This window comes from Actinomyces timonensis DSM 23838, assembly GCF_000295095.1.
In the GTDB taxonomy this organism is placed as follows: domain Bacteria; phylum Actinomycetota; class Actinomycetes; order Actinomycetales; family Actinomycetaceae; genus Actinomyces; species Actinomyces timonensis.
This window is the reverse complement of sequence record NZ_JH806633.1, coordinates 237025-409234: the sequence shown is the minus strand read 5'-3', so window position 1 is coordinate 409234 and position 172210 is coordinate 237025. Positions and strand designations below refer to the sequence as shown.

At 71.6% G+C, this 172210-nt stretch carries 151 protein-coding genes and 2 tRNA genes; 56 read left to right on the top strand and 97 right to left on the bottom strand.

Features of this window, described 5'->3' with window-relative positions:
• Window positions 1–37 precede the first annotated feature (37 nt).
• Complete coding sequence (locus A1QA_RS0108295) at window positions 38–1267, bottom strand: pyrophosphate--fructose-6-phosphate 1-phosphotransferase (RefSeq protein WP_017178447.1); 1230 nt, start codon at window positions 1265–1267, stop codon at window positions 38–40.
• Window positions 1268–1383: 116 nt separating this feature from the next.
• On the bottom strand, window positions 1384–2241 hold the full coding sequence (locus A1QA_RS0108290; RefSeq protein ID WP_017178446.1) for a lysophospholipid acyltransferase family protein: 858 nt from the start codon (window positions 2239–2241) through the stop codon (window positions 1384–1386).
• Window positions 2242–2464: 223 nt separating this feature from the next.
• Between A1QA_RS0108290 and A1QA_RS0108285 the strand changes: the two genes are divergently transcribed.
• Entirely contained in the window at window positions 2465–4111 is a 1647-nt protein-coding gene (locus A1QA_RS0108285; RefSeq protein ID WP_026048811.1) for a DEDD exonuclease domain-containing protein, read from the top strand.
• A gap of 31 nt (window positions 4112–4142) precedes the next feature.
• Here the strand turns inward: A1QA_RS0108285 and A1QA_RS0108280 are convergent, their stop codons facing one another.
• The gene (locus A1QA_RS0108280; protein WP_017178444.1) at window positions 4143–4604 is read right to left on the bottom strand and encodes a transcriptional regulator; all 462 of its coding nucleotides are present in this window, start codon (window positions 4602–4604) and stop codon (window positions 4143–4145) included.
• 186 nt (window positions 4605–4790) lie between these two features.
• Between A1QA_RS0108280 and A1QA_RS0108275 the strand changes: the two genes are divergently transcribed.
• A complete protein-coding gene (locus A1QA_RS0108275) occupies window positions 4791–5405 on the top strand; it encodes a superoxide dismutase (protein WP_017178443.1) in 615 nt (204 codons plus the stop codon).
• Window positions 5406–5532: 127 nt separating this feature from the next.
• On the opposite strand, the gene A1QA_RS0108270 is transcribed toward A1QA_RS0108275, so the two are convergent.
• From A1QA_RS0108270 to A1QA_RS0108260, 3 genes are all read right to left on the bottom strand, one after another.
• Window positions 5533–6624, bottom strand: a complete 1092-nt coding sequence (locus A1QA_RS0108270; protein WP_244266121.1) for an FKBP-type peptidyl-prolyl cis-trans isomerase — start codon at window positions 6622–6624, stop codon at window positions 5533–5535.
• Between the two features lie 66 nt (window positions 6625–6690).
• A complete protein-coding gene (locus tag A1QA_RS0108265) occupies window positions 6691–7086 on the bottom strand; it encodes a HesB/IscA family protein (RefSeq protein WP_017178441.1) in 396 nt (131 codons plus the stop codon).
• A 112-nt stretch (window positions 7087–7198) separates the two neighbouring features.
• Window positions 7199–8857, bottom strand: a complete 1659-nt coding sequence (locus tag A1QA_RS0108260; protein ID WP_026048808.1) for an ABC-F family ATP-binding cassette domain-containing protein — start codon at window positions 8855–8857, stop codon at window positions 7199–7201.
• Between the two features lie 321 nt (window positions 8858–9178).
• On the opposite strand from A1QA_RS0108260, the gene A1QA_RS0108255 reads away from it, so the two are divergent.
• Entirely contained in the window at window positions 9179–11236 is a 2058-nt protein-coding gene (locus A1QA_RS0108255; protein ID WP_017178439.1) for a glucose PTS transporter subunit IIA, read from the top strand.
• 142 nt (window positions 11237–11378) lie between these two features.
• On the opposite strand, the gene A1QA_RS0108250 is transcribed toward A1QA_RS0108255, so the two are convergent.
• The 5 genes from A1QA_RS0108250 to A1QA_RS14065 all read right to left on the bottom strand — a co-directional run bounded on the left by A1QA_RS0108250 (window position 11379) and on the right by A1QA_RS14065 (window position 15877).
• Window positions 11379–12248 carry a TrmH family RNA methyltransferase gene (locus A1QA_RS0108250; protein WP_017178438.1) on the bottom strand — a complete coding sequence of 290 codons (870 nt, stop codon included), beginning with the start codon at window positions 12246–12248 and terminating at the stop codon, window positions 11379–11381.
• Window positions 12249–12392: 144 nt separating this feature from the next.
• Entirely contained in the window at window positions 12393–13553 is a 1161-nt protein-coding gene (locus tag A1QA_RS0108245) for an SPFH domain-containing protein (RefSeq protein ID WP_017178437.1), read from the bottom strand.
• A gap of 66 nt (window positions 13554–13619) precedes the next feature.
• Complete coding sequence (locus A1QA_RS0108240) at window positions 13620–14060, bottom strand: NfeD family protein (RefSeq protein WP_017178436.1); 441 nt, start codon at window positions 14058–14060, stop codon at window positions 13620–13622.
• Window positions 14061–14180: 120 nt separating this feature from the next.
• On the bottom strand, window positions 14181–14987 hold the full coding sequence (locus A1QA_RS0108235) for an ABC transporter ATP-binding protein (RefSeq protein WP_017178435.1): 807 nt from the start codon (window positions 14985–14987) through the stop codon (window positions 14181–14183).
• 134 nt (window positions 14988–15121) lie between these two features.
• A complete protein-coding gene (locus tag A1QA_RS14065; RefSeq protein ID WP_017178434.1) occupies window positions 15122–15877 on the bottom strand; it encodes a hypothetical protein in 756 nt (251 codons plus the stop codon).
• A 140-nt stretch (window positions 15878–16017) separates the two neighbouring features.
• Here A1QA_RS14065 and A1QA_RS0108225 point away from each other — a divergent pair, with 140 nt between their 5' ends.
• Complete coding sequence (locus tag A1QA_RS0108225) at window positions 16018–16770, top strand: hypothetical protein (protein WP_017178433.1); 753 nt, start codon at window positions 16018–16020, stop codon at window positions 16768–16770.
• A 104-nt stretch (window positions 16771–16874) separates the two neighbouring features.
• Here A1QA_RS0108225 and glgA read toward each other — a convergent pair whose 3' ends face one another.
• Window positions 16875–18104, bottom strand: a complete 1230-nt coding sequence (glgA, locus tag A1QA_RS0108220) for a glycogen synthase (RefSeq protein ID WP_026048807.1) — start codon at window positions 18102–18104, stop codon at window positions 16875–16877.
• A 219-nt stretch (window positions 18105–18323) separates the two neighbouring features.
• Here glgA and glgC point away from each other — a divergent pair, with 219 nt between their 5' ends.
• From glgC to A1QA_RS0108205, 4 genes are all read left to right on the top strand, one after another.
• Complete coding sequence (gene glgC / locus A1QA_RS0108215; protein ID WP_017178431.1) at window positions 18324–19568, top strand: glucose-1-phosphate adenylyltransferase; 1245 nt, start codon at window positions 18324–18326, stop codon at window positions 19566–19568.
• Window positions 19569–19680: 112 nt separating this feature from the next.
• Window positions 19681–20286: a phosphoserine phosphatase SerB gene (gene serB / locus A1QA_RS0108210; protein WP_154652331.1), complete on the top strand. Its 606-nt coding sequence runs from the start codon at window positions 19681–19683 to the stop codon at window positions 20284–20286.
• A gap of 403 nt (window positions 20287–20689) precedes the next feature.
• Window positions 20690–21289, top strand: a complete 600-nt coding sequence (locus A1QA_RS15950) for a DUF6318 family protein (RefSeq protein WP_154652330.1) — start codon at window positions 20690–20692, stop codon at window positions 21287–21289.
• Between the two features lie 287 nt (window positions 21290–21576).
• Window positions 21577–22134, top strand: a complete 558-nt coding sequence (locus A1QA_RS0108205; RefSeq protein WP_017178429.1) for a hypothetical protein — start codon at window positions 21577–21579, stop codon at window positions 22132–22134.
• A 142-nt stretch (window positions 22135–22276) separates the two neighbouring features.
• On the opposite strand, the gene A1QA_RS0108200 is transcribed toward A1QA_RS0108205, so the two are convergent.
• On the bottom strand, window positions 22277–22849 hold the full coding sequence (locus tag A1QA_RS0108200) for a SixA phosphatase family protein (RefSeq protein WP_017178428.1): 573 nt from the start codon (window positions 22847–22849) through the stop codon (window positions 22277–22279).
• 135 nt (window positions 22850–22984) lie between these two features.
• Entirely contained in the window at window positions 22985–23911 is a 927-nt protein-coding gene (locus A1QA_RS0108195) for an SDR family oxidoreductase (protein WP_244266120.1), read from the bottom strand.
• Between the two features lie 62 nt (window positions 23912–23973).
• Between A1QA_RS0108195 and dusB the strand changes: the two genes are divergently transcribed.
• Complete coding sequence (dusB, locus tag A1QA_RS0108190) at window positions 23974–25242, top strand: tRNA dihydrouridine synthase DusB (protein ID WP_017178426.1); 1269 nt, start codon at window positions 23974–23976, stop codon at window positions 25240–25242.
• Here the strand turns inward: dusB and A1QA_RS14060 are convergent.
• Window positions 25194–26483 (bottom strand): YibE/F family protein, encoded by a 1290-nt coding sequence (locus A1QA_RS14060; RefSeq protein WP_017178425.1) that lies wholly within the window; start codon window positions 26481–26483, stop codon window positions 25194–25196. The two genes, dusB and A1QA_RS14060, sit on opposite strands and share 49 nt — an antisense overlap.
• 11 nt (window positions 26484–26494) lie before the next feature.
• Window positions 26495–27886, bottom strand: coding sequence for a glycine--tRNA ligase (locus A1QA_RS0108180; protein ID WP_017178424.1), 1392 nt, complete (start codon window positions 27884–27886; stop codon window positions 26495–26497).
• 303 nt (window positions 27887–28189) lie between these two features.
• Here A1QA_RS0108180 and A1QA_RS0108175 point away from each other — a divergent pair, with 303 nt between their 5' ends.
• From A1QA_RS0108175 to A1QA_RS15940, 6 genes are all read left to right on the top strand, one after another.
• Window positions 28190–28651 carry a Fur family transcriptional regulator gene (locus A1QA_RS0108175; protein WP_043508479.1) on the top strand — a complete coding sequence of 154 codons (462 nt, stop codon included), beginning with the start codon at window positions 28190–28192 and terminating at the stop codon, window positions 28649–28651.
• A 134-nt stretch (window positions 28652–28785) separates the two neighbouring features.
• Window positions 28786–29748, top strand: a complete 963-nt coding sequence (locus A1QA_RS0108170) for a metal ABC transporter substrate-binding protein (protein WP_017178422.1) — start codon at window positions 28786–28788, stop codon at window positions 29746–29748.
• Window positions 29749–29828: 80 nt separating this feature from the next.
• A complete protein-coding gene (locus A1QA_RS0108165; protein ID WP_017178421.1) occupies window positions 29829–30620 on the top strand; it encodes a metal ABC transporter ATP-binding protein in 792 nt (263 codons plus the stop codon).
• A gap of 92 nt (window positions 30621–30712) precedes the next feature.
• Window positions 30713–31606, top strand: a complete 894-nt coding sequence (locus A1QA_RS0108160) for a metal ABC transporter permease (protein WP_043508476.1) — start codon at window positions 30713–30715, stop codon at window positions 31604–31606.
• Window positions 31569–32411 (top strand): glutamine amidotransferase-related protein, encoded by an 843-nt coding sequence (locus A1QA_RS15945; RefSeq protein ID WP_017178419.1) that lies wholly within the window; start codon window positions 31569–31571, stop codon window positions 32409–32411. Before A1QA_RS0108160 ends, A1QA_RS15945 begins: the two co-directional genes overlap by 38 nt.
• 12 nt (window positions 32412–32423) lie before the next feature.
• Window positions 32424–33554, top strand: coding sequence for a carboxylate-amine ligase (locus A1QA_RS15940; protein ID WP_017178418.1), 1131 nt, complete (start codon window positions 32424–32426; stop codon window positions 33552–33554).
• Window positions 33555–33584: 30 nt separating this feature from the next.
• Here the strand turns inward: A1QA_RS15940 and uppS are convergent, their stop codons facing one another.
• The 3 genes from uppS to leuA form a co-directional block, all read right to left on the bottom strand.
• Entirely contained in the window at window positions 33585–34427 is an 843-nt protein-coding gene (uppS, locus tag A1QA_RS0108145; protein ID WP_017178417.1) for a polyprenyl diphosphate synthase, read from the bottom strand.
• 1 nt (window position 34428) lies between these two features.
• A complete protein-coding gene (gene recO, locus A1QA_RS0108140) occupies window positions 34429–35175 on the bottom strand; it encodes a DNA repair protein RecO (RefSeq protein ID WP_017178416.1) in 747 nt (248 codons plus the stop codon).
• A gap of 127 nt (window positions 35176–35302) precedes the next feature.
• Window positions 35303–37093, bottom strand: coding sequence for a 2-isopropylmalate synthase (leuA, locus tag A1QA_RS0108135; protein ID WP_017178415.1), 1791 nt, complete (start codon window positions 37091–37093; stop codon window positions 35303–35305).
• Between the two features lie 444 nt (window positions 37094–37537).
• Between leuA and A1QA_RS0108130 the strand changes: the two genes are divergently transcribed.
• The 3 genes from A1QA_RS0108130 to A1QA_RS0108120 are packed head-to-tail and all read left to right on the top strand — an operon-like array spanning window position 37538 to window position 39458.
• Window positions 37538–38401, top strand: coding sequence for an ABC transporter ATP-binding protein (locus A1QA_RS0108130; protein ID WP_017178414.1), 864 nt, complete (start codon window positions 37538–37540; stop codon window positions 38399–38401).
• Entirely contained in the window at window positions 38398–39234 is an 837-nt protein-coding gene (locus A1QA_RS0108125; protein ID WP_017178413.1) for an ABC transporter permease, read from the top strand. The genes A1QA_RS0108130 and A1QA_RS0108125 overlap by 4 nt, the downstream gene beginning before the upstream one ends.
• Window positions 39234–39458: a helix-turn-helix transcriptional regulator gene (locus A1QA_RS0108120; RefSeq protein WP_017178412.1), complete on the top strand. Its 225-nt coding sequence runs from the start codon at window positions 39234–39236 to the stop codon at window positions 39456–39458. Before A1QA_RS0108125 ends, A1QA_RS0108120 begins: the two co-directional genes overlap by 1 nt.
• A 38-nt stretch (window positions 39459–39496) precedes the next feature.
• Here the strand turns inward: A1QA_RS0108120 and A1QA_RS0108115 are convergent, their stop codons facing one another.
• The 6 genes from A1QA_RS0108115 to A1QA_RS0108090 all read right to left on the bottom strand — a co-directional run bounded on the left by A1QA_RS0108115 (window position 39497) and on the right by A1QA_RS0108090 (window position 48444).
• On the bottom strand, window positions 39497–40582 hold the full coding sequence (locus tag A1QA_RS0108115; RefSeq protein ID WP_017178411.1) for an acyltransferase family protein: 1086 nt from the start codon (window positions 40580–40582) through the stop codon (window positions 39497–39499).
• Window positions 40583–40718: 136 nt separating this feature from the next.
• Window positions 40719–44270, bottom strand: a complete 3552-nt coding sequence (locus tag A1QA_RS0108110) for a proline dehydrogenase family protein (RefSeq protein ID WP_017178410.1) — start codon at window positions 44268–44270, stop codon at window positions 40719–40721.
• A 100-nt stretch (window positions 44271–44370) separates the two neighbouring features.
• On the bottom strand, window positions 44371–45489 hold the full coding sequence (gene era / locus A1QA_RS0108105; protein ID WP_017178409.1) for a GTPase Era: 1119 nt from the start codon (window positions 45487–45489) through the stop codon (window positions 44371–44373).
• The gene (locus A1QA_RS0108100) at window positions 45486–46775 is read right to left on the bottom strand and encodes a hemolysin family protein (protein ID WP_017178408.1); all 1290 of its coding nucleotides are present in this window, start codon (window positions 46773–46775) and stop codon (window positions 45486–45488) included. The genes era and A1QA_RS0108100 overlap by 4 nt, the downstream gene beginning before the upstream one ends.
• Window positions 46772–47230, bottom strand: a complete 459-nt coding sequence (gene ybeY / locus A1QA_RS0108095; RefSeq protein WP_017178407.1) for an rRNA maturation RNase YbeY — start codon at window positions 47228–47230, stop codon at window positions 46772–46774. The genes A1QA_RS0108100 and ybeY overlap by 4 nt, the downstream gene beginning before the upstream one ends.
• Window positions 47227–48444: a PhoH family protein gene (locus A1QA_RS0108090; RefSeq protein ID WP_017178406.1), complete on the bottom strand. Its 1218-nt coding sequence runs from the start codon at window positions 48442–48444 to the stop codon at window positions 47227–47229. The genes ybeY and A1QA_RS0108090 overlap by 4 nt, the downstream gene beginning before the upstream one ends.
• A 442-nt stretch (window positions 48445–48886) precedes the next feature.
• Here A1QA_RS0108090 and A1QA_RS15935 point away from each other — a divergent pair, with 442 nt between their 5' ends.
• Complete coding sequence (locus tag A1QA_RS15935) at window positions 48887–49417, top strand: hypothetical protein (protein ID WP_154652328.1); 531 nt, start codon at window positions 48887–48889, stop codon at window positions 49415–49417.
• A gap of 502 nt (window positions 49418–49919) precedes the next feature.
• On the opposite strand, the gene A1QA_RS0108085 is transcribed toward A1QA_RS15935, so the two are convergent.
• The 8 genes from A1QA_RS0108085 to A1QA_RS0108050 all read right to left on the bottom strand — a co-directional run bounded on the left by A1QA_RS0108085 (window position 49920) and on the right by A1QA_RS0108050 (window position 57373).
• Window positions 49920–50789, bottom strand: a complete 870-nt coding sequence (locus A1QA_RS0108085; protein WP_017178405.1) for an EamA family transporter — start codon at window positions 50787–50789, stop codon at window positions 49920–49922.
• Window positions 50790–50913: 124 nt separating this feature from the next.
• Entirely contained in the window at window positions 50914–52206 is a 1293-nt protein-coding gene (locus A1QA_RS14055; RefSeq protein ID WP_017178404.1) for a hypothetical protein, read from the bottom strand.
• A 220-nt stretch (window positions 52207–52426) separates the two neighbouring features.
• On the bottom strand, window positions 52427–52594 hold the full coding sequence (locus A1QA_RS15930; RefSeq protein ID WP_154652327.1) for a hypothetical protein: 168 nt from the start codon (window positions 52592–52594) through the stop codon (window positions 52427–52429).
• 557 nt (window positions 52595–53151) lie between these two features.
• Entirely contained in the window at window positions 53152–53802 is a 651-nt protein-coding gene (locus A1QA_RS0108070) for a SatD family protein (RefSeq protein WP_017178402.1), read from the bottom strand.
• Window positions 53803–53859: 57 nt separating this feature from the next.
• Window positions 53860–54606, bottom strand: coding sequence for an ABC transporter permease (locus A1QA_RS0108065; protein ID WP_017178401.1), 747 nt, complete (start codon window positions 54604–54606; stop codon window positions 53860–53862).
• On the bottom strand, window positions 54603–55604 hold the full coding sequence (locus tag A1QA_RS14050) for an ABC transporter ATP-binding protein (RefSeq protein ID WP_244266119.1): 1002 nt from the start codon (window positions 55602–55604) through the stop codon (window positions 54603–54605). The genes A1QA_RS0108065 and A1QA_RS14050 overlap by 4 nt, the downstream gene beginning before the upstream one ends.
• A 66-nt stretch (window positions 55605–55670) precedes the next feature.
• Window positions 55671–56300 carry a TetR/AcrR family transcriptional regulator gene (locus A1QA_RS0108055; protein ID WP_017178399.1) on the bottom strand — a complete coding sequence of 210 codons (630 nt, stop codon included), beginning with the start codon at window positions 56298–56300 and terminating at the stop codon, window positions 55671–55673.
• 284 nt (window positions 56301–56584) lie between these two features.
• On the bottom strand, window positions 56585–57373 hold the full coding sequence (locus tag A1QA_RS0108050; protein ID WP_017178398.1) for a 16S rRNA (uracil(1498)-N(3))-methyltransferase: 789 nt from the start codon (window positions 57371–57373) through the stop codon (window positions 56585–56587).
• Window positions 57374–57424: 51 nt separating this feature from the next.
• Here A1QA_RS0108050 and A1QA_RS0108045 point away from each other — a divergent pair, with 51 nt between their 5' ends.
• Window positions 57425–58231, top strand: coding sequence for a YggS family pyridoxal phosphate-dependent enzyme (locus tag A1QA_RS0108045; RefSeq protein ID WP_017178397.1), 807 nt, complete (start codon window positions 57425–57427; stop codon window positions 58229–58231).
• A gap of 58 nt (window positions 58232–58289) precedes the next feature.
• On the opposite strand, the gene dnaJ is transcribed toward A1QA_RS0108045, so the two are convergent.
• Both dnaJ and hrcA read right to left on the bottom strand, forming a co-directional pair.
• Complete coding sequence (dnaJ, locus tag A1QA_RS0108040; RefSeq protein ID WP_017178396.1) at window positions 58290–59405, bottom strand: molecular chaperone DnaJ; 1116 nt, start codon at window positions 59403–59405, stop codon at window positions 58290–58292.
• A gap of 65 nt (window positions 59406–59470) precedes the next feature.
• On the bottom strand, window positions 59471–60535 hold the full coding sequence (gene hrcA, locus A1QA_RS0108035; protein WP_017178395.1) for a heat-inducible transcriptional repressor HrcA: 1065 nt from the start codon (window positions 60533–60535) through the stop codon (window positions 59471–59473).
• A gap of 135 nt (window positions 60536–60670) precedes the next feature.
• On the opposite strand from hrcA, the gene A1QA_RS0108030 reads away from it, so the two are divergent.
• Entirely contained in the window at window positions 60671–61750 is a 1080-nt protein-coding gene (locus A1QA_RS0108030; RefSeq protein ID WP_017178394.1) for a DUF3097 domain-containing protein, read from the top strand.
• Between the two features lie 167 nt (window positions 61751–61917).
• On the top strand, window positions 61918–63315 hold the full coding sequence (locus A1QA_RS0108025; RefSeq protein ID WP_043508382.1) for an MFS transporter: 1398 nt from the start codon (window positions 61918–61920) through the stop codon (window positions 63313–63315).
• 75 nt (window positions 63316–63390) lie between these two features.
• On the opposite strand, the gene A1QA_RS0108020 is transcribed toward A1QA_RS0108025, so the two are convergent.
• The 10 genes from A1QA_RS0108020 to A1QA_RS15405 form a co-directional block, all read right to left on the bottom strand.
• A complete protein-coding gene (locus A1QA_RS0108020; RefSeq protein ID WP_017178392.1) occupies window positions 63391–64794 on the bottom strand; it encodes a sodium:proton antiporter in 1404 nt (467 codons plus the stop codon).
• A 66-nt stretch (window positions 64795–64860) separates the two neighbouring features.
• A complete protein-coding gene (gene hemH / locus A1QA_RS0108015) occupies window positions 64861–65925 on the bottom strand; it encodes a ferrochelatase (RefSeq protein ID WP_017178391.1) in 1065 nt (354 codons plus the stop codon).
• A gap of 88 nt (window positions 65926–66013) precedes the next feature.
• On the bottom strand, window positions 66014–66223 hold the full coding sequence (locus tag A1QA_RS0108010) for a hypothetical protein (protein WP_017178390.1): 210 nt from the start codon (window positions 66221–66223) through the stop codon (window positions 66014–66016).
• 104 nt (window positions 66224–66327) lie between these two features.
• A complete protein-coding gene (gene hemW / locus A1QA_RS0108005) occupies window positions 66328–67641 on the bottom strand; it encodes a radical SAM family heme chaperone HemW (RefSeq protein WP_017178389.1) in 1314 nt (437 codons plus the stop codon).
• Window positions 67638–68951 carry an MFS transporter gene (locus A1QA_RS0108000; RefSeq protein WP_043508381.1) on the bottom strand — a complete coding sequence of 438 codons (1314 nt, stop codon included), beginning with the start codon at window positions 68949–68951 and terminating at the stop codon, window positions 67638–67640. The genes hemW and A1QA_RS0108000 overlap by 4 nt, the downstream gene beginning before the upstream one ends.
• 7 nt (window positions 68952–68958) lie before the next feature.
• Window positions 68959–69915 (bottom strand): tRNA (guanosine(46)-N7)-methyltransferase TrmB, encoded by a 957-nt coding sequence (gene trmB, locus A1QA_RS0107995; protein WP_017178387.1) that lies wholly within the window; start codon window positions 69913–69915, stop codon window positions 68959–68961.
• Between the two features lie 24 nt (window positions 69916–69939).
• Window positions 69940–70761: an MOSC domain-containing protein gene (locus tag A1QA_RS0107990; protein WP_017178386.1), complete on the bottom strand. Its 822-nt coding sequence runs from the start codon at window positions 70759–70761 to the stop codon at window positions 69940–69942.
• A 73-nt stretch (window positions 70762–70834) separates the two neighbouring features.
• Window positions 70835–72715, bottom strand: coding sequence for a translation elongation factor 4 (gene lepA, locus A1QA_RS0107985; RefSeq protein WP_017178385.1), 1881 nt, complete (start codon window positions 72713–72715; stop codon window positions 70835–70837).
• 228 nt (window positions 72716–72943) lie between these two features.
• Window positions 72944–74266 (bottom strand): type II toxin-antitoxin system HipA family toxin, encoded by a 1323-nt coding sequence (locus A1QA_RS14045; protein WP_082181181.1) that lies wholly within the window; start codon window positions 74264–74266, stop codon window positions 72944–72946.
• Window positions 74263–74580 carry a helix-turn-helix domain-containing protein gene (locus A1QA_RS15405; protein WP_208853910.1) on the bottom strand — a complete coding sequence of 106 codons (318 nt, stop codon included), beginning with the start codon at window positions 74578–74580 and terminating at the stop codon, window positions 74263–74265. Before A1QA_RS15405 ends, A1QA_RS14045 begins: the two co-directional genes overlap by 4 nt.
• Before the next feature lie 327 nt (window positions 74581–74907).
• On the opposite strand from A1QA_RS15405, the gene trpB (A1QA_RS0107965) reads away from it, so the two are divergent.
• From trpB (A1QA_RS0107965) to A1QA_RS0107920, 10 genes are all read left to right on the top strand, one after another.
• The gene (trpB, locus tag A1QA_RS0107965; RefSeq protein ID WP_017178382.1) at window positions 74908–76218 is read left to right on the top strand and encodes a tryptophan synthase subunit beta; all 1311 of its coding nucleotides are present in this window, start codon (window positions 74908–74910) and stop codon (window positions 76216–76218) included.
• 58 nt (window positions 76219–76276) lie between these two features.
• On the top strand, window positions 76277–77995 hold the full coding sequence (locus tag A1QA_RS0107960; protein WP_082181180.1) for an anthranilate synthase component 1: 1719 nt from the start codon (window positions 76277–76279) through the stop codon (window positions 77993–77995).
• Window position 77996: 1 nt separating this feature from the next.
• The gene (locus A1QA_RS0107955; protein WP_017178380.1) at window positions 77997–78704 is read left to right on the top strand and encodes an anthranilate synthase component II; all 708 of its coding nucleotides are present in this window, start codon (window positions 77997–77999) and stop codon (window positions 78702–78704) included.
• The gene (gene trpD, locus A1QA_RS0107950) at window positions 78701–79825 is read left to right on the top strand and encodes an anthranilate phosphoribosyltransferase (RefSeq protein WP_017178379.1); all 1125 of its coding nucleotides are present in this window, start codon (window positions 78701–78703) and stop codon (window positions 79823–79825) included. The genes A1QA_RS0107955 and trpD overlap by 4 nt, the downstream gene beginning before the upstream one ends.
• A complete protein-coding gene (gene trpB / locus A1QA_RS0107945) occupies window positions 79822–82125 on the top strand; it encodes a tryptophan synthase subunit beta (RefSeq protein WP_017178378.1) in 2304 nt (767 codons plus the stop codon). Before trpD ends, trpB (A1QA_RS0107945) begins: the two co-directional genes overlap by 4 nt.
• A 1-nt stretch (window position 82126) precedes the next feature.
• Window positions 82127–82981 carry a tryptophan synthase subunit alpha gene (gene trpA / locus A1QA_RS0107940; RefSeq protein WP_026048801.1) on the top strand — a complete coding sequence of 285 codons (855 nt, stop codon included), beginning with the start codon at window positions 82127–82129 and terminating at the stop codon, window positions 82979–82981.
• Window positions 82982–83263: 282 nt separating this feature from the next.
• Window positions 83264–84802 (top strand): hypothetical protein, encoded by a 1539-nt coding sequence (locus A1QA_RS0107935; protein ID WP_017178376.1) that lies wholly within the window; start codon window positions 83264–83266, stop codon window positions 84800–84802.
• 106 nt (window positions 84803–84908) lie between these two features.
• Complete coding sequence (locus tag A1QA_RS0107930) at window positions 84909–85538, top strand: type II toxin-antitoxin system PemK/MazF family toxin (RefSeq protein WP_017178375.1); 630 nt, start codon at window positions 84909–84911, stop codon at window positions 85536–85538.
• A 238-nt stretch (window positions 85539–85776) separates the two neighbouring features.
• Window positions 85777–86037, top strand: a complete 261-nt coding sequence (gene rpsT, locus A1QA_RS0107925) for a 30S ribosomal protein S20 (RefSeq protein ID WP_017178374.1) — start codon at window positions 85777–85779, stop codon at window positions 86035–86037.
• A 1124-nt stretch (window positions 86038–87161) separates the two neighbouring features.
• Window positions 87162–88655 (top strand): DUF1846 domain-containing protein, encoded by a 1494-nt coding sequence (locus tag A1QA_RS0107920; protein WP_017178373.1) that lies wholly within the window; start codon window positions 87162–87164, stop codon window positions 88653–88655.
• Window positions 88656–88706: 51 nt separating this feature from the next.
• Here A1QA_RS0107920 and holA read toward each other — a convergent pair whose 3' ends face one another.
• A complete protein-coding gene (gene holA / locus A1QA_RS0107915; RefSeq protein ID WP_026048799.1) occupies window positions 88707–89738 on the bottom strand; it encodes a DNA polymerase III subunit delta in 1032 nt (343 codons plus the stop codon).
• 449 nt (window positions 89739–90187) lie between these two features.
• On the opposite strand from holA, the gene A1QA_RS15925 reads away from it, so the two are divergent.
• Both A1QA_RS15925 and A1QA_RS0107910 read left to right on the top strand, forming a co-directional pair.
• A complete protein-coding gene (locus tag A1QA_RS15925; RefSeq protein ID WP_154652325.1) occupies window positions 90188–90787 on the top strand; it encodes a DUF6318 family protein in 600 nt (199 codons plus the stop codon).
• A gap of 278 nt (window positions 90788–91065) precedes the next feature.
• Complete coding sequence (locus A1QA_RS0107910; RefSeq protein ID WP_017178371.1) at window positions 91066–91623, top strand: hypothetical protein; 558 nt, start codon at window positions 91066–91068, stop codon at window positions 91621–91623.
• A 67-nt stretch (window positions 91624–91690) separates the two neighbouring features.
• Here the strand turns inward: A1QA_RS0107910 and A1QA_RS0107905 are convergent, their stop codons facing one another.
• The 5 genes from A1QA_RS0107905 to A1QA_RS0107885 all read right to left on the bottom strand — a co-directional run bounded on the left by A1QA_RS0107905 (window position 91691) and on the right by A1QA_RS0107885 (window position 97725).
• Window positions 91691–93103, bottom strand: a complete 1413-nt coding sequence (locus A1QA_RS0107905; protein ID WP_051000576.1) for a replication-associated recombination protein A — start codon at window positions 93101–93103, stop codon at window positions 91691–91693.
• A gap of 58 nt (window positions 93104–93161) precedes the next feature.
• Window positions 93162–94841, bottom strand: coding sequence for a ComEC/Rec2 family competence protein (locus A1QA_RS0107900; protein WP_017178369.1), 1680 nt, complete (start codon window positions 94839–94841; stop codon window positions 93162–93164).
• Window positions 94838–95620 (bottom strand): ComEA family DNA-binding protein, encoded by a 783-nt coding sequence (locus A1QA_RS0107895; protein WP_017178368.1) that lies wholly within the window; start codon window positions 95618–95620, stop codon window positions 94838–94840. The genes A1QA_RS0107900 and A1QA_RS0107895 overlap by 4 nt, the downstream gene beginning before the upstream one ends.
• Window positions 95621–95739: 119 nt before the next feature.
• The gene (locus tag A1QA_RS14035) at window positions 95740–96588 is read right to left on the bottom strand and encodes a DegV family protein (protein WP_017178367.1); all 849 of its coding nucleotides are present in this window, start codon (window positions 96586–96588) and stop codon (window positions 95740–95742) included.
• Window positions 96589–96636: 48 nt separating this feature from the next.
• Window positions 96637–97725, bottom strand: a complete 1089-nt coding sequence (locus tag A1QA_RS0107885) for an ankyrin repeat domain-containing protein (RefSeq protein ID WP_167320648.1) — start codon at window positions 97723–97725, stop codon at window positions 96637–96639.
• Window positions 97726–97911: 186 nt separating this feature from the next.
• Here A1QA_RS0107885 and A1QA_RS0107880 point away from each other — a divergent pair, with 186 nt between their 5' ends.
• Window positions 97912–100020: a helicase HerA-like domain-containing protein gene (locus A1QA_RS0107880; RefSeq protein ID WP_017178365.1), complete on the top strand. Its 2109-nt coding sequence runs from the start codon at window positions 97912–97914 to the stop codon at window positions 100018–100020.
• A gap of 265 nt (window positions 100021–100285) precedes the next feature.
• Here the strand turns inward: A1QA_RS0107880 and A1QA_RS0107875 are convergent, their stop codons facing one another.
• The 9 genes from A1QA_RS0107875 to A1QA_RS0107835 all read right to left on the bottom strand — a co-directional run bounded on the left by A1QA_RS0107875 (window position 100286) and on the right by A1QA_RS0107835 (window position 110963).
• Complete coding sequence (locus A1QA_RS0107875; protein WP_017178364.1) at window positions 100286–100693, bottom strand: helix-turn-helix transcriptional regulator; 408 nt, start codon at window positions 100691–100693, stop codon at window positions 100286–100288.
• A gap of 114 nt (window positions 100694–100807) precedes the next feature.
• Complete coding sequence (locus tag A1QA_RS0107870; RefSeq protein WP_017178363.1) at window positions 100808–103789, bottom strand: leucine--tRNA ligase; 2982 nt, start codon at window positions 103787–103789, stop codon at window positions 100808–100810.
• A 211-nt stretch (window positions 103790–104000) separates the two neighbouring features.
• Complete coding sequence (locus tag A1QA_RS0107865) at window positions 104001–104444, bottom strand: HIT family protein (RefSeq protein ID WP_017178362.1); 444 nt, start codon at window positions 104442–104444, stop codon at window positions 104001–104003.
• Window positions 104445–104559: 115 nt separating this feature from the next.
• The gene (locus tag A1QA_RS0107860; RefSeq protein ID WP_017178361.1) at window positions 104560–105360 is read right to left on the bottom strand and encodes a metal-dependent transcriptional regulator; all 801 of its coding nucleotides are present in this window, start codon (window positions 105358–105360) and stop codon (window positions 104560–104562) included.
• Window positions 105357–106067, bottom strand: coding sequence for a vitamin K epoxide reductase family protein (locus A1QA_RS0107855; RefSeq protein WP_017178360.1), 711 nt, complete (start codon window positions 106065–106067; stop codon window positions 105357–105359). Before A1QA_RS0107855 ends, A1QA_RS0107860 begins: the two co-directional genes overlap by 4 nt.
• A 94-nt stretch (window positions 106068–106161) precedes the next feature.
• Window positions 106162–108267, bottom strand: a complete 2106-nt coding sequence (locus A1QA_RS0107850; protein WP_017178359.1) for a hypothetical protein — start codon at window positions 108265–108267, stop codon at window positions 106162–106164.
• A 12-nt stretch (window positions 108268–108279) separates the two neighbouring features.
• On the bottom strand, window positions 108280–109110 hold the full coding sequence (locus A1QA_RS0107845) for an HAD hydrolase family protein (RefSeq protein ID WP_017178358.1): 831 nt from the start codon (window positions 109108–109110) through the stop codon (window positions 108280–108282).
• 94 nt (window positions 109111–109204) lie between these two features.
• The gene (locus A1QA_RS15400) at window positions 109205–109375 is read right to left on the bottom strand and encodes a methionine/alanine import family NSS transporter small subunit (RefSeq protein ID WP_017178357.1); all 171 of its coding nucleotides are present in this window, start codon (window positions 109373–109375) and stop codon (window positions 109205–109207) included.
• Window position 109376: 1 nt separating this feature from the next.
• The gene (locus tag A1QA_RS0107835) at window positions 109377–110963 is read right to left on the bottom strand and encodes a sodium-dependent transporter (protein WP_017178356.1); all 1587 of its coding nucleotides are present in this window, start codon (window positions 110961–110963) and stop codon (window positions 109377–109379) included.
• Window positions 110964–111153: 190 nt separating this feature from the next.
• Between A1QA_RS0107835 and deoD the strand changes: the two genes are divergently transcribed.
• The 4 genes from deoD to A1QA_RS0107815 all read left to right on the top strand — a co-directional run bounded on the left by deoD (window position 111154) and on the right by A1QA_RS0107815 (window position 114698).
• Window positions 111154–111906: a purine-nucleoside phosphorylase gene (deoD, locus tag A1QA_RS0107830; protein ID WP_017178355.1), complete on the top strand. Its 753-nt coding sequence runs from the start codon at window positions 111154–111156 to the stop codon at window positions 111904–111906.
• Window positions 111907–111973: 67 nt separating this feature from the next.
• Window positions 111974–112828 (top strand): MBL fold metallo-hydrolase, encoded by an 855-nt coding sequence (locus A1QA_RS0107825; RefSeq protein ID WP_017178354.1) that lies wholly within the window; start codon window positions 111974–111976, stop codon window positions 112826–112828.
• Between the two features lie 290 nt (window positions 112829–113118).
• Complete coding sequence (locus tag A1QA_RS0107820; protein ID WP_017178353.1) at window positions 113119–113391, top strand: DUF1540 domain-containing protein; 273 nt, start codon at window positions 113119–113121, stop codon at window positions 113389–113391.
• 164 nt (window positions 113392–113555) lie between these two features.
• A complete protein-coding gene (locus A1QA_RS0107815) occupies window positions 113556–114698 on the top strand; it encodes a glycerate kinase (protein WP_017178352.1) in 1143 nt (380 codons plus the stop codon).
• 38 nt (window positions 114699–114736) lie between these two features.
• On the opposite strand, the gene A1QA_RS0107810 is transcribed toward A1QA_RS0107815, so the two are convergent.
• The 7 genes from A1QA_RS0107810 to nadD all read right to left on the bottom strand — a co-directional run bounded on the left by A1QA_RS0107810 (window position 114737) and on the right by nadD (window position 119969).
• Window positions 114737–115639, bottom strand: coding sequence for a hypothetical protein (locus A1QA_RS0107810; protein ID WP_017178351.1), 903 nt, complete (start codon window positions 115637–115639; stop codon window positions 114737–114739).
• A gap of 286 nt (window positions 115640–115925) precedes the next feature.
• Window positions 115926–115998 (bottom strand) — tRNA-Ala (locus A1QA_RS0107805).
• A 35-nt stretch (window positions 115999–116033) separates the two neighbouring features.
• Window positions 116034–116106 (bottom strand) — tRNA-Ala (locus A1QA_RS0107800).
• A 112-nt stretch (window positions 116107–116218) separates the two neighbouring features.
• A complete protein-coding gene (locus A1QA_RS0107795) occupies window positions 116219–116887 on the bottom strand; it encodes a histidine phosphatase family protein (RefSeq protein WP_017178350.1) in 669 nt (222 codons plus the stop codon).
• Window positions 116888–116899: 12 nt separating this feature from the next.
• Window positions 116900–117313, bottom strand: a complete 414-nt coding sequence (rsfS, locus tag A1QA_RS0107790; protein ID WP_017178349.1) for a ribosome silencing factor — start codon at window positions 117311–117313, stop codon at window positions 116900–116902.
• A 72-nt stretch (window positions 117314–117385) separates the two neighbouring features.
• Window positions 117386–119266 carry a hypothetical protein gene (locus A1QA_RS0107785; RefSeq protein WP_017178348.1) on the bottom strand — a complete coding sequence of 627 codons (1881 nt, stop codon included), beginning with the start codon at window positions 119264–119266 and terminating at the stop codon, window positions 117386–117388.
• On the bottom strand, window positions 119247–119969 hold the full coding sequence (gene nadD / locus A1QA_RS0107780) for a nicotinate-nucleotide adenylyltransferase (RefSeq protein ID WP_017178347.1): 723 nt from the start codon (window positions 119967–119969) through the stop codon (window positions 119247–119249). The genes A1QA_RS0107785 and nadD overlap by 20 nt, the downstream gene beginning before the upstream one ends.
• Window positions 119970–120272: 303 nt before the next feature.
• Here nadD and A1QA_RS0107775 point away from each other — a divergent pair, with 303 nt between their 5' ends.
• The gene (locus A1QA_RS0107775) at window positions 120273–121049 is read left to right on the top strand and encodes a DeoR/GlpR family DNA-binding transcription regulator (RefSeq protein ID WP_017178346.1); all 777 of its coding nucleotides are present in this window, start codon (window positions 120273–120275) and stop codon (window positions 121047–121049) included.
• A 16-nt stretch (window positions 121050–121065) separates the two neighbouring features.
• Here the strand turns inward: A1QA_RS0107775 and A1QA_RS0107770 are convergent, their stop codons facing one another.
• Complete coding sequence (locus A1QA_RS0107770; RefSeq protein ID WP_017178345.1) at window positions 121066–122421, bottom strand: glutamate-5-semialdehyde dehydrogenase; 1356 nt, start codon at window positions 122419–122421, stop codon at window positions 121066–121068.
• Between the two features lie 341 nt (window positions 122422–122762).
• Here A1QA_RS0107770 and A1QA_RS15920 point away from each other — a divergent pair, with 341 nt between their 5' ends.
• The gene (locus A1QA_RS15920; RefSeq protein ID WP_154652324.1) at window positions 122763–123446 is read left to right on the top strand and encodes a hypothetical protein; all 684 of its coding nucleotides are present in this window, start codon (window positions 122763–122765) and stop codon (window positions 123444–123446) included.
• A 1-nt stretch (window position 123447) separates the two neighbouring features.
• Here A1QA_RS15920 and proB read toward each other — a convergent pair whose 3' ends face one another.
• The 10 genes from proB to A1QA_RS14025 form a co-directional block, all read right to left on the bottom strand.
• A complete protein-coding gene (gene proB / locus A1QA_RS0107755) occupies window positions 123448–124578 on the bottom strand; it encodes a glutamate 5-kinase (protein ID WP_017178342.1) in 1131 nt (376 codons plus the stop codon).
• Entirely contained in the window at window positions 124575–126179 is a 1605-nt protein-coding gene (obgE, locus tag A1QA_RS0107750; RefSeq protein ID WP_017178341.1) for a GTPase ObgE, read from the bottom strand. The genes proB and obgE overlap by 4 nt, the downstream gene beginning before the upstream one ends.
• A gap of 130 nt (window positions 126180–126309) precedes the next feature.
• A complete protein-coding gene (gene rpmA / locus A1QA_RS0107745) occupies window positions 126310–126567 on the bottom strand; it encodes a 50S ribosomal protein L27 (RefSeq protein ID WP_017178340.1) in 258 nt (85 codons plus the stop codon).
• A 51-nt stretch (window positions 126568–126618) separates the two neighbouring features.
• Entirely contained in the window at window positions 126619–126939 is a 321-nt protein-coding gene (rplU, locus tag A1QA_RS0107740) for a 50S ribosomal protein L21 (protein WP_043508380.1), read from the bottom strand.
• Between the two features lie 221 nt (window positions 126940–127160).
• Window positions 127161–127865: a TlpA family protein disulfide reductase gene (locus A1QA_RS0107735; RefSeq protein WP_017178338.1), complete on the bottom strand. Its 705-nt coding sequence runs from the start codon at window positions 127863–127865 to the stop codon at window positions 127161–127163.
• Window positions 127858–128796, bottom strand: coding sequence for a c-type cytochrome biogenesis protein CcsB (gene ccsB, locus A1QA_RS0107730; RefSeq protein ID WP_017178337.1), 939 nt, complete (start codon window positions 128794–128796; stop codon window positions 127858–127860). The genes A1QA_RS0107735 and ccsB overlap by 8 nt, the downstream gene beginning before the upstream one ends.
• Window positions 128789–130447, bottom strand: coding sequence for a cytochrome c biogenesis protein ResB (resB, locus tag A1QA_RS14030; protein WP_017178336.1), 1659 nt, complete (start codon window positions 130445–130447; stop codon window positions 128789–128791). The genes ccsB and resB overlap by 8 nt, the downstream gene beginning before the upstream one ends.
• A gap of 10 nt (window positions 130448–130457) precedes the next feature.
• Window positions 130458–131282 carry a cytochrome c biogenesis CcdA family protein gene (locus A1QA_RS0107720; RefSeq protein ID WP_017178335.1) on the bottom strand — a complete coding sequence of 275 codons (825 nt, stop codon included), beginning with the start codon at window positions 131280–131282 and terminating at the stop codon, window positions 130458–130460.
• A complete protein-coding gene (locus A1QA_RS0107715) occupies window positions 131282–132238 on the bottom strand; it encodes a tetratricopeptide repeat protein (protein WP_017178334.1) in 957 nt (318 codons plus the stop codon). Before A1QA_RS0107715 ends, A1QA_RS0107720 begins: the two co-directional genes overlap by 1 nt.
• Window positions 132238–133674: an ammonia-forming cytochrome c nitrite reductase subunit c552 gene (locus A1QA_RS14025; RefSeq protein ID WP_017178333.1), complete on the bottom strand. Its 1437-nt coding sequence runs from the start codon at window positions 133672–133674 to the stop codon at window positions 132238–132240. Before A1QA_RS14025 ends, A1QA_RS0107715 begins: the two co-directional genes overlap by 1 nt.
• A 23-nt stretch (window positions 133675–133697) precedes the next feature.
• Here A1QA_RS14025 and A1QA_RS15915 point away from each other — a divergent pair, with 23 nt between their 5' ends.
• Window positions 133698–133838 (top strand): hypothetical protein, encoded by a 141-nt coding sequence (locus tag A1QA_RS15915; RefSeq protein WP_017178332.1) that lies wholly within the window; start codon window positions 133698–133700, stop codon window positions 133836–133838.
• Window positions 133839–133844: 6 nt separating this feature from the next.
• Here the strand turns inward: A1QA_RS15915 and nrfH are convergent, their stop codons facing one another.
• Window positions 133845–134354, bottom strand: coding sequence for a cytochrome c nitrite reductase small subunit (nrfH, locus tag A1QA_RS0107705; RefSeq protein ID WP_208853909.1), 510 nt, complete (start codon window positions 134352–134354; stop codon window positions 133845–133847).
• Window positions 134355–134517: 163 nt separating this feature from the next.
• Complete coding sequence (locus tag A1QA_RS0107700) at window positions 134518–137148, bottom strand: Rne/Rng family ribonuclease (RefSeq protein ID WP_017178330.1); 2631 nt, start codon at window positions 137146–137148, stop codon at window positions 134518–134520.
• A gap of 564 nt (window positions 137149–137712) precedes the next feature.
• Between A1QA_RS0107700 and A1QA_RS0107695 the strand changes: the two genes are divergently transcribed.
• The 5 genes from A1QA_RS0107695 (at window position 137713) to A1QA_RS0107675 (ending at window position 145986) form a co-directional block, all read left to right on the top strand.
• Window positions 137713–139212 (top strand): cytochrome ubiquinol oxidase subunit I, encoded by a 1500-nt coding sequence (locus A1QA_RS0107695; protein WP_017178329.1) that lies wholly within the window; start codon window positions 137713–137715, stop codon window positions 139210–139212.
• Window positions 139213–139259: 47 nt separating this feature from the next.
• Window positions 139260–140390 (top strand): cytochrome d ubiquinol oxidase subunit II, encoded by a 1131-nt coding sequence (cydB, locus tag A1QA_RS0107690; protein WP_017178328.1) that lies wholly within the window; start codon window positions 139260–139262, stop codon window positions 140388–140390.
• Between the two features lie 85 nt (window positions 140391–140475).
• Complete coding sequence (gene cydD / locus A1QA_RS0107685) at window positions 140476–142275, top strand: thiol reductant ABC exporter subunit CydD (RefSeq protein WP_017178327.1); 1800 nt, start codon at window positions 140476–140478, stop codon at window positions 142273–142275.
• Complete coding sequence (gene cydC, locus A1QA_RS0107680; RefSeq protein ID WP_017178326.1) at window positions 142272–144086, top strand: thiol reductant ABC exporter subunit CydC; 1815 nt, start codon at window positions 142272–142274, stop codon at window positions 144084–144086. Before cydD ends, cydC begins: the two co-directional genes overlap by 4 nt.
• Window positions 144079–145986 (top strand): GAF domain-containing sensor histidine kinase, encoded by a 1908-nt coding sequence (locus A1QA_RS0107675; RefSeq protein WP_017178325.1) that lies wholly within the window; start codon window positions 144079–144081, stop codon window positions 145984–145986. The genes cydC and A1QA_RS0107675 overlap by 8 nt, the downstream gene beginning before the upstream one ends.
• 35 nt (window positions 145987–146021) lie before the next feature.
• Here A1QA_RS0107675 and A1QA_RS0107670 read toward each other — a convergent pair whose 3' ends face one another.
• From A1QA_RS0107670 to coaD, 5 genes are all read right to left on the bottom strand, one after another.
• On the bottom strand, window positions 146022–146678 hold the full coding sequence (locus A1QA_RS0107670) for a response regulator (RefSeq protein ID WP_026048793.1): 657 nt from the start codon (window positions 146676–146678) through the stop codon (window positions 146022–146024).
• 134 nt (window positions 146679–146812) lie between these two features.
• Window positions 146813–147607 carry a ribonuclease III gene (gene rnc, locus A1QA_RS0107665; protein WP_017178323.1) on the bottom strand — a complete coding sequence of 265 codons (795 nt, stop codon included), beginning with the start codon at window positions 147605–147607 and terminating at the stop codon, window positions 146813–146815.
• Window positions 147607–148164 (bottom strand): YceD family protein, encoded by a 558-nt coding sequence (locus A1QA_RS0107660; protein ID WP_017178322.1) that lies wholly within the window; start codon window positions 148162–148164, stop codon window positions 147607–147609. Before A1QA_RS0107660 ends, rnc begins: the two co-directional genes overlap by 1 nt.
• Before the next feature lie 106 nt (window positions 148165–148270).
• Window positions 148271–148816: an ATP synthase subunit B family protein gene (locus A1QA_RS0107655; protein WP_017178321.1), complete on the bottom strand. Its 546-nt coding sequence runs from the start codon at window positions 148814–148816 to the stop codon at window positions 148271–148273.
• 57 nt (window positions 148817–148873) lie between these two features.
• A complete protein-coding gene (gene coaD / locus A1QA_RS0107650; RefSeq protein ID WP_017178320.1) occupies window positions 148874–149431 on the bottom strand; it encodes a pantetheine-phosphate adenylyltransferase in 558 nt (185 codons plus the stop codon).
• A 108-nt stretch (window positions 149432–149539) separates the two neighbouring features.
• Here coaD and rsmD point away from each other — a divergent pair, with 108 nt between their 5' ends.
• Window positions 149540–150115, top strand: coding sequence for a 16S rRNA (guanine(966)-N(2))-methyltransferase RsmD (gene rsmD / locus A1QA_RS0107645; protein ID WP_017178319.1), 576 nt, complete (start codon window positions 149540–149542; stop codon window positions 150113–150115).
• Between the two features lie 21 nt (window positions 150116–150136).
• Here the strand turns inward: rsmD and A1QA_RS0107640 are convergent, their stop codons facing one another.
• Together A1QA_RS0107640 and A1QA_RS0107635 are read right to left on the bottom strand one after the other, a co-directional pair.
• A complete protein-coding gene (locus tag A1QA_RS0107640) occupies window positions 150137–152506 on the bottom strand; it encodes an ATP-dependent DNA helicase RecG (RefSeq protein WP_017178318.1) in 2370 nt (789 codons plus the stop codon).
• 17 nt (window positions 152507–152523) lie between these two features.
• Window positions 152524–154329, bottom strand: coding sequence for a DAK2 domain-containing protein (locus A1QA_RS0107635; protein WP_017178317.1), 1806 nt, complete (start codon window positions 154327–154329; stop codon window positions 152524–152526).
• A gap of 244 nt (window positions 154330–154573) precedes the next feature.
• Here A1QA_RS0107635 and rpmB point away from each other — a divergent pair, with 244 nt between their 5' ends.
• Window positions 154574–154765, top strand: a complete 192-nt coding sequence (gene rpmB, locus A1QA_RS0107630) for a 50S ribosomal protein L28 (RefSeq protein ID WP_017178316.1) — start codon at window positions 154574–154576, stop codon at window positions 154763–154765.
• Between the two features lie 1226 nt (window positions 154766–155991).
• On the opposite strand, the gene A1QA_RS15395 is transcribed toward rpmB, so the two are convergent.
• The 3 genes from A1QA_RS15395 to A1QA_RS0107620 all read right to left on the bottom strand — a co-directional run bounded on the left by A1QA_RS15395 (window position 155992) and on the right by A1QA_RS0107620 (window position 159249).
• Window positions 155992–156693, bottom strand: a complete 702-nt coding sequence (locus A1QA_RS15395) for a 2'-5' RNA ligase family protein (protein ID WP_082181178.1) — start codon at window positions 156691–156693, stop codon at window positions 155992–155994.
• Between the two features lie 215 nt (window positions 156694–156908).
• Window positions 156909–158057: a thiamine-phosphate kinase gene (locus A1QA_RS0107625; RefSeq protein ID WP_026048790.1), complete on the bottom strand. Its 1149-nt coding sequence runs from the start codon at window positions 158055–158057 to the stop codon at window positions 156909–156911.
• The gene (locus tag A1QA_RS0107620) at window positions 158044–159249 is read right to left on the bottom strand and encodes a D-alanine--D-alanine ligase family protein (RefSeq protein ID WP_017178314.1); all 1206 of its coding nucleotides are present in this window, start codon (window positions 159247–159249) and stop codon (window positions 158044–158046) included. Before A1QA_RS0107620 ends, A1QA_RS0107625 begins: the two co-directional genes overlap by 14 nt.
• 159 nt (window positions 159250–159408) lie before the next feature.
• On the opposite strand from A1QA_RS0107620, the gene A1QA_RS0107615 reads away from it, so the two are divergent.
• The 5 genes from A1QA_RS0107615 to A1QA_RS0107595 are packed head-to-tail and all read left to right on the top strand — an operon-like array spanning window position 159409 to window position 163682.
• Window positions 159409–160314: an ABC transporter ATP-binding protein gene (locus tag A1QA_RS0107615; protein WP_017178313.1), complete on the top strand. Its 906-nt coding sequence runs from the start codon at window positions 159409–159411 to the stop codon at window positions 160312–160314.
• Complete coding sequence (locus A1QA_RS0107610; protein WP_017178312.1) at window positions 160311–161135, top strand: ABC transporter permease; 825 nt, start codon at window positions 160311–160313, stop codon at window positions 161133–161135. The genes A1QA_RS0107615 and A1QA_RS0107610 overlap by 4 nt, the downstream gene beginning before the upstream one ends.
• A gap of 47 nt (window positions 161136–161182) precedes the next feature.
• On the top strand, window positions 161183–162241 hold the full coding sequence (locus A1QA_RS14020; RefSeq protein ID WP_167320647.1) for a sensor histidine kinase: 1059 nt from the start codon (window positions 161183–161185) through the stop codon (window positions 162239–162241).
• Window positions 162238–162948, top strand: a complete 711-nt coding sequence (locus A1QA_RS0107600; RefSeq protein ID WP_017178310.1) for a response regulator — start codon at window positions 162238–162240, stop codon at window positions 162946–162948. The genes A1QA_RS14020 and A1QA_RS0107600 overlap by 4 nt, the downstream gene beginning before the upstream one ends.
• A gap of 44 nt (window positions 162949–162992) precedes the next feature.
• Window positions 162993–163682, top strand: a complete 690-nt coding sequence (locus tag A1QA_RS0107595; protein ID WP_017178309.1) for an AMIN-like domain-containing (lipo)protein — start codon at window positions 162993–162995, stop codon at window positions 163680–163682.
• A gap of 65 nt (window positions 163683–163747) precedes the next feature.
• Here A1QA_RS0107595 and A1QA_RS0107590 read toward each other — a convergent pair whose 3' ends face one another.
• The 5 genes from A1QA_RS0107590 to leuC form a co-directional block, all read right to left on the bottom strand.
• Window positions 163748–164791 carry an NAD(P)H-dependent glycerol-3-phosphate dehydrogenase gene (locus A1QA_RS0107590; RefSeq protein WP_017178308.1) on the bottom strand — a complete coding sequence of 348 codons (1044 nt, stop codon included), beginning with the start codon at window positions 164789–164791 and terminating at the stop codon, window positions 163748–163750.
• Window positions 164788–165546: a lysophospholipid acyltransferase family protein gene (locus A1QA_RS0107585; RefSeq protein WP_017178307.1), complete on the bottom strand. Its 759-nt coding sequence runs from the start codon at window positions 165544–165546 to the stop codon at window positions 164788–164790. The genes A1QA_RS0107590 and A1QA_RS0107585 overlap by 4 nt, the downstream gene beginning before the upstream one ends.
• Window positions 165547–165610: 64 nt before the next feature.
• Window positions 165611–166933 (bottom strand): UDP-N-acetylglucosamine 1-carboxyvinyltransferase, encoded by a 1323-nt coding sequence (gene murA / locus A1QA_RS0107580; RefSeq protein WP_017178306.1) that lies wholly within the window; start codon window positions 166931–166933, stop codon window positions 165611–165613.
• 100 nt (window positions 166934–167033) lie between these two features.
• A complete protein-coding gene (gene leuD, locus A1QA_RS0107575) occupies window positions 167034–167687 on the bottom strand; it encodes a 3-isopropylmalate dehydratase small subunit (RefSeq protein WP_017178305.1) in 654 nt (217 codons plus the stop codon).
• Between the two features lie 37 nt (window positions 167688–167724).
• The gene (leuC, locus tag A1QA_RS0107570) at window positions 167725–169167 is read right to left on the bottom strand and encodes a 3-isopropylmalate dehydratase large subunit (RefSeq protein ID WP_017178304.1); all 1443 of its coding nucleotides are present in this window, start codon (window positions 169165–169167) and stop codon (window positions 167725–167727) included.
• Window positions 169168–169275: 108 nt separating this feature from the next.
• On the opposite strand from leuC, the gene A1QA_RS0107565 reads away from it, so the two are divergent.
• Window positions 169276–170016: an IclR family transcriptional regulator gene (locus A1QA_RS0107565; protein WP_026048788.1), complete on the top strand. Its 741-nt coding sequence runs from the start codon at window positions 169276–169278 to the stop codon at window positions 170014–170016.
• Window positions 170017–170041: 25 nt separating this feature from the next.
• Complete coding sequence (locus tag A1QA_RS0107560; protein ID WP_017178302.1) at window positions 170042–171181, top strand: glycosyltransferase family 4 protein; 1140 nt, start codon at window positions 170042–170044, stop codon at window positions 171179–171181.
• Window positions 171182–171191: 10 nt separating this feature from the next.
• Here A1QA_RS0107560 and nrdR read toward each other — a convergent pair whose 3' ends face one another.
• Window positions 171192–171656: a transcriptional regulator NrdR gene (gene nrdR / locus A1QA_RS0107555; RefSeq protein ID WP_026048787.1), complete on the bottom strand. Its 465-nt coding sequence runs from the start codon at window positions 171654–171656 to the stop codon at window positions 171192–171194.
• A 103-nt stretch (window positions 171657–171759) separates the two neighbouring features.
• A partial coding sequence (locus A1QA_RS16515) for a LysM peptidoglycan-binding domain-containing protein (RefSeq protein WP_244266116.1) occupies window positions 171760–172210 on the bottom strand: 451 nt, incomplete at its 5' end.

Genomic DNA, 172210 nt, shown 5'->3' with positions numbered 1-172210 from the left:
TGGCGGTCCCGGCCTCAGGCGGCCGAGGGCGACTAGCTCAGTGCTCCGGGGCGGTCTCGGCCGGGGCGACGGACTGGCCAAGCTCGCTCATGAGCTCGGTGAACCAGGGCTGGGTGATGTCGAAGGGCTTGCCTCCGGCGATGCGGGGGAACGGGATGGCGCCGAGGGCGTCGCCGTTCTCCTCGTCCTGGCCGATGACGCCGGACTCGCCGCGCAGGGCGCAGTCGACGGCGAGGTCGCACATCTTCTTGATGAGGGCGAGGTCCTCTGCGTTGGCGTGCGCGGCGCGCGAGTAGTAGCCGGACTTCTGGACCATGACCTTCTCGGCGCCGATGAGCGAGGCGAACTGCTTGGCGAACCACTGGCCGGGGTTGATGGTGTCGAGCTTGACGTGGCCGAAGGGGTCGCGCTGGACCTCCTCGCCCTTGGCCTCCATCTCGGCGATGATCTCGGGGACGCCGGCGCCCTCGGACAGGAAGATGTTGACGTTGCCCTGCTCATCCATGATGGCCTTGAGGCGCTTGGCCTCGGCGGCGATGTCGAGCTTGGCCTCGGGCAGGAAGACGGCGTGGACGTCCCAGCGCTCACGGGACAGGCCCAGCGAGGGGGCCCACTGCTTGGTTTTGAGCAGCTCGTGGTAGCGGCGGGCGGTCTCGGCGGTGAGGTAGCCGCAGTTGCGGCCCATGCACTCGTGGACGATGAGCATGCGCGGGTTGGAGCGGTGCTCGCCGATGACGTTGAAGGCGAATCCGGCGCCCTCCTCGGCGGCGGTCCAGGCGCCGAGGGACTGGCGGATCGGGACGACGTCGTTGTCGATGGTCTTGGGCAGGCCGACGACGGTGAGCTCGTAGTCGTTCTCGTGGAGGTAGGCGGCCAGATCCGCGGCGGTGGTGTTGGTGTCGTCGCCGCCGATGGTGTGCAGGACGTCGACGCCGTCCTTGCGCAACTGCTCGGCCGCGAACTTGAGGGGGTCGACGCCCTCGGCGACGAGGCCGCGCTCGACGAGGTTCTTGGCGTTGGTGAGCTTGACGCGGGAGTTGCCGATCGGGGAGCCGCCGAACTCGCGCAGGAGGCCGGCGTTCTTGCGGCCCTCGGCGTCGACGACGACGTAGTTGCCGGTGAGCAGGCCGTGGTAGCCGTACTGGTAGGCGATGATCTCAACGTCGGGGGCGACTTCGGTGTAGCGCTCGATGAGGTCGCCGACGGCGGCGGAGAGGCAAGGGGCGAAGCCGCCCGCGGTGAGCAGGGCGACGCGACGGATCGTCATCGTGAGCCTTTCGGTGAAGGTGAGAAGTGACAGCCCTCATCCTAGCCGCGCTGGCCGGGCCCGTGCCCAGCCCTGGGACCCACGTGCCGATGCGGGCGCGTCGCCGCGCCCGGGGCTCAGGACTCGGGAGTCTGATCCTCGGCGGGCTCGCCGTCGTCGCAGGGCTCGTCCTCGGGATCATCGACGGGGGGCTCGGGGACGGTGACTTCGGGAGCGGGGCGGCCGCCGGGGGCCGCCACCGGGGCGGCGGGGCGGGAGCCGGCCTGCTGGGCGAGCAGGCGGTCCGTGGCCTCCACGGCCGTGATCTTCTCCGTGTCCATCAGCTTCTTCACGTCCGCCGCGTAGACATCCACGTACTCCTGCCCGGACAGGGACATGAGCGCGTACATGACCTCATCGGTGATCGAGCGCAGTACGAAGCGGTCGTTCTCCAGCCCCCGGTAGCGCGAGAAGTCCAACGGCTCCCCCACGACGATGCCCACGCGGTGCCGCGTGGAGGGGATGACCTGCCCGATCGGCTGGGCGATATTCGAGCCGATCATCGCCACGGGGATGATCGGCGCGCCCGTCGCCAGGGCGATGCGCGCCACGCCCGTCTTGCCGCGGTACATGCGCCCATCGGGGCTGCGCGTGCCCTCCGGGTAGATGCCGAAGAGCTCGCCCGCCCGCAGGCGGTCGATCCCCGCCTGGAGGGCCGCCTGGGAGGCCTTGCCGCCCGAGCGGTCCACCGGGATCGTGCCCACGGCCGTCATGAAGCGCTTGACCGCCCAGCCCTTGACGCCCTTGCCGGTGAAGTAGTCGGACTTGCCGATGAACGCCACCTCGCGGTCGATGAGCAGCGGCAGGAAGAAGGAGTCGATGACCGCCAGATGGTTCGAGGCGAGGATCGCCGCCCCCTCGGCGGGAATGTGCTCCTCGCCCCTGATCCATGGCTGGTAGAGCATCTCCATGGCGGGGCCAGCGGCGGCCTTCATGCCTCGGTATCCCACGGGGACCTCCTGCGCTCTCAACTCCAGCGGCTACAGCTCGCATCTGCCCCACGCGCCCGGCGGGGCGCCCTTGGAACAGCCGCACCACGAAGTCTAGCCTCGCAGCGTGCCCCCACCCACACGTTCCGACGACGGCGCCCGCGATCCGCGCGCCGTCGGCCTCCCCTGGCCGTGGGACGCCCCCGGCACCCAGGGATCCTTCGAGGACATGGGCACGCCCCTGCGCGAGGCCACCTTCGTCGTCGTCGACCTGGAGACCACCGGCGCGGGCCCCGGCGCCCACGCCATCACCGAGATCGGAGCCGTCCGCGTGCGCGGCGGCATCATCGACGCCGAGTTCTCCACCCTCACCAACCCCGGCGCGCCCATTCCCGCCCAGATCACCCTCCTCACCGGCATCACCAACGCCATGGTCGCCACCGCGCCGCCCCTTGAGGACGCGCTCGCCGCCTTCCTCGCCTGGTCCCGCCAGGCCGCTGCCCACGAACCCGGGCGCAACGGCGCCCCTGCCGCCCCGATCCTCGTGGCGCACAACGCGCGCTTCGACGTCGGCCACCTGCGCGGCGCGGCCAAGGCCCTGGCCCTGCCCTGGGACGAGCCGCGCGTCGTCGACACCCTCGCCCTGACCCGCAAGGCCTGGTCCCGCAGCGACGTCCCCAACCACAAGCTCGGCACGCTCGCCTCCTTCGTCGGCTCCCCCACCCGCCCCACGCACCGCGCCCTCGACGACGCCCGCGCCACCGTCGACGTCCTCCACGCCGCCCTCGAGGCCCTCGCGCCGCTCGGCATCACCCACGTGGAGGACCTGGCCACCGCCGCCGACCCCATCCCCGCCAAGCGCCGCGCCAAGGCCCGCCTGGCCGACCCGCTCCCCCACGCCCCCGGCGTCTACCAGTTCTGCTCCCCCGCCGGACAGGTCCTCTACGTCGGCAGCGCCGCCGACCTCCACCGCCGCGTGCGCTCCTACTTCACCGCCGCGGAGAAGCGCGGCCGCATCGCCCGCATGCTCGACACCACCGTGAGCGTGCGCCACATCGAGACCCCCACCGAGATCGAGGCGCGCGTGCGCGAGCTGCGCCTCATCGCCGAGCTCGACCCGCCCCTCAACCGCCGCTCCCGCGCGCCCCAGCGCCAGCCCTGGCTGCACGTGGCCCAGGGCCGCCGCGGCCTCGGCCCGCGCCTCGCGCTCACCACCGTGCTGCCCACCGACGAGATCGCCGAGGCCGTCGGCCCTTTCCCCTCCCGCTCGACCGCGTCGGAGGCGCAGCGGGCAGCCGAGTCGGTCCTGCGCCTGAGCGCCTGGGACGGCACGGAGCTGCGCCAGGTGACCGGCATGGACTCCCCCGCCGATGCCTCCACCGCGCGCCAGGCCCTGGCCGGGCAGATCGACCTCATCGCCCTGCCGATCCTCCAGCGCGTCGCCGGCCTGGCCGAGCGGGAGCGCTACGAGGAGGCCGGCACCTGGACGTCGCGCCTGCGCTCGCTCCTCCTCGGCGCGCGCCGCGCGGAGAGCGCCCGGCCGCTGCTCGCCTGCCCGCACCTCATCGCCGCCAGGCGCCGTGAGGCCGGCGGCTGGGAGCTCGTGGCCATGCGCTGGGGCCGGCTCGCGGGCTCGCTCGTCACCCCGCCCGGCGCGGACCCGCGCCCCTACGTGTCTACCCTGCGCGCCACGGCGCAGGTCGTCGAGCGCCCCGAGCGCGTGGGCCAGGCGGCCAGTGTCGAGGAGACGCTGCTGCTGGCCTCCTGGGCCCTTGACGACGGCGCCCGCCTCGTCGAGGTCGACGGCGATCCCTCAGTCCTCGCCTGGCCCATTGGCGCCGCCGCCCGCCACCAGCGGGTCATCGACGCTGGCTGAGCGCGCGACGACCCGGGCGAGGGGCGGGGATTCAGCCCGCGGCGACGACGCTGCCGCGGCGGGCGCGCAGTGCCTTGACGATGCCCTCCTGGAGGGACAGGGGCTCCAGGGGCCGGGAGACGACGGCCTCCACCTTCGACCAGGCGGCCAGCCAGTCGTCCTGCGGGCGGGCGGTCAGGAGGAGCACCGGGGGGCGGCGGTCCATCTCTGTGAAGAGCTCGTGGGCGAGGCCTATGCCGCCGTACTTCTTGACCTCGCCGTCGAGCACGAGCGCGTCGAAGGGCTTCTTGCCGGCCTCGGCGCGGTCCTTCATCGCCAGGCGCACGCCCTCGGCGGTGGCGGCCTCGAACCAGGTGACGAGCGGCATCCCCTTGGCGGGGCGGCGGCCGATGCCCTCGATGACCTCGCGGCGCACGGTCGCGTCGTCGGAGAAGACGAGGAGCTCGAGGCGGTCGGTGGCGCCAGCGGAGTCTGTGTCGGTCGTGGCGGTCATGAGGTCCTCCGGAGGACGGTCTGGGCAGCAAGGCGTTCAGCGGTCAGTGTAATCACAGCCACGCAGGGCACGCCCCACTGTCCGCCCCCGGCGAGGCCGCCTACGATGGGCAATGTCCAGGACTTCAGTCCTAGCGGCTCGCCGCGCGGGACTGGAGCCGGCCCACCGACCTGAAAGGCACACCGCATGGCCGTCTACACCCTGCCCGAGCTCCCCTACGACTACGCCGCCCTCGAGCCCCACATCTCCGGGCGCATCATGGAGCTCCACCACGACAAGCACCACGCCGCCTACGTCGCCGGCGCCAACGCCGCCCTGGAGGCCCTGGCCGCCGCCCGCGAGTCCGGCGACCTCGCCGCGGTCAACCTGTGGGAGAAGAACCTCGCCTTCAACCTCGGCGGGCACACCAACCACACGATCTTCTGGAAGAACCTCGCCCCGAGCGCCGGCGGCCAGCCCGAGGGCGAGCTGGCGGAGGCCATCAAGGACTCCTTCGGCTCCTTCGAGCGCTTCCAGGCGCACTTCACCGCCACCGCGCTGGGCATCCAGGGCTCGGGATGGGCTGTGCTCGCCTTCGACTCCATCTCCGGCAAACTCGTCATCTTCCAGCTCTTCGACCAGCAGGCCAACGTGCCCGTGGGCACCGTCCCGCTGTTCATGGTGGACATGTGGGAGCACGCCTTCTACCTCGACTACCTCAACGTCAAGGCCGACTACGTCAAGGCCATCTGGAACATCGCCAACTGGCAGAACGTGGCCGAGCGCCTGGAGGCCGCCAAGAAGGGCACCCTGGTCATCTGAACGACGACAACTCCCCCCCGGCCCCGCGCGGCGGATGGCCGAGAGCCGAGGACCGAGCGACGAGCGAGGAGCCCCGCGACCGAATCCGGTCGCGGGGCTCCTCAGCGCTTTGTCAGCGCCTCGTGCCTCAGAGCGCCGGGCCCACATCCATGACGTAGGCCATCGACGGCGCCGAGCCGTCCTGGGCGGGCGGGGTGAGCACGACGACGCGCGACCCGGCGGGCACGCCCTCCAGGCCCTTGAGCTGGGCCGTCTGCACCGTCTGGAGGACGCCCTCCTTCCAGGTCGAGCCGGTCTGGGAGCCGTCCCACGTGGAGAAGGCGAGGTTGGCGCCCGCAGTGGAGTTCGCGGGAAGGGGCTGCCCCGTACCGCGGGCCAGCACGATGACCTCGGGCTCGGTGGGCTCCTTGGCGCCCGAGGTGACGCTGATCGTCGGCTCGGAGCCGAGCTCGCCGCTGACCGTGATCCCACGGGCGGTCACCTTCTCCTGGCCCTCCATGGTGGCCGAGGAGACAGCGGACTCGACGTCCGCGGACGAGGCCTTCGAGACGATCTCGACAACGAACACGAGCGGCCCCTGGGGCGGCTGCTGCCCGGCGCCCTGCGCCTGCCCGCTGCTCATCCCCTGCCCGTAGGCGAGCTCCGGCGGAATCGCCATGAGCACACGCTCACCGACCTTGTGACCGGCCAGCCCGCAGGTCCAGCCCTTGATCACCTGCTGGAGGCTGAAGGGGATCGGGGCCCCGCGGTCGTAGGAGGCGTCGAAGGTGGTGTCCTTGCCCCACTCCCAGCCGGCGTAGGAGGCCTTGACGACGTCGGAGCCCGAGACCGCGTCCCCCGTCCCCTCATTGAGGGTCTTGACGGTGAGGTTCGACGGCGCGTCCTGGCCGCTCCAGGTGAGGCTCGGCTTGGCGCCCGCCTCCCCGCTGACGGTCGGCAGCGCGGCCGAGTCGGAGTCGATGGTCAGCGTCGAGCAGTCGACACTGGCCAGGGGCGAGACCGTGGCAGCCGGGGTCGCCGCGGAGTCGGCCGACGGCGACGTCGTCGAAGCCGCCGATGCGGCCGAAGCAGCCGGGGTGGTCGCCTGCGAGTCGACCTGCTTGGAGACATCGCCGCAGCCGGTGAGCGCCAGGCCCGCGCTCAGCGCGATCGCGCCGAGGGCGAGGCCACGGCGCCGCATGGCGCGGCCCATGGCGGAAGGAGGAAGGGTGAGGGGCACAGTTCGTCTCTCGTCTTGGCGGGCGGGCCCGGCGCCGTCGACGGCGCCGGGCCCGTCCAATGGGGATCAGTGGAAGGACTCGCCGCAGGCGCAGGTGCCCGCCGCGTTGGGGTTCTCGATGGTGAAGCCCTGCTTCTCGATCGTGTCAGCGAAGTCGATGGTCGCGCCGGACAGGTAGGGCACGCTCATGCGGTCCACGACCACCTCGACGCTCTCCATGGCGCCGCCGCCGGTCGGGAAGGCGCGCACGGCGTCGCCGTCGAGGGTCCGCTCGTCGAAGTAGAGCTGGTAGACGAGGCCGGAGCAGCCACCGGGCTGCACGGCGACGCGCAGGCGCAGGTCGTCCCGGCCCTCCTGCTCCAGGAGGGAGGCGACCTTGGCGGCGGCCGCCTCGGTGAGGAGGACCTCGTGCTCGGGCACGTCGGTGGTCTCGGTGCTCGCGGTGTCAAGAGTCTGGGTCATGACTGTCTCCGTCGATATACGTAGGTATTCGGGCCTACCCTACGTCCGCGCCCCGCCGATCACCGAGTGACGGCACTCACCGGGCCAGGACCAACCCCCGCTCGGGCCCGGATCAGGCCATCGCCACGAGCTCGAGGTAGTCCTCGCCCCACAGGTCCTCGTCGCCGTCGGGCAGCAGGAGGACGCGATCGGGGTTGAGGGCGGTCACCGCGCCCTCGTCGTGGGTGACGAGCACGACGGCGCCGGTGAAGGTGGACAGCGCCCGCAGGATCTCCTCGCGGCTGGCCGGATCGAGGTTGTTCGTGGGCTCGTCGAGCAGGAGGACGTTGGCGCTGGAGACCACGAGGATCGCCAGGGCCAGGCGCGTCTTCTCCCCGCCGGACAGGACCCGGGCGGGCTTGTCCGCGTCCGCGCCGGAGAAGAGGAAGGAGCCGAGCACGCTGCGCACCTGCGTGTCATCCATGTCCGGGGCGGCCGAGCGCAGGTTCTCCACCACCGTGCGGCCGGTGTCGATGGTCTCGTGCTCCTGGGCGTAATAGCCGATCTTGAGGCCGTGCCCGGGCAGGACCTCGCCGGAGTCCGGGGTCTCGACGCCGGCCAGGAGGCGCAGGAGCGTTGTCTTTCCCGCGCCGTTGAGCCCGAGGACGACGACGCGCGAGCCGCGGTCGATCGCGAGGTCCACCCCGGCGAAGACCTCCAGGGAGCCGTAGGCCTTGGACAGCCCGGCCGCGCGCAGCGGCGTCTTGCCGCAGGGGGCGGGGTCGGGGAAGCGCAGGTGCGCGACCTTGTCCGCCTGCTGCTCGGCCTCCAGGCCCGCCATGAGCCTCTCGGCGCGCTTGAGCATCTGCTGGGCGGCGACGGCCTTGGTGGCCTTGGCGCGCATCTTCTCGCCCTGGGCGCGCAGGGTGGCGGCCTTCTTCTCCGCGTTGGCGCGCTCACGGCGGCGGCGGTGCTCGTCGTCGGCCCGCTGGTTGAGGTATGCGTCCCATCCGAGGTGGTAGACGTCGAGGGCGCCCCGGTTGGCGTCCAGGTGCATGACATGGTTGACGGTGTCGCGCAGGAGCTCGACGTCGTGGCTGATGACGATGAAGCCGCCGGAGTAGGTGCGCAGGTGGTCGCGCAGCCAGACGATGGAGTCGTGGTCGAGGTGGTTGGTGGGCTCGTCGAGGAGGAGTGTGTCGGGCTGGGCGAACAGGACGCGGGCGAGCTCGACGCGGCGGCGCTGGCCACCGGAGAGGGTGCCGATCGGCTGGTCGAGGACGCGGTCGGGCAGGGAGAGGGCGGCGGCGATGCGGGCGGCCTCGGAGGCGGCGGCGTACCCGCCGGCCATGGTGAACTCGTGGTCGAGGCGCGTGTAGCGGTCGAGGGCCTTGGCCATGGCGTCGCCCTCGGTGGTGGCGATGCGCTCCTCTGCCTTGCGGATGCGCGCCAGGAGGGAGTCGATGCCGCGGGCGGACAGGATGCGGTCGCGGGCGATCTCGGTGAGATCCCCGATCTTCGTGTCCTGCGGCAGGTAGCCGACGGTCCCGTTGCAGGAGATCGTGCCCTCGTGCTCGACGGCGTCCAGGCCGTGGCGCTCATCGCCGTCGGCCACCGCCTGGCTGGTGCCCTGGGCCACCGAGGCGGCGGCGAGGAGCTTGGTCATCGTGGTCTTGCCGGCGCCGTTGCGGCCGACGAGCCCGATGCGCATGCCCTTGTCGACGCGGAAGGAGGCGCCGGCCACGAGCTGGCGGGCGCCGATGCGCAGGGTGAGGTCCTGGACGTTGATCACGGCGGACATGCTACGGGGCGCGGCGCCGTCCCCCTCCCAGCGCGCCGGGCTCGGGATAGCGCCAGGAGCGCGGTGAAGCGCGAGGATCGCGGCCGCGCCGGGGCGGACACGGGGCGCGGGCGGCGCCATCGACGCGGCGTCGGGTCCTGCCGCCTGCGAGGACGCCGCCAGATTGAGGCCGCCCTCACAGAGTTGTAAGATCTCTGCAATGCGGCATCCTCGCGCCCGCTGGCCCGACCAGCGGCCCCTGCGCGCCTGATGATGCCGTTCCGACGGCACTGTCCGCCGTTGGGCCACACGTCAGAAAGGCATCCCCACGCCATGACCACCACTACGAGCACGCCCGAGGCGATCCTCGACGCGGTCGGTGGGGCGGACAACATCGTCCACCTCACGCACTGCGCCACCCGTCTCCGGTTCGAACTCCGCGACGCCTCGGTCATCGACAAGGCCACCGTCGAGGCCATCCCCGGAGTCCTCGGCGCGGTTCCCCAGTCCGGTGACCGCTACCAGATCGTCATCGGCGGCGCCGTCCAGGGCATGTACACCGAGATCATGAACCTGCCCGCGATGAAGAACGCGGCGGCCGTGTCCGACGCCGACGTCAAGGCGGCTGCCCGTTCCAAGGCCCGCGGCAAGAACGCCATCGTCGACGCGTTCTTCGAGTACCTCTCCGACTCCTTCCGCCCGCTGCTGCCGGTGCTGCTCGGCACCTCGCTCATCATCGCTGGCGAGGCCGTCCTCGAGGCCTTCCACATCATCGACACCCACGCCGAGAACCTCCCGCCGACGCTGGTCTTCGCCAACGCGATGTTCCAGTCGGTGTTCTACTTCATGCCGATCATGGTGGCCTACAACGCCGCCAAGAAGCTCGGCATCGACCCGTGGGTGGGCGCCGCCGTCATGGCCGCCCTGCTCACCCAGGACTTCGCCAAGCTCTCCGACTCCGCCTCGACGGTCTGCTCGCACAACTCGCTGCTCGACAAGGACCTGTGCATGGTCCACATCGCGGGTCTGCCCATGCAGCTCAACTCCTACGGCGGGCAGGTGTTCGTGCCCCTGCTGATGGTCGCCATCCTGGCGCCGCTGTACAAGTACCTGACCAAGATCATCCCGGCCAACGTGCAGATGGTCTTCGTGCCCTTCCTCTGCTTCATCATCATGATGCCGCTGACGGCCTTCCTCATCGGCCCCATCGGCATCTGGCTGGGCACCGGCATCGGCGCTGGCCTGTTCTGGCTCTACTCGCATGTGCCATTCGTCTTCGCGATCGCGATCCCGCTGCTCTACCCCTTCCTCGTGCCGCTGGGCCTGCACTGGCCGCTGAACGCCATCATGATCGCGAACATCAACGGCGACGCCACGAACCACCTCGACTACATCCAGGGCCCCATGGGCGCCTGGAACTTCGCCTGCTTCGGCGCCACCGCCGCCGTGCTCGTCATCTCGGTTCGCGCCAAGGACGCCGAGATGCGGCAGACCTCGTTGGGCGCCCTCGCCGCTGGCCTCTTCGGCGGTATCTCTGAGCCGTCCCTCTACGGTATCCACCTGCGCTTCAAGCGGATCTACCCGTTCATGCTTGTCGGCTGTTTCGTGGGCGGCCTGGTCCAGGCCGTGGGCGGCCTCCTGACCGACGGCGGCGTGCTCACCGGCGCCTTCGCCTTCACCTCGCTGCTGACCATCCCGGTCTTCAAGCCGATGTTCCTCTACGCGGTCTCGGTGCTCGCCGGCTTCGTGACCTCCTTCTTCCTCATCCTCACCTTCGACTACCGCACCAAGGAGGAGCGGGCCGCCCAGGCCGCCGCCTCTGGCGCTGTCGAGGCCTCCGCTGAGGACACCGCCGCGGACCTGGCCCTGGAGGCCGGCGCCGCCGGTGCTGCTGCCGCGACCGTCGCCGAGGCCCTCGAGCCCGGCGCTGTCACGGAGATCGTCTCCCCGCTCACCGGTGATGTCATGGCCCTGTCCGATGTTCCGGACCCGGTCTTCTCCACCGGCGCCGTCGGCGACGGCGCGGGCGTGACCCCCTCGGGCGAGATCGTCGTGACGGCCCCCGCGGCCGGCACCGTCGTCGTCGCCCCCGCCTCCGGGCACGCCTACGGCATCAACCTGGACAACGGCGTCGAGCTGCTCATCCACGTCGGTATCGACACCGTCAACCTGGAGGGCAAGGGCTTCGACGTCAAGGTCAAGCAGGGCGACCGGGTCGAGGCCGGCCAGGAGCTCGTGCGCGTCGACCGCGCCGTCGTCGAGGAGGCCGGCTACTCGCTGACCACCCCGGTGCTCGTCACCAACACCGCGAAGTTCGCCTCCGTCGAGCTCGCGGCGGACGGCGGCGTCGAGCAGGGCGCCACGCTCCTGCGCATCACCGCCAAGGACTGACAGAGCCTGACAAGGGCTGACCAAGCAGTCAGGATCTGAGGGCCGGTGCTCCCCCGTGGGGCACCGGCCCTCAGTCGTGCTGCGGCACTGGGAAGCGCGGGGCGACCGGAAAACCGTCGGGCGGGGCGGGGGCGCGGGCCCGTCAGGAATCCGCCGGGAGGCGCAGCTCCCAGAAGGCGACGGCGGCCGCGGCGGCCACATTGAGGGAGTCCACTCCCCCGGCCATGGGGATGCGGACGACGGCGTCGCAGGCGCTCACAGTGCGCGCTCGCAATCCATCGCCCTCGGTCCCGAGCACGAGCGCCACGCGGGAGCCCTGGGCGGCGCAGGCGGGTGAGGCGGCGAAGTCGTCGAGGCTCACCGAGTCCTCCGACAGGGCCATGGCGGCCACGGTGAAGCCCGCGGCGTGGAGGTCGTCGAGGGCGGGCCACGGGTCGATGCGCGTCCACGGCACCTGGAAGACCGTGCCCATGGAGACCCGCACGCTGCGCCGGTAGAGGGGGTCCGCGCAGCGCGGCGTCACGAGCACCGCGTCCATGCCCAGGGCCGCGGCCGAGCGGAACGCCGCGCCCACGTTCGTGTGGTCGACGAGATCCTCCAGGATCGCCACACGCCGGGCCCCCTCTCCCCCGCGGGCCGCGGCGAGCAGCTCGGAGACCGGGGCGAGGGCGGGACGGTTCATGGCGGCGAGGGCGCCCCGGTGGAGGTGGAAGCCGGTGATGGACTCCAGCACGGACTCCTCGGCCACGTAGACGGGCACGGGCCCGCCCTCGGGATCACTCTGGCAGCCGGTGGCCGCGGCGATGAGCGGCGCCGTCTCGGCCAGGTGGCGGGGCGCCATGAGGAAGGAGCGGGGCGCGTGCCCGGCCTCGATGGCGCGGGCGATCACCTTGGTCGACTCGGCCATGTAGAGGCCGCGCTCGGTCTCCAGCCGACGCCGCAGGGCCACGTCGGTCAGGCGGGTGTAGTCGGCGAGGCGGTCGTCGTCGCCGTGCTCGATGGGGATGATCATCGCCGGGTCACCTGCCGGGGAGAGGAGCAGGGGGCGGGGTCGAGCGCGGAATGCGAGGGGGCGGGCAGCACAACGGGGAGACTAGGACGGCCGGTCGGCCGATTCCATGTCTCCCCGTTGCGCGATCGTGTTTTGGGACGCGCCTCACCCCTGCTGCGGGGGCTCGGGCTCCTGGCGGTGCGCGCCGCCGCGCGACGGCGGGAAGGACGGGGCCGCCGGGCTCGCCCCGCCCGTGGACTGCGGCGCCTCAGCGGCCTCCTGCGAGGCGGAGGCCGCCTCGCCGCGGGCCTGGGCGAGGGCCTCCTCGGGGGTCTGCAGGTTCGTGGCCGCCAGGTCGGAGGCGATGTCGAGGCCGGTCTCCATGCCGGCCAGGTTCACCTGGACGTCACCGGACTCGCCCGCGCCGGCGAAGGCGGCCGACGGGCTGTCCCCGCCCTTGCCGCCCAGGGCCCCGGCGATGCCATTGAGCGCCGCGGTGAACTCCGTGGGGACCACCCACATCTTGGAGGACTGGCCGTTGGCGATCTTGGGCAGGGTCTGCAGGTACTGGTAGGCCAGCAGCTTGGGGTCGGCGTTGCCGCGGTGGATGGCGTCGAAGACCTGGAGGATGGCGCGGGACTCACCCTGGGCCTTGAGGATCGCGGACTGGGCCTGGCCCTCGGCCCGAAGGATCGCGGACTGCTTGTCGCCCTCGGCCGTGAGGATCTGGGACTGCTTGACGCCCTCGGCCGTGAGGATGGCGGCGCGGCGGTCGCGCTCGGCGCGCATCTGCTGCTCCATGGCGCCCTGGATGGAGGCGGGCGGGTCGATGGACTTCAGCTCCACGTTGCCCACGCGGATGCCCCAGCGGCCGGTGGCCTGGTCAAGGACGCCGCGCAGCTGGCCGTTGATCTGGTCGCGGCTGGTCAGCGTCTGCTCCAGGTCCATGGCGCCGATGACGTTGCGCAGCGTGGTGACGGTGAGCTGCTCGATCGCCTGGAGGTAGTTGGAGATCTCGTAGGTGGCGCGCTTGGGGTCGTTGACCTGGTAGTAGATGACCGAGTCGATGGACACCACGAGGTTGTCGGAGGTGATGACCGGCTGCGGCGGGAAGGACACGACCTGCTCGCGCAGGTCCACGGTGGTGCGCACGCGGTCCACGAAGGGCACCAGCAGGTGCATTCCGGCGCCGTACTCGGCCTGGAACTTGCCCAGGCGCTCGACGATGATCGCGTACGACTGGGGGACGATCCTCACGGCTCGCACGATCGCCACGAGGACGAGCAGCACGAAGAGGCCGAGGATGACGAGGACGACGGTCTCCATATCAACTCCTTGATCCGTAGGTGGGGCCGCCGCGCGAGGGCTGGCGGGGCCCCGGGATGGGCATGGTCAGTCAGTGGGGGCGACGACGGCGGTGGCGCCGTCGATCGACAGGACGGTGATGGGGGTGCCGGGCTCGAGGCGCGCGCCGGCGCCCTGGCCCTCGGCGAGGCGGGCGCTCCACTCCGCGCCTCCCAGGCGGACCCGACCGCCCAGGGTGTCCACGGCGGTCAGGGCGCGCCCGGCGGAGCCGATGATGGCGTCGGCATTGGTGCGCATCTCGGGGGCGGAGGAGGACATGCGCCGCTTGAGGGCGGGGCGGACGGAGAGGAGCAGCAGGCTGGCGACCCCGGCGGCCACGATGACCTGCAGGAACAGGGGCGCCCCGAGGAGGGCGGCGATCATGCCGCCGAGCGCTCCCCCGGCGAGCATGAGGAAGGTGAGGTCGGCCGAGAGGGTCTCGACGATCGCCAGGATGAGGGCGGCGCCGAGCCACCAGATCCACTCCATGGTGCTCTCGCTTTCTGCCCGGTGGGGCCGGGGCTTGTGTTGATGGGGAATGACGGCGATGGCGCGGGCAGCGGGACGAGGATCGGGGCCGATTCAAGGCCGGTTCGGGCGCGGCCCGGCTCAGGCCTGGCGCTCGGCTGGCCCGCTGACCCCGCGGGCGGTGAAGCGCCCACGGTCCCGCGTGACCTCCAAGGGGAGACCGAAGGTGGCGGACATAGTCGAGGAGGTGATGACCTCGCCTAGCGGGCCGGCGCCCACGGCCCGGCCGCCGCGCAGGGCGAGGGCGTGGGTGAAGCCCACCGGGATCTCCTCCAGGTGGTGGGTGACCATGATCATCGTCGGGGAGGAGGGCGTGGCCACGATCTGGCTGAGCGCGCCCAGCAGCTGTTCGCGACCGGCGACGTCGAGCCCCGAGGCGGGCTCGTCGAGGATGAGGAGCTCGGGGTCGGGCATGAGGGCGCGGGCGATCTCCACGCGCTTGCGCTCGCCCGACGACAGGCTCGCCCAGGGGCGCTCGATGAGCGCTCCCGAGCCGAGGGCCGTGAGCAGCGCGGTGGCGCGCTCGACGTCCTTGTCCTCGTACTCCTCGCGCCACACGCCGATGCGCCCGTAGGAGGCGGACAGGACGATGCCGAGCACGCGGTCCCCCGCCTGGAAGGAGGATGCCATCGCCGATGAGCTCAGCCCGATGCGGGGGTGGAGCTCGGAGATGTCCACCCTGCCCAGGCGCCGTCCCAGGACCTCCACGGCGCCGGAGGAGGGGAAGAGGCGGGCGCCGGCGATGCGGGCCGCCGTGGTCTTGCCGGCGCCGTTGGGGCCGAGGACAACCCAGTGCTGCCCCTCGTCGACCCTCCAGGAGAGGTGGTCGAGGATCTGCGTGCTCCCGCGGTGCAGGGAGACGTCGTCGAGGAGAAGAACTCGGGTCATGGGACAACCCTATCCCGCCCGCGTGATCTGAGTCCCAGGCACTCGCGCGAACTCCTCCCCATATCTCTCCGCGAGACCGGGCGAACAGCACGGCGAGACCGGGCGAACAGCACCGCGAGATTCAAGAAGCGCGCTCAGTGGAGCGTGTAGTCCTCCCTGCTGATGGTGAAGCCGCGCCCGGAGCCGTCCAGGCACGTCACACCTGCCTCCGCGCTCGTGCAGGTGTAGCCGTGCGCGCTCACGGACTGCCCGTAGCCCAGCGAGCCGAAGGCGTCGAAGTTGGTGATGGCGCCACCCCCGTGCTTCCAGGCGGTGATCCCGTTGATGTCGGTCTTGCACACGCCGTAGGAGGGGCCGGACTCACCGATGCGGATGATCCCCTTGACCAGCGGCCCGGTGGGGCAGCCATCGGCATCCTGGTCCTCGGCATGGAGGTCGGGACTGTCCACCAACTCGCAGGAGGCCTGCGGGGCGACCGCCCGCGCGGAGTCGGAGCCGAGCACGTCGGGGAAGGAGACCGGCCCGATGACGCAGGCGATGTTCTGGCTGGGGGTGAGGAAGGCGACGCCGTCGAGTCCCGGGTAGGAGTAGCCGAAGGGGTCGACGGCGGCCGCGGCGGAGGAGGTCGCCGCCGAGGGCAGGGGGCTCGAGGTCGCGGCGCCGGACGGCAGCGCGGAGGAAACTGGCGACGCCGGCGCGGCGCTCGTGGCGGCAGTGGCGGCCTGCTCGCCCGCCGTCGCGGGGGCCGAGGACGCTTCACCGGGGGCGGCCGATCCAGAGCCGGCCCCGCAGGCGGCCAACGGGATGACCGCGGGCAGGAGCAGCGCAGCGAGGAGCAGGGGCCGTCGAGCGGAGCGGGAGCGACGCGTGGGAACAGGGGCGGCGGGCATCGGTGCCTCCAAAAGACTGTCCGGGTGGGAGGCCGGTGGGGATGCCGGTCCAGCACGGACGGGAGCGCAGACATCTTACGTCCCACCGGCGCGGTGCGCCCTCGCGATCGCAGCGCTCCCAACGGTTTAGGGTGCGCAGCGTGACTGACCTCGACCTTCACCCCTCGATCCTGCTCGCGCTGTGGCTGCCCGTGCCCTCCTCGCGCGGCGCGGCCGTCGTCGAGGGGGCCGACGGCGCCCACACCGTCCTCGATCCGGCTCTCGACGGCGAGACGCCCCTCATGGAGTGGATGACGCTCATGGGGCGGCCCGGGCGGGTGGCCGCAGTCCTCCCCAGCCCCTCCGATCCCCTGCCGGGACTGGGCTCGGCGCTCGACGCCGGTGAGGCGGTGCTTGTCCAGACCGCGGGCGAGAGCAGCGCCCTCAGCGCTTTCAGACGGACCTGCCTGCTCGTCCCCGAGGCCTCCGGCACGAGCGGGGTATGGCGGGTCGTCGATCAGACCACCCAGAGCGGGGAACCCGCCGCGGCCGTGCCGCCCTTCGACGCCGCCCATGCGCGCGCCCAGGTCCACGCCGCGATGGAGGAGGCGATCGAGGCACTCACCGAGCTGGACCTGGCCCGGGAGCGTCCCGAATTGGCCGACGATCTGACGGACCTCATCACCGCCGTCGCCGACCCGCGACTCCTGCCACCGGGGCTGGACCAGCGGCGCCGCGAACTCCTGGAGCGCTCGCTGCGCCTGCTGGGCATCTGCGAGATCGCGCTCGACGACGACGGCGCGGCGGCCACGGCCCTCCAGGCCGAGCGGAGGGCGCGGGTCCTGCGCCCCCTGCGCGACACCGCGCGCCGGGGCGTGGCCGCGGCGACGGATTGGTGGGCCCAGGCGCGCTGAGGCCAGCCCGCCGCGGGAGCGCCATCGTCACCATGGCGCCGTCGCGGCTGCGCGCGGCGCCGTGGCGGCGGTGCTCCCGGCGGGACCCGGCTGGCCCAGTGAGCTCAGCCGCGGTCGAGCACCCAGCGGTAGACCTCCATCGTGCGCTGGGCGATCGCCTCCCAGGAGAAGTGCTCCTCCACACGGGTGCGAGCCGCCTGGCCCATGCGACGGGCCAGGGCCTCGTCCATGACGAGCGAGGCAAGGCGCTCGGCGAGGTCGTGGATGAAGGTCTCGGGCTCCACGGGCGTGCCGGTGCCGTCAGTGACCTGCTCGATGGGGACGAGGAGGCCGGTGGCGCCGTCGACGATGACGTCCGGGATGCCGCCCGTGGCCGAGCCGACGACGGGCAGGCCGCAGGCCATGGCCTCGAGGTTGACGATGCCCAGGGGCTCGTAGACGCTCGGGCACACGAAGACGTCGGAGGCGGACAGCACGGCGATGAGCTCGGGGCGCGGCAGCATCTCCTCGATCCACACCACGCCGGTGCGCTTCTCGCGCAGGCCGGCCACGAGGCCCTCGACCTCCGCCTTGATCTCGGCGGTGTCGGGAGCGCCGGCGCACAGGACCACCTGGACCTCGGCGGGCAGGAGCTCGCAGGCGCGCAGCAGGTAGGGCAGGCCCTTCTGGCGGGTGATGCGCCCGACGAACACGACCGTGGGCCGCGAGGGGTCGATACCCAGCCGCTCCAGGGTGGCGGCGGAGGCGGCGTCGGCCTCGGGGCCGGTGGGGCGCTGCCAGGCGTCGAGGTCGATGCCGTTGTGGACCACCTTGACCCGCTCGGGGTCGATGGCCGGGTAGGAGCGCAGGATGTCCGCGCGCATCCCGTTGGACACGGCGATGACGCCGGCGGCGGCCTCGTAGGCGGTGCGCTCGGCCCAGGAGGACAGGGCGTAGCCGCCGCCGAGCTGCTCGGCCTTCCAGGGGCGCAGGGGCTCCAGGGAGTGGGCTGAGATGACGTGCGGGGCGCCGTGGAGGAGAGAGGCGAGGTGGCCGGCGAGGTTGGCGTACCAGGTGTGGGAGTGGACGATGTCGGCGCCCTCGCAGCCGGCGGCCATCTCCAGGTCGACGCCGAAGGTGCGCAGCGCCGCGTTCGCCCCCTCCAGCTCGGCGATCTCCGGGTAGCCGGTGACGCCGTCGTCGGCCCCCTCGGTGCCGGGCTCGCGGGGCCCCCCGAAGGCGTGGACGCGCACGTCGGCCAGGGGGCGCAGGACGCGCGCGAGCTCGTTGACGTGGACGCCGGCGCCCCCATAGATGAACGGCGGGTACTCCTTGGTGAGCAGATCGACTCTCAGTGACGCCATTGCCTGTGCCTCCTCGGCTGCGCGTTCGGGGTCGCCCTGCGGGCCAGGGCGCCGTCGGCCGTGATGCGGGCCTCAGTGCAACGGTAGCGGGAGCCGACGGCGCGCCGCCGGGGTTTCGGCCCTTCTCCCCCGCCGCCCGACGAGATCAGATGTCAATCCGCATCCCCAAACCGGTCGCATGAGTGGCCTCGATCACCGTAGGGTGGCCTCATGGCTTCCCCTCGTGTCCTCGCAATCATCCTCGCCGGCGGTGAAGGCAAGCGCCTCATGCCCCTGACCGTTGATCGGGCCAAGCCCGCCGTGCCCTTCGGCGGGATCTACCGGCTCATCGACTTCTCCTTGTCCAACATGATCAACAGCGGCTTCCTCAAGGTCGTCGTGCTGACCCAGTACAAGTCGCACTCGCTGGACCGGCACATCGCCAAGACCTGGCGCCTGTCCAACATGCTGGGCAACTACATCGCCCCCGTGCCGGCGCAGCAGCGCGTGGGCAAGCACTGGTTCCTCGGCTCGGCGGACGCGATCTACCAGTCCCTCAACCTGCTCGACGACGAGCGGCCGGACTACGTGGTCATCACCGGCGCGGACAACATCTACCGCATGGACTTCTCCCAGATGCTGGACCACCACATCGCCTCGGGCCTGCCCTGCACCGTCGCGGGCATCCGCCAGCCGCGATCCCTGGCGGACCAGTTCGGCGTCATCGAGTCCGACCCCGCCAACCGCGGCGTCATCAAGGCCTTCGTGGAGAAGCCGAAGGACACCCCCGGCCTGCCGGACTCCCCCGACGAGATCCTCGCCTCGATGGGGAACTACATCATGAACGCGGACGCGCTCCTGGAGGCGGTCACCGCCGACGCCGCCGACGAGTCCTCCAAGCACGACATGGGCGGCAACATCGTGCCGTGGTTCGTCTCGCGGGGCGAGGCCGGGGTCTACGACTTCAAGGACAACGACGTCCCGGGGGCCACCGAGCGCGACCACAGCTACTGGCGCGACGTCGGGACGGTGGACGCGTTCTACGAGGCCCACCAGGACCTCATCAGCGTCAGCCCCGTGTTCAACCTGTACAACGACCGCTGGCCCCTGTACGCGGGCTACGACGCCTCGATGCCGCCGGCCAAGTTCGTCTACGGGCACCACGAGCGCCTGGGGCACGCCGTCGACTCGATCGTCTCCCCCGGGGTCATCGTCTCGGGCGGAGAGGTGATCTCCTCGGTGCTCTCACCGTCGGTGCGCGTGAACTCGTGGTCCTCCGTGCGTTCCTCCGTGGTCATGGACGGGGCGCAGATCGGGCGGAACACGGTGGTCAACCGCGCGATCCTCGACAAGCACGTGGTGATCGAGGAGGGCGCGATGGTCGGCATCGATCGCGAGCACGACCTGGAGCGCGGCTTCACCGTTACCGAGTCCGGTATCACCGTGGTCCCGAAGGGCAGGGTTGTCACCCGCTGAGGCGCTCCCCGGGGCCGGCCCTGGAACGGCCGGCCCCGGGGGCGCGATCGTTGGCGCTGAGGGCGCCTCGGGCGCTGGGGGAAGCGCGGGCGCGGGCCCCGGCCTGCTGGTCATGGACGTGGACTCCACGCTCATCGAGCAGGAGGTCATCGAGCTCATCGCCGAGCGGGCCGGGACTCGTGAGGAGGTGGCCGCCGTCACCGAGCGGGCGATGCGCGGCGAGCTCGATTTCGCGGCCTCCCTTCGCGAACGGGTGGCGACGCTGGCCGGAGTCCCGGAGACCGTGTTCGCGGAGGTCCTGGCCGAGGTGCGCCTGACGCGCGGTGCGGAGGGGCTCATCGCGGGGCTGCACGAGCGGGGCTGCGCCGTGGGCGTGGTCTCGGGGGGTTTCGAGGAGGTCGTGGTGCCCCTGGCGGCGCGCCTGGGGATCGACCATGTGGCCGCGAATCGGCTGGAGGCGGCCGGCGGGCGCCTCACCGGGCGGGTCCTGGGGCGGATCGTGGACAGGCGCGTCAAGGAGGACTGCCTGCGCCAGTGGGCGGCTGAGCGCTCAGTGCCGATGGAGCGCACGGTCGCGGTGGGCGACGGCGCGAATGACCTCGACATGATCCACGCGGCGGGCCTCGGGGTGGCGTTCTGCGCCAAGCCCGTCGTCCGCGAGCAGGCGCCCGCGCGGATCGACGAACGCGACCTCTCCCTCATCCTCCCCCTCCTCTAGCCCCCCCCCCGCCGAGACCGGTTCCGTATCCACAGGCTGGTGCTGGTCGGGGCGTGTTGGCGGGGTTATCCACAGATCCGCGATGGGGTCTGGCGCGCGGGCCGGGCGGGCTCTAAGGTGGGGGCTCGACGGCGAGGCCGCCGTCACTGGGGCCGACCTGGGGCCTCGATTTCTTCCCCTGGTCCATGTCCGCCCGCCCGCTTCCCGCTTGGAAGGCCCCAGACCCATGGCCCCCACGCCTCCCCACACCCCGTTCTACTCCTTCAGCGCGACAGTCTCTCGACGGCGCCGCAGCGCTACCCCTCGCCCAGCAGGCTGTCGCCAACCACGCAAGCGCCTCGCGACGGTGGCGCGCGGGCGCTGGTCCCACCCGATCGCCCTCGTGCTGGCGGCCTGCTGCGCCGTGAGCCTGACACTGCTGACCGCCTGCGCCAAGGACGCTCCCCCGACCGAGGTCACTGGAACCCTGCCCACCCAATTCATGGCGGGCACCCCCACCAGTGCGGACGCGACACCCACCGCAAGCGCCCTGCCGTCCCTCAGCCCCGAACTACAGGCTCAACGCGCCACCGCGCTCGCCGAACCCAAACCGTCCAAGCCAGAGGCGGTCAGCCAAAACACAGAAGAAGGCGCTATCAACGCCGTCAACTACTTCTTCGCCCTCTACCGCTACGCCTTCATCACCGGAGATACCGCCGATCTGGCCGCCATGAGCGAGGATGCCTGCGTCTTCTGCAAATCCACCATCGACAATGCCACCAAGCTCCACCAAGGCGGCGGATGGGCCAACCCCTGGGAGACGAACCTCAACGACCTGTACTACATTCCGCCAGGCGAAGGAAAAGAGTACTCCGGAATCCAAGGAACGATCACTTCAAGCGCATCCACAACCGTCAGAGGCAGCGGTGAGACAACAGAGAAATCCGCAGAGACACTATCCTTTTTTGTCGCCCTGAAATACGCAGACGAGGCATGGACTATAAAAGGAGTATCAGTAGAATGATGAAGACAATCGCTACATTATCTCTCGCGGCAAGCACTATCACCTCTCTCGCATTTCCGATGGACGACTCGGCCAACAAGGACCCATCGGGCGAGATTGGGGAAATGTCTGGTCAAGCGAAAGATTCGAAAGTCGAACTCCAACAGTCGACCACACAGGCCGTTCCAGTCCCCAACAGAAATACTCCAGCCGAAACAGGTGGTACCACTTCAGATTCCAACTCCGGCGTGAGTGTGGCGGCGGCCGACCCCAAGGCCAGCCGAGCTGGCGGACGCTGGAACTGCTGGGTGGAAGAGATCAGTGATCTCGACAAGAAGGGGCACTGCGCCCTGGTGGCCGACGACACTCCCGCCGCTGCGGCGCCCGCCGCCCCGGCCCCCGCACCCATCGTCCTCACGTCGCATGATGTGGCCACCCTCATCGTCGACGGCTCCGGCGTCTTCATCCAGCCGCCCACCGGCACCATCCTGCTCCACATGCCGCTGATCGCCTACACCAACCCCACCACCAGAACACTCACCACCAGCGTCGGCGGCACCAGTGTCGACGTCGAAGTCACCCCCGCCACCTACACCTGGAACTGGGGAGACGGAACCACCTTCTCCACCACCGACCCCGGCAACCCCTACCCCAACCAGACCGTCACACACCTCTACGCCGCCACAGCCGACAACGTCGTCGTCTCACTGACCACCACCTGGACCGCACGCTTCAAACCTTCCGGCGCCACCGACTGGCAGCCCGTCGACGGCTACGTCACCACCACCCAAACAGCCCCGCCCTTCAACATCCGCAGACTCGTCCCCTACCTGTCCGACGACGCCGAAGAACACCAAGGCCACTAACCCCAGAACACGCCACCCCGAACCGGTCTCGATCCTCATATCACCCGGTCTCGATGAGGGCACACACCCCGATCACACCCGCGCCCACAAGAACAGAATCTCGCCGTGCTGTTCGCCCGGTCTCGCATATAGGGGGTGGTGATTATTTTGCGCGGTCGGGAGTGAGGTCGGGGGTGAGGAAGTCGATGACCTGGGCGGCGCCGCCGGTGAGGGCGCCCCAGGGCGAATCGACTCGCAGCACGGCGGCATTGGCGGTCGACATTCCATAGGACACCCGCCGCCCGAGGTCCGTCACTCCCCCGTCGAGATAGGCGGCGAGCTCGGAGGTCGTCGGCTCGTGCCCCACGACGACCACCGTTCGCGCGCCCGCGCCCGTCTCCCGCACAAGGTCGAGCACCGCCCGGCCACCGCCGAAGTACACGTCCTCCTCCACGAGGGTCCGCTCCGGCGCCAGCCTCGCGATGATCGGCTGGGAGGTCTGCCGCGCGCGCTCGGCGGGCGAGACGATGAGCAGGTCGGCGCTCCGCACCCGCATGGAGAGCGCCGTCGCCAGGGCCTGGGCCTGCGCGGCACCAGAGTCGGACAGCGGCCGCTCGATATCCGTCGCCGCAGCGGCGGCCCGCGCGTGGCGGATGAGGATGAGGATGCGGGCCTCCTCAGCGGCACTAGCGGTGGACGAGGCCGCAGCAGCAGCCCTGGGAGCGGTCTCAGTCATGGGTCCTCCTCGCGGGAATCAGTGTTCAGTGGATCGGGTCGGCCAGCGCCCATCGGGTCGCCAGGCGCCCATCGGGTCGGCCAGCGCCCATCGGGCAGCCCAGCGCCCAGCACCCAGTGCTCAGCCCGTCCACGCTCATAGGGTTGCCCCGCCGTCGGCGTGGATGACGGCACCGGTGGTCGCGGGCATCCAGTCAGACAGGAGCGCGACGGCCGTGCGCGCCACTGGCGCGGCGTCATTGGGGTCCCAGCCGAGCGGCGCGGCCTCGCCCCAGCCATCCACAAGCTCGTCGAAGCCGGGGATCGCTGAGGCCGCCGTCGTGCGCAGCGGCCCCGCCGACAGGGCATTGACCCGCACCCCCTGGGGCCCGAGCTCGACGGCGAGCGCGCGCACCGAGGCCTCGAGGGCCGCCTTGAGCGGACCCATCCAGCCATAGCCGGGGTAGATCCGGGAGGTGTCGAAGGTGAGGGCGACCACCGAGCTCCCCCGCCCCAGCAGCGGCTGCGCCGCCTCGACGAGCGCGGGGAGGGACGCGGCTGAGACGATGAAGGCGTCCCGGAGCGCGGCCATGCGCGTCTCCCCCGCCTCCTCCGGGAGCCTCCGCCCCCTCTCTCGCCCCGGCTCCCCGCCGTCGCCCACGGCCTCCGGATCATCGGCGAGCACCGTCCCAAGGAGGTCGCGACTGGCGCGGGCGATCGAGTGGACGACGCCGTCGAGCCGGTCCACGCCCATGCGCGCCAGCTCGTCCGGCAGGGCGGCCAGGGAGACGGGATTGGCGACATCCAGCCCCACCACGGGCTCGACCAGCTCCTGCAAGGCCGCCACCGATTCGGTGAGCACGCGCGTGCGCGGGTGCGTGGTGAGGATGACGCGCGCGCCCTGCCCGGCGACGGCGTGGGCCACGGAGGCGGCGATCGAGGAGGGGCGCATCACCCCGGTGATGAGGATCGTGCGCCCCTCGAGCAAGCCCGGTCGCACCCCCGGCAGCAGGCCCGGCGGCGGGCCCGGGGGCGCGCCCGGGCCCGGATCCATGGCCCCTCCCGGGCCCGTCGCAGCCGTCACAGGCACAGCCTACGGGGTGGCGCCGTCTCCGGGGCGGTGGCCGTGTGTGCCAGCATGAGCGCGTGACCACCCATTCAGACTCCCCCGCCCCGCTGCGCCTGGGCCCCATCGAGGTGCCCACGCCCGTGGTCCTCGCGCCGATGGCGGGCGTCACGAACGCCTCCTTCCGCCGCCTGTGCCGCCAGGCCGCCGAGTCCGCGCTCCCCGAGCCCCTCCGCCCCGCCTCCCCCGGCCCGATCCCCACCGACGACGGCGGCATCCAGGCGCCCGCGGGCCTCTACGTCACGGAGATGGTCACCACCCGCGCGCTCGTGGAGCGCAATGAGAAGACCCTGGCGATGGTCCGCACCGACCCCGCCGAGCGGGTCCGCTCGATCCAGCTCTACGGCGTCGACCCCGTCGTCGCTGGCAAGGCCGTGCGCATCCTCGTCGAGGAGGACCTGGCCGACCACATCGACCTCAACTTCGGCTGCCCCGTGCCCAAGGTGACCCGCAAGGGCGGGGGCGCGGCCCTGCCGTGGAAGCGGGACCTGCTCGCCGCGATCCTTCGCGAGTGCGTGGCCTCCGCCGAGAGCGCCGCCAAGGCCGCCCACCGCAGCCGCGAGGTGCCGGTGACGATGAAGATGCGCGTGGGGATCGACGAGTCCCACGAGACCTTCATCGACGCGACCCGGGCGGCTGAGAACGCCGGTATCGCCGCCGTCGCCCTGCACGCGCGCACCGCCCGGCAGCACTACTCCGGCCAGGCGGACTGGGCCCGTATCGCCGAGCTCAAGGAGTCCACGCGCCTGCCGGTGCTGGGCAATGGGGACATCTGGGTGGGCGATGACGCCGTGAGGATGATGGCCGCCACCGGCTGCGACGGCGTCGTCGTGGGGCGCGGCTGCCAGGGGCGCCCGTGGCTCTTCGCGGACATCGTCGCCGCCGTGCACGGCTCGGCCGCCCGCTCCCACCCGGATCTCGACGCCGTCATCGCCGTCATCCGCGAGCACGCGCGGCTGCTGGCTGATGAGATGGGCGAGGACCGGGGCGTGCGCGACCTGCGCAAGCACGTCGGCTGGTACCTCAAGGGCTATCCGGTGGGCGGCGCGGCCCGCAACGCGCTCATGCGCGTGGGCTCGCTGGCCGAGCTCGACGCCGCTCTGGAGGCCATGCGCTCGCACCTGCCGGCCGAGGTGCCCTACCCCGGCGAGACCGTCGAGGGACCCCGCGGCCGCGCGGGCCATCCGAAGCGCCCCCACCTGCCCGACGGCTGGCTGGACTCCCCCGTTCTCGACGCCGATCAGGCCGAGCTGCTGGGCGAGGCCGAGTCGGACGTCTCTGGGGGCTGAGCAGCGCCAGCCGGGCTAACCGCATCGCCCGCGCCCCCGGTGCGGCACAGGATGGTAGCGATGGCGGTGGTCGCGGGGATCGCCAGGACGAGCCCGATGGAGGAGACGAGCGTGCGCACGATCTCCTCGCCGATCTCACCGCTGAGCAGCGTGTCGATCATGGAGCGGTCGATGAGCGCGGCGGCGAGGATGAGCGGCAGCGCCGTGCCGGCGTAGGCGAAGGCGAGGGTGTAGACGGTGGAGGCGATGTGGTCGCGCCCGATCCTCATGCCCCCGGTGAACAGGCGCCCCCGGGACATGGCCGGGTTGGCGGCGTGCAGCTCCCAGACGGCCGAGGCCTGCGTGATGGTGACGTCGTTGAGGACGCCGAGCCCCGCGACCACCATGCCGCAGGTGAGCAGCGCGCGCAGGTCGAGGTGGACGCCGGCCTCGCTCACGAGTCCGTTGAGGGTGAGGGCCGTGTCGTCGACGGCGCCGGTGAGGTTGGAGGAGGCCGTCCCCCACAGCGCGAGCAGGACGGTGATGACGACTCCCGCGAAGGTGCCGAGCAGCGCGGTGGTCGTGCGCACGGAAACGCCGTGAGCGACGTAGACCGCCATGAGCATCATCGCCAGCGAGCCGGTGAGGGTGACGGCCAGGGCGCTCTCGCCCGCGAGGAGCGCGGGGATCATGAAGCCCATGAGCACGGCGGTGGCCATGAGGAGGCCCAGGACGCTGAGCGCCCCGCGCTTGCCCGCCACCGCGAGCACGAGCACGAGGTAGACGGCGGCGAGCAGCCCGATCGGCAGGCTCCGCTGGTAGTCGACGAACACGTAGGGCGTGCCGCCGGCGAGCGCCTGGGGCGTGTAGAGCACCTTCATGGAGTCGCCGGGATCGGCGGCGCGCGCGGACTCGGCCGGGATGTGGACCGGCACGACGAGGCCCTTGCCGTCACCGCTGGTGATCTCGGCGCACACAGCGTCGGTGAGCAGGGAGCCGTCGGAGACCCCGCCGAGCACCTTGGCGGAGTCCTCGCAGTCGGCGACGGAGGTGGAGGTGACCGAGGCGGTCTCCATGGAGGAGCCCTCGACGGCGAAGGGCCGCGAGCCCATGAGCGAGCTCTTCCCCGGCCAGAGCAGCGCGAGCCCCACGAGGGTGGCCAGGACGATCGGCACGACGATCGCCGCCAGAACGATCCGCACGCGGCGCGCCTCGCCCGCCGGGACGGGCGAGGCGCCGTGGTGGTGGGAGTGCCCCGACATGCCGGGCGCCGTCAGCAGCCGGCGAGCCGCTCGGCCAGGTAGCGCTCGATCCCCTCCAGGGGCACGCGCTCCTGGACCATGGTGTCGCGCTCGCGCACCGTGACGGCCCCGTCCTCCGGGGAGTCGAAGTCGTAGGTGAGGCACAGGGGCGTGCCGATCTCGTCCTGGCGGCGGTAGCGGCGGCCCACCGCGCCGGCGTCGTCGTACTCGACGTTCCACAGGCGGCGCAGGCGCGAGGCGACGGCCTTGGCGGGGCCGGTCAGCTCCTCCTTGCGGCTCAGCGGCAGGATGGCGGCCTTGACGGGGGCCAGGCGCGCGTCGAGCTTGAGGACCACGCGGGTGTCCACCCCGCCCTTGGTGTTGGGCGCCTGGTCCTCGTGGTAGGCCTCCACGAGGAAGGCCATCATGGAGCGGGTCAGGCCGGCGGCGGGCTCGATGACGTAGGGCACCCAGCGCTCGTTGGTGGTCTGGTCGAAGTAGGACAGGTCCTTGCCGGAGTGCTCGGCGTGGGTGGACAGGTCGAAGTCCGTGCGGTTGGCGACGCCCTCGAGCTCGCCCCATTCCGATCCGGCGAAGCCGAAGCGGTACTCCAGGTCCACCGTCCGCTTGGAGTAGTGGGAGAGCTTCTCCTTGGGGTGCTCGTAGAGGCGCAGGTTGTCGGGGTCGATGCCCAGGTCGATGTACCAGTCGCGCCGGTAGTCGATCCAGTACTGGTGCCACTCCTCATCGGTGCCGGGCTTGCAGAAGAACTCCATCTCCATCTGCTCGAACTCGCGGGTGCGGAAGATGAAGTTGCCCGGGGTGATCTCGTTGCGGAAGGACTTGCCGACCTGCCCGATGCCGAAGGGCGGCTTCTTGCGGGCCGCGCTCATGACGTTGGCGAAGTTGATGAAGATGCCCTGGGCGGTCTCAGGGCGCAGGTAGTGCAGGCCGGCCTCGTCGTCGACGGGCCCGAGGTAGGTCTTGAGCAGGCCGGAGAACTCGCGGGGCTCGGTCCAGTCGCCGGGCTGGCCGGTCTCGGGGTCGGGCACCTGGTCGAGGGTGACGGTCTCGGGGTCCAGGCCCTTGCGCTCGGCGTACTCCTCGATGAGCTGGTCGGCGCGGTAGCGCTTGTGGGTGTGCAGGGACTCCACGAGGGGGTCGGTGAAGGCGCCCACGTGCCCGGAGGCGACCCAGGTCTCGCGGGGCAGGATGACCGAGGAGTCCAGGCCCACGACGTCGTCGCGGGAGCGGACCATCGCCAGCCACCACTGCTTCTTGATGTTCTCCTTGAGCTCGACGCCGAGCGGCCCGTAGTCCCAGGCCGAGCGCGTGCCGCCGTAGATCTCGCCGCAGGGGAACACGAATCCGCGGCGCTTGGCCAGGTTGATGACGCGATCGAGTGTGGAGGAGTTCTTAGCCACCGGGTCTCTCCTGAATCATTCCGTCGTTGTCCGCACCTGGATGGTGGGAACGAGTGCCGACAGTCTAAGCGCTGCGCCGCGCGCCCCCGGCGACGCCCCGCCCGGCCCGCCGGGGGCCTCGCCCACCTGTGACGAGCATTGCCGCGCGGACGCGCCCGTCGGTGAGATGATGAGGAGGGGCCGGCGCTGGGCGCGCTCTCGCGCCAGGCCCCTCAGCACACCCTTCAGTGCACCTTGAATGCATCTTCAGTGCACCTTGAGCACAGGCGCGATCGCGCCGCCGATGAGAAGCGAGGCCTCATTGTGAGCAGGACGGCGAGCGGCACCCCCTCCAGGTCCACCGCGGGCTCGACGGCGGCCAGGCCGCGCGCCACGCGCCAGCGCGCCGCCGTCGCCGGGATCCTCGAGCGCACCGCCGAGTTCCGCTCCGCCCAGCAGATCCACGCCGCCCTGGAGGCCGAGGGGACGAAGGTGGGGCTGGCCACGGTGTACCGCAATCTCACGGCCCTGGCGGATGCCGGGCAGGTCGACCAGGTCCGCAGCGCGGATGGCGAGGTCCTCTACCGCTCCTGCGAACGGGTGGGGCACCACCACCACATCGTGTGCCGCGACTGCGGGCACACCGAGGAGGTCGCCGGCGAGGAGCTGGAGGCCTGGATCGAGGCGGTGAGCTCGGCCGCGGGGTTCACCCAGATGGAGCACGTGGCGGAGTTCTTCGGCCTGTGCGCCGACTGCTCGGCGCGGGCCCAGGGCGACGGCGCCTGAGCCCGGCCACCCCAGCCCTCCCGGCGCCCCATCTCACAGCCCTCCCAGCGCCCCGCCCCAGCGGCTGACCGGGGCGGATCGCGTCACACTGGCCCGCGTTGACTCGCGCCAACCAGATAATGACAATGAGTCCCATGAATGCTTCTCGACTCCGCCGCGCCTGCGCCGTCGTCGGCGCGATCGCCCTGACAGCCTCCCTCGCCGCCTGTGGCGAGAGCCCCGCCCCCTCAACGTCCGGGGGCTCGGGCGGGACCCTCAAGGTCTCCACCTCCTTCTACCCCGTCGAGTACCTCGCCAAGACCATCGGCGGGGACCACGTCGCCGTCACCTCCGTGACCCCCACGAACGTCGAGCCGCACGACTACGAGCTCGCCCCCGCCGACGTCACCGCCTTGAACAGCGCCAACGTCATCGCCTATGTCGCAGGCTTCCAGCCCTCCATGGACGACGCCGTCGCCCAGGCCTCCGGGCCCACCATCGTCGAGCTCTCCGGCTCAGTGGACCTCAAGCACCATGAGGGCGTCGAGGAGGAGCACGAGGACGGCGACGCCCACACCGACGCCCACGCCTCCGGCGCCGCCAAGGCCACGGACCCGCACTTCTGGCTCGACCCGACCCGCATGAAGTCCGCCGCCACCGCCATCGAGGCCGCCCTGGCCAAGGCGGACCCGGACCACGCCTCCGACTACGAGGCCAACCTCGCCACGCTCACCGCCTCGCTCGACGGCCTCGACTCCAGCTACAAGACCGGCCTGGGTAAGTGCCAGCGCACGACCTTCGTCACCTCCCACGCGGCTTTCGGCTACCTCGCCGAGGCCTACGGGCTGACCCAGGTCTCCATCTCCGGGGTGGACCCCGACTCCGAGCCGAGCCCCGCGGACCTCGCGAACGTCAAGAAGGTCGTCCAGGAGACCGGCACGACGACGATCTTCACCGAGGAGCTCGTCTCCCCCGCGACCGCCGAGGCCGTGGCCAGCGAGACCGGCGCCACCACCGCCGTGCTCAGCCCCATCGAGTCGGCCCCCGAGAGCGGCGACTACGCTAGCGCGATGACGACGAACCTGGAGTCTCTGCGCACCGCGCTGTCCTGCCAGTGACGTCCCGGCTGGCCGCGAGCCCGCGCCCAGCCGCCCCGCGCCAATCCGCATCCGGCCCGCGCCGGAGATGGAAGGATCGCATGAATCACCCCCGCTCCGCCCAGGAGCCGACGACGACGCCGTCCGGGACCCCCCGGACGGCGTCGTCCGGTACGCCCATCATCGAGGTCGACGATCTGAGCGTCGTCCTCGGCTCCGCGCTCATCCTCGACGGCGTCGACCTCACCGTGGGAGCGGGCGAGTCGGTCGCGCTCCTCGGGGCGAACGGCTCGGGCAAATCCACCCTCGTCAAGGCGATCCTCGGCCTCCACCCCGCCTACTCGGGCAGCGTGCGACTGCTCGGGCGCGACGTCGCCCGGCGCGCCGGCGTCGACTGGCGCCGCGTCGGCTACGTCCCCCAGCGCGTCGGCGCCGCCGCGGGAGTGCCCGCCACCGCCCTGGAGGTGGTGCGCTCGGGCCTGCTCGGGCCGCGCCACCCCTTCGCCGATCGCGGCAGGCGCGCCCGGGCCGCGGCGATGGAGGCTCTCGACGCCGTCGGGCTGGCCGATCGCGCCAGCGACCACGTGCAGGTCTTCTCCGGGGGCCAGGCCCAGCGCGTCCTCATCGCCCGGGCCCTCGTGCGCCACCCCGACCTGCTCATCCTCGACGAGCCCCTGGCGGGGATCGACCGCTCCAGCCGCGAGTCCCTGGCCGCGATCCTGGCCTCCCTGCGCGCCGAGGGGCTCACGCTGCTGACGGTCCTGCACGAGATGGGCGAGTTGGCGGGGATCGTCGAGCGCGCGGTGGCCCTGGAGGAGGGGCGGGTCGTCTTCGACGGCCCCGCCGGTTCCATGGCGCCCACCACGTCCAATGAGGGGAGCCACTGCTCATGACCGCCGTCACGGGAATCGGCGCCGCGAGCGCACTGGCCTCCACGGCCCACGCCTCTGCCGCCCTGGCCTCCCCCACCGGCCTGCTGTCCGAGATGCTCTCGGCCTCCTTCATGCAGCGCGCCTTCATCGTCGCCGTGCTCGTCGGGCTCGTCGCGCCGATCGTCGGGACCTACCTCGTCCAGAGGGGGCTGGCGCTGCTCGGGGACGGCATCGGCCATATCTCGCTCACCGGCGTCGCCCTGGGCTGGCTGGCCGGCTCCGCCGCGGGCACCACCCCGCAGGACGCCTGGGCGGTCCCCGGCGCCATCACCGCCTCGGTGCTGGGCGCCGTCCTCATCGAGGTGATCCGCGCCCGCGGGCGCACGCGCGGCGACGTCGCCCTGGCCATCCTCTTCTACGGCGGTATCGCCGGGGGCGTCATCCTCATCAAGGTGGCCGGAGGGACCTCGACCAACCTCAACGCCTACCTCTTCGGCTCGCTGTCCACGGCCTCGCCCTCCGACGTCGTCTTCACCGTCATCCTGGCCCTCCTCGTCCTGGCGGTGGGCCTGGGCCTGCGCGGCCCCCTGTTCTCCCTGTGCCACGACGAGGAGTTCGCCCGCTCGATCGGCCTGCCCACGGGCCTGCTCAACATCACGATCGCCGTCATGGCGGCGCTGACGGTGAGCGTGTCGATGCGGGTGGTCGGCTCCCTGCTCGTCTCGGCCGTCATGATCGTCCCGGTGGCGATCGCCCAGCTCGTCACCCACTCCTTCAGCCGCACCATGGCGCTCGCCATGGGCATCGGCGTGGCCTCCTGCGTTGCCGGCCTGGTCATCACCTACGTCATCCCAGTCTCGCCAGGAGCGATGATCGTTGTCCTCCTCGTGGGCGGATACGCCCTCACGGCCCTCATCGGTGCGATGATCTCTGCTGTTCGCTCCGCACCCCGCCGTCAGGAGGCAGTTGATGATCGACGAGCGCCTGGGCCGATCCCCCCGCGCTGAGAGACCCGCCCCCGCGCGTCCCCTGCTCGTGGCCGTGTGCCGCGAGCCGGGCCCCATCGCCGACGACGAGATCGCCACCCTCATCGAATGGGGCGGCCTCGACCCCGAGCGCGGCATCGAGACCGTCCACCTCCTTGCCCCCGACGCGCCCGAGCCCGAGGACATTGACCTCGACCGCTACTGGGCGGTGGCGATCACGGGCTCCCCCTTCGGCATCCGCCCCGATCCCGTCCACGACGCCGAGCACCCTCCCGCCGGGGGAATGGCGGCGCTGGAGCGCATGCGCCGTCGCGCGGTGGCCCTGGCCGGGCGGCTCGTGGCCGAGGACCGGCCCGCGCTCGCCCTGTGCTTCGGCCTCCAGGCGATCGCCCTCGCCCTGGGCGGGGAGCTCACGAGCGACCAGGGCGAGGACCTGAGCGCGCCGCACCTGAGGCCCACCGAGGCCGGGCTCGCCGATCCTGTCACGGGCCGGCTCCCGACGGCGCTGCGCGGCTATGTGGGGCACGCCGACTCCCTCGCCGTCGGGCTCGACGGCGCCCTGCCGGGCGGTGGGACGATCCTGCTGACCGGCACCACCTGCCAGGTGCAGATGGCCCGATGGGGACGCCATGTCTACGGCACCCAGTTCCACCCGGAGATCACCACCGAGGGCATGCGCATCCGCATCGCCCAGTACGGGGGCGCCTACTACCCGCCCGAGGAGCGGGCCGCCGTCATCGAGCGCTGCGACAGCGCCGATGTCACCGGCGCCAACGCCCTCATCACCGCCTTCACCAACCATTACGCGCACACACTCACCATGTAGGAGGGACCCTCCATGTCCCTGAGATTCGCCGCCTCGGCCCGCTCCACCATCGGCGTGGAGTGGGAGCTGCAGATCATCGATCCCGTGACGCTGCGCCCCATCCCTTGCGCCCCGGAGATCCTGGCCGAGTTCGCGCACGCCCACCCGGCGCACGGGCGGATCCACTCCGAGATGCTGCGCAACACCCTCGAGCTGGTCAGCAGGCCGCGGCGGACGGTCGCCGAGTGCGCGGCGGACATGGTCACGGCCCTGGACATGCTCGCCCCCTTCGTCGAGGCTCATGACGCGGTCCTCGTGGGCTCGGGCACGCATCCCTTCGTCTCGCCGTCCAGCCAGGGGGTCTCGGAGTCCGAGCGCTATGGCGCGCTGGTGGACCGCACCCAGTACTGGGGCCGCCAGATGCTCATCTTCGGCACCCATGTGCATGTGGGAGTCGAGGACCGGGGCAAGGTCCTACCCATCGGCGAGCACCTGCTCGCCCATCTGCCCCACTTGCAATCGCTCGCGGCGGCCTCGCCGTTCTGGGATGGGGAGGACACCGGTTACGCGGACAACCGCGCCTGGATCTTCCGCCAGCTCCCCCACGCGGGCCTGCCCGAGTGGCCCGAGGACTGGGAGGGGCTGGAGGAGCTCACGGACTCGATGAGGCGGGCGGGCGCCATCAAGAGCTTCAACGAGCTGCGCTGGGACGTGCGCCCCTCCCCCGGCTTCGGGACGATCGAGGCGCGCATCTGCGACGCCTCCTCCAACCTCCTGGAGGTGCGGGCGATCGCCGCGCTCACGCAGTGCCTCGTGGAGGCCGCCTCGCAGCGGCTCGACGACGGACTCCCCCTGGCACGCCTGCCGCGCTGGTTCCTGGCGGAGAACAAGTGGCGCTCGGCCCGCTACGGGCTCGACGCGATGGTGGTGACGGGCCCCGACGGCGAGCAGATGCCGCTGCGGGACTCCCTGTCCGCGCTCGTGGCCGAGCTGGAGCCCGTCGCGCAGCGCCTGGGCTGCGCCGAGGACCTGGCGCTCGTCGAGGGGATCCTCGTAGGCGGCGCGGGGTACGAGCGCCAGCGGCGGGCCCATGAGGACTCCGGCCTGGGCGGCGTCGTCGAGCAGCTCATCGCGGAGATGAGGGCGGGGCACCCGCTGGCCTGAGGAAACTCGCGGGCGGCGCGCGACTCGGCGCTACTCGCCGTCGCCCGCGCCCTCTGGGTCCCCTGTGTCCTTTGTGCTCTCGGCGACGGCGTCGATCGCGGTCCCGAAGCGGCGGTTGCGCGAGGCGTAGGCGGCGCAGGCCTTCCATAGCTCGGCGCGGTTGAACTCGGGCCAGGGCAGGTCGGTGAAGTAGAGCTCCGCGTAGGACGAGGACCACAGGAGGAAGTTCGAGGTGCGCTGCTCGCCGGAGGTGCGGATGAAGAGGTCGACGTCGCGCATGGTCGGGGAGTAGAGGTGGCGCTGAATCGTCTTCTCGGTGATGGCGCCCGGCTTGAGGCGCCCGGCGGCGATCTCCTGGCCGATGGCGCGGGCGGCGTCGGCGATCTCGGCCCGGCCCCCGTAGTTGAGGCACATGTTGAGGATCATGGTGGAGTTGCCCGCGGTGATGCGCTCGGCGCGGCGCACCTCCTTGAGGACGGACTTCCACAGCTTGGGCTCGCGGCCCACCCATCGCACCTGCACGCCCCAGTCGTTGAGGTCGTCGGTCTGGGCGCGCAGGACCGTGCGGGCGAATCCCATGAGGAAGCGGACCTCGGCGGGGCTGCGGCGCCAGTTCTCGGTGGAGAAGGCGTAGACGCTCATCTCCTTGATGCCGAGCTCGACCCCGCCGGCGATGACGTCCATCATGGTGGACTCCCCCACCCGGTGGCCCTCGGTGCGGGTGAGGCCGCGGCTGTTGGCCCAGCGGCCGTTGCCGTCCATGACGAGGGCGACGTGCTCGGGGATCGCCGCGGCGGGGAGGGCCGGAGGGGTGAGGCCCTCGCGGTGGAGGGGGACGGACTCGGGGGCGAGGGTGGGGTCGGCGGCGGTCATATCAGGCTCTTTCGACGAGGGCGAGGGAGCGCAGGCGGCGCTCCAGGTGCCAGGTGGTGTAGGCGGAGACGAGGCCGGAGGCCTGGGCGCGGTCGCGGCTGGTGGAGGCGTCGGCCAGCGGCCAGTCGCCGGACAGGAGGGCTCCCATGAGGGCCATGGCGGAGGGGTCGACGGTGACGCTCCCGGCGGGTCGGCAGCCCTCGCAGACCGCCCCGCCGGCCTGGACCTGGAAGGCGGTGTGGGGCCCGGGGGCGCCGCAGATGGCGCAGTCGAAGCACGACGGCGCCCACCCGGCCAGGGCGAGGGCGCGCAGGAGGTAGGAGTCGAGGACGAGGCCGGGGGCGTGGCGGCGCCGCGCCAGGGAGGCGAGGGCCCCGTAGAGGAGGAGGAACTGCTGGGGGGACTCGCCGGTGCCGAGGTCGCCGTCGTCCTCGGTGAGGCGCTCGGCGGTCTCGGCCATGGTCTGGGCGCAGGTGAACATGGCGTAGTCGGTGGCGATCGACCGGCTGAAGGGGGCGATGGTCTCCACCTGGGTGACGACGTCGAGGCTGCGCCCGGCGTGGAGCTGGACGTCGATCATGGAGAAGGGCTCGAGGCGCGCGCCGAAGCGGGAGGTGGTGCGCCGCACGCCCTTGGCGACGGCCCGGACCTGCCCGTGGTGGCGGGTGAGCATGACGATGATGCGGTCGGCCTCACCCAGCTTGTGGGTGCGCAGGACGAGGGCCTCGTCGCGGTAGAGCCTCTGCACGGGCTGATCCTCTCACGCGAGGAGCGGCCCGGCGGCGAGGCGGGGCGGGCGCCCTCCCCGCGCCGCCGGGATCGCTGGGCCAGCGGGGCCCACCGGGCTCGCTCAGCCCGCCGGGCCCGCCGTCGGCTCAGCGAAGGGCGCGGTTGACGGCGGAGATGATCGCCTTGAAGGAGGCGGTGGTGATGGAGGGGTCGAGTCCGACGCCCCACAGGACCTGGCCGTCGACCTCGCACTCGACGTAGGAGGCGGCGGTCGCGTCGCGGCCCTCGGACAGGGCGTGCTCGGCGTAGTCGAGGATGCGCAGCGACACGCCGGTCTGCTCCAGGGCGGAGGTGAAGGCGTCCACGGGCCCGTTGCCGGAGGCGGTGAGCAGGCGCTTCTCCCCGCCGTCGGCAAGGGTGACGGTGAGGATCGAGTCCTCGTCATGCGTGGAGGTGAGCGTGGCGCCGTTGAACTCGAAGCGGCCCCAGGGGGCGAGATCCTCCAGCCCGTCGCGGTGGACGACGGCGTCGATGGGCAGGTACTCGTCGGCGAAGATGCGCCAGAGCAGGGCGGCGTCGACCTCCCCGCCGTAGGTGTCGGTGTGGCGCTGGATGATGCGGGAGAACTCGATCTGGAGGCGGCGCGGCAGGTCGAGGTTGTGGCTGTTCTTGAGCAGGTAGGCGACCCCGCCCTTGCCGGACTGGGAGTTGACGCGCACGACCGCCTCGTAGGATCGGCCCACGTCGTGGGGGTCGATGGGCAGGTACGGCATGGACCAGGGCACGGCGGTCTCGGCGGCGTCGGCGTCCAGGCCCTCGGCGCGCTTGGCCTCGACGGCCTTGGCGCGCGCGGCGAAGCCCTTCTTGATGGCGTCCTGGTGGGAGCCGGAGAAGGAGGTGTAGACGAGGTCCCCGGAGTAGGGGGTGCGCGGGGGGACGTCCATCTGGGTGGAGCGCTCGACGACGCGGCGCACCTCGTCGATGTCGGACAGGTCGAGCATGGGGTCGATGCCCTGGCTGAAGAGGTTGAGCGCCAGGGTGACGAGGTCGACGTTGCCGGTGCGCTCGCCGTGGCCGAAGAGGCAGCCCTCGACGCGCTGGCCGCCCGCGAGCAGGCCGAGCTCGGCGGCGGCCACGCCCGAGCCGCGGTCGTTGTGGTTGTGCAGGGACAGGCACACGTGCTCGCGGTGGGACAGGTGGCGGCTCACCCACTCGATCTGGTCGGCGTAGACGTTGGGGGTGGCGCGCTCGACGGTGGCGGGCAGGTTGAGGATGATCTCGCGGCCCTCGCCCGGCTCCCAGGCGCCCATGACGGCTTCGCAGACCTCGAGGGTGTAGTCGCGCTCGGTGTCGACGAAGATCTCCGGGGAGTACTCGTACCCGAAGATCGTGTCCTCGGTGAGGATCTTCTCGGCGCGGGCCATGACCATGCGGGTGCCGTCGACGGCGAGCTCGCGGATGTCCTCCTTGCCCATGCGGAAGACGACCTCGCGAAAGAGGGGCGACAGGGCGTTGTAGAGGTGGACGGTGGCGCGCGGGATGCCGACGCAGGCGTCCAGGGTGCGGTCGATGAGGTCCTCGCGGGACTGGGTGAGGACGGAGATGGTGACGTCCTCGGGGATAGCGCCGTCGTCGACGAGGCTGCGCACGAAGTCGAAGTCGGTCTGGGAGGCGGCGGGGAAGCCGACCTCGATCTCCTTGAAGCCGATGCGCACGAGGAGGTCGAAGATGGCGCGCTTGGCCTCGGGGCCCATGGGCTCGATGAGGCTCTGGTTGCCGTCGCGCAGGTCGGTGGACAGCCAGCGGGGCGCTGCGGTGAGGCGCTTGGTGGGCCAGGTGCGGTCCGGGAGGTCGGTGACGACGGTGTCCTGGAAGGCCTGGTACTTGGCGAAGGGCATGCCGGAGGGCTGCTGGGGTGCGGGGAGTGCGGTGCGCATGGTGGATCCTCAGGTCAGTGGTGGCGGTCAGGCGCGGCGTGGCGCCCGGCGGCTGGCAGCGCGGATCGCCGCGGTCGGGGTGCCGGCCTGTCAGGCCCCGCCGCGGCGGCTAAGCAGCAGGCCGCTGCCCGGGCGCGGGGCCCGGTGCCGCACTGGCATCACTGCTGGTATCGCTCGCTTCACTGACATGGTTCCGACCGTACTCCAAATGCGACGCCCCGTCAGGACAAACCACACTCCGGACCCACTCCCCCGCCGAGACCGGGCGATCAGCACCGCGAGACCGGGCGAACAGCACGGCGAGACCGGGCGAACAGCACGGCGAGACCGGTTCGGCAGCGGGCCAGCCCCGCCCACGCGTCCCTCTCTATCAGATCACTTCAACATGATATAGTATGTCTACTACACACCACAGCAGACCTACAGATCGTCCAGGAGGCGTCGATGAGCACGGTCATCTCCGCGGAGGGCCTTGAGTTCTCCTATGGCACGGGGCCCGTCCTGGACGGAATCGACCTGACCATCAGCGCGGGTGAGGTCGTCTGCCTCCTCGGCCCCAACGGCGTCGGCAAGACCACCCTCGTGGAGAACCTTCTCGGCTCACTCACCCCGGATGCCGGAACGGTCCAGGTCCTGGACACCGATCCCCGCAGGGCTGGCGCGCGCTTCTGGTCACGTGTGGGGTTGGTGCAGCAGAACTGGTCGGACCACGCCAAGTGGCGAGTCGCCGACCAACTCGAGTGGATCCGCGCCATGCATGCCTCCGCCTCCACCGCGGCCGACCCCCTGGACCTGCTGACGGTATCGGAGGCCCTCGACGCCGTCGGGCTCGCGGACAAGGCCACGAGCCGGATCTCCCGCCTCTCCGGCGGGCAGCGGCGCTCGATCGACGTCGCAGCCGCCCTCATCGCACGCCCCGAGGTCCTCATCCTCGATGAGCCGACCACCGGGCTGGACCCGGTCTCCAAAGCGCGCCTCCACGACGTCATCCTCGACCGGGTCGACGACGCCGCGACCGTCCTCATGACCACCCACGACCTCGCCGAGGCGGAGCGGATCGCCTCTCGCGTGCTCATCATGAGCGAGGGCAGGATCCTCGCGGACGGAACCGTCACCGAGCTGCGCGAGCGCCTCACCCACGATGCCGAGGTCACCTGGACGCAGGACGGGCACCGCCACGTCCACGCCACGCCCTCCCCCGAGCGATTCGTCGCCAGTCTGGACCTGACGGCGATCAGCGACCTCACCATCACCCGTCCCAGCCTCGAGGAGACCTACCTCGCCCTTGTGAAGAAGGAGCAGTCATGAGCACCGCGCTCGCCATCGCACGCGCCGTGGGGCGCCAGGCCATTGGGGACCTGCGCCCCGTCCTCCTGGGCAGCGGGATCCTCTCCATCCTCGCATCGGCGGGAGTCTTCGTCCTGGTCGGCGCGCTCGGCCACAAGCCCCTTGAGGGCACGGCCCTGCCCTTCGGCGCCGTCATGGCGGCCGGGGCCGTGGGCGCCATCAGCGGCTTCATCCCCCTGCAGATCGGGGGCGAGGCCTACACCGACCGGATCGGCGGCGCCCTGGTGCGGGTGAGGGTCCTCCCCCATGGGCCGCTGGTGTGGGCGCTGGGCAAGCTCGTGACCGCCCTCGTCCAGACCTTCCTCATCCAGGGCGCGATCCTCATCGGCGTGATCCTCGCGGTGCGCTCGCTGCCGATCAGCGCCTCGCAGGTCCTCATCTGCCTGCCGCTGCTCGTGCTCGGGGCCGCTGCCTCGGCGCCCCTGGGCTTCCTCATTGCCGCCGCCTCGCGCGGCGTGTCCTCCATGATGCTCTCCTTCCTCGGCATGTCAGCGCTCGTGCTCACCGGTGGCTTCGTCTTCCCCCTGCCGGAGATGCCCACGTGGTTGCAGGCCATCCAGCAGGCCCTGCCCACCTACTGGGCCGGGCACCTCAGCCGGTGGGCGCTCGTGGGCGATCCCGTCTGGGAGATCGGCGGGGCTTTCCACCCCGTCCTGGCGGTATGCGTGCTCATCGCCTGGGCGGTGATCGGCTTCGCCTGCGCGCCTTTCATCGTGCGCTCCTCGTTCCGCAAGGAGAGCCTGGGTAACCTGGCCCGCATGCAGTCCAAACTCCGCTCCCAGCAGGGCCTGTGATGAGCGAGGAGTCCGTCCACAACCGGATCGCCCTGCTGCGCACCGACCGGAGGGTCTCCCGCAGGGACCTCGCCGAGGCCCTGGGGGTCCACTACCAGACCATCGGCTACCTGGAGCGGGGCGAGTACGCGCCGTCCCTCCACCTTGCGCTGCGCATCGCGCGCTACTTCGACGTGCCCGTGGAGTCGGTGTTCTCCCTGGAGGAGTTCCCCCCGCTGACGTGACCCGCGAGCGCGATCCGGTGATGCTGCCGGTAGCGCGTTCACGCCAGGTGCACGTTGCCCCAGTGGCGCATGCGCCGCTCCAGCGGGTGCTCGATGAATCGGTACAGCGCCCAGGCCAGTGCGAGCGCGATCGCGAGCACCGGCGGGTACCACACGAGATTGCCGACGCTCTGGGGCTGGAGCCCGACGGCGTCGCGAACCGCGTACATGGCGGTGGCGTGAACGAGGTAGAAGGCGAAGGACCAGGTCCCGAGTGTGACCACCAGCCGGTGGCGGAGCCAGGAGCGGCCCTGGGCAAGGTCGCGGTTCGCGATACCGAGGATGAGCAGGGCGAACAGCACGGCGAGGACTTGGAGCTCGAAGCGCTGCGCGGTGCGGGACCAGGTGTCCGACCATCCGTAGTGGCGGGACAGGACGCACCAGCCGACGAAGGCGCCGACCGCGCAGTAGCCCATCCACGGGCGGACCCATCGGCCGACGCCGAGCTGGACGAGCCGGGCCATCACCATTCCCAGGGCGAACTCCCCCAGCCTCGCCACCGGCGTCGGTAGCTGGGAGAGCCAGCCCGCCGGGGCACGGAGCGCGGCGACCCGGTGCGCCATGATCAGCGAGATGACGCCTACGAGCAGCACTAGGGTCCCCCGCTCGCGGACTTTGCCCAGACCGCGGTTGGCCCAGGGGTGCAGGAGGTAGAAGAAGGCCTCGACGCCGAGGGTCCAGGCCGCCGGGTTGCCGGAGAAGAGGATGACGGGCTCATTGGACCAGCTCTGCAGCAGCACCAGTGACAGGAGCAGGGGCGCAGCAGCGAGTTCTTTGACCCAGGGCTGGCCGGGATCGGGCGCCACGGAGTAGAACACCGGGATCGCCAGGAGAAGCGCGACGACGTGGGCGGGGTAGATGCGGGCGAAGCGCCGCCAGTAGAAGTTGCGGGCCGTGGTCCCCGCCTGGCCGGCGGACCAGGTGAGCACGAAGCCCGAGAGCACGAAGAAGAATGCGACGCCGTGGTTGCCGAAACGGGCGACCTCGCCGAGCAGCGGCACTGGGGCCAGATTCCTCATGTGGTACAGGAAGACGGCGAAGGCCGCCCACCAGCGCAGGCCTGTGAGCGAGTCCAGCCGCGTCACGGCTGGCCAACTGGGGTCGGGAGGCATGTTCTTGGGGAGAAGAGCATGGCCAGACCATACATGTGCCCGCAGCGCCCCGCGCTCACGTCAGCCGCCCTTCGGCCCGCCAGGGCGCCCTCGCGGCCCCGATACCGCGTCAGACCAGGCCAGCGGCGAGGTCGAGGGGCGTGCCGAAGCGGTGGTTGGTGATCGCGATGGACTGCTCGCGCAGGAAGGGCAGGAGCTCGGTGTGCGGGCAGGGGGTGACCGCACCCGTGTAGAGGGCGACGTCGGGGCTGCCGATCGTCAGCGACGTCGCCTCCTCCCAGACGGAGGCCTCGGGGACGCCCCGCGGGGCGAGGATCCGCACGCGCGTGCCCAGGGCGTTCGATGTGCCGAGGTCCGCCAGGCGGGCGCTCCACACGCCCTCGGGCTCGATCTCCACGCGCACGCCCGCCGCCTGGGCCGCGGCGGTCAGGCCCGCCTGCAGCGGCGCCTCCACGGAGAGCTCCACATCCCCGCCCGCGAGGACGCCCGCGGCGAGGACGCGCACGAGGTCGACGGTCTCCACGCCGAGCACGGAGCGCACGATGACGGGGGTGGGCCGGTAGCGCAGGATGTTGCGCTCGCAGGCGAGCCCCGTGACGTCGAGCGCCTGCCCGTACCTCTCCTGCCAGGCGGCGGCGTCGGCGGCCAGGGCGCGGCGCAGCCATGCGGCGTCGGAGCGGACGAGCTCGTGGCGCACGGCCTCGAAAAGGCCCGCGACGCGCTCGTCGATGCCGTCGAGCGACCCGCTCTCGACCCCGGTCTCGGCGCCCGAGTCGGGAGAGACCTCCCCCAGGCCGAGCAGGTAGGAGGGCCCGCCGGCCTTCGTGGTGGTGCCGATGGCGGAGCGCTTCCAGCCGCCGAAGGGCTGGCGGCGCACGATGGCGCCGGTGATGCCGCGGTTGACGTAGAGGTTGCCGGCCTCGATGCCGTCGAGCCACTGGGCGAGCTCGTCGGGGTCGAGGGTCTGCAGCCCGGAGGTGAGCCCGTAGTCGACGGCGTTGACGACCTCGATCGCCTCGGCCAGCGTGTCCACCCGCATGACGCCGATGACGGGGGCGAAGTACTCGGTGAGGTGGTACTCGCTGCCGGGCGCGACGCCTGCGCGGATGCCGGGGCGCCACAGGCCACCGCCCAGGTGCTTGGGGGCGAGCACCCAGTGCTCCCCGTCGCCCAGGGCGGTCAGTCCCCGCTGCGCCTTGGCGTCGTCGGGGACGACGACGGGCCCCATCTGGGAGTCGAGGTGCTCGGGGCCCTTGATCCGCAGGGAGGCGGTGGCGTCGACGAGCTGGCGGGCGATGCGCTCCGACCTGCCGGCGGAGCCGACGAGCAAGAGGAGGGAGGCGGCCGAGCACTTCTGGCCGGCGTGCCCGAAGGCGGAGGCGACGGCGTCGCGCACCGCGAGGTCGGGGTCCGCCGAGGGGGTGACGATGATGGCGTTCTTGCCGCTGGTCTCCCCCAGGAGTCGCATGCCGGGCTTCCACGAGCGGAAGAGGCGGGCGGTGTCGTAGGAGCCGGTGAGGATGACGCGGTCGACGCCCTCATGGGTGACGAGGCGCTGGGAGACCTCGCCGTCCTCGATGGGGGCGAGCATGAGGACGTCCTCGGGCACGCCGGCGGCGTGGAGGGCGCGCACGATCTCGGCCCCGCAGCGCCTGGCTGGCGGGGCGGGCTTGAGGACGACGGCGCTGCCCACGGCCAGCGCGGCGACGACTCCCCCGGTGGGGATGGCCAGCGGGAAGTTCCACGGCGAGGCGACGACGCTCACCCTTGCGGGGGTGAAGCGGGCGCCGGCGAGGTAGTCGGGGTCGACGAGCTCGAGGGACATCCGCGCGTAGTGGTGGCAGAAGTCGATGGCCTCGCTGACCTCGGGGTCGGACTGGTCGATGGTCTTGCCGGTCTCGGCGGCGGCCACCTCGATGAGCTCGGCTCTGCGGGCGGCGAGGACGTCCCCGGCGTGGTGGATGATGGCGGCGCGCTCGGCGGCGGGCCGGGCGGCCCAGGCCTTCTGGGCGGATGTGAGCCCGGCGATGGCGGCGTCGACGTCCCCAACGGTGGCGAGGAAGGCCTCGCCCGCGCGGACGTCGTCGAGGCCACGCTGGGAGCCGGGGATGGCGGCGGCGATGCGGCGGGCCCATTCGCGGTTGGCGGGAAGGGCGGGGTCGGAGTCGGGGGTGGAGGCGTACTCGGGCAGGGCGCCTGGCGCGGGAGCCTCGGGGACGGGGGCGGCCTGCTCGGCGAGGCGGTCCTGCGCGCGGCGGGGCGCGGGTACGGGTGCGCTGGGGTCGAGGTCGGCGAGGGCGTCGAGGAAGCGCTGCTGCTCGCGGGCGAAGACGGCGGGGTCGGAGGCGAGGTCGAAGACGCCGGACATGAAGTTCTCGGGGGCGGCGTTCTCCTCGAGGCGGCGCACGAGGTAGGAGATGGCGACGTCGAACTCGTCGGGGTCGACGACGGGGACGTAGAGGAGGAGCTGGCCGACGTCGCGGCGCACGACCTCGGCGATGCCGGTGGCCATGCCGGAGAGCATCTCGAACTCGACGTCGTCCTGGGCGCCGCGGGCCTCGCGCAGCTCGTAGGCGAAGGCGATGTCGAAGAGGTTCTGCCCGGCCACTCCCAGGCGGATATTGGCCAGGCGCTCGGGGGTCATGGCCCATTCGAGCATCCGCTTGTAGTGGGTGTCGGTGGCCTGCTTGCTGGGCCAGGTGACGAGCTCCCAGCCGTGGATCTCGGCGTCGACGCGCTCCATGGACAGGTTGGCGCCCTTGACGATGCGGACCTTGACGCGGCTGCCGCCGGAGGCGACGCGCGCGGCGGCCCAATCCTGGAGGCGCGCCATGGCGGCCAGGGAGTCGGGCAGGTAGGCCTGCAGGACGATGCCGGCCTCGTAATCGCGCAGGTCGGGCTGGTCGAGGATGGCCGTGAAGACCTCGATGGTCAGATCGAGGTCCTTGTAGTCCTCCATGTCGAGGTTGAGGAAGGTGCCGTGGTCGCGGGCGGCGCGGTAGAGGGGCGCGAGGGCCTTGACGCCGTGGGCGACGACCTCCTCGTGGCCCCAGGGGTTGTGGGGGCCGGTGACGGCGGAGACCTTGATGGAGACGTAGTCGACGTCGTCGCGCGTGACGAGGCTGGCGACGGCGGCCAGGCGCCGCTCGGCCTCCTTCTCCCCCAGGACCGCCTCGCCCAGGAGGTTGACGTTGAGGCGGTTGCCGCCCTCGCGCAGGCGGGCGAGCGCGGGCCCGAGGCTGGCGTGGGAGGCGTCGACGACGAGGTCGCCGACGAGCTCGCGGAAGGTGCGGCGCGCGATCTTGGCGGCGGTGCGCGGGGCGAGGCGGGCAACGCGCCCGCCGACCCCGGTGGCGGCGCCGAGCAGCATGGGCAGGAAGCTCGTGCGCTTGGCGGCCAGGCGCGCCAGGGCGGCGCCTGCGACGTCGAGGTCGGCAGGGCGCACGACGTCGTCGGTGAAGCGGGTGGTGAACTCCAGGCCGTCGGGGTCGGCGAGGATGCCCGCCAGGAGCGAGGCGGAGCGCGGGACGGGCTCGTGGGAGGACTCGTCGGCCCAGCGGCGGGCGCGGGTGGTGGCGCGCTGGCCGATGGCCCACAGGTCGTCGGGGCAGGCGCGGGTGGGGGCGGGACTCGTCGGGGCGGGGCTGTCCTGGGTGGTCATGTGCGGTTCGCTCTCACTCGATGATCAGGGGCTGATCCAAGTGTGCGCCACGGCACCGCGACGTGCAGGACTTTCGGCCCTGATTGTTCCTGGGAAGGTGCTAGAAGCCGAGCTTGGCGAGGGCCTTGGGGTCGGACTGCCAGTCCTTGGCGGTGCGCACGTGGAGGTCGAGGTAGACCTTGCGTCGCAGGTAGTCCTCGATGCCGCGGCGCGCGCGCACGCCGATCTCCTTGAGGCGGGCCCCGCCCTTGCCGATGACGATGGCCTTCTGGGAGTCGCGCTCGACGACGAGACTGACGCGCACCTGCATGCGGTTCCCGGCGCCCTTGACGGGGCCGAGGCTGCCGGGGGTGGAACCGCGCGGGTCCATGACCTCGTCGACGATGACGGCCAGGGAGTGCGGGAGCTCGTCGCGCACGCCCTCCAGGGCGGCCTCGCGGACGAGCTCGGCGATCATGAGGTCGCGGGGCTCGTCGGTGATCTCGCCGGTGGGGTAGAGCGGCGGCGAGGGCGGCAGGTGGCTGGCGAGGACCTCGGTGAGGACGTCGATCTGCTCGCCGCGCGTGGCGGAGACGGGCACGATGTCCGCCCAGTCGCCGAGCTCGTTGACGGCGAGGAGCTGGGCGGCCAGCGCCTCCTTGCCGACGGTGTCCGCCTTGGTGACGACGGCGACGACGGGGGCGCGCAGCTCGGCGATGTCGCGGGCGATGAAGCGGTCCCCGGGGCCGATCTTCTCGTTGGCGGGGATGCAGAAGGCGATGACGTCGACGTCGGTGAGGGTCTCGCGGACGAGGTCGTTGAGGCGCTTGCCCAGGAGCGTCTTGGGGCGGTGCATGCCGGGGGTGTCGACGAGGACGATCTGGGAGTCCTCGCGGTGGACGACGCCGCGCACGTTGTGGCGGGTGGTCTGGGGGCGGTCGGACATGATGGCGACCTTGGTGCCGACGAGCGCGTTGGTGAGCGTGGACTTGCCTGCGTTGGGGCGCCCGATGAGGCAGGCGAAGCCGGCGCGGAAGCCCTCGGGGAACTCGGGCAGGGAGAGTCCCACGGCGGCGTCGCCGATGGCGCCGGGAGCGGGGACCCCGCCGTCGTCGTCGGCAAGGTCGGTGAGGCCGGCGCTGGCCAGGGCGTTCTCGCCGGCCATGAGCTCGGCGTCGGAGGGGAAGCGGATGGGGGCGGGCTCGGTGCGCTCTGTGTTCTCTGCGTTCTCGGTGCTCATGCTCGGTGGTTGCTCTCGTCGTCGGTGTCGGGGCTGCGGGTGGCCAGGAGGGTGGCGACCTGGCGGCGCCTGCCGGAGGCCTCTCCGGCGGTGAGGCGGACGCCCTGCCAGTCGCCGACGGCGCCGGGCAGGGGGACTCGGCCGATGGCCTTGGTGAGCAGGCCGATGGCGGTGTCGACGTCGTCGTCGTCGATCTCGAGGTCGAACAGCTCGCCGAGCTCGTCGAGGCCGAGGCGGGCGGGCACCCGGTAGGCGCCGCCGCCGAGGTCCTCGACCTCCGGCTCGGCGTGGTCGTGCTCGTCGGTGAGCTCGCCGACGACCTCCTCCAGCAGGTCCTCCATGGTGACCAGGCCGGCGATGCCGCCGTACTCGTCGACGGCGAGGGCCATGTGGAAGCGCCCGGACTGCATATCGCGCAGGAGGTCGTCGGCGGCCTTGGTCTCGGGGACGTAGACGGCCTCGCGGGTGAAGTCGACGACGGGCCGGGCCTCGTGCTCGGGGTGCTCGGCGAGGCGGCGCAGGACGTCCTTGAGGTAGAGGATGCCGCGCACGTCGTCGGCGTCCTCCCCGATGATGGGGACGCGGGAGTAGCCGGAGCGGATGAACAGGCGCATGGCGGCGGCCATGGGCTTGCTCTCCTCCATGGTGACCATGTCGGGGCGGGGCACCATGACCTCGCGCACGAGGGTCTGGCCGAGCTCGACGACGCTGCGCATCATCTCGCGGTCCTCGTCCTCGATGGATTCGGATTCGCCGATCTCGTCGATCATCTCGCGCAGGTCCTGGGTGACGGCCTCGCGGGCCTCGGCCTCGGTGAGGGTGGAGGCGCGGCCGAATCGGGCCTCGCACCAGCGCCAGGGTGCGCCGACGGCGTCGACGCGGCGCAGGAGGCCGGCCAGGGCGAGGAGGGTGCCCTCGGGGTTGCGGCGCCCGAGGCGGCGCGGGGAGATGCCGACGACGAGCCCGAGGAGGACGGCGTTGACGCAGGAGGCGGCCAGGAGGACCTGCCACCAGGAGCTGAGGAGGCCTGCGACGGCGAGGGTGACGAGGACGGCGGCGAGCATGTCGACGCCGATACGCACGGCGCCGATGGTGCCGAGCACCTCGCCGCGGCGCTCGGCCAGGGCGAGGACGCGGACGGCGCCCCGGCGGCCGTCCTCGACGAGGTCCTCGGCGGCGGCGCGGGTCATGCGGGCAAGGGCGGCCTCCCCGGCGGAGAGGGTGGCGCCCACGGCGAGGATGAGGACCGAGGCGGTGATGAGGAGGGCGACGGGTGTGCCGGTCATGCGCCCCTGCTCGCGAGGAAGGTGAGGAGGAGGGTGCGCTGGAGGTCGAACATCTCCTTCTTCTCCTCGGGCTCGGCGTGGTCGTAGCCGAGCAGGTGGAGGATGCCGTGGGTGGCGAGCAGCAGCATCTCCTCGACGGCGGAGTGGCCTGCGGCGATGGCCTGCTTGGCGGCCACCTGCGGGCAGATGACGATGTCGCCGAGGGTCCCGGCGGGGGCAGGGTTCTCCTCATCGCCTGGGCGCAGTTCGTCCATGGGGAAGCTCATGACGTCGGTGGGGCCGGGCAGGTCGAGCCAGCGGACGTGGAGCTCTTCCATGGGCTCGGGGTCGATGAAGAGGATGTTGAGCTCGGCGAGAGGGTTGACGTGCATGGCTGCCAGGACGTGGTCGGCCAGTGCGGCGAACTCGGCGCCGTCGATGGCGACCTCGGTCTCGTTGTTGATCTCGGTGGTCATGCGCGGCTCCTCGTGGGGGCGTGATGGGTGGGCCGGGCGGTGCGTTGGCCGCGCGAGCGGTGGGAGGGGGCGGCGGGGGCGCCGGCGCCGTCGCGGAGAGCCTGGGCGGCGGCGGTCTCGGCGTCGTAGGCGGCGTAGGCGTCGATGATGCGGCCGACGAGGCGGTGGCGGACGACGTCGGCGGCGCCGAGCTCGCAGAAGGAGATGCCGTCGACGCCGTCGAGGATGCGGCGCACGACGATGAGGCCGGAGGGGCGCGAGCCGGGCAGGTCGATCTGGGAGATGTCCCCGGTGACCACCATCTTCGAGCCGAATCCGAGGCGGGTGAGGAACATCTTCATCTGCTCGGGGGTGGTGTTCTGGGCCTCATCGAGGATGACGAAGGCGTCGTTGAGAGTGCGCCCGCGCATGTAGGCCAGTGGCGCGACCTCGATGGTGCCGGCGGCCATGAGCTTGGGCAGGGCCTCGGGCTCGAGCATGTCGTGGAGGGCGTCGTAGAGGGGGCGCAGGTAGGGGTCGATCTTGTCGGTGAGGGTGCCGGGCAGGAAGCCGAGGTTCTCGCCTGCCTCGACGGCGGGGCGGGTGAGGATGATGCGGGAGACCTGGTGGCGGGCGAGGGCGTCAACGGCCTTGGCCATGGCGAGGTAGGTCTTGCCGGTTCCGGCCGGGCCGATGCCGAAGGTGATGGTGGCGCCCTCGATGGCGTCGACGTACTTCTTCTGGCCGAGCGACTTGGCGCGGATGGTGCGGCCCCGGGCCGTGAGGACGTCCTCAGCGAGGATGTCGGCGGGGTGGGTGGCGGCGGCGAGGAGGCCGATGGCGCGCTCGACGGCGTCGGCGGTGAGCGGTGTGCCTGCGCGGGCGACGTCGATGAGCTCGGAGAGCAGGAGGATGACGGTGTCGACGACGCCGGGCTCGCCGGTCACGCGGATCTCGGTCTCGCGCACGAGAATGTCCGCGGCGGGGAAGCCCTTCTCGATGGCGCGCAGGACCTCGTCGCGCACGCCGAGGAGGGAGACGAGTGCGAGGTCCGGAGGCAGGACGAGGGTGCGGGTGACCTCGGAGGGGGGCGGGGCGCTGGGTGAGGAGGCGGGGGCTGCCGGAGGAGCGGCCGTGTGGCGGCCGGGGGCGCGGGTGGCAGGGCTGGCGGAGCCTGGCGAGGTGGTCTGCGGCATGTGCGGGGCCGCTACTGGGTCGATGGGCGCGTTGGTCATCGCCTCTGATCCTACCGGGGCGGGCAAGATCCGCCCGACGGCGCCGAGCGGGCTGCCTATGTGTCCTCCCACCCGCCTGCCCGAGCCCTCCCGCCCGTCTGCCCGCCGAGATCGTCACTTTGGTGTCGACTTCGTACCCTTACCTTCAGATTTCGGCGTCAACGGTACGAACTCGACGGCAGGGATGACGGGCCTGGTCAGCCCGCCCGAGAGGGCACGGCCCGGTGATACCCTCGCTGCGTTGCGCAGCGCCGCGAACCCCCGCGTCGCAGCAGGTAGGAGAACATCTGCGACGCATAGACGACACTCTCAAAGGAATAGCTTTGAAAGCCTAACAAACCAAGTCCACCTCACCCGCTATCGAATATGTTATTCACCACATTGCGGATCATAACAAAAGCACACAACCCTACACAATAGCGCAAGCAAAGCAAGGAACGCCATGAGAAAGTTTCGACAGAACCTCAACAGGCTGAGCGAATCCATTGACCGCGTCGACAAATTACACGATCGTATCGACAAAAAAATCGACACCTTGGAACAGACGCTGAACCATAAAGGAAAGCCATCGCGACGAGAAACTATATTGTCAGGACTAGGGGCGCTTGGAGGGGTAGGCGCATTGACCGCCGGAGGCGTTGAAGTATACAAAACTTTCATACATGAAAAGCGCGCGCATACAAAAATCGATGACATAGTTGTATACAGCTCAAAAAAGACAAGAGACGGCAACATCGTTCCAGGAGGCGTTCAATTACGTCTTAGCAACACTCAAGGAGAACTGCCCACCGAACTTGTGCGAGGCATCATCACATATGAGAACTACGCCTACCTAGGCAGGTGCGTCTCCGAGGGTGCGGTGGAGCCAGGCATGTGTTACAAAGTGCGTTTAGCGGTCGACCCAACCCCAGGAGAACAACAAGAATTCCCTTTGTGCCACGAGGTACCTTCCAACGGAAGTGCTCTAATATAAATCATATTCTCCCCACCAGAAGATGCCGCCGAAGAAGATAGAGAATCCGGAATTCATGCTTACCGAATAAAATTATCACTCGTCGACTCCGAGGGAGTTGTCTATTCGCCATCACCTTCAAGAGTCGCCATTTTCACTCCTAGAGACAAGTTGGGACTCCAATTGTTCCCGAAACACGATCAATTGAAGCTAGTGGAGCCCCTGACTAGCGGGGACACGGCCAGGCGAGATCAAGCACTTGCGTGCTTCTCCACTAATAGCCAGGAATTTTTCAGGATTGTCGGCGTAACCGACGGGATTGAAGTCGCAAAATCACAACGGATCACCAAAAGCATTGACATAATCCAAAACGACAACCGCGATGGGGCAGAATGGTGGAACGAAATCGATGACGAGATCGTTGACTCTCCAGGTACCTGTGGCAGCGAAAGCGACTGTGAAAATTAGGTGGACAGAGGTTCGCCAGCGATAGAAGCAGCAGATGTGGGCCAAGCTGATGCCACTACAGCACCATCGCGAGGGTGCCGAGTGTCAGCAGGGCGAGGCCCGCGAGGTAGCGCCGGCTCAGGCGCTCGCGCAGGATGAGGACGGAGAACGCGACGGTCACGAGGATGCTCAGCTTGTCGATCGGAACGATGACACTGGCGGGGCCATCCTGCAGCGCCCTGTAGAAGCAGAGCCATGAGGCCCCGGTCGTCAAGCCTGAGGCAAGCACCAGCATGACCTCGCGCCGGGGCAGGGAGGGCAGCGGGCGCCGTCGTCCGCTGACGGCTACCATCGCCCAGGCCATCACCAGGACCACCGCTGTGCGGATCGCCGTCCCCAGGTTCGACTCGACGCCGACGATCCCGAGCTTGCCGAGGATCGCCGTCAGCGCCGCGAACACCGCTGACCCCAGCGCGTAGAGCAGCCATCCCCGGGAGCCGGCACGCCTAGGGGCGAGGGTCACGGCATCGGAACGGTCCAGCATGAGCAGCGTCCCCGCGACCATGAGGACCACGCCCACTCCCCCGATCACCGTTAACGACTCGCCCAGGAGAAGCACGGCGAGCAGCACCGTGAGCACCGTGCTCAGCTTGTCGATCGGCGCGACCTTCGAGGCCTCGCCGAGCTGGAGTGCCTTGAAGTAGCAGAGCCACGAGGCGCCTGTGGCCAGCCCCGAGGCGATGAGCCAGCCGAGGGTGGCGGCGTCAATGCTCGCGATCTGGGACTGCGAGCCCCGGATGAGCACCATGGCGCAGGCCGCCACCAGCACGACGGGCGTGCGCAGGGCGGTGGCCAGGGTGAAGTCGATCTCCCGGATGCCCGCCTTGGCGAGTACCGCCGTCAGCCCGGCGAACAGCGCCGACCCGCAGGCGAACACGATCCACATGCGCCCAGGCTAGCCTCCCCGATCCGCCGACAGCGCCACGCGTTCGTCCCTTTGATGCCGACTTCGTCCCCTTACCCACCGAAGTCGGCATCAAAGGGACGAAGTCGGCGACGGAAGCAAGTCCTTACGGCTCAATCTGCGGCGAGTCATCGGCGTCGCGAGCGGACTCTAAGCCCTCCCGGTAGGAAGGGCGAGCCTGTTCCGCGCGGAACGCGGCTGCGGTGAGCACTCCAGCGGTGGCGTCGAGGCCGCTGTCAACCGCGCGCCGCCCGCTCTCCACGGCGACGTTTTTAAGCTCTGCGGCCGCCTGAACGGCCTCCTGCCTCATGCCCCTGACGGCCTGCCTCCATGTCCTGGGCTCCATCAGCGCGTAATCCGCGTCGATGTCCATGCTGCGCAACGCGGCCTCGAAGACGTCAGCGACCCGATTGCGCATGTCGATCACTCGCTGTGCGGCCTTCGGATGTGCCACCACCGAGCGATCGCTCAGGCTCGCGACCGCGTTGAGGCGGCTGAGGAGCCCCTCGGCCGCTTCCCTGACCTCTTTGCGGCGAGTATCGCGAGCCAGGGCCAGAGCGCGGCGGTGCTCCTCAACATCCTCGGGATGCGCCCCAAGAACGCGGTCGATCTCCAGCACGTCGCAGGCGTCCTGGAGCGCGGCGCACCTGGCGAGCACCACCAGCCACTCGCAGGCCTCCTTCTCGACGTCCGCAGCGATCTTGGCGACCTCGGCGACTTTTCCCTTCTTCTCCACTTTCTCGGTGAGGACGGCGAGCCGGCGAAGGGCGAAGGCCTCGCCCGTGGCGATCGTCTGTGGCGCGTCGTCGATCTTCGACCATGTCACCGCCGCGACCTTGCCAACCTCCTCGCGGGCCATCAGGGCGTCACGGATGGTCTTGCCCACCCCGATCAACCCGGCCAGCGCGGCGTCCTTCTGCATCTGGATGAGGTCATCGACCTTCTCGTCGATCACCTTCAGGAACTCCTGGATGTCCTCAAGGATCTTCTGGATCGCCATCTGGGTCATGACGGCGCCGAGCCCCGCTACCGCGGCGGGGCTGAGCCGAGTCAGTGAGTCGGACTCGAACTGGAGATTCTTGGCGAAGCGGCCGCCCTCGCCGCGCAGTACGCCCATCGCCAGGCCGTTCTGTCTGCTGGTCACGAGCTTGTAGTCCTTGTTCGTGAGGGCCTTCGCAGACTCCGCCGACAGCTTCACCCATCGCCCGGAGCTCTGCGCGATCACGCCGCCGGCCTGCGCAGCCAATCCCAACTTGCCAAGCGCCGGGGCGATCCGGGACAGGTCCATCGGGCGGCCAGCCAGGCCCTTCTCGGTGAGGAAGCGGTCGACCGCTCCGGCGTCGCCGATCACCGCCAAGCCAGAACCGTCACTGATCAGTTGGAGCTCGTCACCGCTCATAGGGACTCCTTCGGAGGCAGCACCGCCCCCAGAGAAATGGGTAGGGAGCGCGGCGGTGGGGAGCCGTCTCGCGCACGCGCATCATCGCAGAGCCCGGCCCGGCAGAGGGTGCCAGTACCATGCTGCTCGACTCTCGTGACCGAACCGCAACCGCAGCACCAAGCCGGCCAGACCTGTCACGACGACGGCGGTGGTACCGGCCCAGAAATCACCGCGACGCTTATAACGCGCGTAGAAGCGCGATCCCGAGCACTGCGAGGGTCCATGAGGTCATCGAACCGATGAGGAAGACTTCGGCAGCACGACTTCCCGGCTTGGAGATCTCGGGGAAGCGGACCACCCCTTTGGCAGCGACGATGACCGCTGCCGGAATCTCTGCACCAGCCATCGCCAGAAGTATGAGGAGAAGCCGCTCCAGCGCACCAATCCAGTGCCCACCACGCAGAGCATGATCAGCGCTTTAACCACTATCGCCAGCCCTCTCCCTCTTCCTCGGCGCCACCCCCTCAGATGCGGGCACCCCGGCCAGTACCAGGACGGCATTGACCACCTGGTTCGCTGGCTCTGTCATGAACAGGAGGACGCCTATCCACGCGACGGCGAGGGCGCCTCGGCCTTCCTCGCCATGCGGACCCATGACGCACAGCAGTGCCAGAGCGCCAATCCCGATGCCGCAGCGAGCCACATGAAGCACTGCCGTAGCCTGGGAGCGCCCAGGCCCGACCCGCTCAAGTACCTCCGATCCGATCCAGGCGGCCGGCAGGCATGCGCTGATGAGCACGCCCACCGCCCCCACATGGAGTGGGCGCGCAGCAAGCACGCACCCAGTCAGGATCACAAGGACGCGCAGGAGGATGCGGACAGCAGAAGTGCGACTACCCCTCACACGCCCGGCCAGTGACGAGACAATCGATGAGGCTCCAACGAGGAAGACGACCAGTGAGATCATCGCTCCGCCTCCACCGTCGCGGCTGCCACGACGAGCAACCGGTGCGCTGCGAGGAGGGCCGCCCCCTTCGACACCACAAACTGTGACACAGCGGCTTGACTCACCCCGATCTCGGCGGCCACCCGCGCCTGAGTCTGCCCCGAGGTGAGCCCCGCCAGCATCCGCCGCTGGCGTCCACCAAGGCCCGCTAAAGAGTGATCGCGCAACGTGAGCAGGGCATTCACCAGCGCTTGCTCCTCCTCATCGCTTCCACCGCGGTAGCAGGTGAGCAGGTACTCCGCCCCCGCATCCTGGACCTCATGGGCGTGGTCGATGGCCTCCCTCGCCCGCCACCACGCACTGCCGTCTTGCAACACGCGTGCGGCATCGCCCCCGATGTTCTGAATCTCCCCCTCACCAATCCCATAGCGCAGCATGAGGCCGTCCGGGAGCAGCAACTGAACCCGCTCCGTTAGAACAAGAGCTCCGCCGAGCGTTGGCGCGACCGACTGGAACTCGTCGCCAACCGAGGCATACGGCTTCGCCAGCAGGCCAAGCCCTTGAGAAGCCACGGCCAGGGTTTCCTCGATGCGCCGCTGCGCACCAACGCGGTCTGGCAGTTCACGAGAGCGAACGATGTCCATGAGGATGGCACAGGCGTGAAGCATGCTTAACTATATAACTTATATTTTTGTCAATACAAGCAACTTTGTCGCCAGCCCGCCTCAGCGGGTCTTGCGAGGCATGGTCAGCGGAGCGGCCGCCAGCACCACGAGGCCGATGGCCGCCAGCACCACCATGTCCATGACAAGGCCCTGCGTCACCGCCGATCCCGCCTGCACCTCGCCCACGGCGTTGACCGCCCAGCTCATCGGCATAACCAGGCTCGCCTCTTCGAGCCCTGAGGGCAGCTGGCTGCGGGGAACGAGCATCCCGCACAGGAAGATCTGCATACCGACGATAAGCGGCATGAACTGCACCGCCTGGAACTCCGTGCTCGACAGCGCCGAGATGAGCAGGCCGATCGCCACCCCCACGAAGGCGTCCAGCAGGGCCGTCAGGATGATCCACCCCCAGTTCCCGGCGATCGTCACCCCCAGCGCCCAGGCGCACACGGCCGAGAGCACGAGGGCCTGCCCCACGGCGACCAGGGTGAACGCCGTCGCGTAGCCCAAGACGAGGTCGGCTCGGCGCATCGGCGTCGTCCACAGGCGCTCCAGTGTCCCGCCCACCCGCTCCTTCAGCATGGTGATGCTCGTGATGAGGAACATGACGGACATCGGCAGGATCGCGATCATCTGCACGGCAACGCGGTCGAAGAGCACGTCCCCACCCGGATAGTCCCTGTAGACGAAGTACAGGAGCGTCACCAGCAGCGCGGGGACGGCCATGATGAGAGCGATCGTGCGCTTGTCATTGAGCAACTGGAACAGGACGCGCTTGACAGTTGCGGCGTAGGTGCGCGGATTCATCGGTTCGTCTCCTTGCTCGCGGCGCTTCCGCTGCTGGCCGGCCCAGCCTTCTCTGCCGACTCGGCCTCGCGGATGATGGTGAGGAAGGCGTCGTCGAGCGTCTCGGCGCCAGTACTGGCCAGGAGCTCGGGCGCGGTGGTGGAGGCGAGGATGCGTCCCTCCCGCATGAGCAGGACGCCGTCGCAGCGGAATGCCTCATCCATGACGTGGCTGGAGACGAGAATCGTCGTGCCGCCCTCGGCGATGCGGCGGAAGGCCGCCCACAGGTCCTCGCGGGTCACCGGGTCGAGGCCGACCGTCGGCTCATCAAGCACGAGGAGCTCCGGCGCGCCGACGAGCGCGCAGGCCAGCGAGACCCGGTTGCGCTGACCGCCGGAGAAGGTGCTCACCAACCGTCCGGAGATGTCAGCGATGCCGACCTCCTCCAGGACCTCATCGACGCCCCTGGCGCGCGCCCCGGCAAGGCGGGCGAAGTAGGCGACGTTCTGGCGGGCGCTGAGGTCCGGGTAGACCGAGGCCTCCTGGGTGAGGTAGCCGATGCGGCCGCGCAGCGGTTTGCTGCCGGGGGTGCTCTCCAAGACCTGCAGGCTCCCCGAGTACCGCTGAACGCCGACGATCGACCGCATGAGCGTCGTCTTCCCGCAGCCCGACGGCCCGAGGAGGCCGGTGACCGAGCCGTGGGCCAGGTCGAGATCGATCCCGTGGAGGATCTCGTTGCCGCCGCGTGTGACCACAAGGCCGCTGGCGCGCACGGCGGGCCTGGGTGCCGGGGGCTCCGCGGGCCCCGACGCCGGCACCGGCATCGGCGCAGAGGCGACCTCGGCAGTGGGCGATACCGCCCCGGCTGGCGTCGCTCCCTGGACGCTCGATGCCGAACCCTCGGCGACAACATCGGTCTCGGAGTCCGCGCCATAGCGCTCGATCGTCACCGAGATCCGCTCGACCACCTGCTGGGGGTCGTCGGGGGCCTCTGACGAGGCATTCTCGTTTTTCATCATGTGATGAATATACGAGCGCGGCGCCGCCCCGTCAAGGGGTCGTGGTTCAGCGCTCGCCGTAACCCGTCAGTCGCCCGACCGGGGTAGCTCCCCGGTGGCGTAGCGCTGGATCGTCGGGCCGACGAGCGCCACTGCCTCTTCGATGTCGAGCTGGGCGATCCCCTCCATGCGGGCCATCCAGCGGGCCATCCCGAAACCGATGAGCTGGCTGGCGATGAGCTGGCTGGCGATGAGCTGGCCACGCAGCTCGGGCTGGTCGGGCGCCAGCTTGCCCACGATCCGCCCCAGGATTCCGGTGGTGACGAACTCGCGGAAGGGCGCCAGGCTCTCGTCACTGCTCATGGCGGCGCGGATGACGGCGGCGAAGCGGTCGGGCCCCATCCCGTCCCAGAGTCCCACGAAGGACCGGACGATCCCCTCCCCCAGCTCCTCGGGGGCGAGATGCGCGACAGCCTCGGCGCGCTCGGAGATATCGACGGCGCTCGCCCCTGCCGCTGAGGCGACGACGGCCTCGGCGAAGAGCTCGGCGCGGTCCTTGAAGTAGTGGTGGACGAGGGCGGGATCGACGCCGGCCTCCCGGGCGATGCCGCGCAGCGAGGTGTGGTAGCCGTCGCGCGCGAAGGCGTTGCGGGCCGCGACGAGGATCGCCTCGCGGGCATCCGGGCTGCCAGCGGGCCTGCGCCCGCGCGGGCTCATCGTCGACTCCTCGCAGGCCACGCCACCGTCATCAGCATGCCCGCAGTATGCCCCATCGACGCCGACCAGCGAGGCGCGGCGCCCTGGTCAATGACCGCAGTCCAAAATCGGCACGCTCAGGGCCCTCCGCGGTCGAGATCATCGTTGGAATCATGCGGATCGCTCGATCGCAGGATTCCTCCCGTGCGCATTCGGCGGGCAAATGCGCACGGGAGCTTCGGCCTCGCCGCCACGCCACCGTCATTGCAACGAAAAGTCGAGGTCGCTCGCCGATGAGCGTGCTACTAGAACCACAGGCCGGCGCGCTGGGCGAGGACGGCCAGGGCAACGGGGCCGGCCGAGGCCGTGCGCATGACATGCGGGCCGAGCCGCACCGTTACCGCGCCAGCCTCTTCCAGCGCCGAGACCTCCTCGGCGCTGATCCCGCCCTCAGGGCCGACAACGACGCCCACCACACCGGCGCTGGGCAACTCCACGCCGTTGATGGGAGCGGTCGCCTCCTCGTGCAGGACGAGCACCACTCCCCCGCCAGCGCTGACATCCCGCGCCCACGCGGCGAGACCCGCCGTTCCACGCGGCTCGGCCACCTCGGGAACGCGGGCCCGGCGCGCCTGCTTGGCGGCCTCACGGGCCGTGGCCTCCCAGCGCACCCGCCCCTTGGCGACCTTCGGCCCCGACCACACCGAGATCGAGCGCTCCGCCTGCCACGGCACCACGAGGTCGACACCGACTTCCGTGGCCGTCTCCACGGCCTGCTCATCGCGACCGCCCTTGGCCAGCGCCTGGACGAGGGCGAGCCGCACCGGCGGCGCCGCCTCATCCACGCGCTCACGGACGCGCACGGCCAGGCAGTCCTTCGCGCCGCCCTCACCCGCGGCGGTCACCTCGCAGACCAGGCGCAGGCCCGTGCCATCGACGAGGTCCACGCGCTCACCCGCGCGCAGCCTTCGCACGGCCACAGCGTGGCGCGCCTCCGGGCCGGTGAGGACAAGCGCATCCCCGGGCCCTGCCGCAGCGGCGGCACCGGCGGACTCAAGGGTGTCGGGACTCAGGATGAAAACGGGCGCGGTCACGCTCTAAGCCTACGGGGCACGGCCCCGCGCCCCGGTGCTAGCGTCCTGGCCATGACGCAGGACTCGCCCTCCACTCCCGACTCGCAGGCCTCCCCCACCGCCGGCAGCCCGCGCTTCACCACCGCGATCACGCCGGAGGATTTCGCCCACAACCTCGCCGCCGTCCGTGCGCGCCTCGAGGCGGCCGCCGAGCGCGCTGGCCGGGACACCTCAGAGATCCGCCTTCTGCCAGTCTCCAAGACCGTCCCCGAGGAGCGGCTGCGGGCCGCCGTCGCCGCGGGCATCACCGAGATGGGCGAGAACAAGGTGCAGGAGGCCAAGCGCAAGAGCGAGAACCTGGCGGACCTGCCCATCCACTGGGCGCTCATCGGCCACCTCCAGACCAACAAGGCGAAGGACGTCGCGGCCTTCGCCCACGAGTTCCAGGCACTGGACTCGCTACGCGTGGCCGAGGCCCTCGACCGCCGGCTCCAGTCGCTCGGCCGCTCCCTGGACGTCTACGTGCAGGTCAACTCCTCGGGTGAGGCGAGCAAGTTCGGCCTGGAGCCCGCGGACGTCCCCGCGTTCCTGGCAGCCCTTCCCGCCTACTCCGCCCTGCGGGTGCGCGGCCTCATGACCCTGGCCGCCCACACCGACGACGCCGCCCGCGTCCGCGACTGCTTCACCACCATGCGCCAGCTGCGCGACGCCGGCCTCCAGGCGGGAACGGTGGGCGACGGCCAGCTGTCGATGGGGATGAGCGGCGACTTCGAGCTCGCCATCGAGGGCGGCTCGACCTGCGTGCGCGTGGGCCAGGCGATCTTCGGGGCGCGCGCCACCCCGGACTCCCTGTACTGGCCAGGATCCCAGCAGGCCTGAGGGCATCCCCCGCCCCGCGCTCCGCTGGCACCCGCCGCACTACGCCCGGCGCGCCCGCTCAGCGCCCGGAGAACTTCTCCTTCAGGCGCCCCATGACGGACTCGTCGCGGTGGGACAGCTCCCCGTCCTCCCCGCGCAGCTCGGCGAGCTGGCGAAGCAGGTCGCGCTGGCGCTCGTCCAGGCGCGTCGGCGTCTCCACGACGATCTCCACGTTGAGGTCCCCGCGCCCGGAGCGGCGCAGGCGCCCCACGCCGAGGCCCTTGAGGGGCAGCACCTCGCCGGGCTGGGTGCCCGGCTTGACGACGACGTGCTTGTCGCCGTCGAGGGTGGAGATGTCGAACTCGGCGCCGAGCGCGGCGGCGGTCATGGGGATGCGCAGCTCGGTCCACAGGTCGTCGCCCTCGCGGCGCAGGGTCTCGTGCTCGACCTCGTGGAACTCCACGTAGAGGTCCCCCGCGGGGCCGCCCGCGGGCCCGGCCTCGCCGCGCCCGGACATGCGCATGCGCGTGCCGGTGGACACGCCCGCGGGAATGCGGATCTCGATGTCCTGGCGGGTGCGCTTGCGGCCCTCGCCGGAGCACTCGGGGCAGGGGGTGACGATGACGGTGCCGTAGCCGTGGCAGGTGGTGCACGGCGAGGTGGTCATGACGTTGCCGAGGAAGGATCGGGCCATGTGCTGCACGGAGCCGGAGCCGTTGCAGGTCGAGCAGGTGACCGGCGAGGTGCCGGGCGCGCAGCAGGAGCCCTCGCAGGCCTCGCAGGTGATGTAGGTCTCGAAGGGGACGGTGCGGGTGGCGCCGAAGGCGACGTCCTCCAGCTCCACGTCCACGGGCAGGAGCGCGTCCTGGCCCCGGCGCGCGCGGGAGGCGGGCCCGCGCGATCCGGCGGCGGCCCCGAAGAAGGAGCTGAAGATGTCGGCGAAGCCCCCGAAGTCGCCTCCGCCGAACCCGGCTCCGCCCCCGCGCACGGCGTCCTCCCCGCCGAGGTCGTAGAGCTCGCGCTTCTCGGGATCGGAGAGGGTCTCATAGGCGGTGGAGACGAGCTTGAACTCGTCCTCGTGCCCGGGGCCGGCGACGTCGGGGTGCAGGGTGCGGGCCTTCTTTCGGTAGGCCTTCTTGATCTCGTCGGCGCTGGCCCCGCGGCTCACGCCGAGCACCTCGTAGTAGTCGCTCACAGTCGGGTCTTCCTTCAGTCAGTCGTCAGTCGGTGGTCAGTGGTGCGGTGGGTGCGGCGGCCCGCTCAGTCCTGCGGCCCGGCGAGGAACCGGGACAGGTAGCGGGCGACGGCGCGCACGGCGGCCATGGTGGCCGGGTAGTCCATGCGGGTGGGGCCGATGACCCCCAGGTGGGCGACGGCGTCGCCGATGCCCGGGCCGTACCCGGCGGTGACGACGCTGGCCTCGGCCAGGGCGTCCTCGTGGTTCTCCGAGCCGATGCTCACGCGCATCCCGGAGGCGTCGGCGGGGTCCCCGGAGAGCAGGCGCAGGAGGACGACCTGCTCCTCGATGGCGTCTAGGAGGGGCCCCATGGTGGTGAAGTCGGGGGTGGCCCGGGCGAGGTTCGCGGTGCCGGCCACAGCGATGCGCTCCTCGGCGTCGGGGCGGAGGGCCGCGATGAGCTCGCCGGTGACGGCGGCCAGCAGGGCGCGCTCGTCGGCGGGGGCCTGCTCGGCCAGTCCCGCGAGGACGGGGACGACGGCGTCGGCGCGGCGCCCCACCAGCGAGGCGTTGAGGCGGACCTTGAGGCGCTCCAGGGCGATCGGGTCGATGACGCCGCTCGCGCCGTCGGATCCCTGGCCGGCATGGTCGCCCATGAGGGTGAGGGTGCGCTGCTCGACACGGCCGGTGTCCGTGATGATGACCATGAGCAGGCGCGTGGGCGCCAGGGCGACGAGCTCGAGGTGGCGCAGGGCGGTCAGCCGCAGGCTCGGGTACTCGACGACGGCGAGCTGCCCGGTGAGCTGGGCCAGGACGCGCACGGTGCGGGCCACCACCTGCTCCAGGTCCACCGCGCCGGTGAGCAGGGCGGAGATGGCGGCGCGCTCGGGGGCGGACAGGGGCTTGACGCGGGCGACCTCGTCGACGAAGAGCCGGTAGCCCTTCTCGGTGGGGACTCGACCGGCGCTCGTGTGGGGCTGGTGGATGTAGCCCTCGTCCTCCAGGGCGGCCATGTCGTTGCGGATGGTGGCCGGGGAGACGCCGAGGCGGTAGCGCTCGACGAGGGCGCGCGAGCCGACGGGCTCGCGGGTGCGCACGTAGTCCGTGACGATGGCGGACAGGACCTTGAGACGGCGGTCATCAGCCATGGTGTCGCCCTCCTCCCGGCTCAGGCCCTCTCGTATTAGCACTCTCGGTCAGCGAGTGCCATCCTACGCCCGGCCCGGCGGGTCTCCCGTTCGCCCAGCGTGAGCCTCGCTACCGTGCCCGGCGTGACTCCAGCGATGCCCTACCGCCCCCAGGCCGTCCCCGGCGCGACGGCGGCCCGCCGCAAGGCCCTGCGCGAGCAGGGCGCCACCCGCGCCCAGCAGCACGAGGCGGCGGCCGCCAAGCCCGCGAGGACTGCGAAGACCGGCAACCGGTCGGCCTCCGGCGGCCGCGGGGCTCCTACTGCCCCCGCCGCGCCGTCGCTGACTGACCGCTATGGGGGCGATGTCCTCGCCGCGGACCCGCACCGGGTGGGCCCGCGCGCCATCCGACCGGAGTCGGTCCATGTGCCCGTCGAGCGGGGCATGGTGCTGGAGGACCGCGAGACCGGTTTCGTGGGGGCGGCGGTTGCCGTGGAGAAGTCCGGGGGCCGGCGGATCGTCGTCCTGGAGGACCGCCATGGGGCGCGGCGCGGCTTCACGCTGGGCCCGGGCTTCTGGCTGGAGGGCCGGCCCGTCATCCTCGACCCGCCGGTGCCGGCGCGCCGCGCCCCGAGCGGCCCGGTGAGCGCCGGCGGGAGGCGGTTGACGGCGTCGGGCTCCTACGCGGTGGAGGGCGAGCGCGCCCGCACGGCCCGCGCCTCGCGGATCTGGGTGGAGGGCAAGCACGACGCCGAGCTCGTGGAGAAGGTGTGGGGCGATGACCTGCGCCATGAGGGCGTCGTCGTCCTCATGCTCGACGGCGTGGACAACCTCGAGGAGGTCATGGCCGAGTTCGCCCCGGGGCCGGCGCGGCGGGCGGGCGTGCTCGTGGACCACCTCGTGGCCGGCTCCAAGGAATCGCGGATCGCCGAGCGCGTGCGCACGATGCCGGGCGGGGAGAACGTCCTGGTGCTGGGACACCCGTATGTGGACGTGTGGCAGGCGGTGCGCCCCGAACGGGTGGGCCTGCGCGCTTGGCCTGAGATCCCGCGCGGCACGGATATCAAGCACGGGACGCTCGACGCGCTCGGCTGGCCGCACGCCACCCAGGCGGATGTCGCCCGCGGCTGGCAGCGGATCCTGGCGACAGTGCGCTCGTACAAGGACTTAGAGCCGAGCCTGCTGGGCCGCATGGAGGAGCTCATCGACTTCGTCACCGCGCCCGGCACCGCCTGAGGGCGCCGCGATTGCGCGCCCGGCGTCCCACGGCCCGACGGCGCGGCTGACTGGCCGGCCCACGGCGCGAGTGATCGCTGATAGGCGCGCGCCGCCGCTGACAGGGGGCTCATCGGAGGAGCAGAATTGATGGTCTTGCCCGCCCGGGCAGGACCGATCAAGGAGCAATGACGTCCTCTGAACCACCCCGTCCTCTAAGTTTCCTCTCAGCGCCGCCGGCGCGTCCCCGCCTGCCCGACCATGAGATCGCCCCCGCCTACAAGAAGTGGCCGGCGAGCGCGTTCATGGGGATCTTCATCGGCTACGCGGGGTTCTACCTGATCCGCAACAACGTGTCGCTCGTGGCCTCGATCCTCAAGGACCACGGCATCATGAGCGCCTCCGATATCGGCCTTGTGGCCAATGCGGTGCTCTTCGCCTATGGGCTGTCGAAATTCTTCATGGCGATGATCTCCGACCGCGCCAACGCCCGCTACTTCATGCCGTTGGGGCTGGCGCTGTCCGCCGTCATGAACCTGTTCATCGCCTTCGTGCCGGCCCTGACGGCCTCGGTGGGCCTGTTCGCGGTCCTCATGTTCATCAACGGCTGGTTCCAGGGCATGGGATGGCCCCCATTCGGGCGAGTCCTCGTCCACTGGTTCTCCACGCGCGAGCGCGGCTGGAAGACCTCGATCTGGAACTGCGCGCACAATGTCGGCGGCGCCGGGGTCGGCCTCATCTCCGCCTGGGCCCTGGACGCCTTCGCCTCCGACGACGCCGACTGGGCCCCCGCGTTCTGGGCGCCCGCGATCGTGGCGCTCGGGGTGGCCGTCGTCGCCTTCCTGCTCATCCGCGACCGCCCCGAGGCCATGGGCCTGCCGCCGATCGAGGAGTTCGCCGATGACCCCGCCAAGGTGGAGGCCGACGAGAGCAAGGAGGACTGGCGCTCCCTGCTGTTCAACCACGTGCTGAAGAGCCGGGTCATCCTGCTCCTGGCGGTCACCAACGTGTTCGTCTACACGCTGCGCTACGGCGTGCTCAACTGGATCCCGGTCTACCTGACCGACTACATCCATGGCGCGAACGTGAAGGACGGCATCCTCGGCTTCGCGATCTACGAGGGCGCGGGCATCGCGGGAACGCTGCTGTGCGGCTGGGTGTCCGACCGCGTCTTCCACGGCTGGCGCTCGGGCGCCGGCATCCTGTTCCTCGGCGGGGTGGGCGTGGCCCTCATCATCTACTGGCAGCTGCCGCCGACGGCGCCCATGGGCGTGTTCTACCTGTTCATCGCGATCATCGGCGGGCTCATCTACGGGCCGGTCATGCTCATCGGCCTGCAGGCCATTGACCTGTCCCCGCGCAACGTGGCGGGCACGGCCGCTGGCTTCACGGGATTGTTCGGCTATCTGCTGGGCGCCACGCTCGCCTCCAGCGGCGTCGGCAGGCTCATCGACTACGCGGGGTGGAATGTCACCTACATGTGCCTCGTGGGGGTGGCCGTCATCGCCGTCGTGCTCATGCTCGTCGTGGGCCGCGACGAGCGCCGCCTCCTCGAGGAGCGCTCCCAGCACGTGGGCGAGGACTGAGCCCGGCAGTACGAGGAGGCGCGGCGTCCCGGTACTACCAAGGATCGGGGCGCCGCGCCGACTGTCCTCTGGTGCTCAGGCGTCCTGGATGGCCAGGCGACGGCCGCGCAGGAAGAGGGCGGCGTCCCAGGCGAGCAGGGTCGCCGTCAGCAGGCCGCCGAGGAGCTTGACCCAGAGCGGCTGGGCGATGAAGAGCATGACCATGGCGGCAAGGATGGGCACGAGGCGGGTGGCGGTCTGGACGACGTAGCCCCCGAAGGAGGGCATGGCGACGCCGTCGGACTCGGCCACGGACTTGACCATGAAGTTCGGGCCGTTGCCGATGTAGGTGATGGCGCCGCAGAACACCGAGCCCAGCGCGATCGACACGAGGTACAGCTCGGGCACGCCGGCCACGAGCGCCCCGCCCGGGGAGTCCACGACCTTGCCGACCTCGAAGAAGGTGACGTAAGTGGGGGCGTTGTCGAGCACGGAGGACAGGCCGCCGGTGAAGACGAAGAAGGTGATCTCGTTCATCGGCAGGCTCGGGGCAATCTCGTCGAGGTACTCCAGGGCCGGGATCATCGTGAGGAAGATGCCGACGAACAGGGCGGCGACCTCGGCGATGGGGCCCCAGGTGAACTGGTTGTCCTCGTAGCGCACGCGCTTGTCGCCCAGGAAGTAGGCGGCAGCCGCGGCGCCGAGCATGATGACCTCGCGGATCGGCAGCCAGTCGGTGAAGACGGCGTGGCCCTCCTCGATGGCGTGGACGTCGATGGAGGGGGCAAGGGCGACGGCGGCGATGATGACGGCGAACCAAATGAAGTTGGCGGTGCCGCGCAGGCCGAGGGGCTCGACCTCGGACTTGTCGCGCTTGATGTTGGCGCTGGGCTCCTGGGAGTGGAAGTAGGTGTCCAGGGCGAAGTAGGAAACCAACAGCATCCCGTTGACGAACAGCCACTCGCGGAACAGGTGGAACGTCCAGGTGAAGGGGACGCCGCGCAGGAAGCCGAGGAAGAGCGGCGGGTCGCCCAGAGGCGTGAGCAGGCCGCCGCAGTTGGCGACGATGAAGATCGTGTACAGGACGGTATGGACGCGGTAACGCCGCTCGCGGTTGGTGGCGAGCAGTGGGCGGATGAGCAGCATGGCGGCGCCGGTGGTGCCCACGAAGGAGGCGAGCACGCCGCCGATGGCCAGGAAGATCGTGTTGTTGCGGGGCGTAGCCTCGATATCGCCCTTGAGGTAGATGCCGCCAGCGACGACGAACAGCGACAGCAGGAGGGCGATGAACTGCCCGTACTCGACGACGGCGGCGAAGACCCGCCGCCATCCCAGCTCGTGCCACATCCAGGCCGCCACGGGCAGGCCGAGGGCCGAGGCGAGGATGAGCTGGTTTCGGTTCTTCTCCCACCAGTGCGCGGTGGCGGGGATGAGGGGGAGGGTGGCGATGCTCGCGAGCATGGCCACGAACGGAAGGGTGGACCACCAGGGCAGGTGCACAACGTCTCCTCTGATTCTCGGGTTGTCCGCCTCCCACCATAGCCGACGGCCTGAAACGGCCCGGTTTCAGTCCACCCATCCGGACAGGGCGCCGCGCGCCTGCTCGGCCAGCGCGGCCACGCAGGCGGGCTCGTCATTGCCCCAGGGGATGTAGTGGAAGTCCCCTCCCCCGGCGGCGGTGAAGGTCTGCCGGTTGAGCTGGTCGATCTCCTCCAGGGTCTCCAGGCAGTCCGCCATGAAGCCGGGGCAGATGACGTCGACGCGCGGGCAGCCGGCCGCGCCGAGCTCGCCGACGGTGTCGATGGTGGCTGGTCCGATCCATGCCGCGGGGCCGAAGACAGATTGGAAGGTGGTGCGGATGAGGCCCTCGGGGGCGTCCAGGCGCGCGGTGAGGAGGGCGGCGGTGCGCTCGCACTCGGAGCGGTAGGGGTCCCCGGCGTCGTGCATGGCCTGGGGGATGGAGTGGAAGGAGAGCAGGAGGCGGCCGCCGCTCGCGGGGTCGGGGCGGCCGTGGCGCTCCCAGTGCTTCTCGATGGCTGTGGCGAGGGCCTCGATGTAGGCCGGGGAGTCCGGGAAGGATCGGATGGTGCGCAACTCGGGCTGGTCGCGGCTGGCGAGGATGAACCGGGCGGCCTCGTCGATGACGGTGCCCTGGCTGGAGGCGGAGTACTGGGGGTAGGCGGGCAGGACGGCGATGCGGCGGCAGCCCGCCTCCATGAGCTCGCCCATGACCCGCCCGAGCGCGGGCTCGCCGTAGCGCATGGCGATGCGCACCTGGACGGCGTCGCCCAGCTCCGCCGCCAGGAGCTCGCCCTGGCGCTCGGTGTGGTGCATGAGCGGGGAGCCGGAGTGGCTGGTCTCGTGGCCGGGGCGCCAGATGGTGGCGTACTTGCGGGCCGAGCGCGCTGGGCGGATCGTGAGAACGATGCCCTCGAGGATGGGCCGCCAGAGGGCGGGGTGGGTCTCGACGACGCGGCGATCGGTGAGGAAGTCGCGCAGGAAGGGCCGCACGTGCTTGGCGGTGGGCGACTCCGGTGTGCCGAGGTTGGCGAGGATGAGCGCTGGGCGGGAGTCTGGGCGGGGAGGTGCGGGGGTCACGGGGTCCTCGACGGCGTGGGCGGGCGTTTTCATGATGGCGCGACGCGATTCGTCGCTTCCACGAGATTATCCGATCGCGGCCGGGGGAACCGACACAAGCGCGCGGCGCGGGAAAGCGTCGTTACTGCTGGCCCTTCTCCTCGCGGCTGCGCCGGGCATCGCGCTGCGCGCTCACGAGCAGCAGGATCGCCCCGCACAATGCGAGCAGCCGCCCAATGATGACGCCAACGACGTAGGCCGTGCCTCCGGCGGAGGGGACCGCACCGGAGCTGAGGCTGCCCAGCAGACCGAGAAGCATCAGGATTCCAACGATGCGTTTGAACCAAATCACGACAAGAACTCCTTCATCACCCCAGACGCAGGCATCCTGCGTCCAGAAAACAGGAATATATCGCCGCCTCAGTGCGGCGTAAAATCGCCTACCCGCCGCTCGCGTCAGTCGATGCCGGCGAGCGCGCGGGTGACGGTGTCGGCCATGAGGCGGCCGCGCAGGGTGAGGATGGCGCGCCCGCGCAGGGCGGCGGCGCCGTCGAGCAGGCCATCGGCCACGAGCCGGCCCACCACGGGCACGAGCCGCCTCGGCGTCCGGCCAGGGCTCGAGCCAGGCACGCCGTCGTCGCCCTCGCCCGGCTCCCCCAGCTCGGCCAGTGCGATGCCCTCGCGCAGGCGGATGCCCAGCATCACCCGCTCCAGGAGCCGGGACTCGGCGTCGATCACCTCGTGGCCGGCGACCGGGAGCCTGCTGTCGAGGGCCTGCGCCGCCCAGGCCAGGGGGTGCTTGGTGTTCCACAGCCGCACGTCCCCCAGGTGGCTGTGCGCGCCGGGGCCAGCGCCCCACCAGTCCCAGTCCTGCCAGTAGGCGCGGTTGTGCTGGCACTCGTGGCTGGGCCGCGCCCAGTTGGAGATCTCGTACCACTCGTAGCCGGCGTCGGTTAGGAGGCGGTCGGCCAGCTCGTACTTGGCGGCCTCGTCGTCGTCGCTGGGCATGGGCAGCTCGCCGCGCCGCACCTGGGCCCACATGCGCGTGCCCTCCTCGATGACGAGGCCGTAGGCGCTCAGATGGTCCGGGCTGATCTCCACGGCGGCCTCGAGGGAGTGCTCCCAGTCCTCCAGGGACTCCCCCGGCGCGCCGTAGATGAGGTCGAGGCTCGTGCTGAGCCCCGCGCGCCGAGCCCAGTCGACCACCCGCGGCACGCGAGCCGGCTCATGCGTGCGGTCGAGGACTCTCAGCACATGGGGCACCGCCGACTGCATCCCGAAGGACACCCGGGTGAAGCCGCCCTCGGCCAGCGCCGCCAGGCCCGCCTCATCAACGGAGTCCGGGTTGGCCTCCGTGGTCACCTCCGCGCCCTCGACAAGCCCGAAGACCTCCCTGACGAGGCCGATCATCGCCGCCAGGTCCGAGGGCGGGAGCATCGTCGGAGTGCCGCCGCCGACGAAGACCGTGGCGGCCTCGCGCGCCGGGAGTCCGGCGTCGTCCATCGCGGCGCGGGCGGCGCGCAGCTCCGCGGCCAGGGTGCTCACGTAGTCGGCGGCGGAGGCGCCCTCGCCCATGTCGAGGTTCGTGTAGGTGTTGAAGTCGCAGTAGCCGCAGCGCACCCGGCAGTAGGGCACGTGGAGGTAGACGGAGAACGGGCGGGCGGTGCTTCCCGCGTCCTCCGCGCCGCGCCCGGCTCCCGGCGGCGGCGCGCCCACCTGCTTCGGCAGGCCACCCACGAGGGGCACTCCCTGGGGCTGGGCGGGGCTCATACGGCCTTCTCCCCCGCGAGACCCGCCGGCAGCGCCCTGCGAGCACCCGCGCCCGAGGGCCAGCGGGCCATGATCTGCCCGCAGACCGTCATGAGCACGAGGACGGCGGTCACGAAGGCGAAGGGGGCCTCCCAGCCGCCGCTCGCCTGGTGGACCCAGCCCATGACGATCGGGCCCGCCGCCGCCACGCAGTAGCCCACGGTCTGGATGAGGGCCGTGGTGCGCCGGTTCTCATCCATGGACTCCGCGCGCTGGATGACCAGGGTGAACAGGGCGGCGAAGAAGGCCCCCTGCGCGATCCCGGAGAAGACGCAGGGCACGAGCCAGGCGGTCGGCTCCACGATCATCGCCACGGGCAGGGCCAACCAGCAGGCGCTCAGCACTCCGAGCACCCGGGCCCCCGACCACCCCAGGCCCTCGAGCATGAGTGGCACGAGCATCGGCCCCACGATCCCCGTCAGCGCGAACACCGAGGAGGCCAAGCCCGCCCCGGACTCGCTCATCCCCGCGGCGTCCTTGAGGGCGGTCGGCAGCCAGCCGGAGATCGCGTAGAAGGAGAGGACGTGCCCGGTGAAGGCCCCCGCCATCACCCAGGTGAGCGGGCGGCGCCACACCGGCCGGGCCGACGGCGCGGGCCTGACCTCCGTGGCCTCGTCGCTCCCGGAGGTCAGGGAGCGCTCCACCACCCAGGTGCTCATGCCTGAGCGCTGGCGCAGGCTCTCGCGCGGCGCCGTCGCGCCGGGAGGGTAGACCCACCACCAGGCGGCAGCGGCGAGCAGCACGGGGACCGCCGTCCACGCCAGGGCGGAGCCGCGCCAGCCCAGCACGGCCGCCACCGGCACCGCGAGGGCGGTCGCCGCCGTCACGAGCACGTTGCACATGGCCGAGTACATGCCGGTCATGAGGGAGGCGCGGTGCCAGAAGTCGCGGCCGATGACCATGGGCGCCACGAGGTTCCCGATCGTCAGTCCCGCCCCGATGATGATCATCCCGGAGAAGGCGCCCACAGCCCCGCCCGTCGAGCGCGCCACCGCGCCGACGACGATCACCGCCATCATCACCAGGCCGGAGGTGTTGACCCCCATGCGCCGCACGACGGCGGAGGCCGCGGGGGTAAGCAGGCCGAAGCAGAGCACCGGCACACTGGTGAGCGCCCCGCGCGCCGCCTCGGACAAGCCCAGGTCATCCCCCAGGCGCGGCAGCAGCGGCGGGATGACGGCCACGGGCACACGCAGGACCGAGCAGAACCCGAGGAAGCCGAGGATGATCACGGCAAGCCATGACCGCCTGGGCAGGCGCGTTCTAGCCATCCGCGGCTCAGCCCATCAGATCCGCGGGTGCACCCAGGCCCGGGGCGCCGCGGTCCAGGCGCTCAAGCGCCGTGGGGCGGGCGACCGGAACCCACTGCTCCTCGGTGCGCACCGCCGTCAGGTCGCGGATCGTGCGGCCCTCGTCGATGCCGCGCTGCTCGAAGCGGGTCATGACGCGCCCGGCGAAGCGCTCCGACCATCCGCCGCGCGCGCCCGACGGCGAGCCCGGGTCGATCCCGTTGCCCGGATCCCCGGCGACGGCGGTCTCGGCGCCCAGGTCGGGGCGCGCGCCGGCGTCGTCGTAGCGGAAGTAGGGGCCGGTGGAGTCGGCCTCGATGCCCTCGGGCAGGGCGGAGGCGTCCTCGAGGACGTCGCGCATCTGCCAGGCGTAGTCCGCCCAGTCCGTGGCCAAGCGCCACACGCCGCCGGGGCGCAGCACGCGGGCCACCGAGTCGGCGAAGGCGGCGGACACCAGGCGGCGCTTGCGGTGGCGGGCCTTGCGCCACGGGTCGGGGAAGAAGACCCACACCTCGCTCGCGCAGCCCACGGGCAGGGCGGTGGCCAGCAGCTCGGCGCCGTCGGCGGGAACAACGCGCACGTTGTGCAGGCCCTGGCGGTGGATCGAGGTGACGAGCCGGGCAATGGCGGTCTCCCAGACCTCGATGGCGAGGTGGTCGACGCCCGGGTGGGCGGCCGCGTGGGCGAGGATGGCCTCCCCCGAGCCCGAGCCGATCTCGATGATGAGGGGACGCCCGGCGCCCTGGTGGCCGAAGAGGGCCTCCGGGTCGAGGTGGAAACCAGGCGCCACGGTGCGCACGGCGTCGCGGCGCGGCACCTCGGCCACATAGCGGGGGGCCAGGGCGGCCAAGGCCTCGGCCTGGCTCTCGCTCAGGCGCCCGCCGGCACGGGAGTAGGAGCGCACGCGCGAATGGATCGCGTGAGAGCGCGGTGGGTGCTTCTGCATGGGCTTCTTCCCTCGGCCTGCCCGTCAGCCGACCTGCTCGTCGGCGGCGGCCGTGACGTACTTTCGCGTGAAGGCGGCCAGCCGGAGGTTCCCGAAGGCCTCGGAGGCGAGCATGGCCTGGGCGTCGCGCGGGTCGTGGTGGGCGAACCAGCGGTGGCAGGTGACGCGGTGGCCAGGATTGGAGACGAGACGGACCTCGTCGCCCGCGGCCACGCTCCCATCGCGCAGCACGGAGAGGTAGACGCCCACGCGGGCGCGCTCGGAGAAGACCTCCACCCAGTCGCCGCGCCCCAGGCCGCGAGCGAAGGTGGGGCAGGGGTTGCGCACGCCGGTGACCCGCACGAGGATGCCGCGGCCCTCCTCGGCCGGCTCCCCCGCGCCCCCCGCGGGGCCGATGGACAGGACCGCGCCGATCTCGACGTCGTCGACGCCACCCGAGGCACTCGGCTCGATGAGCATGTTCTCCCCCAGGTTCCCGGCGGCGAGTTCCCGCTCGGGGGCGAGAACGCCGGCCCAGTGCCGGGCCTCGGCGGCGTCCATGACGTAGAGGGCCTTGTCGAGGCCGCCGTGGTGGGCGCGGTCGGCCTGCTGGTCGCCCAGGAGGCCCAGGCTGTTGACCGCCGCGGGTCCCTCGACGGCCGCCTTGTGGATCGCGGAGACGCCGGGCTCGCCGCAGTCGGGGCGCAGGCGCTCGACGACGCACACGGCGCTCACGGCGCCCACGAGGTCGCCGTCGGTGAAGGGCGAGGGCTCGTCGCGGTGGCGCCCGTCGGCCCCCGCGTGGGGCTCGCCCAGCACCCGGGCGAGCCTGCGGGTGAGAACCAGATCAGCGCCGTCGTGCCTCATGACATCCTCCTGCCTCGCGCGGCCAGGCTCCCGATCGGGCCGGGCCGCCTTGCGACACTTCTTGAGATTCTTCCTACTTGCTGTCCTTGCCGGTGGGGTTGTCCGCGCCGAGCGCCGCGATGAAGGCCTCCTGCGGGACGTCGACGCTGCTGATCGCCTTCATCCGCTTCTTGCCCTCCTTCTGCTTCTCCAGGAGCTTGCGCTTGCGGGAGATGTCGCCGCCGTAGCACTTGGCGAGCATGTCCTTGCGCAGGGCGCGGATGGTCTCGCGGGCGATGATCCGCGAGCCGATGGCCGCCTGCACGGGCACCTCGAACTGCTGGCGCGGGATGAGCTCCTTGAGGCGCTTGGTCAGCTTGAGGCCGTAGGAGTAGGCGGCGTCCTTGTGGACGATGGCGCTGAAGGCGTCCACCTTGTCCCCGTTGAGGAGGATGTCCACCTTGACCAGGTCCGCGGACTGCTCCCCGTCCATCTCATAGTCGAGGGAGGCATAGCCGCGGGTGCGGGACTTCAGGGCGTCGAAGAAGTCGAAGACGATCTCCGCCAGGGGCAGCACGTAGTGCATCTCCACGCGCGTCTCGGACAGGTAGTCCATGCCCTGCATGGTGCCGCGCCGCGACTGGCACAGCTCCATGACGGTGCCGACGAACTCACTGGGCGTCAGGATGGTCGCGCGGACGACGGGCTCCTGGACGTCGAGGATCTTGCCCTCGGGGAACTCCGAGGGGTTGGTGACGGTGTGGACGGCGCGGTCCTCGGTGGTGACCTGGTAGACCACGGAGGGGGCGGTGGAGATGATGTCGAGGTTGAACTCGCGCTCCAGGCGCTCCCGGATGATCTCCAGGTGCAGCAGGCCGAGGTAGCCACAGCGGAAGCCGAAGCCGAGCGCCACGGAGGTCTCGGGCTCGTAGGTGAGGGCGGCGTCGTTGAGCTTGAGCTTGTCCAGGGCGTCGCGCAGCACGGGGAAGTCCGAGCCGTCCACGGGGAACAGGCCGGAGAAGACCATGGGCTTGGGCTCCTGGTAGCCGGCCAGGGCCTCAGTGGCAGGCGAGGCCGCGGAGGTGACGGTGTCGCCGACCTTCGACTGGCGCACGTCCTTCACCCCGGTGATGAGGTAGCCGACCTCACCCGCGCCCAGGCCCGCCGTCGGGGTGGGCTCGGGGCTGATGACGCCGATCTCGAGCAGGTCGTGGACGGCGGTGGTGGAGAGCATCTCGATGCGCTCGCGCGGCTTGAGGGCGCCGTCGACGACGCGCACATAGGTGACGACGCCCCGGTAGGTGTCGTACACGGAGTCGAAGATCATGGCGCGCGTGGGGCCGGTCGGGTCGCCCACGGGGGCGGGGACGGCATCGACGATCCGGTCGAGCAGCTCGGGCACGCCGGCGCCGGTCTTGCCGGAGACCTTGAGGATGTCGCCGGGCTCGCAGCCGATGAGGGAGGCGATCTCGTCGGCGTGGCGCTCGGGCTCGGCGGCGGGCAGGTCGATCTTGTTGAGCACGGGGATGATCGCCAGGTCCCCCTCGATGGCCATGTAGAGGTTGGCGAGGGTCTGGGCCTGGATGCCCTGGGCGGCGTCGACGAGGAGGACCGCGCCCTCGCAGGCGGCAAGGGAGCGGTTGACCTCGTAGGAGAAGTCGACGTGCCCGGGGGTGTCGATCATGTTGAGGGCGTAGGGGCGGATGGCGCCGTCGGGGCCGGCGACGCCCCAGGGCATGCGCACGGCCTGGGATTTGATGGTGATGCCGCGCTCGCGCTCGATGTCCATGCGGTCGAGGTACTGGGCGCGCATGTCGCGGGGGGCGACGACGCCGGTGGCCTGGAGCATGCGGTCGGCCAGGGTGGACTTGCCGTGGTCGATATGGGCGATGATGGAGAAGTTCCTGATCAGCGCGGGATCGGTCGCGGCCGGGGTAACGGCGGCGGCCTGCTCGGGCGTGAGGATCGGTGACACGTGGGCTCTTCCGAGGTTCTGGTTCGACGGGTTCGCTGACAGGCCCTGGGCAGGCCCATCCGACTAGGGGTCAGTCTTCCACGCCCCGCGCCCGGCCGACGACGGCGCCCGCCGCCCGGCCCCGAACTGTGGCCGACGCCCCGCGCTATCCCTCGACTTCGTCACTTTGATGCCGACTTCGGTGGGTAAGGGTACGAAGTCGGCGCCAAAGTGACGATCTCGGCGAGGTCAAGGGCGCGCGGCGGCCTCGGCGCAGCGAACGGCGACGGCGTCGAGCAGCCTGGAGGGAATCTCCTTGCCCGTGTAGAGTCCCGGGTTCTCGCGCCGCTCGCGCTCGATGACGGTGGCCAGGGCGTCGGGCAGCAGGGCGGCCAGCACGCGCATCCGGTCGACGACGGCGCCTCCGTCCATGCGGGCCCGGCCGGGCAGGCGCGCCTCTGCGGCGAACCGCTCCCAGCGGGACGCCCCGATGGCGGCGAGGTCCCGCGTGCCGCCGATGCTCATGGCGACGGTGCGCCACGGGGTGTCGTCGGGCTGGCCGATCCCTGAGGAGGAGACGAGGCCGCCTCGCCGGTAGGGCAGGCCGGAGGCGAGGTCGTAGAGTGGCGCGAGGACGCGGTGCCGGCCGGAGTGGAGGATCGAGTAGTTCTTGGCGTGTGCGTCGGGGGCGCCGAGGAGGACGTTGAGGATGAGGGCGTCGACGAAGCGCCGGATAGAGGCGCCGTCGTCCGTGGCCCAGCGGGACAGGAGGGTGATGACGTCCAGCGCGGAGGGCCCTCCGTTGGACTCGTACTTGCGGTGCGGGTAGGTGCCCGTGGCCTGGCAGAGGTCCTCCTGGTGGAGGCGGGTCGCCAAGCGGCCACCGTCGGCCATCTGCCGGTCGTAGCGCTCGATGACGAGGGCCTCAGTGGCGCCGAGGCGCTCATAGCTGGTCCGCGCGGCGGGGATCCCGGCCTCGCGGGCGGCGCCCAGGCAGAGGTGCTCGCACAGGGCCTGCTCGCGCATCCCGGAGATCCCTGGTTTGAGGATGTGGGTCGTCGGCTCGGCGCCGCGGGCCTCGTACCAGGCGCCGTCCACGCGCCGCAGGGCGATCTTCGCCTGGGCGCCCGCCAGGGACCAACCCTCGGCGGGGGCGATCCAGGAGGCGGCGCGATCCTCCGCGAGCGCGGCCAGGCGCTTGCCCACGGCCTCGTCGGAGATCGGCTGGAGGGCTCCGCGCCGCGCCAGCAGGTCGCCTGCCTCTTCCTCGCGCGCGAATTGGACGGCGCCTGCGCAGTCGTGGCCGATGTGCTCCAGGAGCGCGAAGGGGTTGCGGGGAGAAACGCTGAAGCGCCGCGCCAGCGCCTCCCGGACAGCGGCGTTGTCCGGCAGCAGTCCCTCGAGGAAGGGGTCGACTCGGCTGTGGTGGTGCGCCTCGGGTTGCAGGGGAAGCGCGACCGACAGGGGTTCACCGACTGCCGCCAGGTCATAGCTGAGGCGATGCTGGCCGCCGTCGGTCTGGATGAGTCGAGCAATGCTGGACCCGCCGAGAAGAACCACAAGCTGCCTCATAGGACCCCCAGCCCACGCAGGTGCGCCTCAGCATCCCAACCATCCGCTTGAGCACCGCGCGAAGGGGCATTCAGCGCCCCTCCACTCCTCGCGTCATCACGGGGCGTGAGCGCCAACGCCAGCCCCAGCACACGCGCGACTCTCAACACTGAGGAGAACTCGACACCCGCGCGCTTGCCCGCCTCGACCTCGCTCACCCACTGCCGGGAGACCCCGGCTTGTTGAGCCAGTCGTGCCTGCGTCAGACCACGATGCTGACGAGCCCGCACGATGGCGGCACCCAGATCTCCGATCGTCAGAATCGCATCGCTCACGATGTCATACTATCGTGACGTCCATTCAATGTCACCTTATTGCGACATGAGCACAGTGCCACAATACCGCGACATCAGCAGTCACCCCCTCCCCCTCATCCCACGATATGAGCGCCGCCACGTGGGATTTGGCGGCGGGCTCGCCGCTCCCCTAGCGTGTGCGCCATGACGACGACGCGCACCCGCTGCTGGTGGTGGCTCCCCTGAGGGCGAGCCACTGACACGTCGTACCCGACGCCCCGCTCGCCGCGAAGGCGGGCGCGAGAGCGCGCGAAGCCCCGGGCCCGCCTTGAGAGCATGACCAACCCTCCAAGGAAAGAGCCCCCCATGAGCACCGCAGACTCCTCCCAGGCCCTCCCCGGCGCCGCCCCCACCGCCAGCCGCGTCCCCACCGGCCCCCTCGGCCCCGACGCCCCCGGCTACACGGCCCCCGCTCCCGGCGCCGACATTCCCCGAGACACCCTCCTGCCCGCCTTCTTCGGGCGCTTCGGTGGCCAGGAGGTCCCCGACTTCCTCCTGCCCGCGCTCGACGAGCTCGAGGCCGCCTACACCGAGGCCGTCGCCGACCCCGCCTTCCTCGCCGAGCTCGACGACCTGCGCGAGGGCTACCTCGGCCGCCCCACCCCCCTGTACGAGTGCCGCAACCTCTCGCGGCCCGGCACCCGCATCGTCCTCAAGCGCGAGGACCTCGTCCACGGCGGCGCCCACAAGGGCAACAACGCGCTCGGGCAGGCGCTCCTGGCCAAGCGCATGGGCAAGACCCGCCTCATCGCGGAGACCGGCGCCGGCCAGCACGGCACCGCCACCGCCATGGTCGCCGCCCTGCTGGGCCTGGAGTGCACGATCTACATGGGCGCCCACGACGTCGAGCGCCAGCGCCCCAACGTCGAGCGCATGGAGCTCATGGGCGCAACGGTCGTGCCCGTCACCACCGGCGCGCAGGGACTCAAGGACGCCGTCGACACCGCCCTGACGCAGTGGTGCGAGCGCCTGGAGTCCACCGCCTACATCCTGGGCTCGGCCACCGGCCCCCACCCCTTCCCCACGATCGTGCGCTACTTCCAGTCGGTCATCTCCGTCGAGTCCCGCGCCCAGGCGCTCGCGCGCTATGGCCGCCTCCCGGACGCCGTCATCGCCTGCGTGGGCGGGGGCTCCAACGCCATCGGCGCCTTCAGCGAGTACCTGGGCGACGACGTCGAGCTCATCGGCGTCGAGCCCGCGGGCAAGGGCCTGGACACCACCCTCCACGGCGCCCCCATCTGCGCGGGCCGCACCGGCATCCTCCACGGCACCCGCTCCTACGTCATGCTCGACGACGGCGGCGCGGTCCTTCCCTCGCACTCCATCTCCGCCGGCCTCGACTACCCCTCCGTGGGCCCCGAGCACGCGCACCTGGCCGACACCGGCCGCGCCCGGTACGTCGGCATCACCGACGACGACGCCCTGGCCGCCTTCCGGGAGCTGTCCCGGTCCGAGGGCATCATCCCCGCCATGGAGTCCTCCCACGCCATCGCCGAGGCCCTGCGGATCGCCCGCGAGCGCGAGGCGGCCGGCGAGGCCGAGGAGATGCTGCTGCTGGTCAACCTCTCCGGGCGCGGGGACAAGGACATGCACGAGGTTCGCGAGCACCTGTCCTGACCGCGCCGCCGATGACGAGGAACGTTGACGAGCGAGAGGGAACGATGAGGAGCGCAGCATGAGAAGCGAGACGACAGCCGCCCCGGCCGCCGGGCCAGCAGGACCGGCAGGGGCGGCCGGACCAGAGGGCGCGGCGGCGCCGGTGGTCCTCACCCGGCGTGTCCGCTACCCGCTGGATTCCGGCGCCCTCGTGGAGCGCCTGGCGGCGGCGGGCGCGATCGCCACCACCACGGACAGCGCGGCCAGCGCGGGCGGGCCCCGCCGGCCGGTGGACGTCGCCCTGCTGGAGAGCGCGGACATCACCACCGGGTCCTCGCGCACGACGGTCCTCATGCTCGAGGCGAGCGCGCGGCTCACCTGCGAGGGTGACCGGGTGGTCATCGAGGCACTGGAGCAGGCCAGGCCCGACGGCGAGGCCGCCGTGGCGCGCGTGGGCGCCGCCCTGGCCGACCGCGTCGTCGAGGAGGCCCCGGGCCGCCTGGCGGTGCGGATCCCCGCGCCGGCCGACGACGCCGGGATGGAGGAGCGCGAGAGGCTGGCGGCCCCCTCGACGATCGAGCCGCTTCGGGTGCTCGCCGCCCAGGAGGTGGACCATCCGCACCTGCCGCTCGTCGCGGGGGTGTTCGCCTTCGACTACCTGGCGGGCTTCGAGCAGCTGCCGCCGGTGGCCGAGGGGCCCAACACCTGCCCGGACTACTTGTTCTACGCGGCGCGCATCCTCCTCGTCGTCGATCACCCCACGGGCGAGGCGACGCTGGTGGGCGCGAGCGTGGACGGCGATGATCTCGCGATACGCCTCGATGAGCTGGCCGCCGTCATCGACGCCGCCGAGCCCGCGGCCCCGGCCGGCGCGGAGCGCCCCGCGCCCGTGCCCAGCGCGGAGGGCGCCCGCCCGGTGGCGCGCGCCGTTCCGAGCATCTCCGACCGCGACTTCGCGGCGCTCGTCGCGGGGCTCCAGGAGTCGATCCGCGCCGGGGACGTCTACCAGGTGGTCCCCTCGCGGGCCTTCACGATCGACTGCCCGGACGCGCTGGCGGCGTACCACGCGCTGCGCGAGGCCAACCCGAGCCCCTACATGTTCTATGTGGCGGCGCCGGGCTTCGAGCTGCTGGGCGCCTCCCCGGAGTCCGCCCTGCTGCATTCGGCGGCCACCGGCGAGGTGGCGATCCGGCCGATCGCGGGCACCCGCCCCCGGGGGCTGGCCCCGGACGGCTCGGTGGACCATGAGAGGGACACGCGACTGGAGCTGGAGCTGCGCACGGATGCCAAGGAGGTCGCCGAGCACGTCATGCTCGTGGACCTGGCTCGCAACGACGTCGCCCGTGTCAGCGCCCCGGGAACCCGGCAGGTGCGAGACCTGCTGCGCGTGGACCGCTACAGCCGCGTCATGCACCTGGTCTCGGAGGTCAGCGGTCGCCTCGCCGAGGGCCTGGACCCCCTGGACGCCTTCCGCGCCTCGATGACGATGGGCACCCTCACCGGCGCGCCGAAGCTGCGGGCCGCCGAGCTCATCCGCGAGGCCGAGGGCATCCGGCGCGGCTCCTACGGCGGCTCGGTCGGCTACCTGCGCGGCGACGGCGAGCTCGACACCTGCATCGTCATCCGCTCGGCCTTCGTCACCGGCGGGCGCGCGCTCGTGCAGGCCGGCGCGGGCGTCGTCGGGGCCTCCGATCCGTCGGCCGAGGCGGCCGAGACCGTTCACAAGGCCAGCGCCGTGCTGGCGGCCGTGGCGGCCGCGCGGGGCGCCGAGCTCATCATCGAGACCGGGGAGGCCTGAGATGCGCGTCATCCTGCTGGACAACCGTGATTCCTTCGTCTACAACCTCGTCGACCAGCTCGCGATGCTGGGCGTGACCACCGAGGTCTACCGCAACACCGCGCCCGCCCGCGCCGTCCTGGCCGCCCTCGAGCCGACGCCGCAGGAGGCCGCCGCGGGCCAGCGCCCCGCCCTCATCCTCTCTCCCGGACCCGGGCACCCCCGGCAGGCGGGCTGCATGATGGAGGTCCTGGGCGCCGCCCTGGAGCAGGGCCTGCCGACGCTGGGGATCTGCCTGGGCTTCCAGGCCATCGTCGAGGCCTACGGCGGGAGCGTGGGGAGGGTCGAGCCGGTCCATGGCCGCTCCACCCGTGTGGAGGTCACCGACGCCGGGCGCGCCGACGCCGCCTTCGCCGTCCTCGACGGCGGGCCCCTCGACGTGGCCCGCTACCACTCGCTCGGCGCGCGGGACCTTCCTGAGGAGCTGGTGTGCCTGGCGCGCACCAGCGCTGCCGCCGAGGCCAGCGACGGCGCGAGCGGCACCGCCAGCGCTGCTGGCCCTGCCGCCACTGCCGGGATCGTCATGGCCGCCCGGCACCGCCACCGGCCCGCCGTCGGCCTCCAGTTCCACCCCGAGTCCATCCTCACACCGGCCGGTCCCGCGATCCTGCGGGCGCTCATCGCCGGACTGACCACGACCACCGCCACGCCCACAGGAGAGAGCCGATGACCACGCCAGAGCCCACCACCGCCCCGGAGCCAGCCCCCGCCGTCGCCGACGCCGAGGACGCCCACCGCCTCCTGCGCGAGGTCATCCAGGGCCGCCGGCTCAGCCGCGAGGAGACCGGCATCGTCTTCGCCGCGCTCGGCGCGGGGGACCTCTCCGAGGCCGAGACCGCCGCCCTGCTCGCCGCCCTGCACTCGCGCGGCGAGACCGCCGACGAGGTCGCCGGGGCCGCGAGCGCCTTCCGTGAGGCCGCGCGTCCCTTCCCCGCCGTGGCCTTCCCGCTCGTCGACGTCGTGGGCACAGGGGGCGACGGCGTCGGCACGATCAACATCTCCACCGCGGCCGGGCTCGTCGCCGCGTCAATGGGGATCTCCGTGGCCAAGCACGGCAACCGCGCGGTGTCTTCCAAGACGGGGGCGGCCGACGTCGTCGCCGCCCTGGGCCTGCCCCTGGACGTGACGGCGAAGCAGGCCGTCGATCTGCTCGCGCGCGACCATTTCACGTTCCTGTTCGCCCAGGCCTACCACCCGGCGATGAAGCATGTGGCGCCGATCCGCAAGGCCCTGGCCACGCCCACGATCTTCAACGTGCTCGGCCCCCTGCTCAACCCCGCGCACTTGACCTACCAGCTCATGGGCGTGTGGGACCCCGCGATGCTCGACATGATCGCCGAGTCCATGGTCAAGCTGGGCCGCAAGCGCGCCCTCATCGTCCACGGGGCCGGCACCGACGAGATCGCCGTCCACGGGACCACCCTCGTGCGCGAGGCCACCCCCCGCGGGGTCAAGGCCTATGAGGTCACCCCCGCCGACCTCGGGGTGGGCACCTGGGAGCTGACGGACATCCTGGGCGGGGAGGCCGCCGAGAACGCGCGCGCCCTGCGCGAGGCGCTCGCGGGGCGGGGCGAGCCCGCGCACCGCGACGCCATCGCCGTCAACGCCGGCGCCCTCCTCTACCTGGCGGGCCCGGCGGACAACCTGGCCGACGGCACTCGCATGGCCCTGGAGCAGCTCGCCTCGGGCGCGGCGGGAGCGCACCTGGAGTCCATGACCACCGCGGCGCAGCTGGCGGCGCGGGCCGGGCAGGCGGGCGAGGCGGGCGCCGAGAGCGAGGAGCGGGCATGAGCGCCGGACCAACCACGCCGGGCGCGGCGCCGCGCCCCGAGCGCGCGCCGATCGAGGAGCGCCTCATGGCCACCGGCACCGTGCTCGACGCGATCGTGGCCGCACGGCGCGAGCGCCTGCCCGAGCTGCGCGAGCGCTTCGGGCACCTCCAGGCCGCGGCCCTGCCGCGCTCCGAGCGCTCCTTCGAGGAGGCCCTGCGGCGCCGCACGGGCCCGTCCGCGAGCCCGCGCCCGGCGATCATCATGGAGTGCAAGGCGGCCTCGCCGTCGCTCGGCTCGATCCGCGCCGACTACGACCCCGCCGCGCTGGCCTCGGCCTACGCGCCCCACGCGGCGGCGATCTCCGTGCTCACCGAGCCCGACCGCTTCAACGGCGACTACGAGGACCTGGCGAGGGTGCGCGCGGCGGTGGACCAGCCCGTCCTGTGCAAGGACTTCATCGTCGATGCCGTGCAGGTGCTCGCGGCCCGCCACCTGGGGGCGGACGCGATCCTCCTCATGCTCTCCGTCGTGCCCGACGACGTCTACCGGGAACTGGCGGGACTGGCGGCCTCGCTGGGGATGAGCGTGCTCACCGAGGTCTCCACCCCCGAGGAGATGAGCCGGGCAGCCGCCCTGGGAGCGCGGGTCATCGGCATCAACAACCGCGACCTGCGCACGCTGGCCACGGACCTCGCGCGCACCGAGGAGATGGCGCCCCTGGCCCCGGCCGGCGCGGTCCTCGTCGGCGAGTCCGGGGTTCATGGGCCCGGCGATGTCCGGCGCCTGGCTGGCATCGTGGACGCGCTGCTCGTCGGCTCGAGCCTGTCGGGCTCGGCTGACGCCGCTTCCGCGGCCCGGGCGCTCGCCGAGGCCGTGCCGGTGCCGGGCGCCTCCTCCGGTGACGCCTCCCCGGTGCCCGAGGCCTCGCCAGTCTCGCCGGCGCTGCGCCGCGAGCGCCTGGCCGAGGCCGCCGCGACGCCGCCGCACCCGGACGGCCGTTGGAAGCACCCGCGCCTCGATCCCTATTTCGGCGGCTACGGGGGCCAGTTCGTGCCCGAGCTGCTCATCCCGGCGCTGGACCAGCTCGAGGACGCCTTCATCGACGCCCAGGCCGATCCGGCCTTCGCCGCCGAGCTGGAGGCATTCATGAGCCGCTACCTGGGGCGTCCCACAGCGGTCACCGAGCTGCGCAACCTCCCGCTGGAGGGCAACGCCCGTATCCTGCTCAAGCGCGAGGACCTGGTCCATGGGGGCGCTCACAAGGGCAATCAGGTTCTGGGGCAGGCCCTCCTGGCCAAGCGGATGGGTAAGCGGCGCATCATCGCGGAAACCGGCGCGGGCCAGCACGGGACGGCCACGGCCATGGTCTGCGCCCTGCTGGGTCTGGACTGCACCATCTACATGGGGGCCACCGACGTCGTGCGTCAGGCGCCCAATGTCGAGCGCATGGAGCTCATGGGCGCCACGGTGGTCCCGGTGGACAGTGGCGCGGGCACGCTCAAGGACGCCGTCAACGAGGCGCTGCGCGACTGGACGGCCTCCTTCGCCGACACCCACTACCTGCTGGGCACGGCCGCCGGGCCTCACCCCTTCCCCACGATCGTGCGCGAGTACCACCGGGTCATCTCCCGGGAGGCCCGCGCCCAGGTCCTGGGCCTGACGGGGCGGCTGCCGGACTCGGTCATCGCCTGCGTGGGCGGTGGCTCCAACGCGATCGGCATGTTCGCGGAGTTCATCGACGACCCCGGGGTCGAGCTCATCGGGGTTGAGCCGGCCGGTGAGGGTCTGGACACGTCCCGCCACGGCGCCCCCATCAACAAGGGGCTGGTGGGGATCCTCCACGGGGCGCGCAGCTATCTCATGCGCACCTCGGAGGGGCAGGTCGAGGAGTCCTTCTCGGTGTCGGCGGGCCTGGACTACCCGGGTGTGGGTCCCGAGCACGCCTGGCTGTCGGACACCGGCCGGGCCCGCTACGTGGGCATCGGCGACGACGAGGCGATCGAGGCCTTCCGGCTGCTGTCGCGCCACGAGGGGATCATCCCGGCCATGGAGTCGGCCCACGCCCTGGCTCAGGTCCTGGCCATGGCCCGCCAGGTGCCCGACGGCGAGGAGCCCCCGATCCTGCTGGTGTGCCTGTCGGGCCGTGGGGACAAGGATCTCGACCAGGTCCAGGCGAGGCTGGGCGGCTCCGTCTCCACGGACGGCGCCGTGGCCAGGGCCTCGCGCATGGTGGAGCAGATGGGCAAGCGCACCGAGTACGCGGGTCTGAAGGCCGCCAGGGGCACCAGCCTGGACGCCGGCCCGGATAAGGAGTTCTGAGATGAGTCGTTATCCTGCGATGTTCGCCGCCCTCAAGGAGCGCGGCGAGGGCGCCTTCGTCCCCTTCGTCATGGTGGGTGACCCCGACCCGGACACCAGTGAGGCCGTCATCGAGGCGCTCATCGCCGGTGGGGCCGACGCCCTGGAGCTGGGCGTGCCCTTCACCGACCCGGTCGCCGACGGCCCCACGATCCAGAAGGCGCATGTGCGGGCCCTGGCCGCGGGTGTGGGATTCCAGGACTGCCTGGAAGTGGTTCAGCGGGTGCGCCGGCGCCACCCGTGGCTGCCCATCGGCATGCTCATCTACGGCAACGTGCCCTTCGCGATGGGCCTGGAGCGCTTCTACTCCGAGTGCGCGCAGGCCGGCATCGACTCGGTGCTGCTGCCCGACGTCCCGATCCGCGAGTCGGCCGCCTTCAGCCGGGCCGCCGAGGAGGCCGGTGTCGACGCCGTCTACATCGCCCCGCCGTCGGCCGCAGCCGAGACCCTGGACGCGGTGGCGGCGGCCTCACGCGGCTACGTCTACGCCGTCTCCCGGGTGGGGGTGACCGGCACCGAGTGGGCCTCCTCCACCGTGGGGCTCGCCGAGTCGGTGGAGCGCCTGCGCGCCGACGCCGCCGCCCCGGTCATGCTCGGCTTCGGCATCTCGCGACCCGAGCAGGTCGCCGAGGCGATCGCGGCGGGCGCCGATGGCGCGATCTCCGGGTCGGCGACGGTCCAGATCGTGGAGTCCCACGCCCCGGCGATCGCCGCCGCTGGGCTGGGCGGGGCAGCGCGGAAGGAGGTCATCGAGGCGATGAGCGCGGAATTGCGCGGATTCGTCGCCGCGATGAAGGCGGCGACACGGGCGCGCTGAGCCGGGCTGGCTCCCTCGCGGTGGCCCGGGCGGCGCCGCGAGGGAGCGATCCCGCTGCGCCCGGGACTGGGGCGCCGAGTCCACCGCGAGGCCTCGGCAGGCCCCCACGGGGCCTCCACGGGCGCCTTCGAGCACGATGAAGGGCCCATGACGAGGGCGAATGGGCGGGTCAGCTCATTGATTAGTTGACGTGAACCTCTTCACAAGTGACTCTCGCCACGTTAGATTGATATTGATGGGGTGACTTTAACCATTTCGAGACATTGCGAGAGAAGGCCTGCCATGCGCCAATCACGTCCTCATCCGCCCGCCCGGCTGCGTCTCCTTCTCGGCGCCCTCCTGGCCCTCCCCATGGCCCTCGCCGCCCTGATGGGCGTCCCCGCCAGCGCGGAGACGCCCATACCCAGCGACGGCAACGACGACATCAGCGTCACCGGCTTCTACGCCCCGGGCGGCAGCGGCTGCCAGGGCGCCGAGGACGCCGCCCACTGCCTCTTCTGGGGAGTGCGCATCCCTGACACCGTGGCACCGGGCAGGGAGGTGACCGTGACCTTCGAGGCCGACTCGAAGCCAGGCGAGTGGTCCTGGAACTGCTCATCCGAGGAGGGCGTTGCCGGAGCGGCGGCGCTGTACACCAACGACGACCCCCAGGGCTCGATCTACCGGTACGGCTCCTCCGGCCTCGGGCTCCTCCAGCGCATCTACGACCGGTACACCAAGTACGGCGACTACTCCGCCAGCGTCGACAGCATCTCCTGCACGCCCAGCCACCTGCGCCTCGCCTACAAGGTCGATTTCACGGGCAGGCCCACCGGCTCCTACCTCGACCTGAGCATCGGGACGCTGGTGACGAACCCGGGCGATCAGGCGCGCGACTACACGCTCAAGCCGACCCTGACGAGCACCGAGGACGCCACGCCGCACAACCCGACCGCCACGGCGGCCAAGGAGCCCGCGAGCGCCACCCACGCCACGGTGACCACGAGCAAGCAGGACCTTCCCGCGGGCTCCCCCAAGTACACCGGGCGCTACACCGCGACGATCCACAACGACTCCACCAGCCCGCTGACCGGCTTCACGATCGCGGCGGCGCGCACGGAGGGCAAGGCCACCGTCACGAGGATGAGCTGCGACCTGACTCCCTTCGGAGGCCAGGTCGTCACCGCCGAGGGCACCGCCACCAGCCTGGAGGTCTCCGGGGGCTCGGCATCGATCCCCGGCGGCAAGGAGGCCACCTGCGAGGTGGACCTGTCGGAGGTCGTGGGGCGCAACACGATCTCGACGAGCGTGACCTCCCAGGAGAAGACCTTCTCAACGCTCTACGAGGATGCGAACGCCCGCGGCGAGGCGACGGCGTCGACCAGCCATTCCAACTCCGAGGTCCAGCCCCCCGACGCCATGCACTCGACCGACTATGTCACCGTCGACTACATCGTGACCCTGACGAACACGACCGACGCCGACGGCCAGCTGCCCAACCTCACGCTGAAGCCCAAGGCGCCAGCGGGGCTCACCCTGCAGTACGTCGAGCCCAGCGGCATCTGGTGGCTGCGCGACACCCTGGAGCCCCAGGCGGACGGGTCGATCCATGTCCCCACGTCCAGCCTGTGGACCGCCAACGCCCAGTACCCCCTGACGCTGCGCGCGACCTACGCGGTGGACACTGCCGCCATCACCGCGGACGGGTGGAAGGCGCTGGGCACCTGCGACCCGAACGACCCGTCGAAGGGCCTCAATGCCACGATCGACGTCGAGGGCAACGCCACGATCGACTCCTCCTCCTTCCCCCTGTGCACCACGGTGACCCAGGCGAAGAAGTAGGAGCGGGAATCAGCGCCTCACCGGCGCGATCCGATGGGGGCGCCCTCAGCCGCGAGGCTGGGGGCGCCCCCATCGTCGAGTGGCCGACGGCTGTAGGGTGGAGCCCATGGCCAGCCTTCTCGATGGGATCCTGCGCGCGGTCGGCCGCGCCGCCACCGATGCCTTCTCCTCCACCCTGAGGCAGCGCGAGCGCCGCGCCAGCAGCGGCACTCGCGGCAGCAAGGGCGGCGCCGCCGCGAGCGGCACCACCTCCACCGCGCGCAAGAGCGGCAGGGCGGGGACGAGCGCGGGAGCCCCACAGCCCCCCAGCGGTGGGAGCGCCAGCATCCGCGTCTACGACGTCGCCTCGGCCGGGCTCCCCTCCTTCGAGTACGCCCCCAACCCCGACGGCGATGCCGACCCGGGCGAGGTCGTGTGGACGTGGGTGCCCTACGAGGAGGACGCCTCCCAGGGCAAGGACCGCCCCGTCCTGGTCCTGGCCCGCGCCGGGGAGAGCCTCATCATCGCCCAGATGACCTCCAAGGACCATGACCGGGACGCCGCCCAGGAGGCCAGTCACGGCCGCTACTGGTTCGACGTCGGCTCGGGCGCCTGGGACCCGAGGGGCCGCCCGAGCGAGGTCCGGCTCGACCGCCTCCTCGCCGTCGAGCCCTCCGCCGTCCGCCGCGAGGGGGCCACGATGAGCCGGGGGACCTTCGACGCCGTCGTCGCGGCGCTGCGCGAGCACTGGGGCTGAGGGGCGCCGCAGCGGCGGGCCCGGGAGGAGCGCGACGCACCTCACGCCGCCCACCAGCCCCGAGGGGGCACCAGGAGGCACCGCTTTGCTAGAGTGCGTTCTTGGACCTCTGGCCTGGCCGGCTTCGGGGTCCAGCGACCGGGCATCGCCGGGTGCTTCCACCACCTTCTCACGCCCGTGGCGCGAACCCTCTTTCCGGCCAATGACCATCTGACGATCGAGAAAGCAACACTGAACAGTGGCGAACATCAAGTCCCAGATCAAGCGCATCAAGACCAACGAGAAGGCCCGCCTGCGCAACCAGTCCGTCAAGTCCGAGCTCAAGACCTACGTGCGCCGCGTGCGCCAGGCGGTTGAGGCCGGGGACAAGGCCGCCGCCGAGGAGGGCCTCAAGAAGGCCTGCCGCAAGCTGGACAAGGCCGTCTCCAAGGGCGTCATCCACAAGAACCAGGCCGCGAACCGCAAGTCCAAGCTGGCCAAGCGCGTCGCCTCCCTCTGAGGCCACCGCCTCCCACGATCAACGGTTCGGGGCGCCTCCCATCAAGGGAGGCGCCCCGGGCCGCTCTGCAGGCGCGGCTTATTGGACACTTTGTGTTGGTTTGAGGTCGGGTTTCCCTGGTATCGCGGTGTTTCCTCGGTGTTGGAGTCGGTTCATCCTGGGTTCATCCCCGGACATTCTGTGGTGGTCGGACACAGGGTTTTCGTTGCAATGGCGAGGAAAACCCGCGTCTTGACTCACTGATCGGGCAGTGGGGACCCCGGACATATCGTGTTGGCCAGGCGCCGGGTTTTCGTCGCGATGGCGCCGGAATCGGCGTGATGAAGTCGGCGCGGCGGGGCCCGCCCGGGCCTGCCGATCCCACCCGTGCCGCCCGTGGGGCGGCGCCCGCCAGCGTCGCGCGCGACACCCCTGCGCGGGACTCGCCTCGTTGTGAACGTGCCCGTCGTGGTCCTCTGGACGGGGGTTCGCCCCTCTGGCCGGGGTCTTCCCCCTCAGGACGGGGGTAGCGCCCCCGTCCTGTGCCGCGAACCCGCGTCATGTCGCCCGAACCCGCGTACAGAGGCGGGCCGGACGGAGCGCGACATGGAGTTGCCGTGGATGCTGCGCCGTCGGACCGCGCCTGGAGCCCGCCGCGGGCTCGCGTGGGTGCGTCTTGAGCAGCGCTGGGCGGTCGTGGGCGACCCTGCGCCCTCGAGAGCACCGCGGGGTGCCTCCTGCACCAGCGGTTGCCTCTTACGCCGTGGGTTGCGTTCTCACCGCAGCCGAAGGTGCTCAGCGCAACCCGCAGTGCTCAGCGCAGCCGCCGGTGCTGAAAGCACCCGACGAGACCGCCGACCGGGCCATCGACCCCAGCGCCAGGAGAAACCAGAACCAACAGCAAACGTCCTATAAGCCGCAGGCGCTCCCCCTCCGCCGGCGGGCGATTCCTCTGCGCGGGCGGTCGGCCGCGACGTCGCCCTGAGGCACCACCGGCGGCAGCGGTAGCAGCGGCGCCAGCAACACCACCGGTTCCGACGGGCCTGTGTCACGCCGTCGTCATACTCGCGGGGGTTACGATGACGCGCGGCCTGCGGCCGAACCGGCCGGCAGGCGGTTCACCCACCGCGACCCCAGGAGCCCATATGCCCACGCGAATCGGATTCGACCGGGACAAGTACCTCAGGATGCAGTCCGAGCACATCGCGGAGCGGCGCAGGCAGTTCGGGGGAAAGCTCTACCTGGAGTTCGGGGGCAAGCTCGTCGATGACATGCACGCCTCCCGCGTGCTGCCCGGCTTCACCCCGGACAACAAGATCGTCATGCTCGCCGAGCTCATCGACGAGGTCGAGATCATCGTGGCCGTCAACGCCCGCGACTTCCAGCGCCGCAAGGTCCGCGCCGACCTGGGAATCGGCTACGAGGACGAGGTGCTGCGCCACATCGACGCCTTCCGCGACTACGGGCTGTACGTGGGCAGCGTCGTCGTCACACAGTGGACGGACGACAACCGCGAGGCGCATGCCTTCAAGACCAAGCTCGAGCGGCTCGGCATCACCGTGTACCGCCACTTCCCCATCCCCGGCTATCCCGGCGACGTCGCGCGGATCATCTCCGACCAGGGCTACGGGCGCAACGAGTACATCGAGACCGAGCGGGACCTCGTCGTCGTCACCGCGCCCGGGCCGGGCAGCGGCAAGATGGCCACCTGCCTGTCCCAGGTCTACCAGGACCACCAGCGGGGCCTGTCCTCGGGCTACGCGAAGTTCGAGACCTTCCCCATCTGGAACCTGCCGCTCGACCACCCGGTGAACATCGCCTATGAGGCCGCCACCGCGGATCTCGACGACGTCAACATGATCGATCCCTTCCACCTGGCCGCGCACGGGGTCCAGACCGTCAACTACAACCGCGACGTCGAGGTCTTCCCGGTCCTCGTGCGCCTCTTCGAGCAGATGCTCGGCCAGTGCCCCTACGCCTCCCCCACGGATATGGGCGTCAACATGGCCGGCCACTGCATCAGCGACGACGAGGCCTGCCGCGAGGCCTCCAAGCAGGAGATCATCCGCCGCTACTTCAAGGCCCTGGTCACGGAGAAGCAGGACGCGATCGACCCCGTCCAGTCCGAGCGCATCGCGCTGTCGATGGCGAAGGTCGGGGTGACTGTGGAGGACCGGCCGGTGGTGCCGCCCACGCGCGAGCTGGCCCAGGCCACGGGCGCGCCCGCCGCCGCGATCGAGCTGCCCGATGGGCGCATCATCACGGGCAAGACCTCACCCCTGCTGGGCTGCTCGTCGGCGATGCTGCTCAACGCGCTCAAGGCCCTGGCGGGCATCGACTCCGAGGTGCTGCTGCTCTCGCCGGAGTCGATCGAGCCGATCCAGACGCTCAAGACGACGCACCTGGGCTCGCGCAACCCGCGCCTGCACACCGACGAGGTGCTCATCGCCCTGGCCGTGTCCGCCTCCACGGATCCCAACGCGGCGCGCGCCATGGAGCAGATCGCCACGCTGCGCGGCTGCGATGTGCACACCTCGACGATCCTGGGCAGTGTGGATGAGGGGATCTTCCGCTCCCTGGGGGTGCAGGTGACCAACGAGCCCGTGTACGCGACGAAGTCGCTGTACCGCAAGCGCTGAGGGCGCTCGGGATCCCACTGAGGGCCCGGGGGCGGACCGCCCGGCGTGGGCTCAGCGCCGGGCGGGCAGGCGGCCCCGTCGGGCGGAGCAGATCGCGAGGACGGCGCGCTCGACGGCGTGCTCGGGGTCGCGGCTGGCTCCCTTGGTCTCGGCGTCGGCGCGGGCGACGGCGATGATCGCGGCGGCGAGGGCGTCGTCGGACCATCCGGAGAGCTCGGCGCGGGCGCGCTTGGCCTGCCAGGGGGACATACCGAGTTCCTTGGGGCCCATGCTGGGCCGTCCGCCTGCGGCGGCGACGCGGGCGAGCTGGCGGAGCTTGGTGGCCAGGGCGGAGACGATGAGGACGGGGGCGACGCCGGTGGCCAGGGCGTGGCGCAGGAGGGTGACGGCTTTGGCGACGTTGCCGGAGATAGCGGCGTCGGCGACGCTGAAGCCGGTGGCCTCGATGCGGCCGGCGTAGTAGGTGTTGACGTGGGCGACGGTGATGGTGCCCTCGGTGTCCGCCATGAGCTGGGCAACGGCGCTGGTGAGCTCGCGCAGGTCGGAGCCCAGGGCGTCCACGAGGGCGCCGATGGCCTCGGGCTCGATGCGCCGACCCGCGCGGCGCACGTCAGCGTTGACGAGGGCGGCCTTGTCCCCGTCCTTCTTGATCGGCTCGCAGGTGACGACGGGGTAGGGCGAGGCGGCGATGGCGTCGAGGAGCTTCTTTCCGCGCTGGCCGGAGTTGTGGCGCAGGATGACGACGACGTCGGGGTCGGGGGCGGCGACGTAGGCGAGCAGGTCGGCGAGCAGCGGGTCCGTCATCTGCTCGAGGTTGGGCACGTGGACGAGCTTGGGCTCGCCGAAGAGGGAGGGCGAGACGAGGGTGTCGAGCATATGGGGCTCGTAGGTGGAGGCGTCGAGGCGGACGATCTCCGTGGTGGGGTCCTTGGCGCGGGCCTGGGCGAGGAGTCGGTCGACGGCGCGCTCGCCGAGGAGCTCCTCTCCCCCTCGCACGAGGACGACGGGCGCGAGGTCCACCTGATCCCATGAGGGGCCCGCGGGGCGGGAGCGCTTCGAAGCAGCGGGTCGTGCGGGCGGCATGGCTCCAAGCCTGCCACAGCCACAGCCCCTCCCTCTCGCCGAGACCGGTCGAAAACAGGAGCGAAACCGCTCCAGTATCCACAGGCTGGTGCTGGTCGGCGGCGTGTTGGCGGGTTATCCACAGATCCGCCATGGGGTCTGGCGCGCGGACAGGGTGGGGCTCTAAGGTGGGGGCTCGACGGCGAGGCCGCCGTCACTGGGGCCGACCTGGGGCCTCGAATCCTTCCCCTGGTCCATGTCCGCCCGCTTCCCGCCTGGAAGGCCCCAGACCCATGGCCCCCACGCCTCCCCATACCCCGCCCCGCGCCATCGGCGCGACAGGATCTCGACGGCGCACCAGCACTCGCACTCGACCGCCCCAACGGCCCCGATGGCTCAAGGGCTTCACGGCGGGCGCGGCCAGGCGCTGGGCCCACCCGATCGCCCTCGTACTGGCCGCCTGCTGCGCCGTGAGCCTGACGCTGCTGACTGCCTGCGCCAAAGACGCGTCCCCGGTCGAGGTCACTGGAACACTGCCCACACGCTTCTTCTCCACCCCCAACGCCAGCGCGGACGCGACCCCCACCGCCAGCGCCCTGCCGTCCCTCAGCCCCGAACTACAGGCTCAACGAGCCACCGCCCTGGCCGAGCCCAAACCGCCCAAGCCCGACATCACCAGCCAGAACACTCCAGAGGGCGCTACGAACGCCGTCGCCTACTTCTTCGCCCTCTACCGCTACGCCTTCGTCACCGGGGATACCACCGACCTGGCCTCCATGAGCGAAGACAGCTGCGTCTTTTGCAAGTCAGCTATCGACAATGCCACCAAGCTCCACCAAGGCGGAGGATGGGCCAACCCCTGGGAAATCACAATTCAGGATATGTCCTACACTCCGCCAGGAACAGGAAAGGAGTATTCAGCGATCCAAGGAACCCTAGTTACGACCGCATCTACGACGGTCAGTGGTGCAGGCGACATCACCGAAGAAGGAAACGAAACCACAAAACTATTTATAGCCCTTCGCCACAATGGAGAAGAGTGGATTATCCGTGGGGTGTCCACAGAATGAGAGAGAAAGTATTCACAATACTACTATCATTATGCGCATTAACAGCAGGCACCGCAGGAGCATTGGAAACCAGCGGTGACCATTCAAGTCGAAACGTTGACGCACAGGGATACGATAATCATGTCGGACTTACGAGCGACGTCTACGAAGAGGTCCCAGTCCAGACAGGCACACCGTCAGGGGGCTCGGGAAACGCACCAGAAGGCGCTCCCAGCCCTGCCGCAGTATCAGCGGCATCACCTCAAGACAACCCAGCTGGGGGACGCTGGACGTGCTGGGTGGAGGAGATCAGCGATCTCAACAAAACGGGGCACTGCACCCTGCAGAGCGACGACACCCCAGCGGACCCAGCTGCCGCCGCCCCGGCCCCCGCGCCGATCGTGCTCACCTCGCATGATGTGGCCACCCTCATCGTCGACGGCTCCGGCGTCTTCATCCAGCCGCCCACCGGCACCATCCTGCTCCACATGCCGCTGATCGCCTACACCAACCCCACCACCAGAACCCTAACCACCACCGTCGCAGGCACGAGTGTCGACGTCGAAGTCACCCCCGCCACCTACACCTGGAACTGGGGAGACAACACCACCCTGTCCACCACCGACCCTGGACACCCCTACCCCAACCAGACCGTCACCCACCTCTACGCCACCACAGCCGACAACGTCACCGTCACCCTCACCACCACCTGGACCGCCAGATTCAAACCCACAGGCGCCACCAACTGGCAGCCCGTCGACGGCTACGTCACCACCACCCAAACAGCCCCACCCTTCAACATCCGCCGCCTCATCCCCTACCTATCCGACGACGCCGAAGAACACCAAGGCCACTAACGATCCCCCCCATTCTCCGGACCGGTCTCGATCCTCTTTTCAACCGGTCTCGATGAGGGGGGCGGAATCACGAAGCCTCCCCACCGCCCTTCCGTTTCTCAGTGCGGAGCCCATCCCAGTAGACGAGTCGCTCCTGAATTCGCTTCTCGTAGCCGCGATCGGTCGGCTCGTAGAAGGCCTTCCGCTCCTGCGGCGCGGGGTAACCATCCGGGAAATAGTCGGCTCCGGAGAACCCGTCGGGAGTATCAGGGTCGTACTGATACCCCTCGCCGTAGCCCAGTTCTTTCATGAGCCGGGTCGGCGCGTTGAGGATATGCGCTGGCGGCATCAAAGACCCCGTCCGCTTGGCCTGCTTCCAGGCCCGGTTGAAGCCCCGGTACACGCTGATGGATTTCGGCGCCGTCGCCAGGTAGACCACCGCCTGGGCGATCGCGAGCTCACCCTCGGGAGAGCCGAGGCGCTCATAGGTGTCCCATGCGGCGAGCGCGATCCGCAGAGCCCCGGGATCAGCCATCCCCACATCCTCACTGGCGAAGCGGACGATCCGCCGGGCGATGAACAGCGGGTCCTCGCCGCCCAGCAGCATCCTGCTCAGCCAGTACAGAGCGGCGTCCGGGTCGCTGCCGCGCATCGACTTGTGCAGCGCGGAGATGAGGTTGTAGTGCTCCTCGGAGGTCTTGTCGTAGAGCGGCGCCCGCGAGGCGACGACGTCGGCGAGATCCTGCGCGTCCAGAAGTCCCCCACTGCCGCCGTCGGGCACTCCCGCCGCCGCGAGGACTTGCTCGACCATGCCCAGCAGGTAACGGCCATCGCCGTCGGCCATCGCGATAAGCGCGGATCGGGCGGGCCCCGTCAGCGGAAGCTCGCGCCCCGTCAGCCGCTCCGCGCGGGTGAGGAGCTCGTTGAGGGCGTCCTCGGACAGCCGGGAGAGGACCAGGACCTGGCAGCGCGACAGCAGCGCCCCATTGAGCTCGAAACTCGGGTTCTCGGTGGTCGCCCCCACGAGCACAACCGTCCCGTCCTCCACGTAGGGCAGGAACGAGTCCTGCTGGGCCCGGTTGAAGCGGTGGATCTCATCGACGAAGAGCAACGTTCCCTGGCCGATCTGACGGCGCCTCGCGGCGGCGCCGAAGACCTTCCGCAGGTCCGCCACCCCGGAGAACGTCGCGGAGACCTGCTCGAAGACCAGGCCCGTGCGCTCGGCGAGGAGCCGGGAGATCGTCGTCTTGCCGCAGCCCGGCGGCCCCCACAGGATGATCGAGGAGAGCCGTCCTTGCTCGACCATCCGCCCGAGCGGGGCGTCGGCGCCCAGAACATGGTCCTGTCCGACGACGTCGTCGAGCGTCTGCGGGCGCAGCCTGTCCGCGAGGGGCCGCGTGGGATCGTCGACGGCGGGGCCGCCTGCCTCGGCGGCGGCATCGAAGAGGGAGGGCTCGTCAGAAGGAGTCACGCGGCCCAGACTACGGCCGGGCTCTGACATCCTCGCGCCCGCCCGCCGTGGGGATCGAGACGGGAAGCGACGAGGCATCGCTCCCTGGTCAGAACCGGTCTCGACGTGCTGTTCGCCCGGTTTCGCCGTGCTGTTCGCCCGGTCTCGCATATAAGGGGTGGCGATACGAGTGATGTCGGCGGTAACGATAGCTGCGACGGCGGAGGAGGGCGAGGAGCAGCACCTCGGCGGCGGCGAGGAGGAGGGCTCCGCCGATGCCGCCGGGCCAAGGAATGGTCGCCCCGGGCAGCCCGGCGAAGAACCGCGCGACCCCGGCGAGCCATGCGCAGGAGGCGAGCGCGGGCAGGGCGAGCCAGGCCGCGGCTCTCCCCCACACGGGCGCCATGAGCGCCGCCAGCAGTCCGGAGACCGTCGCCAGGGGGACCGGCGGTGCCGCCATCATATTCGCGGGCACGGCCCACAACCCGACCTGGGGCTGGAGCAGGATGAGCAGCGGCGCGCAGGCGAGTTGGGCGGCAACCGGCACGGCGATGAGCGCCGCCGCCCAGCGGGGCAGCCGCCGCGACACCGCCGCCATGATCGGCCCCGAGCCGAGCAGGATCCCGCTGGTGGCCGCCACGGACAGCGCGAAGCCGTAGTCGCGCGACTGCCAGGGGTCGACGAGCAGCAGCACGACCATCCCCGCGCACAGGGCAGGCAGGGACGCCGACCTTCGCCCCGCGGCCACGCCCACGAGCAGCACGGCTCCCATGGTGGCCGCGCGCAGGACGGACCCGCTGGGCCGCATGAGGAGGACGAGGCCGACGAGGACGATCCCGCCCGCGAGCGCCCGCCAGCGCCTGGGCAGCACGCCGAGGCCGGTGAGGACGAGCCCGAGCACGATGACGACGTGCTGCCCGGAGACCGCTGTCAGGTGGGTCATCGAGACGGTCCGCATGTCCTGGCGCAGGTCGGCTGGCAGGGCGTGGTCGTCGCCGAGGGCGAGCCCGGGCACGAGGGCGAGGGCGCCGGCGTCGTCGCCCCCGGCCCAGCGCCCGGGAGTGCTGCCCCCGGCATGGCCGGTCGCCCGTGTCAGCCCGTCCCTCATCTCGCCGACGGCGCCCAGCACCCCACGGGGATCGCCGGTCCTTGTGGGAGCGCTCCCCCGCCCGAGGATCGCGGCCTCGGATGCCCCGGGATCTGGGGCGCGCAATCGGCCGCGCGCGGTGACGCGCGAGCCGAGGGGCATCTCCAGCCAGGACGCGTCGCCGAGGACGCGAATGCGCAGGCCCGAGGGGACGCCGTCGATGCTCACGTCCTCCAGGGCGGTGAGGATGGTTGTGGCGCGCGCCGAGGCGGTGGCTCGTGGCTGCTCGCTGATGGTCCCCTCGATGGTGACGGCGCGACCGGATTCGACGGCGAGCGTCGTCGGGTCCCGGGCGCGCGCCCATTGGCCCGCTGAGGCGACTGCGAGAACGGCGGCCGCCACGAGGCAGGCCAGGAGGGCTCCCGCTGCGATGGGGCCCGCGCTGGCGGCACCCGCGTTGCCGGGGCGGGGGTCGTGGCGGTGCCGGGGCGGGCGGTAGCGGGTGACCGGCCTGATGAGCGCGGCCGCGAGCGTGATGGCGATGAGGGCCCAGATCCCGGCGGTCCGCCACGCGCGGGCGCCGCTCAGGCCTGTGGCGGCCCACGCGCAGGCCCAGGCCGCCAGGGCGGGCGCGAGGAGCCGCAGGTCGAGGGCGGGAGTCGCGGGCTCGGCGCGCGATCGCGGGTGCGGATCGTTGCTCATACGGTGGCCGATCCTCGGAGGGCCTCGAGTTTGGCCTGGCCGATGCCGGGGACGTCGATGAGGGCGTCGACGGAGGCGAAGGGGCCGTGCTCGGCACGGTAGTCGACGATGCGCTTGGCCAGCGCGGGCCCGACGCCGGGGAGCGCCTCGAGGGCGGTGACGTCGGCGGTGTTGATGTTGACCTGCCCGCCCGCGCTCCCACCGCTGCCCGCTCCCGCCCCAGCAGTGGCGGATGTCCCGGCCTGGGCGGGCGGGGCGGGCGGGAGTGTCTCCCCCTGCCTGGGCACGCGGATCTGCTCGCCGTCGACAACGACGCGCGCGAGGTTGAGCTGCTCGACGTCGGCGTCGGGGGCGGCGCCGCCCGCGGCGTTGAGGGCGTCGGTGACGCGCGCGCCAGCGGGGAGCGTGACGACGCCGGGGGCGGTGACCGCTCCGGTGACGTGGACGACGGCGCTGCCCTCAGTGCCGCCGGTGCTGCTAGCGCCGCCGCCAGCCTGCCCGGGCGGGCCGATGCCTGCCGCTCCCCCGGTGGGGCCGGCTCCTGGCAGGGCGTTCGCAGGGCTCGCCGTGCCTGCGGTGCCAGGGCTTCCGGTGGCGCCTGCTGCGATCGTGGGGGCGCGCGCCGTCGCGTCGGCGGAGCCGAGGACGGAGCGGACCGCGAGGAGGAGGGCGAGGGCGATGATGAGGATGCCACCGACGATGGCGGCGCGCGGCGTGATGGCGGCTCGCCGGGGCTTGATGGGCGCTTCCTGGGGGTCGGCGGTGCAGGCGATGCGCACGTAGTCCTCAAGGGGTCGTTTGCGCGGGGCCCGCCCGCCCGCGATGCGCCTGCCGCTCATACCTCCGAGGTTAAGGAGCGGGGGCGCGGCCCCGCAGGGCGCCTGTGAAGAGGGTGATCTCAGGTGCGCGTGGCGGGACCTGTGGTTCCCCGGCCGCCGGGCGAGATGATGACGCAGCCGAGGGCCCCGGGGCCGACGTGCACCGCAAGGGCGGGATCGAAGGGCCAGCAGCAACCCGGCTCTTCGGAATCTTCGGACTCCCCGGGCTCGGCGGCATCCGTGATGGCGGCGATGAGCCCCTGGCCCGCGGCGCCGTCGTCGGCGTGGATGATGAGGGTGGCCTGGCCGCCCGTGCCCACCCGCTGGGAGGCGAGGCTGGCGGCGAGCTCAGTCAGCCGCGCGCGGGCTCGTTTGGCGCCTCGCACGGCCTCGACGGGGCGGATCCCCTCGGCGGTGACGCGCAGGATGGGGCGCACGCCGAGGGCCCCACCGAGCAGGGCGGTGCGGCGGTCGAGGCGCCCGCCGTGGCGCAGGTGGGTGAGATCGTCGACGAGGAAGAGGATGGTGCTGCGGGAGATGAGCTCGCGAGCGCGCTCGGCGCCGTCGTCGGCGGTGGTGGCGCTGGCCGCGAGGATGGCGGCCTGCCCGAGCGCGCCGCCGGTGGTGCCGGAGTCGAGCACGGTGACGACTCGGCGGCCGAGGGCCGTGTTGATGGAGTCGGCCGCGTGGACGGCGGCGTCGACGGTGCCGGAGAGCGAGGCCGCCAGGTGGAGGGCGAGGACCTCGTCGGCGCGCTCGGCGGCGCTGGCGTAGGCGTGGGCGAGCTCGTCGAGGCTGGGCCGGGAGGTGCTGCCCGGCTGGTGAGCGTCGCCCGCGGTGGCGTGCAGGGGGACGACGTCGATGCCGTGGGCGCGCGCGAGATCGGTCGGCAGGCAGGACGAGGAGTCCGTGACGACGGCGAGGCTCATGCTCCCCAGGTTAGTCCCGCCCTCCTCGACGGGGTCTGCCCCTTCGCCTCAGCGCCCGACGTCCGGCAGGGGGTTGGGGACGGGCTGGGGGTTGAGGCGGACCCAGTCCACGGCGAGTTCCGTCATCGTCTTGATCGCGGGCTCATCCATCGTCCCCGTCCGCAGGATCGCCAGCGCCTCTCGTGCCCGTGCCAGGTCCGGCGCCGGCAGGGGCGTGCCCGAGGAGAGGATCTCGCCCAAGCCGTCAGCCATCATCGTGTAAGCGCCATCCCAGTTGATCCCGCCGTTGCGCAGCAGTTCGTCGCCGATCCGACCGGTGATGCGAATGGCCTCGCCCTGAGCGGTGTCGGCCTGGCCAGCGGGTGGGACAAGCGCGTCCCACAGAGCGCTGAACGCGTGTCCTGAAGCGCCCTCGGGGACGTCAATGGGACTCGTGCCGTCGTGCAGGACCACCGGCGCCACGGGCTGCGCCCCGAGGATCTCGCACAGCCTGTTGAGGGCCGAGATCTGATCCTCCAAGTCCGCGGTGTCCTCTCTTCCGTCGCGGCGCGCATGGGCGAGCATCGTGTGGGCGTTCTGGCCCATCATGGTCAGGAACCGAGGCTCCTGGCCGGTCGGCCGGGCGCCCAGGGAGAGCAGTCTCTCGACGATCCGGAGCATCCGGGGAGCCTCATAGCTTCTCGCGTCCGAGAGCGCGTGAGTGATGGCGCTGAACTCCCTGCCCGCATTGATGGACGTCGCGTCCGGGCGCGCTCCGGCATCGATATACGTGTCCACCAGTGCCTCGCTCAGCGCGCCGGCCGCCACCATGAGCGGAGTGCGGCCCTTGCCGTCGCGGGCGTCGACCTGCGCGCCCAGCTCGAGGAGGAGGCGCGCCCGTGGCGCGTCATTGTCGTTGCGGAGCATGTGCAGGGGCCGTAGGCCGTAGTAGTCCTCCGCGTTGACGTCCTCTCCGCGCTCCACGAGCCATCGGACGACCTCATCCGGGCAGTCGGGAAGATGGAGAGCCGTGGGTTTGGTCCAGTCGTCGAGCCGCGCGCCGACCTCACGGCAGGAGATCACTGCCTTGGCCTCATCGATCTTGCCCCTCCTGAGGAGGTCGGGCAGATCATCCGGCAGCACATTGGGCTGAGTCATGCGGAGGACCCTGCGAAGGGCCTTTCCAAGAGCCATGGCGTCTCCTCGGCTTCATACGCGGGCAGGCGATTCGCTGCCAGTCTAGGAGCCGGGGTCGCTGCGTGTCCGGCCCACCAGCCCTCGGCGTCGCAGACTCAGTGCTGTATCCGCCAGCGTTTCCCAGGGTGTCCCCTTTACCATGGCGCCATGACTGACACGCCTGACATTGCTCGTCTCAAGGCCGAGGCCGCGCAGGCCGCCGCCGATGCCGCCGCCGCGAAGGCCGCCGCCGCCCAAGCCGCTCTCGAGGCGGCGATGGCCAGTGGCGATGCTCCTGCCGAGACTCCCTCCCAGGATTCGACGACGGCGCCGGAGCCCGCCCCCGAGAAGAGCGCCCCTGAGCCCGCGAAGGACGCGCCCGCCGAGGAGAAGGCCGCCAAGAAGAAGGGCCCCAAGGAGGAGCCTGCCGAGGCCGCTCCCAAGGAGGCGGCAGACAAGCCCGCCGCCGAGCAGCCAGCCCCTGAGGCCCCGGCGGCCGAGGTCCCTGCGGCCGAGGCGCCCGCGGCGGATGCTCCTGCGGAAGCCCCCACGGCGCCGTCGGCGGAGCCGGAGGGCTATGCGGCGCAGGTGCGCGATGGCTACGCCTTCGACGGGCACATGCTCCCGGTGGGCACCTACTTGGAGACGGCTCCGGCGTCGGGCGACCCGGCCCCGGTCAAGGGGGTGCGCGTGGGCATCCCCATGGCGCTCCTCAACCGCCACGCGCTGGTGGCCGGCGCGACGGGAACCGGAAAGACCCGCACCCTGCAGCTGCTGGCGGAGGGGCTGAGCTCGGCGGGCGTGCCCGTCTTCCTCTCCGACATCAAGGGCGACCTCACGGGCATGGCGGAGCCGGGTGCGACGAGTCCGAAGCTGGAATCGCGCACGGCGTCGACGGGCCAGGAGTGGAAGCCGGCGTCGTTCCCGATGGAGCTGTTCAGCCTGGGAGGCCAGGGGAAGGGCACGCCGATCCGCACGACGATCACGGAGTTCGGCCCGGTACTGCTGGCGCGCGTCCTTCGCCTCAACGAGACGCAGACCTCCGCCCTGCAACTGGTCTTCCACTGGGCGGATTCTCAGGGGATGGCGCTGCTGGACCTCAAGGACCTGCGCGCGGTCATCAACTACCTGGTGAACACGGATGCCGGCAAGGAGGAGCTGAAGACCATCGGCGGCGTCTCGGAGGCGACGGCGGGGGTCATCCTGCGCGAGCTGGCGGCCCTGGAGGCCAGTGGCGGGGACAAGTTCTTCGGCGAGCCGGGGCTGCAAGTGCAGGACCTCATGCGCGTGTCCTCCGATGGGCGCGGCGTGGTCTCCTCCCTGGAGCTGGAGGACATCCAGTCCCAGGGGACCCTGTTCTCCACCTTCCTCATGTGGCTGCTGGGCGAGCTGTTCGAGGTCCTGCCGGAGGTCGGCGACCTGGACAAGCCGAAGATGGTGTTCTTCTTCGATGAGGCGCATCTGCTGTTCGCCGACGCGACGAAGGCGTTCATGGAGGCGGTGACGCGCACGGTGCGGCTCATCCGTTCCAAGGGCGTGGGCATCGTGTTCATCACCCAGTCCCCCACGGATGTGCCCAATGAGGTGCTCGCGCAGTTGGGCTCGCGGGTGCAGCACGCCTTGCGCGCGCATACTCCCGACGACGCCGCGAACCTGAAGAAGGCTGTCTCGACGTTCCCGACCTCTCCCCTGGACCTGACGAAGGTGCTGACCTCGCTGGGCACGGGCCAGGCCGTGGTGTCGGTGCTCGATGAGAAGGGCCGCCCGGCGCCGGTGACGGCTGTGGTGGTGGATGCTCCGGCCTCGGTGATGGGCGCGGGTCAGGAGTCGACGGTGCAGTCTCTGCTGTCGGGCTCGCCGCTGGCTGGCAAGTACGCGACGGTCGTGGATAACGATTCCGCCTATGAGCTGCTGGAGAAGCGGATCGCGGCTGAGTCCGAGGAGGCCGCTGCGGCGGTGGCGGCTGAGGAGGCCCGGGTGGCCGCGGAGAAGGCGGCTGCGGCTGAGGAGAAGGAGCGGGCGAAGGCCGAGGCAGCGGCGCAGAAGGCGGCGGAGCGCGCTGAGGCGGCCGCCCAGAAGGCCGCTCAGAAGGAGCAGGAGCGCCAGGCGAAGGAGTTGGAGAAGCTGCAGCGCCAGGCGGAGAAGGAGGCCGAGCGCCAGCGCCTGGCATCCGAGCGTGCCGCGGAGCGCCGACAGCGGGAGATCGAGAAGACGATCGGCTCTGTCGGCCGCCAGATCGCCCGCTCCATCCTCGGCAACGTCCTGCGCCGGCGCTGAGTCGGCAGCCTGCCGCCGTCGGAGTTGCCCGCCGCCGTCGGGGCGGCGGGAGGACTCCCGCCTGCCGCTTTCCGGTGCGGTGGGGATACAGCGAAGGAGGCCTGCCTTCGGGCCAGCCGACGGCTGGGATTTCCTCCCTGGAGCGGTGGGGAGACCGTCTTCAGTGATGCGAGCGGCGGTGAACTGAGTGCATTCCACCTCGCACCAGTTCACCGCCGCTCGCATCGCACATGCAGGACCCCCGTGCGCCTGCGGCGGACGAGTCCTATCGACGCGAGAGCTGATAGATCCTCTGCCGAGTCACCCCGAGGACTCTTGCCGCTTCGGCCGCGCTGTAGTTCTGCTTCTCACGCAGAAGAGCTACCGCATCGCGGCGGCGCGCCGCAGCGGCATCCAGGGCTGAACGGGCGGCATCCTCCTGATTCTGCGCCTCCTGCCACATGCGCACCGCCTCAGCCTCACCGTCCACACGCACAGTGACACGCAGGTCCTCTTCAGAAGGCCCGTCCTCACCCCAGGCAGCGATAATGCCACGGGCCTCATCCGCAACATCCGCGAGCTGATGCGCCTGACCAACAACATCCAATGCGGGGATAGCGAAGACCCACCAAGCGCCCTCGGGGTAAACCTCCCGGTGCGCGACGACCTCGTATTCGCGCGCTGCAGTTCCCATTCCGCTCACTTCCACTCTCTCTACCTGCGAGGGCGGTATAGCCCACACGTGAGCGCGCCGCGCGCCAAGAGGAGCACTCCCCCGGCCACGCGGCGCGCCGCTACGCCTCCAGGATCACTCCGGGACGATGCTCACGAGCTTGGGGGCCTTGACGATCACCTTGCGCATACCCCGACCATCCAGAGTGCGCACCACGCCCGGGGCCGCCAGCGCCAGTCGCTCCAGCTCGTCGGCGTCGATCCCCGGGTCCACCTCCAGGCGGTCACGGACCTTCCCCTTGACCTGCACCACGCAGGTGACCTTCTCCGCCGCCAGCAGCGACTCATCAGCCACCACCGGGAACGGCTCACGGGCCAGCGAGGCCTCATGCCCGAGCCTGGTCCACAGCTCCTCCGCGATATGCGGGGCCACCGGGGAGACCATGAGCACCAGTGCCTCCGCGGCCTCACGCGGCACCGCGCCCAGCGAGGTGAGATGGTTGTTGAGCACGATGAGCTTCGCGATCGCCGTGTTCAGGCGCATCCCCTCATAGTCCTCGCGCACCCCCACGATCGTGCGGGCCATGAGCCGGCGCGTGGCGTCGTCGGCGGCCTCATCGACCACCGTCACCTCGCCCGTCGACTCATCCACCACATTGCGCCACAGGCGCTGCAAGAACCGCTGCGCGCCCACCACGGCGCGCGTCTCCCACGGGCGGTCCACATCCAGCGGGCCCATCGACATCTCATAGACGCGGAAGGTGTCCGCCCCGTAGGCGTCGTACATCTCATCCGGGGTGACGATGTTCTTCAGGGACTTGCCCATCTTCCCGTACTCGCGGGTGACGGGCTCGCCGTGCCAGGTGAACGCGGGCTCGCCGTCGGCCCCGGCGCTCTCCTCCACCTCCTCGGCGGGCACGTACTGGCCCCGGGCGTCCTTGAAGGCGTAGGCCTGCACATAGCCCTGGTTGAACAGGCGGTGGTAGGGCTCCGAAGAGGACACATACCCCAGGTCGAAGAGCACCTTGTGCCAGAAGCGCGAGTACAGCAGGTGCAGCACCGCGTGCTCCACGCCGCCCACGTACAGGTCCGTGCCGCCCGAGGTATTGCCGCCCTCGGGGCGCGGCCCCATCCAGTAGGCCTCGTTGGCCGGGTCGATGAGCGCCGCCTCATTCGCCGGGTCCGCGTAGCGCATCTCGTACCAGCACGAGCCCGCCCACTGCGGCATCGTGTTCGTCTCCCGGCGGTACTTCCGGGGCCCATCGCCCAGGTCCAGCTCGACCTCCACCCACTCGGTGGCCTTGGACAGCGGCGCCTCCGGGGAGGAGTCGGCATCGTCGGGGTCGAAGGAGCGCGGCGAGTAGTCGCTCACCTCCGGGAGCTCGATCGGCAGCATCGACTCCGGGACGGCGTGGACGAGCCCGTCCTCGTCCCAGACGATCGGGAAGGGCTCTCCCCAGTAGCGCTGGCGCGAGAACAGCCAGTCGCGCAGGCGGTAGGTGACCGCCCCGCGCCCGACGCCCTTGGCCTCCAGGTACTGGGTCATCGCGGCCTTGGCCTCGTCCTTGCCCATGCCGTTGAGGTCGATCTCGCCGTTGGCGGAGTTGATGAGCGGCCCATCCCCCGTCCAGGCGGCCTCCTCAAGGCTGAAGCCCTCGGGCGGCTGGATCGTGGCGACGACGTCGATCCCGTACTTGCGGGCGAAGTCCCAGTCGCGCTGGTCGCCCGAGGGCACCGCCATGATCGCGCCGGTGCCGTAGCCCATGAGAACGTAGTCGGCCACAAAGACCGGCACCTGGCGCCCATCGACCGGGTTGATGCCGAACAGGCCGGTGAAGACACCCGTCTTGGCGCGGCCCTCATCGGTGCGCTCGGCGTCCGTGGCGGCAGCGGCGTAGGCGCGGTAGGCGGCCACGGCCTCGGCCGGGGTGGCGTGCCCACCGGTCCAGGACTCCTTCGTGCCCTCGGGCCAGGCGGCGGGCAGCGTGAGCGCCACGGCATCGTCGTCGATCTGGGCCTGGGTGCGGGTCGAGGCCGCCGAGGCGATGCCGCCCAGGATCGGGTGCTCGGGGGCCACCACCATGAACGTCGCGCCGAAGAGCGTGTCCGGGCGGGTCGTGTAGACCGTCAGCGTGTCCTGGCTGGCGCCCGCGAGCGCGGCCCCGGGCACGGCGTAGGTCACCTCGGCGCCCTCGGACCGACCGATCCAGTTGCGCTGCATGAGCTTGACCTTCTCGGGCCAGTCCACGGTGTCCAGGTCCTCGGCGAGGCGGTCCCCGTAGGCGGTGATGCGCATCATCCACTGGCGCAGGTTGCGCTTGAAGACCGGGTAGTTGCCTCGCTCGGAGCGGCCCTCGGAGGTGACCTCCTCATTGGCCAGCACTGTGCCCAGGCCCGGGCACCAGTTGACCGGGGCGTGGGAGATGTAGGCAAGGCGGTGGGAGTCGATGACCTCGGCGCGCTCGGCCGCGCCCAGCTCCGCCCAGGGGCGCCCGTCCGGGGTGGCGATCTCGCCGGAGGCGAGCTTGGCCTCGAGCTCGGCGATGGGTCGGGCGGCGCCCGCGCCCCGGCCGTCGCGGCGCGGGGCGGTGGGGTCGAACCAGGAGTTGAAGATCTGCAGGAAGATCCACTGGGTCCAGCGCACGTAGTCGACGTCGATGGTCTGGATGGAGCGGCGCGAGTCGTGGGACAGGCCCAGGCGGCGCAGCTGGCGGCGCATGTTGGCGATATTCGCCTCGGTGGACACGCGCGGGTGCTGGCCGGTGGCGACGGCGTACTGCTCGGCGGGCAGGCCAAAGGCGTCGTAGCCCATCGTGTACAGGACGTTCTTGCCGGTCATGCGGGTGAAGCGGGCGATGACGTCCGTGGCGATGTAGCCCAGGGGGTGGCCCACGTGCAGGCCCTTGCCCGAGGGGTAGGGGAACATGTCGAGCATGAAGAACTTCTCGCGCTCGGCGCCGGGGCCGGCGAGGTCGCCCACGGGGTTGTCCGCCCAGAAGGTGCCCTCGTTCTCCCAGCGGTCCTGCCAGGAGGTCTCGATGCTGCCCGCCAGCGCCGCCGTGTACCGGAAGGGAGGGGCGTCAGTGGGCTCCGGCGCGGCTACGGGGTTCTGGGTCATTGTGCTCTGTGCTCTTTCCCTGATCATCATGCCCTGAGGGGCTTCATCCCCCAGGGAGCGTGGCTGGGGCCAGCCTATCCCCCGGCCGCGCCCTGCCCGCGACGCGCCCGGGAGCTGGGCGGCCGGGCCCCTGAGGAGCCGGTCACGTCCGGGCTCCCAGGCTCCCCGGCTCCCGGTCCTCCCCGGTCCTCCGGTTCCCCGGTCCCTCGGCTCAGCGGGCGCCCGGCGCGGCGTCGACGACGAACTCCTCCCATCCGTCCTCGCGCAGCCCCGCGCGCAGGCGCGCCATGGCGGCCTCGATCTCCTCGGGGGCCGCGTCCTTGCGAGCGGAGGAGAACTGCAGGTCCTCCTCGGTCCTGATCGGCAGGACATGCACGTGGAGGTGGTCGACGCCGTAGCCGGCCACCACGATCCCGGCCCGCGCGGCACCGAAGACGCGGGTCTGCGCGGCCCCGATGCGCCTGGCCACCACCGCGAGGTGGGCGACGAGCTCGTCGGGGGCGTCCACATAGGAGTCGATCTCCTGGCGGGGCACGACGAGGACGTGCCCGTCGGTGTGGGGCTCGATCGTGGCGAAAGCGGCGCAGTCCTCATCGGCCCACACGAAGGAGCCGGGGATCTCGCCGTTGATGATCTTGGTGAAAAGGGTGCTCATGGGCTCATCCTCCCAGACGACGGCGCCGCGCGCCCGCCGTCGGCGAGCAGCGGTCCGGGGCGGGGCCAGCCGGTCGCGCCCGCCGCGGCGCTATCGGTCGCGGGCCGCCGCCCGATCAGTCCTCGGCGAGGACCCACAGGGCGCCCGCGGGGATGACGGCCTCCCCCGCCTCCGCAGCCCCGCCGGCGCATCCCTCCGAGCTCGCCTGCCCTCCGGGGCCGCTGGCGAGCCGGATGAGCGTGGGGCGCAGGCCCGAGGCGTCGTCGGCCCGGTCACGTCCCACCACGACGATCCTGGAGTCCAGGCCGATCCCGGCGCGGTCGAGCGCTTGGAGGGTGGCGGGATCGTCCTGGATGCGGGCCACGGCACCGGTTTCCCCCACGCGCAGCGCGTCGAGGCTGCGCAGGGCAGGGACCGCCATGGCGCCGTCGGCCGTGGGGATCGGGTCTCCGTGGGGGTCGCGCGAGGGGCGCCCCAGTGCGGCGTCGACGCGGTCCAGGAGGCGTTCGGAGACAGCGTGCTCGAGGACCTCGGCCTCCTCGTGGACCTCGTCCCAGTCGAAGCCGAGGGCCTCCACGAGGTAGGTCTCCAGGAGGCGGTGGCGGCGGACCATGCCCATAGCGCGGCGCCTGCCCTCGGCGCTGAGGGTGACGGCGCGGTAGGGCTCGTGCTCCAGCAGTCCGGCGTCGACCAGACGCGAGACGTTCTCCGAGGCCGTGGAGGCCGCGACTCCCATGCGCTGGGCCAGGCCGGTGATGGAGGCGCCGGCGCCGCCCCACTCCGTGGCCGCCCAGACCGCCTTGAGGTAGTCCTGGGTGACGGTCGAGTCCGCGGAGAGCGCCGTCTCGATCGATCGCGCGGGCGCCGTGTCCCGAGCGGGCCGCCCACTGCGGTCCCGCGGCGCTGTGGCGCTCATCCCAGCAGCGCCATCCACTGGGACCACAGGCCGGTCACGACCGCGAGGATGACGAGCGCGTAGAGCACGGCCGCCCCCCACCAGCGCCAGGCCACGAGGCGGCGGGCCGTCGCGGTGCTCACTCCCAGGTGCCCGCCGGCGGCGGCCCACGCCCAGGTGCTCGTCGCGATCGGGATGGTGACGGCCCAGATGAGCATGCAGAAGGGGCATAGCTTGCCCAGGTCCAGGACGGACACGGACAGGAACCAGGCGACGAAGGCGATCCCGCCGATGGTCCCAGCCACCATCCCCTGCCACACCCAGCGGGGCAGGCGCATCCCACCCATGAGGAGCGCGCCCAGGGTGAGCAGCGCGGCGAAGGCCATCGCGCCGATGTGGGCGTTGGGGATGCCCAGGAGGTTGCCCTGCCAGATGTCCAGGGAGGCGCCGCAGGAGACGAGGGGGTTGATGTCGCAGGACAGCCCCGCAAGGGGCTCCTTGATCTGCTTGATGTGGGCGGTGGTGAGCTCCCAGCAGGCGCCAAGCCCGATGATCGAGCCGATGACGACGAGCCAGGCGTACTCGCGGGGCGCGCCGGAGGAGGCAGTGGTGCCGGTGCCCTCGACCTGAAGGAGGACGGCGTCGGCGTTCTCGGCGCTGGCGAGGTAGGCCTCCAGCTCGTCCTCGCTCATCGCGTCGATCTCTGCCTGGGTCGGCACATGGGCCATGGCGTGGCTCCTCTCGTTGGTCCGCTCATCGACCGGCCGCGCGCAAGGCGCGCGACCGAGTCATTGTGCACCCTCGAAGTGCTTGATGACGCAACTATTCAGCCCTCGGCATCGCCGTGCCCCATGTCTCGCCCTCATCGGTGGGATCGGGCTCCGCGGCCCCCGTGCTCGTCGGCGTCGCGGGAGCAGTGCCCCAGCCGGGCGTGGGGCCGGGCACCGGGGCCGGCGTCGAGCCGGGAGGCGCCCCAGTGGCCGTGGCGCCGTCACCGGCCGGGCCCGCCGCTCCGTTGGCGCTGGGCTCGGGCGGTCCCTGCCAGGCGCCGATGGTGACGGAGGCGTCAGGGTGGAGGGTGATGGCCCGCCAGGCGATGAGTGATCCGTCGGAGGTGAAGGCGAGCTCGTGCAGCCAGGCGTCGTCAGTGACGCGGCCGATGGAGGTGCCGCCCTTGCCCGCGCCGGAGGTGAGGGCGTTGACCCTCCCCCGCTGGCCGTTGACAGCGGTCATCCCCCGCTCCTCGTGGACGTGGCCCGCCAGGAGCAGGGGGGCGCAGCCGCTGGCCTGGAGCGGGGCGAAGGCCTGGGGGCGGTGGATGAGGACGACGTCGACGGCGTCGGCGTTCCCCTTGTCGGCTGCTTGGCAGGCCTGGTCCGATAGGCGCTGGCCGAGCTGGGTGGCGTCCTCGCTCCCGCGCTGGGTCGTGCCGGCGGCGGTGGTGCGCTCGACGTCGTCGTCGCCGAGGACCGTCAGCGGGCCCACCGTGACCGGCTTGCCGTCGGTGACGGTCCAGCCCTGGCCCCGGAAGCGCTCCGCGGTGGCCTCGGAGTCGTGGTTGCCGATCGTGGCCACGCGCTCAACGCCGGAGGGGACCGCCTGGCTGAGGGCGTCGACGCAGACCTGCTCGGGGTTGGAGCCGGTCATGGCGATGTCGCCGTCGTCCATGTGGACGTCGGGGCGCGCCAACTGGTCGAGGAGCCCGGTGAAGGAGATGACGTCGAGATTGCAGTGCAGGTCCGTGGACATGACGGCGGTCACCGGCGCGTCGTTGGCCTGGGTGGCCAGCGCCTGGCTGGGTGTGGCGGGAACGGTGGGGGTGCTCTCGGCCGCTGGCGAGGCCGAGGGAGGCGCCGACGGCGCGGCGGCCTCCGTGGGGCTGGCAGAAGCGCTGGGCGATGGGCTCGCGGCGGCGGACTCGCTGGCCGCCTGCGACTGGGTGAGCGCCGCCTGGATCGCCGCCTCATCGGAGCCCCCCGCTGAGGCGGTGATCGCGATCCTCCCCTCGACGCGCTGCGAGGCCGCCCAGGCGGCACGGAGATTCTCCTGGGCCTGGGTGTAGAAGGCCTGGTTGTCCTTCACATAGCCGGCGACGGTTCCGCCGTAGGCGGTGGCGATATCGGCGATGCGGCCCGACATCCGCGCCGAGGCGAAGGACGTGCCCTCCAGGGCGGGGATCGTCTCGCCGGGCACGCTGGCGGGGCGCACGATGGGCGCGAGCATGACGGTCATCGTGGCCAGGGCGCCCACTCCGGCGAGTGCCGCTGCGGGACGGCGGCGCAGCCCCTTGCCGACGAGCGCCCGCAGGCGCCCCTTGGCACCCAGGCGGCCCGCGGCAACAGCGGTGAGGAAGAGGGATTCGATGAGGCCCGCCCGGCGCAGGGCGTCGTCGATCAGGGCGTGGATCCCGCGGTCGATGGTCAGCTGGGGGCGGGAGGCGAGGGTGAGGTAGGCGTGGGCGTCCTGGGACAGGGACTGGCCCAGGCTCGTCGAGTCCACGGGGGCAACGCCCATGGAGGAGGGGATCTCCCCCAGCACGACGCGTACCCCGAGCGGCGGGGCCGGGGAGTCCATGGAGGCGCTCCCCAGCGGGCCGAGGTCGAGGACGACGACGGAGTCCAGGTTGGTGGACCAGTCGGCCTCGTGCGGGCCGACGGGCGAAGAGGCCTGCGCTGTGGCGGCGCCGAGCCCGAGGCTGATCGTCCCCGAGACGAGGAGGAACCCCAGGGCTCGCACGCTGCGGCGGAAGCCCACGCTGCGGGACCACCAGGCCCGCGAGACAGCCCGCCGGAGCCGCGTGACCACGGCGATGAGCGTGGTCAGCGGCGAGCCCGCGCCGGGCGCCGCGGCCGAGTCGCCTGCCCCGCCGTCGGCCCTGTCATCGGCTTCGGCGTCGGTCTTGCTGCCAGGCTCGTCCCGGAGTGCCATCGGCCCGCGCCCTCAGGCTCCCCCGGCGGCGATGCGCTGGGCGAGGTCGGCCACGAAGCTCGCGGTCTCCTCCCAGCCGGACACGGCGTGGCAGGGGATGCCGAGCGCGAGCACCGGGTAGTCGTTGCCCTCGGGGTCGAGGCGGTCTCCGACGAACAGCATCCGCTCGCCGGGGATGCCGGTGACCTCCGCGAGGCGGGACATCCCGTAGGCCTTGTCGACCCCCTTGAGGGTGATGTCCACGCTGGTGGAGCCGCCGGAGCGGACCTCGAGCTCGGGCAGGCGGGCGGCGACGGCGTCGCGCAGCGCGCCCTTCTTCTCCCCCGTGGGGTCCCAGGCGCGCTTGGCCTCAAGCGGCGCTTCCTGGCCGAGGGCGGAGAAGGTGATCTGGCTGCCGCGGTCCTCGAGGATGTCGCCCCAGGTGCGCTCCTCCCACAGGCCCAGCCTGCGGGCCTCGGCCTCGACGACGGCGAAGCCCTCCTCGATCTGCTGCGGGCTCAGGTCGTTGGCGTAGACGAGTCGCCAGCCCGGCATTCCCTCGATGCCCGGCTGGCTCCCCTCGCCGTCGTCGCTGGCGCTGTGGACGTAGTAGCGGGTGCCGCAGGTGGGCATGAGATGGAGGCGGGCCAGCTCGGCGTCGTCGGCGCCCAGGTGGGCGAGGACCTGGTCCCGGAACTGCCCGATCTGGCCCCCGGAGATGACGCAGACGGGAACGACGTCGAGCAGCGAGCGCAGGGCGGCGGCCATGGGCGCGGGCATCGCGGATTTGGACGGGGCGAGGGTGTCGTCAAGATCGAAGGCAACCAGCGCGGGGAGCGCCGGGGCGTCGGAAGAGGCGGTCATAGGGCGATTGTCGCCCACGTGCCCCGATCCTCGGAAACGGATCGGGGCACGGCGCGCCGTCCGGCCAGCGGGCCTGAGGGCTACGGGGACGGGCTCAGGAGCCCTGCGCGCTGCGCAGGTGCTCGTGGGCCACGGCGAGGGCGGCCTTGCGGGCCTCCCGGTCCTCGCGGCGCCCGCGCACGTACAGGGCGGTGACGGAGACGGCCAGGCCTCCCCAGATGATGATGATCGAGACGAGCATGAGGATGATGGCGGGGCCGGTCATGTCAGTTCTCCTCCTCGATAGCGGCGAGAGGCGCGTCCAGGTCGATGGGCGTGAACTCGTCCACGGGGGTGCGCCATTTGGCGAGTGTGAGCACGATCCCGATGACGACGCCCAGGGCGAGCATGCCCCAGCCGAAGGCGCCGAGCATGGCGTGCGAGTAGCCCTCGTAGCCGTCCTGGATGTAGGAGCGCACGGTCTGGACGAGGATGTAGGTCAGGGCGAGGGGCACGACGACGGCGACGAGGAAGCGCCACCATGCGCCCACCACTCGGGTCTCGGAAACGAGGTTGAGGTGGCGCTGGAGGGGCGTGGCGCGGCGCAGCACCCAGGTGACGCCCACGCACATGATGATGGCGGAGCTGACCACGCCGATGTTGTTGATGAAGGCGTCGACGATGTCGAGGTCGAACAATCCCGAGGTGGTGCCGAACAGGAGGAGCGAGAGCGCCGCGGCGGGGAGGCAGACGACAAGAGCGGTGCGGGGGATGGACGCGCCGGTCTTCTCCGCGATCGCCGGGACCACGACCTGGAGGATCGAGATGAAGGATGTCAGGCCCGCCATGACGAGGGAGGAGAAGAAGAGGATCCCGAAGATCGCGCCGCCGGTCATCTGGGAGATGACCGTGGGGAAGGTGATGAAGGCGAGCGCGGGCCCCGCGATGCCCTCGATCCCATCGACACCGATGCCCTGGGCGTGGGCCATGAATCCCAGGGTCCCGAAGACTCCGATACCCGCCAGGATCTCGAAGGAGGAGTTCGCGAAGGCCGCCACGAGGCCAGTGCCCACGAGGTTGGAGCGAGGCCGCAGGTAGGAGGCGTAGGTGAGCATGATGCCGAAGCCGACGGACAGGGAAAAGAAGATCTGCGCGAAGGCGGCCATCCACACCTTGAAATCTGTCAGCGCCTCCCACTGGGGCGTGAACAAGGAGTTGAGGCCGTTCGTCGCGCCCGGCAGGAGGACCGCTCGCACCACGAGGGCCAGGAAGAGGACCACCAGCAATGGGAGGAAGACCCGGTTGGCGCGCTCCACGCCGCGGCTGACCCCTCGGGAAACGGTGTAGATCCCGAAGCCCCACACGATGAGGAGCGGGATGATCACACCGCTCACGAGCTGAAGCGTGTAATGAGGAGCGTCGCCACTAACCCTGGAGGTACCGACGTAGTCGTAGAAGAACCCCTTCGCGTCGTCCCCCCATGCGGTGCCCACGGAGAAGAGCACGTATCTCATCGACCAGGCGACGACCGCCGGGTAGTAGCACATGATGATGAAGCAGACGAAGACCTGCCACCAGCCGAGCCACTCGAAGCGCCGGTGCAGCCGGCGGAAGACCGCCGGGGACGAGCCCCTCATGCGATGCCCCAGGGCGTAGTCGAGGAGGAGCACCGGGATGCCCACGCACAGCAGCGCCACGATGTAGGGGATCATGAAGGCGCCGCCGCCGTTGGAGTAGGCGACGCCGGGAAACCGCCAGATGTTCCCCAGCCCGATGGCCGAGCCGATCGCGGCGAAGAGGAAACCGACTTGGCCGCTCCACTGCTCTCGCTCGGGTGCCTGCGCCGCTGGGGCGCCGTCGGTGCTGGACGACATACTGTGCCTTCCTGGGGTGCGGCGCCGGAGCGGTGCCCGGCGCAGGGAATCGGGATGCCGCGTGAGAGCGCTTCACGCGCCGCGGTCAACCTTGGCACCGTAGCCTCGGGCCCACCGCCGTCCGCGACCGGTCCACCATCCGGGACGCATGTCCAGACCATTCCAGATCATCCATCCTCAGGAGAGCCTCATGGCCACCACCCATATCAACGCCGAGCCCGGCGACTTCGCCCCGGCCGTCCTCATGCCCGGGGATCCCCGGCGCGCCGAGAGGATCGCGACCGCGCTCATGCCCGACGCCCGCCTGGTGACCGACGTGCGCGGGATGCTGGGCTTCACGGGCACGGTCAACGGCCGCCCTCTCTCCGTCATGGGCTCGGGCATGGGCCAGCCGTCCTGCACGATCTACGCCACCGAGCTGTTCACGCGGTTCGGGGTGGAGCGGATCATCCGCGTCGGCACCGCTGGTGGGATCGCGCCCCACGTGCGGGTCGGTGACGTCGTCATCGCGACCGGGGCCCACACGGACTCCGCCATGAACCAGGCCCGGATCCCGGGGATCTCCTTCTCCGCCATCGCGGACTTCCAGCTGGCGCGCGCCGCCTATGAGGCCTCACTCGACGACGGCGGGGCCGCCGCCCCCAGCCTCCCCGCGGACGAGGCGAGCGGAGGCGCGGTCCACATGGGCACGATCGTCTCGCGGGATCACTTCTACTTCACGCCCCCGGGGCAGACCGAGGCGCTGGCCGCCCACGGCGTGCTCGCCGTGGAAATGGAGGCCGCGGCGCTGTACGGCGTGGCCGCCGCCGAGGGGAAGCAGGCCCTCGCCGTCCTCACCGTCTCGGACCACCTGCTGGATCATTCGGGGGATATGAGCCCGGCGGAGCGCGAGACGCGATTCGAGCGGGCGCTGCGCCTCGCGGTGGCGGCAGCGCACTGCTGATCGGAGTGGCGCGCACCGCGCCTGAGACGCGGTTCACCCGGCGCCCCGGCGCTGGCAGGATGGGGATATGAGCGCCCAGCCCCAGTCTCAGCCCGCGTCGTCGATCTCCCTCTCCTCTCGCCCTGCCAGCGGGGATGCGCCGGGCGCGGCGGATCAGGTCATCGTCACCGGCGGGCCAACCGCCGTCGTCGATCTGGGGGGCCTGCGCCTCGTCATTGACCCCACCCTCGGCCCCGCCGGCGGGAAGGGCTACCTGGTCAAGACCGCGCCACCCGCGCTCAGCGCCGAGGAGATCGGCGTCCCCGACGCCGTCCTCATCTCGCACGACGACCATCCGGACAATCTCGACGCCGAGGGCCGCGCCTACGCCCTCGCCGCTCCGCTCATCCTGACCAATCCCGGCGCGGCCCGCAGGCTCGGCGTCCCCGCGGTGGGCCTGGCGCCCTGGGAGTCCTATGAGCTCGCGCGGCCGGACGGCGGCGCCCTGGCCATCACCGCCGTTCCGGCGATCCATGGCCCCATCGACGGCGAGCGCGGCGAGGACGGCTTCATCAACACGGAGGTGACGGGCTTCGTCCTGTCCGGCGAGGGCCTGCCCACCGTGTACCTGTCGGGGGACAACGCCTCGGTGGGCACCGTCGTGACGATCCTGGACCGCCTGGGGCCCGTCGACTGGGCGGTGCTCAATATCGGCGCGGCCCGGGTCCCCACGAAGTTCGACGGGCGGCCGCTCTCCCTGACGAGCGAGCGCGCGGCCGCGGCGGCGCAAGTGCTCTCCCCCGCGCGGATCATCCCCGCTCACTACTCCCACTGGACGCATTTCTCCCAGGGGGTGGAGACGATCCAGCCGGCCTTCGACGACGCCGGCGTCGGTGGGGCGCTGCGCCTCGTGGAGCACGGGACGCCGGTCCAACTCGACTGACGGGAGGCTGCCCCGCCTGGATCATTGCGCGCTTGCGAAAATGCCGCAGCCCAGGCTTGCCTGCCTGCGTTAGGAAACATCCCGGGGCGGCAACTCGCGGCGCTGGACTAGTCCAGCGCGCCCGGCGCGCGCAGTGTCATCATGTTCGGATATGCCTGGAATACCAACGATTCCTCCCCTCACAACGGCGCCCTCAGGGGCGCCTTCCTTGGCGGTGCTGGCGGAACCGAGTCACTGTATTGGTGTCCGAGTCACCGGCGCCGCGAGGCGCCATTCGAGAGGAGCCCACCATGGCCGCCGTCGCCCCCATCTCCACCTGCACCGCCACCTCCTGCGCCTTCAACAACGGGGGCTGCACCGCCTTCGCGATCACCGTTGACGGCGCTGCTGCCTGCTCGACCTTCATCACCCTCGACGCCCGCGGCGGCCTGCCCGTCGCCGAGGGCCACGTGGGCGCCTGCCAGCGCCTCGAGTGCGTGCACAACTCCGACCTCATGTGCACCGCAGAGGGCGTCAGCATCGGCGGGGACACCGCCGCCTGCCTGTCCTACGAGGCCAACTGACAGCGAGCCCCTCTGCGCGGAGGTGCTCGTCTCCTGACGAGGAACCGGCCCCCATGGCTCCCAGCCACGGGGGCCGTCGCCTGCCCAGCCGAGGCCGAGGATTCCTTTGAGGAGCGCCCGGCCGACGCCCAGCGGAGGCGCCCCAGGTGTGGGATCCTTCATCGATGAGCCGATTCGTCCTCGCCCCGGACTCCTTCAAGGAATCGATGACCGCTATCGAGGCCGCTCAGGCGATGCGCCTGGGCGTGCTTGACGCCGATCCCGGCGCCGAGTGCCTCGAGTGCCCCATGGCCGACGGCGGTGAGGGCTTCGCCCAGGTGCTCGCCGCGGCGCTGGGGGCCAGGTCGGCCGAGGCCGCGATCCATGACGCGCTGGGCCGCCCGACGACGGGCTCGTTCCACCTGGCCGGGAGCACCGCGATCCTGGACGCGGCCACGGCGGTGGGCCTGGGGATGATCGCCCCGGATGAGCGCGACGTCATGGCCTCGGATACCCGAGGGGTGGGCGAGCTCGTGAGCGCGGCCCTCGATGCCGGCGCCCGCCGGATCATCATTGGCCTGGGCGGTACGGCGACGAACGATGGCGGCGCGGGCATGCTGAGGGCGCTCGGCGCCCGCTTCCTCGATGGCGGGGGCGAGCCGCTGGACCCGAGCCCGCTCTCCCTGAGGGCGGCGGACGGGCCCGGCCAGCTGGCGGGCATTGACGCCTCAGGGCTCGATCCGCGCCTGGCGGAGGCGGAGATCCTCGCCGCCTGCGATGTCCGCTCACCGCTGCTGGGGCCCCAGGGTGCCAGCGCCGTGTTCGGCCCGCAGAAGGGGGCGAGCTCCGACCAGGTCGAGCGGCTCGACCGTCATCTCGCTCGGCTGGCCGAGCTCAGTGGGTCGGAGCGCCAGGCCATCGCGTCGTGCGAGGGCGCTGGCGCCGCGGGAGGGCTGGGCTGGGCGATCATGGCGTTCCTCGGCGGTGTCATGCGCCCCGGCGTCGAGATCCTCATCGAGGCCACTGGGCTCGAGCGCGCAGCGATCGGGGCGACGGCGGTTCTCACCGGGGAGGGGTCGGTGGACGCCCAGACCCTTCAGGGCAAGACCGCTGCGGGCGTGGCGAGGGCCGCGAGAGCGGCAGGCTCGTCTGTGGTCATCCTGGCGGGGAGGATCGATCCGAGCGCGCGGGCGCTGCTCGATGAGGGGGTCTCCGCGCTGGTCCCCATCACACCAGAGGGCACCCCGCTGGAGCGGGCGCTCGCGGAGGGAGCGGCCAACCTGCGGGCGGCGACGGCGCGCTGGGTCCGGGAGCGCCTCGGCGGGTGAGCCCGCACCGGGCCCGCGCCCGTCGCTCTCTGTGGCGCTCAGCGCGGCTGGAAGCGCGCGGGCAGGAGCTCGTCGGCGAGCGCTCCCAGGGCGGGGGCGATCTCGGCCGGGGCGAGGGGCGCTGCGGGAAGGGCGACGAGCACGGTGCGGGTCTCCTCGGCGCCAACATGCATGAGGGTGGCGCCCCAGGGGTCGACGTCGACAACGAGGACCCGCTCGATGAGGCTCCGCGCCACGCCGATGCTGGGGCGCCTCGAGCACAGGGAGCCCGGTGCCTCATCGGCGATGACGGCCTCGCACAGGGCCCGCAGGGACAGGTCTCCGAGGGATCGCACGGCCTCGTGGGCGTCGAGGACCTCCAGCGGTGACCACGCGGCCTGAAGTATCGCGGCCTCCTCGTCGCCGTGGCCGGCGAGGTCCTCCACCATGTGGCGGGAGACGCCGTCGGGCCCGTGAAGGATGACGCGGCTCCCCTGGACCAGTGCGAGGCGCGCCCCGGGGGTGCGGGCGAGCTCGCTGACGCGGCCGAGGGGGTCCTCCCCCGTGATGGCGCAATGGCACACGGGCGTGGCGCACTCGGCGAGGACGGTCTCGACCCAGTTGGCGGGGACCCAGCGCAGGGTTCCCAGGACATGGGCGCTGGCGGCGGTGACGCGGATGCCGGGCTCGGAGGCGTCGAGGACGATGTCGAGGCGGACGTCGACGAGCCGGTCGTCCGGGGCGTCGGCCAGAGGCGTCCCGGGCTGGGGGCGGATGGCGATGAGGATGAGCCCATCGACGTCGAGCGCGTGGGCGACATAGGCGCCCGCTCCGGAGGGGTCGAGCCTGTAGGCGCTCACGGTGGCGCTTCCGGCACCCGCGAGGAGCCTGCGGGCCGTGCGGCGCGCGCGCTCGTCGATGCCGGGCACGCCGGTGGGCTGGTGCTCGTGGGCTGGGCTCATGCCGTCTCCTCCATCAGGCGGTCGGGAGGGGCGCTCCCAGGCGCCCTCACGCCACAGGTGAGGCTACCCTCAGAGGGTGGGGGTGTGTCGAGCCCGCTCGCCGCGAGGGCGGGTATCGAGCGATCGCTCAACCGCATGAGCGGCGGGGTCGAGGGAGCACAGCGACGGCGTCGGCGATGATCGGCGGGGAAACCGTGGGGATCAGTGGATCGAGCCGAGGAGCGGTGCTCGACCTGTGGGCTCGGAACCGGTTTCGATCATGATATCGACCGGTCTCGGTGAGGGGTGGAGCTAGGGGGATTCGAACCCCCGACCTCTTCCATGCCATGGAAGCGCGCTACCAACTGCGCCATAGCCCCGAAGGAATATCCGCTCGGCTGAGCCGATCGGATCGTGGAGCTAGGGGGATTCGAACCCCCGACCTCTTCCATGCCATGGAAGCGCGCTACCAACTGCGCCATAGCCCCTCACGGGCGCCACCCCGCTGGGCGACGCGGATAACTCTATGGACTCGCGGGCCCCTGGGGCAAATCCGCCGCGCGTGTGCTGGCTCACCGAGCAGCGCCGAAGCGCCGGGCGTCAGGGCAGCAGCGCCGTCGGAGCAGCACCGGCGTTCCAGTCCACGAGCTCCCAGCCGGGATCGCGATGGGAGGAGCGCAGCCGGGCCCAGTGGGCGTTGTCCAGGCCCCGCAGCCCGAACCAGGTGGACGCGTCCATGCCGAGCAGCGCCGTCGTGCCCTGGGTGATGGCCGATCCGTGCGCGACGACGATGAGCGGCCCCTCCCCCGTGGTCGCGGCGAGGCTCCTGACGGCGTCGCTGAAGCGCTGGCCCACGGCGCGACGGGGCTCGACCTCCACCCCTTGGGGGTCATGGCCGGTGCGCCACACGGCGTAGGCATCGGGCCAGCCCTTCTCGATCTCCTCGGCGGTGAGCCCCTCCCACATGCCGAAGTCGCGCTCGGCGAGGCCTGGGTGGGTCGTCACCTCCGCGGCCAGGCGGACGGCCAGGGCCTGCGCCGTGGCGCGTGCCCTGGACAGAGGCGAGGAGACGATCTGGCACGGCGCCGGCGCCCCGCCACCCGGCCCGGTCGCGGCGACGAGGGAGCCCAGGTAGTCCTCCAGTCTCTCGGCGCCGGCCTCGGCCTGCGCCTGGCCGGTGGCGTTGAGGGGGATATCGACCCGGCCCTGGACGCGGCCCCCCAGGTTGTAGTCGGTCTGCCCGTGGCGCCAGAGGATGACGTTGGTCATGGCGGTGCCGGCTCAGTCGCGGGCCCCGGGGGCCCGCGTCGCCTGGGCGGCCTCGGCGATCTCCGCGAGCTCTGCCGGGAGGGGGATGACGGGGCAGTCCTTCCAGAGGCGCTCCAGGGCGTAGTACTCCCGGTCCTCGTCCTGCTGGACGTGGATCATGACCTCGTCGTAGTCCAGGAGCACCCAGTGCGCCTCCTCGAAGCCCTCGCGCATCCGGCGCTTGGCGCCGGCGCGGGCCATGGCCTCCTCGACGGCGTCGACGATCGCCCTCACCTGCCGGTCATTACTGCCGGAGAGCACGAGGAAGACGTCGGTGAGCGCGAGGCGCTCGGAGACGTCGATCGCGATGATCTCCTCCGCCTTCTTCTCAGCGGCCGCGCGCGCGGCGGCGATCGCCAGCTCGACGGCGCGTTCGGTCGCGGCCATGGGGCTCCTTCTGGGGTGGGATATGACGATGGCCTGACCTGGCCGCGCGATGGCCTCACGGCCGGCGCGCGATCAGGTCAGGAGGGGGGTCCAGGTGGGCATCGCCTCGGCGTTGACGGAGGAACCGCCGAACTGCGTGACGACGAACCAGATGACGATGAGGACGACCGCCGCGAGGATGAAGGCGAGGAGGATCGCGAGTGTCCGGCGGCTCGCCGGCGATCCCGAGGAATCCTTGTCCGCTCGCGTGACGTCCTCCCAGGACTCCGTCGAGGGCTGGGCCCCGAGGGACGGCTGGCTGGGCTTCGGCTCGGATGCCGCGGGTGCCGCCGGAGCGGAGGGCTCGTTGTAGCCGCCATAGGCGCCGTAGGGCGAGGGGACGACATAGCCCGAGTCCCCCACTGGAGCATCCCTGAGGTCCGCGGGCACCCGGGTGACCACGGTGTCGGCGGGGCCGGCCGGGATACTGGGCGCGGAGGCCTCCGCCTCGAGCGGGGCCTCGTCCCCGGAGCGCAGGGCGCGCCATTGAGGGGAGTCGATCCCATCGAAGTCCTCATCGACGGGCTGGACCGAGCTGAGCTTGCCGGTGCTGGAGTTCACCGTCCGGACGCCCTGGGCGGCCGCCGGGATGCGCACGATCGGCCTGCGGAGCGCGCTGGGCGCGGAGGGCTCGGCCGTCGCGCTCTCGGCCGGGGCGGCAGTGGCGCTCCCCTGCTCCGGCGCCGGGGAGGCCTCGGCCTGCGGGGCCCTGAGCGGCGAGCCGTCGCGCGCGGTCGTCCGCCAGGTGGGCTCGTTGCCCTGGCCGGCCTCAGGGGGCTGCCATCCGCGCCGCGGCTGGGGCGAGGCGGCCTGCTGGGCGCTGGCCGAGGAGCCCGGGGAGGCCGACGAGTCAGTCTGGGAGCCCCGGTCCATGAGCGAGCGCCGCGACAGGGGCGTCGACGGGCTCTGCGCGCCGCCGCCAGTGCCCAGGCCTCCCGACGCCGGCCGGGCGCCTCCGTCGGCCGTCCGCGGGCCGTCCTGGATGAGCGGGAGGTCGGAGGCGGGAAGGACCCCGGTCTCCACCTCGGAGATCTCGGCGACCTGGTCCGCGCTCAGCGAGCCACCGGCTGAGCCGATCTGCTGCTCGTGCCCCGACGGCGCGCCCTGCGCGCGCGGGAGAGCGTGGGATGCGGGGGAGCCAGAGGACTCAGAGGATGCCGGCGCTGCTTCACCGGCGTCGTCGTGCGGCCTCGGAGTCGGATCGGTGGTCCCGCCCATGGCGGCGGAGGAGGTTCCGGGAGGGGCGACCTGGGGGCTGGCGTACCAGGCGCGCACCCAGGGGAGCTCCGCGACCTCGGCGGAGCCCTCGTGGCCGGCCGCGGGCCCCTCGGCCTGGGAGGCCGCCGCGTGGCTCGTGCGCCCCTGGTGCTCATCAGCGGGCGCTGAGCGATCGGAGGAGGAGCCGCCGGCCCCGGTGGAGGAGGTGGACGAGCCGGAGCTGTACTGCCAGGAGTCGACCCCGGCGGAGGAGGTCCCCCTCACCGCCGACCCGGCCGGCTCGGCGACCACGCCGCCCCCTGGGGTCGCGACGGGCTTGTCGGGGCGCTCAGAGCCCGAGCTGTGCCCGACGCCGAGCGCGCCCTCCGAGGCGGAGTAGTCGTGGGCCCCATCCGCGGCCTCTGCTGAGGAGGCGGCCGAGGATGAGGAGATCGTGATGTTGTGCTCGTCGGCCAGCGGGTCCTGGAGGGCGCGGGCCTGCTCGATGGTGATCTCGCCCGCGGCGACGGCGGCGCGCAGCGCCTCGGCCTCCTCGCGCAGGCGCTTCATCTCCCTGCGGGTCAGAAGGGGCTGCTGACCGGTGAGGATCGCCTCGCGCTCCGCCTCCCGCTCCGCCTGCCGGATGGACCGGCGGCTGCTGTGGTCGTGGTCGCCTGTCGAATCGGATGTCGTGGCGTCAGTGGGCTCCGGGCTCACCGTCGTTCTCCTTCCTGAGCGACTGCTCTCGCGCGACGCGTGCGGTCATCGACGTCGTCGATGACGCCCGCCCGGCCCTACGGTAGAGGCCGTACTTGCGAATGTACTGAACCACCCCGTCGGGCACGAGGTACCACACGGGGCCCCCGTCGCTCACTCGCTCACGGCAGTCCGTTGATGAGATGCTCATCGCGGGGACCTCCATGAGGGAGACCCTGTCCTCTGGCAGGCCCATATCCGTCAGAACGTGGCCCGGTCGGGTCACGCCCACGAGTTGGGCGAGCTCAAAGATCTCTTCGTTGTCCTTCCATGTGAGGATCTGCGCGAGTGCGTCGGCTCCGGTGATGAAGTAGAGCGCGGCGCCAGGGTATTTCGCGGCGATGTCATGCAGGGTGTCGATCGTGTACGTGGTGCCACCGCGGTCGATATCGACCCGGGACACGGTGAACCGCGGGTTGGAGGCGGTCGCGATGACCGTCATGAGGTAGCGGTGCTCCGCGGGAGAGACTCGGCGGTCCTTCTTGAAGGGCTGCGTCGCCGTCGGGACGAAGATCACCTCATCGAGGTCGAAGGCGTGCTGGACCTCGCTCGCTGCCACCAGGTGCCCGTGGTGAATGGGATCGAAGGTCCCGCCCATGATGCCGATGCGCAACTGGCGCGACGCTCCTTGCGCCACGCCCGCCTCACCAGCGCTCTTGGGCACGAATACTCCTTCGGTCGGTCCCGCGCGTACACACGGGATGCCCCCATCCTGCCATGACGCGCACAATTCGGGGGCCTTCGCCACACGCGCCATTGCGTCTCGTGGGATTCCCCTCAGATCTTGAGCCGCGTGCCGCACGCGTGCTACGCGTCAGGCAGTGCCATCATTCTTCGTATTCCTGAGCCGGGACGCCTCGCACTCGCGTCCCGGCATCGCCACAACCTGCCGCGACCAGCCGCCAGAGAATCCCTCGTCCGGGCCCGCGCGGCCCGCTGGGGCCTGACGAGCCGAGGAGGAGCCTCCATGTCCAGGCACGAACGACTCTCCGCGATCCTGGGGATCGTCGTCGAGGAGGGCGGAGTCCACATCGACGACATCGTCTCGCGCCTCGGCGTCTCCGCGGCCACCGCCCGGCGCGACCTCGACCTGCTCGCGAACCAGCAGCTCCTCACCCGAACGCGCGGCGGCGCCTCGGCCAACCCGACCTCCGCGCAGCTCCCCCTGCGCTACCGCACCTCCCGGATGGCCGATGAGAAGACCAGGATCGCCCGCGCGGCCGCGGCCATGGTCTGCCCGGGGGACACCGTCGGCCTCAACGGCGGAACCACGACGACGGAGGTGGCCCGCGAGATCGCCCTCCTGGAGGGCGCCACCGCCCCCGACCATCCGGTCACCGTGGTGACCAATGCGGTCAATATCGCCTCAGAGCTCACCGTGCGCCAGGGTGTGCGCGTGGTGGTCACCGGGGGCGTGGCACGCGCGCGCTCCTATGAGCTCACCGGCCCGCTGGCCGAGCTCATCCTCCCCCAGATCACCATCGGCACGCTGTTCCTCGGCGTCGAGGGGATCGACGCCCAGGGCGCCTACGCGCAGCACGAGGGCGAGGCGGCGGTCGGCGCCGCATTCGTGCGCTGCGCCCGGCGCGTCGTGGTCGTCACCGATCACACGAAGCTGGGCGAGGCGGCCTTCGCCCTCATCTGCCGGGCTGATCGCATCGACGCGGTGCTGACAGACTCCGGCGCGGCGCCCGAGCAGGTCGAGCCCCTGCGGCGGGCCGGCATCGAGGTCATCACCGTGTGAGGGGGCGTGAGGAGGCTCAGGGCCTCACGTGGCCGTCGCCCTCCACCACCCATGTGGTCGTCGTCAGCTCGGCCAGGCCCATGGGGCCGCGGGCGTGGAGCTTCTGGGTGGAGATCCCGAGCTCGGCGCCCAGGCCGAGCTGGCCGCCATCGGTGAAGCGGGTGGAGGCGTTGACCATCACCGCCGCCGAGTCCATGGAAGCGATGAAGCGGTTGATGACGGCCGCGTCCTGGGCGAGGACCGCCTCGGTGTGCCCGGTGGTGTAGCGGCGGATGTGGCTGATCGCCGTCTCGAGGTCATCGACGACCCGGACGGCCAGGTCCAGGGAGCCGTACTCGGTCCCCCAGTCCTCCTCGTCAGCGGCGACGAGAAGGGACTCGGCGCCCGCCTCGGCGGAGGGACCGGCGAGGATGCCGCGGGCGGGCTCATCGGCGTGGAGGGTCGTACCGCGCTCCCAGAGGGCCCGGGCGGCGGCAGGGAGGTAGCCCTCCGCGACGGCTCGGTGGACGAGCAGCGTCTCGGCGGCGTTGCAGACACCGACGCGCTGCGTCTTGGCGTTGACGATGATCTCCACCGCCGACTCGAGATCAGCGCTCGCGTCGACGTACACGTGGCAGTTGCCCGAGCCGGTCTCGATGACCGGGACAGAGGAGTTCTCGACGACGGCGCGGATGAGTCCCGCGCCCCCTCGCGGCACGAGCACGTCGATATACCCCCGGGCGCGCATGAGGGCCTGGGCGCCCTGACGGCCAGCGGGGTCGATGGTGACCACGAGGTCCGCGGGCAGTCCCTGGGCGGTGAGGGAGGATCGGAGCACCTCGACGATCGCGGCGTTGCTCCGCTCGGCCGCGCTGCCGCCGCGCAGGACGACGGCGTTGCCGGACTTGACCGCGAGGGCGGCGACATCCACCGTGACGTTGGGCCTGGCCTCGTAGATCATGCCGACGACGCCCATGGGGACACGGAGCCTGCGCACCCTCAGCCCGTTGGGCATGGTGGAGCCGTCGACGACCTGGCCCACGGGATCGGGCAGGGCCGCGATCTCCTCCACGGAGGCGGCGATCTGCTCGATCCGGACCTCATCGAGGGCGAGGCGGTCGATGAGCCCCTCCTTCATGCCGGCCTCGCGGGCGGCCGCCAGGTCCTCCTCATTGGCCGCGAGGACGCGCCCGCTCTGGGCCCGCAGGGCTGATGCCATCGCCTGCAGGGCCTCGTCCTTGACCGCCCGGGTCGCCCCGGTGAACTCGCGCTGCGCCGAGCGCGCCGCCTGGGCGACCTGGCGGACGTAGGCCTCGGCGCCCGCCTCGGCGGAGGGGGCCGGGGCGGCCGCCTGGGTGGCGGTGGTGGGCTGGGTGGACCGCGTCGTCGTCATGAGAACACCCTACGGTCCACGGGCAAGCGCGCGAGTGGGCAGAACAATGAGTGAGAGGGGCCGGCCCCCTGCCGGCCAGCCCCACTAGCCCACATCCCAGTGAGCGGTCAGCGGTGGGCCCCGCGCTGGCCCTGAGAGGGCTGCGCGCTGGCCCTGTCCTGGCATTGAGGCGGACCTGGGCGGTATTCGCCCTGGGCAGGGGGGCCTTGTCGCGGTAGACTCCTGCGAAACCCGGCCGCGCTATGGCGCTGCCGGTGCCCTCCGGCTCTCCATCCTCGTGCCATCACCACCGCTCGTGGTGCGAAGGCGCGCTCCTACCCAGTCTCCCGAGGAGTCAGCACATGAGACCTCGCCGTCGCGCGTCGTACTGCGCCATGGCGCTCGCGATCCTCGCGCCGCTGGCGGCCTGCCAGAGCACCCCGGCCGATGACGGCGGGCGCCCCGGTGGGGCCTCGCCCTCGCCCGAGCCGACGATCGTCGTCCCGCCGGGCGCGGCCGGTGGAGGCCGGCCAGCGGTCGGGCCGTCCGCGAGCGCTGGAGCCAGTCGCGCGCCATCCTCGATCCAGCCGGAGGCGGAGCCGACCGCGGCGAGCGCCAGCGCGGGCCCCAGCGGTTCCCCAGACCGTCCCTCCTCCGCGGCCGCTGAGCAGGCCTCGCCGGCCCCGTCGGCCCAGGCCACGGAGAACCGCGCCTCGACGGAGGCCTCGATGAGCTCGGAGAAGGGAGCGCTGGAGTCCGCGCTCAGCGGCGCCACCTTCACGATCTCCCAGGCCTCCTCGCCCGAGTGCGTCGGGCTCGAGGCCACGTTCAACGCCGACCACACCTATGTCGGCTCCGCCGTCACCAGTGCCGCGGCGTCCTGCCTGCCGGAGTACGACGGCTGGGAGATCGGCCAGGATTCCCACGGCTTCACGATCACGAATCGCGACGGGAGCCTCTTCGTGGCTCGCTCCATCACCCGCGGCGCCGATGGCTCCATCGTCCTGGAGCGCTCCGAGGGCACCCTCACCCTCACGCGGAAGTGACTCAGCCCGCCAGGCGCGGCAGCTCGGCCAGGTCGTCGCGATGGACGACGGGCGCGAGGTGGTCCGGCATCGGCGCTCCACCGCTGCGGGCGTCGAGGACCTCCTCGATCTCAGTCGAGGCGTAGCGGCAGATCCCCCGGGCGACGGGTCCCGCTGGCCCGACCACCTCGACGACGGCGCCGGACTCGAACTCGCCGGTGATCCCCACGACGCCGGGCAGGAGGAGTGATTTCTTGCCCACGGTGAGGGCCTGGGCCGCACCGGCGTCGATGAGCACGCGGCCCTCGACCCGGGAGGCGTGCGCCATCCACAGCCGCCGGCTGGGCCGGTGGGGGCCGGTGGGGTCGAACCAGGTGCCGAGGTCCCCCGGTACTCCCCCGGGCCCGAGGAGGCGGGCGGCGTCATCGGCCGAGGCGATGATCGTCGCGGTCCCGGAGGCGCAGGCGATGGTGGCGGCCTGGGCCTTCGTGCGCATCCCACCGGTGCCCAGGGCCGAGCCCGAGCCGGTGACGTCGACGTCGGCCAGGCTCGCCCCGCCGGGCACGTAGCGGATGGGCTCGGCGCCGGGCGTGCCCGGGCGGGCGGTCCACATGCCGTCGACGTCTGTGAGGAGGACGAGGACATCGGCGGTGACCAGGTGGGCGACGAGCGCGGCCAGGTGGTCGTTGTCCCCCAGGTTGAACTCCGTGGTGGCCACGGCGTCGTTCTCGTTGATGATCGGCACGGTGCCCAGGTCGAGGAGGGTGTCGAAGGTGGCGCGCACGGTCCGGTAGTGGCTGCGCACGGCCACGTCCTGAGCGGTGAGGAGCACCTGGGCGACGACGACCCCGTAGTTGCTCATCGCCGTCTGCCAGCGGGCCATGAGGTGGCTCTGGCCCACCGAGGCGGCGGCTGCGAGCATGCTGAGGTCGTCGGGGCGGCGCTCGATCCCCAGCGGGGGCAGGCCGGCGGCGACCGCGCCGGAGGAGACGAGCACGACGTCGTGGCCGCGCCGCCTCATGCCCGCCACGAGCTTGGCGAGCACATCGATGCGGTTGAGGTCGAGCCCGCCGTCGTCACGGGTGAGGGAGGAGGAGCCCACCTTGATGACGACGCGGGAGCCCTCGGGGAGCGCCGTGGGGCGCGCGCTCACGAGTCCGCCCCGTCGTCGCCGCCCCCGCGGGGCCACGAGGAGGCGTCGGTCCAGATGCCCTCGGCGGCCTCGTCCCGCAGCTCCTGGCGGGCGGCCTCCTTGGCGTCCATCCGCTCGTGGTACTGCTCGCGGCGCTCGGCGTTCGTGCGCCGGTGGTAGTCCTCGACGCGCGTGTCGGTCCCCCGCGCGCCGAGGAGCTCGGCCCCGGTGGTCATGGTGGGCTCCCAGGTGAACAGGACGCCGCCGTCGATCTCGCCGATGAGCACGGCGTCCCCGGCGCGCGCGCCTGCCTTGACGAGCAGGTCCTCGACTCCCCCGGTGGCCAGGCGGTCGGCGAGGTAGCCGACTGCCTCGTTGTTGGAGAAGTCGGTCTGGAGGATCCAGCGCTCGGGCTTGTCCCCCCGCACCTGGTACACGCGCCCCTCGGCGGGGTGGTTGATGGGCCGCACGACGGCGATGTCCTCCTTGCCGCGCCGCCCGACGGCGGCCGGCCGGATGACCGGGCGGGCGGCCTCGCGCGCCTGGGCGAGCTCGGCGGCCGAGGCGGGCTGGGCCTCCCGGGCTGCGCGCACCCGCTCGGCCAGCGCGAAGGAGAGCTCGCGCAGGCCGGTGTGGGCCACCGCGGAGATCGTGAAGACCGGCAGGCCGCGGGCGGCGATATCGGCGGTGACGAACTCGGCGAGCTCGGCGGCGTCGGGGACGTCGGCCTTGTTGAGGACGACGACGCGCGGGCGGTCCATCAGCGGCACTCGACCGGTCAGGAGCGGGTCGTTGTCATCGCCGAGGCGCTCGGAGTAGGCGGCGAGCTCGGCCTCGATGGTGTCCAGGTCGCTGAGCGGATCCCGGCCGGGCTCCAGGGTGGCGCAGTCCAGGACGTGCACGATGACGGCGCAGCGCTCGATGTGCCGCAGGAACTCCAGGCCCAGGCCCTTGCCCTCGCTCGCCCCGGGGATGAGGCCTGGGACGTCGGCGATCGTGTAGCGGGTGTCCCCCGCCTCCACGACGCCGAGGTTGGGGACGAGCGTGGTGAAGGGGTAGTCGGCGATCTTGGGGCGGGCAGCGCTCATGGCGGCGATGAGGGAGGACTTGCCGGCGCTCGGGTAGCCGACGAGCGCGACGTCGGCGATGGTCTTGAGCTCGAGGGTGACGTCGAGGACCTGGCCGGGCTCGCCGAGGAGGTGGAAGCCGGGGGCTCGCCTCTTGGAGCTGGCCAGGGAGAAGTTGCCGCGCCCGCCGGTGCCGCCCTGGGCGACGACGACGCGCGCGTCGGGGCCCACGAGGTCCGCCAGGACGCGCCCCTCGGCGTCCTTGACCACGGTGCCCTCGGGGACGGGCAGGACGAGGTCCTTGCCGTCGACGCCGCGGCGCCAGTCGCCCATGCCCGGGGTGCCCTTCCCGGCGCTGCGGTGCGGGGAGCGGTGGTAGCTCAGCAGCGTGGTGGTCCGGGGGTCGACGGCGAGGATGACGTCGCCGCCGTGCCCGCCGTCGCCGCCGTCGGGGCCCGCGAGGGGCTTGAACTTCTCCCGGTGGATGGAGGTGCAGCCGTCACCGCCGTCGCCCCCGGCGACGTGGAGGACCACTCGATCGATGAAACTGGGCATGGTCTCTCCTCGCGGGTAGGGCCGGGGTGGTTGGGGGCCGGGACGGGCGCCGCGGCCCGGTCCCGGGAACGGCGCGAGGGCGGACGGCCGAAGCCGTTCGCCCTCGCGAAAGTCCGGGTGCGCGCGAGGCTCAGGCCTCGGGGAGCACGACGTTGACGACCCTGCGGCCGCGGTGGGTGCCGAACTCGACATTGCCGGCGGCGGTGGCGAACAGGGTGTCGTCGTTGCCGCGGCCCACGTTGTTGCCGGGGTGGAAGTGGGTGCCGCGCTGGCGGACGATGATCTCGCCGGCCTTGACGAACTGGCCGCCGTAGCGCTTCACGCCGAGGCGCTGGGCGTTCGAGTCACGGCCGTTGCGGGAGGAACCAAGACCCTTCTTGTGTGCCATCTCAGGCTTCTCTCTCTCTTGACTGGTGCGATTCTTCGGTGGCGCTGGGCGTCACTTGATCGCGGTGACCTTGACGGCCGTGAGCTGGGCGCGGTGGCCCTGGCGCTTGCGGAAGCCGGTCTTGTTCTTGAACTTGAGGATGTTGATCTTGGGGCCCTTCTCGTCGCCGACGATCTCGGCCTTGACGGAGGACTTGGCAAGGTCAGCGGCGGAGGCGGTCACCTTGTCGCCGTCCACCAGCATGACGGGGGCGAGGGTGACCTCGTCGCCGATCTCACCGGCAAGCTTGTCGACAACCACGACGTCGCCGACGGAGACCTTCTCCTGACGGCCACCAGCCTTGACGATCGCGTAGACCACGGGAATGCTCATCTCTTCCGAATCTGCGGAGCGCCTCCGGCGGGCCTGATCGGCACGCACCGGGAGGGCGCTCTCCTGGGCAAACGGTGCGACACGCACCGGCTGACTACTTTAGGTGAAAGGCTCCCGGGGCTCCAAGCCCAGGACTGCGGCGAGCCTGTGTTCTTCGGCACGGATGAGCGCACCCCGGGCTGCGCCGGCCCGGCGGGCACGCCCGGCGCAGGCCGGCCGCGCTAGCCGACGAGCGCCTGCACCTGCTCGCGCATCTGGGACTGGGACATCGCACCGACCCGCGTGGCCGCGATCGTGCCGTCGGCGCTGATGAACCAGTGCGCGGGGATGCCGTACACCCCGTAGGCCGAGGAGATCGTGTCATCGGTGTCCACCACGGTGGGGTACGTCAGCCCGAGCCTCTGGGTGTAGTCGGCGACGGTCTGGGTGTTGTCCTGGACGTGGATGGCCACAACCGTCAGCTGGTCCCCGTACTCCTGGGAGATCGCCTGGACATCAGGGGCCTCGGTGCGGCACTCGGTGCACCACGTGGCGCCGAAGAGCAGCCACACCGGCTTGCCCCGAAGCTTGGTGAGGTCCACCGGCTTGCCGTTGATATCCGTGGCGCTGAAGGCGGGGGCCTCCTGGCCCACCTGGGGGGCGGCGCCGCTGGGGGCGTCCGTGGACAGCATCGTCACCCCGCCGTCGCCCTGGCCGGAGCCCGAGGCGGAGGAGTCGTTGGAACGCCATGAGCCGGTCAGCCAGACACCGCCCAGGATGAGCGCCGTGGCCACCGTCAGCACGAGGACATTGGTCAGCCACACCGGCATGCGGCGATGGGCGCGGGGACCGGAGTCCGCGCCCCCGCCCTTCGCCGTCGAGAGCGCGGGGCTCGCCCCGCACTCGTCCAGGAGGGCCTCGTCGTCCCTCTCCTCACGATCAGCCATAGGAGTGCAGCCCTCCGAAGAAGTGGTTTCCGAAGTACGCGAAGAGCACCGCGCTGAATCCGAGGATGAGGAGCCAGGCGCTTCGCGAGCCCTGCCATCCCCTTGTCACCCTGGCATGGAGGTACGCGCCGTAGACCAGCCAGGTCACGAGGGCGGCGGTCTCCTTGGGGTCCCATCCCCAGTAGCGGCCCCAGGCGGTGTTCGCCCAGACGGCGCCCAGGACGGTCATCATGGTCAGCAGGGGGAAGGTGGCGGTGGCGGCCTTGTAGCCGACGTCGTCGAGGACCTCGCGCGAGGGCAGGGACCGGAACCTCTTCAGGTGGGGGTGGAGGAGGTAGAGGATCGCCGCCGCGAAGGACACGCAGGCTGCCCCGTAGGCCAGCACCGCGAAGAACACATGGAGCGTCAGCATGAGGGAGTTGCGCAGCGCGGGGACGAGGGGCTTGATCGCCTTGTCCTGGCTGTTGGCGTAGATGAGCAGGGCGACGACCACCGGGAGGACGACGACGGACAGCCAGCGCACGCGGTAGCGGAACTCGGCGATGAGGTACATGAGCAGGATGCCGAAGGTGAAGGACACCGCGAACTCGTGCTGGTTGGCGAAGGGGCTGTATCCCGAGGCGCTGGTGCGCAGCACCAGGTAGGCGGTGATGAGCACCAGGGCGATCGCCGTGAACCCGGTGGCATACAGCGCGAGCCCCTTGGGCAGGCCCGGCCGTGAGGCGCGCGCCCAGTGGGCCGAGTGGGTCGCGCCGCTCCCCCGCCCCTTGCCATGGGCGGTGTCACCGCGCGCCCCGCCCGCCATGGCGGGGATGGCCTGGGCCCGCGCCCCGCGCCCGGTGAGGACGACGGCGTCGCAGACGACGGCGAGGACGAGGATCGCCATGGCGGAGGTCAGGAGGAACTGACCGATGGAGAGAACATTATTCATGGTCGCTGGGCTCCTTCTCCTTGCTCTCCTTGGCTCTGGTGGCGGGATCGGGGCCCTTGGACCCGGCGTCACTGTCGGGGCCGGCGGGCTCCTCGGACGGGGACGATCCTGCCACGTCGGATGACTCCCCGGGGTCCGGGGGCTCGTCGGAGTCCTCCGACGCCTCAGGAGCGTCCTGCGAGGCGACGGCGTCCTCGATGCGCCCGACGAGCGTGGCGAACATCCGCTCGAAGGTGATGTCGAGGCGCGAGACCGAGCCGAGGCGGACGACGCTGCCCGAGCCATTCTCGCCGTCGGGCTCAACCCTCACCCACAGGCGCCGGTAGGGCATGAGGAAGGTGATCGACATCCCGATCATCAGCAGCGCCGAGGCGATCCACATGATCGGGGTGCCCGGGTCATGGCGGAGGGTGAGGGCCGTGTACTGGCGCTCCCGGTCAAAGGTGACGGTGAGGTCCTCGAGCTGGGCGGCGGTCCCGGCCTCGGCCCGCTGCTCGGACTGGGGGTCGGTGTGGCCATCGGGGGCCAGGGCGAAGATGGCGGTCCCGGGAGCGATCTCGGACATCGCCTGCCCCGAGGCTGGCAGGAACACGTACACCACCCTGCCGTCGGGCAGGTCGACGCGCCCATAGACCTCGGTCTTCCGCGGGGTCTGCCACTGGAGCGGCACGCTGCGCTGGGCGAGGACGGTCCCCGCGGCGTCCGCGATGGTGACATCCGCCGACGTCCCGTAGGAGGCCTGGTGAAGCCTGTAGCCGTCGATTGACATCGGCGAGTTGACCCGCACCTCCTGGCGGGCGACCTCCTCGCCACCGCGCAGGATGCTCAGGTCGGACATGTAGTCCATGGCCTGCCCGGTGTCGGTGTAGGAGTCGGTGAAGGAGTTGGCGCGGACGCTCAGCCCCGTCCCATGGCCGATCTCGACACTGGTTCCGACGGGGACGGTGAGGTCTTCCTCGATGCCCCAGGTGGAGGAGACGACGAACGCGCCCAGGATGAGGACAAAGGCCGTGTGCGCCAGGACGGTGCCGATGCCCGAGCGCGCGTTGCGGTCGGCGTAGAGGCAGTGCTCGGGGTCGCGGTCATCCGGGATCACCCGCCAGCGGGCGCGTCGCAGGGCCTCGCGGGTCTCCTCCAGGGAGCTGTGGACCCCGTGGGCGCTGGGGATGCGCGCGCGGTAGCGGGCCTTGTCGAAGAACCTGGGGGCGACATGCACCCGGGGCTCCTTCTCCCGCTTGACCAGCTCGGGGATGCGGTGGACCGTGCAGGCGATGATGCTCAGGGCGAGCAGCGAGACCACCACGTAGAAGCCGATGGATGTGAAGACGTGGAAGAGGCCCAGCGCGTCGAGGGCCGTCGTCATCTTGCCGAGCGCGGGGCGCCTGGCATTGAGGAACGCCTCCTTGGCCCACGGGTCGGCCAGGACTTCCTTCGTCGCCTGCGGCAGGAGCGAGCCGATGAAGGCGTAGACAGCGAACAGGAGGATGACCGTCAGGCCGAGGGTCTTGGAGTAGAAGAGCCGGTAGAGCCACAGGAACAGCTCGACGACCGGCACATCCCGCTCACCACCGCTGATATCGGGCGCGGTGACCTCGGCCGCCCGCTCAGTGCCTGTCGAGCCCGCGGCGGCCTTGGATTCCTTGTCTGTCATGGAGTCCTCCTCATAGTGGGGTGCTCACGAGGCCGGAGAGCGGCGCCAGCAGGTCCATGTCCATCAGCGCCCCGACGGCGATGAGCAGGATTCCTGAGGCGAGCCGGATGGCGCGGCCGTGGGCGCGCAGCCATGCCGTCCTGGTCGCGGCGCGGTCGATGCCCAGGGCCAGGACGATCACGGGCGCGCCGAGCCCGGCGCAGAACACGATCATGAGCGCGAGTCCCTGCCAGGCGGAGGCGGTTTGCGAGGCGAGCGCGATGATCGCGCCGAGCACCGGGCCGATGCAGGGCGACCAGCCGAGCGCGAAGCCGACGCCCATGAGCAGTGAGCTGGCGGGGGTCGCTCCCCTACCGGGGCGGCCGGTGTCGCCGAGGCCGCCGCCCAGGGCGCGGTCCAGGAGCGCGATGCGCAGCAGCCCGACGGTGTGCAGTCCCATGACAACGAGCAGGGCCCCGCCCACGAGGCGCAGGGTCTGGCGGTGGGGGCCCAGGGCGACGGCGCCGGAGACGATGAGCGCCCACAGCCCCACGAACACGGCGGAGAAGCCGAGGACGAAGGCACTGGCGTTGAGGATGACCCGGGGCGGGGCGGGGCGAGCGGCCTCGCCGCCCCCCGGGCGGGCCAGGGCGACCGCCGCGCCGCCGCCCGCCGGACGACCGAGGTCGCGGCTGGTGATCACGGGGGCGCGGCGCAGTGAGGGGATCTCCGCCGCGGCGGCGCTCCCGCGCCCGGCGAGGTGGGCGAGGAGAGCGGGCACCAGGGGCAGGAAGCAGGGCGAGGCGAAGGCCATGAGGCCCGCGAGCAGAGCGACGGGGATGGAGACGGACGTCATCACTGCCCATTCCCGCTCGAAGCGGCAGGAGTCGCGCCGGAGCCCGGCATGGCGGGATGCCCCGGCGGCATGCCAGCGGAGCCTTGCTGGCCCGCCCCCTGCGAGGCGAGGGTGTCCATATGCGTGCGGGCCTTGCCAGCCAGTTCCGAATCGGGGTCGAGATCGATGACCTTCTGCCAGGCGGCCTTGGAGGCGGCCTCGTCGGGAGAGGAGGTCTGCAGGTGGAGGAAGCCGAGGTCGTACCAGGCCTCCGCCTTGCTCGGGTTCTCGTCGGCGACGCCCTGGATCGTCTCGATCGCCCGGTCGTAGTCCCCAAGACCGGCGTAGGCCTCGCCGAGCCTGATCTTCAGGTCGAGGTTCGTGGGGTCGGCCTTGATCTGCGCCTCGAGACTGGAGATCTCCTCCGCCCACTCCCCCGTGCCCCGCTCGGTGGACTCGGCCCGCGCGCTGGCCATCGCGCCCCCATGGGGCGAGCCGGAGGAGAGTCCCCCGACGTTGCTGTACCAGATCGCTGCCGCGATGCCGAGGATGACCGCGGCGACGAGCGCGATGCGCTCCGCGCTCGACAGGGGCGCCCGCCGCCTCGGCGCGGACTCGGAGTCCTTGTTCTCGCCTTTGCCCCGCTTTGCGCGGCGCGAGGCGAGCTTGGAGCCGATGAGGTCGTCGTCCTCCTCCAGGCCGGCGTAGAAGGCGTCGGACTCGTCCTCGTCCTCCGACTCGGCGGCGCTGGCGCCGCCCGCGACGTCCTCCTGGGAGCTCTTCGACCCGCGCTTCGCGGCGCGCCCGGAGCTGTCCTCCGCGCCGGTCCCAGCATCCTCGGGCTCGTCCTCCGCCCGCAGGAGCGCCTGGCGCTCCTGCGGGCTCAACTCATCGAGAAGCTCGCGGACTCGGCGGACGCGGTCATCATCCGGCGCGGGGGCGTCGCCCCGGGCACCGCTGTCCCCAGCGCCCGCCATCAGTGGCCGCTGCCTTGGGACGTGCCGGTCGCCGCCTTGTCAGACGGGTAGTGCGTGGCATTGGCGGCCGAGACATCAGACTCCTTGAGCTCCTCCTCCGTCTTCCCCGTCAGCGCCAGCCGGCCGTTCTGAGCAGCGTTCTCAGCCTGGTTGATGATCCTCTGCTCGTAGTCCGGGGCGTGGAAGCCGTAGGAGTTCTCGGAGTACACGTAGTCGAGGTAGAAGCTCGCCTTGCGCTGGTACTGCTGGGCCAGCGTGATCGACTCCTGCGAGGTGCCGTTGGTCTTGGCGGCCTCCAGCTCGGTGATGAGGCCGACCAGGGAGTCGAAGGCGCGGTCGCGCGAGGAGATGAAGTTGGACTGGATCGTCCTCACGCGCTTCTCCAGGACGCCGTCGCCGGTCTTGTGGCAGGTGCCGCAGGAGGCGTTGACATCCACCATCGGGGTGGTGACGTGGTGGTTGGAGACCTTGCCGGAGCCCACGCGCTTGTAGTTCATGTGGCAGTCGGCGCATCCGACGCCGTTGGCCGCGTGGACCGAGTTGGACCAGATGTCGAACTCGGGGTGCTGGGCCTTGAGCATGGGCGCCCCGGTCTTCTCATGCGTCCAGTCGGTGAATCCCTGCTCCTGGTAGTAGGAGTAGATGTTGTCGATGTCGATGCCCTTGTCCCAGGGGAAGGTCAGGACCTTGTTGTCCCCCTTGAAGTAGTACTCCACGTGGCACTGGGCGCACACGTAGGTGCGCATCTCCTGGGGGGTGGCGTCCTTGTTGACATTGAAGTCGCTCACGCCCTGGCTGGCCTTGAGGGCTTTGATGCCCCGCATGAACGACGGGCGGGTGACCCGCAGATCCATGGTCTTGGGGTCGTGGCAGTCGATGCAGGCCACCGGGTGCGACACCGAGTCGTCAGAGAGGACCTGCGAGAGCTTCATCGTGCCGGTGGCCTCGAAGCCCGCCTCGCGATCGCCGTTGCCGAGCTTGTCGTAGAGGGCGGGCGCCGAGACGTGGCAGTTGGCGCAGGTGCCGGGCTGCTGGTCCTTGGCATTGCGCAGCGTGTACTGCTGGTCGATCGTGGCGTACTCGTGCCCGCGCGCGTGCCGGTAGTCCACGGCGAAGGCGTAGCCGGCCCACATCTCCTTCAGGCGGGGGTCCTCCTCCAGCTTCTGGGACTTGACCTCCGTGCGGGGGTCGCCCTCGACTGACTGCGGCACCATCGTGCCCGCGTGCTCGGCGGGGGTGAACTCGGCGGTCTTCTTGTAGTCGGCGTACTGGATGGGGTAGTTCTGGCCCCAGACCGCGGGGTCATAGGTGGTCTCGTCGAGCTGCACGACGTTGTAGAAGGCCCGTGAGCCCTCGGCCTGGTGGTTGTTGATGCTCATGAGCAGCATGGTGACGACGAAGGTCGCCCCGGCGACCAGCGCCACGAGCAGCGCCATGGACCAGCGCCACGAGCAGCGCCATGAACACGGGCCCGGCGAAGAAGGAGCGCTTGCGGCCCTCCTCACCGGAGTCCGCGTCCTTCGCTGGGCGCTTGGCGCCGTCGCGCTCGACCTCCGCTGCGAGCTCCTTCGAGCTCTCGTCGGCGGTGTCCATGGCCTGATCCTCTCTACTCATGGCCGATCCCGGAATGGCAGTGCACGCAGTCGTAGACCTCGTTGCGGTTGAGGGCCCCGTGGCGCATGTCATCGGTGACGTCCGCGTGGCAGTGCACGCAGGCCTCATTGGCGACATCCATGTTGACGTCCCGGATGACGATGTTCTCGGGGTAGTCGCCGGTGGTGAACTTCAGGCCGTGGAGGAAGCCGTCCTCCGCCTTCACCCAGTACTTGTGGACGATGTTGTCATGCGGCAGGTGGCAGTCGCCGCAGGTGGCGCTGTGCCGGTGGTGTCCCGCCTGCCAGGACTTGTACTGGTCCTCCATCACATGGCAGTTGACGCAGGCCTTCGGGTCGTTACTGAGGTAGGAAAAACCCTTGGCGTACACGAAGGTGTAGGCCATGAGGCCAATGAGAAGACCGAGTGCGAACGCCACGATCCAGCGCAGGATCGCGGCGATCCCGATCCTCCTGACGGTGGCCGCCGCCATGGCCCCTCCCCACGACTCTGTGCTCGGCACCGGGGGCAATCCCCCCCCCGGATGATGGCATTGCGTCATCTCATCCCATGGTAGGGGATCTCCAGGGATCCGCCGTCACAATAAGGAGGTCAGATCAGATGTTCTCGACGTCGACGCCCGCGATACGCCCGGGCGCTGGGACCTTGGCCCTGACCAACCAGTATCAGTCGGCGTCGGCCGCCGGGGAGGCCTCCTGCGCGTGCTCGTGGGCGTGCTCGGCGGCAGCGGCGATCTGGGCGAGGGCGCCGCGGACGGCGGCGCGCGCTGCCTCGTCGCCACCGGCCTCCTCCGGCTGGTCGGGGCGGGGGGAGCCGGCCTTGCCAGAGACGTGATCCGGGGACTTCGCCGAGCCCTCCTTGTTCTTGCGCCCCTTGCGGCCCGAGGAGCGGGAGCCCGAGGCCGACATATCCGCCTGCTGGTTCTCGACGGGGCTCTCGTGGACGATGAAGCCACGACCCCCGCAGCAGTCGCAGGGGGTGGAGAAGGCCTCGACGAGTCCCTGGCCGACACGCTTGCGCGTCATCTGCACCAGGCCGAGCGAGGTGACCTCGGTGACCTGGTGGCGGGTGCGGTCCCGGCCCAGGCACTCCACGAGCCGGCGCAGCACGAGGTCCCGGTTGGACTCCAGGACCATGTCGACGAAGTCGATGACGACCATGCCGCCGATGTCGCGCAGGCGCAGCTGGCGGACGATCTCCTCGGCCGCCTCGATGTTGTTGCGGGTGACGGTCTCCTCCAGCGTGCCCCCCGCGCCGGTGAAGCGCCCGGTGTTGACGTCGATGACGGTCATGGCCTCGGTGCGGTCGATGACCAGGGTGCCGCCGCTGGGGAGCCAAACCTTCCGGTCGAAGCCCTTGGCGAGCTGCTCGTCGACGCGGTGGGCGGTGAACACGTCCTCCGGCTCCACCCAGTGCTGCAGGCGATCGGCGAGATCGGGGCTGAGCTCGGTGACGTACTCGGAGATGGTGCGCCAGGCCTCGGGCCCGGAGACGACGAGCTGGCGGAAGTCCTCGTTGAAGACATCGCGGACGACCCGCAGCGCGAGCTCGGGCTCGCCCTTGAGGAGGACCGGGGCCTTCCCCGAGCCGCTCAGGACCGACTTGGCGCGCTTGTCGATCGAGGCCCACTGGTCCACGAGGCGCTTGACGTCGGCGGCGAGCTGCTCCTCCGAGGCCCCCTCGGCGGCGGTGCGCACGATGACGCCGGCGGAGTCGGGGACGACGCGCTTGAGGATCTTCTTGAGGCGGGCGCGCTCCGTGTCCGGCAGCTTGCGGGAGATGCCGGTCATCGTGCCGCCCGGCACGAGGACGAGGTAGCGGCCGGCCAAGGTGATCTGGCTGGTCAGGCGCGCCCCCTTGTGTCCGATGGGGTCCTTGGTGACCTGGACGAGGACAGTATCCCCGCTGGAAAGGGCATCCTCGATCCTGCGGGGCTTGCCCTCCATGCCCGCGGCGTCCCAGTTGACCTCGCCGGCGTAGAGCACCGCATTGCGGCCCTTGCCGAGATCGACGAAGGCGGCTTCCATGGACGGCAGGACGTTCTGCACGCGGCCGACGTAGATATTGCCGACCATCGAGGCCTGCGTATGGCGGGCGACGTAGTGCTCGACGAGCAGACCGTCCTCGAGGACCGCGATCTGGTTGAGCCCGTCCTGCTCGCGCACGATCATGCGACGGTCGACGCTCTCGCGGCGGGCGAGGAACTCGGCCTCGGTGACGATCGGGCGGCGGCGGCCCGCGGCACGGCCCTCCCGGCGGCGCTGGCGCTTGGCCTCCAGGCGGGTGGAGCCCTTGAGGGCGGTGACCTCGTCGCGGATGTCCCTGCTCCGGGACTCGCGGGGCTCGCGGTCCGAGCGGCTGCGGGAGCGGCGACGGCGACGGCGGCGCGAGGAGCCGCCCTCATCGGAGCTCTCGGCGCCGTCGGGGTCCTCCGCGCCATCCGCGGAGCCACTGGCCTGCTGGTCGTCCGGCTCCGCGTCGTCGGCGTCCTCGGAGCTGGGGGCGTCGTCGCTGGAGCCGTCCTCGGCGCTGTCCTGGGCGGACTGGCCACGGGAGCGGCGTCCCCGACCACCACGGCGGCGCTTGCGCTTTCCCTGGCCGGCATCGGAGTCGGAGGAGTCGTCAGCGCCATCAGTCTCACCCGCGCCCTCGGCGGGCTGGGCGGACTCGTCCTCGGCGGGGATCGACGAGTCCTGGGACTCCTGGGGCTCAGCCCCGTCGGCATCGGCAGCGGTGTCCGCCGCCTTCTTCTTGCGCGAGCGGCGCCGGCTGGGCGCGGGCTCGTCAACATGCTCGGGCGCGGAGGCCGGGGCGGTCGCCTTGCGGCGACGGCGCCCCTTGCCCGAAGAGGCGGAGGCCTCCTCGGAGGCGGAGTCGGGGTCCTGCTGGCCCGCCGCATCGGCGCCCTCGCCGTCGTCGCCCTTGCCGCGCCCGCTGGCGGGCTGCTCGGCCGCGGGGACCTCCTGGGGGGTCGTCGTCGCCGAGGAGGCTCGACGACGGCGCTTGGCGCGGGACGGGTCGGGCGCCTGGAAGAGGAGGGAGGCGACGGGCAGCATCGGCTGATCGTCCTGCGAGGCCGCCTGCCCATCGACGCCGGAGCCCGCCTCGGTCGCGGCGGCGTGCCGGGAGGTCTTCTTCTCAGCTTGGGGAGCGGGAGCGGCCTCGGGGGCGGCGGCGGCCGCGGTGGCCTTGCGACGGCGGCGCGGAGGCGCGGCGGGCGACTCCGCGGGCTCGGCGGCCTCCTGGAGCTCGACGGCCTCGGCAGCGGCGTCAGTGGTCTTCTTGGCTCGTGGCATCGTGATGCACTCTCCGGATGCCCGCGCGCCGCCCGTACTCGCGGCGCCGGGGCGCTGTCAGCTCCTCGATGAGGAGCAGAGAAAGTCTGCGTCTGCGCCGTGAGGCGCCGGCTCGTCATGGCACCCGCTCGGCACGGGAGTGCGGCGGCGCGCGATGCGGCGCAAGTCTCCACTGCCGGGGTAGCCGACGAGGCTCGGACTCCGACCGCCTGTACGAGGGCGCTCGGGGCCGGGCCAGAGTATTCCATATCGCCAGCCCTGGGCAGCGCGACCGGGCCGACAGTCTTCGAGGTGTAGAGCACTCCGACCGCTCCCGGCACTCCGCGCTCTCCGGGTGCTCCGACCCGCGCGCCGCGGGGAAGGCGGGGCCACGGGCGGCGCCCGAGGCGCTCATGGGGACCGCCATTGAGCGCGGTTGGGCGCCAGGGCGCCTCGCGGCGCCGGAATATACAGACACAGCGTCAGTCGGTGGCCTACACTCAAACCAACCCAATCCCTATACGTGGCGCCCACCCAATGTGGCACTACTTATATATCCGTTCATCTTCTCCGAAAGGTGCGCTCATGGCCCTCGCACCGATGGCACTGGACTCCCTCGACCTGGCCCGCTGGCAGTTCGGCATCACGACGGTCTACCACTTCGTGCTGGTCCCGCTGACGATCGGCCTGGCGCCACTGGTGGCGCTCATGGAGGCCCTGTGGATCCGCACGGGCAACGAGCACTGGAAGACCGCCACCAAGTTCTTCAGCAAGGTCTTGCTCATCAACTTCGCCCTCGGCGTCGCCACGGGCCTGGTCCAGGAGTTCCAGTTCGGCATGAACTGGTCCGAGTACTCGCGCTTCGTGGGCAATATCTTCGGCGCGCCACTGGCCTTCGAGGCCCTCGTCGCCTTCTTCCTGGAGTCGACCTTCCTGGGCCTGTGGGTCTTCGGATGGGATCGCCTGTCGCCCAAGATCCACAACCTGTGCATGTGGATGGTGGCGCTGGGCACGCTCTTCTCAGCGTCCTTCATCCTCGCGGCGAACTCCTGGATGCAGCACCCCGTGGGCGCCATCGTCAACGCCGAGACCGGCCGCGCCGAGCTCGATGGGCTCAGCGGCTTCCTCGAGGTCATCACCAACCGCATCTTCATCACCACGGTGCTGCACGTCATCACCTCCTCCTTCCTCGTGGCCGGCGCCGTCATCCTTGGGGTGTCCGTGTGGTGGATGACCAAGGCGGCCCGCGCCAACCAGGATGTCGAGGCGCGCGAGCTGTGGCGCCGCCTCACCCGTTTCGCCGCCATCACCATGATCGTCGGCGGACTGTCCGCCGCCGGCTCCGGCCACTTCATGGGCCACCTGGTCGTCGAGGAGCAGCCCGCCAAGATGGCGGCCGCCGAGGGCCTGTGCGACACCGAGTCCGGCGCCCCCTTCACGGCGGTCGCCTTCGGGGACTGCGAGTCCGGCATGAGCCGCTTCATCTCAGTGCCCAAGGTCTACTCCTTCATGGCCACCAATGACTTCGACGCCGAGGTCATGGGCCTCAACGACGCCCAGCACATGTACTCCGCCCGCTACGGCTCCACCGACGCCGCCGGCAACCGCATCGACTACACGCCCAACGTCATGGCCGTCTTCTGGTCCTTCCGCCTCATGATCGGGCTCGGCATGGCCTCGATGACCCTCGGCTTCCTGGCCCTGTGGCTGACCAGGGGCGGGCGCCTCATCACGCGCCCATCGCTGGGCAGGGCGGCGCTGTGGACCATGGGGCTGCCCTTCCTCGCCAGCTCCTTCGGCTGGATCTTCACCGAGATGGGCCGCCAGCCCTGGGTGGTCGTCCCCAACCTGGCCGACCCGGTCACCGACGTCTTCCTGCGCACCTCCAACGGCGTGTCCACAGCGGTGTCCTCGACGACGGTGCTCACCTCGCTCATCGTCTTCACCCTCCTGTACGCGGCCCTCGGGGTGGTCTGGTTCATCCTGCTGCGCCGCTATGTCCGCGAGGGCGTGCCGACCCCGCGGACCGCGCCCGACGACGACGCCGCGACGGATGCCGGCGCCGTCCTGACCTTCTCGTACTGAGCCGCTTCACGGCACGCTAGGAACACCTAGGACACCAAGGAACTGCCATGTCACTCACCACCTTCTGGTTCCTCACCATCGCCTTCCTGTGGATCGGCTACTTCACCATCGAGGGCTTCGACTTCGGCGTCGGCATGATCATCAAAGCGCTGGGGCGCGATGAGCGCGAGCGCCGCGCCATGATGGGGGCCATCGGCCCGCACTGGGACGGCAACGAGGTCTGGCTCGTCACCGCCGGCGCGGCCATGTTCGCCGTCTTCCCCGAGTGGTACGCCACCCTCTTCTCCGGCGCCTATCTCGCCCTGCTGCTCATCGTCGTCGGCCTCATCGTCAGGGTCTGCGCCATCGAGTGGCGGGGGAAGATCAACTCCCCCCGATGGCACAACGCCTGGGACTGGGCGCACACGCTGTCCACCCTCATCCCCGCCCTGCTGTGGGGCGTCGCCTTCGCCAACATGGTGCGGGGCATGAAGGTCGAGGTCGTCGAGACCGCCACCGGGGCGCCCGTGGACCCGGCGCATGTCCCGGCCGATTCCCTCATGCGCGGCGCGGCGCACCAGATCACCGGCGGGTTCTTCGACCTCGTCACCCCCTTCACCCTCTTGGGCGGGGTCATGATCTGCCTCCTGTTCATCACGCATGGGGCGATGTTCGTGGCCCTCAAGACCGCCGGCGACTTCTCGCGGCGGGCCGAGTCCTTCGCGGCGCGCTCGGGCATCGCCTCGGCGCTCGTCAGCCTCATCTGGGGGGCGTGGGCGCAGGCCGCCTACTCCCCCAACGGCGCCGGCTGGCTGGTGCTGGCCGTGGCCATCGGCTCGCTGGCCGCCTCGCTCGTCATGGCGCACCGGGGCCGGCAGGGCTGGGCCTTCGGCCTGCACTTCGCGGCCATCGCGGCCGTCACCGCCCTCATCTTCGTGGCCATGGCGCCCGACGTCATGCGCTCCTCGATCAACTCGGCCTACTCGCTGACGATCACCCAGGCGGCAGCGGAGCGCACCACCCTCATCCTGTGCACGGTGGTCGCCATCCTCCTCATCCCCACCGTCATCGCGTACACGGTGTGGGCGTACCACGTCCTGTCCAAGCGGATCAACGTGGAGGCGATCGATCCGGCCGCCGGTGGCCTGCACCCCACGAAGGTGCGCGACTCCTCCCTGCCCGAGCCGGCCGCCTACTGAGCGGCGCGCCTGAAACCGCTCCTGACCGGGGCCGGGCGGCGAGGGACTCCATGCCCCCGCCGCCCGGCCTCCTAGGATTGAGCACGTGAAGCCCCTTGATCCGCGCCTCATGCGCTACGCCCGCTCGGCGCGGCGCTACATCATCACCACGGCGGCCACGGGGGCCCTCACCGCGATGCTCGTCGTCGCGCAGGCCTTCCTCATCGCGCGCGCCATCGCGCCTGTCATCACGTCGGGCGGCGCCCTCGACGGAGCGCTGGCCCTCATCGGGGGGATCGCCGTCGTCGTTGCCGCCCGCGCCCTCATCGTGCGCGCGCAGGAGGCCCTGGCGCACCGCGCCGCCACCCGCACGATCATCGAGCTGCGGCGCCGCGTGCTCGTCCACGCGGCGGCGCTCGGGCCGCGATGGCAGGCCTCGCACGGCGCCGACACCGCCACCCTGCTCACCCGGGGGCTGGACGACCTCGAGCCCTACTTCGTCCGCTATCTTCCCCAGCTGCTCCTGGCGGCCACGGTCACGCCCGCCACCGGGCTCGTCATGCTCACGCAGGACTGGGCATCCACGGTGGCCGTCGCGATCGCGATCCCCCTCATCCCGATCTTCATGATCCTCATCGGGCGCCTCACGCAGGCGCACTCCGAGGCGCGCCTGGAGGCCATGGAGCGCCTGGGGTCGCAGGTGCTCGACCTCATCGCGGGCCTGCCCACGCTCAAGGCGCTGGGTCGCGAGGCGGGGCCCGCCAAGCGGGTGAGGGCGCTCGGCGACGCCTACAACGCCACCACGATGTCCACCCTGCGCGTGGCCTTCCTGTCCGGCGCGGTCTTGGAGTTCATCACCACGCTGTCCGTGGCGATCATCGCCGTCGAGGTCGGCTTCCGGCTCCTGTACGGGGACCTCGACCTGGCCACGGGCCTGCTCGTCATCATGATCGCCCCGGAGGTCTTCAACCCCCTGAGGCAGGTCGGCTTCCAGTTCCACGCCTCCGCCAACGGGGTGGCCGCCGCGAACGCCGTCTTCGAGATCCTCGATACCCCCATCCCCGAGCGCGGCACCGCGCCAGTCCCCTCCCTCGCCACCGCGACGATCCGTATCGAGGACCTCTCCGTTGCCGCGCGCGGGGCATGGGCACCCCACCGCCTCAGCGCGGTCATCCGCCCCGGGCGCCTCGTCGCGCTCACCGGGGACTCCGGGGCGGGCAAGACCACCACCTCCCAGGTGCTCCTGGGCCTGCTGCCCGCCGACAGGGGCCGCGTCCTCATCGAGGAGGAGGGGGCCTCCCGCTCCCCCGGCTCCCCCGCCGGCCCCGCGGGCGGGCAGGCCACCCAGGCCGCCCGCGCGCCGATCGACCTGGCGGAGATCGACCCCGCCAGCTGGTGGGAGCAGATCTCCTGGGTCCCCCAGCGGCCCGCCATCCTGCCCGGCACGCTCCTGGCCCACGTCCTGGGCGAGGACGAGGCCGCCCAGCTGGCCGCCTCCGGCGCCCCCATCCCCGACGCCGCCCGGCGCGCCGCCGCGAGGGCGGGGCTCGACGAGGTCATCGCCTCCCTGGATCGCGGATGGATGACGCCGATCGGCCAGGGCGGGGTCGGACTGAGCATCGGGCAGCGCCAGCGCCTCGCCCTGACCCGCGCCCTCCTGGCGCCCACGCCGCTCGTGGTGCTCGACGAGCCCACCGCCCACCTCGACGCCGCCAGCGAGGCCCATGTGCTGCGCGCCGTCGAGGCGCTGCGGGCGGACGGTCGCACGATCGTCGTCATCGCCCACCGCCAGGCCCTCATCTCGATGGCCGACGACGTCATCGAGGTCCGCTCGGCCCATGATCCAGCGGCCGGGCCCGACGCCCGCGAGGCGGCCACCGCGAGCGCGGCGGGTGAGGCGAGATGACCCGCCTCACCGCCCCCCTGACCGCCGACGAGAGGCGGGCCCTGCGCCGCGCCGTCGACCTGCTCGGACTCGACCGCCGCCGCTTCGCCCTGTCCGTCCTCGCCGGGTCACTGGGCCTGGGCAGTGCCGTGGGCCTGGCGGCGGTGGCCGCCTGGCTCATCGCGAGGGCCGCCCAGATGCCCGAGATCGCGGCGCTCGGCGTGGCCCCCGTCGCGGTGCGGCTCTTCGGGGTCTCCCGCTCGGTGCTGCGCTACTGCGAGCGCCTAGTCTCGCACTCCACTGCGCTGCGGGGCATGAGCTCACTGCGCTCCCGCCTCTACGAGGCCCTGGCGGCCTCCCGCACCGACACGGTCGCCGGGCTGCGCCGGGGGGATGTGCTGGCCCGTGTGGGAGCGGATATCGACGCCGTCGGGGACCTCGTCATCCGCGCCTACCTGCCCATGGCGATCGCGGCGGCCGTGAGCGCGGGCACCGTGGCCGGCATCATGATCGTCCACTGGCCCGCCGGGCTCATCCTCGCCGCCAGCCTGGCGCTGTCGGGGATCATCGGGCCGGCGATCACGATGCGCGCGGCACGCGCCGCCGAGCTGGCGCGCCAGGAGCAGGCCACGGATCTGTCCGCCCATGTGCTCACCGCCCTCGAGTCCGGCTCCGAGCTGAGCGTCTCGGGGCGGATGCCGCGCCTCCTGGAGGCCCTCGATCATGCCGAGGCGCATCTGGCCGCCTCCCGCGACGCGGGGGCCAGGCCGGCCGCCGCGGCCGCCGCCCTCGACGTCGCCGCCCAGGGCCTCGCCGTCCTCGGCGCCCTCGCCGTGGGGATCCCCGCGGTCAGCAGCGGGCGGCTCGCGCCGGTCATGCTGGCTGTGCTCGTCCTCGTGCCGCTGTCCGCCTTCGAGGCGGTGGCCGCCCTCGGCCCGGCCAGTGTGCAGCTCGTCCGCTCGGCCGGGGCGGCGCGGCGCGTCGTCGAGCTCGTCGAGGCCGCGGAGGCCTCCGCGGCACGCGTGCCCGATCCCTCGCCGCTGCCCCCAGTGGCCGACGGCGGGCCCAGCCTGTGCGCCCGCGGCCTGGCCGTGGGGTGGCCCGCGGGCCCGGTGGTGGCCTCAGGGATCGACCTCGACCTCGCCCCCGGGCGGCGCCTGGCGATCGTCGGGCCCTCGGGGATCGGCAAGACGACGCTCCTCCTCACCCTCGCCGGGCTCATCGAGCCCATGGCCGGCGAGGTCATGATCGACGGCGCCCCGCCCTGGGGAGCCGAGCGCCAGGACGTGGCCACCCGCCTCACGCTCACCGCCGAGGACGCCCACGTCTTCGACACCACCGTCCTGGAGAACCTCAGGGTTGCCGACGGGGCGCTCACGCCCGAGCGGGCCACCGCCCTCCTCGAGCGCGCTGGACTGGCCCCATGGCTCCAGGCCCTGCCCGAGGGGCTGGACACGATCCTGGGCACCGGCGCCACCGGCCTGTCCGGCGGGGAGCGGCGCCGCCTGCTCCTGGCCCGCGCCCTGGCCGCCCCCGCGCCACTGCTCCTCATCGACGAGCCCGGGGAGCACCTCGACGCCGCCACCGCCGACCGGCTCGTGGCCGACCTGCTGGGCGCCGGGCGGCGCGAGGGCCGGGGGGTCCTGCTCATCACGCACCGGTTGAGCGCCCTGGCCGGCGCCGATGAGATCCTGGTGCTGGGCCGCCGTGGAGGCAGCGAGGCCGCTCATGGCGAACCCGCCACCATCCTGGCCCGCGGCACGCATGATGAGCTCATGAGGACCTCGGAGGCCTACCGCTGGTCCCTCTCACAGGAGGACGCCGATGCCTGAGCACGAGGAAGCGCTGGACCCGCGGGGGCGGGGCCCGGGCGGGCCCCTGGCCTACGCCGTTCACGCCCACCAGGAGGGGGCGGCCGGGCCCCAGGGCGGCGAGCCGTCCTGGGAGCGCGCGGTCGACGTCGTCCAGGCCGCCCTGCGGCTGACCAGCTCGCTGCGGGTCACCGAGGCGCTGCGGCGCCTGGTGGACTCGGCGTGCTCGATCACCGGCGCCGAGTGGGGCACGATCGCCGTGAGCAAGGACGCCGTCGTCGAGCCCGAGGCGGCGGCTCCCCCATCGACCGGCAATGTCCCCACACTCATCGGGGACCAGCCCGAGATCCTCCAGCGGGTCCTCGGCGAGGCCCCCGCCTCCGGGGCGCCCGATGCCCCCGGGCTCGTGGACGGCAGGCCGGAAGAGGGGATCCCCCAGGGGGTCGTCGTCGTCAACGACCTGTCGGGGGCAACCGCGTTCACCGGGGCCATCGAGGGCGAGGAGTCCGGCTCCATGCTGTCGGTCCCGGTGCGCGCGCACGGGAGGCTCTTCGGTCGCCTCTACCTGGGTGACCGCCCCGGGGGCTTCGGGCGCACCGAGATCGACGCCGTCGTCACGCTGGCCGAGGCGGCCGCGATCGCCGTCGAGAACGCCCGCCTGTACCGCCAGGCCCGGGACCGCGAGCAGTGGATGGCCCTGTCCCAGGAGATCACGACCCTCCTGCTGTCGGGCGCCGAGCAGGACGACGCGCTGGGCCTCATCGCGCGGCGCGTGCGGGAGGTGGCCCACGCGGGCACCTCCGCGCTCGTCCTGCCCAGCGTGGGCGAGACCTGGATCTGCGAGATCGCGGACGGGAACCACGCCGATCGGCTCATCGGCACCTACTTCCCACCCGAAGGGCGCGCCATGTCCACCCTCACGCGGCGCACCGGCCTCACCGTCCCCTCGCTCATCGAGGCGTGGGGGGCGGAGGACCTCAAGGTGGAGGCGCTGGCGCGGTTCGGCCCGGCCCTCTACGCCCCCATGATCCACCGCGACCGGGGCGTCGGCGTCATGCTCCTGCTGCGCGAGCCCGGCGAGGCCCCGTTCACGCAGCAGGACCTGGAGATCGCCGAGCTCGTGGCGGGCCAGGCCACCATGGCCTTCGAGCTGGCCGACGCCCAGCACGCCGAGGAGATGGCCACCCTCCTCGACGAGCGCGCCCGCATCGGCCGCGACCTCCACGACCTGGCCATCCAGCAGCTCTTCGCGACCGGGATGCAGGTCACCGCCGCCAGGGACCGCCTCGGCAAGGCGGACATCGACTGCGACGCGATGCGCGCCGTCCTGGACTCAGTCCTGTCCGCCGTCGACGACTCGGTGAGCCAGATCCGCTCCATCGTCCACTCCCTGCGGGACCGCGACGAGGAGGTCGGGCTCGTGGAGCGGCTGCGATGCGAGGCCTCACTGGCCCGCACCTCCCTGGGCTTCGCGCCCTCGCTGCTCATCACCGTGGACGGCAGGGCCCTCACCGAGGAGGGCGGGGACGCCTACGGGGAGCTGTCCGGGGCGATCGCCGCGGCCGTGGACGACGACGTCGCCGACGACATGGTCGCCGTGGTCAGGGAGGGCCTGAGCAATGTGGCCCGTCACGCCCGCGCCTCCTCGGCCACGATCCACGTGCGGGTCAACGGCGTGCTGCCCGCCGGTGAGCGCGTGGAGGAGAACTGGGCGGGCACGACTTACCCTCTCGTGGCGATCGCCTGCAGGGACGACGGCGTCGGGGTGGACCCGGCGGTCACGCGCCGCTCGGGGACGGCCAATATGGCCGAGCGGGCCAGGCGCCACGGCGGCAGCTTCTCCATCGGCCCCAGGGCGCGCTCGGACGGGCCCCGGCGGGGGACGATCTTCACCTGGATCGCGCCGCTGGACCGCTCATAGCCCCTGGTGCTGCCCGCGCGGCCTCTGTTGCCGCCTCAGCTCTTGTTGCGCCAGCCGGAGGCCCGCTGCCCCGCCACCCAGGCGGCCACCTGGGTGCGGCGCTGGAGGCCCATCTTGGCCAGCAGGGAGGTGATGTGGTTCTTGACGGTCTTCTCCGCCACGCCCAGCTTCTCGCCGATCTCCCTGTTGGACAGGCCGTCGCCGATGAGGTCGAGAACCTTGCGCTCGGCGTTGGTGAGCTCGGCGGTGGGGTCGTCGTGGTCGGCGCGGCGCCGCGTGACCGTGCGCTCGTCCAGGAGGACGCGGCCGGAGGCCACCGCGCGGACGACGTCGCTGATCTCGGCGCCGTGGACGGTTTTGAGCAGATAGGCGCGGGCGCCGAGCTCAAGGGCCTCGGCGAGGGCCTCGTCGTCGTCGAAGGAGGTCAGGACGATCGGCAGGGCCGTGGGCACGGAGTCGCGGACCTCCCGCATGACCTCGATGCCGGTGCCGTCGGGGAGCTGGAGGTCGACGAGCATGACGTCGGGGCGCACGAGCTCGGCGCGGCGCACGGCCTCGGCCCTCGACCCGGCCTCGGCCACGACCTCCATGCCATCAGCGCGGTCGATGATCTCGGCGATCCCCCGGCGGACGATCTCGTGGTCGTCCACGATCATGACGCGGACTGTCCCAGGCGTTGCAGCATTCGGCATGTGCCCGAGATTAGCAGCGTCTGAGGACCTACGTCACACGTGCGGCCGGATGCCCGTGGGGCTGTCGGCGCCCGCGATCGCGCGCCGGGCGCGCGGGGAGGAGATCAGCGGCGGTCAGCGGCGGTCAGCGGCGGTCAGCGCAGCGGCTCGCGCTGGCCGTGGTTGGCCAGGTCCTCGCGCAGGGCGTCGTTGACACCGGGCAGGTCCAGGCCGCCATCGCCCTTGGCCGCCAGGATCGTGGCGTAGGCGGCCTCGGCGGCGGCGTGCTCGGCGATCTTCTTCGAGCGGCCCTCTCCCTCGCCCATCGCCACGCCGTCGATGATGGCGCGGGCGGAGAAGGAGCGGTTGTGGTCCGGGCCGACGCCCTCGACCTCGAAGGAGGGCAGCCCCATGGAGTGGGCGGCGGTGAGCTCCTGGAGGCTGGTCTTCCAGTCCAGCCCGGCGCCGCGGGTGCGGGCGGTGGCCAGGAAGCGGGAGACGAGCCTCTCGACGACGGCGCGCGTGGGCTCCAGCCCGGCCGTCAGGTAGGTGGCGCCGATGAGGGCCTCGACGGTGTCGGACAGGATGGAGGCGCGGTCCCTCCCCCCGGAGAGGGCCTCCCCCTTGCCGAGCTTGATGAACTCCCCCAGGCCCAGGTCGCGGGCGACGGCCGCCAGGGCGGGCTCGGAGACGGTGGCCGCGCGCATCTTGGCGAGCTGGCCCTCCGGGGACTCGGGGTGGGCGCGGAAGAGGCGCTCGGTGACGATGATGCCGAGCACGGAGTCGCCGAGGAACTCCAGGCGCTCGTTGGTGGGCAGGCCGCCGTTCTCGTGGGCCCAGGAGCGGTGGGTGAGGGCGAGGTCGAGCAGCTCGGGGTCGATGCCCTCGCCCCAGCGGAACAGGAGGGTCTCGACGTCGTCGCGGGCCGGCGGCGGGATGCGGCGCCCCATCAGCCCTGCTCCCCATCGGTGTCCGGCAGCAGCCCGGACAGCGCGGCCCAGCGGGGGTCGATGGACTCGTGGTGGTGGTCGGCGGGCAGGTCGTCGAGCCGCTCCCCGCACTGGGAGCACAGGCCAGCGCAGTCGGGGCGGCACAGGGGGCGCATGGGCAGGCCCAGGATGAGGGCGTCGCGCAGGGCAGGCTCGAGGTCGAGGGTGGTCTCCCCGGTGACGAAGAGGTCGTCGGCCTCCTCGTCCTCCTCATCGGCGCGGGCCTCGGCGGCCTTGTCGGGCAGGAGGTAGAGCTCGTCGAAGGCGATCTCGCGGTCCTCGTCGAGGTCGGTCAGGCAGCGCGCGCACTCGCCATGGATATGCGCCTGGGCCCGCCCGCGCACGAGCACGCCGTCCTCCATCGAGGCCAGGGTGGCGTCGACGACGAGCGGGCTGCCGGGCTCGGCGCCGATGAGCTCGGTCCCCAGGTCCTCGGGGGCGAGAAGGTCGAGGTGGATCTGCTTGGTGGCGCCGATGGCCGGCGGAAGGTCGAGGATGTCGACGACGAGTCCAGTCATGATTCCTCCAGGAGTGCGAATGCGCCGAATGTACTCGCCCGGCGGCGCTCCTCGCGCGCCCCGGCGCTGCGCGCCAGCGTGAGAAGCGCCCCTCGCGCGGGCCGCCTCACCAGGACGAGCGGCGCGAGTCGGCGGAGGCAGCCGAATCAGCGTCCCCGCCGCCGATGATGCCGTCCCAGGCGCCCAGGCGGGAGGCGAGGACCTCGCGCCCGGATCGGATCTGCTCGGAGATCTTGGCGACCTCGGCCTCCAGGGTCGCCAGGGAGCGGTCGGAGTACTCGTCGGCGCCCCGGCGCAGGGCCGAGGCGCGCTCCTCGGCGGCGGCGATGATCTCATCGGCGCGGTCGTTGGACATGCGCACGATGTTCTCCCCCGCCACGATCTGCTCGGCCTCCTCGTGGGCGTGAACGACGATGCGCTCGGCCTCGTCGTGGCTGCGGGCCAGGACGGCGTCGGCGTCGGCGACGATCGCCTGGGCGCGGTGGATGGCGGTGGGCACGGAGCGGCGGGCGCGGTCGATGAGGTCGAGGGCGTCGTCGCGGTTGACGATCGCCGAGGCGCTCATCGGCATGGAGCGCGCGGTGGCGATGAGCTCGTCGAGGGCGTCGAGGATGTCGAGGAGGTCGTCTGACGCGTCGTGCGGCTTGGTCACGGCTGAGTCCTTCAGGATGGGTCGGGCTGGGCGGTCTGGGGTGTCCGGGCGGCGGGGTCAGGGCCCAGGGGTGGCGGCCAGGCGCTGGGCGAGCGCGGTGGCGACGGCGGGCGGGACGTAGGGGGTGACGTCCCCGCCGTAGGAGGCGATGTCCTTGACCAGGGAGGAGGAGACGTGGGCGTGGGCCGGGGAGGCGATGAGCAGGACGGTCTCCGGCCCGCCGAGCTCCCGGTTGGCCAGGGCCATGGGCGCCTCGGCGTCGAGGTCGGTGCCGTGGCGCAGTCCTTTGACGATGGCCCTGGCGCCGCGCTCGCGGCAGAAGTCGGCGAGCAGGCCGGGGATGATCTCGACGCGAGCGCCCTTGATGCCCTCGACGGCGTCGCGGGCCAGCCGCAGGCGGGTGTCGATGTCGAGCAGGTGGCGCCCGGTCTTGGCCGCGTTGTGGGCGATGCCGAGGATGACCTCGTCGAAGAGGGCGGCGGCGCGGCGGACGATGTCCACGTGGCCCAGGGTGATGGGGTCGAAGCTGCCCGGGTAGACCGCCAGGGCGCTCGTGTGGGGCGCCACCGGCGGGGACGGTGGGGCGGGCTCGGACGGCGCGGACAGCACGGACATGGTGCCACGCTAGCGGCGGGGCTGGCGCGCGTGCGGGACGCGCGCCGGGAGGACCCGAGCGGGCCCACGAGGGCCCCTGCGGCCGGGGCGTCGCGTAGGCTCCGGCCCATGACGAGGATCGTGGCGGGCAGCGCTGGCGGGCGGCGGATCGAGGTGCCGGCGGCGGGGACGCGCCCCACCTCCGAGCGCGTGCGCGAGGCCCTGTTCTCCCGGCTGGAGCACCTGGGGGTTCTCGACGGCGCCCGCGTGCTGGACCTGTGCGCGGGCTCGGGCGCCCTGGGGCTGGAGGCGGCGAGCCGGGGGGCCGCCGAGGTGGCGCTCGTCGACTCCGCCAAGGGCGCGGTGACCGTGTGCCAGCGCAACGCGCGCTCGCTGGGGCTGGCCGGGGTGCGGGTGGTCAAGGCCAGCGCCGCCGGCTACCTGGCCGGGGCCGCCGGGGCGCCGGTGGACCTCGTGCTCATCGACCCGCCCTACGGCATGGACTCGGCGGCCCTGTCCGAGATCCTCGCCCCGCTGGCGCGCGAGCGGGACCCGTGGCTGGCCGAGGGGGCGGTGGTCGTCGTCGAGCGGGCCACGCGCTCGGGCGAGCCGGACTGGCCCGCGGGCCTGCGCCGCTTCGCGTCCAAGAAGTACGGCGAGACGACCGTCTGGTTCGCCGAGCCCTCCGGCGAGGACTCGGATTAGACCAAAGGGCGCGGGGCGCTCTTAGGAGCGCTCGAGGTAGGCCTGGGCCTCGTCGTCGAGGCGGTCGGCGATGGCGGCCGCGAGCGCGCGGTGCCGGGCGAGCCCGGGATCCGCCGCGATGATGGCCTCGGCCTGGGATCGGGCGCGCTCGATGAGGGCGGCGTCGTGGCGCACCCGCAGCAGGTCGAGGTCGCTGCGGCGCCCGGACTGCGCGGCGCCCAGGACATTGCCCTCGCTGCGCAGCTCGAGGTCGGCCTCGGCCAGGGCGAAGCCGTCGAGGGTGGAGGCGAAGGCCCGCAGCCGGTGGTAGGCGGGGGAGCCGACCTCGGCCCCGGTGACGGCCATGCACACCGAGGGGCGCTCACCACGCCCCACGCGCCCGCGCAGCTGGTGGAGCTGGGACAGGCCGAAGCGGTCGGCGTCGAGGATGACCATCATGGTGGCCTCGGGGACATCGACGCCGACCTCGATGACGGTGGTGGCCACGAGCACGGGCGCGGCCCCGGAGGCGAAGGCGCGCATGGCCGCGTCCTTCTCCGCCGAGGTCATGCGGCCGGTGAGGGCTCCGACCCCGGCCCCGCCCAGGGCGGGCTCGGCGGCGAGGCGCTCGGCCCAGTCCTCGACGGCGGCCAGCGGCCGGGCGGGCGCGCCCTCTCCTCCCCCGGCGAGGCCGTCGAGCAGGTCCGCCCCCGCCCCGGCCGCGAGCGGCTCCGGGGCGTCCTCGGCGCCGTCGTCGCCGGCCTCGATGCGCGGGCAGACCACGTAGACCCGGCCGCCGCCCGCGATCTCGGTGGCGGCGCGGCGCCACAGGCCCTCCACCCAGGAGCGCCGCTCCCAGGGCACGAGGAAGGTCTCGACGGCGCTGCGCCCGGCGGGCAGCTCGTCCAGCACGCTCGTGGACAGGTCCCCGAAGACCGTCATCGCGATGGTCCGCGGGATGGGGGTGGCGGTCATGACGAGCAGGTGGGGGGTGCGGACCTGTCCGGTGGCGGGGTCGGTGATGCCGGGGCGCTCGCGCAGGGCGTCGCGCTGGGCCACGCCGAAGCGGTGCTGCTCGTCGACGACGACGAGGCCGAGGAAGGGCATCTGGACGGTCTCGGAGAGCAGGGCGTGGGTGCCGACGACGATGCCGGGCTCGCCTCCGGCCAGCGCCGCGAGGATGCGGCGCCGCTCGGGGGCGGGCGTTGAGCCGGTGAGCAGGTGGAGGGCGGTGGTGGGTGCGGGCGGCTCCCCGGGGGCGGTGAGGAGGGAGGACTCGAGGGTGCCGGCGCTGGCCAGGGGGCCGAGGAGCGCTGCGAGGGAGTCGCGGTGCTGGGCGGCCAGCACCTCGGTGGGGGCCAGGAGGGCGGCCTGCCCTCCCCCGCCGACCACCTGGGCCATGGCGCGCAGGGCGACGAGGGTCTTGCCGGAGCCGACGTCGCCCTGGAGGAGGCGCTGCATGGGGGTGGTGGAGCCCAGGGCGGCGGCGAGCTCGTCGCCGACGCGCCTCTGGCCCTCGGTGAGGGTGAAGGGCAGGGAGTCGTCGAGGGCGGCGCGCAGGCTGCCGCTCGCCTCGGGCTCGGGCCAGGCGACGGCGGTGCGGCTGGCGGCGTGCTCGGCACGGCGCTGCGCGAGGGCGGTCTGGGTGACGAGGGCCTCCTCGTAGCGCAGGCGGGCCCTGGCGGCCTTCCACTGGGAGGCATCCTGGGGCGTGTGGACCCACTGGTAGGCGGTGAGGGCGTCGATGAGGTCCTCGGCCTGGCGCAGCTCGTCGGGGATGGGGTCGGGGACGTCGTCGGGGCCGAGCTGGTCGAGGATGGTGCGCACGGCTTTGGCGACCCGCCAGGAGGGCAAGGCGTCGGTGGCGGGGTAGATGGGGACGGGGCGGGCCAGGAGGGCCTCGCGCTCGGCGTCGTCGAGGTCGGTGAGGACCTGGAAGCGGGGGCTGGCGAGCTGGCGCCGGCCCTGGCGCATGCCGACCTTCCCGCTGAGCAGGACGGTGGAGCCCGGGGCGAGCTGGGCGGCGTAGGCGCTCATGAGCCCGGGGGCCCCGAAGAGGACGACGTCCATGAGGCCGCTGCCGTCGGTGACGGTGGCCTCGAGGATGGCGGGCGGCCGGCCGGAGCGGGTGCGGCGGGAGGCCGAGCGGACGACCTCGGCCTGGAGGGTGGCCTGCTCGCCCTCGGCGAGGGTGGCGAGGTCGGTGAGCTCGCCCCAGGTGTCGTAGCGGCGCGGCAGGAGGCGCAGGAGCCCGGCGACGGTGGTAGCGCCCTGCTTGGCGAGCTGGTCGGCGGTGCGCTTGCCCAGGACCTTGTCGAGGGGCCGGAGCAGGAATGGGACGGAGCCGGGCGGGCGGCTGGTGGCGCGGGGGCCGGGCGCGCTGGCGGGGCCGGGAGAGGGGCGCGGGGTCATGGGCGCTTCCTCGGGGCTCACTCGAAGGCGAGGAGGACGTCGGGGGTGGGCTGGTCGCCAGCCAGGACGATGACCTCGATGGCGTCGCCGCCGTCGCCCTCGCCGCCGTAGGGGTCGCTGACAGCGCCGGTGGGGCGGGCGGCGGCCTCGCGGGCCATGAAGCCGACGTCGGGCAGGGCGGAGCGCCCGAGGATGACGGTGAGGATCTCGTCATCCGCCCGCAGTGAGGCGGCGACGGCGCGGGCGACGGCGTCGGGCTCGGCGGCGGCGCCGCTGAGGGCGGTGGTGCGCACGTGGGCGGCGGCGCGCCAGGCGCGGCGGGCGAGGTCCCCGATCTGAGCGCCGTCCCGCTCGACCTGACCGGCGAGAGCCACGGTGGCGGCGAGGACCTGGGCCTCGTCGTCGGTGTCGCCAATGGTCAGGTGGGTGCCCTCTCCCCCGCCGGTGGCGGTTGCGGCCCTGGCGGCGAGGGTGCGGGCGGCTTCGTGGGCGGCGGTGGTGGCGTCGTCGTCACAGGGAAGGACGATGACCTCGTCGGCGCCGAGGTCGCCGGCGGCCCGGCTGATGCCCTCGCGCCGGGGGTCGAGGACGACGGCGGCCCCGGCGCGGGCGAGCTGCTCGATGAGGCCGGGGGCGCGGGTGCAGGCGATGACGCCGATGCGCGGGGTGGTGCGCGGATGGGCGGGGCGCGGGGCGGGGCCGCTGGCGCTGCGGCGGGCACGGCGCGCGGCGAGGCGCTCGAAGGAGACGACGTGGCTGTCCCCTCCACCGGCCTCCAGCCAGGGGGCGGGCGGCTCGTCGGCCGGGGCGATGAGCGGCGTGGCGTGGAGGTGGTGGACGCAGATCTGGCGGGCGCGGCCAGTCTTGGGCAGGGCGGCGCGGGGGGTGTCGGTGTGGACGTGGACCTGGAAGAGGCCCACGCCGAGGGCGTCGGGGGTGCCGACGACGCCCACGGAGTCGCCGATGCGCTCCAGGGTGGCGCGCAGGCGCTCGGCCTGGGCGCTGGTGGCCTCCAGGAGGTACATGACCTCGAACTCGCCGGTGGACATGCCCTCGGCGTCCGCGCCCGAGCCCTGGTGGGTGGCGCCGCCCGCGGCGAGGTCGGTGAGCATCTGGAGGGCGACGTCGGTGGCCGGACTGGGGGCGGGGCCCGGGCCCACGGGGAGGCTGACGGTGTCGAGGGTGTCGGCGAGGCTGGTGAGCAGGAGCATGAGGGCGGCGCCGCCGGCGTCGACGGGGCCGTGGCCGAGCCCCCCGGTCTCGACGACGCTCTCCTGGGCGCCCAGGGCGGCGGCGATGGCGATGAGGACGGGGGTGGCGGGTTGCTGGGGCCCTGCGGAGGCGAGGGCGTCGCGGGCCGAGGAGGCGGCGTCGGCGGCCACGGTGAGCAGGGTGCCGGTGACGGGCCGGGAGACGGCGGACCAGGTGCTGGAGGCCATCTGCTCCAGGGCGTGGACGAGCTCGACGGGGCGCAGCCCGGCGGGATCGGGGGCGCTCGCGCAGGTCTCGGCGAGCGCGGCGAGGGCCTGGGAGACGAGGAGCCCGGAGTTGCCGCGGGCGCCCCGGATGGCGCCGTCGGCGATGGCCCGGCTGGTCTGCGCGGCGTCGGCACCTGGTGGCAGGAGGGCGACGGCGTCGAGGGCGGAGCGCAGGGTGAGAAGGACGTTGGTTCCGGTGTCGGCATCGGGGATGGGGAAGACGTTGAGGGAGTCGACGAGGTTCCGGGAGCGCTCGGCGATGCCGGTCGCGAGAGAGAGCCAGCGGCGCAGGGCGGGGGCGTCCAGGCGGGGCGCGGGGCCCTGGTCGGTGGCGAGTGGTCCCATGCCTTCCCCTTCTTCCTACTGCGTTCTTCCTGGTGCGCCCGGCCGAGCGCGGCCCGTCCACGGTGCGGTGCCTGGGGCAAGGGTACCGTCGCCATGTGCCTGAGCCCACGCCGGCGCTGGTTGGGGCCTGACGCGCGGTTCCGCTATTGTGTCCTGGTTGCCTGAGGCTCGGCCTCGGGCGGTAAGACCTGGCGCGGGGCCGAGGAGGCCCCAGCGTTGAAGCAAGGAAGATCAGGAGAGATCCGTGGCTGCTGTGTGCGACGTCTGCGGCAAGGGCCCCATCTTCGGCAAGAGCGTCTCGCACTCCCACGTGCGGACCAACCGCCGGTGGAACCCCAACATCCAGCGTGTGCGCGCGCTCGTGAAGGGCGCCCCCAAGCGCCTCAACGTGTGCACGTCCTGCCTCAAGGCCGGCAAGGTCACGCGCAACGTCTGAGTGCGCGCCCGCCCGCCGAGGCTCATGATCGAGGCCGTCGCCCCACGGGGCGGCGGCCTTCGTCATGGGCCTATAGGACACTTTGTGTTGGTTTGAGGCCTGTTTTTCGTTGGAATCGCGGGGTTTTCTCGGGGCTTGAGTCGGTTCGCCCTGAGTTCATCCCCGGACATTCTGTGTTGGTCGGACACGGGTTTTTCGTTGCAATGTCAGGGAAAACCCGTGTCTTGACTCACTGATCGGGCAGTGGGGACCCGGACATGTCGTGTTGGTCAGGCTCCGTGTTTTCCTTGCGATGGCACCGGAATCAGCGTGGCGGAGTCAGGGGGCGGACCCCGCACGCGCCTGCCGGTCCTGGCCGTGCCGCCCGTGGGGTGGGGCCCACCAGCGTCGCGCCGCTGCGCGAGCGCGGGGGCGGGGTGTCACCCGTGCGAGCCCAGAGTGAGCCCGGGAGACAGGAGAGGCCTCCTCCGATAGGTGGCCGTCGTGGTCCTCTGGACGGGGGTTCGCCCCTCTGGCCGGGGTCTTCCCCCACTGGACGGGGGCAACGGCCCCGTCCTGTGCCCTGAACCCCCGTCCTGCGCCCCGAACCCCCGGCATGATCCGCGAACCCCCGGCATGATCCGCGAACCCGCGTACAGGCGAGCCGGGCGGAGCGGGGCGTGGGAGTCATCGGCGACGCTGCGCCGTCGGCCAGCGCCTGGAGTCCGCCGCGGGGTGCGTCCTGCACCGGTGGTTGCCTCCAGCACCGTGGGGTGCGGTGGGAACGCATCCGAAGGTGCTCAGCGCAACCAGCAGTGCGAGGCGCAGCCGCCGGTGCTCCGCGCACCCGACGAGACCGCCGACCGGACCATCGACCCCAGCGCCAGCAGACACCAGAACCAACAGAAAACGTCCTACATGCCTCGTCATGCGCGGAGCGGCGAGGCGCTGGCGGAGCCGTCGAAAGCACCTGGAGACCGTCTGAAGCATCTCCAGACCGTCTTGAGCATCCCGTAGCGGGGTGCTCAAGACGGCTTTTGGACATGCTTTCAACGGCCTGGGGAAGCTCTCAACGGATTGTGCGCGCTCTCGATGGACGACCGAACGGTCACAGCAGCGAGCACGACGGCGAGTCCACCGCCTGCCATGCCCCCGAGGCCACGCCCGCGTCGCCAACGCGACGCTCCTATCAATTAGGACTGAAGCACATGCTCAGCAAATAGATAAACTATACTTTTCACATCGTTTCATTGCCTGACCGTCCAATACTCCTTCATTGAACTGAAGCACATTGCGTGTAGCCGGTCAGGTTCAAGCACGACAGGAGCGCCAGCGAGGCCTTCGGTAAGATCCTTGAGCGCGTCCCGGAATTCTTCTGGTGGCAATAGAATGGGTGCCGAGGGCCTATAGTAAGCAAGCGTGATGTGGGGAGTATATTGACCAGAGGGGACAATCTTGTCAAACAGATGCCGCGCGGCCTGTAGTTTGCGATGCTCATCCTGATCTGCAGCTCTGAGTCCGATGGCGACGCTCGTGTTCATAAGATTGAAAACGGCTGTGCATTCGGTGTAAATAGCGCCTATCGCGCGCGCTTTCGCGACCGCATCTACCACAATCGCGGTACTGGCGTCGATTTGTCGAGCGACGTGCGCTCGGTCCGGGGAGGCGTAGAGATCATGAAGCGTCACGTGCGCCGTTTCCAGGGGAAGCGGAAGCGACAGCGATTCACCGAAACGAGAATTAAGTTCATTCACAGCAGAGCCGACAAGGTCTCTCGCACCGTCAGAAAGGAGATATGCGACAGTATTCCCGTAGTATGGCCGCAGCGCGCCGGTCCGCTGGGCAACTTTCTCTTGCAGCGACACGGGGAGCCCGAATCGCGGCTCATCGGGCACCGAATTTATCTGGAACGATCTGACGCGGTCATTGAACTCGTGCAGAGTTTCCATCATGCACTCCTTAGATGAAGAGGTATTGCGCTGAGGTCGGTATTGGGCGCGCGCCCTGCGGTTGCGGACGCCTCGCGTTTGGGGGCGGGAGGGCCAGGACCGTGGCGGGGCTGGCGGGAGCGCCCCGAGGCACGAGGGGCGCGGATGATGGGCCTGGCCTTCCCGCCCCCAGACGCCAGAGTCCAGCCTGTCCAGTCTCGGACGCCGGAGAACGCTCAGCCCCCGAAGTGGTCCCAGCCGAGGCCGGCCTCCGGGGCCCGGCCGCCCACTCGCACCCCTGGCCTCTCGCCTGCGCCTGTCTCGCGCACGCGGCCGATGACGCGCGCCCCCTCGGGGAGGCCTCCCGGGGAACCGGCGGGAGCAGCGGCGACCTCGGCGGGCACGGTGGCCAGCATGCCGTGGTCCTCTCCCCCGGTGAGCACCCACGCGCGGGCCAGCGCCACGGCAGCTGCCTCATCGTCGGCGATCAAGCGGGCAACCGGCGTGAGTGATCCCGCCGCGTCCGCGAGCGCGCTCCCGCCCAGGGCGGGCTCGTCAAGATCGAGGAGGACGCCGCTCGCGCGGGCGATCCGGTCGCCGTCGCGCAGCAGGGAGTCCGAGACGTCCATCATCGCGGTGGCCCCGGCCTCGGCCAGTGCGGGGCCCGCCGCGAGGGGCGGGCTCGGCGCGCGGAAGGCAGCGAGGCACGCCCGCGCCTCCGCGGTCTCATCGTTCGCGCGCCCGCCCTCGGGGCTGTCCGCGCCGCCGCCATCCCCCACGCCTATCCCGGCGCTGAGGAGCGCCAGCCCGGCCGCGCTGCGCCCCGGCGCGCCCACATGCACGATGGCGTCCCCGGGCCTCGCCCCGGAGCGGAGCACGGGGGCGCGCCCGTGGAGGTCGCCCAGGACGGTCACGGAGATGACGATAGTGGGACCACTGACGAGGTCGCCGCCGACCACGCCCGCGCCGCACTCGCGGCAGGCCTCGCCCAGTCCCGCGACCATCCCCTCCACCCAGGCGATGGGCGTCGTTCCCGGCATGGCGAGCCCCACCGTCAGGGCGGTCGGGCAGGCGCCCATAGCGGCGACGTCGGCGAGGTTCTGGGCGGCGGCGCGCCGGCCCACCTGCTGCGGCGTCGACCAGTCCGTGCGGAAGTGCGAGCCCTCGACGAGCACGTCGGTGCTCACCGCGTAGCGGCCGTCGGGCGCGGCCAGGACGGCGCAGTCGTCGCCGGTGCCCACGACCTCGCCCGCGGCGTGGGGCAGCAGTGGGGTGAAGCGGGCGATGATGCCCTCCTCGCCGACCTCGGCGACGGTCAGCCCGGCGTCATCCCCGCCCGGGCCGCCCCGCGCTCCCACGCTCCCCCGCATCTCAGCGGTTGACATCCGTGGGGCGGGCCAGGGCCAGCTCGATGAGCTCACTGACAAGCTCGGGGTAGGTCATCCCGCTCTTCTGCCACATGTAGGGGTACATGGAGAAGGGGGTGAAGCCGGGCATCGTGTTGACCTCGTTGACGATCGCGCGCCCGTCGGGGGTGAGGAAGAAGTCGACGCGGGTCAGGCCCTCGGCGCCGATGGCCTCGAAGGCGCGGGCGGCGGTGGTCATGAGCAGCTCGCGCTCCTCGGGCGCGACGGGCGCGGGGCAGACCATGGCGACGGCGTCGTGCGCGAGGTACTTCGTCTCGTAGTCGTAGAACTCGCCAGCGCCGTGGGCGGTGTCCATGGCGATCTCGCCGGGCTCGGCCACGCGGGGGGCCTCATCGCCGCGGCCGCCCAGGACGGCGACCTCGATCTCGCGGCCCACGATCCCGGACTCCACGAGCACCTTGGGGTCGACCTCGCGGGCGGTCTCGATGGCGGCGCGCAGCTGCTCGGGCGCCTCCACGCGCGTGATGCCGAGCGACGAGCCGGCGCGGGCGGGCTTGACGAACAGCGGGTAGGCGAGGTCCTGGCAGGCGGCGAGAATGGCCTCGGGGTCGCGCTTCCAGGCGTGGGGGCCGACGACGACGTGCGGCGCGGTGGGGATCCCGGCGTCGGCGAGGAGGACCTTGGTGACCTGCTTGTCCATGCCGGCCGCGGAGGCGAGGACGCCGCAGCCCACGTAGGGCAGGCCCAGCATCTCCAGCATCCCCTGGATGGTGCCGTCCTCGCCGTAGGGGCCGTGCAGGAGGGGCAGGACGACGTCGATCGCCTCCAGGATGCTCGGGCCGGCCTGGGTGAGGGCAACCGGCACTCCCCCGCCCAGGCGGATGGCGAGCTCCCCGCGCCCGAGGCCCTCGGCGGTGACCTGCACCGGCGGGGCGTCGTCGCGCAGCTCGAGGGCGGCGGGGTCGTCGTCGACGAGGACCCACTTGCCGTCCAGGGTGATGCCGATGGGCACGACCTCGTAGCGCTCCCGGTCGATCGCGGACAGGACCCCGGCGGCGGTGGCGCAGGAGATCGTGTGCTCCCCGCTGCGCCCCCCGAAGACGACGGCGACGCGCACCCGCTTGCCGGGCGCGGGGGAGGCGGTGGGCGCCCCAGCGGCGTCGGAGGCGGGTTCAGCTGCGGGAGCGGTGGGTTCCAGGGTCTCAGACATGGGCTCAGGCTACCGTGGGCGCCCCCGCCCGGAGGAAGGCCGGCGGTTCCTCCCGCCATACCGCCGTTTTCCCGGCCTATGTGTCAGCCGATCAGATGACAGGACCGTCGCCTGTCCGAGCGATACCGCCGAGAGAGTCGCATCCCAATAATCAAGCCGATGGACACCACACGCAGCCCCGCGATCGAGATCCGTTCCCTGACGAAGGAGTACCCGCCCAAGAAGGTCCTGCAGGGCCTGGACCTGACCGTTCCCCACGGCACGACCCTATGCCTGCTGGGCCCCAACGGAGCCGGCAAGACCACCACCGTGGAGATCCTCCAGGGCCTGCGCCGCGCCACCTCCGGCACGGTACGGGTGCTGGGCCAGGACCCGGGGCCGCGCCTGGACACGTGGAGGTCCCGTCTGGGAGTCGTCTCCCAGACCTCGGGCGACCTCGGCGAGTTGAGGGTGCGCGAGGTCGTCGATCTCGTCTCCCGCTTCTTCGCCCACCCGATGGACGTCGACGAGGCCGTTGAGCGAGTGGGCCTGACCGACGACGCCCACACCCTGGCCGGGCGCCTGTCCGGTGGTCGCCGCCGCCGCCTCGACATCGCCATGGCGATCGTGGGGCGCCCCGAGCTGCTATTCCTCGATGAGCCGACCACCGGCTTCGACCCCGGGGCTCGCCGCGCCCTGTGGCAGCTGGTGTCCGACCTCAAGAGCGACGGCACGACCATCTTGCTGACCACCCACTACCTGGAGGAGGCGGAGGTCCTGGCCGACGACGTCGCCATCCTCCTGGACGGGCGCATCGTCGAGCAGGGCAGCCCCGCGGCCCTGCGCGCCGCCTCCGGGCAGACCTCGAAGGTGACCTGGATCGAGAACGGGGCCACCCGCAGCGTCGAGACCCCCACCCCCACCGCCGTCGTCGCCGACCTCATGGGCCGCCTGCGAGGAAGGGACGGCGAGGTGCCGGGTCTGCAGGTCGCGCGCCCGAGCCTGGAGGACCACTACCTGGCCCTCGTCGAGGCGCACCACCAGTCCGAGGATTCCGCACCCGAGCCAGCCAGGAGGGCCTCATGACCACCGCACCCACCCACGCCGCGCACCGCCCCGGGTCATCCGGCCGGATCGTGGGCGGCCTGGCTGTCAAGAACCTGCGCAAGATGTGGCGCACCCCGATCGTCATCATCATGGCCATGGCCTACCCCGTGGGCATGTACGTCCTGTTCGCCACGGTCTTCAACCAGGCATACCCCACAGGCCTGAGCTACGCGGCGATCTCGCTGCCCGCCATGGCGACCCTGGGAATCATGTCCAACTGCCTGTTCAACCTGTCGATCGATGTCACCAACGAGCGCGAGGAGGGCTTCCTCAGGCGCCTGGCCCTGCTGCCGTGCCCCGCCTGGGCCTTCCTGATGTCCAAGATCATCTCGTCAGCGCTCATCACGGCCCTGTGCACGGTGGTCCTCATTCTCACCGGCGTCCTGGCCTTGGGGGTGAGCCTGCCGACCTCACCAGCCGCCTGGGGCCTCATCCTGCTGGTGTGCGTCCTGACGACCGCCTACTGCGCGGCGATCGGGATCGCGCTGGGCCGCACGCTCCGCACCTCCCAGGTCACCCTGGGAGTGGTGCTGCCGATCTTCATCATCATCCCCTTCGTCTCAGGGCTCTTCCTGCCGATGGACATGCTGCCGAGCTGGCTCGTCAACGCCGTCTCCGTCCTCCCGGTGCGGTGGTCCACCCAGCTCCTGCGCCAGGGCTTCCTCCCCGACGCCCTGAAGTCCAATGAGCTGGGCGGCTCCTGGAACACGGGCATGGGCCTGGCAGTCCTGACTGCCTGGGTCGTCATCGGCGTGGTGTGGGCGATCATCGCCTCGCGCCGGGACACCTTCGACCGGTGAGGTCCTCACGCAGGGGGTCGGCGGCGCTCATGGGCGAGACTTCACCCATGAGCGCCGCCGACCCTCGTGAGATGACCGAGCCCGCGGGGCCCTTTGAACGCTGGTGGTGGTGCGCCGCCGCATGGGTCCTGGCGGCCGGTGAGCTCTACCCCCTGAGCCTGACACCCCTGGCCTGCGGGGGCTTCTCACTGGTCTACCCGGCGCTGTGGATCACGCATCGCAATGCGCGCACCGCGAGTGTGGCGAGCGCGGTCTTCGGTGTGGGCATCGCGGCGTGCCTGACCGGGCAGATCGGCCTGTGGCCGGCCGCACTCGTTGCCTTACTGTCCACAGCCGGTTCCATCAGCATCGGCTTCTGGCTCACCTGGATCGCCTCCCTGGGCGAGCGCGCCAGGAGCGCCCTGGCGGACAAGGAGGAGGCCCTGGCTGCGACCCAGCGGGCCCTGGATGAGCTGGAGAGGACCCAGGAGGCGCTCGTCGCCGCGGAGCGCTCGGCGGCCGCCAACGCCGAGAGGCAGCGCTGGGCGCGCGAGGTTCACGACACCCTCGCCCAGTCCTTCGTCTCGCTCATCACCCTGTCGCAGGTGGCGGCCTCCGCCACGGGGCAGGAGGCCGCGGATGTCCACGAGCGCATGGGCGCGATCGCCCGCGAGGGCCTGGGCGAGGCTCGCGCCCTCATCGCCGGTGATGGCCCGCCGGGCATGCGCGACGGCCTCGGGGACTCGCTCAGGCGACTGTGCGAGGCGCAGCCCAAGCACGGCGGCCCCGTCCCCGCGCTCAACTTTCTCCTGACCCGTGACCTGTCCCCGCAGGTGGAGGCGGCGGTCCTACGAATCGTCCAAGAGGCGCTGGCCAATGTGCGCCGCCACGCGCGCGCCTCCTGGGCCCGCGTCGAGGTCTCCATCGAGGACGGCTGCGCTCCTGAGCTCGTCGTGAAGGTGGAGGACGACGGCGCCGGAATCCAGGGAGCGCCGGAGGGCACCGGCCTGACAGGCATGCGCGAGCGCCTGGAAGCGCTGGGTGGCGGCCTGACGGTGGACCCGGCGCGGACTAGCGCGCCCAAAGGCATGACTGGGACTCTCCTAGAGGCCAGAATACCGCTATGAAGCGCTTGGCCGATCCGCCCCTGGCTCCCCGGAAGAGCCCCGATGAGTCCTCCGCCGCGACAAGCGGTGTCCGCCTCATCGTCGTCGACGACCACCCGGTCGTGCGCTCGGGGATCGTCCGGCTCATGGAGGATGAGCAGGGCATCGAGGTGGTCGGCCATGCCGGCAACGGCGCTCAGGCCGTGGAGCTGGCCGGCGCCACGCGCGCTGATGTGGTCCTCATGGACCTGCGCATGCCCTCCATGGGCGGCGTGGAGGCCACGCGCGAGATCCTGGCACTGCCGGATGCCCCGCGCGTCGTCATCCTGACCACCTACGACACCGATTCCGACATCCTCAAGGCGGTGCGGGCGGGGGCCGTGGGCTACCTCCTCAAGGACGCCCCCAGGGAGGAGATCGCCGCCGCCGTGCGCGCCGCCGCCCGGGCGCGCCCCTCCATGTCCCCATCGATCGCGTCCCGTCTCATGCGCGCCTCCCAGCGAGCCGCCGCTCCGCCCGGCCCGCCCCTGTCCCCTCGCGAGCGCGAGGTGCTCGCCACTGTTGCCCAGGGGTTGTCCAACGCGGAGATCGGCGCGCGGCTGTACGTCTCGGAGGCGACCGTCAAGACGCATCTGCTGCGCGCCTACGCCAAGCTCGGCGTCGACTCTCGGGCGGCTGCTGTGGCGGAGGCCATGCGCAGGGGGGACTTGGACTTGGAGCGGGACTGAGGCGCCCTCTATCGTCATCCCAACCCGCTCCCCGAGGAGGAACCATGACCATCGCGCCCAGCCGACGCATCTTCACCGCTTCCGCCCTCGCATCCCTGTCCTCCCTGGCGCTGGCCGCCTGCGGCTCCACCAACAACTCCGCCTCATCCACCCCCTCTGCCTCGGACGCTGCCCCCTCCACCGCCGAGGGCGCGAGCGCCACGGCCACGGCGCCCATGACCCCCACCGGTGAGCCGCTTCCCACGGCCGCCACGATCGCGACCGCCTCGGGGTCCGCCGATGAGGCGAACACCGACGCGCCCTGGACGGACACGGGCGCGACACAGGCGGCAAGCGACGGGGCGAGCCTCCTGGTGACCGGCGTGCGCACTGGCGCGCATGAGGACTACGACCGCATCGTCGTCGACCTGGCCGGAGAGGGCACGCCCGGCTGGCAGGCGGATTGGGTGTCCGACGCCGGCACGCAGGGCAAGGGCGACCCGATCCAGCCCTCCGGCAGCCACATCCTGCGCGTCTTCGGCACAGGGGCGCGCATGCCCTCCACCGCTGAGGAGATCGCGTCGGCGCAGACAACCCTCAGCGTGGGCCTGGACCTGCCCGCGATCGCCTCGGTCTACTACGACCCGACCGTCGAGGCCCAGTACCAGCTGGTCCTGGGCACCAACTCGCAGTCCTACCGGGTCTTCGCTCTCAGCTCGCCCACCCGGCTCGTCGTGGACGTCAAGCACCCGTGAGCGAAGCGCCCCTGAGCGGCGCGGAGATGGGGCTCTCGTCGGCGGCGCCTTAGGAGGGGCGGCCCTCAGTCGATCCGCTCGCCGTGGACGCCCTCGGTCTTGCGGGGGCGGGCCAGGAGCGCGTCGTTGACCTCCTCGACGCTCGCCGCCCCCTCGACGACGGCGACGACGCCCGCGGTGATCGGCATGTCCACGCCGTGGCGGGCGGCGAGATCGAGGACGGCTCGCGCCGACTTGGCGCCCTCTGCCACGCCCCGTGAGGCCGCGGCCGCCTCGTCCACGCTCATGCCCTCGCCCAGGCGCCTCCCGAAGGACTGGTTGCGGCTCAGTGGCGAGGAGCAGGTGGCCACGAGGTCTCCCATCCCGGCAAGGCCCGCGAAGGTCTCGGGGCTCGCGCCCAGGGCCAGGCCCAGACGGGTGATCTCCACCAGGCCCCGGGTGATGATCGTGGCCTTCGAGTTGTCGCCGTAGCCCCGGCCCGCGGCCATGCCGACGGCCAGCGCGATGACGTTCTTGACCGCCCCGCACAGCTCGACGCCGAGCACATCGGTGTTCGTGTAGGGGCGGAAGGTCGCGGTGGCGCAGGCGGCGGCGACGCGCGCGGCCAGGTCCTCATCGGCGGCGGCGATGACGGTGGCGGTGGGCTGGCGCGCGGCGATCTCGTCGGCGAGGTTGGGACCGGAGATGACAGCGAGTCGCTCGGGCCCCACCTCCAGGGCCTGCCCCATGACCTCGCTCATGCGCAGGCCAGTGCCCAGCTCGATGCCCTTCATGAGGGAGACGACGGCGGCGCGCTCATCGAGCCGCCCGGCCAGCGGGGCGACGATCCCCCGGGAGGCCTGGGAGGGCACGGCGACGACGACCATCTCGGCGCCGTCGGCGGCAGCGGCCATGTCCGTCGTCGCCCGGACGGCGGAGGGCAGGCGCAGGCCGGGGAGGTAGCGCTCGTTGCTGCCGGCGTTGATCTCCTCGGCGATCTCGGCCCGGCGCGCCCAGATGGTGGCGCTGCCGCCTGCCTCGGCGATAAGGGCGGCGAAGGTGGTGCCCCAGGCGCCCGAGCCGATGATGGCGGCGCGCGTTGGCGCTGTCTGCCCCGGGGCGCCGCTCACTTCCCGGCCTCCTCGCCCGGGGCGGGGTCGGGCAGGCGCTCGCCGTAGGCCCCGGGGCCGTGGTCGATGTCGTAGTGGGGGTCGAAGGGGCGGGGGGCCTTCTCGCCCCGGATGATCTCGAGCTCGGCGGTGATGGCGCGCATGATCTCGGCGGTGCAGGCGCGCACGGCGTCGCGGTCCTCGGTGTCGCTGCCGAAGCGGGTGAGGTCCAGGGGCTCGCCCACGCGCACGGTGACGGGCTTGGGCGGGAAGGGGTGGAAGGCGTCGGTGCAGGTGTCCATGATGTCCTGGCCGCCCCACTGCGCCATGGGCACCACGGGAACGCCGGTGCGCATGGCCAGGCGCGCGGCGCCGGTCTTGCCGACCATCGGCCAGGCGAGCGGATCGCGCGAGAGCGTCCCCTCGGGGAAGATCATGATGACGCCACCACCGGCGAGGATCCTCTCGGCCTCGCGCAGGGCGTCGGAGGCGCTGGCCGTGCCGCGCTCGACGGGGATCTGGCCACCGGCGCGCAGCACCTGGCCTACCACGGGGATCTTGAACAGGCTGGCCTTCGCCAGGGAGTAGGCGGGGACGTCGGCGTCGACGAGCGCGCGCATGGCGGTGAGGGCGTCGATGTTGGACAGGTGGTTGGCCACGGCGATGAAGCCGCCGTCGGCTGGGAAGTGCTCGGTGCCGGTCACGCGCTGGCGCGAGACGAGCTTGAGGAAGGGGATGATCGCTCCGCGCGAGGCGAAGCGGTAGAACAGGCTCATAGGACGCTTCTGGGGCACGGCACGACTCTAGCCGGATCGGGCCGGCGGTGTGGCGCCGGGAGCGTCAGGCCAGGCGGGTCACCTTGGCGTCCAGCGAGCCGAGCTTGCTCATGAAGTGCTCGTAGCCGCGGTCGATGAGGTTGATGCCCTCCACGCGGCTCGTCCCCTGGGCGGCCAGGGCGGCGATGAGGTGGGAGAAGCCCCCGCGCAGGTCGGGCACGACGATGTCGGCCCCGCGCAGCGGGGTGGGCCCGGAGATGACGGCGGAGTGGTAGAAGTTGCGCTGGCCGAAGCGGCAGGCGGTGCCGCCCAGGCACTCGCGGTAGACCTGGATGGCCGCGCCCATCTTGCACAGGGCCTTGGTGAAGCCGAAGCGGTTCTCGTAGACGGTCTCGTGGACGATCGAGACGCCGTCGGCCTGGGTGAGGGCCACGACGAGCGGCTGCTGCCAGTCGGTCATGAAGCCGGGGTGGACGTTCGTCTCCACGACGATGGAGTGCAGATCACCGCCGGGGTGGTAGAAGCGGATGCCGTCCTCGCGCACGTCGAAGGCACCGCCGACCTTCCGGAAGAAGTTGAGGAAGGTGGTCATGTGGCTCTGGTGGGCACCGTGGACGAGGACGTCGCCGCCGGTGGCCAGGGCGGCGGAGGCCCAGGATGCCGTCTCGATGCGGTCGGGCAGGGCACTGTGGCGGTAGCCGGTGAGCTCCTCGACGCCCTCGATGTGGATGGTGCGGTCGGTGTCCACGGAGATGATGGCGCCCATCTTCTGCAGGACGTCCACGAGGTCCATGATCTCGGGCTCGACGGCGGCGCCGCGCAGCTCGGTGCGCCCGTCGGCGCGCACGGCTGTCAGGAGGGTCTGCTCGGTGGCGCCCACGCTGGGGTAGGGCAGTTCGATGACGGTGCCGCGCAGGCCCTCGGGGGCGGTCAGGCGGATACCGCCCTCGAGCTTGTCGACGGTGGCGCCGAAGCGGCGCAGGATGTCGAGGTGGAAGTCGATGGGGCGGTCCCCGATGCGGCATCCGCCGAGGTCGGGGATGAAGGCCTCGCCGAGGCGGTGCAGGAGGGGCCCGCAGAAGAGGATCGGGATGCGCGAGCTGCCGGCATGGGCATCGATGTCGGCCACGTGCGCGGACTCCACCCGGGAGGGGTCGAGGCTGAGGATGCCGGCCGTCTGGTCGTAGTCCACATGGACGCCGTGGAGGGTGAGCAGCCCCGAGACCACCTCGACGTCGCGGATGAGGGGGACGTTGCCGAGCACCGACGGCGTCGTGCCGAGCAGCGCCGCGACCATCGCCTTGGGAACGAGGTTCTTGGCGCCGCGCACCGTGATCTCGCCGTTGAGCGGACGGCCGCCCTCAACCTGAAGAAGCCCGTCGACCATGCCTACCTCCTTGATGCCGCGCGGCGTGGTCCGCGCTCCGCCCGGCGCAGGGACGGCGGGCTAGCCAAGCATAGGCGAGGCAGGGCGCCCCGCCGACCCCTCAGGGTGTGGGCATCTCCGCACTGCGAGCGGGAACAACCTCGGCGGCCGGGAGGTGGCGCGCGGGCAGCGTGGCCGGCTTGAAGGAGGGGCGCGCGGCCTCGTAGGCGCTGATGGCGTCCTCATCGGTGAGGGTGAGGGAGATGTCGTCGAGGCCCTCCATGAGGCACCAGCGCACATAGTCATCGATCTGGAACGTGGTGCGCAGGCCGCCGCACACGACGCTGCGCTCCTCCAGGTCCACGGTGATCTCGGTGCCGGGCTCGTTCTCGAGGATCTTCCACAGCTGCTCGCAGTCCTCAGGGCTGATGACCCCTGCCACGAGCCCCTGCTTGCCGGCGTTGCCGCGGAAGATATCGGCGAAGCGGGGGGCGAGGACCACCTTGAAGCCGTAGTCCTTGAGCGCCCACACGGCGTGCTCGCGCGAGGAGCCCGTGCCGAAGTCGGGGCCGGCCACGAGCACGGAGGCGCGCTTGTAGGCGTCCTGGTTGAGGATGAAGTCGGGCTCGCCGGCGCGCCATGCGGAGAAGAGGGCGTCGTCGAATCCCGTGCGGGTGATGCGCTTGAGGTAGACCGCCGGGATGATCTGGTCGGTGTCGACGGCGCTGCGGCGCAGGGGGGCGCCGATGCCGGTGTGGCGGATGAACTTGTCCATGATGCTCTCGCTCTTCCCTGTCTCGTCCCAGTGTCTCTCAGGCGGCCCTGCCCGCGGTGGCGGCCTGCCCATTCAGCGGCGGGAGGTCCGCCGGCGTCGACAGCCTCCCGCGCACGGCCGTGGCGGCGGCGACGACGGGCGAGACCAGGTGGGTGCGCCCGCCCTTGCCCTGGCGGCCCTCGAAGTTGCGGTTCGACGTCGAGGCGCAGCGCTCGCCGGGGGTGAGCTGGTCGGGGTTCATGCCCAGGCACATCGAGCACCCGGCGTTGCGCCACTCGGCACCGAATCCCTTGAAGACCTCGTCCAGGCCCTCGGCCTCGGCCTGGAGGCGGATGCGGGCCGAGGCGGGGACCACGAGCATGCGCACGCCCGGGGCCTTGGCGCGGCCGCGCAGGACCTCGGCGGCGGCGCGCAGGTCCTCGATGCGCCCGTTGGTGCACGAGCCGAGGAAGACGGTGTCCACGGCGATGTCCCGCAGGGGCGTGCCGGGGGCGAGGTCCATGTACTCCAGGGCCCGCTCGGCGGCGCGGCGCTCGGTCTCGTCGGCGATGGTGGCGGGGTCCGGGATGGCCGCGGAGATCGGCAGGCCCTGGCCGGGGTTGGTGCCCCAGGTGACGAAGGGCTCGATGTCGGCGGCGGTGAGGACCACCTCGGTGTCGAAAGCGGCGTCGTCGTCGGTGCGCAGGGTGCGCCAGTACTCCAGGGCCGCGTCCCAGTCGGCGCCCTGGGGGGCGTGGGGGCGGCCGGCGAGGTAGTCGAAGGTGGTCTGGTCGGGGGCGATCATGCCGGCGCGGGCGCCGCCCTCGATGCTCATGTTGCAGATCGTCATGCGGGCCTCCATCGAGAGCTGCTCGATGGCGCGGCCGCGGTACTCGATGACGTGGCCCTGGGCGCCGTTGGTGCCGATCCTCGCGATGATCGCCAGGATGATGTCCTTGGCGCCCGAGCCGGCGGGAAGGTCGCCGTCGATGGTGACGCTCATGGTCTTGAAGGGGGCCACGGGCAGGGTCTGAGTGGCGAGCACGTGCTCGACCTGGCTGGTGCCGATGCCGAAGGCGAGGGCCCCGAAGGCGCCGTGGGTGGAGGTGTGCGAGTCGCCGCAGACCACCGTCATGCCGGGCTGGGTGAGGCCCAGCTGGGGGCCGACGGCGTGGACGATGCCCTGGTCGGCGTCTCCCAGGGAGTGGATGCGGACCCCGAACTCGGCGCAGTTGGCGCGCAGGGTGTCGATCTGGGCGCGGCTGGTGACGTCGGCGATCGGCAGGTCGATGTCGAGGGTGGGGGTGTTGTGGTCCTCGGTGGCGATGGTCAGCTCGGGGCGGCGCACCGGGCGCCCGGCCAGGCGCAGTCCCTCGAAGGCCTGCGGGCTGGTCACCTCGTGGACGAGGTGGAGGTCGATGTAGAGCAGGTCCGGGGCTCCGTCCGCCCCCTGCCTGACCACATGGTCCCGCCACACCTTCTCGGCGAGGGTCATTCCCATCGCGCTATCCCTTCAGTCTCTGCTGGTCACTGTCTTCCGCGACACACCGTTGCCGTGGATTCTCGACGATACTTGAGGTCTCACCCCTCGGGATGGCAGTATCAGAGTATGGACGAAGCCTTGGAGTCAGAGAGCAGCAGCGGTGTGGGCGTCATCGACAAGGCCGCCCTCGTCATGAGTGCCTTGGAAGCGGGCCCGGCGACTCTCGCCCAGCTCGTCTCCTCCACCCACCTGGCCCGGCCGACGGCCCATCGCATCGCCGTCGCGCTGGAGTACCACCGCCTGGTCGCGCGCGATTCCCAGGGGCGCTTCATCCTCGGGCCGCGCCTGACCGAGCTCGCCTCGGCCGCCGGCGAGGATCACCTGCTCACGGCCGCCGGCCCGGTGCTGGCGGCGCTGCGGGACAAGACGCATGAGTCCGCCCAGCTCTACCGGCGCCAGGGCGATGTGCGCGTGTGCGTGGCGAACGCCGAGCGCCCGATCGGCCTGCGCGACTCGATCCCGGTGGGGGCGACGATGTCCATGCTGGGAGGCTCGGGGGCGCAGGTGCTGCTGGCCTGGGAGGAGCCGGACAGGCTGCACCGGGGCCTGGTGGGGGCGCGCTTCAACGCCACGATGCTCTCCGCGGTGCGCCGGCGCGGCTGGGCGCAGTCCGTGGGCGAGCGCGAGCCGGGCGTCGCCTCGGTCTCAGCCCCCGTGCGGGGCGCGAGCGGCAAGGTGATCGCCGCGGTGTCGATCTCCGGGCCGATCGAGCGGATGGGCCGCCAGCCGGGCCGGATGCACGGCGCCGTGGTCATGGCCGCCGCCCGCCGCCTGTCCGAGATCCTGCGCACCGCCGACGAGGGCTAGCCACCCGTCCATCTAGACTCGCGGTATGCGCCGGACACTCCTCGTCACGAATGACTTCCCGCCCGTCGTCGGCGGGATCCAGTCCTACCTCGATGACTACACCCGCCGCCTGCCGCCCTCGGACCTGACCGTCCTGGCCTCCACTCCCCCGGAGGGACCCGAGGCGGCCAGTGCCTTCGACTCAGAGCTCCCCTTCGACGTCGTGCGCATGCCCACGCATATGCTCCTGCCCACACCGGACGTTCGCCGCAGGATGGAGAGGATCATCGTCGAGCGAGGTATCGAGACCGTCTGGTTCGGCGCCGCCGCCCCGCTCGGACTGCTCGGCCGCGCCGCGAAGAGGGCCGGGGCGAGCCGCGTCATCGCCACCACCCACGGGCACGAGGTCGGCTGGTCCATGCTGCCCGGATCGCGCCAGCTCCTGCGCCGCATCTTCCGCGACGCCGACGTCGTCACCTACATCTCCGAGTACACGCTCGGCCGCCTGCGCCCCTTCATGCCAGCGGGCGCCCTCACCGCCCACCTTCCCAGCGGCATCGACGTCGAGCGCTTCCACCCCGACCCCGCCGCCCGCGCCGCGCTGCGCGAGCGGTACCGCCTGGGCGATGCACCGACGGTCGTGTGCGTCTCCCGGCTCGTGGCCCGCAAGGGCCAGGACTCCCTCATCGAGGCCTGGCCGCGCGTGGCCGAGCGGGTCCCGGGCGCGCGCCTGGTCATCGTGGGCTGGGGCTCCTACGCGCGGCGCCTGGCGCTCCTCAAGCGCCACTCCCCCGCGCGCGACTCCATCATCCTGACTGGCAAGGTCCCCTACGACGAGTTGCCCGGGCATGTGGCCATGGGGGACGTCTTCGCCATGCCCTGCCGCACGCGCGGCGGGGGGCTCGACGTCGAGGGCCTAGGCATCGTGTTTCTCGAGGCCTCGGCGGCGGGCCTGCCCGTCATCGCGGGGACGAGCGGCGGCGCGCCCGAGACCGTTGAGGAGGGCGTGACCGGCAACGTCGTCGATGGGCGCGATCAGGACGCGCTCGTGGAGGCGATCGTCCGCCAGCTCTCCGACGCAGAGATGCGCGCCCGGATGGGCGCCGCGGGCAGGGAGCTCATGACCGAGCGGTGGACGTGGCCGTCCTTGGTGGAGCGGCTCGTGGCCGCGATCGACGAGCGCTGAGGGGACGGCCTCAAGCGCGGGCCTGGTCGGCGTGCGCCGCGCGGAGGTCGGCGATGGCCCTCTCGAAATCCTCCAGGCTGTTGAAGTTGGAGTAGACGGAGGCGAAGCGCAGGTAGGCGACCTCGTCGAGCTCGCGCAGCGGCCCGAGGATCGCCAGGCCGACCTCGTGGGAGTCGACGATGGCCTGGCCGGTGGCACGGATCGCCTCCTCCACCTTGTGGGCCAGGAGGGCGAGGTCGTCATTGGAGACGGGGCGGCCCTGGCAGGCGCGGCGCACTCCCACGATCACCTTGTCCCGGGAGAAGGGCTCGACGGCGCCGGAGCGCTTGCGGATGGACAGGCTGGCCGTCTCGATCGTCGTGTAGCGCCGGCCGCAGGCGGGGCACTCGCGACGACGGCGGATGGCCAGGCCGTCATCGGAGGTCCGTGAGTCAACCACGCGAGAACCGTCATGGCGGCAGAAGGGGCAGTGCACGCGGGCTCCTCGGGGTCGAAGCATGGCCTGTGACGTGGAGCCTAGGCGCACACCGCCCGCGCCGCAAGAAGCCCCCACCCAGCCATGACTCCTGGGAGAGGCGTCAGTGGACTGGGACGACGAGGGTCTGCCCCGGGTGGATCGTTGAGGAGTCGAGATCATTGAGATCCACGATCTGGGCCATGGCCTCGGAGACATCCGAGGCGCCCGTGGCCGCGGCGATGTCCCACAGGGACTGGCCCGCCTGGACCGTCGCGGTGGAGGTCTCCACGGGGGCAATGAGCCCGCTGGCGATGATGCCGACGGCGGCCACCAGGGCGAGGAGCACGACGACGGCCATCGAGACGAGGCCCCGGCGCATCGGCGCGGGCAGGGAGGCGAGAGCGCCCCGGGGGGCCACGCGCTCAGCGCGCGGAGCGCTCTCGGCGCGCGGGGCCCCCTTGGTGACCTCGAGCCTCGCCGCGCGCCGCGCGGGCACTGCCTGGGAGGGGCGATCCGCGGCCCGCTTCTGGGCGCCGCGCGCGGAGGACTTCGCCGAGCGCGGCGCGCTCGGG

Coding starts and splice junctions, on each gene's coding strand:
- A1QA_RS0108295 (WP_017178447.1), bottom strand. CDS start 1,267: ATGACGATCCGTCGCGTCGCCCTGCTCACCGCGGGCGGCTTCGCCCCT.
- A1QA_RS0108290 (WP_017178446.1), bottom strand. CDS start 2,241: ATGAAGGCCGCCGCTGGCCCCGCCATGGAGATGCTCTACCAGCCATGG.
- A1QA_RS0108285 (WP_026048811.1), top strand. CDS start 2,465: ATGGGCACGCCCCTGCGCGAGGCCACCTTCGTCGTCGTCGACCTGGAG.
- A1QA_RS0108280 (WP_017178444.1), bottom strand. CDS start 4,604: ATGACCGCCACGACCGACACAGACTCCGCTGGCGCCACCGACCGCCTC.
- A1QA_RS0108275 (WP_017178443.1), top strand. CDS start 4,791: ATGGCCGTCTACACCCTGCCCGAGCTCCCCTACGACTACGCCGCCCTC.
- A1QA_RS0108265 (WP_017178441.1), bottom strand. CDS start 7,086: ATGACCCAGACTCTTGACACCGCGAGCACCGAGACCACCGACGTGCCC.
- A1QA_RS0108255 (WP_017178439.1), top strand. CDS start 9,179: ATGACCACCACTACGAGCACGCCCGAGGCGATCCTCGACGCGGTCGGT.
- A1QA_RS0108250 (WP_017178438.1), bottom strand. CDS start 12,248: ATGATCATCCCCATCGAGCACGGCGACGACGACCGCCTCGCCGACTAC.
- A1QA_RS0108245 (WP_017178437.1), bottom strand. CDS start 13,553: ATGGAGACCGTCGTCCTCGTCATCCTCGGCCTCTTCGTGCTGCTCGTC.
- A1QA_RS0108240 (WP_017178436.1), bottom strand. CDS start 14,060: ATGGAGTGGATCTGGTGGCTCGGCGCCGCCCTCATCCTGGCGATCGTC.
- A1QA_RS0108235 (WP_017178435.1), bottom strand. CDS start 14,987: ATGACCCGAGTTCTTCTCCTCGACGACGTCTCCCTGCACCGCGGGAGC.
- A1QA_RS14065 (WP_017178434.1), bottom strand. CDS start 15,877: ATGCCCGCCGCCCCTGTTCCCACGCGTCGCTCCCGCTCCGCTCGACGG.
- glgC (WP_017178431.1), top strand. CDS start 18,324: ATGGCTTCCCCTCGTGTCCTCGCAATCATCCTCGCCGGCGGTGAAGGC.
- serB (WP_154652331.1), top strand. CDS start 19,681: ATGGACGTGGACTCCACGCTCATCGAGCAGGAGGTCATCGAGCTCATC.
- A1QA_RS0108200 (WP_017178428.1), bottom strand. CDS start 22,849: ATGACTGAGACCGCTCCCAGGGCTGCTGCTGCGGCCTCGTCCACCGCT.
- A1QA_RS14060 (WP_017178425.1), bottom strand. CDS start 26,483: ATGTCGGGGCACTCCCACCACCACGGCGCCTCGCCCGTCCCGGCGGGC.
- A1QA_RS0108170 (WP_017178422.1), top strand. CDS start 28,786: ATGAATGCTTCTCGACTCCGCCGCGCCTGCGCCGTCGTCGGCGCGATC.
- A1QA_RS0108165 (WP_017178421.1), top strand. CDS start 29,829: ATGAATCACCCCCGCTCCGCCCAGGAGCCGACGACGACGCCGTCCGGG.
- A1QA_RS0108160 (WP_043508476.1), top strand. CDS start 30,713: ATGCTCTCGGCCTCCTTCATGCAGCGCGCCTTCATCGTCGCCGTGCTC.
- A1QA_RS15945 (WP_017178419.1), top strand. CDS start 31,569: ATGATCGACGAGCGCCTGGGCCGATCCCCCCGCGCTGAGAGACCCGCC.
- A1QA_RS15940 (WP_017178418.1), top strand. CDS start 32,424: ATGTCCCTGAGATTCGCCGCCTCGGCCCGCTCCACCATCGGCGTGGAG.
- uppS (WP_017178417.1), bottom strand. CDS start 34,427: ATGACCGCCGCCGACCCCACCCTCGCCCCCGAGTCCGTCCCCCTCCAC.
- leuA (WP_017178415.1), bottom strand. CDS start 37,093: ATGCGCACCGCACTCCCCGCACCCCAGCAGCCCTCCGGCATGCCCTTC.
- A1QA_RS0108130 (WP_017178414.1), top strand. CDS start 37,538: ATGAGCACGGTCATCTCCGCGGAGGGCCTTGAGTTCTCCTATGGCACG.
- A1QA_RS0108125 (WP_017178413.1), top strand. CDS start 38,398: ATGAGCACCGCGCTCGCCATCGCACGCGCCGTGGGGCGCCAGGCCATT.
- A1QA_RS0108120 (WP_017178412.1), top strand. CDS start 39,234: ATGAGCGAGGAGTCCGTCCACAACCGGATCGCCCTGCTGCGCACCGAC.
- A1QA_RS0108110 (WP_017178410.1), bottom strand. CDS start 44,270: ATGACCACCCAGGACAGCCCCGCCCCGACGAGTCCCGCCCCCACCCGC.
- era (WP_017178409.1), bottom strand. CDS start 45,489: ATGAGCACCGAGAACGCAGAGAACACAGAGCGCACCGAGCCCGCCCCC.
- A1QA_RS0108100 (WP_017178408.1), bottom strand. CDS start 46,775: ATGACCGGCACACCCGTCGCCCTCCTCATCACCGCCTCGGTCCTCATC.
- ybeY (WP_017178407.1), bottom strand. CDS start 47,230: ATGACCACCGAGATCAACAACGAGACCGAGGTCGCCATCGACGGCGCC.
- A1QA_RS0108090 (WP_017178406.1), bottom strand. CDS start 48,444: ATGACCAACGCGCCCATCGACCCAGTAGCGGCCCCGCACATGCCGCAG.
- A1QA_RS15935 (WP_154652328.1), top strand. CDS start 48,887: ATGAGAAAGTTTCGACAGAACCTCAACAGGCTGAGCGAATCCATTGAC.
- A1QA_RS0108085 (WP_017178405.1), bottom strand. CDS start 50,789: ATGTGGATCGTGTTCGCCTGCGGGTCGGCGCTGTTCGCCGGGCTGACG.
- A1QA_RS14055 (WP_017178404.1), bottom strand. CDS start 52,206: ATGAGCGGTGACGAGCTCCAACTGATCAGTGACGGTTCTGGCTTGGCG.
- A1QA_RS15930 (WP_154652327.1), bottom strand. CDS start 52,594: ATGGCTGGTGCAGAGATTCCGGCAGCGGTCATCGTCGCTGCCAAAGGG.
- A1QA_RS0108070 (WP_017178402.1), bottom strand. CDS start 53,802: ATGCTTCACGCCTGTGCCATCCTCATGGACATCGTTCGCTCTCGTGAA.
- A1QA_RS0108065 (WP_017178401.1), bottom strand. CDS start 54,606: ATGAATCCGCGCACCTACGCCGCAACTGTCAAGCGCGTCCTGTTCCAG.
- A1QA_RS14050 (WP_244266119.1), bottom strand. CDS start 55,604: ATGATGAAAAACGAGAATGCCTCGTCAGAGGCCCCCGACGACCCCCAG.
- A1QA_RS0108055 (WP_017178399.1), bottom strand. CDS start 56,300: ATGAGCCCGCGCGGGCGCAGGCCCGCTGGCAGCCCGGATGCCCGCGAG.
- A1QA_RS0108045 (WP_017178397.1), top strand. CDS start 57,425: ATGACGCAGGACTCGCCCTCCACTCCCGACTCGCAGGCCTCCCCCACC.
- hrcA (WP_017178395.1), bottom strand. CDS start 60,535: ATGGCTGATGACCGCCGTCTCAAGGTCCTGTCCGCCATCGTCACGGAC.
- A1QA_RS0108030 (WP_017178394.1), top strand. CDS start 60,671: ATGCCCTACCGCCCCCAGGCCGTCCCCGGCGCGACGGCGGCCCGCCGC.
- A1QA_RS0108025 (WP_043508382.1), top strand. CDS start 61,918: ATGACGTCCTCTGAACCACCCCGTCCTCTAAGTTTCCTCTCAGCGCCG.
- hemH (WP_017178391.1), bottom strand. CDS start 65,925: ATGAAAACGCCCGCCCACGCCGTCGAGGACCCCGTGACCCCCGCACCT.
- hemW (WP_017178389.1), bottom strand. CDS start 67,641: ATGAGCCCCGCCCAGCCCCAGGGAGTGCCCCTCGTGGGTGGCCTGCCG.
- A1QA_RS0108000 (WP_043508381.1), bottom strand. CDS start 68,951: ATGGCTAGAACGCGCCTGCCCAGGCGGTCATGGCTTGCCGTGATCATC.
- trmB (WP_017178387.1), bottom strand. CDS start 69,915: ATGCAGAAGCACCCACCGCGCTCTCACGCGATCCATTCGCGCGTGCGC.
- A1QA_RS0107990 (WP_017178386.1), bottom strand. CDS start 70,761: ATGAGGCACGACGGCGCTGATCTGGTTCTCACCCGCAGGCTCGCCCGG.
- A1QA_RS14045 (WP_082181181.1), bottom strand. CDS start 74,266: ATGAGGCAGCTTGTGGTTCTTCTCGGCGGGTCCAGCATTGCTCGACTC.
- trpB (WP_017178382.1), top strand. CDS start 74,908: ATGAGCACCGCAGACTCCTCCCAGGCCCTCCCCGGCGCCGCCCCCACC.
- A1QA_RS0107960 (WP_082181180.1), top strand. CDS start 76,277: ATGAGAAGCGAGACGACAGCCGCCCCGGCCGCCGGGCCAGCAGGACCG.
- A1QA_RS0107955 (WP_017178380.1), top strand. CDS start 77,997: ATGCGCGTCATCCTGCTGGACAACCGTGATTCCTTCGTCTACAACCTC.
- trpD (WP_017178379.1), top strand. CDS start 78,701: ATGACCACGCCAGAGCCCACCACCGCCCCGGAGCCAGCCCCCGCCGTC.
- trpB (WP_017178378.1), top strand. CDS start 79,822: ATGAGCGCCGGACCAACCACGCCGGGCGCGGCGCCGCGCCCCGAGCGC.
- trpA (WP_026048801.1), top strand. CDS start 82,127: ATGAGTCGTTATCCTGCGATGTTCGCCGCCCTCAAGGAGCGCGGCGAG.
- A1QA_RS0107935 (WP_017178376.1), top strand. CDS start 83,264: ATGCGCCAATCACGTCCTCATCCGCCCGCCCGGCTGCGTCTCCTTCTC.
- A1QA_RS0107930 (WP_017178375.1), top strand. CDS start 84,909: ATGGCCAGCCTTCTCGATGGGATCCTGCGCGCGGTCGGCCGCGCCGCC.
- A1QA_RS0107920 (WP_017178373.1), top strand. CDS start 87,162: ATGCCCACGCGAATCGGATTCGACCGGGACAAGTACCTCAGGATGCAG.
- holA (WP_026048799.1), bottom strand. CDS start 89,738: ATGCCGCCCGCACGACCCGCTGCTTCGAAGCGCTCCCGCCCCGCGGGC.
- A1QA_RS0107905 (WP_051000576.1), bottom strand. CDS start 93,103: ATGTCAGAGCCCGGCCGTAGTCTGGGCCGCGTGACTCCTTCTGACGAG.
- A1QA_RS0107900 (WP_017178369.1), bottom strand. CDS start 94,841: ATGAGCAACGATCCGCACCCGCGATCGCGCGCCGAGCCCGCGACTCCC.
- A1QA_RS14035 (WP_017178367.1), bottom strand. CDS start 96,588: ATGAGCCTCGCCGTCGTCACGGACTCCTCGTCCTGCCTGCCGACCGAT.
- A1QA_RS0107885 (WP_167320648.1), bottom strand. CDS start 97,725: ATGACTCAGCCCAATGTGCTGCCGGATGATCTGCCCGACCTCCTCAGG.
- A1QA_RS0107880 (WP_017178365.1), top strand. CDS start 97,912: ATGACTGACACGCCTGACATTGCTCGTCTCAAGGCCGAGGCCGCGCAG.
- A1QA_RS0107875 (WP_017178364.1), bottom strand. CDS start 100,693: ATGGGAACTGCAGCGCGCGAATACGAGGTCGTCGCGCACCGGGAGGTT.
- A1QA_RS0107870 (WP_017178363.1), bottom strand. CDS start 103,789: ATGACCCAGAACCCCGTAGCCGCGCCGGAGCCCACTGACGCCCCTCCC.
- A1QA_RS0107865 (WP_017178362.1), bottom strand. CDS start 104,444: ATGAGCACCCTTTTCACCAAGATCATCAACGGCGAGATCCCCGGCTCC.
- A1QA_RS0107860 (WP_017178361.1), bottom strand. CDS start 105,360: ATGAGCGCCACAGCGCCGCGGGACCGCAGTGGGCGGCCCGCTCGGGAC.
- A1QA_RS0107855 (WP_017178360.1), bottom strand. CDS start 106,067: ATGGCCCATGTGCCGACCCAGGCAGAGATCGACGCGATGAGCGAGGAC.
- A1QA_RS0107850 (WP_017178359.1), bottom strand. CDS start 108,267: ATGGCACTCCGGGACGAGCCTGGCAGCAAGACCGACGCCGAAGCCGAT.
- A1QA_RS0107845 (WP_017178358.1), bottom strand. CDS start 109,110: ATGACCGCCTCTTCCGACGCCCCGGCGCTCCCCGCGCTGGTTGCCTTC.
- A1QA_RS15400 (WP_017178357.1), bottom strand. CDS start 109,375: ATGACCGGCCCCGCCATCATCCTCATGCTCGTCTCGATCATCATCATC.
- A1QA_RS0107835 (WP_017178356.1), bottom strand. CDS start 110,963: ATGTCGTCCAGCACCGACGGCGCCCCAGCGGCGCAGGCACCCGAGCGA.
- deoD (WP_017178355.1), top strand. CDS start 111,154: ATGGCCACCACCCATATCAACGCCGAGCCCGGCGACTTCGCCCCGGCC.
- A1QA_RS0107825 (WP_017178354.1), top strand. CDS start 111,974: ATGAGCGCCCAGCCCCAGTCTCAGCCCGCGTCGTCGATCTCCCTCTCC.
- A1QA_RS0107820 (WP_017178353.1), top strand. CDS start 113,119: ATGGCCGCCGTCGCCCCCATCTCCACCTGCACCGCCACCTCCTGCGCC.
- A1QA_RS0107815 (WP_017178352.1), top strand. CDS start 113,556: ATGAGCCGATTCGTCCTCGCCCCGGACTCCTTCAAGGAATCGATGACC.
- A1QA_RS0107810 (WP_017178351.1), bottom strand. CDS start 115,639: ATGAGCCCAGCCCACGAGCACCAGCCCACCGGCGTGCCCGGCATCGAC.
- A1QA_RS0107795 (WP_017178350.1), bottom strand. CDS start 116,887: ATGACCAACGTCATCCTCTGGCGCCACGGGCAGACCGACTACAACCTG.
- rsfS (WP_017178349.1), bottom strand. CDS start 117,313: ATGGCCGCGACCGAACGCGCCGTCGAGCTGGCGATCGCCGCCGCGCGC.
- A1QA_RS0107775 (WP_017178346.1), top strand. CDS start 120,273: ATGTCCAGGCACGAACGACTCTCCGCGATCCTGGGGATCGTCGTCGAG.
- A1QA_RS0107770 (WP_017178345.1), bottom strand. CDS start 122,421: ATGACGACGACGCGGTCCACCCAGCCCACCACCGCCACCCAGGCGGCC.
- A1QA_RS15920 (WP_154652324.1), top strand. CDS start 122,763: ATGAGACCTCGCCGTCGCGCGTCGTACTGCGCCATGGCGCTCGCGATC.
- obgE (WP_017178341.1), bottom strand. CDS start 126,179: ATGCCCAGTTTCATCGATCGAGTGGTCCTCCACGTCGCCGGGGGCGAC.
- rpmA (WP_017178340.1), bottom strand. CDS start 126,567: ATGGCACACAAGAAGGGTCTTGGTTCCTCCCGCAACGGCCGTGACTCG.
- rplU (WP_043508380.1), bottom strand. CDS start 126,939: ATGAGCATTCCCGTGGTCTACGCGATCGTCAAGGCTGGTGGCCGTCAG.
- A1QA_RS0107735 (WP_017178338.1), bottom strand. CDS start 127,865: ATGGCTGATCGTGAGGAGAGGGACGACGAGGCCCTCCTGGACGAGTGC.
- ccsB (WP_017178337.1), bottom strand. CDS start 128,796: ATGAATAATGTTCTCTCCATCGGTCAGTTCCTCCTGACCTCCGCCATG.
- resB (WP_017178336.1), bottom strand. CDS start 130,447: ATGACAGACAAGGAATCCAAGGCCGCCGCGGGCTCGACAGGCACTGAG.
- A1QA_RS0107720 (WP_017178335.1), bottom strand. CDS start 131,282: ATGACGTCCGTCTCCATCCCCGTCGCTCTGCTCGCGGGCCTCATGGCC.
- A1QA_RS0107715 (WP_017178334.1), bottom strand. CDS start 132,238: ATGGCGGGCGCTGGGGACAGCGGTGCCCGGGGCGACGCCCCCGCGCCG.
- A1QA_RS14025 (WP_017178333.1), bottom strand. CDS start 133,674: ATGGCGCTGCTCGTGGCGCTGGTCGCCGGGGCGACCTTCGTCGTCACC.
- A1QA_RS15915 (WP_017178332.1), top strand. CDS start 133,698: ATGAACACGGGCCCGGCGAAGAAGGAGCGCTTGCGGCCCTCCTCACCG.
- A1QA_RS0107700 (WP_017178330.1), bottom strand. CDS start 137,148: ATGCCACGAGCCAAGAAGACCACTGACGCCGCTGCCGAGGCCGTCGAG.
- A1QA_RS0107695 (WP_017178329.1), top strand. CDS start 137,713: ATGGCCCTCGCACCGATGGCACTGGACTCCCTCGACCTGGCCCGCTGG.
- cydB (WP_017178328.1), top strand. CDS start 139,260: ATGTCACTCACCACCTTCTGGTTCCTCACCATCGCCTTCCTGTGGATC.
- cydC (WP_017178326.1), top strand. CDS start 142,272: ATGACCCGCCTCACCGCCCCCCTGACCGCCGACGAGAGGCGGGCCCTG.
- A1QA_RS0107675 (WP_017178325.1), top strand. CDS start 144,079: ATGCCTGAGCACGAGGAAGCGCTGGACCCGCGGGGGCGGGGCCCGGGC.
- A1QA_RS0107670 (WP_026048793.1), bottom strand. CDS start 146,678: ATGCCGAATGCTGCAACGCCTGGGACAGTCCGCGTCATGATCGTGGAC.
- rnc (WP_017178323.1), bottom strand. CDS start 147,607: ATGGGGCGCCGCATCCCGCCGCCGGCCCGCGACGACGTCGAGACCCTC.
- A1QA_RS0107660 (WP_017178322.1), bottom strand. CDS start 148,164: ATGACTGGACTCGTCGTCGACATCCTCGACCTTCCGCCGGCCATCGGC.
- coaD (WP_017178320.1), bottom strand. CDS start 149,431: ATGTCCGTGCTGTCCGCGCCGTCCGAGCCCGCCCCACCGTCCCCGCCG.
- rsmD (WP_017178319.1), top strand. CDS start 149,540: ATGACGAGGATCGTGGCGGGCAGCGCTGGCGGGCGGCGGATCGAGGTG.
- A1QA_RS0107640 (WP_017178318.1), bottom strand. CDS start 152,506: ATGACCCCGCGCCCCTCTCCCGGCCCCGCCAGCGCGCCCGGCCCCCGC.
- A1QA_RS0107635 (WP_017178317.1), bottom strand. CDS start 154,329: ATGGGACCACTCGCCACCGACCAGGGCCCCGCGCCCCGCCTGGACGCC.
- A1QA_RS15395 (WP_082181178.1), bottom strand. CDS start 156,693: ATGGAAACTCTGCACGAGTTCAATGACCGCGTCAGATCGTTCCAGATA.
- A1QA_RS0107625 (WP_026048790.1), bottom strand. CDS start 158,057: ATGTCAACCGCTGAGATGCGGGGGAGCGTGGGAGCGCGGGGCGGCCCG.
- A1QA_RS0107620 (WP_017178314.1), bottom strand. CDS start 159,249: ATGTCTGAGACCCTGGAACCCACCGCTCCCGCAGCTGAACCCGCCTCC.
- A1QA_RS0107615 (WP_017178313.1), top strand. CDS start 159,409: ATGGACACCACACGCAGCCCCGCGATCGAGATCCGTTCCCTGACGAAG.
- A1QA_RS0107610 (WP_017178312.1), top strand. CDS start 160,311: ATGACCACCGCACCCACCCACGCCGCGCACCGCCCCGGGTCATCCGGC.
- A1QA_RS14020 (WP_167320647.1), top strand. CDS start 161,183: ATGAGCGCCGCCGACCCTCGTGAGATGACCGAGCCCGCGGGGCCCTTT.
- A1QA_RS0107600 (WP_017178310.1), top strand. CDS start 162,238: ATGAAGCGCTTGGCCGATCCGCCCCTGGCTCCCCGGAAGAGCCCCGAT.
- A1QA_RS0107595 (WP_017178309.1), top strand. CDS start 162,993: ATGACCATCGCGCCCAGCCGACGCATCTTCACCGCTTCCGCCCTCGCA.
- A1QA_RS0107585 (WP_017178307.1), bottom strand. CDS start 165,546: ATGAGCCTGTTCTACCGCTTCGCCTCGCGCGGAGCGATCATCCCCTTC.
- murA (WP_017178306.1), bottom strand. CDS start 166,933: ATGGTCGACGGGCTTCTTCAGGTTGAGGGCGGCCGTCCGCTCAACGGC.
- leuD (WP_017178305.1), bottom strand. CDS start 167,687: ATGGACAAGTTCATCCGCCACACCGGCATCGGCGCCCCCCTGCGCCGC.
- leuC (WP_017178304.1), bottom strand. CDS start 169,167: ATGGGAATGACCCTCGCCGAGAAGGTGTGGCGGGACCATGTGGTCAGG.
- A1QA_RS0107565 (WP_026048788.1), top strand. CDS start 169,276: ATGGACGAAGCCTTGGAGTCAGAGAGCAGCAGCGGTGTGGGCGTCATC.
- A1QA_RS0107560 (WP_017178302.1), top strand. CDS start 170,042: ATGCGCCGGACACTCCTCGTCACGAATGACTTCCCGCCCGTCGTCGGC.